The following is a 230,686-nucleotide window of genomic DNA, read 5'->3' as shown; positions in this document are numbered from 1 at the left end:
ACTGGCGATTATAGGAACTCCGCAGGCGTTCGCTTGTAAAAGTGACACCCCTAAACCTTCGGCGAATGCTGGGTGAACAACAAGGTTTAAGTTTGGTAAAATGCGCGCCAAATCCGTTCGAAAACCGCAAAACTGAACCTTGTTAGATAAGCCCAGTTGAATAATTTCTTGTTTTAATTCTTCCTCTAGTGGCCCTTTACCAAAGACCAATAGTTGAACATTAGGCTCTTTTGCAATGAGTGATTTAAACGCAGAAAATAAAACCGAATGGCCTTTTCTTGGGATAAATTGCGCTAGAACACCAATAACAACGTCACTTCTATCGAGCTTAAATTCTTTAATAAACCAATTATTGTTTGGCCGTTTGAGCGTTGATTTGTGATCTATTGGCTTATATTCATCAGTATCAACGGCACTCAATACCGTAGTGACTTGATTAGAATCTACGCCAGCATCTAAAAGTACGTTTCGTATCCCGTCTGAAATAGTGATCACTTTATTACATTGATGGTATTTCCATTTTGAAAACCAATTGGGTTCGATATTGTCGACTCGTCGCGAAATGACCACCGGTGTATTTGTTAACTTTGCAGCAATTAGTCCAAATAGATCAGCTCCTCTTCTGCTATGCAGATGTACCAATTGAATCTTATGAATGCGGATAGCTTTGACTAATTTAAATATTAACGAGACATCAAGATCCCCTGCCATTTTCATGGGAAGCGGCACAACATCACCGTGCATTACGTCATAAATTTCAGCGCCTCTTGGTGCTGCTAAAAATGATTTAATCCCATATTTTGATAACCCAGAGGTTAAATAGTGCACCTGTAATGCGCCACCATATAAATGTTTACCGGCTTCAACATGTAATATTCTCATGATGCACTTCTCACGTTATTTGTATTTGAACTTGAATTAAGAATACGACTCAACGTCATCATGACGGATGGCACACTAATATCTGCCATACAATCGAACGTGCCGTTGCAACTAGGATTTCTCTTGCAAGGCGCACAACTTTTATTAAGGTAAAGGACTTCAGTTTGTTCAACACGGGTAACGAGATAAGGACGAGTTGATCCAAACAAGGCCACTGTGGGCACCGACTTTGCAATACCCGCGTGTGTCATACCAGTATCAACACCTATTAATGCTTTTGCCTTACTTATCGCTTCGATGTTTTGAATTAAACTGAGCTCACCACATAAAGATTTTGCATTCGCTAATTCAGCTACTATTTTAGTGGCGTTCGAATGGTCGTCTGGACCACCAATAACTAGTACAGGCAGCCCAAAATGAATTGAAATTTGTTTAATTAAGTCTCGCCAATAACTATTGACCCAATGCTTCTGCGGCCGCGTAGTAAAAGGACATATCACCAGATAGGGCAAGTTCGCTCCTGAGTTTTCGGCTTTTGCTGCTTGCTTTACTCGGCTGTTATATCGGTGGGTGTCTTGGTTAATCTTATCTTGGTTAATCTTATCTTCATTGATCTGTATTTGGCCGCTGACTTTTGCAAATTGATCTATGCCACCAGGAAATGGTAGCCATTCCTGTAATTTAGTAGCAACGTAAGTTTTATCACTACTGCTGATATGGATGTCCATATAAAAAGACTCTGTGTTACAGCCCAAATATTTAGCCATCGCTTTGTATTCAGAGCTAATTTCAGGGTCATTTTTAGGTTTATTGATCCGTTCGGTCATAAAAATTTTTGTCGGTTCTTTACTTATAAATCCAACTCGCCTCTTGGCATTACTTAACCAAGCCCAAATGCCACTCTTAGCCAACCCTTGGACATCAATTGCTAAATCAATTTTTAGATCTCGTAACTTGTCACGCATAGATTTAATGGCGTAAAATAAGTCACGATAACGCCTTTCTTTAAATAGTCGCTTCCATTCAGCTTTAGGAAATGCAACAACACCATGAATATTTGGATTGGAACTCACTAGTGCCTCTAGATGAGGCTCCAATAGCCAAAAGAGTTCGGCATTTGGGTAGCGGTCGGCTAATGCAGCGACCATTGGAGACGCCATTATCACATCACCAATTGCGCTGGTGCGAATAATGAGTATTCGTTTTGGAATAGTTGAGTGTATTGCCACTGTTACTTAAATTTTAGTCAATTTGATTGCGACAATATTAATAATAAAAAGCGACAAATTTGAGTCTGAAACATTAAGGTTTTGTTAAAACGAAACAACCGTGCGATTTGTTAATTAAATTGAAACAATTTACTCGTTTAATCAGGTAACCTTCATTTTTCGTTAACATGACCTATGCCTCGAATTATCTATTCATTTATTTTTTTCCTGCTTTTACCCTTTATTATGTGCAAATATGCATTCCGGTCTTTTAAAAATCCAGATTACAAAAAACACCTAAAAGAACGTTTTTGTTTTGGCTTCCCCCAATTTGGTCAGAACGTTCGTCCAATTCATATCCACTTAGTGTCGGTTGGTGAGGCTAATGCCTCTCAAATATTAATATGTAAGTTGGCAATAACTTACCCTGAAAAACCCATTTTAATAACGGTAACAACACCAACAGGACGTTCTAGAGCTACATCGCTGTTTTCGAGTTTACCGCAGGTCACTATTCGCTATTTACCATTTGATATACCGGTATTAATGGAACGTTTTTTATCAAAAGTATCACCACAGATATCTATTATGTTAGAAACAGAATTGTGGCCTTACTTTTTACTTTTTGCTAAACGTAAAGGGATACCAGTGGTACTCGTTAATGCTCGCCTCTCTAAAAAGTCGTTGAAAGGGTATTTGAAGCTCCCCAAAACCACGAAAGAAATGATCACCACTTTAGATTTAGTTTTAGCGCAATATAAACCTGACAAGAAACGCCTTATCCGTTTGGGATGTAATGAACAAAAAATCAAAGCAATTGGCAATATTAAATTCGACCTATCTTTACCTACCGAACAAATAGCGGACGCCGAAAAGATAAAAAAAGGCCTTGCTAGGCCGATTTGGGTAGCGGCGAGTACTCATGATAAAGAAGAAAAGATCATTTTTGCCACGCATAAACAACTGTTAAAAACTCAACCAAATTTACTTTTAATTGTTGTGCCTCGCCACAAAGAACGATTTAAAGAAGTGGCATTGTTAGCTTCGGAGCAATTTGCAATACAACATCGCTCAACGTTGTCTGGTGTTAACTCCGAAGTGGTCAGATCCCAGAACTCATTAAACGTTAAAAATGAACATTTTGTGCCTATTCATTCTCAGACTCAGGTCTTAATTGGCGATACTATTGGTGAAATGTTCTGGTATCTTACATTAGCTGACATTTGTTTTATTGGTGGAAGTTTAGTCAAAACCGGTGGGCACAATCCCATTGAGCCTGCCGCTGTCGGTTTGCCTATCATTACCGGTCCCTATACATTTAACTTTAAGACTGTATTTAAACAGTGCCAAAAAAAGAAATTTTGCATTCAACTAGATTCACAAAAAGAGTTGCTTAGCACAATGCAGATGTTGTTCAATGACCCTATTAAACGCGCCGGAATGGCAAAAAAAGCGAAACGATTTGTTAGCCAAAACCAAGGGGTAACAGACCAAATGATCGCAGAATTAACGCCACTCATAGCAAAAGAGCATAATCATGAATCGAGACCTACTGTCACTAAAACCCTTATCACTAACTGACTTCAACGATGTGATCGCATTGGGAAATCGAGTCCATGGTGAAGGCTACTTAGACAATAAATCCCTAAAAAAGATGTTAGAGCGCAGTGTTTATAACGATTTAAACTGTAGCTACGTTCTTTACGACACGTCAGTTACGCCAAAAAAATTGGTTGGATTTAGACTCACTTACGCACCAAATTCGTGGCCATTGGATAAATGGTGTACACCAAGTCATTGGCCTGTTGAAGCGAATTTGGTAGCCTATTTTAAGTGCAATACTATCCATCCAGACTATCAAGGTAAAGGACTTGGCGGGTTGCTTCTCAAAGAGTCAGTTGCCACGTTAAAGCAAATGGGTGCAAAAGCTGGCCTCAGCCACATTTGGATGCAAAGTCCGGGTAACGCTTCTTATAAATATTTTACGAAAGCGGGTGGCCAGTTAATAAAAACCCATCCTCGGCGTTGGCATAATGACGCAACGATTCCAGACTATATTTGCATTATTTGTGGAAAAGACTGTCACTGTGATGCAACAGAAATGATGTTGGAGTTTACCTAAATATGGCAGTTTATGATCCTTTACTGAGTAAACAGCTTGCTTCAAATCAATCATCACCACAAAGCTATTGGCACAAAAATTATGTCGTTGGGGCTAAATCAGACACAAAGATACTTAATGCCGACATAAATGCTGACGTTGTGATCATTGGGGCTGGCTACACTGGACTAACTTGTGCCATTAACCTTGTTCAACAGGGCTTTAAAAATATTGTAATCCTTGATGCTAATGAAATTGGCTGGGGCTGCAGCGGCAGAAATGCCGGTTTTGTTTTGCCTGGTTCTGGCAGATTGTCTTATCAACAACTTGTTGGTCGTTTTGGATCTCAAGCGACAAGCCGTTTACATAACGACTTTTTACAGGGCATCAACTTAGTAGAAGAAATTGGCAAAGAATACGACATTGGCCAGTGCGAATCTGGATACTTAAAGCTTGCCCATAGCGAAAAATGGTACGACCGATTGAAAAAATCGGCGGATTATTTACATCAAAATTTTGACTACAATGTTGAAACCATTAACAAACAAGCGTTTCAAAACGATTATGTTTGTCACCAAAAGATCCATGGCGCAATTCGATATTCCAATGGGTTTGGGATCCACCCTCTCAAACTTGTACATGCGTATGCTCAAAAAGCGCAATCACTAGGGATAAAAATCTACACCAACAGCTCGGTGACTCAAATTCAATCTGATTCTAACCATAGAGTTACGACGCATAGTGGTAGTGTAACGGCTGGCAAGTTAGTGATGGCCACCAATGGCTATACTCCAAGTAAAATGGCATCAGCACTACAGCATAAAATTCTCCCCGTATTAACAAGTGTCATTGTCACCGAACCGCTAACGAACGTGCAACGCGAAGCAGCCAATTTCAAAACTAGACAAGTTATGATGGATACGCGGGAACTAAAATACTACTACCGTTTATTACCAGATAACCGAATATTATTCGGGGGCCGCGGGGCTATAACCGGCGCCCACGCTCTAGATCCAAAGTATGCGAACAGACTTTTACACGAATTGAAAAATAGTTTTCCTGGATTAGAAAAGCTGAATATCGATCACAATTGGCATGGTTGGATTTCTGTATCTTTAGACCAAATGCCACATATTCATAAAACAAAAAATAATGTTTATTATGCTACAGGGTATTGTGGCTCTGGGGTTTCATTCACCGCATTAGCGGGCAAGCAACTTGCAGATTTAATTGTAGGCAAAGATATAAACTCGCCACTTTCGACAGAATTGCCGCATTTCCCTTTTGCCCCATTTAGGCGATTGGGACAACGAGCCTACTATCAACTTGGCCGTTTGAAAGATGCTATTGGTTAAGTTAAAGCGGTTTTAATGTCAATTTTTCAAAACCGCCATAGCCCTATATTGCTTAACAAAATACGTTGTTAAATACACACAAAATCGCTTACTGACTTACCAACTTAGTACAATAAGGCGTAAATTTTTCGACGATATTTACTTGCTGTTACATCGCCATCTGGCAAAGATGCAATGATATCAAGATACGTTTTTTTCGCGTCGGCAAAACCTAAATCCTTTTGAAGTACACTAAATAACAAATCAAGCGATTCTTCATTGCGATTGACTTGATGTAAGGCAACTGCAAGTTTAAGTTTTAATTCCAAAGAATCAGGTTCAGCTTCTAACTGTTGTTGTAAGGCTTGAACCTCAGGGCTTTCTGCAGCCTGTTTAGCTAAATCTAGCTTAGCGAGTACTTGTAAATAGAGAGCATCTTGATCTGCCATTTTAGTAGACTGCAATATAGCTTCAACTTCATCAACTTTACCAAGTTCAATCGCAACATTTGCATACATTAGTTTAAATTGACTATTTTCTGGTTCCAGTTCCAATACTTGTTTTAAAATTGGAAATGCTTCGAGCCACTTACTTTCTTCTACTAACTGACAACCTTGCGTAAATAACAAGTCTTGCTGCTTCGGTAGATGTTTATCTAACATTGCTTTGATCTCGGCTTCTGTTTGCACACCTGCAAAGCCATCAAGCGGTTGACCTTCTTTAAATAAAACAACCGTTGGCAAATTTTTGATGCCAAACTGCATGGCAATTTGTTGCTGCTCGTCACAATTAATTCTGGCCAGCTTTAAGCTTTCGCCATATTCGGAGGCAATTTTTACCAACAATGGTGAGAGTTGTTTACTCGGCTCACTCCAGTCGGCCCAAAAATCAATCAATATGAATTTTTGTTGCGATGCGTCGAGTAATTCTTGTTGTACGTTTTCTATATTGATTTCTATGGGATTTGTCATGATCTGATCTATTTCTAATTCAATACTCTCTATTTGTTGCTTGTAACTGTTATTTTCAAGGGGGGACGGACAAATAGTATCGTTTTAGTTTTGTTAAATTTAGGTGGCTGTCCTGATAACTTGAGTGGGTGTCCTGATAACGTGAGTGGGTGTCCTGATAACTTGAATGGGTGTCCTGATAAATTGAATGGCTGTCCTGATAACTTGAGTGGGTGTCCTGATAACTTGAGTGGGTGTCCTGATAACGTGAGTGGGTGTCCTGATAACTTGAATGGGTGTCCTGATAACTTGAGTGGGTGTCCTGATAACTTGCTGATAACTTGAGTGGCTGTCCTGATAACTTGAGTGGCTGTCCTGATAAGTTCTGTAACTCGAGTCTACAACAATTGTCTCTATGTGTTTGATGTCTAGAATTTAGGACTCGGAACGGCTAGTCGGGTTGAATTAAATATTTATCTGCGGATGTAAAGGTGTGAATTTGTGTTGAAATGGTTTGTTTGATTAATTCTCTAGCAAGATAAACGGGCGCTCCTCAAATTTTAACTGGCGGGTAAATACAAAAAAGCCAGTTCATTGAACTGGCTTTTCATTTCGGTACCGCACTAAACGGCTAATTACGACGCAAAGTTATGCGAATTAGATCCGTTTAACAGGAACCGCTAGGTCAACATATTTAGTCGTCATCTCTTCAGTAGGTGGTGCAAATCGAGTTAAATCGATACCCACTACTGCAGATTTGTACTCTTCGATTGTCGGGAAACGACCTAGTACAGTTGAAAGTACAACTACCGGAGTCGAACCAAGTAACGACTCACCTTTTTTCTCAGCAGTATCAGCTACAACACGGCCTTGGAATAAGCGAGTTGATGTTGCAATAACAGTATCACCAGGTTCAGCTTTTTCTTGGTTACCCATACATAAGTTACAACCAGGGCGTTCTAAGTACATGATGTTTTCATATTTCGTACGTGCAGCATCTTTTGGATGTGCATCGTCAAATTCAAATCCTGAGTACTTACGTAAAATATCCCAATCGCCTTCCGCTTTAAGCTCATCAACAATGTTATAAGTTGGTGGCGCAACAACTAATGGCGCTTTGAATTCTACTTTGCCGTTTTGCTTTTCTATGTTACGCAACATTTGAGCGATAATTTGCATATCTCCCTTATGAACCATACATGAACCAACAAAACCTAAATCTACAGATTTACCGTCGTAGAAAGAAACAGGACGAATAACGTCATGGGTATAACGCTTAGATGCATCGTCATTATTTACGTCAGGGTCAGCAATCATCGGCTGATCGATAACATCTAGGTCAATAACAACTTCTGCATAGTATTTAGCGTTATCATCTGGAGACAATGCTGGGTTTGAGCCAGATTTTACTTCTTCAATACGTTTGTCTGCTAATGCAAGTAAACCGTTAAGCGTTTTAGCTTCGTTTTCCATACCCTTGTCGATCATGATTTGGATACGGCTCTTAGCAAGCTCGATAGATTTAACTAATGTTTCATCATTTGAAATACAGATGGAAGCTTTGGCTTTCATTTCTGCAGACCAGTCTGTGAAAGTAAATGCTTGGTCAGCTAATAATGTACCAATGTGCACTTCAATGATGCGACCTTGGAAGACATTTTCGCCACCAAATTGCTTAAGCATTTGCGCTTGAGTTGCATGTACCACATCACGGAAATCCATGTGGCCTTGCATTTTACCTTTAAACGTCACTTTTACTGACTCAGGAATTGGCATTGCTGACTCACCAGTAGCTAGTGCGATTGCAACCGTTCCTGAATCGGCACCAAATGCGACACCTTTAGACATACGTGTATGCGAGTCACCACCAATAATTATAGCGCGGTCATCTACAGTAATGTCATTTAATACTTTATGAATTACGTCCGTCATCGCATGATAAACGCCCTTCGGATCACGTGCCGTGATTAGACCGAATTTGTTCATGAAGCTCATTAACTTTGGAATGTTTGCTTGAGCTTTGCTATCCCAAACTGATGCTGTATGACAACCAGATTGGTATGCACCATCAACTAGTGGTGAAATAGTAGAAGCAGCCATCGCTTCTAACTCTTGGCAAGTCATCGGCCCAGTTGTATCTTGAGAACCAACAATATTCACTCGAACACGAACGTCTGAACCTGCGTGCAAAGGCGTGTCTGAAGCTACGCCAACGGCATTGTTGTTAAATATTTTTTCAACCGCAGTTAAGCCTTGGCCAGCCACTGATATTTCTTTTGATGGAGCAAAAACCTGTGGTGTTTCAATACCTAGTGTTTCAGCTGCAAAAGTTTGTAATTTTTTACCGAATGTTACCGCGTAAGAACCACCCGCTTTCATAAATTCGACTTTTTGCGGTGTAAAAGCAGATGAAATATCAACTAACTCTTTGTCGCCATTTAATAATTTTTTAGCTTTAGTATCAATAGTAAGCACTGTACCAGTCGCAACTGAGTATGCTTCTTCTAAAACTGCATCGCCATTTTCGTCTACAACAGTATTACCGTTTGCATCGACTTTCTTAACCCAGTTTTTAAGGTCAAGACCAATACCACCTGTTACATCAACAGTCGTTAGAAAGATAGGTGAAATGCCATTTGTACCAGCAACAACTGGTGCAATATTAATAAATGGAACATATGGACTTGCTTGTTTACCGGCCCATAACGCAACGTTGTTAACACCTGACATACGAGAAGAACCAACACCCATAGTGCCTTTTTCAGCGATAAGCATCACTTTAGCGTTTGGATGTTTAGCTTGTAATGCTTGGATCTCTTGTTGAGCTTCAGGCGATATCATACATTTGCCGTGTAATTCACGGTCTGCACGTGAGTGCGCTTGGTTACCTGGAGAAAGTAAGTCCGTTGAAATATCACCTTCACCGGCAATATATGTAACAACTTCAATCTTTTCTTCAACGTCTGGTAATTTTGTGAAAAACTCTGCTTTGGCATAGCTTTCTAAAAGATCTTTAGCAACTGCATTGCCCGCTTCTAATGCGGCTTTTAAGCGAGCAGTATCAGCATCATATAAGAATACTTGAGTTTTTAGCACGTCAGCAGCTGGTGCTGATAGTGACGGTTCGTCACTTAGTGCAAGATCAAGTAGCACTTCAATAGAAGGACCACCTTTCATATGCGAAAGTAATTCAAATGCAAATTCTGGTGTAATTTCGGCTAATTCAGATTCACCTAAAATGATTTCTTTTAAGAACTTAGCTTTTACGCCAGCAGCACTCGTAGTACCTGGAAGTGTATTGTAGATGAAGAATTTTAATGAATCTTCTCGATATTGGTTTCCAGTGTCTTTGATTTGGGCAATAATTTCTGACAACAATTCTGCGCTATCAATTGGCTTAGGCGCCAATCCCAAGTCATTTTTACGACTTTCAATTTCCGCTAAATAATCTAAATACAGGCTCATTTGATACTCTCTATGATCTTAAAATGCTATTGATAATGTCATTACCATAGGTAAATTGGATTTCTATTATAGTAGTCACTGCGTATAAATGAAATAACAACTTGCCCTATATATATAAATGCTATGTATAGGTGTCATTCACTCCATGAATAATACTATTAATGCACCAAATTAGGTAAATTTTCTATATGTCAGGATCAAAAACAGCCGGCAATGCCAGCTGTTTTATAAAGACGTTAAGTCATCTTATAAATTAACGGTAAAGCACTTCCAAAATCTCATATTCGACAACACCAGCAGGTGTTTGAATTTTTGCAATATCGTCTACGCTTTTACCTATCAAACCACGCGCAATTGGTGAACCAATTGAGATTTTACCAATTTTAAAATTAGCTTCATCTTCGCCCACAATGTGATAAGTCGTTTCGTCATCCGTTTCCACATTTAAGATGGTCACAGTTGTACCGAATATCACTTTACCTGTATTAGGTAATTTTGTGACATCAATAATCTGGACGTTTGACAACTTCGCTTCAATTTCTTGAATACGACCTTCACAAAAACCCTGTTGCTCACGAGCCGCATGGTATTCCGCGTTTTCTTTCAGGTCTCCGTGTTCACGAGCTGTTGCGATATCCGCGACAATTCTTGGGCGAGTTACGGTTTTTAATTCTGTCAATTCAGCACGCAAAGCTTCTGCGCCCTGCACTGTCATAGGTACTTGAGTACTCATACTACACAATTCTCTTATGTAAGTTTTGTAAAGACTCTACGCTACCACGGTCATCGGCTTCATTTGCTAAACAAGTTGCAAATGCTGCGTTTAATGTCGTTGTATAGTTGGCTTTATAACGAAGAGCGCCACGGCGCAATACTTTTGAGTCTTCAATTGCTTGACGACCTTCAACAGTATTCACTATGTAGTTGTACTCACCATTTTTAATGCGGTCAAGTATATGTGGGCGACCTTCGAAAACTTTATTCACTTTACGAACTTCAATTCCCGCTTCTTCAAGTACTTTTGCACAGCCACGTGTTGCGTCTAATTCAAAGCCTGCAATGATTAGCTTTTTAGCTAAGTCGATTACACGAACTTTATCCGCATCACGTACTGAAATTAATGCACGTCCACCGCGAGGTAATTCAATGCTCGCACCAAGTTGTGCTTTAGCGTACGCCTCTTCAAATGTATCGCCAACCCCCATTACTTCACCTGTAGAGCGCATTTCTGGACCACGAATTGGGTCAACGCCGTGGAATTTGTTAAATGGAATAACAACTTCTTTTACAGAGAAATATGGAGGAATCACTTCTTTGGTGATTCCCTGATCAGCAAGCGATTGACCAGCCATAACTCGAGCTGCAACTTTCGCAAGTGGAATTGCTGTCGCTTTAGAAACAAATGGTACGGTACGAGCAGCACGAGGATTTACTTCGATTAAGTAAACTTCGCCATCTTTAACCGCGAACTGTGTATTCATCAAGCCAATAACGCCGAGTTCTAAAGCCATATCACGAACTTGTTTACGCATAACATCTTGAATGTCTTGCGGTAACGAGTATGCCGGCAATGAACATGCTGAGTCGCCAGAGTGAACACCCGCTTGTTCGATATGTTCCATAATGCCGCCGATAACAACGTCGGTACCATCACAGATACAGTCAACGTCAACTTCAATCGCGTCATCTAAGAAACGGTCAAGTAGTACTGGTGCTTCATTTGAAACAGAAACAGCTTCGGTCATATAACGACGCAAATCAGCTTCGTCATATACGATTTCCATCGCACGACCACCAAGTACATAAGATGGACGAACAACCAATGGGAATCCAATTTCTTTACTCTTAAGAATCGCTTGTTCAACCGACGTTACTGTCGCGTTCTCAGGTTGTAACAACCCTAAACGGTCAACCATCTGTTGGAAACGTTCACGGTCTTCAGCACGGTCGATAGCATCTGGAGAAGTACCTATGATAGGTACCCCGTTTGCTTCTAATGCACGAGCCAATTTAAGTGGCGTTTGACCACCATATTGAACGATAACACCTTTTGGTTTTTCAACGCGGGCGATTTCTAAGACGTCTTCTAGGGTAATAGGTTCGAAGTACAAACGGTCAGAAGTATCGTAGTCTGTTGAAACCGTTTCAGGATTACAGTTAACCATTATAGTTTCGTAACCATCTTCGCGAAGTGCCAATGAGGCGTGAACACAACAGTAGTCAAATTCAATACCTTGGCCGATGCGATTTGGACCGCCACCGATAACCATGATTTTGTCTTTGTCTGTTGGGTTTGCTTCACACTCTTCGTCGTAAGTTGAATACATATAAGCTGTGTCTGAGCTAAATTCAGCGGCACAGGTATCAACACGCTTGTACACTGGTAAAATACCAAGTGAGTGACGTTTTTTACGAACTTCTTTTTCGCTTATACCCAAAATGTCACAGATGCGTTTGTCGGCAAAACCTTTACGTTTTAACTTGCGTAAAAACGCCTTGTCTAAACCAGCAAAACCGCGCTCTTCAATTTCAGCTTCAAGCTTGATTAAATCTTCAATTTGAACCAAAAACCAAGGGTCTACGTTCGTCAATTTAAAGATTGCTTCAAGATCTAAACCACTACGGAACGCATCACCGATATACCAAATACGCTCAGCGCCAGGCTCTTTTAACTCATGGATGATGGTTTCGTGTGCGTCATCAGCGGATAAGTCGATGATAGGATCAAAACCTGACACGCCCACTTCCAATCCGCGCAATGCTTTTTGCAATGACTCTTGTTGGTTACGGCCAATGGCCATAACTTCACCAACTGATTTCATTTGAGTGGTTAGTCGGTCGTCTGCACCGGCAAATTTCTCAAAGTTGAAACGAGGAATTTTAGTCACAACATAATCAATAGTCGGTTCAAATGATGCTGGAGTTGCACCACCTGTTATATCATTTTGCAGTTCATCAAGCGTGTAACCTACCGCTAACTTGGCGGCGATTTTAGCAATTGGGAAACCTGTTGCTTTAGACGCTAGCGCTGATGAACGGGAAACTCGTGGGTTCATCTCGATAATCACCATACGGCCATCTACAGGATTAACACCAAACTGTACGTTTGAACCACCAGTTTCTACACCAATCTCACGCAATACCGCAACTGACGCGTTACGCATGATTTGATATTCTTTATCCGTTAATGTTTGTGCAGGAGCAACCGTAATTGAGTCACCAGTATGCACACCCATCGCGTCGAAGTTTTCGATAGAACATACGATTATGCAGTTGTCGTTTTTGTCACGAACCACTTCCATTTCGTATTCTTTCCAACCGATTAAAGACTCGTCAATTAACAACTCTTTAGTTGGTGAAAGATCTAAACCACGACGACAAATTTCGTCAAATTCTTCTTTATTGTAAGCAATACCGCCACCTGAACCACCCATCGTAAATGACGGACGGATAATACAAGGGAAGCCGATGCGTGATAACACGTCAAATGCTTCTTCAATTGAATGAGCTGTTTCAGCACGTGGACATTCTAATCCAATCGACTTCATTGCTTTGTCAAAACGAGAGCGGTCTTCCGCTTTATCAATCGCATCAGCAGATGCGCCTATCATTTCAACATTGTATTTTTCAAGAACACCGTACTTTTCAAGATCAAGTGCACAGTTAAGTGCAGTCTGGCCACCCATTGTTGGCAAAACGGCATCTGGGCGTTCTTTTTCAATTATCTTTTCAACAACTTCCCAGTGAATTGGTTCGATGTAGGTAGCATCGGCCATTTCTGGATCTGTCATTATTGTTGCTGGGTTCGAGTTAACTAGAATGACTCGGTACCCTTCTTCTCTTAATGCTTTACAGGCTTGTGCCCCTGAATAGTCAAATTCACAGGCTTGACCGATAACAATTGGACCTGCACCTAATAACAGAATACTTTTTATGTCGGAACGTTTTGGCATGATTTTCTTCTCTTAGTCTCTATCGGTACAATTACTTATTTGCGCTTGTAAATTCGGTCATTAACTCTATGAAATGATCGAACAGTGGTGCCGCGTCGTGTGGACCCGGGCTCGCTTCTGGATGTCCCTGGAAGCTAAACGCTGGTTTGTCAGTACGGTGAATACCTTGCAATGTGCCATCAAACAACGACTTATGCGTTGCGCGCAACGTTGCCGGTAATGTAGCTTCATCCGCAGCAAAACCGTGGTTCTGTGCAGTAATCATCACTTTACCTGTCGCTAAGTCTTGTACAGGGTGGTTACCGCCATGATGACCAAACTTCATTTTTGCTGTTTGTGCCCCACTTGCAATTGCAAGTAATTGGTGGCCTAAACAAATACCAAAAATTGGAATATCAGTCTCTAGGAAAGATTTAATTGCAGTAACGGCATAGTCACATGGTTCTGGATCACCAGGGCCATTTGATAAAAAGATGCCATCTGGATTTAATGCTAATACATCTGCAGCTGGTGTTTGAGCTGGCACGACAGTAACGCGACAACCGCGGTCCACCAGCATTCTTAAAATGTTACGTTTAACGCCGTAATCATAAGCAACCACATGGAAACGTTCGTCTGCAAGTGCTGTAAAACCCTTACCTAACTGCCAGCTACCCATTGTCCATTCGTGAATTGATTCACATGTAACGACTTTAGCCAAATCCATTCCCTTGATACCAGGAAAAGCTTTAGCTGCTGCTAATGCCTTTTCCTCGTCTACTTCACCCGCGATAATACATCCGTTTTGCGCGCCTTTATCTCGTAGAATTCGAGTTAACTTTCGAGTATCGATATCGGCGATGCCAACAATATTTTTGGCTTTTAGATATGAACTTAAATCCTGTTCACTACGGAAGTTACTCGCAACTAAAGGAAGATCACGGATAACTAGGCCTTTAGCCCAAATCGTATCATTTTCTTCATCTTCAGAGTTTGTACCGTAGTTACCGATATGTGGGTATGTCAAAGTGACAATTTGTTCGGCGTATGAGGGATCAGTAATTATTTCCTGATAGCCTGTCATTGAAGTATTAAAAACTACTTCACCAACAGACAATCCGTCGGCACCAATAGCAGTACCGTGGAACATTGTTCCGTCTTCCAGAACCAATAGCGCGGGTTGAGTCAAGATAACCTCCTAGCAATGATATGCAGACTTTTATGGTTGGTCTGCAACCGGTTAATCTTAGTCGGAAATTCGAATTTTGATGCTGTTCAAAATTCGAGTATCACAAACATTAGGCAAATTCCGAGTATTGTAGCTAAGAGATCATATTTAGGCTAGAAAAAAATACAAAAAACATGAAAACAGTCGACTAAATCAAATTTTATATCTTAAGCTATAAAATTATAAGTTAACTTCTTTTAAACCGAGTACATCTTGCATATCAAACAGTCCATTTTGTTTTCCTGTCAACCAGTTCGCAGCCCTTACTGCACCTTTAGCAAAGGTCAATCTGCTAGATGCTTTATGAGTAATTTCAACCCTTTCACCGATATCTGCAAACAAAGCAGTGTGTTCGCCGACAATATCACCCGCTCTTACCGTCGCAAAACCAATAGTTTCACGTTTTCTTTCTCCTGTATCGCCTTCACGGCCGTAAACAGCAACCTTATCCAGATCACGGTCTAATGTGTTTGCAATAACCTTACCTAATGCTAATGCCGTCCCAGATGGAGCATCTTTTTTAAATCTGTGATGACCTTCAATTATTTCAATATCACAGTCGTTGCCGATGGTTTTAGCAGTAATTTCAAGTAGTTTGTATAGCAAGTTCACACCAGTACTAAAGTTTGCTGCGTATACGATTGCAATATGCTGAGATGCATCAACAAGTTGTTGTTCTTGCTCTGCCGTTAAGCCAGTAACACCAACAACTAAATTAAGTTTATTAGCAACACAGTATTTGATATTCAACTCAAGTGCTTCTGGTAACGTAAAGTCAATCCAAACGGTTGTATCTTTAGCTAATTGGTCTAAGTCTGCACTCGTCTTTATATTTTGTTCTTGGATGCCAGCAACTAGCCCAGCATCAATCCCCAAAAATGGTGAACTCTCGCGTACAGCTGCTGCACTTAGCAATGCGTTGTTGTCTTCGACAGTGGCTTGAATAAGGTTGCGCCCCATACGGCCATTCGCACCAAATATTCCGACTTTAGTCATTTTTAAAACACCTCTAAAAGGTTTATTAGATGAACGAAGATATTACCCGTTCTCCGCTTAATAAAAAACCCGCAGATAGCGGGTTTTAAAAGAATTAATACGATAACTTATATCGATTTCTATTCTGGCGCTTTAGATACCATAACCATGGCAGGACGCAGTAATCGGCCATTTAACGTGTAACCTTTTTGCATTACAGCAATTACTGTATTTGGTTCTACGTCAGCACTTGGTTGCATAGCCATCGCTTGATGGAACTCAGCGTTAAATTTTTCACCCTGTGGGTTCACTACTTCAACGTTAAATTTGGCAACCGCGTCGATAAAAGACTTTTGAGTAAGCTCAACGCCTTCTAATACTGGCTTTAATGATTCATTTTCTTTGTCAGAAAATTCAATCGCTCGTTCCATATTATCAATAACAGGTAACAGTTCATTTACAAATTTTTCTAGTGCAAACTTATGGGCTTTATCAACATCCAATGCTGCACGGCGACGCATGTTGTCAACTTCTGCAGCAGCGCGTACCACAGAATCTTTTTGACCTTCAATAGTTGCTTTGGCTTCAGCAAGTTCAGCCTCTAGTTTGGCAATGATATCTGCTTCACTATTTAACACTTCGACATTGTCAGCTGTGTTTTGTTCTGTTTGTTCAGCATTCTCAACAGTTTGCTCTTGGGCATTTTCTGCCGATTCTTGGTTTACTTTAGTCTCTTGCTCAGACATGAGTTTTACTACTCCAATCGATTCGTGTATTCAAAATTGTCAAATATGCAGGCTATTATGGGGATTGCTATCACCGATTCAAGGCTGAAGACAGAATATTCCCTGTCATATCGACAGACGATATCACAGTTTGATAATCCATCCGTACCGGACCTACGACCGCAATCACGCCAACCACCTTATTTTGTTTATAAAACGGCTTCATTACAATACTGCAATGTTCAAAAGCGTCGACCCCTGTTTCTGCACCTATAAATACGTGCACTTTATTCTCTTGTCGTGCTTGATTAAATAAGTGGTTTATTGGCGATACATCTTCAAAAAAACGAATCAGTCTTCTTAACGTATTAATATCATTTGATATATCTGAATTTAATAAGCGCGTTTCGCCGGAAGCAAAAACAATTTGTTCATTAAATTCGACGGTTTCGCCAAATAGTGCCGACTTCACCAATCTGGCTACTTCAGGATCTGCCTGCTTCAAAGCATAAGTTAATCGTTCTGCACCTTCATCAAAATTAAAACCTGCAAGTGATGTGTTAAGTAATAATAAGGTCTGGTGTAAGGTTTGGTCAGTCACGCTGTGTTGAATGTCCACCACTCGATTTTGCACATGGTCATGCTCATCAATCAGCACACATAAAATTCGGCTATCTGCTAGCCGGACTAATTCAAGTTGGCGGATGATCATGTCGTGTGGCTTAGGCATAACAACAAGACCCGTCATACTTGTCATGTCGGCAATTAACTGACTGGCTTTTTGACACATGTCTTCTGACGTGACCGATTTACTAAAGCTGGTTGTTAATTGTTGTAAATGGTTTTCTATTATATGCGTTCGATTTAAAATACCGTCAATAAAACAACGTAACCCTTTATGCGTCGGAATTCGACCGGCACTCGTATGAGGAGAATAGATGAATCCCTCATGTTCCAGAGTACACATTACGTTCCGCACAGTAGCAGGAGAAGCACCAACGACAGGATTGTCTGCGATCATCTTAGACGCAATAGGAATTCCTTCACGCAAATAATGTTCTATTATTAGCTTTAGAACGACCCCAGATCGTTGATTTTTACAAGTTTTTGACATTCAAACCTATTCTCATACTTCTAATTACTCGCTAAAAACGCTATAACGCATAATAATCTATTTCTACAACCTGTTATTAGGGCATTTAGGAAAAATACAATGACACAACACTTTAAAACTATTGGCTTGATAGGTAAAGCGAACCACAATGCGACAAAAGGCACGGTTGTTAGCCTTTACAAGTTCCTTTGTGAACTCGGCTACAAGCCTATTGTTGAAGAAAATGTGTCAAATTACATTAATGACAAAACCATGCAAACGGCAGACTTGGTTAGCCTAGGCCAACAATGTGATTTGGTTATTGTCGTTGGTGGCGATGGTAATATGTTGGGCACCGCCCGCGTATTAAGTCGATACGATGTCGCTGTAATTGGTGTTAATAGGGGTAATTTAGGATTTCTAACTGACCTTGACCCAGAAAACTTTGACCAGGCTTTAACAAATGTTTTAAATGGTGAATACACAACTGAAATGCGCTATTTGTTGGACGTTTCAATAAACCGACATGAGGTAACAAAAGCCAATAACTCGGCAATGAATGAGGTGGTATTACACGCCGACAAAGTTGCTCACATGATTGAATTTGAAGCCTTTATCGACGGTTCGTTTGTTTTTCATCAAAGGTCAGATGGCCTAATTGTATCAACCCCTACAGGCTCTACAGCCTATTCACTGTCTGGCGGTGGTCCAATTGTACACCCCAATTTAAATGCCATGACTCTTGTGCCTATGTTTCCACATTCTTTAACAAGCCGGCCTTTAGTTGTTGATGCCGACAGTGAACTAAAAATTGTCGTGAGTAAATCAAATGATGCCTTGCTGCAAATTAGTTGTGACAGCCATGTCAGACTCTCGGTAATGCCAGGTGATGAGATTGTCATTAAAAAGCATCATCAAGGTCTTCGTCTTATCCATCCTAGTGAATATGATTACTACGACGTGCTTAGAAAAAAATTGCATTGGGGAAGACAAAACTACTAACAAAATAGAATAAATAAAAGGTTAGACATTAACCACTGTTTAAACTACTGTATATGACAACAGTATATTAAACTTGAATGTTGCCCATGTTAGTTTCTCTTGCTATTAAAAATTTCGCCATTGTTAAAGACTTAGAAGTCCAATGGCATAGCGCAATGACAACCATTACCGGTGAAACAGGCGCAGGTAAATCCATCGCTATAGACGCACTTGCACAAACCTTAGGCGAACGCAGTGACGCAAATATGGTGCGTGCTGATGAAGACAAAGCAGAAGTCATAGCCTGTTTCGACATAGCAAATCTTCCCGCAGCTCAAACTTGGTTGGAGCAACATGATCTGCAGGCGGACAACGAATGTATATTGCGTCGAGTCATTTCAAAAGAAGGCCGCTCAAGAGGTTACATCAATGGTAGCCAAGTTCCTGCGAGCTCACTAAAGTCTATTGGCAACTTGTTAGTAAGTATTCACGGACAACACGCCCACCAACAATTAACAAAACCAGATCACCAGCGTATTTTATTAGACGAATATGCGGCAAACACATCATTACTGACTGATGTAAAAGCAGCCTATAAAAATTGGTTGAGTGTCGTCCAAGAGTTTAAACAATTAAAAGAGCAGCAGGATGAGTTTAGTGCTCAGCAACAGCTACTACAATATCAAGTAAATGAACTCGCCGATGCGGAAGTTCAAGAAGGTGAGTTTGAACAAATTGAGGCAGAGCATAAACGTTTGCATCATGCACAGTCTTTACTTGCTGACTCTCAAGGCGCCCTTTCGTGTTTATATGAAGGTGACTCTGGAAACGCGTATTCAGCAACTCAACAAGCCTTGTCGCTACTGCATAAATCAATTGTATTAGACGAAAATTTATCAGCGACAGTAGAACTCGTTGAATCGGCTCTTATTCAGCTTGACGAAGGGGCTAGCGAATTACGTCGTTATTTGGATCAACTTGAATTAAATCCTGAGCGTTTGTTTGAAATAGAGCAACGCATTGAAACTTACATGGATTTGGCAAGGAAACACAATGTCTCGCCGCATAACCTGTCAGTTAAAGAGCAAGAACTAAAAGATGAATTAACTCAGCTTAGTGTTTCAGGCGACCGACTCGAAGAGCTGGAGTTGGAAATACAAGTAGCAGAGCAAACATATTCAAAACTTGCTGCAGACTTAACAAAAGTACGCACTGATTATGCCGCTCAATTAGACCAACTTATAAGTGACAGCATGGCGTCATTAAACATGCCCGGAGCCCAGTTTTCAATTGCTATCTCTGGCCTAACAACTGGCCCTTCTGCTAGTGGCAACGACAGGATTGAATTTATGGTCACAACGAATCCTGGTCAACCGTTACAGCCTTTAGCTAAAGTTGCCTCTGGTGGTGAGTTGAGTAGGATCAGTTTAGCGATTCAAGTCATAATCGCGAAACGTGTAACAACACCAACATTGTTATTTGATGAAGTTGACGTTGGTGTTTCAGGCCCAACAGCTTCGGCTGTTGGCAAACTAATGCGCAAACTTGCAGATAATACGCAAGTCATATGCGTGACCCATTTACCCCAAGTTGCTTGCTTTGGACATCAACAACAGTTTGTCCAAAAAACATCGAGCGACAATCAGACTCATACATCAATGCAAAGCTTGACGCCAAAAGGCCGAATAGACGAACTTGCTAGATTATTGGGCGGTGAACAAATCTCTAAAAACACCAGAGCAAATGCAAAAGAGTTGTTAAATGTGGCGCAAGTTGCTTAGTCTTTTAGTCTTTTAGTCTTTTAGTCTTTTAGTCTTTTAGTCTTTTAGTCTTTTAGTCTTTTAGTCTTTTAGTCTGGATAAGGTTAACTTAGGGTTGGTTATATACGGTTAAATAGCTATGACACGTCATTATTTACATAGTTAATACTCACTACTCGGATGTACTGGTAAGTTCAATTCCAGCTAACGGAATCCATGTTACCTTTTAATTAACAGGTTTTAGCTTAAACACCTGAATTTCACGGATTAACGTCTGGCATTTATGGACTGAGTTTCAATCGTGGCCAGTTTTTGACTATGCGCGTCTATGCAATTTAAGTCATTGCCCTTCAGCATAGATGGAAATATCAACTTACTTATTTTTAAAACTTTTTATACTTTTGCCGCTACACTCCTTAATAATAGCGAAACAAATAGGGATCTGATCTACTGTGCTGAGTCGAATTAGTAAATTTTGCTTTATGATTTTAATTTTGGTCTCTAGTCCGATATTAGCTGAGCAACTAGATTTTCGAAAAACCGAAAGTAAATCTCACTATAATTACCGCTATGAATGGTTAGATGTGAATGGCGAAAAACAACAGCTGTCCTTTTCGATTGCCCGCACTGTTAGCAATAATAAGTTTCGACATTTTAAAGCACTAAGTCCTACCCGCATGACTAAATACGTAAAACGTAGCTTGTTAATGGCCATTAATACGTTAAATCCAAGACATGGAAAAGTTGATTTAATTCCTCAAGCTAATGGCGTTAGTTATAGCGTTTCTGGTCCTGAGCAGCAATGGGTTGATGACACAATTCAAATGTTAAATGAGAGGTCAAATGAATCGATTTCTGAATTTCTCGAAAAGGAATACTACATAAGGTTTTCGCCATTCGGGTATACGGACGACAAGAACTCAATAAGCTATAAGCCCGATCATAAAAGGTTTATTTCAGAAAGTGGCGACTCCTTAAAACCGATAATTGACCAACTGCACAAAAAATTTCCAAACGCGAGACCAAAAGTTGTAGCAACATTTTTATTATCTTGGGTCCAGAGCATTCCTTATGACACGATTGAATCTAGAGCAATTAACAATGGAGCTGGCTTTTTGCCCCCTTTGAGACTTATCGATTCAAACCGAGGCGACTGCGATAGTAAAGTAACGTTAATGGCGAGTATTTTAGGTCAAATGTTTAGTAACTTACGTATGGCCATAGTTTACGTGCCACAACATGCACTAATTGGCATTAATACACCACATGTTAAAGATGACTATAAAATTGATGTTGATGGACTCGATTATATTTTGTCAGAACCCGTTGGCCCCGCCATTATAAAATGGGCAGAAATATCAGACACGTCAAAACGATATATAGAATCAGACAATTATAAAATTGAAATACTCCATTAATTTTCGAGCCCGAATTGTTCTAGATAAGCAATAAACTCAAAGAGTGCTTTAATTTCGGTTTCCCAGGAATTTATCGTAACTGAGTTTAGTTTAGCGCCTTCGCTCAGTTGTTTTTCTAACTCAGCTGTTAATTCCGCTAAACCAGATGCGCCAATACTTCCAAACATCCCCCTAAAGTTATGCAAGGACGACTTTAACTCTTCAGCGCTGAGGCTGCGATAATTTTGAGAAAGGTAGAATAACGCGTTTTGCTTTGATGTTTTAAAACGTGTTAATAACTTAATAATCGTCTGGTGGTTTTCACCAAATTGCTTACCTAAAAAGCGCCAATCTAAACCATCAAACTGGGCACTAAGCGATTCTATTGTAATATTCGTTGTTATCTTTGGTTCTACATTCAGCATTATCGAGTTAGATGCAAGAAGCGCATTATAGTTAGATGACAGAGTTAAAATAGCGCCAATAAGTTTTTCTTTTTCTATTGGTTTATTTAAATGGAGATCAACACCAGCACGTTTTGTATTTAGTCTGTCTGTATCAGAATTGTGAGCTGTCATTGCAATTATAGGTAATCCGCGCCACTTATCTTCGGCACGAATGGCTTTCGTACAGGTTATACCATCCATTACCGGCATTTGGAGATCGAGAATAACAACATCAAACTGTTTTTTCTCTAAGAGTGCAATCCCCTCTTTTCCGTTGTCAGCACAAATAACACTAGCGCCTTCATTGGCTAAAATGAGCTTTAAAACTTGCTGATTAACTTCATTATCTTCAATAACCAAAATTGAATATCCAGCCAACATGGGCTGTTGCTCAATTAATTTTTGACCGACAATTTTCGGTTGTAACTGATTAAGTAACAACTTGTTGGTAGAAAACGGCATGGACAACACAGGAAAATGCGGGAGGGTACTTAAGCAGTTTGTCGCAAGTTCATTTAGTTTAAAGGTGACGGGTTGCAATTCGATATCACCTTGGCTGATCTTTTCAACAATGCTTGCGGGCAATAAAGTCAACATTTCAGGGCGGCAAACCAATACTTCATTACGGTGAATTCGCCCCTTCGAAATCTCACTAGGAGACAATACTCGATATTTTTGCTGAGTAGTTCTTAGTTTATTTTTTAAGGACGTAACGAGGTCACTCTTTTGCTCGCAAATAACCCATTGTTTATTAATTAATTTATTATCAGTTTGCTCTACAACTTTGCGCAGCGGCAATGTCACCTTAAATTCAGTACCTTGGCCCACTTTCGACCAGAGTTCCGTTTTCCCCCCCATCAACTTAACTAGTTGGTAAACAATTGTTAACCCCAAACCAGTCCCACCAAACTCACGTGTTATTGAACTATCCGCTTGGGTAAAGGCTTCGAAAACGGCTTCTTGTTTTTCTTGAGGAATACCAACGCCAGTATCAATAACTTTAAATTCAACAAACTGAATATCATTTTTTTCTCGCAATAAATTGGCTTCTAATATTACTGATCCCTTTTCTGTAAACTTGATGGCATTACCAATTAAATTTATAAAAATTTGGTCAATACGTACCTCATCACCGATAAATAACTCTGGAAAATCTGGAGACAAATTGACATCTAATAATAACCCTTTTCTCAATGCTTCTGGCAAAGCATTTGCAAATGCAATATCAATTATACTTGAGAAAGCAAAGACTTCATTGTGCAGTTCTATCTTCTTCGCGGAAACTTTAGAAAAGTCGAGTATGTCATTTATTATTTGGATTAAGTGTCGAGATGATTTTTGTGCAATATTAATATAGTTGGTCTGTTCAATTGTTGGCCTAGCACTTAAGAGTAATTCCAACATTCCCATAACAGCATTCATTGGGGTGCGAATTTCGTGACTCATATTGGCAATAAAATGGCTCTTTGTTTCATTCGCATCAACCGCCTGTTTACGAGCCTTATCTAGCTTTTTAACGCTTGCTTCCTGTTCAGAAATGTCTCGCCCTAAACCGAGTAGCCCGTGCACTTCACCATCTGAATCTACGATTGGCGCAACAAGCCATTGAATAATTGCTACTCGTCCATTTGGAAACGTATGTTTTGACTTACCATTAAAAGGTCTTTTAGAACGTAAAGCTTGGAAATCGAATTTAGTTATTTCTTCGGCAATTTTAGGTGGGAAAATTTCCTCAGCGTGTCGGGCAACAATATCAGTTTCACTTACACCAGCAAGATACTCAAAAGCACTATTGCACCCTAAAAACCCGCCATCTAGGTTTTTGTAATAAATCATGTCAGGTATTGAGTTCATGATTGATCTATTTAGAGCAATATTTCGATCTTTTGAGTGGGTTTGAGCCTGTAACTCTTGGGTACGACTTTTTACGATATGATCTAAATGTTTGTTTTTAGTCATCAACGATTGTAATAACTTACGGTTATCTTTGTAAGCTAAAGCGATTTTATCGAACCACTTTTCCCACCCACTAACGGTCAAACTATCTTCCATATCATACAAAGAACTTTGCCGCTCAATATGCGCAATCAATTTAGACGTAGGGTAGGCGATTTTCCAAATAATAAGCGCAAAAATAAAGATTATGACAAACAGACTAAACAGCAAGATTTTGACGGTTAGCCAACTGACACTTGCGTTCATTTCTTCTATGAAGCCACTTGCAGGTTTGAAAGTTGCCATTCGGTATGGGGTGGAATCAATTGCTTTTTGTAGATAGATTACAGGTTCATGTGCAGCTCGTTCTAGTAACAAAGGACTATGTAACTTACGTTTAACATTTAGATCATTATTAACGATATGCCGCAAACTCTCAGGTAAATACCTAGTCGCAAGGTACACCTGAGCATAATCTTTAACCTTGTTTACTGGCTTAACTACATTAGTTGTAATCGTCTTCCCTGTAATAGAATCCCAAATTACATAAAAAGAGTTGCTGCCTTCAAAAACCTGGTCGAGCTGAACATCAAGTTTAACAACCAAAATAGACATGGCATCATCTACTTTTTCTATTGGTAAAATGAGGTATTCACTCGCATGACCAAATTCGACATTAAAAAATGGTGGCACAAAGATCGTATGCCTTTGAGTCATTAATTGTGATAGTTGTTGTTGTTTATGGAACAACCAATTATATAGTTGCTCTAAAGAAGGGTCATTTCTGTATGGGAGATTAGCCGGAAAAATAAAATCCTTCCCTTTGAAATTAATAACAAAAGCCTGTTCTACCACACGTTCATCGAGTAGAGACTGGACCATAGGTTTAATGAATTGCCCAACTTCTAAGAGATAGCGACTCGAACTAGGCAATTTTTGGACATAGTCTGTGGATACCCCGTCTACTTCAGTTGGAGTAACCAAATTCATAATGGCCAGTTCATTTGACTTTATATCAAATTGATCTCGAACTAAGCCTGATGCCGAATAATTGTTGTATACAAGTTTCGCTTGCTCCATCAATTGTTGGACCACGTAAAGATTGGTCGCAAGCGAATCAGCAGCTTTACTTTGTGTTACAAATTGCTGCTTTAGAAACCTTGATTTGTATTGGTTATAAAAGTCCTCTTTGAAGCTAAAAACTATAATACCTAACACTAGGATGCTAAGTATAAAACTCATAGTTAACTTTTTGAGTACAAAATAGTTCAATTCAGCGACCTCGGTGGCTATAGGTTAAGCAGGCAGAAAAGCATAAAAATACGAAAGGTTAGTCTATCAGTAGACTTTCTAAAACGATACACCAAAGGCAACGCAATACTCCTTGAGGCCAGAGCGCACAAAACCAATTCCACTGACCTTGTTATATACAGGTAATTGCAGTTAGTAGGACAGTTAGTTGGACACCCACCCAGAACTTAACATGGACACCCACCTAAACTTATCTTGGACACCCACCATAACTTATCGTGGCGGCAATAGTTACCCACAGTCTAGAACGTAAGTTAATGAAACTCTCAAACCATTTACTATTAGATAGTCAGTTCGATGCTCGTTACGTTGGAGAGATGACATTAGCAGAAAGGTTATTACCCTCAGTCCCAATGATTCCTTAACATTGGGTGCTCCTGCGAGCAAAAATTTTAATGGGCTACCAGAGCAAATTACCGCGAGATTAACGTCCTACCAAGTGAACGGGAAATGGTATCGAATACTAAGTTCGCTCGCAGATTTAATGCGCTATCAATACGATTAAATAACAGAAGTTTCTGCGCAACAGTGCCCCCAAACTTAGCAATTGTTTATGAATACGATATATTGTTGCATTCTTCATGCTCACGCCAATTCATAGTGCCAGTAAGTTACCCATAAATAATGCAGAGTTTCTGCACACATTAAGAATGTTTGTTTTACGGGATAGAATGCCAGATAACCTATAACCAATAATTGCAAGAAAGTAGCCTAATGTCCCTATAAAAAACGCCAGTCAGCTATTAACCGACTGGTATTAGTGCTCTGCTCGGTTTTTTAGCATAGTCTATGCTATAAATTTTCTTCAGCAAATTGCGCTAGTCTACTTCTAACAACTCCGTTCAAATTAACAGTTGCGCTGCCTTCAAAGTTTTTAAACCGTTCAACAATATACGTTAAACCTGACGTAACTGCGGTTAAATAGTTACTATCTATTTGTGCCAAATTTCCAGAACAGACGAGTTTGGTCCCTTCACCACAACGAGTAATTATTGTCTTCAACTGTGAAGCCGTTAGATTTTGGCATTCGTCTAACAATACAACTGCATTCTGAATGCTCCGCCCTCGCATAAAGTTAACAGATTTAAATTGCACATTCGCTTTCTCCATTATGTAACTCAAACTTGAGCTTGGGTTTTCATCATTCTTGTGGAGAACTTCCAGGGAGTCTGTAATTGCGGCTAGCCATGGCGCCATTTTTTCCTCTTCTGTACCTGGTAGGAAACCGATTGACTCTGCTATTTCAGGCGTATTTCTGGTAACCAATACTTTGTCATAAATGCCAAGTTCAATAACCATTTCCAATGCTGATGCTAATGCTAAAAGTGTTTTCCCGCACCCAGCTGGGCCAGTTAAAATGACCAATTCGATGTTAGGGTCCATTAATGCGTTTAACGCCATGCCCTGATAAATATTCTTCGGAGTAATCCCCCAAGCTTTTCTAGATAATAAGCGTTGCCTTCCTAAGTCAAGCAACTCCACTTTATCTTCATAATGACCTGTTACACGCGCAGCAAACTCTTCACCTTCATCTAATATATATTCGTTAATAAATGTTGGTATTGTTTTTTTAAACGTTACTTTATGAGTCGTTTCTCTACCGTCTTTTTCACTTTCTACATTTTCAACTTGTTGCCAAAAATCCCCTTCAACAACTTCAAATCCTTTAGTTAAGAGGTTTACATCATCGATTAATTGGTCTGTTGTATAATCTTCAACAAACTTTAAGCCCGCTCCTTTGGCTTTCAGTCGCATGTTAATGTCTTTTGTGACTAGCACAACTGTTACATTTGAACGTTCTTTTTGGAGATGAAGCGCCGCATTAATTATTTTATTATCGTTTACCCCTCCAGGTAAGCCCGAAACCTCCGTAGCAATTACATGATCGTTTAAAATAATCAGATGGCCCGTGACACTACTGTCTTTGAGTTCATTACGATTTAGTGGAACCCCTTCAATCATCTGTTCAGGTGTAACATCTTGAAGGATATTTTCTAACGACCGAATGGCAACTCGAGCATCCCGCGAAACATCTTTATTTCGGTCTTTGATATGGTCTAGCTCTTCGAGAACTGTCATGGGCACTAAAACATCATGTTCTTGAAAATTAAAAAAGGCGTGTGGATCATGGAGTAGAATGTTGGTGTCTAATACAAATAATTTTTTTTGTGTGCTTTCTAATGTTCTGGGCATAGGCACTTCCTTATATTATTGCTTTAAAGGGGGATGAGAACCCTTCTGTTCTATTATAACTGTAGCCAATAATCCGGACAATTTATGAAAATTTGATGAATAGATGAAAAATATTTTAGGGCCAACATTAGCCCTTATTGATGACACCGCATTTCCAAACCGGATTAATTGTCCTATTTTTAGTAAAACGATATGAAAAACAGGCCGAGACCAGTAGAATACGCGACTTTTTTACTATCCAGACTTTTTAGGAGTACATGAATGAATTTTGCTGTTGGACAACGATGGGTTAGCCAAGCCGAAAACGAATTAGGGCTAGGGACTATCATTCAACTCGACAATCGATTTGTCCACGTTATGTTTCCGGCCGCAGAAGAATCTCGCCAGTACGCAATTGATCAAGCACCTTTAATGCGTGTTGAATTTTCAATTGGCGATACGTTAACTAGCCTTGAAGAATTTAAGTTTGTTGTGACCGAAGTTCAGCAAACAGGTCAAACTTTAGTTTATGCTGGCAGTCGAACAGATAACAATGAAGATGTATTGGTTAAAGAGATCATGCTTGACCATCATGTGAGTTTAAATACCCCCGAAGCTCGACTATTCACCGCGAATTTTGACCGTCCAAATTGGTTTAACCTTCGACTTAAAGCACACCAATACAAAGCAAATTTGGAACGTTCCTCTTTATTAGGCCTACAAGGCGCACGAGTAAGTTTAATCCCTCATCAGCTATATATTGCTGATACTGTCGGCAAGCGTTTCGCTCCTAGAGTTTTACTCGCCGATGAAGTCGGTTTAGGAAAAACAATAGAAGCTGGCTTAATCATCCACCAGCAACTTATCAGTGGCCGCTCACAAAGAGTATTATTAGTTTTACCTGAAAGTTTGCAACACCAATGGTTGGTCGAAATGTTACGTCGTTTCAATTTGAAATTTTCGATTTTTGACGACGAGCGTTGTGAAGCTGAATCTGGACAAAATGAAGGGGTTAACCCGTTCGACAATGAACAGCAGATTTTAGTATCTCAAGAGTGGTTAGCTCGTGACGAAAAATGGCAAAAGTCTTTACGCGCTGCCAATTGGGATTTAGTTGTTGTCGACGAAGCTCACCATGTGACACCGCACGCGGAAGATTCTACGCATAATGACTTGGATCAATTATTTGCTGCAGTGACCGATATCGGTAGCAATACTGAGGGGCTCGTTTTATTGACTGCGACTCCTGATCAACTCGGTCATTACGGGCATTTCCTGCGTTTGCAACTTTTAGATCCAAGTCGCTTCCATAGTTATGAAACCTTCTTAAAAGAAGAAGAGCAATATAAACAGGTTGCAGAAATTGCCACAACCCTACTAAATCAAGCGGATTTAGACAAAGCTTCAAATCTTGAGCTATCAAAATTACTTGCCGATCCATTAAGCATTGAATTAATTGCAGAGTATTGCGCGAATCCAAATCGAGTTGAAACATCTGAAAAACTTATTTCTAGTTTACTTGACCGCCACGGCACTGGCCGAATCATGTTTAGGAACTCTCGCGTTGGTGTCAAAGGTTTTCCATCAAGACAAGTAACCTCTTATGGCCTACAGCGCACTGAAAGCTATTTAGACGACGTTGAATTTATTGGATTATTACCAGAATGTCACCACTCAACATTGCATGAGAAACGTTGGTGGGAACTCGACGCTAGAGTTGACTGGTTGTGTGACTTCTTAAAAGAGAACAAAGACAAAAAAGTGCTTATAATTTGTGCCCGAGCTGAAACAGCTCTTGCATTAGATGAAGCTATGTTTGAAAAAGAAGGCTTACGTACCACTGTATTCCATGAAGGTATGACTATTGTCGAACGTGATAAAGCTGCGGCTTACTTTGCCGATGAAGAAAACAGCGCTCAAGCGTTAGTTTGTTCAGAGATTGGTTCAGAGGGGAGAAATTTTCAATTCGCTCACCAGCTAGTATTATTTGATTTACCGGCCAACCCAGACTTATTAGAGCAACGAATTGGTCGACTTGATCGCATAGGCCAAACCGAAACGATTCAAATTCATGTACCGTTTTTAATCAATAGTGCACAGCAAAATTTGTTCAATTTTTATCACGATGCATTTAATGCCTTTGAGCAAACATCATCAACGGCTCGAATTGTATTTGAAGAAAACTCAGATCTAATTGACCAACTTATCAACGGAAAATTAAATGCGGAAGACTTTGAACAATTAGTAACAACTTGTCAGAAACGCAATTCTGAATTACGTAAAGATATCGAGCAAGGTCGCGATAGATTACTAGAGATCAATTCGGGTGGCGGCGATGCTGCCAAGCACATATCAGACAATTTAGAAGAAGCAGACGATTCTACGGATCTTATGAACTTTATGAATACCGTTTGGGATCAGTTTGGTGTTCAACAAGAAGAGATATCTACTTTTAGTAGTATTTTGACTCCTGGCGAGCATATGCTTAATGACCACTTCCCGGAATTAATGGAAGATGGTATGACAGTATGTTTTGACCGTGATACCGCATTATCAAAGGAAGACCAACACTTTTTATCGTGGGAACATCCAATGGTTACTGGTGCGTTAGAGATGCTCACCTCCAGTGATTTAGGTAATGTCTCTATTTGCCTTTTACCACACAAACAATTACCACCGGGTACGGTTTTATTAGAAGTTGGCTATTTATTGACGACAACAGCCCCAAAAAAATTGCAATTACATAGATATTTACCAAATACGTTGATCCGTGTTTTGCTAGATAAAAATGGCAACGACTTGGCTGATAAAGTTAAACAAGGAGCACTTGATCAAACTTTAAAAAATGCAAAAAAACAAGTGGCCTTACAACTGGTTAAAGCATTAAAAGATGATGTATCTTCTCTCCTAACACAGGGTGAAATTATTGCTAACAACTCTGCCGTAGCCATTAAACAAAATGCTAAAGCGAAGCTAATCGAATCTAGACAATCTGAACTTGAAAGATTAGAAGCGTTACAAGCCGTAAATCCGGCAATACGCGACGAAGAAATTAGTTTTTTGCAAACGCAAATTGACAGTTCATTAACAGAAATCGAATCGGCTCGTGTCCAATTAGATTCAATTCGACTAATCGTCGCTACTCAAGGTAAGTAAAAAAATGGGTGTCTAATGATTACATTCAATTATTTAGACACCCATCTGTCTTTTTCTAACAGTCTGTCAAAAAGCTTATTGTGACACCCATTAGAAAAGCTTATTGTGACACCCATTAGAACTTAACTAGAGCGTGTTATCAGGACACCCATTCAAACTAACTAAACTGACGGAATAAAAAGCACTAATTAGCTGTAAACCCGCTTATTCCTCACGCACTCGTTTAATTAAATAAAAACATCTCACTTAAGCATTGGGCAAATTCGTTTGGTGATTTATAATCCACCTAACAAAGACACCCACCAATAAATAGAAACTTTAAATGGCAATCTTGAATTACTCTCCTCCGATGGATCCATATTTACAGATACTTTATCGGGATGAGCACATTATCGCGTTAAATAAGCCTAGTGGGTTGCTATCTGTTCCAGGGCGTAAGTTATCCCATTTCGATTCTTTGATGTCACGCGTGCAGGCAGTTTGGCCAAACTCTGGTGTTGTACATCGATTAGATATGATGACTTCCGGTATTATGATCATGGCAATGCATAAAGATGCATTGAGGAATTTAAATAGGCAGTTCCAAGAACGACAAACGCAGAAAGAATATATTGCGAACGTTAGTGGTCATGTTGAAAATGATTCTGGAGAAATTGATCTGCCACTAATTTGTGACTGGCCTAATAGACCAAAACAGAAGGTATGTTACGACACAGGTAAGGCTTCTCTGACAAAATATATCGTTTTAGAAAGAGGACAAACAAGTGATATTGAATGGACTCGAGTAAAATTGATACCAATTACAGGCAGAAGTCATCAATTAAGAGTACATTTAAAAGAGTTAGGACATCCTATATTGGGGGACCGACTTTATGCTCCTCCACATATAATAGCAGCTGCAAATCGACTTAATTTACATGCTCAAATGTTGACAGTACACCACCCTTTGACCGACGATTTAATTAAGTTTGAAGAACCAGCTCCGTTCTAGCTAAATGAAGCGGATTCTTAAAACTAGTCGAGCCATCCCCAAAATATTTTCGATTATTTGACAAGTTACTTCGGCGTTTAGGAGGGCGTTCAGAATTCTGTGTCAGCCAAATTGTTTTAGATATCTAAGACATTATCCAAGCGCCCATCGAAGTGAATCGCCAGTTGAGACAATGTCATATTCCAGTTCTGGATGGGCATTGTCCATTTCTTAGAAGCATTTAATATCCCAGCATACAGCAGCTTTAGCAAGCTGTTTTCATTCGGGAACCCACCTTTTGTTTTCGTCAATTTGCGAAACTGCCGATGGACTGCCTCGATGGCGTTGGTTGTGTAAATTGCCTTGCGCACATAGTCGGGATACTTGAAGTACACCGACAGGTTAGCCCACTTATTGCGCCAAGAGCGCAATACGATAGGGTACTGCTTACCCCATTTCGTTTCCAGGCGGTCAAGCTCTGCCTCTGCGGCCTCTTTACTCACTGCACGGTAAACTGGTTTCAAGTCGGCCATGAACTCTTTCTGATGCTTAGATGCGACGTATTTGAGTGAGTTACGAATTTGATGGATCACACATTGCTGAACTTCAGTTTCTGGATAGATAGTGGCAATCGCTTCCGGAAATCCGGTTAGGCCGTCAACGCAAGCAATTAAGATATCTTCTACACCGCGATTATGGAGATCGGTCAGCACAGAAAGCCAGTAATTGGCACCTTCAGATTCGGATAAGTAGAGACCTAGTAGCTCTTTCTTTCCATCTACACCCAGACCTAAAATGGTGTATATGGCTTTGCTGACATAACGCCCGTCTTCTTTGATTTTGTAATGGATAGCATCGAGCCAGACAAAGGGGTAAACCGCGTCTAATGGACGTTGTTGCCATTCCTTCAATTCAGGAATAAGACGGTCAGTAACCGCACTAATCGTCGCTTCTGATACTTCGATACCATACAAGTCTTCGACATGGCCACGGATGTCACGATAGCTCATACCGAGCGAAAACATCGACAGTACTTTACGGTCGATTTCATCGGTTAACTTAGTTTGGTTTTTTCTGACAAGCTGAGGTTCGAAAGAGCCTGCTCGGTCTCGCGGTGTGTCTAATTCGAATTGGCCAGTAGGCGACTTGACCGTTTTCTTGCTGGTACCATTTTTTCGATTAGGTTTTGTATCTTCTTCTAAGTGTTGCTCTAACTCTGCTTTGAGCGCAGCTTCTGTAAGTTGTTTGATGAGTGGCGTTAGAACACCGTCTTTGCCCGTCAGGCCTTTACCAGATTTAAGTTGTTCTATAGCTTTGTTGAAATCGAAGTCTTGAGTCATGTGTCATTCCTGTTTTGTATATTTTATCGAAATGACACAGATTTCTAAACACTACCCGTTTAGAGCCAAAGCATTTGCAAAAACGGGTTAACGATTCGGTATTTCCAACAGCACCATGAAATAAGTCTTCAAAATAAGTTGTTGATGAATACCACTTATCTCTAATTACGTTTGCCATAGAAGACGTTTCACTCGATTTTTCAGAGCTGAAATCGTGTATTCGGTCACTAACAAGTTGGATATAAGAACTTTCACTTATTGCTAGCCCGCTTATATTTTTTTCAGTCAAGTACTGTAGTTTAGTTATTATTGAACCACTTCGATTTGCGTTTTCTCGCAATTTAATACTTGTGTAATGTGATGTTTTAATTGAACTCGCTATGCCGGCTCGATGTGGGTTTAAATCGACATAAACCATGCAGCATAAAACGGCTTGCTCATCTAGAAGGGCTTGTGACTTAAATCGCCCTTCCCAAAAGCGACCGGTACAATTGTCTTCCTTATTCGCCTTACGCGCCACAAATTCATTTAAACTTCGCATGAACCAGCTAATATCCATTAAACGAGACCGGTACACTTCCACTGTGTCCTCAACCATCCTTAGTTCAGCCTCCGACATGCCTCGTCCTGCATTTTTTGTATACCGTTGAGTTAAAATTGTTCCCTTAAATAATCGATGCCATCTACTAAGCACTTCCTGTGCACACCAATTTTGCGCTTTTTGGTGGTTGACATATAACACGCTATGCGTGTGATTATTCATGACTGCAAAAGCGTACACATCGATAGCGAATGAGTTAGGTAATTCTAATAGTTTATTTTGAACCCAACTTCGGCGATGCTCGTAGTTTCGTCCTGAAACTGGATCAAGCCCACACAAATACGCCCGACGAACACAACGGGATACGCAGTGATAAAATCGAGTTGCCTCGATATTAATCTGTCGTTTCCTTGCTAACGCCATGCTTTTCCTCACAATCTAACTTCGATAGACAAAATTGCCATTTCCATATGGCTTTCGCTCCCTGCACAATTAAGATGGCCTAATTTTGTAAAGAAGTCACCTGTACCTAGGTACAGTTTTTATGCTTAAAATGAAATAAATTGGGAAGGGTTATGTAACACTTTGATTTTATGTTATTTATTTAACAGACCAATCTGGAGATTTCCCACCTGATTTAGATGTCACTCGGATACCGTCAATTCTCATGTTTTGGTCAACAGCTTTGCACATATCAAACAGGGTCAATGCAGCAACATTAATAGCCGTCAACGCTTCCATTTCTACACCAGTATTGCCCTTTACTTTACATAATGACACTATTTTTATGCGGCCTTTATCTTCTTCTACCTCAAAATCAACATCAATTTTAGTCAATAATAAAGTATGGCAAAGAGGGATAAGATCGGCGCATCTTTTTGCTCCCATAATGCCTGCAATTCGGGCTGTAGAAATCACATCGCCTTTTTTATTGGTATGTTCAATAACTTGCTTCATCGCTTCGTCATTTATATAGATAAAACCCTCAGCAGTAGCGATCCTATTTGTAATTTTTTTATCGCCAACATCCACCATCGATGCTTGGCCTTGATCATTAACATGGGATAACTTTGCCATTTTACCCCCTTGTAGTGCAAAACGAATTTGTCACCTGACCAACAAAATTACATGGTTTATAGGTCGAATCAAGTTGTGACGAAATAATACTCCAGGCAGTTTTACATGCACCTGTTGAACCTGGCATGCAAAAAATTACCGTTCTATTTGCAATGCCAGCCAACGCTCTTGATTGAATTGTTGAAGTGCCAATTTCTGTGTACGAAATATGTCTGAATATTTCACCAAAGCCTTCAATTTTCTTGTCAAAAAGGGGTTTCAAAGCCTCTGGAGTAGAATCTCTACTAGTAAAACCAGTGCCGCCAGTCGTTAATATAACATCAACGTTGTTGTCGGCTATCCAGTTGGAAACCGTTGCTCTCATTTGATAAACATCATCTTTAACTATTTCTTTTGCATAACATTCGTGACCATCGTCTTGCAAAGCAGTAACTAAATAGTGACCACTGGTATCATTCGATTCGTTGCGACTGTCTGATACGGTTAATACGCATACTTTGAGTGCTGTTTTTTCATTTTCACTAGTTGTCATTTATTTACCTTCATTCACAGTTTTTATATACCAATTGTACTTCGAAAGCTGATCCGCATCCAAAAATCTACCAAATTTGGATATATCCGCAACGATAATAGATGGAAATTGTAAGTCAATATATTGTGCCTAAAGATTATATCCGCCGGACGATTTAGTCCTATTCTCATTTTTACTATGATAGCGATTATTCAATGATAGCCGCAGACTCTACAATTCAATGCAAATAACTTAATAACAACATTTTAAGAATCAATAAGTTCACTCTAAAGCTTAGATGGGTGTCTTGATAACAGCGGCCCTGAAATTGATAAGTTCGCTCAAAAATTTAGATGGGTGTCTTAGTTATTGCAGGCATAAAAAATCCGGCACTCAGGCCGGATTTTTTAAATGTATCAAACTTTAATTTGAGCATTGCTCAATCAATAGAGTTCCAACATTATTCCCTTGCGCAGGATTTTCTTCGTTTAGAGTTAATAAGAAACTATACTTACCATCACTTAACGTAGTTTGGTTATTAGTCGTTCCCGCGCCTTTATAGGCTACATCATAGCTGACACCTACAATTAGATCGCCAGTCTCAATTTCGCCCGACGAATTTTGAGCCCACAACTGTGTAGTCCACGAACCATCATTTGATGCTAGCTTAAACGGGAAACTACCATTGAAGTTCGCTACCGCTTTATATTGATTACTTCCAATATAAACGAGTTCAAATTCTGGTTTTGGGTCCCACCCGCTGTGTTCGCCGCGAACAAACAACTTGCCCCCTGTAATTGCAAATGGTGCATCACCCGCTGATATAGGTGCTTCACAACTCACTAATGCATTTTGCAGTTTTATAGACAGTATCGGCGTAACGCCCGACACATCTATGGTGATTGCATAGGTCCCGGCTTGAGTAATGTCAGTGCCGAAGTCATTGTTGCCTCCATCGGTAATAACATTGGAATCACCTGCGACCACTACATCAGAAAATGACAAGTCCACATCTGTGCTATTCATGTCGGCAATATCAAAAATAATACTTGCCGCACTAAGCGTTGCCGCCGCTGTATAAACACCACGCCCGTCATATTCAAATGCCAATTTATCAGACGCAAAGCCGCTTCCAAAAATCGGCGTGTCGCCGTAAGGTGAATTAACATAATCTGGGTCAACTGCTAATCCAATAGACTGCGCATTCCCCTGTGCCTTAACAAATACAGCAATAGTATGAGCTGGGATACTAAACGTTCCCACACCGCCGGATTCAACAAAAGATGCCGTTTGAACTATCGTATCCGCGCTGCTCAGTTGAACAGGATGTAAGGTAAATCCAGACGCTGATGAAATAGCGTGACTGACAGTATTTGCTGTGCCATTGACAGCGACAACCAATGCATCATTATTTTCATCCAAATCAGTTAAACCTGTTCCGTCATCAATACTCATCATAATCAAACCTTTTGTTTGATTAGGACCGGTATTGTGGAAACCAACGCGGCGGATAACTTGGCTTTCATCTGTCAATCTAAATAGCGGGCTCGATTTACGAATTTGTAAAAACTCATTAAATACCGCACTGCTTCGCTCTATTTGCTGTGATGAAACCGCTATGTTTGCGTTTGCAGAAATCGCAGCTTTAAAGTCACCACCAAGCTCAATTGGTAAGCCTACATTCCAATTATTAGACATATTAGTGTAGTCAACACGGTTGTACCAATCACCAGCATCATAGGTATTGCGGTCCATCGATTTAGATCGCAACTTATCAATAGCCAACTGGAAGAAAGGTATTCCTTGGCTAACTAATGGAATTGCGGCAGACAAGCTGTGTATACGAACACGAGTATCACTATCTATTTCAGGCGCCAAATTACCTTCATATTGTAAATTATCCCATAATGACTCGTTATCATGCTTAGACACATAGTTAATTATATCAGCAGGGTCTAAAGCATATGATGATTGGGCAAAGTTTTTACCTAGTTTCTTAGCGCCATTTTGGTCTACTAATTCAAAGTTTTTCAATGTTCCAGCCATACCTAATCGAATATGATCAATATCTGACAGACTAGATGACGATTTACTTAGTGCTGCACTTCGTATCGTATCACGAGGACGGTCATTAAATGACCCTATCTCGGTATTGGCAATGTTTGCTTGAGTCGCCTGCTTGAATAATCGATTACCAGCAACTTCGCCCCAGTCCCAGCCTTCGCCGTAGAAATACGTATCTGGATCAATTGCTGCAACCGCTGTGCGACCATCTAAAAGAACGTCCAACGGCATATGCCCCATAATATCAAATCGGAATCCATCTAAGCCATAATATTGGGCCCAATGTACCAACGAATCGATAACAAATTTACCCATCATACGATGCTCTGTTGCCGTGTTTTCACAACATGTTGAACGCTCGATGTCACCCGTAACTTCACTGTAGCGGTGATAATAACCAGGGACTAATTTGTCAAAAACAGAATTGTCATATAGACCCGACGATGCAGTGTGGTTATAGACTACATCTAACACAACTCTTAAACCTTTTTCATGCAGAGCTTGCACCATTTCTCTAAATTCTTTTACGCGAACAACACCGTCTGGATCAGAAGAGTAGCTGCCTTCTACAACATTAAAGTGATGCGGGTCATACCCCCAGTTAAAACCATCCATACCACGAAGTGAGTTAACTAAATCTTTCGCTTCATTGGTCGCCGGATCGTAACCGTCTAAAACGTCAATAATAAGAGCTGAATTTGATGCCACCCCACAAACTGGTGCTGAGCCATTACGTGCACATAATTCACCAACTGTGCTAGTTAATTCAATGCGCTTAGTTTCGTCTTCTTCAATACTTGCAATATCATTTGCTGGCAACATATGAAAATGTGTTAAGCCCGATGACGCTAATGTTGAAAGGTATGTATTCGCATCCGTACCGGCTTCTGTAAACGCCATGTATTTACCGCGATTGCTCACAGAAGTCGTTGTGTCAAATATACTAAAATCACGAATATGCGTTTCTAATATCGTTGCATCTTCAATGTTTTTCACAGTAGGTATTGTATGGCTATCCCAATTTGTAGGCTTTAAGTCATCGTCTGATAAGTTCACAAACTGCGAATAGCGACCATTTGTAGAGGTATTCACTGAATATGGGTCTGTGGCTTCTGTTGTTACAACCGCTTTCGAAACCGGGTGATAAACTTCAACAGAAAATCGATAAAAATGTCTGTCGTAACTTTCGTTCTCAGTTGTTGCATACGACCAAACACCTGTCTTATCGTCGTAGTTCATATCATGAGTTGCAATTAAAGATTTGTTGGCTGCATAAACTTTGAGTTTTAACGCTTTTGCTGTAGGCGCCCATGCTTTAACGCTAATCACATCACCGTTATAAGTTACCCCTAAATCAGTAACTTCATCTGCATCATCTGCACCAAATGTATAAATCGCATCTAACGCTTTTGCACTTTGAACGTAAGTCGCTGAAATAGGTTCGTCTCCACTGAAAGAAGCTAAAACCAATTGCTGTTTTAGCATCGATTTTTGCTCAGCTAAAGTAGCGTCGAAACTATATGCTTTCCAACCTGCAACTAAATGTGGAACTCTTAATTTCTGCGCATCCGTTAATGTAGTTAATGTTAGAGTAAGACTATTAACGGCTGAGAACGTATTATCGAGTTTACCTTCGTCGTCAAACACGATACGTAGGTCATCGCCCTCTCCGTTCCAAAGTACAGTATTTTCGTCAATCCAATGCGCTGACGCATTCTCAATTTTAAATGGCACTTCTGTTGTCACGTCATTAGGATCATGAAAAATTCCATTACCTGAAACGATAAATGCCCAACGAGAATCTGCTAGCGTTAATTTGTGGTCAACATCATCTGGGTCCTTATCATTGCCACTGTGTAAAATGTAATTTAAACATGTCGCACCATCTTTTGTATCAACAATCCAATAAGCACCATAATTATCATCTACACCGTCATGAGAAAGCCCAGCATCCCACTCAGTTCCAGAAGTAGCATCAAAATCGAAATAGCCATCACAAGTTTCGTTATTCCATGCATGGATTTTCCAAGCGGAATAATCGCCATCGTCACGTTTATAATAAAATACAGCTTGGCTGTCTGTCGGAACAATACTTGGTGCAACAGAATTTGAATTTTTAACAACTGTAACTGTAATTTCTAACTCTGATTGCTCAGTAACTAATGCGTCGTCTTGAGCGACAAGCGTGATCTTGTAATTAGTAAGATTTTCAAATATCAGTTTGGTGCTATCCGTGATGGTAATTTCGCCCGTTGTCTGGTCAATTGCGAAAATACTTTGAGGATCGACAAGGCTCCAATTGATAGTATCCCCATCAGGATCATTACCCACTGCAGAGTAAACGGTGGTCCCATTACTTGTTGCTTCAATTACAGAAAAACCAGCACTAGAAGTTATCACTGGCGCTTGGTTTAGCACGATAGAATTCACATTAACGCTTATAGTTAAACTCGAACTAAGTGGCGAAGTCGCACTGTCTGTTGCGGTAATAGTTATTTGATACGCCGCTAAGTCTGCTGCAATAAGTTTAGCGGCATTTTGAACGGTAATTTGACCGGTACTTGCATCAATCGAGAAAATGCCTTCGTTGTCGGATAACTCCCAGGAAATTGCATCACCTTCGGCATCTGAAGCTGATGCAGTGTAAACACTAGTTCCATTTACGGTTCCTTCGTTCAACGTCAGCGTCGAAGCCGAGTTAATTGTTGGCGCAGTATTAACCGCTTCACTTATACAAGCCGTTTTATCTGAATTTAAAACTAATGGTGCGCGACAAGTCAAATCTTCAGGATCTGATGAATCGCTACCCCCACTGCATGCCGAAATAACGCTTATAATGCCTAAACATATTGCTGACCTTGTCAGTTGATGCCTGCTCTTCATTTGTTGAACCCTGCTTATTTTTATAATTTCTTTCGTACACTATATGAATATTTGAAGCTAGATTCTGCTGAATACGTATGTATGAAAATTCAATAAAAGTCATACCGATTGTCGATATTTAAAGTAAACACTTGGGTGGGTGTCCTGATAACTTGGGTGGGTGTCCTGATAACTTGAGTGGGTGTCTTGCTAACTTGGGTGGATCTCCTGATAACTTGAGTGGGTGTCTTGCTAACACCCTCACAATTTACTTAGTTTAAGTGGCGTTTAATCTGTGGAATGTTTTCTAAAGCCGTTTTATTAGTCGGATCTAATTCCAATGCAGCTTCTAAATAAGTTAAAGCTTTGTTTAATTTCCCTACTTCTGAATAAGCATGAGCTAATGCAAGCCGCGCGTTTACATCTTTTGGGTTTTCGATTAACACCCGCTTTAAAAAACGAATTGCTTCAAGCGGTTTATTCCCCTGGATAAGCTGAATCCCTGTGTTAAAACTCCTCTCAGAGTCATTTGGAATTGCATCAGCCAACAATTTTGCGGTGCGTAAATATAATTCAACATCATTGTTTTTCTTCGCTAGTTTTTGCGTTTCAGTCGCTAACGTCATCCAGTCAATTTTTTTCTTATAAGCGGCAAAGCCAATTTCATCAAGTTCGTTAATTTTGAGCGGTAACACGACTCGTTTAGGTTCATCAGTGAACGGGTAATCTGCCATAAGACCCGCGATTTTAGCAGCACCCCAATACACCTCAGCTCGCAATAAAGGGATGTCACTTTGGGCTTGGCTACGTGGGATTTCGTTCCGGAACTTACCAAATAATTCAGACTTTTTTAATGCAGTATAAAATACATCTGAAATCTCAAAGTAACCTTTAACTGTTGGATGCAAGTGTTCGATCATAACACTCTCATCTATAATTCCCTGTGGAGATGCCCGCTCTAACGCCAAATTTGCATCCACAAAGATTGCCGAAAACTCTTCCGCTAACTTTTTAATAATACCGTTAATTTCATTTGGACCTCGAAACCTGAGCAAATCATTTTGTCGCGCGGCTTCAAAATGTTGTTTCGCTAGTGGAATGTTGAATTTCGACAAATTGTATTGCCCTAGCCAGTAATGTGCGTTAGCGCTACGTAGATTTGCCATTGCGTGTAAAACTTCAAGTTCACCTTGTTGCAACATAGGCGCTTGGGTTTTCGCGTTTTGCGTTAATGCAAAACGAGCTAATGCTAATTTAATCTCTTCAGTTCCATTAATACTACGGTGGGTGTCTACGCTATTTCTGATGTTTGTTTGTTGAGTCTCTTGATTCAAATTTGAATGGGTGTCTTGATAATAATCTTGAGTCTCTTGATTTAAATTTGCTTGGGTGTCTTGATAATTATCAGAGCTCACTTTTTTTGAAGCTAAAGCGTTTACAACATCATCGACAGAGATGGGCTTTGACACAAAGGGGGCTTGGTCGACAAGATTACTGCCTATAGAACTAATAAAAACAGGGATACCAGCACGTTGGTATTTTCCAAGTAACAGTGCCATATTGCCTTCAAACTGTGCTAAACCGGCGTTAAATAGGTCTGAATCCACTTCAATATTTTTGTGTTTGGCTACTTTAGCCATTACAGTACGTGACGTTCCCGTTGATTGATCCATCTCAGGTTGAGCAAACCAATAATAAATGCGCTGCATCAATTGGAATATTCTTAAGTCCTTGAGTTTAAGGTACATCAAGGTCGCTCCTCGTGAGTTGGCCGCCGTGTAATTGCTCCCTACACCGAGAATCCCCAAATACTCATTGTGACCCGCATAAATTAGTACTGCATCCGGTTTTTGCTCAATGATCTCATCGGCAAAATCCAGCAATGTATAACTATTTACCGCGGAAAGTGCAGTATTCACCACTTCAACGGTTTGTTCGGGAAAGGTTTGTTTTAGTCGATAATCCAACATTCCAGCAATCGAAGCCCCTAACCCATATGGAAAGCCGGCGGCTGTTGAACCCCCTTGAACAAATAGTCTAATCCCGTCTTTGGGTTTTTTCTTCAAAAAGAAATTAGGTTCAATCGTGACGTTCGGTGCTAATTTATCGTTGGCAAAATAACGTCCGACAACTTGCGGCATGGGTAACAAATAATGAGGCGCGGCTGGGTTTTCAATAAATAAAGGTATCGACTTACCAAATCCAGAAAATCGAAGCGCAAACTCAATGGCAACAAAAAATAATATTGGTATTAAAAAAGCAATTACTCGAAACACCCAAGTTTTAGTTTTCATTTTTTAGCCTTATTGCTTGTTCAACTTTTCCGATAAAAAAATCCACTCTACTCGTATCTTTCAACTTTGCTTTCGCCTTAATTAACAAACTTAAACTGCTATCAAACTGCTTCAACAGAAAATAATTATGGGCTAGATTTAATATATAATTTTGATTATCTGGGTCCAACTTTAACGCTCGTCGTTGGTAAAATGTTGATATTGGTATGTCGCTAATTTGTCGGTAGATTAACGCTGCATCATTTGCCGCAATTGGTGAGTTTATTAGCGCGTCCGACAATACACCATATACTTTAGCTGCCTGTCCTAACTGTTTATTTGCTTTATAAATTGATATTAATTTCTTTTGTTGGGCTATCCAATCTATACCTTGTGCTCGTTCGATCAAAAGGTAATCTATTTCTGATCTTGGCGTGAACTCAGGTAACGGCTCAAATTTTACTTTAAATGGATAATCGCTCTTTAATTGTTTAATTTTTAGTTGCGCCCATGCTTCATCAAATTCAGTTACAGGGACATCCAACCAAGCTTTTTGGCGTGTTACGGAAGTATATTCATCCCCAATCAAACCGGTATTTTTAATTGCCGTATAGAAACTTTCAGCCAGAATAAAATAACCTCTCAAAGTCGGATGTACATGTTCTAACATAAGTTGTTGATCAATGATCCCTAACCTCGAATCTTGCCGATACAACTGTTCTACATTAACTAGACTGACACCGTCTTCAGCCGCGAGGTCGCTGATGACTTGATTAAACGCACTCGGTGCCCTAAATCGAAGCTGATCGAGGTCTTTTGCATTAATAAATTGCTCCAAAGCCTCATTGAATTTACGATTATTAACAAATGATAATGCGGAAAGATAAGCTTTACTTGCGTCATCATCGGTTTTATTTAACAAATGAATTTGCTCAGTTGATAAGTCACTCGACTTGACAGCTTGCTGCCAATCAACCTTCCCAATACTCGAAAACGGTGGCTGGTCCTGCTCATTACTGACTAAGTTCGCCAACAAAACGGGGATCTGTTGTGCTTTATACTTGCTCAGTATAACTTTCAAATTATCCCGAAATTGTTCAATACCTTTATGATATAGCGGACTGTCGTACGCGATATGTTGCCCCTTCGCTACTTTCGACATTAAAGAGCGAGATGGCTCATTGCCATCTTTGGATAATTCTCCATTCCACCATGTATACAAAGTTTGAACGAGTTGATACAGTCGCAAGTCTTTAAGCAGCAAAAATGCCAACGTTGCACTTCGCCCTCCTCTAGCCGCAAATGTAGAGCCTACGCCCATTACGCCCAAATACTCATTATGTCCGGCGTAGATCAAAATAAGATCAGGCTCAATTTCGATAATCTCATCAACAAAATCCATCAAAGTATATGAGTTAACAGCAGCCATTGCGGTATTAATTACTTCAATATTTTTGTGAGGATACGTCCGTTTAAATCGTTGCTCTAACATACCTTGCAGGGAGCCAAACCGGCCGTATGGAAATCCAGCTGCTGTACTTCCTCCTTGCACAACAATTCGAAAAGTAGTTTCAGCTTTGTTCTTTTGAAAGAATACGGTGTCAGGACTGACATTTGGAGCCGCATTTGGATTTGCAAAGTATCGTTGGATTATATTTGGGTTAGTTTGGAGATAGCCTGGCATATCAGCACTTTCAACAAACAACGGAACGGTCTTACCAAACCCAAACGTTCGTAAACCAACTTCAGCCAATCCCAACAATACAAATGGAATAATGATCGCGATGAGATAAAAAACAGGCCGAGTCGTTCGTGTCGTCAAAAGGAAATACTACCAAGTAATTCAATACATAGGTATGCAACGGTAGCGAATGAGGTCGATTGCCGCAAGGTAAAAGTGCTAGACTCATTAGTTAATACGAATGCATAAATTGCCAACTAAGACATCTATGACAAAAAAAATTCTCGGTATCTCAGCTTATTATCACGACAGTGCTGCAGCGATTATCGAAGACGGTAAAATTATTGCTGCCGCGCAAGAAGAGCGTTTTTCCCGCAATAAGCATGACCCCAACTTTCCTGCACAAGCAATTCAATTTTGCCTAGATGACACTAATTGCAATTTAGAGCAATTAGACGCGATCATTTTTTATGACAAACCCTTACTTAAATTCGAGCGGTTATTAGAAACCTACTTTGCCAATGCTCCCTTTGGTATTCGTTCATTTATTCGCGCAATGCCTATTTGGTTAAAGGAGAAACTGTATTTAAAGAGCATTTTGCGTCGAGAATTGAGGAATTTGGCCGGATTGGATAAAAAAGCCAAACTACCAACATTATTATTTAGCGAACATCATCTTTCACATGCTGGCTCAGCATTTTTTCCATCGCCATATGAAGAAGCGGCAGTTTTATGTTTGGATGGTGTTGGGGAATGGGCAACCTCAACAGCCTGGTCAGGAAAAGAAAATAAACTGTCACCTATTTGGGAAATTCAATTCCCACATTCTCTTGGACTCCTCTATTCGGCATTTACCTACTACTGTGGATTTAGGGTTAATTCCGGAGAGTATAAACTAATGGGTTTGGCACCTTACGGTGAACCTGTTTACGTTGACAAAATTCTAGATAAACTTATCAATGTTCATGACGACGGCAGTTTCGACTTAGACATGTCTTACTTCGATTATGCCGTGGGCGATCGTATGACAAACAGTAAGTTCGATAAACTATTTGGCGGGCCCGCTCGTTTAAGTGACTCCGAAGTAAGCCAAAAAGAAATGGATTTAGCCCGTTCAATACAGGTTGTCACTGAGGAAATCGTTCTTAAAATTGCCAAACATTTATATACACTTGTGCCTTCAAAAAACCTTTGTTTAGCCGGTGGCGTCGCCCTAAATTGCGTTGCTAATGGTCGATTACTTAGAGATGGTCCTTATGAAAACATATGGATCCAACCGGCTGCGGGTGATGCCGGCGGCGCATTAGGTGCCGCATTAGTTGCCTGGCATCATTATTTTGAGCAACCTCGATTAATTGACTCTTCGAACGACTCTATGTTTGGAAGCTATCTAGGGCCATCTTATTCAAATGAACAAATCAATGCAGAAGTTGAGAAGCAAAAGTTAGTTGCGAACAGTATAAGCAATGAAAATCTTTATGATCATGTTGCAAAATTAGTCGAGCAGGGAAATGTTATTGGTTGGTTCCAGGGGAGAATGGAATTTGGTCCGCGTGCCTTAGGTAACCGTTCTATTATTGGTGATCCGCGAAATGTAGCAATGCAGTCGACAATGAATTTAAAAATAAAATACAGAGAGTCTTTCCGCCCCTTTGCTCCCGCCGTATTAGCCACTGACGTCGCAAAATATTTTGACCACGATGTTGAAAGTCCCTATATGTTATTCGTCGCAAACATTAAAAGTGAGCTAAAGCTTAAAACCGACAACGCGCTATTTGGTATAGACAAACTAAATCAAAAACGTTCGACACTGCCGGCGATTACCCATGTGGACTACAGTGCCCGTATACAAACGGTTCATGAAGATACCAATCCAGAATTCCATAATTTGTTATCTTCATTTAAAGCAAAAACAGGATGTGGTGTATTGGTTAATACGTCATTTAATGTTCGTGGCGAACCACCTGTCTGCTCCCCAAAAGATGCTATTCGATGTTTTTTGGCTACAGAAATGGACTACTTGGTAATGAACAATATTGTACTAGCTAAAACTGATCAGCCGCAGTCTGCAATAGATGTCGCTAAATCTATTAAATTTGATATGGATTAAACGATGTTTTCTCTGATGACAAATAAAACTCACTCATCCACCTTTGATAAATACGATTCGCCTCGGTGTAGCAGAATTAGGTTTAATCTTAAAAATAACGCAGACACATACATGAATTTGCCAGCAAATAACATGGACCCCCATGCAACCCCACCGGTAATTAACCCCGTAAATAACGTTGACACCCATGCAAGTTCGACGGTAATTAATCCAGTAAATAACATGGACACCCATGCAAACCCGCTGGTAATTAACCCAGTAAATAACGTTGACACCCATGCAAACCCGCTGGTAATTAACCCGGTAAATAACATAGAAAATAACATAGACACCCATATAAACCCGCCGGTAATTAATCCAGTAAATAACATGGACACCCATGCAAACCCGCCGGTAATTAATCCAGTAAATAACGTTGACACCCATTCAAACCCGCTGGTAATTAACCCAGTAAATAACGTTGACACCCATGCAAACCCACTGGCAATTAACCCAGTAAATATCGTTGACACCCATATAAATTCACCTGTAATTAACCCAGTAAATAACGTTGACACCCATGCAAGTTCGCCGGTAATTAATCCAGTAAATAACGTTGACACCCATGCTAACCCGCCGGTAATTAATCCAGTAAATAACATGGACACCCATGCAAATTCGACGGTAATTAATGCCGCAAATAACTTGGACACCCATGATAATTATTTAACAGTCCTACCCATCTTTAGCAAAATAGAGGGAATGAATCTATGAATAGACCCGACTTAAATGAACTCAAGTCATTTGCATTGACAATGAGCTGGGCGTTTCCTGTCATATTTGGGGCGTTCCTGCCTTGGGTATTTTCCTATAACTGGCAACTTTGGCCTTTTGCTATCTCTGTTGTTTTAATGTCGTTGTACTTAGTCAAACCGAGTCTTATTTATTACCCATTTAAATTTTGGAGTGTGATTGGTGGGGTAATGGGATGGATTAATACTCGAATTATTTTGAGTTTAAGCTTTTATATATTGATCGCGCCTTTAGGGGTTGTACTGCGCTATTTTGGAAAACTTCAATACAAATCAAAAATGCCAACGAATGCAACTTCAAATTATGTCAAACCTGAGGCAGAATCGAGTAAGAACAATTTGGAGAATCCGTTTTAATGATTGAATTTATAACTGACCTTTGGGCATTTTTAAAAGTCCGCAAAAAGATCTGGCTCATGCCTATCATTGTCATATTAAGTCTGCTTGGCGGGTTAGTAGTTGCAACACAGCAATCAGCTTTAGCAACCTTTATCTATACGTTATTCTAATTTAAAGGGGAAACTTCCCCTTTTTATTTTTGCCACTCATTTTGAGCTTTGAGTAGGTTCTAAATAACTTTCCAACCATTTAAAATGATTGTTTTGTGAATTAATAAACTACACAAAATTCAAAACCAGTTTCTGCATTGAAAACAGCGCTATTTTAAGTTACTTGATATTATTCGTGATATTTTCGAATAACAGCGACTTTTCCATCTTCAATTTCAAGCACTTCCATCATAACCTGCGAATAGGCTATTTCCTGATTATTTTGCGGGTGGATTCCTTTTACGGAATTCTTGTACCTAATCGCGATTGCAGAGTGATTAAAGACAAATACATTTAACAATTCAGCTTTGTACTCTGTATGCGCGCCCATATAGAACGTCATGCCCTTTCTCATCGCTTGTTTGCCATCTGGTTGACGCGAATCGTCGGTGACATACGGAAGATGTGAATGACCAATATCATCTTTAAGCAAGGCTAAATAATCTTCTAGTGCTTCGGGAGTCGTACCGGGTAATTGAGTCTTTACCATAGTGTCGAAATAAGTTTGAGCAAATTTTTTCAAATCTAACTCTTTTGCATCCCCATGAGCAAAGACGGTGGTCGAGAATACAAAACATAAACTGACTAATAACCACTTTTTCATAAACTTTCCTATTTTAATGTTTTACCTATATTTGAAATTTTCGTTTAAAAACGTTTGTCTAAACAGCAATTTAGCACAAACATTATCCAACATAACAATATACCTCATTCCCTCTAAACTATTTTACTTAGAACTGAATAACTTTAGTATTTACAGCGATCTATGTAACCAAAAAATAGACTTAAAGATCACTGCATACTTGATTATCAATAAAATATAACGATTCACATCATATAGTACATAGAATTTAAGACTCACAGCTTAAATAAAATTGATGAGTTTCACCGTTTCTTTCCCATAACCGAAAAAATTCCAAAATAGCTTATTAGAGCTTAACACTTGAGAAACCTCCATAGCCACACCAGAATTTCAATACTAGCGGTCACCAAGGGGCTTTTTACGTAGTCATTTTTTTAAAACGTGTTTCTGATAACAAATGAATAGTGAGCTATTATATTGGAGCAAACGTTACTCACCTAGCCCAACCATTTCTATCCAATCTGGCGCGACAGAGCCGTCTTTTTAGTTGAGTAAACTGGTGATCGCAACTGAATATTCTGCGCAGTGATGGATATAATACAAGTTAGACGTATTTAAAATGAAAGTCTGTAATCTTGGTTTAAATGCCAAGCATAAAAAAAGGAGCACTATGTGCTCCTTTAATAATTAGCTTTTTGCTGCGCCGCAATTGTTGCCACGCAGGTGCATCGGCTAAGAAGTTCTTATCTTTTTTGCAACTTCTCTTTGATACGTGCTGATTTACCAGAACGCTCACGCATGTAGTAAAGTTTAGCGCGACGTACATCACCACGACGTTTAACTTCGATGCTTTCGATAACAGGGCTGTGCGTTTGGAATGTACGCTCAATACCTTCACCGTTAGAAATCTTACGAACTGTAAAAGCAGAATGTAGACCACGATTTTTCTTCGCTAGAACGAAACCTTCAAACGCCTGTAGACGTTCTTTAGCACCTTCTCTTACTTTAACTTTTACAACTACCGTGTCACCAGGGCCAAATGCCGGGACATCAGTTTTCATTTGCTCTTCTTCAAGAGCTTTAATGATATTTTGACTTACTTTGCTCATTATATTCTCACTTTTCTAGTTTCACTGTCCTACTTAGCTTCACATTTTGTTTCGTCGTGTTCGGTTTGGAACGCGGCTAACAACTTCTGCTGTTCGTCAGTCAGAGCTAGATGATTAATTAAATCTGGTCTTTTCAACCAAGTTCTTCCAAGCGATTGTTGTAATCGCCATTGACGGATTTTTTCATGATTACCGCTAAGTAACACGTCAGGTACCCGTTGACCATCCAGAACCTCTGGTCTGGTATAATGCGGACAATCTAGCAAACCATCTGCGAATGAATCTTGCTCTGCTGAGAGTTTATGTCCCAACACACCAGGTATCATCCTCGACACTGCATCTATCAGTGTCATTGCCGGTAGTTCACCGCCGCTCAGAACAAAATCACCAATCGACCATTCTTCGTCAATTTCCGATTGAATAACTCGTTCATCTATTCCCTCGTATCGACCCGCAACCAACACTAATTTATTATGTTGGCTAAGCTGTTTTACGCCTTCATGGTCTAACTTTCGTCCCTGAGGAGAAAGATAAATCACTTTTGCCCCTTCACCAGCAGCCTGCTTTGCAGCATGAATCGCATCGGTCAAAGGTTGCACCATCATTAACATTCCTGGACCACCACCGTAAGGTCGGTCATCCACTGTACTGTGTCTGTCATGGGCAAAATCACGAGGATTCCACGCATTAAAGTCAATCGTACCGTTTTTAATGGCTCTGCTAATTACCCCTTGTTGGGTAATGGCATCAAACATTTCTGGAAAAAGCGTTATTACGCCTAACCATAATTGACAATTCACGATCCTAAAACCATCAATGTCAAAAACCCGGATCCCAGTCCACCGTAATGGTGTTCTCTTCCTTGTTAACTGAAAGTATTACATCATCCTGGATGTATGGGATTAACCTTTCGGTTTTACCAAATGCGTCGGTCGGATTTGCATCCACTACAAGAACATCATTTGATCCCGTTTCCATAAGGCCAGATACTTTTCCTAAATCGTACCCTTTGTCGGTTTTTACTAACATGTCTTTTAAGTCACGCCAATAAAACTCGTCATCAGACAATTCAGGCAGTTGGTCGGCTGTTACATAAATTTCGCCATGAAGCCAAGCTTCAGCATCATTCATGTTGTCAACACCGTCAAACTTCGCAATCAAACCCTTGTTGTGTCGGCGCCACTCGGCGACCTTCACAAAACGATCACTGCCATTAAGCGTTACACGCCATGGTACGTAATCAAAGATCCCTTCAGGGACCTCAGTGTAGGCGTTAATCTTAAACCAGCCTTTGATGCCATATGATGCACCAATTTTTCCAACTAGAATGTATTCTTCGTTTTGAGACTGACTCATTTTATTACCTTCACTTTCTGCTAATAATCGTATTGATTAAGCCGCTTTTTTTGCGTCTTTAACGATTTTAGCAACGCGATCAGAAACCTGCGCGCCAACACCAACCCAGTATTCGATACGATCTAAGTCAATGCGTACTTTCTCTTCTTGACCTGCTGCAATCGGGTTGAAGAAGCCAATTTTCTCGATGAAACGACCGTCACGTGAACGGCGGCTATCTGCAACTACGATTGAGTAGAATGGACGTTTTTTCGCGCCACCACGAGCTAAACGAATAGATACCATAATTTCCTCAATTATTACTTTTAGTTACGGCGAATTACTCGCCCCCTAGTTTGGACACCCCAAAAAAGGTCGCGCAATTGTACGGATTTTGAGTTAAATTTCAAGTTGTAATTGACTATTAATAGCGGATTATCTTGTTAGGCAGATATCTAGCTTAGATCTTACTTAGAATGTGGCGATGTCTGGTTTTTTTCGCGTATTTGATTATCATGGCATTTACTCATTTAAATGCGTGATAAATTATCTTTTATATGAACTTTGACCGACCCATCATCATACTTGCAGCACCTCGCTCCGGTAGCACACTGTTATTTGAAACCTTAATGGCGACAAAAAACCTTTATTCTATCGGTGGAGAAAGCCACGCCGTAATTGAACATATCCCTGAATTAAGCACAGTTGCAAACGGTTATATTTCCAATACATTGACCAAAAACCACGCGACTAGCGATGTAACGTTTTTATTGAAACAACGGTTCTCAATGGGTTTACGTGACCGAGAAGGACGACCGCCGAATAAACAACAGGCGGTTCGATTTTTAGAAAAGACCCCTAAAAATGCGTTGCGAGTCGAATTCTTAAATCACGTTTTTCCTGACGCTTTATTTATTCATTTAGTCCGTGACCCTTTACCGAACATCAGCAGTATAATAGAAGCATGGCAATCGGGCAGGTTTCGAACATATCCGCAACTGCCAGGGTTTAATGGCGAATGGTCGTTATTATTGCCAGACAATTGGCAGACCATGGTCGGTTCTCCGGTGGAAAAAATTGCGAGCTTCCAATGGCACGCCTGTAATCATTCAATTACAGAAAGTCTAAAAAATATTAGCGAAAATAGAAAAATAACAATTAATTACGCTGACCTACTCGCAAACCCGCTAGAGATGGTTAATCGACTCTTACAATTCTCCGGCCTCGTTTTAGACCAACATTTAGAGGCGAAGGTGACGCAACCCCTTGCAACATCGCGCTATACGGTTTCAAAGCCTAACGAAGTAAAATGGCACAAACACGCTGACGACATTCTGCAATACGCGCCGCAACTCCAACCGTTAGTCAACAACGTAAATGAACATCTTATTGCCAGTGCTTCCAGCCAAATCAATTTGGATTCTAATCGATGAAATTGCCACACGAATTTACTCAACTCCCGATAACTTTTGATATTGAAGCTCTTCAAAAGGAAGTGACTCAGTTTTCAGAAAATGAATGGGTCGCACATCATGAAGGGTTTAAAGGGAATTCAGCTATTCCGTTGCTCAGTGTTCAAGGCGGTCAGAACAACTTGTTCTCAGGGCCTATTGCGCCCACTGTGGCATTAAAACGCTCGCCTTACTTACAACAGGTAATCGCATCATTTAATGAAATCGTTGGTCGGTCTCGCCTAATGCGTTTAGAAGCAGGTGCTGAAGTGCCTTTGCACAGTGACATTAACTACCATTGGTACGACCGAGTTAGGATCCATATCCCAATCGTTACTGACGAGCAGGTGATCTTCTATTGCGGCGACAAACAAGTCCATATGGCTGAGGGAGATGCTTGGATCTTCGATTCATGGAAAAACCACCGTGTTGTAAATGCTTCAGATAAAACGCGTGTCCATTTAGTTGTTGATATCAGCGGCTCATCACGATTTTGGAACTGGGTAAAACAAGGAATTAATATCGACAATTTGAGTCCTCTAGGTAAGGCGCTAGGCGAAGAGTTCATCCAAAAAGTAAGTCAATTTCCAACCCTACCGTTTGTTGAGGGGGCTCAAAGGCCAATTAGATGTGAACGTGTTAATACGCCAGTGGTAATGCGTCCAGAAGAAGTTAATCACATGATCACAGAATTGATAAGTGAAGTTAAATCGGTTGATGGCAATGAAATGAGCGCGATTGATACACTATCAGATCTTCTCGCATCGTTTTATCAAGATTGGCGTCAAATTTGGTCAATCTACGGTGAGGCTCAGGGGGGTTGGGACTATTATCATCAACTGCGCGACAGCACATTTCACCGTTGTCGCGAAACTGCCGAAACGCTTCAATTGACCAATGAAAGTCCATCAACAAAAATGCTTATCCATTGCCTAATTGACCCATGTTTCAATCCAGAAGTCGCACAGTTTAACCGTTAATTACTAGTCATGCTCACGATATACGTGCTTCAAGTATGTTTGGAAACGATTTAAGGTGTTTTGGCTGACTAAGGATTTATTGGACTGCATTTATTAAGGTTATCTTTGGAGGGGATTAAAAGCAAAAGGCTCATTGGCTTCAGAAATAACTTAACGCTGGTGAATAAAGCTACATTGAGGTTGTGAAGAATGTCTCTACGTCCTCACAAAGCTTATCAAATGTGGCGACCTGTTGTGGGGTTAAGCATTCCTTATATTTTAATCCAGAGCCAATCGAGCGGCTATTTATAGGTTGGCGTACTTGTGAAACACTTGGGGTCAATACTGCTCTTGTAGATTGATAGAAGGTTAAACACTGCGATTCAAACGGGAGTTCACAGTAAGCTAACATTCGTCTAATTTCAGCTTCAGGACATTCAACAAGCTTGGCATAGCTAACCAAATACACACCACGGCCATATGTCTGCTGCCAAAACTGACTTAAATGCAAATACCCCTGCCAATAAAAGCCGATATGATTTATATCATAAGAATAATGATGCCCGGCCGAGAAATACTGCTTATAAACACTAAGCGCATTATCCAGAGGATTTCTTACCACATTAATGACTTTGGCATTTGGGAATAACGTTTTAATTAACCCTATATGCATAAAATTATTAGGGTTCTTATCTATAAAAACGCCGGTATCATTAAGTGTATATTGCCTAGCCTGCTGTAAATAAGTCCGCCTAAGTGTGTCTAATTGCGCGTTTGTTAAACGGGAAATAGCAGACGGGTACCCACCGAGTTGTTGTATATCTATCGCAAGTCGTTCGATAAAGGGTAACTCATCTGTTGTATCAACCCATGAATGACTAGCCAATATCTGTTCCAATAAGGTCGAGCCCGAGCGCGGCATGCCGACAATAAAAATCGGTGCCTCAGTTGCTAATTCACCATTTGTTTTTTTACTTTGAGTTTGCAAGTTTAGGCCTGACGCGTTACCGCGATTGAAGCTTTGTATTTGCTGACGAATTAAGTCGGCATAAGCATTGCCAGGAAAAGGGCGGTGTTTAGCGATAATGTGATTTGCCACACTTAACGCATCAAATGCCTTTTCAATATCACCTGCAGCTTCAAGCCCTTTGGCCAGAGCAAAGTTTAATAATGCCTGATTGCCTTCAGTACAAGGAGCATGCAGTAAGGATTCGATTTGCGACAATTCAGAACTTTGCAATTTACGGTCTTTCAAATCTGCCAACGACCAAAAACCAACACCGACGTATTGAGGATACTCAGTGATAAGTTGATTGTAGCACTCAGCTGCGTATTCACTATTGCCTAACGCTTTGTATAAATGACCCCGGTTTAGATCTAAAAACGGCAGCTGGCTACGATAGATTTCGCAGGCATCAAACGACTTAATAGCCCCGTCGGTATTACCAACCTGAACGCAATACTGAGCATGTTTTAATAGCCAGTTAGGTAAGTCTTTGTGTTTTAAGTCGGGGTTTAACGTGGATTGTAATGCAATTAATCTGTCGAGAATGTCAATTGCAGAAAAGTAATCTTCTTTTTGCTCAGCGAAACTCAGCTCATTTTGCAATGAGCTGTTCTGCTGTTTAAGAGACGATTTTGTCACTGTGTTCAGTGTTGTTTAAGGATAATTAAATTATTTTAAACGAGGGAAACCGCCAGGCATTTTTCCGCCCATAGCGCCACCCATACCACCGCCCATACCGCGCATCATCTTCATCAGACCGCCGCCTTTCATCTTCTTCATCATTTTTTGCATTTGCATGAATTGTTTTAAAAGACGATTTACATCTTGCACTTGAGTGCCGCTGCCGGCCGCGATACGACGTTTACGAGAGCCTTTGATTAAATCTGGGTACTGACGCTCTTTGCGTGTCATTGAATTGATAATAGCTTCCATTCGGAGAAACTCTTTATCATTCACTTGGTTTTTAACGGCATCTGGGATCTTGCCCATACCCGGCATTTTGTCCATTAATGACGACATGCCGCCCATGTTTTGCATTTGTGAAAGTTGGTCACGGAAATCTTCTAAATCGAAGCCCTTGCCTTTCATCACTTTTTTAGCGACTTTTTCTGCTTTTTCGCGGTCGATCTTAGATTCAATTTCTTCGACAAGGGATAAAACATCCCCCATCCCCAAAATCCGACTCGCAATACGTTCAGGATGGAAAGGTTCTAACGCATCAATCTTTTCACCCATACCGATAAACTTAATTGGTTTACCCGTAATGTGCCTAATTGATAGCGCAGCACCACCTCGTGCATCACCGTCTGCTTTCGTTAAAATAATACCGGTAAGCGGCAGTGCTTCATTAAATGACTTTGCAGTATTTGCGGCGTCTTGACCTGTCATGGCATCAACAACGAACAATGTCTCAATTGGGTTGATCGCGGCGTGTAGGTCTTTAATTTCCGTCATCATAGCTTCGTCAACAGCCAAACGTCCGGCGGTGTCGACTAACAAAACATCAAAGAATTTTCGTTTAGCGTGGTCAATAGCGCCATTAACAATGTCGATTGGTTTCTGTTCGATTGAACTTGGGAAAAACTCAACATCAACTTCGGCTGCTAACGTTTCAAGCTGCTTTATTGCCGCTGGACGATAAACGTCGGCGCTCACAACTAAAACAGACTTTTTCTTTTTCTCTTTTAAAAACTTCGCAAGTTTACCAACTGAAGTGGTTTTACCTGCACCTTGTAAACCGGCCATTAAAACAACAGCTGGCGGTTGAGCGGCAAGATTTAAATCTTCATTTTTCTCGCCCATGGCTTTTTCAAGTTCGCCCTGCACGATCTTAACAAAGACTTGGCCAGGCGTTAGGCTCTTGCCAACATCTTCACCAACAGCTCGTTCTTTAACGGCTTTAACAAATTCACGAACCACTGGCAAAGCAACGTCGGCTTCTAACAACGCCATTCTAACTTCGCGTAGTGTGTCTTTAATGTTGTCTTCAGTCAGTCGGCCACGGCCGCTGATTTTTTTCAACGACTCTGATAAACGTTCGGATAAATTGTTAAACATAGGGAACTTGTCGCTCTTAAATTATCTAAAAGGAATACGCACAATAAATAGCGGATTATATACATGTGTAGACGTAAAATACAGAAATCAAGCTGCACTTCATGTGCATATATCCATGTTCGCGGAAAATAACGAATAAAAATGTGCAGATCGTGCCTTTAGGATGAGCCATTATGATATTTTATGGTAAAGTTCTCGCTCATAATTAATGTCATTAGATCATTGATAACAACTATAAGGAAAATAACGTGATGTCCATCGAGTTGGGATTGTTCCTATCTTGCCTGGTATTCCTGTTCGCTGCGGGTTTATGTGCTAGAACACTAGTCGGTAAATCGAACATGAATTTTAAACTGTTATTTAGCGCTGCCTTAGTCGCCATATTGCTTCAACTTGTTACTGCCAAGCAACTTTTGTATGTTTCAGGTGGGATCCATCTATCTCTTGTTTCAATGTGTTTAATCATCAGTGCATTGATAAATATTGTGATCGTCATCCGCTCCTTGTCACATCTAAATACAATGCTGATGTTAGTTAGTTTCGGGTTTTCAGGCTTCCTAACGATATTACTGATGTTTGTACCTAATACATCACTAGCCTATATAGGACCCGAGTTTACAGTATCGACCGCGACTCTTGTCCATATTTTACTGTCGGTTGCAGCCTATTGTATTCTTGTTATCGCCTCACTTTATGCCATCCAGTTTCGTTATATCGACTCAAAACTAAAAGCAAAAACACTTTCTCTACACAGTCATTTGCCCCCATTAAGTAGCGTTGAAGCCCAACACTTTAGATTAATGGCAATCGGATTAGTGCTACTGACTTTGGCACTTGTCACCGGGTTTACCTTTTTAGACAACATGTTTTCTAATCAATATGCTCACAAAACGGTATTGTCTATCGTCGCATGGGCCATCTTTTTAACACTAGCTATTGGTCACAAAGTATATGGATGGCGCGGAAACAACAGTGCTATTGCCACTATTGTTGCGGCTTTCATCTTAACTTTGGCCTATTTCGGCAGTCGATTTGTTCGAGAGATACTACTTAATTAGTCGTAGATCCCTTGACACTTAAGTGAATCGATCATACTTATATAATTCAATTAGCAACACAGGAAAATAATTTTTGGACGCCATATCTACGAGTACCCTGTTTATCGCACTTGCGGTACTCATTTTTATCTCCGCCTACTTTTCGAGTTCTGAAACAGGCTTAATGGCGATCAATAAATATCGTTTAAAACATTTAGAAAACCAAGGGCATAAAGGCGCGGTTCGTGTTTCTAAAATGATGGAACGTCCTGATCAGCTTATTGGTCTCATATTAATTGGGAACAACCTTGTTAATATCGGCGCATCATTTTTAGCTGCCGAAATTGGGCAACGACTCTACGGTGACGTTGGTTTAGCTGTAGCGGCGTTTGCACTTACATTTATCATTTTAATCTTTGCAGAAGTCACCCCTAAAACACTGGCTGCTTTGCACCCTGAAAAGGTTGCATTTCCGAGCTCAATTGTCCTGATCATTCTAATGAAGGTACTTTATCCATTTGTCCTAAGTGTTAACTATATAACCAATGGACTGCTTATTCTTTTGGGTATTAGTGCTAAAGACCGCGCTGAACATAGTTTAAGTACCGAAGAACTCCGAACCGTTGTAAATGAAAGCGGTGGGCTGTTACAAGACAATCACCAAAACATGTTGGTTAACCTACTAGATATCGAAAATATTAAAGCAGAAGACATCATGATCCCGCGTAATGAAATTTATGCGCTAGATATTAATGACGATTGGAAGGATATTTTAAAGGGGTTAACTAACTCGCAGCATACCCGCCTGTTGTTGTATCGGGATAACATAGATGATGCTGTCGGATTTATTCACGTACGTGACGCATTAAGATTATTGGCCAAAGAAGACTTTAGTAAAAATTCCTTATTACGTGCCGTTCGTGAGATTTACTTTACACCTGAAGGTACGTCGTTGTTTACTCTGTTACAAAAACTGCAACAGAATAAAGAACGAATTGGCTTAGTCGTAGATGAATATGGCGATATTCAAGGCTTATTTACCCTAGAAGATATTTTGGAAGAAATTGTAGGTGATTTTACTACTGGCATGACAGTTGATTCGAGTTTTGAACTTGAAGAACAGAAAGATGGAAGCTACGTTATCGACGGTAGTGCTTCAATTAGAGATATTAACAAAGATATGTCATGGTCATTGCCTACTGATGGTCCAAAAACGATTAACGGCCTTATTCTAGAGTATATGGAAGATATACCAGAACCTGGCGTTTCGATTCAAATTGCAGATTACCCTATTGAAATTGTTGAAATAAAAGACAACAAGGTTTATCAAGCTAAGATTTATCCTCCACTTGAGGAAGGCGAAGAAACTTGATGTATATAGCTCTTTGATACAGCTCTCTAATACCGCTCTTTAAAGCTGCAAATGATCCAAAACTGGATCATATTTAATTAATGATAGATTGCTTAACATTTCGAAACATAGTGTTAAAACGTGATTGTCGAACACCCATTTAAAGCCTCGTCTAATCCAGAATTTACCCAAAACTAAAACCATAACATTGTATTTCAATTGAAAGTTCAATATCGGCTAATAGTTAGTGTTGGCTTTTCTTCGCGCTTGTAATATTGGTGATGAGGGCAATAAAAATCGGCAGAGGTATTTACTAATCTGTTTGTAAAATCTAACCGAACATGGCCACTTCGAGCCATGTTCGAATCAAGTTAGTTTTAGCTATTTGTTTTAAAGTATTGTTCTAAAAATTCATCAAAACTAACGTTATCCGCTGCTTCAATTGCTTCTCTGTCAATTATAGACTGACGTCCTTTATCGACCATATATTGACGAGTAAAGGTATCTGCTGGTGTTTTGAGAATGGCGTCTTTGTAATATGCGGCCAATTCCATTCCGACCTTACCATTGTCTATTCCTCGCGTGAGTAACTCCGTCATTAATTTTCCAGACAAAGTTAAGTCGGGATTACTGGCCGTTTCACTAACGTTACTCACGGCCTTTGCGTATTCTTCACCACCGTAACTTTGATCTAACCATTTCGCGATTTCAGTAAAATCAACAAACATTGATTCTAACCATTTTTCTCGGCTTACGACTTGTCCATTTTGGCTAAGCGTAAGATCGTCACGACGGCCGTCAACTACAACTTTATCTTGATTTTCTTCGGCTTCAGCCTGTTGTTGGTCGGTTAAGATTTCTTGAGGCTCAAGTAAACAATATAAAAGGAAAACATCTAGAACACGCATCTGCTCCATTGTTATACCGTATGGTGAAAACGGATTAACATCTAACGCACGTAATTCAACATACATTACACCACGATTCTCTAATGCATCTGTCGGCTTTTCACCCGATTTAGCCACTTGTTTTGGTCTAACAGGCGCATACAGTTCATTTTCTATTTGAAGAATATTGTGATTTAGCTGCTTGTATTTGCCGTCAACTTTGACACCAATGTTTTTATATTGCTCAGACTCAGTATGAATGGCTTTACGAAGCTTTTCGATATATTGAGTCAATGAACCATATTCAATATTTAAAGCCGATTGAGCGCTATTCGTGTAACCGAGATCACTCATTCTTAACGACGTTGCATTTGGTAAGTAAATAGAACCTTTGCCAAACGTTTCGAATTCAAATTGGCTTTCGCGCCCACCTAAAAACGATTTACACATTGCAGGCGACGCGCCAAATAAATAGGTAACCACCCAGACAAAACGCTTAATATTGCGAACCATGTGCATATATTGCGCAGACTGGAAGTCTTTACTTTCACTTGTGTCGCCTAATAACTCTTGGTATTTTTGCCAAAACTCTTCTGGCAGCGAAAAATTGTAATGGATCCCAGCAATTGCCTGCATCATCGAACCGTAACGGTTTTTTAACCCTTGACGATATGTCGACTTCATTTGGGCCACATTAGACGTGCCATAGTGGGCGATTCGAATATCAGACTCATCACCGATAAAACACGGCATACTCATAGGCCATAACATTTCTGAGCCTATGTTTTCGAGTACAAATTTGTGCACGTCTTGGAGTTGATTAAACGTTTCTTGAATGCTGTTAGATGGCGGCGTTATAAGCTCCATCAAGGATTCAGAATAATCCGTTGTGATATAAGGATGAGTAAGTGACGCACCTAATGCTTGCGGGTGGTCTAGCTGAGATAGTTTGCCCTCAGGGGTAATTCGTAAACCTTCACGCTCTATACCACGTTTAATATTTTTAATCGCGGTGGAGAACTCAGCAGTCTTAAGCTGCTCTAACTTGTCATGTACTGTTGTCAAAATACAACCTTTCCTTAAAAGCGGACGTGCGCACTAGAAGATGTGTATGGAGTCATCTTAGCCAAATTTAAAGGTATTGCCCGATAAATATTCACTAAACCCGATCATTTGCTTGTAAATCAATCGAGTTTTATCCCCTGTGATATAACTTCGTTATAAGCAGGTTGTAAAAACGACCGATATTTTAGCCACTGCCCTAAGGAGCTTGTGCTAATTTTAGACCGCACTTGCACCGAGCTTGCCGTGGCAACAGCTGACTTGTTGTTCGTTATCTCTAACATCTTGCTGTCATATACTAGACCGCAAAACTCAACAAATTCTTTCCCAATTATTTCGGGTTGTTGTACAAAATCGTCGTAGCGAACAATTTTAAACTGATCTGGAAAAGCGGTTTGCCAAAACTCCGCTAAACGAACAAATTCACAATAATATTTAGCGGTATCAACTTGGCTAAAAGCGTAGTTATAATATGAGTCTGTGAGCGAAAACAGTTGTTTGTAATTACCCCATATCGTGTCCATTGGGTTACGAATAACACAAACAATTTTCGCGGTAGGAATTGCACCAATAATAAAACCGGCATTTAGGACATTTAGCGGCATTTTATCAACAAATCGTGAGGCACCTTTAACGATATTTTTAACGCATTGTCGATAAAGTTCGCCAATTTCTGACAAATCCGAGGTTATCGCTGCCTTAATTGTCGCGGGGTCCAAAATATATTGGCTGGATGTTTTGGCAATTCGCTTAATAGCAATTGCAAACTCCTGCAACTCACCCGCAGACTTAACTATGTTGTTATTTGTTAACACTCGTTCAATAAGCGTCGTACCAGAGCGCGGCATGCCAGTGATAAATATAGGAGCAAAATCAAGATCAGTGTTGGTCTTTTGTTCTTTACTATTATTGCGATTAATCTCCTTAATCAATTCTTCCGTAAAGCATGTTTTTAATGTCTCAAAAATCAATTGGTCTTGAGAAAACTGGTAGTTTAGCGACTTGGCTTTTTCACCTTTAGCAATCTCGAGTTGCGAAAAGGCAGCACCGAATTCATCGACACTCCCTAACTCCCGCGCTAACGCATGGGCAATATGCAGTTTGGAATTAACGCTTGTCAGTTTAGGTAATAAAGCTTGCAGACGGTCAATGTGATTGTGCTCTTTGTCCGTACCGCCTAAATGACTCAAAGATGAATGAGCTTGATAAAAAGTCGGCTCTAACTTGATAGCTAGCTCATAAGAATTTCGTGCGTCATCAAACAGGCCAGCAAAGGTTTGCGACGACCCTAAATTATAATAAAAAGACGCGTCAGGCTTAAGCTTTATCGCGCGTTTGAAATATTCTATCGCCTGGTCGTGATCGCCAATCCGTGACAACGCAACGCCAATCGTATCAATCGTTAATGCATTGTCTAAGGTGAATTGTTGAACTTGAGAAATCGCCTCATGCGTTTTGTTACTATCTCCAATCAGGGCATAACACCTAGCTAAGTGCGCAAAGTATTCTGCGCATGGATGCATCTGCGCGGCTTTTGACATCAATGCTACGGCCTTTGTATAAGTGCCAAGTTCAGCTTCAATTACCCCCAACAAAAAATAGCCATCATAAAAACTGTGATTGTTGTTCAAAATTTGAATTAAAGCACGTTGGGCTACATCAAATTGCTTTTTGTTAATCGCTTGTATCGCGGTTTGGTGTAAGTGTTTTTCTGACATTGATTATCTTTTTGTATTTCAATTTAAGGCGCTATTCAATCGGTTAGCTTATCGAATTTAAGAGCTGAGTAATACCTCAATAAGCAAACTTTAGGACAATAAAAAAGGCACCAAATGGTGCCTTTAACATATCGATTTAGATTAGTACTTGATTAGAAGCTTTCAAATTTATAATCGAATTTAACACCAACTGTTCGAGGTGTGCTGACAAAATAACCGAAGTTACGTTGTAAATCTGTACGGTTCGCAATATCCGCATCAAACTTTGCACTACCGATATCCGCTTGAGAACGACGAACAGAAGTTACCGCATATTCATCCAACAAATTATTGATGTACAAGGTAACTGACCAAGCTTCATCGGATAACGATGCAGAAAGATTTGCTAGACCATAACCATCAATTGTTTGGCCATCATTTTTTAAGCCGACGCGTGTAATCAATTCACTCTGGTAAGTATAACCAAAGTTAACATCCAACATTTTGTCATCCAAAATTTCGGTTGAATACTTCGCTCCTAACGCAAACTGATGTTCAGGTGCGCCAGGCAGTCGATCGCCTTTTTCACCGTCCTTCCATGCTTGACGGGCTGGGTCATCAACAACACCAAACAAATAAGGAGCATCTCCCGCTAATTTTGCTTTGGCTAACGAATAACTACCAAACAACGACAGCTCGTTAGACAACATTGCCCGTGCGGATAGTTCAAGACCTGAACTTTCTGCACCACCAGAGGCATTGGCAATTATTGGAATTTGACCATTTTGTGTAGCACCACCGATTTGGGCATCTTCCCACTTAATATAAAAAGCAGCACCATTCAGATGTAAACGATTGTTAAACAAGGTCGACTTCATCCCAATTTCATAGTTTACGGTTGTATCTGGTCGAAAATCTACTTCATGTGGTAATGCACACAACACTTGTCCAGGGTTTGCGATGTCTTCAGGAGTACAAGCTGCAACCCCATTTGAACCACCAATACGGAATCCTTCGCTTATAGTAGCGTATGTCAACAAGTCTGAATTGACTTGATAACTCACATTGACTTTAAACAACGTACCGTCATTTTTTGCATCTTGAAACTCACGATTGCCATCAAGGTCAATTGCGTCGCTCGCTGCGCCACCAAATACCGAGTTATATAGCGGTAAGTCATAAGATGACATGCTGTTTATTTCATATTGATAATGTCTAAAACCAAAAGTAGTGGTTAATGCGTCCGTGACTTGGTAACTTAATTCACCAAAAATGGCGGATTCCACTAATTCAACATCCCCAACAGAATAATACTCTAACGAATCAGGTCGAAGATTACCGTCAACGCCCCACTCATTTATCGCATATTCGTCAAAACCTGGTGTAAACTCTTCACTGGTGTTAAAAGAATCAAATTTGCTGTAATACCCACCAACAATCCACGAAAGGTCTGATTCACCCGTTGAAACTAAACGAACTTCCTGAACAAACGACTCATTCTCTGCATCTTCACGTGTATACGAGCTGAATGCTGGGAATTCTTCATAAGAATAAGCAAGACGTATCAACAAATCAGTTTGATCACGTTGTCCGAGGGATTCAAATGAAGATAAACTCGTTGCTGATGTTAACTCAGCAAATCCAAGATCGGCCGTTATTTCTAACGCTAATAAATCTGTGGTTTTATCCATTGGTTCTTCAACACGATATGCAGATTCATATTTACCTACAATATCTGTCAACGCATGATCTGGGGCAAGTGCATTATGATGAACAATAGAGCGCCCACCGACTTCCTGTTGCTGATAGGTATACGATAATACTGCATCGACCTTATCGGTTGGCATCCAACGTAACATAAACTTAGCCGTTGACGTATCGTCGTAGTTCGCATCAGCAGACTGTTTAATATTCGCGCTTACTTGACTGGCATCTGACCAATCTGGATCTGGTAATGAAATTCCGCTTTCTTTAACGAGATAATTGTAGTCAATGTAACCGGCATTTTTTTGTTGTTGAAATGCGGCTCTAAAACCTAATTCATCACTAATAAGTGGCATGTTAACAATAAAGCCAACTTCATGACCTGTGCCACCTTCATTAACTGAATTAACACCACCATAAACACGACCAGAGGTTTCATCTAATACGGGCTTGTTCGGAATATATCGAATTGCCCCACCAAGTGAGCCTGCACCGTATAATGTGCCTTGTGGACCAATTAATACTTCAACACGCTGTACATCGAGAATTTTTAGGTCAACCGTTAACGGGCTTTCACCGACATAAACCGCAACTGTGCCACCGTCAGCACCGGGACCTGATGAGTCGGTGTTCAAGCCACGTACAATAATTGGAGAACGACTACGGTTACCTTGGTCTTGTATCGTCAAACCCGGAACCCAACGCGCAACATCAGTTAATTCGCCAATATTTTGGTCTGCCATAATATCGCCATCTAATGCGGTAATATTTACAGGAATATCTTGAACGGAGGCTGCACGACGCGTAGCGGTTACTTGAATTACTTCGATGCCTTCATTGGCGCTTTCTTCTTCTGCTGCCACACTATGTGGCTGATATATTGCGGTGCTGAGCGCCGCAAAAACTACGCTATGTTTAAATAGTGTATTTTTAGTCTTTTTCATGCCTACTCCTGAAAGAGGGAAATATGTTTAATGTAGTAATTGTAGAACCCGGTTCTTTGCTCGAACCTTATTAGAATTATTATTTTGCTCATTCCTTGGCTGAGCTGGCTTTTACAACAACAAATTGGGCATTAATAAAACATCAAATTTATTTTTGTACAAAAACGGCAGATCCCTAACCTTCCTTTTTTCGCAAATACACTTTATCAAGCTGAACCTATTTTTAAAGTAAAAACTTTATTTTTTTATGGTAAGCACCTACAGACTGTAAAAATATCATTTAAAATAAGGGCTACACCAATAAAGTACAAAAGTAAGACAGTTAAAAGGCGGTCAATTTTACGCTTTCCTTTGTCTCAAAAATAAAACTCTTTGATTATTTATTTTCCGCTTTAACTGGTAAAACATAGCTTTTGCTTCTGGCAAGAATAAAAAAAGCCAGTTAATAAATAACTGGCTTTATGAGATTGATTCGACTTATCTGTAATCGAAATTTAACCGACCCACTTGCGTGCGTTACGGAACATACGCATCCAAGGGCTATCTTCAAGCCACTCGTCTGGATGCCAAGAATTTGTAACGGCACGGAATACACGCTCAGGATGCGGCATCATAATCGTGGTACGTCCGTCTGTCGTCGTTAGAGACGTAATCCCTTCTGGCGACCCATTTGGGTTAGCCGGGTAGGTTTCAGTGAACTCACCATTATTATCAACATAACGCATGGCAACCGTATTTGATGCAAGTGCTGCTTGAACAGCACTATCGGCTGTAAATTCTGCACGCCCTTCACCGTGTGATACCGCGATTGGCATACGTGAACCTGTCATACCTTGAAAAAATACAGAGTTAGACTCTTGGATTTCGACCAAACTAAAACGAGCTTCAAAGCGCTCAGACTTGTTTGTCACAAAACGAGGCCAGTGATCAGCACCTGGGATAAGTGAACGTAAGTTAGACATCATCTGACAACCATTACAGACACCTAAACTAAAGGTGTCTTCGCGGTGGAAGAAGGTCTTGAACATTTCACTTAGTTTGTCGTTGAACAATATTGATTTTGCCCAACCTTCACCAGCACCTAATACGTCTCCGTATGAGAACCCACCACATGCCACTAAACCTTTAAATGACTCTAGTGACAAGCGGCCTTCTTGTAAGTCGCTCATGTGAACGTCTATTGCGTCGAAACCAGCACGAGTAAAGGCAGCTGCCATTTCTACGTGTGAGTTAACCCCTTGCTCACGTAAGATAGCAACACGTGGTTTATCACCTTTAGCTATAAACGGGGCTGCAACGTCTTCATTTATGTCGAATGACAATTCAACATTTAGACCTTTGTCGTTTGCATCAAATTTAGCGTCATGTTCTTGTTTTGCACATTCTGGGTTGTCACGCATAGACTGCATGTGGAATGTAGTTTCTGCCCACACTGTACGATAATGCGTGCGGGTATTTTCAAGAACAACTTCGCCATTAAAGCTAAACGACAACTTGTCTTCACTATTTACTGAACCAATAACGTGCGCATTAGCCGCTAATCCATTGGCAGCAAACACTGACAATACGTTAGCTTCATCCGCTTTACCGACCTGGATAACTGCACCTAATTCTTCAGAATAAAGAATTGACGTCGCGTCTTCTCCGAGTCCATCTAAATTAACAACCGCACCGGCTTTACCAGCAAATGCCATTTCAGCAACAGATGTAAACAAACCACCGTCTGAACGGTCGTGATATGCCATCAATTGCTTAGATTTAACCAGGCTCTGGATTGAATTAAAGAAACCTTTTAACAGCTCAGGACTATCAACATCTGGCGCTACAGTGCCGAGTTTATTGTAAACTTGAGCCAGACAACTTGCCCCCATCCGGTTTTGCTTGCTTCCAAGATCAACCAATATGAGTGACGTTTCGCCTTTATCAGTGCGTAGTTCTGGAGTCACCGTATTACGAACATCTTCAACACGGGCGAATGCGGTGATCAACAACGACAGTGGCGAGGTAACTGATTTATCAGTCCCATCTTCTTCCTGCCATTTTGTTTTCATCGACATTGAATCTTTACCTACAGGTATAGTGATGTCTAATGCGGGACATAGCTCTTCACCAACGGCTTTAACTGCTTCGTATAAACCAGCGTCTTCACCCGGGTGTCCGGCTGCTGCCATCCAGTTCGCCGACATTTTAATCCGGTTTAAATTTCCGATATCTGTCGCCGCTATATTGGTAATAGACTCTGCGACCGCCATGCGAGCAGAGGCGCCGTAATTTAGCAATGCGATTGGGGTACGTTCGCCTAGTGACATCGCTTCACCAAAATAACTGTCTAGTGATGCTGTAGTGACGGCACAGTCAGCAACTGGAACCTGCCACGGGCCAACCATTTGGTCACGAGAAACCATACCAGTTACCGAACGGTCACCTATCGTCACAAGGAACGTTTTTTCAGCAATCGCCGGTAAACGCAGTAGACGTTCCGCCGCGTCTGCGATTTCAATTTTTGAAATGTCAAATTCGCTACCAGCAACGTGTTTAGCCGCTACATCTCGATGCATCTTAGGGGCTTTACCCAATAAGATGTCCAATGGCATATCAATCGGTTTGTTGTCAAAATGTTCGTCATTTAATGTTAGATGACGTTCTTCTGTTGCAACACCAACAACAGCATATTGCGCGCGCTCACGTTGACAAATATTTTCAAAAACGTCTAAATTTTCAGGAGCGACTGCTAAGACATAACGTTCTTGAGATTCGTTACACCAAATTTCCAGTGGCGACATTCCAGGTTCGTCATTAGGTACGTCGCGAAGTTCAAATACGCCACCACGTTCGCCATCGTTAACAAGCTCTGGGAATGCGTTTGATAAACCACCAGCACCTACATCGTGGATAAAGGCAATCGGATTTTCGTCGCCAAGCTGCCAACATTTGTCGATAACTTCCTGACAACGACGTTCCATTTCTGGATTTTCACGTTGTACTGACGCAAAGTCTAAATCTTCATTTGACTGACCAGACGCCATTGAAGATGCGGCACCACCGCCAAGACCGATATTCATTGCAGGTCCACCCAGCGCAATTAATTTAGCGCCAACCGGGATAATGCCTTTTTCGGTATGTTCACGACGAATGTTACCTAATCCGCCAGCAAGCATAATAGGCTTGTGGTAACCACGAACTTCTTCGCCATTAAAGCTATTTACTTTGTCTTCGTATGTACGGAAATACCCCAAAATATTCGGGCGACCAAATTCGTTATTAAATGCCGCACCACCTAATGGTCCTTCCACCATAATGTCGAGAGCTTCAACGATACGAGACGGCTTGCCGTAGTTAATTTCCCAAGGTTGTTCAAAACCTGGGATACGTAAGTTTGATACGGTAAATCCGTTAAGACCAGCTTTAGGTTTTGAACCACGACCAGTAGCACCTTCATCACGAATTTCACCACCCGAACCCGTCGCAGCACCAGGGAAAGGCGAAATAGCAGTTGGGTGATTATGAGTTTCGACTTTCATTAGAATGTCGATATTTTCATTATAAAACTTGTAAGAACCTGTCGTTGGCTCAGCAAAAAAACGTCCCGCAACAGAACCGTGCATTACCGCAGCATTATCTTTATAAGCAGAGGTTACAAATTCGCTATTATGCTCAAACGTATTTTTAATCATTTTGAATAATGATTTTGGCTGTGCAACGCCGTCGATTGTCCAATCGGCGTTAAAAATCTTATGACGACAATGCTCAGAGTTTGCCTGAGCAAACATATATAATTCGATGTCGTTTGGGTTGCGACCAAGTTGAATGAAGTTTTCAACTAAGTAGTCAATTTCGTCGTCGGCTAATGCCAAACCCATTGTTAAGTTAGCATTTGAAAGCGCTTCGCGTCCGCCTGCAATTACGTCAACTGACGTGAATGGTTTTGGTTGTTCGGCTACGAACAATTGTGATGCTTGGTTTAATTCGCTAAACACAACTTCTGTCATTCGGTCGTGTAATTCAGCGACTAAATCAGATTTTTGTGTTTCGTTAAGATCACCAACAACATAAAACGCAATTCCACGTTCGACACGTTTTACTTTGTCTAGCCCGCAGTTATTAGCAATGTTTGTTGCTTTAGTTGACCAAGGAGAAATTGTTCCTGGACGAGGTGTAATTAAGAACAACTCACCTTCAGGTTGATGTTGCGCAATTGACGGACCGTATTCTACAAGTGAATTAAGTTTACTTAATTCATCATCAAACAATTCTGCTGTGACATCCGCAAAATGCGTATATTCCGCATAAATGTCAGTAACGTTTAGATCTTTAGCAGCAAATGCGGCTAAATATTTTTTAACACGAAATTCGGATAAAGCTGGTGCACCACGAAGGATTAACATATGCCAATTCACCATTCATTTTGAAAGGAAAAAAATTAGGCGCGCATTATATACTCAAATAGCCCCAATATATAGATTGCGACGTCGTTTTCCTGCAACTTTTTCTATCTAGCGCATTACCAAAAAATAATTCCATCTAAGACACTGATATCAGATAACAAAATAAAGTCGATTTACATGAAGGTTTAACGTAAACGTCCGGTCAAACTTAACCTAGACACCCACAAAAAAATTAAACTTAAAATGCAACCAATTACTAGGATTTGTAGACTCTTCAACTAATTACCTCCAGCCAATGACTTTTTAATCCCTCTATGCCAGTTGTTTGATGACTAAATGAGGATCATTTGATATAAAGCCAGTGATGAAAAAAATACTGTCTCAACTCACAACACAAACAAAACAGGTCCCAAGTGGTCTGTTGCTTTTTATTGTTTGTTTTTTTATCACTGCTTGTGAGCCAAAACCGCCTGCCCCCAAGATTATTGAAATAGACAAAAAGCAGGTTATTAATGTCGGTATTTTATTTAATCCCACAAGTTACTATGTAGACGCCGACGGTACTGCTGGGTTTGAACATGATTTAGTTCATTCTTTTGCCGATTATTTAGGAGTCGAGGTTAACCTCATTCCTAGCTACCATATAGCAGAGTTACTGCCAAAGCTTGAAACTGGTCAAGTCGACCTTCTTGTCGGCGGATTTTCCCCTACAACTGAAATACTTGAACAATTTAGAACGTCACCGCCTTATTATCATGTCAGTCAAAAAGTTGTTTTTAAACAAGGTAGAGAGCGGCCCACAAATCTCTCTGAAGTCGATTTACCTATTGTTGTTTCTTCACAGTCGAGTCATTTAGATAATCTAAGAAAACAACAAACTGAAGAACTCGACTTTCAAATCCAAGTTGTCGATAACGTTGATTCAAACGAATTACTTGAAATGTTAATGGACGGCGAGATTGAGTTTACTGTCGCCGATTCACATAACCTCGCCTTAGTTAGACGATATTACCCAGATATTTCTGTGGCCTTTACATTAGCAAATGAACAACCTCTTACTTGGTTGTTACCCAAAAATCGTGACGACTCATTATTTGCAACCTTAATTGATTTTTTTGGCGACATGCACGAATCCGGTGAACTTATTGCGTTAGAAGAACGTTACTTTGGACATGTCGAGCACTTTAATTATGTCGATACTCGTTTATTCATGAATGCGGTTGGCAAAGTACTTCCAGATTACCAACACTGGTTTAAGGAATATGCCGGAGATTTAGATTGGCGTTTATTAGCAGCCCAAAGCTATCAAGAATCCCATTGGGATCCAAGAGCAAAATCCCCAACGGGAGTGCGAGGCATCATGATGCTTACACAACCAACGGCCAAGCAATTAGGTGTAAAAAGTAGACTAGATGCGGAATCAAATATTAAAGGCGGCGCCAAATATTTAAGTCAATTATTGAAGCGTATCCCAGCAAGAATATCTGAATTTGACCGACCTTGGTTTGCGCTCGCTGCGTACAACTTAGGTTGGGGACATGTTCAAGATGGACGAAAACTAACTAAAATATTGGGCGGTGATCCTGACAAGTGGGTTGATGTTAAAAAATACCTGCCACTGTTACGACAAAAAAGACATTACAAGACAACTCGTTATGGTTTTGCTCGAGGTGATGAAGCGGTGCAATATGTTGCCAATATCCGCCGATATTACGACACCTTAATTTGGATTGATGATAAAGCTGAACAACAAATTAAAATTGATACCTTGATGGACCAAGTCCACTCTGTAAGCACCGAAACAGAAACAAGCACTGATTAAAATTGAAACTGAAGCCCGCTAAACTAATCCTAGTTAGCATGATCTGTTACTGACGTTTTAAAAGGACAAAATATGTTTAGACGAAGAAGAAACATAAAATTAAAATTGAAAAGCCGTATGTTTAACAACACACGTAGACGCATAGCGAGAAAAACAATTTCAAATCGTTTGCTAAGTCGACGTCTTAAACAAACGACGATTCGAATGGGCGAATCCAACGCCGATCCAGAAGAAATAATCTAATTACGTTGTGCCTTTAACTAACACCGCTTAATCAATTTGGTCATCGTCAATGTTGACATCATCTTTCAAAGTTTTATTTTCTTTCGCGGCTTTAATCTCTACTCTCCGCTTTTTAAAAAAAGCGGATATTTGATGACTGCACTGCTGCTCAAGTAGACCAGAAGTAAAGTCGACTTTGTGGTTATTACTATCATGCTGCAACAAATTCATTACACTGCCCACGGCCCCTGTTTTATAATCCTGCGCACCATAAACAAGTCGTGCTATCCGGCTGTGAATAATAGCACCGGCACACATAGGACAAGGTTCTAATGTTACATATATCGTGCTACCAACTAAACGGTAGTTTGCAATGTTTTTTCCAGCATTTCTAATCGCTACAATTTCAGCGTGAGCAGTTGAGTCGTGCAAGGTAATCGGCTGATTCCAGCCCTCCCCTAAAACTTCATCTTCTTTTACAATTACGGCACCTACAGGTATCTCGCCTTGGGCTTCTGCTTTCTCAGCTAGCGCCATAGCGTATTGCATCCATTTGACATCAAGTTCCGAATCGGACATGTTTATTTTCTAACAACCTAATAAAAGTTAGCTAATTAGACTAATATTCAGCGATATTCACAACAGTTAATTCAACTTTAAATATATTAATTGTTTATTTTCAATGCGTTACCTTTTGGTACATATATTGATATATAACTTGTCGTAGAAATTCACAACTTTATTGAAGGAATAAAATAATGCCTATTTCAGTTTTAACTATTGTACTTGTTTCGGTTATTGGTGGTTTACTATATGCCGCATACGAGCAACACGTTAAGTTGCAAATTAGTAAGAATAACAATCAACAAGATTCAGAAACCCAGCAGCAAATGGCCGCGTTAAAAGAACGAATTGAAGTCCTTGAAAAAATTGTGACGGACGACAGCTACAACTTGAAAAAAGAAATAGATTCGCTTAGAAAAACAGGCTAGAGCAAACAAAATAAGGGGTCAAACATGACTTTTATATTCCTAATTATTGCAGGTTGGTTAATTTACTCGGTGAATAATTTAAAAGAAGCAAGTAAATTAGGTAATCAAGACAAACTTGAAATAGAAACCTTAAAAGTTCAGGTATCCGCGTTAAAAGAACGGGTCGAAGTTTTAGAGAAAATAGCGACTGATGATAACGCTGGTCTAAAGCGCGACATAGATTCACTTTAACCTATTCAATGGGAATTACTCTTCAATCTAAACTGATGTTATGTGTATTTTTTTGTGCTCTTTTATCGGCATGTACTCGCGGGCACCTTGAATACAAAGATAAAAACGGTGTGTTAAAAGAAGCCTGCCACACCGAGTACACCTGGTTACCTAGCGTCGATAAATATGCCGTGGAATACGTACTTGTCTATTGTGCCCAAAAAGCTCAAGAGAAAGGCTACACAGTGCTTAATCAAAAGTTACTTAATGTCGACATTAGGGTTCCAAGCCCAGGAAGGGATCGAAAATGGACCCATAATTATGCCAAGAGTGAACATGCCTCTGGAAATTTGTCAGACCGCCAATACGGCTATATTATTGCTTTTATCGATTTAGAACTTAATAGCTCGGACTATAGCTCGGACAAATGAGCCCTCTGTTCAAATGAGTCGTAATGCCTAAAACGTAAACCTATGTTTAGCTTTAATGTATAACGTCCACGATCAAAAAAGCGCCTAAAAGGCGCTTTCTTATTTCACTTAGCTAACGGATAGAGCGTTATTCCCACTCAATCGTTGCCGGTGGCTTACCACTGATGTCATAAACAACACGTGAAATACCATCAATTTCGTTAATGATGCGGTTAGATACCTTACCAAGGAAGTCATATGGTAAATGTGCCCAATGTGCCGTCATAAAGTCGATAGTTTCTACAGCTCGTAAGCTCACAACCCAATCGTATTTACGGCCATCTCCCATTACACCAACTGAACGAACTGGCAAGAACACGGTAAACGCCTGACTCACTTTATTGTACAAATCAGCTGAGTGTAACTCTTCAATGAAAATTGCGTCAGCACGACGTAATAAGTCGGCATATTCTTTTTTCACTTCGCCTAAAATACGAACACCTAAGCCCGGTCCAGGGAATGGATGACGATAAAGCATGTCGTAAGGTAAGCCGAGTTCAAGACCAATTTTACGTACTTCATCTTTAAATAGTTCGCGAAGTGGTTCAACTAAACCTAACTCCATATCCTCTGGTAAACCGCCCACATTGTGGTGAGACTTAATAACATGTGCTTTACCTGTTGCAGAAGCTGCTGATTCGATCACGTCAGGGTAAATAGTGCCCTGGGCTAACCATTTCGCATTTTTAAGTTTGCCTGCTTCTTCGTCAAAAATTTCGACAAATACATTACCGATGATCTTACGTTTTTTCTCAGGATCATTTTCATTTGATAAACGCTCCAAGAAACGGTCTTCAGCTTGAACATGAATTATGTTCAATCCAAAATGATCACCAAACATGTCAATAACTTGCTGACCTTCATTTAAACGAAGTAAACCATTATCAACAAATACACAGGTCAATTTGTCACCGATTGCGCGGTGCAATAACATGGCAACAACAGATGAATCGACACCACCTGATAAACCTAAAACAACTTCGTCGTCGCCAACTTGTTCTTTCATTTTTGCAATGGCGTCTTCAATAATTGTCGCCGACGTCCATAACTTGTCACATTCACAAATGGTGCAAACAAAGTTTTCCAACAAACGAAGACCCTGTTTTGTATGCGTCACTTCAGGGTGGAATTGAACACCATAAAAACGTTTTTCTTCGTTAGCCATTACAGCAAACGGGCAAGATTCTGTTTTTGCAACTGTTGTAAAGTCGGCAGGAATTGCATTAACTTTGTCGCCATGACTCATCCAAACGTCTAACAATGCATTGCCATTTGATGTAATCGCATCTTCAATATTTTTAAGAAGTGCAGATTCACTAACAACTTCAACCTGCGCATAACCAAACTCACGTTCGTCAGAAACTTCGACAGAACCACCAAGTTGTTCAGACATAGTTTGCATGCCGTAGCAAATACCTAATACAGGTACCCCTGCATTAAATACATATTCTGGTGCACGTGGCGAATTATGCTCGGTTACTGATTCAGGTCCGCCCGCTAAGATGATCCCATTGGGATTAAAACCTTTGATCTGTTCTTCAGTAACGTCCCAAGCCCATAGCTCACAATAAACGCCAATTTCACGAATGCGTCGAGCGATAAGTTGAGTGTACTGTGAACCAAAATCTAAAATGAGAATTCGATGCTGGTGAATGTCTTGATTAACTGACATGTTTTAGCCTTCTTAAATAATTGTGGATATTGTCTGTTTTTTCAAACTGACTGAAAAAAGGAAGCCGAAGATAACTTCGGCTTGCCAAAATAATTAACGCTTTAAAGCCTAGCCTAAACGATAGTTAGGCGCTTCTTTTGTAATTTGAACATCATGTACGTGAGACTCACCCATACCGGCAGACGTTACGCGCACAAATTCAGGTTTTGTATTCAAAATTTCAATTGTGCTGCAACCCGTAAGACCCATTGCACTTCGAATACCACCAAGTTGTTGGTGAATGATGTTTTCAATTGGTCCTTTATAAGCAACGCGACCTTCAATTCCCTCTGGCACCAATTTTTCTTTGTTGTCAGATTTTTGGAAATAACGGTCAGATGAACCATGACTTTGATTCATGGCGCCTAAACTTCCCATACCACGGTACGATTTGTAATAACGACCTTGATATAGTTCAACTTCACCAGGTGCTTCTTCCGTACCTGCTAACATTGAACCAACCATTACACAGCTTGCGCCAGCAACAAGGGCTTTAGCAATGTCGCCAGAAAAACGAATGCCGCCATCGGCAATAACAGGAATGTCTTTCCCAGATACAGCTTCTACTGCATCAGCAATTGCTGTGATTTGTGGAACGCCACAACCCGTCACGATACGAGTTGTACAAATTGAACCTGGGCCGATACCAACTTTAACCGCGTTAACACCTGCTTCAACTAATGCCAATGCACCAGCCGCTGTTGCAACGTTTCCGCCAACAATATCTAAATCTGGGTAAGTTTTACGAGTTAACGCAACCCGGTCTAGAACACCTTGTGAATGTCCGTGAGAAGTATCGATTAACAATACGTCAACACCCGCTTCAACTAATGCGGCTATACGTTCATCAGTTCCAGCACCAACGCCTACTGCTGCACCAACACGAAGTCGTCCTAATGAATCTTTACAAGCGTTTGGTTTGCTATCAGCTTTTTGGAAATCTTTAACGGTAATCATGCCTGTTAACTTAAATTCATCGTCAACAACAAGAATTTTCTCAATACGGTTTTCATGCATCAAAGCTAAAACGATTTCGCGACTCGCGCCTTCTTTAACTGTGATCAATTTTTCTTTAGGCGTCATTACCGTAGTAATTGGATTTTGAAGATTAGTTTCAAAACGTAAATCACGCCCAGTTACGATACCTTCAAGGTTGTTATCTTTATCTACAACCGGGAAACCAGAAAATCCATGTTCGTCAGCCAATGCCATTACATGACCAATTGTCACATTATTTGCCACAGTAACCGGATCTGATACCACGCCTGATTCGTATTTTTTTACACGACGAACTTCATTAGCTTGCGCTTCGATTGACATGTTTTTATGAATAAAACCTAAACCGCCTTCTTGGGCAAGAGCAATAGCGAGTCGGCTTTCAGTAACTGTGTCCATGGCAGATGATACCATTGGAATATTCAGCTCAATATTACGGGTTAAACGTGTTTTTAAATTCGCTTCGTGTGGAAGGACAGTCGAATGACCGGGAACCAGTAATACGTCATCAAAAGTGAGAGCTTCTTTAGCTATGCGCAACATGAAAATTTACCTTAACTTAATATATGGAAGGACTTAATACCTAAATAGCCTCGAAATGCGGCTTTGTCCAATTCGTAAGTATAGTACGAAATAGAAACCGAATTTTGAGGCTATTTAAGTCTATATGTTGCGGCCGCATTTTAATCGAAACTTTGCCTAAGGTAAACTGACTTTCGTAAAAAAACTTGTTAAAGTTTGCATTATTTTAAAACTCGACTCTTTTCTTTCTCAAACCACGCAAAGGACAATATTTTCGTGCTGCAATCTTATTCTTCACCGCAACAAAAAATATATCAGGTTTCTGAATTAAATCAGAAAGTTAGAATGATGTTAGAAGCAGAGTTTGTGAATGTGTGGATTTCAGCGGAAATTTCTAACCTAGTTCGCGCCTCTAGCGGTCATTGGTACTTTTCACTCAAAGATAACCGCGCTCAAGTAAAAGCGGCTATGTTTAAAGGCAATAATCGCTCTGTTCGAGGTGTTATCGACAATGGCTCTCAAGTTTTAGTGCGTGGGCGGATCAGTCTTTATGAACCTCGTGGCGATTATCAATTTATTGTCGAGACAATGGAACCGGCCGGTGAAGGTCTATTAAAACAACAATTTGAAGCGTTAAAATTAAAGCTTGGTCAAATGGGCCTGTTTGACCAAGACGTTAAACGCCCTATTCCACAAAACCCCAAACGTGTCGGAGTCATCACCTCCCCTACGGGTGCAGCGGTGCATGACATTTTGACGGTTCTAAAACGACGTTCGCCGCAAACGGAGGTGATTATTTACCCCACTATGGTTCAAGGTGAACACGCCGCTCAAAATTTGATTTGGGCAATAAACGCCGCAAATTATCGTGAAGAAGTTGATGTATTAGTTGTCGGTCGCGGTGGTGGTTCATTAGAAGATCTCTGGAGCTTTAATGACGAAGCCTTAGCCCACACTATATATAACTCTGCGTTGCCAATTATCTCTGCGGTAGGTCATGAGGTTGACTTCTCGATATGTGATTTTGTCGCAGACCTTCGTGCACCAACCCCATCAGCCGCCGCAGAACTTGTGTCTACCGACATGACAGACGTAATTGAAAAAGTAAACCGACTTTACTCGCGGCTGATACTGGCTTATACGCACAATTACAAATCCCAAAAGCAACAGTTATCTGAGCTCAACAAGTCATTGTCGTTGTTACATCCAAGCCATAAAATTCAACTGTCGCAACAAAAAACCGACGAATTGCAAATGCGCATGACACGAATAATCCAAACCCAGCTTTCGACTCAAGCTCGACGGGTAGAACATTCGCAACAACGACTTTTATCGCAAAACCCGACAAATTTGATTAAAAATGAACAGCAAAAACTGGTCGACATGCAACATTCACTACAATCTTTGCTCATTCGCCGATTCGAAAGAGCTCAACAGCGATTTGAAAAAGTGACAGAAAAACTCAACATTGTCAGCCCCCTCGCCACACTAGGCCGTGGTTATGCCATCGCAATGAAAGACAATGGCGAGGTGATCAAATCACCTAAGCAGGTTGTGACCGGAGAAAACATTAATATCCGTCTAACAAACGACAGCATTAATGTCGTAGTAAAGTAGATAAGATTTGCGTTGATAACTCGCCAGTCGTTATCAACGCCAACCTGATTGTTTGGAACAATCATGTAATCTGTAACGACAGCGCCTGCAATTGCAAAATCTCAATCCCCTAAATCACTAATCATGTGTTAGTTACAGCGACAAGCTAGTTCTACTCTGCCGAATCAAAATAAAAAATTAATCCTCTACAATTCAGTAAATTAGTAATGAGTTATAGCAGATTAATAACGTATTAGGTCTTCCCTCACTGCGTTCTATATCGTAAGATGATTTTGACTTGTCGGAGTGCCCTATTTTGTCATGGGCTGAGATCGCATTGTAGCGGGATCCGTAGAACCTGATCTGAGTAATTTCAGCGAAGGAAACAAGGGTAAAACAATTTGTCCTACCTGAGATCTACACTCCGTCTTTTGTAAACCATTACTTAAGGCAGAAAAAAATGACTAAATTAACTCGTCGTGAGCGCCGTGCTCAAGCCGAAGAATTTCTAAAAAATTGCTCGGATCAAAACTTCCCAAATTCAAAAAAAGTATACGTAGAAGGTGCAACGCACAATATCAAAGTTGGTATGCGTGAAATTGCCCTTGCCGATTCTTTAGTGGGCGGGGATGAAAAAAATCCAATTTTGGAACCGAATGAACCCATCCGTGTTTACGACACATCAGGACCTTACACTGACCCAGATACCAATATCGACGTGCATGTCGGCTTACCTAAACTACGCGATGAATGGATTGCGGCGCGCAACGATACTCATGTACTTGAAGGCGCAACTTCTGGTTATAGTCAGCAACGGTTAGCGGATGAAGGTTTAGACCACATTCGGTTTGAAAACCTGCCAAAAGTTCGCCGAGCCCTTGACGGTAAAAACGTCACCCAAATGCATTATGCAAAACAGGGGATTATCACACCTGAAATGGAATACATCGCCATTCGTGAAAACCTAAAACTGCAAAAATTTAAAGACGAAACACTTACTCAGCAACACCCCGGCCAAAGCTTTGGTGCGGTAGTTGGCAGTAAAGATATGCCTGATGAGATCACCGCAGAATTTGTCCGAGACGAAGTCGCCCGAGGTCGAGCTATTATTCCGGCCAATATCAATCACCCAGAAGCGGAGCCGATGATCATTGGCCGCAACTTCTTAATTAAAGTCAACGCCAACATTGGTAACTCTGCGGTCACTTCTTCTATTGAAGAAGAAGTTGAAAAACTAGTTTGGTCTACCAAATGGGGCGCCGATACGGTAATGGATTTATCCACTGGCCGTTATATCCACGAAACGCGCGAATGGATTGTTCGTAACTCACCAGTACCAATTGGAACTGTCCCTATCTACCAAGCCCTTGAAAAAGTTAACGGTGTTGCAGAAAACCTCACGTGGGAAATCTTCCGCGATACGTTAATAGAACAAGCCGAGCAGGGAGTGGACTATTTCACTATTCACGCCGGGGTTTTATTACGATTTGTTCCTATGACGGCAAAACGCGTTACCGGCATTGTTTCCCGTGGTGGTTCCATTATGGCCAAGTGGTGCCTTGCCCACCATCAAGAAAACTTCTTATACACTCACTTTGAAGACATTTGCGAAATCTGTAAACAATACGACGTTTCGTTTTCACTTGGTGACGGTCTGCGTCCAGGGTCAATTGCCGACGCCAATGACGAAGCGCAGTTTAGCGAGCTTAGAACGTTAGGTGAGTTGACCAAAATCGCATGGCAACACGATGTACAAGTCATGATCGAAGGTCCGGGTCATGTGCCATTACACATGGTTAAAGAAAACATGGAAGAGCAATTAAAACACTGTGATGAAGCGCCTTTTTATACTTTAGGCCCACTGACAACAGACATCGCACCGGGTTATGACCACATTACCTCTGGCATTGGCGCGGCAAATATAGGCTGGTACGGTTGTGCCATGTTGTGTTACGTAACACCTAAAGAGCACTTAGGCTTACCAAATAAAGAAGACGTAAAAGAAGGTTTGATCACTTACAAAATTGCAGCACACGCCGGAGACCTTGCAAAAGGCCACCCAGGTGCGCAAATTCGTGATAATGCGTTATCTAAAGCCCGCTTTGAATTCCGTTGGTTTGATCAATTTAACCTAGGTTTAGATCCAGACCGAGCACGTGAATATCATGATGAAACCTTGCCACAGGAGTCAGGCAAAGTTGCTCACTTCTGTTCAATGTGTGGTCCAAAGTTCTGTTCAATGAAGATAAGCCAGGAAGTGCGTGACTATGCAAAAGGCTTAGAAGCTGACATAGATATCAAAATGGTGGACTTTGAAGCTGATCGAGAGTTAAAAATCGCCGCTGAAAATGAAGCAATTGACGCAATAGCCGCCCAGGAAGGCATGCAAAAAATGTCGGATGAATTTAGATCAAAAGGATCTGAAATTTATCAACTAGCCAAATAAGGCGGATATTTTGGTTACTATTGCGATTGTGGGGGCTGGCCTTGTTGGCCGGTTCCTCGCTTTGTCATTGAGTCAAAGTCACCAAGTTACCCTGTTTGAAAAGGGCAACTTGGCAGATGCTTGTGCCACAGGAAGAATAGCTGCGGCTATGGTTGCCCCTACGGCTGAATCGGTTGTGGCATCGGCCAGCATTGTCGAAATGGGTCATCAGTCTTTGACATTATGGCCTCAGATGTTAAACGCATTGGATTTAGAAACGCGATTCCAACAAACCGGAACATTGATTTTAGCTCACAGACAAGACGTTAATGACCTTCGACATTTTACACAACGGGTAAGGTGTCGACACGCACAGGACATCCAGACATTACACAATGAGCAAATACAAGAAATTGAGCCGGAAATCCCCCCAAACTTTAGCTCCGCACTGTTCTTAGCAAATGAAGGTCATATTGATAATCGACTCTTGTACCAAGAACTCGAAAAAAAATTGTTATCAAGTAAGGTCACATGCTTTGAAGAAACAGAGGTTCGTATTGACGATAATCGAGTATCGGATGTGAATAATAACCTGCAACAATGGCAATTTGACTGGGTCATCGACTGCCGTGGTTTAGGTGCAAAACACACTTTATTAAAACCTGACAACCCCCTGCGTGGTGTTCGCGGTGAAGTCGTTCGAGTTAGAGCGCCTGAAGTAACATTAACACGTCCAATTCGTCTAATGCACCCTAGATATCCCCTGTACATTGTGCCTAAATCCGACGACCAATATGTCATCGGTGCCACTGAAATAGAATCAGAAGACAACAAAGCCCCGAGTGTACGTTCTACTTTAGAATTATTAAGTGCTGCGTATAGTATTCACAAAGGATTTGCTGAAGCGGAAGTGATAGAAATTCAAACCGGACTACGACCAACGTTACTCGACAATGAACCTTCGATAATCATAAAGTCTAAGCATATTCAAATTAACGGTTTGTACCGTCATGGCTATTTATTAACGCCCTGTTTGGTTGATCAAACTCTACGACTATTGGAAGAGCAAGGCGAAACTATTGAGCTGTTTTCGCGCCAGCAACAAATCAATGTCGATGATCATATACAAAGGTTAACAACATGAAACTGTTTTTTAATGGTGAACCACATTCGATAGAATTAACCGATGTGGCCGGTCATCAAAGACAACTAGATACAAAATCTGCATTAAGCTTATCGTCCATTTTGGTCCATTTTGCGGTTAAGCCACCTTTTGCCGTTGCGTTAAATGGCGAATTTGTTGCTAACAACAACTATCAAACAACCTTGATAAAAGAAAATGACAAGGTCGATGTTGTATCACCTATTTTTGGAGGATAGCTACGTATGTCTCAACTCACTATTTACGGTGATACGTTTGATAGTCGCCTATTAATTGGTACCGCACTTTATCCGTCAATTAAAGTGATGAGGCAGGCGATTGAAGCAAGTGGCAGTGAAATTGTCACTTTATCGCTGCGCCGACAATCTCCTCAAGATAATGGTGGCGAACAATTTTGGCAGCAGATTAAAGAACTGAATGTCACCCTATTGCCAAATACAGCTGGTTGCCATTCGGTAAAAGAAGTGGTGAATCTGGCAAAAATGTCGCGAGAATTGTTTCAAACCGATTGGATAAAATTAGAATTAATTGGCGACGAATACAGCTTACAACCCGACCCATTTGAGTTGGTTAAAGCAACCGACATTTTGCTCAAGGATGGTTTTAAAGTTCTCCCTTACTGTACTGACGATCTGGTTTTGTGCCGCCGATTAGCGGATTTAGGTTGTGAAGTCATTATGCCCTGGGGTGCGCCAATCGGTACAGGACAGGGCTTACTTAACCCTTATGCGCTAGAAACCATTCGTCATCGTTTACCCGATACAACACTTATCATTGACGCAGGTATTGGCTTACCATCCCATGCGGTGCAGGCGTTCGAATTAGGTTATGATGCAATTCTATTAAACAGTGCCGTTGCACAGGCAACAGATCCGGTGTTAATGGCGACGGCATTTAAATATGCTGCCGACGCTGGTCGCATAGGGTTTTTAGCTGGTAGAATGCCAGAAAAACAAATTGCCCAACCCAGCACACCCACAATGGGTATGCCGTTTTGGCATCAGGAGTAATGTCAGTGTTATCCAATTCAATTGTTTGGACCATAGCCGGAAGCGACTGTACCGGCGGTGCCGGGATCCAAGCCGATTGCAAAACCATTCATAATTTGGGGGCTGAAGCCTGTTCTATAATTACCGCAGTAACGGCTCAAAATAGCGCTGGGGTTATCGAGATTAATGCCGTCTCCATTGACGTAATGAAGTCTCAATTTGACGCTCTCGAACAAGAGAAGCCGGCTCTCGTCATTAAAATTGGTCTTTTAGCCAATGCCGAGCAAGTCGAATTAGTTGCAGAGAAAATCGCCCATTACAAAACCACATGGGACTTTGCGCCTATTGTTGTTTACGACCCGGTTGCTGTTGCCTCAAATGGCGGCAACTTAACGGAAGACGACATACTCCCCACAATAAAACAACATTTACTGCCTGTTGTAGATGTACTCACCCCCAATAACAAAGAGTTGCAGCAACTCACTGGCGTCTATGTGTTCTCGTGGGATTGCATGGAAAACGCCGCGCAACAAGCCCTTAATTTAGGCCCAAGCTCGGTTTTGATCAAAGGCGGACACATCGATATTGACGAGCGTTACTGCGTCGATTATTGCCACGATGGTTATCAACATTATTGGCTTGCGAGTCCCAAAATAGATACCGAACATACCCACGGTAGCGGTTGCACTTTTGCCTCTGCCTTAGCCAGTTTGATGGCTCAAGGTTATTTGTTACGCGACGCGTTTACTATAGCAAAAGCCTATATCAATCAGGGGTTAAGACTGGCTAAAGACTATGAAGGTCCGTATGGCCCGATTTGGCAAGGACCTTGGCCGCGTGAACGCCAAGACTACCCTAAGGTGCTAGTTTCAAATAGTGACTTGGCATTGCAGCTTGATTGGGAACCCGCACTTAGCGCCCATCCGGTTGATACTTTTACCTCAGGTTTCGCTCAAATAGACGAGCAAAAACTGGGGTTATATCCCGTCGTAGATAACTTAGCTTGGATTGAACGTTTACTCAAAGCGGGCATTAAAACCATTCAATATCGCGAAAAAATCTTAACTGGTAGGGACCTTGAACAGTCTGTTATACAAGCCATAGAACTGGGCCGACAATACCAAGCTCGTTTGTTTATTAACGACTACTGGGAATTAGCAATTAAGCACAAAGCTTATGGCGTTCACCTTGGACAGGAAGATATTCAGATGGCTGATTTACATGCCATCAAGCAATCCGGTATTAAGCTTGGCGTGAGTACCCATGGCCATTACGAAATGTTAAAAATACAAGAATACCAACCCTCTTATCTTGCTGTTGGCGCTATTTTTCCGACCCGCACAAAAGATATGACCGGTCAAATACAAGGCGTCGATACTTTAGCAAAATTGGTTGAACTTAACCTCGATACACCGATGGTTGCCATTGGTGGGATAACATTAGAAAGAGCTACCGAAGTAATTAAAACGGGCGTAGGCTCAATTGCCGTTGTCACAGCAATTACCGAAGCGGATGATCCAGAACAAGCGGTAGTTGCATTTAATAAGCTATTGGCAAAAGGATAACTCAGTGGCAAATCTAACGGACAAACAATTTTTGCGTTATCACCGACATGTAATGGTGGAAAAAATTGGTGAACAAGGTCAGTTGGCATTCCAAAATAGCCGAGTACTTATTATTGGGTTGGGCGGCTTAGGCTGCCCTGCTGCTCAATATCTAACAGCTGCAGGTGTTGGCACCTTAACTTTGGTAGACCACGATACTATTGAAAGCAGTAATCTGCAGCGTCAGATATTATATGGTGAAAATAACATTGGCGAGAAAAAAGCAATTGTTGCTCAGCAAAAGCTCTCCTTACAAAACTCTTTAATTGTGATTAACGCTATCGCAGAGTCAATATTCAATTTTGACTTGGCCGCTTTAATTGAACGTCACGATGTGGTTTTAGACTGCACTGACAATGTAAAAACCAGGCGTTTAATTAACGCGACTTGTAAACAACACCAAACACAACTTGTTTCAGCATCTGCTATTCAAGCGAGTGGCCAATTAATTAGTTTTGATTTTTCAATAGCGGACTCGCCATGTTACGAATGTTTGTTCCCAGAGTCGGTTGACGCCCCACAAAACTGTTCAACCGCTGGTGTTTTCAGCCCTATTTTGGGGGTTTTAGGAAGCTTACAAGCCACCGAAACATTGCGTTTAATATTGGGCGAGTACAACAATTTGAATCAACTTATGTTGTTTGATGCCTGGGGCATGGCGACTCAAAAATTCAAATTAAATCGCCGCTCTGACTGCCCGGTTTGCCGCCACAAATAAGCGGCATGACATTAGTTCTTTGCTAGTATCGCATCTAACCATGATGTAGGTAGCAGGCGTTTAAACCAAGCCATTAAGTAAGTTGGAGTAGTGACATAATAGCGGCGTTTCGCCTTTTTAGCCGTAATAGCATGAATAACCGATTTAGTGACTGCCGACGGCGGCAATGTAAACGCGGTAGAAACCTGTTTTTTAGCTAACCGTTCTACTTGCGGTTTGTATGCTTTGCAGTGAACTGAACCTTCAATATCGATATATTCATTAATTTTCTCAAGTGCATTGGCTCGAAACTCAGTATCGATTGGCCCCGGCTCAATTAAACTTACTTGAATGTTTGTCCCTCTAAGTTCCAAACGTAAGGTGTCAGTGTAACCTTCCACTGCAAATTTTGATGCGTTATAAGCCCCTCGATAAGGCATAGCAACTAACCCAAGTACTGAGCTATTTTGGATAATGCGACCATAACCTTGCTCGCGCATTATTTTTAAGACCATTTGGGTCAATCGATGCCAGCCAAAAAAATTAGTTTCAAATTGTGCTCGCAATGCTTCTACTGGCAAATCTTCGATGGCCCCCGGCTGACCATAAGCACCATTATTAAACAGTGCGTCGAGTTTTCCGTCGGTTTGATCAAGTACCCACTGAACCGATGTTTTAATAGTTGCCTCGTCGGCCAAATCCAATAATTTTGCCTTTAATCCTAAGTCTCGCAATTTGTCGACGTCCTGCGCTTTGCGAGCCGTTGCATAAACGTCAAAACCCATACCGTGGAGCGTTGTTGCGGTATCGAAGCCAATGCCTGTTGAACAGCCGGTGATTAAGATGCTTTTTATTTGTGTCATGCTATCGAGCTTCTTCTTAGTAATGAATGTTAAACTGTAAAGTCTGTCCAAATGATACGACAGTTCATTTGTACAGGTAAGCATTAATACCAAATCATCTAATATATTTATCAATCACTTTAGGTACTTACTCAAAAATAATCTAAACTTGAGATTAAGCCAATTAATGCAGTTTAACGTTAAATACATTTAACACATCGCCATTAAAGTGTCTTATATTCCACATATGTGTTATTTATAGTTGGCATATCTATTAAAGGAACCCAAATGTCTAACCCCTTACACAGCTCTATAACGTCGTTTTTTAAAATGGAATCCGCCGGTGGTATTTTACTTTTTATTGCAGCTACAGCAGCAATCATCATCGCTAATACGCCATTAGAACCTTATTACCAGCTCTTTTTATCAACCCCAGTCGAAGTCAGAGTGGGCGCATTAGAAATAGCTAAACCGCTGTTATTGTGGATAAATGATGGGTTGATGGCGGTCTTCTTTTTCCTCGTTGGGTTAGAATTAAAACGCGAATTAGTTGAAGGTGAATTGTCTGATAAGCGCAACATTATTCTTCCTGGCGCGGGTGCTATTGGCGGTATGTTAGTGCCTGCCGCTATTTACCTTTATTTTAACGGTGCGGATCCAGTAGCGGCAAAAGGTTGGGCAATCCCTGCGGCAACAGACATTGCATTTGCGTTGGGTGTTTTAACCTTGTTGGGCAAACGAGTACCCATTTCCATAAAGATATTTTTAACTTCTCTGGCCATTTTTGACGATATCGGTGCCATCATCATCATTGCGCTGTTTTACACGTCAAAAATTTCACTTCTGGCGCTAATTGTTGTCGCACTCTGTATTCCAATTTTGGCGATACTAAATAAACGGAATGTCGTCTCGAATAGCCCCTATATTTTGATTGGTATTATTATGTGGATTGCCACATTAAAATCTGGCGTCCATGCCACGTTAGCTGGTGTTGTTCTGGCCATGTTTATACCTATGCGATCCAAAGACGATCCTGAACACAGTCCTTTAAAATCACTAGAACACGATCTACATTCCATTGTCGCTTTTTTTGTATTACCTGTTTTTGCCTTTGCCAATGCAGGGATAAGTTTTGCCAACGTCACTACTGAACAGATGTTTCATAATGTCCCTATCGGCATTGCATTAGGCTTGTTTGCTGGTAAACAAATTGGGATATTTGGTTTATGTTGGTTATGCATCAAGATGAATTTTGCTCAATTACCTAAGGGCATGTCCTGGGGCGGACTATATGGTACGGCGGCCCTTTGTGGTATTGGATTTACCATGAGTTTATTTGTCGGATCGTTAGCGTTTGAAGAAACCGGCGTTAATCTGCTGTTCGATGAACGCCTTGGGATAATAATCGGTTCCTTGTTATCGGGAATAATCGGTTATCTCGTACTCAATGCAACACTCAAGAAGCCTGTTGAAGCGTAGTTTGACCTCAAGGTTACAATAAAAAGTAGGTTTAACGCGATACCAAAAGCGTTAGCCTACATTTTTATGACTCGACTTGTTTTAGCAGGAAATTTAATGAGTCGAGTAATATCCTAATAACCACTATTAGAGTGATCCGTTCCGCAGTGTTAACATTCTGCCGCTGCTTTAGCACTTCTCTTCTCGTATTTACTTCTCTTATTTGCTTCTCTTTACCTGCAACTTACGGCCAAACCTCTGGTTTTTTCATTGCAAATTCCTGTTATCAAAATCTTGTTTTAGGCTACGTCGTTTGGCGCAGCATACTTTGAAGAAATGACTGTCGAACCGTTTCTTTGGACTGTTTGTCCAAACAATGAATGTCGTTAAGTCTAACCCCGTTTTCTCGAATTAATCTAAGCAATGTCGATGTATTTATTTGTAAACTTACGGTTTGTTCAGTTTGAGGATGTGTATTCATTCTAGAGCCTCTTTTAGTGAAATAACTTTGTCGCAGTAGCTTGAACAGGAAAACTGTAATTTAAATTATCATAGTCAAAACCAATTTCTTTTCTTACCTGCTCTCTGCTCCGACGATTTCGCAGTGAAAAGTCCTGTAATGAAATAACTAAGGTTTGAATAGTGGGCGTCAATCTGGGAAAAGCCAATGATTCAGCAAACAGTCGGTCAATACACATATTTAAAACCGCTTGAGACTGTTCGTGATAACCTAATTCTTTTAAACAAGCTATAAATGCACAAGATGTCGCATTAAATATTCCAATTGCATCGAGGGCTGGCATTACCCTACTGCTCATTACAATCTCAGCTGTTTCGAAAGCACAGCCAAAGTGAGCAAGTGCGTCACGTTTATGACCAAAAGCCGACAAGTTTTGACCTGTCTCCAACCCCTTCCAGCAATAGGCTTTCGCTTTTTCTGGTTTATCCGTAAGTTCCTGACGATGAGGTGCACATAAAAATTTATTTAGCATCTGATTACAATATCCATTATTTAGCAAATTTCATCGAGCCACCGTCCGCAGACTTAATTCTAAAAACCAGTTAGTGGCCACCGCATTGAGCTTGAATGCTGAGATCAATGCCTCACATATCAAAACCAACCCAACACAAATGAGAATAGTTATCATTTAGATTTAAAGCAAGGGGAATTTTAATATTTTTTTAACAATCAAATATTCAGCTTAAAATGACGTGATGAGATGACGTTTATTCGGGTAAAGCCTGAGTTTCTTAGTTCAACGATTTAGACAGCGAAAACTTTTAGTCAGGGGTGGAAGTTGCTAGTTTTTATAGGACATTTCAATAGCGAATAGGCTCAATGCCGTTAAGGTTAAACAAGGCCTAGAAACAAAAAAACGACTTTGTTTTCTGGTACTATTCCAAAAAATCAAAGTCGCTTTAGGGGCAAATTACGCTGCTAATTCAACAAAATAGATCACAATCTCAATAGCGATTAATATGATAATAATCCACTCCAAAAACGACGAATGTTGATGTTTTTGCTCATCGGCCAACATTTCAAACAATTCATGAATGGTTTCGAGCTTTTTAGATAACAATTCAACTCGCGGATGAATATCCATGTATTTAGCGAGCGCATTATATATATGCTCATACTCTGGGTATTCCCAAAAGAACTCTGGGGTATCGAGCAACCCATAGTGCAAAATAATGTCGCTTTTTGTGCGGAACAACATGCCTCGAATTTTGGCGATGTGTTTACGAGACAAAGCGATTTTACCCGACTTAGCTAACGTTTCGGGTAAATGTGAATGATTCACTATGGTATTTTGCGCATTTTGCTCAAATTCTACCAACTTAATCGACTGCGCCAACGCATGTGAAACCGCCAAACGTGATAACGGATTATTGTCAGGCAAGGTAATAAAATCTTTGCTTATTTTTATTTCATTGGCGAAACCAAACAGATAGTGTTCTTCGATTTTTTCTAAGTTAGATTCCGACTGTTTTACAAATTTAGCGACTAGACGCTTAATCTCTTCTTCATCCATGCCCCAAAATACAACAACACCATAATCAAATAACCAATACTCGCCCTGATCAGCAACAACACGCACCGCGTCACGAAAACGTGTTTGTGGTTGATCGGTGCTAACCGCTTGTATTTCGGTTTCAGAACAAAATTCGTCTCCAACATTAAATACCGAAACTCGGTCGTGGCAAAACTCAGTTGTAGACATTAATTTGTCGGTAGTCATCTTTAACTTTTACTCTTAAATTAAAATTGTTTTTCGATGCAAACTTAGTCATTTGCAAGTAATAATAGGCGTATAAAATTCCATATGTGGGGTCAATAATCCAACTGTTTTTTTTTGTTATAAGCATCAATTTTTATTGTCGAACATTAAATAAAAGCGACGATTTTTTGACCAAATATAAACTTTGGGCTATACCCCAATAACCTATCGACAAACAATTTTAATCGTACGAATAAATATATATTGCTTTTGTTTTTAACAAACAGTCTTCATTATTTACAGTACGTAAATGACTTACGTTTATTTTAAGAGAACTTTAATGAGTAGAAATTTTAGACAAGCCAACGAAACCAATAGTGACATATCCTGGTCGTCGAAAAATGAAGATTTTAATGATGAGTTTGACTCGTCATTGCATCACCAGTCAAAGCGTTATCGGAGTTTACACAACAGTGCCGCTCGTAAAAAGATTGAAGCAAAAAAACGACGTGACCTGTTTGATGATGATTACGATAACTATAATTGATCGAGTAAGTCGTTAAATTAGACAATATTAGAATACAGGCGGTGTCGAGTGTTTCTCATTCAACCGCCTTATTTACAATTGCAACGTAAAGCGTAAATGAGTTTTATCTTTCGTAGTTAAATACCGTCGCATAATTTATTTGGGAAAAAAGTTTCCTATTCCGTTACCCACTAATTTTAAAAAGCTTATTTTGATAACTGAACAGATCTTCGATATATCACCGTACAGCTGGCTTGCCGTATTAACGGCTGTCCTTTGTGGCACTGTGATTGGCTTTGAACGCCAATACCGTGGTAAACCTGTGGGCATAAGAACCTCATCTCTCATCGTCGTAGGTACCTATATATTTGTTGCCGCCGCAGACAGCGTTTCGGTCGAGATGTCTGATCCTTCTCGTATTATTGGCCAAGTTATTACCGGCGTTGGCTTTTTAGGTGCCGGTGTCATGTTGGCAAAAGATGGGGCTGTAGTTGGCGTAACCTCTGCCGCGACCATTTGGGTATTAGCCGCTATTGGCGTAATAGTAGCCAAAGGTACGTTTGGTGCCGCGATTTTAATGTCGTTTGTAGTGGTTGCCATATTAGTTGGTGTGGACTTGTTAGAAAGCTACTCACAACGCTTAACCAAAGGGGTTCATAATCAATACCAAAGCTGGAAAAAAGATCCTTCCAAAATTCAGTTCGTTAGGCGTAAATGGGGCAAAAAAAGCAATCGCCCTAAAGAATAACCAATCATAGAGTTTTGAGTTAAAACCTATTTGCACATCCAGACTTATTTGGTATTTAGTTACCAATTGTACTTAGGCATAGCCGCCTTTTAACTTAATTATATTTAGCTCAAAAGAGCCGTCATCCGAGTTACAAATGCATCAGCGAATCGTTCCGCTGAAGCTGGTTCCATATTAAAATATAGGGATGGTTCAATCATCTCAGCTTCCATCAAAACAAAGTCATTTTTAAACCTGATCAAATCAAGGCGCGCATACAGTGGCATTTCGTGCGTTTGTTTTATGGCAAACATGCAGTGGTCAGCACTTGCGATTAACTTAGCCTCTGGCGTGATCAATTTTAAACGTCCGCCATGTTCTTCCTGTACTCGAAAGTCCTCATCTTTTGGCGTTTTCAAAATCGCGTGACTGTATTCACCATTAAAATAAAATAGTGAATACTCACCTTCTTCTATTACGGCAGGAACAAAAGGCTGTATCATAAAATCACGTTCACTGAATGCACTATTTAGCTGTTCGAAGTCGTAACAACTTTCACTCTTTTTAAGCCAAAAGGTATTGTCGGAATTTGCACTTATTCGTGGTTTTAATACCATTTGCTCAGAACCTGACTCACTAAACCAACTGTCTAATTGCGCTTGGTTGATAGCATTATTGCCTAACCGGGACTGCCAAATGGTTGGAACCAGAGGTACACCTTGCTGTTCCAGTTGTTGCAGATAAATCTTGTCGATATTCCACTTAACCATCTCAAAGCTGTTCTCAAGTCGTGCGGTTGATTGTTCGATGTCAGTTAATACCGCCAAAAACGCGTCTGCATCTTCTTGATAATCCCAAGGCGTACGAATTAATACAATATCATATTGTGACCAGTCGACGTTTTTTTTACGCCACGATACTGTACTTGTTTGCCACCCACGAGCTAACAAATGAGGTTCGATTAGATGATCATACGCTTCAAAATCTTCCAAACTGTCCATCGACAATATTGCACAGTACTTCATACCTTTTGTTCTCATAGTTCAAGCGGATTCTATTGGTTTAGATAATACCGGATGAGGCTGGTAATTACGAGGTTCAAACGCAGCGTATGAGGGCGTATTTCCTACCCTCTCGGTATGCTAAGCAAGCGACGATTTACTGTACCAAACTTACGCTTCCAATACTTAAAATGCGGAACAAAACAACATTGCCTTAGTTGCTAATATCAGTCGGCCCAAGTGATTTTTGGGCTCCCCTACCGATTGCTGAGTCAGCGACAAATTAACTGACTCAAACCCTGTAGGAAATTGACCATGTCAAAAGTTATTAAGGCGCATTTCGCTCTGAAGGACTCGATTTGAAATCACGAACAAACTTATGGGGATCTAATTCTGCTCGTTGAATTTGGGAGGCTTGTGACCACCAAACCAGTTGGTTGAGTGTTCGTCCAAAATAATTAAACCAAGAGTTTTGATCTTCGCCATCGTGCACTTTTCCATTATCATCAAAAACCTCCTGAGCCTTTGGTACATGGATCATTGCTGACACTGGTAAACAGCCTAGTTCAGACAAGTAAGCTCGCATTCCGATTGCAGCCCGCATGCCACCCCACTGCCCTGCAGAATAAGTCACAATTGCGCTCGGCTTATAGGAGAACAAAGAGCTGCCAAAATGATTCAAAAGGTTAGCAAGCGCAGGACTCATTGAATGATTATATTCAGGGCTAACCATAATATACCCATCAGCACCTTCTATTTTAGCCGCTAAGTCATTGAGTTCGGTAGGCGCCTTACTTTTAGGATAAGCAAAGTGAGGCTTAAAAACGGTGTCGAATGGGTAATCCAAAGCATCGACCAATTCAATTTCATGTTCTTCATATCGGCTTTTAAGACACGCTATTATCGCCTCAGTGACTCTTACCCCTAAACGAGCAGGCTTTGGAGGAGTACTATCACGAACCGTCCCCAAGAAAACTAAAAATTTCATACCAATCTCCATCTGATGTTAGCTATATCGTAATCACTTAAATGTGGATAAGTGAGCCGCTTCAAACGCGTAACCACCGCACTTTGTCTATTAGTACCAAATTAATCTACTTCACACCAATCGCACACAAGACCTGCACAATAAATTGCGATATTTAAAAACCCCCACTAGCGGTTGGCCAGATTTTAGTTTCTGGCGTTGATGCAGCCCAAAAAGGCTAGGAAAAATAACGATTATATAATAATCAAAACTGTGTCAGGTTATTATACAAAAATCTATTTTCCAATCCGAAACAAAACATAACATATTGAAATAATTACACTTTACATACTGGCATAAATCGTGATTTAAACATATTAACTTTTTAGAATTACCCATCGATTTAGATTTGGGTTATATAGGAATTACTAATGAAATTTAGATTTTTAAAAACCAGTTTAATCGGACTAATCCTCTCTGCGAATTGTTTTGTTGGTGTTAGTCATGCTGGAATTATCACTCTAGGTGATACACTTTCTGGCGGCGTTGTCGATTCTTGGCAGTCCATAATGATTATCAATGAGTATGATGCCTATACAAATACTTCAGGCGCTGACGAACTTGTCACTTTAAATAATTTTAATTTCACTGTTGGAAATAACCGTGGCCAGGTAACACCTTTTGTTGTAAAAATTAATAATGCAGCATCCAATGATTTTACGATTATGGCTATTGGTGATACACGATATTCAGGTGTTGATTATTTTAGTACAGGTAACCTAAGTTTAGATTTCTCCACTACTTTGAGCCAATTTAGCTTAGCGGCAGGTGAAACTATCACTTCTGGTTTTCTAGATGCCGACGTTAACGGCGTTAGCGCTGGTAGCGTAATCCCTTATATCGGCGGTGACCCGGTATTTTTAACAGGCGGTGGTAGTAATAATCATTCTGGTAATTTAAGTCAAGGTGTTGGAAATGCTCCAACTTTCGGTTCAAGCACTTATTATAATGGCTTAGCTCGTAATTATAGTTACAACATTACTGCTGAAATAAACGCAGTGCCAGAGCCGACGTCACTTGCTATTTTCGCAATGGGTTTGATTGGCTTAGTATCGCTTCGATCTAAAAAACAAGCTTAATAATTACTAAACGACTTTGAGAATACACCAATCAGTTTGATTGGTGTTTTTTTATGTTCTCGATTCAGAATAAATCGAAATAGCCACCGATTAGACATAAAACGGCGTTGGGTAGAATCCTCACCCCATAAATCCGAGATCGGCCAAATCAAACCGGCTCAGATGTGGGAATACCATGGCAATTTCGGCATCTGATAATCCAAACCATTTAGCTAATGTTGCAGAATACTGCTCACTTGCGGTGGTGGGAATAATTCGACCATCGCCGTAATCGTCCTCGCTGTTTAATTCCAGTGATGGCATTTGGCCATAAAGTTGGCCGCCATTGACCGCTCCGCCCATAACCATTTGATGCCCGCCCCAACCGTGGTCAGTTCCGTCGCCATTGCTGGTTAAGGTCCGTCCAAATTCAGACATGGTAAATGTCGTTACGTTATCGTTAACCCCCAATTCAACAAGCGCTTTGTTTAGTGAATTTAAACCGTTAGATAATTGTGCTAAAAGTTCAGGGTGAGCGTCGTTTTGTCGGTCGTGGGTATCCCAACCTCCTAATCCTACAAAAAAGACCTGACGTTGCATCGACAAAGTTTCACGGGCGCTGATCATCTTAGTGACCATGTGCAGTTCGTCTTCAAATCGATTGTCGTTAAATGTCGACGTTAATCTTGGTATCGACTCTAATCCTTGGTTTATCACCAATGCGTTACTACGTGCGCGATTGACAATATCACGATAGGCTCCACCTATTTTATGTTTGTCCATGGCGATGAGTTGGTCGAATACCGCTATGCGTTTATCGTTCCAATTATGTCTTGGGTCTAAACCTCCAAACATATCTGCGCCATCAGCGGTAATGCCATAAGAAGGTTTAGTTTCTCCAGTTTGCAATACGTTATTGCCCGCAAGGGAAATGTTCAATGGGATTGGACTTGCTGGATTGACATCCGATAATAAGTCAGCGATACGTCCCGCCCAACCTGATAAACCGGTTAAGTTGTTGTCGGCCCGCTCCCATAACTTTTGTTGGTCGTTATGGGAAAATAATTGCGGTGGCAAAGATGCGGTTTTAGCTTTAATTTCAGACTTATTCACGCGCGCTTCAAGTGGCCCAACATTGTTGATCCAAGCGAGCTGCTGGTTATGAAATAAATCAGAAATGGGTGTCATATAGTCCGGAACACCCAAGCTATAGGGCAGTGACGAAGTTGTATTCAATGAAATAAGTGATTCTTGAGGTACAGCAAGGTTTTGTCTTACAACCGAATACCGACCATAATCTGATGACTCGGTTGGCACCAACATATTGTAAGAGTCGTTGCCACCATATAAAAACACACAGATTAACGCTTTGTAGTCATCAAAACGTTGCTGTTGAGCAAACGTATTGAGCAACTTCATTTGCCCTGCGGTTGCGCCAAACGTTGTTGCCCCCACCCCCGCGGCCAGCAATGATTTTAGTAATGCTCGACGATCCATGGAAACTCCTATCGTATGACCGAATATTGAGGTGAAGACATGATTAGAAAGATAATATTAGAGATCCTTTCATGGGTTGGAGCCCATTCAAGTTCACCATAATAATCCACCAGTAGATCAATGGCGTCGGTCGTTAATATGTCGCCGGTTAAAATTAGGTTTAGTTGCTCAATGATTTGCCTTGGATCACTTTCAGCTAATGGGACATATTCGGTAAGATCAATCCAAAGCTGTTGCCGTTTATCTTCTTCTATTTCACTAAAATCCCCACTGAATGCGTGCCACATACCAAGCCATGCGACAAAGTTCGACGTATGAGTTACTGCCGTTTCAGTTGCTATTTGTAGCTCTGGGGCTACTAAACCTGTAGCGTTTTTTAAGGACGGTGGGCTGTAATCTGGACGGTAAAAATTAAAAACTGACGCCGATGCTAATGGCGCTTGATTAAAATAATAGTCAGGCCATCCCATATCGATAATTTCATTGTCGGTTGTTAGATTAAACGCTCGCCATAAATGGGTAGCCTTTAAAATAGGTTCACGCATTTTACCGAAAGTATCTGGTGCACTAATATGCCCGTTGATCGCTTCCTCATCTAAAATAAGGGCTTTCACAACTGCTTTTAAGTCACCTCGTTCGCCAGCGCCATTGTCGATAAAAACATTCGCAATTCGCTCAACATACGCAGGTGTTGGATTGCTGGTAATAAATTTTTGGATCAGTTGTTTAGCAATAAACGGCGCAACATTTGGGTGATTAAACAGCGCATCTAGTGCAGCTTTTAAATCTTGTTCTGCGGTTTGATTAGCGGGTAACAAAACACCGCTAAATAACGCTTTTTCAGCAGTGTCATGAAAGGCCTGAACCGGCACCATAGTGCCGTAAAGATCTTGATTATCCCACCAGCGAAACCAAGTATCTTCCGTAGTGCCATTGTAATGCCAGCCAGTAAATACATGGGCAAAACCTTTTATTGTGGCCTGATCGTAGGTCGATATCGGAGCCCCATTTTCGTCAAGTTTGATGCTACCGTCATTTTCCAGCTCAACCAAACCAATCGTAAATAATTGCATTACTTCTCTGGCATAGTTTTCATCAGGACGAATATTGCGGGAAGTATCTGGTTTTTCATTACCTAACATGCTGAGATAAATGCCCATTGCTGGAGACAAACTAACGGCTTCTAATAGGTCTCGGTAATTACCAAAAGCATGGGTGACGAGCAGGTCATAATAATTAGCGACCGCTTTGGGGTCGTTGCCTAAAACATCGTTAAACTCTGAGATAACAAAAATCTCGCTAAGAACAAATGCCATACGCTGTCGTAACTGATCAGGGGCATAGATGGCTCGTTCAAACCAAGCTGCCATCCGGTACTTTCGCCAAAAATCTTCGCGGTCAGAAAACGGCTCTATTAAAGGAACATGCAAAGATGGCGTAAGGTCAAATTGTTCTTCTAACCAAGCTTTACGATTAATCTCAACTAAGTAGTTTATATCTTCGAGCGTGGCACCAAATGTGAGCTGGTTAAGCAGGCGAGACGCATTTGCCGCATTGATAGGAGATTCAGGCTCAGGGATGATCTTTACAACAGGTTCGGTGTTAGATTTACTTGAGTTATCGCCGCAACTGATAAGTAATAATATTATGCTTAACGGCATAATAAATTTTAATTTGGTCGTCATAAACAGCGCCATTACAGCAGACTCCTTCCAATATGGTTGCTGTAATTGAGACTAACGGTTCATCTCAGAATGTCAAATTTTAACCTTGATGCAAATTTGCTCAGGTTGCTCTAACGTCTAATGCCACTCTAAATTTACTTAGTGATATCAGCATGATGCCTTGGGTAAGTGACGGCTTATCGAATTATTTACTACGATAAACCGTTTTGATCAGATGAAAGCCAAACTTTGTTTTTACCGGTCCGTGCACTTCTAACAAAGACTTTTTAAAAACAACATCGTCAAACGCTTTAACCATATCGCCTTGACCAAATTCGCCAAGGTCACCGCCTTTTTTGCGCGACGGACAAATAGAATGCTTCTTTGCCATTTCTTGAAAATGAGCGCCGTTGTTTAATTGCTGTTTAATTTTTATCGCTTCTTCTTTGGTTTTCACCAAAATATGATAAGCCGATGCACGTGCCATTTATCTCTCTCTTAATTTTAAAACAATTTATTTTGCATACTTGTTTGATTTAAATGGGAGTTTGTCAGAAGAGCAATTCACTCTCCTGACATTTACCCATTTAAGCTATTTATGCGACGCTACGTAGTCGTCAAACATCAATTTACGAATAATTGGCACCGGTGCGCTACCATAACTTAAAAATTGATTGTGGAAATCAACAAGGCTAAATTTGTCGCCCGTCGCTTCTTTCAATTCTTCGCGCAATTGGTAAATTTCCGAATACCCGGTGAAATAACTTGTTAACTGCACCTGAGACAAGGTCGCTCTGCGCCATTTTCCCTGCGCTTCAGCCGGTTCTTGGAACGCTTGATTTACCATCATGTCCATTGCTTGCTTTTCGTCTATGCCTAGCACCTGAATGCTGTAATCAAGAATTGAGTTCATGATCACGCGTAAGTTCCATTTGTAGTACATCAACCAAAGCTCTGGTTCAAAGTCGCCGTACCCTTCTTCTAACATCATGCGTTCAGTATAGACTGCCCAACCTTCAACCATAGCGCCGTTACCAAAAATAGCTTTAACTAGGCTTTTCGACTTATTGCTATGAACCAACTGAGTGTAATGACCTGGGACAGCTTCGTGAATATTTAAGACTTGCAACAACCAGTGATTGTATTCACGTAAGTAGCTTTCCGCGCCTTCATCGTCCATGTTATCCAGTGGTGTTACGTTGTAATACGTATTTGCTTCAGCGTCATATGGCCCAGGTGCATTAATAGATGCTCCGGCAAAACCACGCTGATACTTAGGTGTTTCACGTACGACAAGCGGTTTGTCTTTGTCCATCGTAATTAGGTTATGTTCCATCACAAAAGCTTCTAGCTCTGGGATTTGCTCACGAATACTTGATACAAATTCATCACGTTTAACATGTTTGACTGAGATATGATCAATTAAGGTTTTGATCTTAATTAGGGAGTCAGAAGGTGCTGTTTTATTAGGGAAATATTTGGGCCAAAGCGTATCGGCAATTTTAGCCATTTCTTTGTGAACTCGAGATTTCTCAGACACCGCTTTATCAAACAATTGTTTGGCTGTGTAACCTGAGAAGATATCTAACTCAAACTTTTTGTCATAGAGTTTTTTGCCAATACGAAAGTCACGCGTTTTTGGGTCCGCTTTTAATTTCGGCAACAACTGCTCTAGATGCTGAATATAACCATTAATCGCCGTCGTTGTTTTTTGCAATGCTAAGTCAAAATCAGCTTTGTCCTGGGCACTGAGTTCCGACCCATGAACTTGGTCTTTAATCGCGCCTTCAAATAAGCCCAACGCCCCTTTATTTTGCTGAATAGCAAGCTCCGTATGGGTAACTGTTGGTGAGGTTAAGTTATTAATCGCCGCTTCATAATAGGCAGGAATATTTTCCATGCGCTTGATAATGGTTTTGAGTCGATCATTCAACGGTTTGTAATCGGTATTTAAGATCACGCCAAAACCACCGGCCACGTTATAATTAGATGGGTCCCAAGTATCAGCCTTTAACGACTCATACCACCAAATATAAGACTCTAATTGGTTTTTAAGAATGTAATAATCACTGGCGTAACGTGGCGACAATTTGTCCACATTAAATTGCTCAAGCGCTTTTAATTCAGCTCGGTACACGTTCAGCTCTTTGGCCATTTTCAGTTTGTTTGGCACCGGCAAGCTGTCATCGTATTTGTAATAACCGACATAAACTGCGTAGGTTGGATTTAATTGCCAGAAACGCTCTATAAAAGCTTCACTGTATTGTGCAAATGCCTTATCAAGTTGTTCAGTGCTGTCAGGTAACTGCGCGACTGCAGACTTCACTTCGCTTGCTGTACCGCCTAAACCAACGGCATTGCAGCCCACAAGGCCAACAGTCGCACACATCATTGCGACCTTGGTAAGATTTTTAACGTTAACTAAATTTATCATATCCCTTTATTCCTATTAGGCGAGTTCTGTCAGCAGTTGTTCACACCACTGGCTAATTCGTAATTCAGACTTATCGTATTGCCCTTCATCATCAAGAGCTAAACCAACAAAATGACTTTGGTCTTCAGTTAATGCTTTTGACGCAATAAAGTCATACTCATCAGAGTTTGGCCAATATCCAATGGGAGATGCGCCCTGGGCTACCACAACATCGTGTAACATACCGAGTGCATCTTGGAACCACTCAGCATAACCATCTTGGTCGCCAAGGCCAAACAGTGCAACCGTTTTATTATTAAGCTCAAGTGTCTCAATATCTTGCCACTTAGCTTCCCAATCTTCCTGTAACTCACCAAAATCCCACGTCGATATGCCTAATATAAGTAAGTCATATTCTGTGATGTGATCAAACCCGTTGTCTTTGATGTTGTACAAATCAACTAACTCGAAACCAAACAATTCGTTAAGTTTTAGTTGTATTTTTTCTGCGGCCATTTCGGTATAACAAGTTGTTGAGCCATAGAACAAGCCAATCTTCATTACGTTTCTCTTTAAAAAGGCTATGAAATTGCCGGCAAGTCTAGCAAAATGCCTTTAAACAAAGAAGTCGAATCATTATTGTGGATCATAAAAACCAACAGCTACCAGACGAAATCGATCTGTTTTTGCAACATCTTTGGTTAGAAAAAGGCCTAAGTGACAATACGTTGTCGGCTTACAAAACCGATCTGCTCAAATTTCATCAATTTATCGAGGCACAAAATACCGATTTATTGCAATGCGATGAATTAACTATTGAGTCTTATTTAGCACACCGAACCGACCTTGGCTTAAAACCACGTTCTACTGCCAGATCGCTAAGCGCAATTAAGCGATTTTTTCTATTTTTAGTTGCCACCAAAACCCGCGCAACTAACCCAACGGCGATGACGCAAGCGCCAAAGTTGGGTCAAACCTTACCAAGTGTTTTGTCCGAACAAGACGTCGAGTCCCTTCTTAACTGCCAACAACACGACATCGCTATTGAACTCAGAGACAAGGTCATGCTTGAATTACTTTATGCGACGGGCCTGCGCGTTACCGAATTAGTGTCATTAAAATTAGGTAATATTAGCTTGATGCAAAATGTGGTTCGAGTAATTGGTAAAGGTCAAAAAGAACGTTTAGTGCCTATGGGAGAAATAGCCGCCGAATGGCTTGCTGTCTATTTAAAAGAAGGCCGGCCAGAGTTGCTAACAACCCCCTCTGACGTGGTTTTCCCCTCCCGGCGCGGGCAACAAATGACCCGACAAACCTTTTGGCACCGAATTAAAGAGTATGCCATCCGAGCTGGGATCCGTGGTCATCTATCCCCCCATACTTTACGTCATGCATTCGCAACTCACCTGTTAAATCATGGCGCTGACCTTAGAGTTGTGCAAATGTTGCTAGGCCATAGTGATTTATCAACCACACAAATATATACTCATGTTGCAAAAGAAAGGTTAAAATCCTTACATCGTGACCATCACCCTCGCGGATAATTGTTCGGAAACTATTTTCGGATTATCCGGTCATATAGGTATTACCGGAATAACAGGAATTAAAATGAAGTTGTTAAAGTCTCTAATCGTCACCAGTGTTATTACTATAAGCTTGTTAGTTGCCAATACAGTTCAAGCAGCACCATCTAATGTCGATGCCAAAATTCAGGCAAAAATGTTGAAATTAGGTTTAGTTGCTTCAAAAATTGAAGATGCTCCCGTAAAAGGTTTAAAACAAATTTATACCAACCGCGGTGTATTCTATATGTCTGAAGATACCCAATTTTTTATTGCCGGACGATTATTTGATACCGACGACAACATGACGAATCTGACAGAAACCGCGCTAAGTTCATTGCGTATTGATGGCATGAAAGAATTTAAAGATTCGATGATCGTATTTCCAGCGAAAAACGAAAAAGCCCAAATCACAGTATTTACCGATACAACCTGTGGTTACTGTCGTAAGTTACACGCCCAAATCGACGATTATAATGATTTAGGTATTACCGTTAATTATTTAGCGTTTCCTCGAGGTGGACTGAACAGCCGTTCGTTTGAAGATATCAGTGCGGTTTGGTGTTCTAAAGACCAAAAGCAAGCCATGACTGACGCAAAGGCAGGTTCAAAAGTGGCTAAAGCGCTATGCAGCGCTCCTATCGCTGGTCACTATAATTTAGGCCAAGCAGCCGGTGTAACAGGCACTCCAGCCATTATGTTTGAAGATGGTACTATGATCCCTGGTTACAAGCCGCCTAGCGAATTAGCACAGATTTTAGAACTCAACTAATTACTAAAGTTACACAATTTTTTACCAGTCACGCCAAATAACGGCGTGACTTAGGATCCCATGTTAAATATCAAACGTCGTGACATAGACGCTCCGTCTGTCGGTCTCGAACAATTACACCCAGTCATTCAACGCATTTACCGCGGTCGCGGTATTACTGATATTGCCGATATCAAACGTAGTGCCGGTCAACTGCTACCCGTTTCGTCAATGAAAGGCATAGATGTCGCCTGCCAACTATTATTTGATGTACTAAAAAAGCAACAACGAATTACTATTGTTGGTGACTTCGACGCAGATGGTGCGACAAGTACTGCGTTGATGATGCTTGGTCTTGCCAAGCTTGGGTTCCAAAACGTTAAGTATAATGTCCCTAATCGATTTGATTACGGCTATGGTTTAAGTCCGCAATTGGCAACAGAGGTGGTCAATGATGGTACCGATGTAATCATCACGGTGGACAATGGTATTTCGTGTTTAGAAGGTATCGAAATCGCCAAGGCCGCTGGAGTTAAAGTGGTGGTTACCGACCACCACTTACCGGGTAAACAGCTTCCTAATGCCGATGCTATTGTTAATCCCAATCAACCAGATTGTGAGTTTGCCAGTAAAAATTTGGCCGGGGTTGGCGTCGCGTTTTATTTACTATTAGGTCTTCGCCATCATTTACGCCAACAGGATTGGTTTGCATCTCAGAATATCTCTGAGCCTAATATGGCAGAGTTTATCGACCTAGTAGCGTTAGGTACGGTTGCCGACGTAGTACCTCTTGATAGCAACAATCGTATTTTGGTTCATCAAGGACTCGCTCGAATTAAAAAAGGGGTATGTCGCCCTGGTATTAAAGCCCTGTTGCAAATTGCAAATAAAGAGCTGACGCAAGTTAAGTCCACAGATTTTGGTTTTGTTATTGGGCCAAGGCTTAATGCCGCGGGGCGCCTTGACGATATGGCTTATGGCATACGCTGTTTGTTAACCGAAAACTACGGCCAGGCATTAAAAATCGCCGAGGACTTAAACGGCTTGAATACTGAACGTAAAGAAATTGAGCAAGGCATGCGTATTGAGGCAGAAGCGGCTGTGAATACCCTGCAACTTAAAGACGGTGACTTGCCTAATGGTATTTGTGTCTTTGCACCAGATTGGCATCAAGGTGTGATAGGTATTGTCGCGGGGCGCGTAAAAGACAAGTATTACCGCCCGACCGTGGCCTTTGCATTAGGTGATGGTGAAGGTGAAAACCAACAAATTAAGGGTTCTGCGCGGTCGATTCAAGGCATACATATTCGTGATGTGTTAGACCAAGTCAATACTCAAAATCCGGGGTTAATTGGTAAGTTTGGGGGTCATGCTATGGCCGCTGGTCTAAGTTTACCCCTTAAAAACCTTGAAGCGTTCAAAATTGAATTTAATCGAATTTTAACCCAACATCTATCTGAAGAAGTGTTGACTCAGGTGACATTAACTGATGGCGAATTGCCAAGTGATTGTTTTACCACAGAGTTTAGTCAACAGCTTAACCTAGCAGGACCTTGGGGTCAGGGGTTTGCCGAGCCGACATTTGACGATACATTTGACGTAATTAGTCATCGAATTGTTGGTGCAAAACATCTAAAACTCGTTTTAACCAATGAGACCGGTATCGTCATCGATGCCATTCATTTTAATTGTGACTTAGGCGTTTGGCCTAACAACTCGATTCGACAAGTCCGTGTGGTGTATCAATTGGATATCAATGAGTTTAGAGGAAATCGAACCTTACAACTGATTGCCAGTGAAGTCGCGCCGCTTTAAATTGAAAAAAAAGAGTGAAGCTCGCAGCTCCTAACATAGACGTTATTACACATAAAAGCTGGCTAATACATACTTAGCCAGCCCAAAAACATTAAGTTAAAGTCGTGTTGCTTGAATGCTTAAGCCTTCAGAAATCGATTTAAACGCATCGGCTTCAACAACAGGCAAGTTTGGAAACATCGCTTTGATTTCAGCTTGTACTACCGGCGACAAACTCATGCCCCCTGTAATAAACAGTATTTCTGGCTGTTCAGGACTTTTCTTCAAACATTCTGTGATCAATGACTTTACACGCGCCATCCAACCAATCATCGAACGTTTTAAATCTGCTTCAGTTAATTCAACCTGGTATTGAGGATCGATATATTTAAGCGGCAAGACAATGTGTGGTTTTGCCGACAACATCTCTTTTGCTAATCGCGAAGAGTTAACTAAACGAGCCGACAACTTTTCTTCTTGCACCGTTAACAACTTCTCTAATTTCTCAGGTTCTTTGGCTACCGACATCGTTTGCGCGATTTCTAATCCCATCTCGTCAGAGAAAAAGCTGTTTAAACGAGGAATGTCGTCTACTGCAACCATGTCATTGTAATACAGAGGAGGTACTGGAATACCATTTGTGGTTTCAGAGCCTAACCCCATAGATGGAGCAATGGATTTTAAAATTAAGTTTTTATCACATTCCATCCCACCTAACCGAGTGCCGGTTACTGACAATACATCCTGCTGTCGGTCATATTGATGTTGCTGTTGCGTACCTAAACGAATTAAACAAATATCCGTTGTACCGCCACCGATATCCACCACCAGCGCGACTTTTTCTTCAGTTAATTGCTGTTCAATACGGTATGCCGCGGCAATAGGCTCTTCTAGGAAATCTATCTTTTTAAATCCGGCTAAGGTAGCCGCATCTCGCATAATGCTAATGGCTTGCTGGTTTCCATCTTCGCCACGAGTTCCGTGGTATTTTACCGGACGACCAACAACAGCCCCCTCTACCGTCTTGCCCAGTTGCGCTTCCGCCTTGCTTTTAAAAAAACCAAGTTGTTTGGCAATAAGACCAACAAAGGCATCTCGTTGACCTGACAGTAAACTTGCTCCTAAGAAATTTTTAGGTGAGTAAATCAAACGGCCTTTTTCAGGTGTTTTTAAATACTGTTTAAAGCCAGCTTCACCGAATAGAAATGTACCGGTTTCAACCATTTTATAAAGTGGCAAGTCATCTACTGATTGATGTTTTAATAACTCATTAATCGCGCGACGTTGTAACTTAGGGGTATTATGGAATTCACCACGAAGTTGGTCAATTTGAGTTAAATAGCGACGTTGCTCAGCAGGCGTTGTGGCTTCTTCATATTTGTCTTTGGCTTTATCAAGCTGCGCTGAAATACCACGTTTGATGTGCTGAACTTTTTCTTCAATCACCTCAACCGGAGGCATTGGTAAATCGTCTTCATAATAAATAAAAACTGAAGAACGAATTTTAAAAGGGGTTTTTGAGTCAGAATCAAGCTCAACAAATTGGTGGTGCTTGCCGTCAGATAATACAACTTCAGAGTTAGACGTGCCGTAATCAATCCCAATGGTAACCATGCTGATAATAGTCTCTTCGTGTTAGCGCAAAAAATTAGGAAGCGATTCTACTAAAACAAGGTGAAAAGACCATTAAAATTTCAAATTGATTGCGGCATTAATCAATATTTAAAAGCGAAAACCGATTTGCATAAATTGTTCGATTTGCTTTACATCGCTTGCCACAACTCAATTTTATTGCCTTCAGGGTCTGCAAACCAGCCAAACTTGCCATAATCGAACTCTTCAGGTTCACCAATTAAGGTGCCACCATTTTGTTTTACATTAGCCAATACGCCATATAAATCATCCACTAAGAAATTAATTAAAAACCCCTGCTGTTGCGATTTACCCGGTACATCAAAATAATCGGTTGTCGATTTAAATAATGAAAACGCGGTATACGCATTTTTAGGGATTTTGTCCGGCGCAAACGTCGCACCATATTCGCCTATTTCTATACCTAAAACCTCCTGATACCAACGATTCAGATTTTCTGTGTCATTTGCCTTAAAAAACACGCCACCTATCCCAACAACTTTTGCCATTTTGGTCATTCCCGACTAATACTTAATTATACGTTTGTTACAGCGTAGCTAACTGTTTCTCATTTGGAAACTAGGGAGTGATATATGAACCACATAAAGTACGCCATACTCATTTTTTCGTGTGTTTTAATGTATGGATGCGCAACACACACACCTATATTTAAAGCAAAAGCCCCTAAAAATATCTATTTAGATCATGAATTTGGAGCGGCACCGGCACTGGAAACTGAGCAGGAAATTTTCAAAATTACTGAACAGATGGAACGTTACGTCTACCTACGTCTCAAGCCAATTCGTGACATACCAGCAAGAACCAAAAGAATGATCCAAGATCTCTTTGACCCCAATCAACTAGATATTCGATACGTACACAATGCCGACTTAACTGCCTCAGAAGCCTTTGAACAGGGAGCCGCCAACTGTTTGTCACTTACAATTCTGTCTTATGTTTTAGCCCAAGAAGCAAGAATGGAAGCCAAGTTCATGGATGTCAAAGTGCAGGAAAACTGGACTTACAACAATGGTGTCCGCATGTTAAATGGCCATGTAAATTTGCATATCAAAGAGCCGATCATTCATTCTATCCTACTTAAAAATGAGTCAACTTATGTCGTCGACTTCTTACCAATGTTAAATGGTCCAAAAAGATCGTCTAAAAGGTTATATAAAAATGACATTATCGCCCTTTTTTACAATAACAAAGGTGCTAACGCTTTGGTTAATAACGAATTAAACAAAGCATACCATTACTTTAAACAAGCAACCATTTTGGCCCCCACAATCACAGAGTCCTGGGGTAATCTAGCGAGTTTGTACACACGTAAAGGCTTTATTGCTGAAACTGAAACCATATTGCAATACGCATCTAGTATCGATAAAAGCAATTTAAATCTGCAAGAGAGCCTAGCGTACCTTTATCAAAGTACGGGTCGTCAAGAACTTGCCAACGACTTGTTTGCCAAAATTCGAAAAGTACGAACTAAAAACCCTTACTATTTCGCAATGTTAGCTAAGACCTCATTTGACAAAGGGCATTATCGTGCCTCTATCAGTCATTTCAAAAAGGCGTTAAAGCTAAATAATCAAGAGCATCAGTTTTTATTTGGGCTGGCACAAAATTATTGGCAATTAGGTGAGCATAAACGTGCTAATTATTATTTAGAACGCGCGCGTTCATTAGCGGATGATTATCTCGATAAAGAAAAATACGAGAGTAAAATTTATGCGCTACAAAATATGAAAATGCGCTAGTTTTGAACTCTAGAGTCAAGGCGAGTTAAAGCTGTATAAAATATATACAACCTAGCTAGCCTTACTTTCCCTTCTGTTCATTTTCACGATGAACAACCTACCCAACACGTTAAGAGTCCTTTAATCCTCATTCCAGTTTGTTAAAATTTTGTACAAAATAAAGCCCCTGAAACCAAACTGAACCACCTAGAGGTAACATGACTAGTAGTAGCAGTAAATTGATCCACGTCCTTTGCATATCATTTGCATTAACAACGGCAATTATTACAAGCACAGATGCATTCGCATCTGCAGTTAAACAAACCAAAGGTGATTTCGAAGACAAATTCCGTCAATTAGACGAAATCTTACCGACCCCAAATGTTTATCGAGCAGCCACTGGCGAAGCCGGTGAAAAATATTGGCAACAACAAGTCAACTACGACATAAAAGTTAAACTTGATGAAGACAAACGCAGGTTAGACGCGAAACAAACGATTGAGTACCAAAACAACTCTCCGTATACCCTTCGCTATCTGTGGTTGCAACTTGAACAGAATAAATACAAAGCGGATTCAATTTCCGAAGCGGGGACGTCATTTGCTGGAATTGGCCGCAGAGGTCCAGCGACTTCAGCCGGCGATGCAAACACGCCAGCTAAATTGAGCCTAGGTGAATTGCGTCGTCAACAGTTTTTGACCGACCATGAATTAGGTTACGACGTATTGTCAGTTTCAGATAGTGATGGCAAACCGCTTAAGATGACGGTCGTCGGCACAAACTTACGTGTTGATCTTAAGCGTCCATTAAAACCGGGCAAATCAACAACAATCAAGATGAACTTTGGTTTTAACATTGTTGAAGAAGATGCTGTATCTGCTCGAGCGGGTTACGAACACTTCCCAGACGACGCTCGTAAAGGCGGCAATGACATATTTTTGCTAGCGCAGTGGTTTCCACGTTTACATGCATTTAGTGACTATGAAGGTTGGCACAACAAAGAGTTTATTGGCCGTGGCGAATTTACTCTAGAATTTGGCGACTACAACGTTGAAATCACAGTTCCAGCTGACCACATTGTATCAGCGACAGGCGAACTTGATAATCCAAAAGACGTGTTAACTAAAACTCAACGTAAACGTTTTGAGAAAGCGAAAAATGCTGAGCGTCCTGTATTTATTGTTACGGCAGAAGAAGCACTTGAAAACGAAAAAGAAGGTACATCAAAGTCTAAAACATGGCGCTTTGAAGCAGAAAACGTACGAGACTTTGCCTGGGCATCTTCACGTAAATTTATGTGGGATGCTAAAGGTTATCACCAAGGTGGCGATGACCAGCCATTAGTCATGGCGATGTCGTTTTACCCGAAAGAAGGTGGCGAACTTTGGGAGAAATATTCTACTGAAGCCGTTGTTCATACAATGGAAGTCTACTCAAAGTATTCATTCGATTATCCATACCCTACAGCGCAATCAGTAAATGGACCGGTTGGGGGCATGGAATACCCAATGATCACATTTAATGGTCCACGGACGACTTTGCAAAAAGATGGCAGTCGTACTTATACACAGGCAGAAAAACGCTTTCTAATTGGCGTCGTAATCCATGAAATCGGTCATATTTATTTCCCAATGACAGTTAACTCAGACGAACGCCAATGGACTTGGATGGATGAAGGTCTTAATAGCTTTTTAGATGCGATCGCTTGTCGTGAGTGGGATCCTACAATTCCATGGGGTGTTGAACCTCGTTATATCACTGATTACATGAAAGGCAATGTGCAAGTGCCAATCATGACGCAATCAGACAGTGTATTAAAACTAGGTCCAAATGCTTACTCAAAACCGGCGGCTGCACTTAATATTCTTCGTGAAGTTATCTTAGGCCGTGATCTTTTTGACTTTGCATTTAAAGAATACGCGCAACGTTGGAAGTTTAAACGCCCGACTCCATCTGACTTTTTTAGAACCATGGAAGAGGCTTCTGGTGTCGATTTAGATTGGTTTTGGCATGGTTGGTTCTATACAACTGACCACGTTGATATCGCAATTGAGAGCGTATACCAATTACGTTTAGACACTCAAAATCCAGATATTGATTACGCTCGTTTACGCGACATAGAAAATGACAAGCCAACACCATTGTTTGAAGTACGTAATCAACAAGAAGGTAAAACGACTTGGGTTGACGCCAACAAAGACGTGACCGATTTTTACGACGAAAACGACCGATTTACCGTGACAAATAAAGAACGCAACAAATATCAAAAATGGTTGAAGGAACTTAAACCTTGGGAAAAAGCGACTTTTGAACGCGCTGTAGCAGAAGATAAAAACTATTATGTTATCGACTTCTCTAACCTTGGTGGCTTAGTTATGCCTATCTTGCTTGAGTTGACGTTTGAAGATGGTTCAATTGAACAACAATATATTCCAGCCGAAATTTGGCGACGCACACCAAAAGCCGTTAAGAAGCTTATCGTGACGGATAAATCGAAGAAGCTGGCAAGTGTGCAAATTGATCCACATTGGGAAACGGCTGACGTTGATATAGCAAACAACCGTTACCCACAACAGTTTATCAAATCACGTGTTGAAGCTTACAAAAGCAAAAAGCGCGATGGCAAAGTGTATCGTGATATCATGCAAGACATAAAAACTGAACTTAAAACTGAGAAAAAATCTGACGACAATGCGTCTGACGAATAACCCCTTTGGTTTTAACTATCGTTAGTAATCTGTGTTTAAAGATGTGTTATTAACGATTGTTTTTAATTACAAATGCCCGATAATTATCGGGCATTTTTAGTTACATTGATTTTGATCATCTAACCCGTATTTTTTCTCTGACTTTTGGAACGTTCATGACATATCGCTGGTTTACATTAATCCCTTTTTTAATTGTATTACTCATGTCTAATTCTGCAGCGGCCCATAAACTGAAATCTGCTTTTAGTATTGTATTATTTAATGAACGGACTGGCTTTTTGGAAGTGATGCACCGCTATTCACTTCATGATGCAGAAGAAGCGGCTCAGGAATTATTTAAAGGTAAATCTGATATTATTGACGATCCAAAAACCCAACAGAAGTTTGCCGATTACATCATGTCTAACTTTCAGATTAGAGATGAAAACAAACAGCCAATTCCCCTGAACTTTGTCGGCTCTCAAAACGACGCAGGTTACTTTTGGATCTATCAAGATTATAAACTCACCAGACAATACAAATGGATTGAAATAAAACAATTGGCACTCACTGAGTTGTGGCGAGAACAGATGAATGCGGTAAATGTCGAAAATTCTGGACAAACTAGCACGGTTACTTTCTCTGCCGGCGACAACTGGCAACGAGTCATAACTCAGGTTAACAGTAAGTTAAATTAACACTATTATTTACGCGCCAATCTAATGGCGTATTTCCATTTCCTTTTCTATATTTAAAACATAGTGGCTTGGGGAAATGTTATGAAACTCATCCTTTTTTTTGCGACGCTTACGCTTTGGGCATCAAGCTCTGTTGCCGTGCAACGAGTCCGTATCATTACCGTTGAAGAAGCCCCTGCGAACTATTTAAATTCGTCTGGTCAAGCCGATGGCTATGTCACAGATATCATCAACGCTATGCAATTGAACATACAATCGCAATCTAATCTACTGACTGAAAACCAACACGCTGTTGCCATTGAATTTGTACCTGAAGCCCGCAGTTTAAGTATTCTGCAAAGTGACAAAAACGTCGTAATGTTCAGTATTTCAAAAACAAAATCTCGCCAGAACCAATATTTATGGATCGGGAAAGTCATGAAAAAGGCTTGGCAGGTATATAGCTTGCCCGACACTCAAATAGAAATTTCAGACATCAATTCACTTCGACAACTAGATGCTATTGGTGTTGTCAGAGGGGATATAAGAGAAGAGTGGTTGATTGAAAAAGGCTTTAGTAACTTACAGTCTGTCACGCACCATGCGCAAAATTTGCAAATGTTATTGCGCGGCCGAGTTCCCGTTATTATTCACGAACCTCTAGGCATATTGTCCAACCTGCAGGCGATTGACCAGGGCATTGAAATAGTTAAGCCAACCTACCTGCTTAATACCTCATCTGTTTATATCGTCATGTCTGCGTCATCGGATCCGGAAATTTTCAACCAATGGCGTAACGCTTATTTATCGATAAAACAAGATGGCACATTAAAAGAGATAAGTTTGAAATGGCAAAGTAAAATTTATGCCGAACTAAGTGTATTACCGGAAATAAAGGACGACGTATTAGTTTTTTAATTAAAGCTTAAAAAACGTGATATCTAGGTCAATGTTGTACGAAATAAAACTTTTACTTAGTGCGTTTTCACTTCATGCACTAAACATTTTTTATTGGGCTAATTGTGCCATTGATATTGAAGTACGTTTCAAACTTTGACGGTTAAGTAAATGAGAAGATATTACTAAAATACTACCTACAACCGTAAACCAAGTTTCAACATGCTCACCAATAGTGACACCAAAAATCAAGGTTAAGATCCCAACCACACCAACCATAGCCGGTTGCGGGTTTTTATGAGTACGGTAAGCTCTAGGAATACTCACAGCTAAGATAACAATTACAGGTAATAGCAGAACAGTATGTAGCCAGGTTTCATGCATTTCTTCAGCAACAAAATTTAGACCTAAACTAACGCCACCAGATAACAAGATCACAGGCAAAATGCAGTGTAATACACACAAAAAAGATAACCATGCACCAGCGATGTCTCTCATTTCACTAAACCTTATTATTTAACAGGATTGATATAATATAACATTACATTTTTTTGAGCCAGATTTATTTTATTTTTATTTAGGTTTGCATCAAATTAAATTCTTTCGTTAGTCGGAACTAAATGGATGTTACAGCTAAACTGTGCCTGCCGTTTTACATTTGCCGTTATTACAATTTCTCATGACATCAAAACTCCACTTTTTAAACTTAATTAACAATCCCCCTCCGCAAAAGCAGAAGAAAATAACAATTTAGTTTCAACATATAAAAAAATAAATGCCCCAATCTAGATAATGAGATTGATTCTCATTAAGTTTTTGATTAACCTGTTCGGATTGATAACGATTCTCATTACGATAAAATTGGAAGCAACTCAGATGTTGAAAAAATCTTTAGTAACACTCGCTATTTTGGCTAATACCTTGGCGATTACTGCATGTTCATCAGACGATGATAAAAACTCAGCACCTACCGGTATAAATTTAGCAACAAGTTCAGTTGACGAAAACGAAGTTGGCGCACGCATAGGCCAGTTAACGGCGGTTGATTCTGATTCTAACGACACGCATACCTTCACCCTTGATGACGCCCGTTTTGAAATTTCTGGCGATCAGTTGTCACTTGCCTCTGACATCGCATTAAATTACGAAGTTGAAAGTACAGTAACGGTTAATGTCACAACAACAGACAGCGAAGGAAACTCGTTTTCAAGTGACCTCACTATTGATGTGAACGATGTTTTAGACAGATATGACTTTGGTGAACGAGTTTCTTATACCGGCCAAGTAGCTCGTCAGCTATTGATCCTTGAACTTAATAATTACATCGACAGCCAGCTAACAACTGACCTAAATAACAATGTATTAACCACACGTGACGAAGTTATTGCTAAATTGATGTCGTTTTACAAAATGACTTCGGACGAATATGTATTGGAAACAAGCCAAAACCCACTCACCGTTGCGACGACGCCAGGTGCCGTTCAAACTATTTTAGCCGACGTTTCTTCTTCTTTAAAAGATTTAAGCGGTAAAATTGCGGGTAATGACGCAACTGGTCAGCATAAAGATTGGAGTACAGAATTTGTTGCATTTGGCGACAAAGGAACCCGTACGCCAGAACAAGAAATTATTCGCCTGTTTAATCTAATTGCAGACAATGCAGAAGAAGAATTTTTCAATGGCAATGCTCGTACAGACGCCTTTGGCGATACCATTACAAAAGTTTATTTAAGTGACGATGGCTTAGACTACAAACAGCTTATCCAAAAAATATTGCTTGGTGCAGTTAACTTTTCACAAGGTACTGATGATTACTTAGACAATAACATTGATGGTAAAGGTTTGTTGTCAACTCACGTTGTTGAAGCTGGTAGCAGTTACAGTGCTTTAGAGCATCAGTTTGACGAAGGGTTTGGCTACTTTGGTGCGGCACGTGACTATTTGGAATATTCAGATGACGAAATTTCCATAAAAGGTGGTCGTGACGATTATCAAGGCATGCACGATACAAATGGTGATGACGAGATTGATTTCAATTCTGAGTATATTTTTGGCCATGCGGCTAATGCTGCAAAACGTGACCGTGGTACTGTGACTAATGCAGCGCCAACCGACTTTACCTCAGATGCTATGAACGCCTTCCTAATAGGCAGAAAACTTCTTGCTGATACCGCCGGTACTGAACTAACTGATCAACAAATGGCTGATTTAATTGCCCAACGTGACATTGCCGTTGCAGCATGGGAAAAAGCCATCGCAGCAACAGTAGTGCATTACATAAACGATACACTTGGCGATTATGCGGCATTTGCAACAGACTCATTTTCTTATAGTGATTTGGCTAAGCACTGGTCAGAACTAAAAGGTTTTGCAATCAGTTTGCAGTTCAGTCCGTTCTCGCCATTAACACCAACGCAGCATGAACAAGTTAATCAACTTATTGGCGATGCTCCTGAATTAGTCAGTGACAATGTAGACAGCTACAAAGCCGATTTGTTGCAAGCTCAAGGCATACTCGCAACAGCTTATGCTTTTGATGCGGAAAACGTTACAAACTGGTAGTTTTTTAAGTTTTATCAGTAAAAGCGATAGGCTGGCCAATGTGTCAGCCTTTTGTATTTTAAATTTGACAACAAAAGGTACAAGGTTAGATGAATTTTTCACGACATTTTTTGTCAGTTCCTCACATTAAATCAATCACGCTCAGTCTTACTTTATTGGTTTCAGCAGCATGCAGTGATTCGTTAACGAGCGAACAGGGAGCGGACTTTAAAGATGGACAAAGCGCCCCAGAAGTGGAAACAGAGTTTGACCAACTGGCATTAATAAATGGACTTACGACAAAAGTATTTTTACCTTCCATAGAACAATTTAAACAAGATACAACAACCTTAACTTCAGATATTAACGACTACTGTAGCTCGGTTGATGCATCAAATTCTGCCTCAGCACAGGCAGTTGAAGAATTAGCTATCGCCCAGAATAGTTGGCGCAACACTATGGATACTTGGCAAAAAATTGAAGTTATGCAAGTAGGCCCTCTCATTGAAAATGATTACAATTTAAGAAATGTTATATATTCATGGCCGCTAGTCAATTATTGCGCGGTAGATCAAGATGTTGGTCACAATGAAGTTGGCCAATTTAACGGCGAAGATTATGATATAAGTCGTCGTACAAGCAATCGTAAAGGCTTAACAACTATTGAGTATTTGTTATTTAACGACTCTTTAGCTCATGCATGTTCAAAGGACAGTTTGGCACCCACAGGTTGGAATGAACGTCCAGCAGAAGAACGAATTAAAGCACGTTGTGAGTTTGCAACGGCAGTCGCTAATGACCTTAACCAAAATGCAACATTACTGCATACAAACTGGACTGACGAAACGAACGGTTTTCAATCACAATTGTTAAGCGCCGGTCAATCTGATAGCAGTTTTGCCTCACCACATAAAGCAATAAACGCACTTACTGACGCTATGTTTTATATCGACAGCATAACCAAAGACAGCAAACTCGGTGCTCCCATTGGATTGGCTGATAATAGTTGTGGAAATATGGCATGTGTTGCTGATGTCGAGTCAAATATTGCGGATTATGGTTTAGCCAACATTCGTAATAATTTAGTGGCGTTTAGGATGTTATTTGTCGGTGGCAGTGATGCACCTGAAGATATCGGTTTTGATGACTTTCTACGCGAAGTAGATGGTGACGAGTTAGCTACAACTATGACAAACGACATAGACGCAGCAATAACGTTAATCGAACAGTTTAATGAAGCGGCTGACACTCAGGTCTCTGACCAACCCCCTACAGCGATAAATGGCAATATGAATGATGCTGTGACAACTAACCCAGAAAAAATTCAAGCCATTTATGTTGCGGTCAAAAAAGTCACAGATAATCTTAAATCCTTGTTTATTACTTATCTCGCATTAGAACTGCCAATTACATCTGCCGGAGACGCTGACTAATGACGACCCGTATTTTAAATACCCTGATTATTAGCGCGGCAATAGTCGGGCACACTCCAGCCATAGCAAACCAAGACATCACAACTGATGACGTTAACAATACAAAGGTTAAGCAGCAAATAATTGCCGATGAAGTTAAGAAGCAGCAGTCAAAAATGGCGACTGAACATATGCAAATATTGGGGCGCACCGACAAGCTAAGAACTGAAGCAGGTTCAGCGACCTTGATTGATGAACTGGCACTCGACAAAATGGAATACGACGATATACATCGTATTTTAGCGCAAGTGCCTGGGGTTAATATTCGTCAAGAAGACGGTTACGGTTTACGCCCTAACATAGGTTTTCGTGGCGTGACGCCTGAGCGCAGTAAAAAGATCAATATTCTTGAAGACGGTATATTGATTGGCCCTGCGCCCTACTCCGCACCAGCAGCCTATTATTTTCCAAGCGTAAATCTAATGACATCGGTCGAAGTATTTAAAGGGCCTGCGGCAATTAAGTATGGCCCTAACACGGTTGCTGGCACATTAAATATGACGACACGGGTTATCCCAGAGTCATCTGAAGGTGCCATTGATTTAAGCTACGGCTCAAATGCGTATTCGAAAATCCATGCCCATTGGGGCAACTCAATCAACTTAGGTCCAGGTCAATTAGGGTTTATGTTAGAGGGTCTTTCGCTGTCTGCAGACGGTTTTAAAGATATCGATTTTGCTGAAAAAAGCTTATATGACGAAGATAGTGGTTTTAACAAAAACGACGTTTTAGCAAAATTAAATTACCTAGTCTCCGGCACGTTGTTTGGTGAAGACGTTGATCATTATATCGAACTCAAACTAAGTCAGTCGGATGAAGACAGTAACGAAACTTACATGGGCTTAACGGATGGTGACTTTGCCTCTACGCCTTATCGTCGTTACGCAGTAAGTCAGGTTGGCAATATGGTTTGGGAACATAATCAGTCAATGTTGACCTATTCAATCTCAAACCAATCTATAATGTGGGTTAATCGCCTTTATAACAATACGTTTACCCGAGCTTGGCAAAAAGTAAATGGGTTTAATCACACCACAACGCTGCAAAACATTATTGCTAATCCAGCGGAATACGAAGACTTTTATCAAATACTGACCGGTGAACGCGATTCGATTGCCGTCAGCGAACAGCTCATTGTCGGCACCAACGACCGCAGTTATTATTCCCGGGGCTGGCAGTCTGATCTTTCGTATTCAACGGCAATTTTTGACATAGAACACGTTATTAAAACGGGCGTACGTGTTCATCAAGACCGCATTGACCGCGATCACTTTGAACAAAATTTTAAGATGACTCAAGGTATTATGACGCCTATAGATGATACGACCGAATTTACAACTGTCGATTATGAAAAAAGCAATGCGGTTTCTGTCTACTTTGAAGATACGTTAAAGTTAAATGACCTAGAACTAACAGCCGGTGTTCGCGGTGAAATGGTTGACAGTCGATATCAAAACCGGCAAGTCGACGCCACCGAAGACTGGTTAGAAAAGTCTTCAACCACTTGGTTATATAGTTTATCTGGGTTTTACACCTTAAATAACAACACAGGCATTTTTGCCGGAGTACATCAAGGTTATGTACCAACAAGTCCAAAGCAAGCGGCTAGCATCGAGCCAGAAAAGAGTGTCAATTATGAATTAGGTGGTCGCTATCAAAAAGGGGAAACAAAATTTGAAGCTGTATTGTTTTATAATGACTTCGAAAACTTGAAAGAAAGCTGCTCCTTTTCGATAAGTGCGTCTTGCACAAACACAGCCCTTCTTGACCAAGAATATAATGGCGGTGAAGTTGAAGTGTCTGGTTTAGAGCTCAGTTCGGGTAGTCGAGTAATAATTACCGACACTATAGATTTACCTTGGTCTGTGACATACACCTATACCGATTCTGCGTTTAAATCCGATTTTAATTCGACATTTGAAATGTGGGGCGACATCGAAAAAGGTGATCCGGTCCCTTACTTACCAAACAATCAATTTGCCCTTAATGTCGGTTTAGAGACAACAACATGGCAGCTTAGTGCAATTATAAAATACACGAGTGACATGCCAGAGGCGGCTGGTGACAATGTTTCATTGTCAGGACTATCAACCGATGCAAGTACAGTAGTGGACATAAATGCCAATTACTCATTGCCTGGTGGGCACACACTTTATCTTAAAATAGACAATATATTAGACAACGTCGCTTTAGTATCACGTCGACCATTTGGCGCACGACCAAGCAAACCCCAACAATTTTTTGTTGGTTATAAATACCAGTTTTAATTGATAAGATGACAAACTTAAGTTACTTCAACTTTGATTTTAAACTATGACCTTTTATGACGGGCTCGCTTTATTAAACGACAACCTGCTAGCGCACGTAACTAGCCCCAATAAACGTTTGTTTTGGGGCTATATTATTGCCACTTTGGCGATTGTTTTTGTCGTCAGTAGCCGTCATAAAAAAAACACGAGCTTTTTAAAATATGTCTTAGACAAACGTATTTGGCTTCACCGCTCTGCAGTACATGATTATGTCATTTTTATAATTAACATTGTCATTAAAACTCTTATTATCACACCATTTTTGTTTGCTGTTGCACCAATTGCAATATGGGTCTCGTTTGGCCTGGAGAATATTTTTGGTGAACTCTCTGCTGTAGTCACTAATAAAACAGGTGTGGCGGTGCTATTTACCGTTATGCTCTTTTTAATGGACGACCTTACTCGATTTTTACTTCACTTAGCTTTACATAAGATCCCCGTTTTATGGGCATTTCATAAGGTACACCATAGTGCGCAGGTTTTAACACCGGTAACGGTTTATCGAATTCATCCGGTGGAAAGTGCACTTTATGCCATACGACTGCTGTTAGTTAATGGTCTTGTTTTAGGCTTGGGATTTTATTTGTTTAGCTACCAATTGCGGGTTATCGACATTTTGGGAGCCAATATGTTTATTTTTGCATTTAATGTTTTGGGGGCTAATTTGCGTCATTCACATGTTTGGTTTAGTTGGCCAAAAACAATAGAAAAATGGTTTATCTCCCCTGCTCAACATCAAGTTCACCATAGTCGCGCTTTCATCCACCGAGACAAAAACTTTGGTACCACATTGGCAATTTGGGACCGTATGACACACTCATTAGTCTGCAGTCATGAATGTTCAAAACCAATAATATTTGGGGTAAGAGATAAAAAAATAAACCAATCGGTCGTAACTTTATACTTCAAGCCTATTGGTGATTTTGCCACGGTTTTGGTTAATATATTTAAACGCCCTACCAAATAATTTGTCTCGCTTAAATAAGTAAATAGCTTCTAAGCTTTGTGCCACCTTCATTTCGAGTCACCAAAGCAACTTTTATCACGTAATTGGTAACTGTTTTGCAATGTCATATTGATCAAATTTGATCTATTTTTTGCCCAGTGCGTAATACTGTAAGAAGACAGCACTTTTGAACTAGGTAACGAACATAACAACATGACCCACTTTAATGAAAATCAATTAAGCGAAATGCCAACACGGCAACGAGCGCAATTTATAAATAGTTTGTCTGGTTATAAAAGCGCGAATTTAGTCGGTACGATAGATAACGCCGGGCAAACCAACCTAGCTATGATTAGTTCGGTGGTACATTTAGGCGCGTCTCCAGCATTAATGGGTTTTATCGTTAGGCCAAACACGGTCACTCGACATACGTTAGAAAATATTGAACAAACCAACCAATACACTATAAACCAAGTCAATAGCTCGATTTGGCAACAAGCACATCAAACGTCTGCACGATATGACAAAAGCCAAAGTGAATTTAGTGAAACCGGGCTAAGCCCTTTCTATATTGCAGGCGTTTCGGCGCCGTTTGTTGCTGAAAGTGAGTTAAAATACAGCCTAGAACTTCAACAAATTATTCCAATTGAATTAAACGGCACCTTGTTTGTTATCGGAAAAATAACTAACGTTATTTGTAACACCTCCGTTATCAAACAAGACGGATACATTGATATTGAAGCCATCGATACTGTTGCTATTTCTGGTCTAGACAGCTATCACCAAACCCGGAGACTCAGCCGGTTAAGCTACGCCAAGCCAGAAAGTATGACTCAACAAATTCCACTTGATGGCATGTGATTGTTGAAAATGAAGTAACTCCAGAATCTAAAAACACAGTTAAGCTAATTTAGTTCGCGTAAAACAGAACACCGACAAGTGAGGCAATACCTTATGATGACAATATTTTACGATGGTCAGTGCCCGCTTTGCTCATCGGAAATGCGGCATTTAAAACAACATGACACACATGATGTGATCAACCTAGTTGACTTGCACCAACAGGATTTTGCTAAACATTACCCCGATATCGAGTTCTCCAAGGCGATGGCGATATTGCATGGCCGCTATCAAGATAAGATATTACTTGGTCTTGAAGTGACCCATCGAGCATGGACACTTGTAGGAAAGGGCTTTTGGGTTGCACCGTTAAACTGGCCAATAATTAAACCAATAAGCCACTGGGTTTATCTTGTTGTCGCAAAATATCGACAGCCCATTTCCGCAGTACTCGCAAATTTATTTAACATCAAAACAGAGACTTGCCAAAACGGAGCTTGTAATGCAAAAGCAACAAAGCCTAATCATTGGCGCAAATAGCGGCATCGCTAAAGCACTTGCCGCTGAAGTACTTTCTAGGTCTGACAAAGGGCTCATATTAGTGAGTCGAGATTTAGCTATTTACGAAAATACAACTGGCCCACATATCCACAAAATCGAGATTGATAACTACCATGTTGACGAAATAAAGCGAGCGGTGAGAAAAATTCAAAAAGTCTCAAATCTCCCCATTACTCAAGTCTTTATTTGCCAAGGATTACTCCATAGCGACACGATAAAGCCAGAAAAGCGGTTAGAGGATATAGACACAGCTTCGTTCCAACAAATCGTCACAGTCAACGCGCTAACCCCTTTGCTTTGGCTTCAACAATTAGTCTCTACATTGACTGGTGCCCATAATTGCAAAGTGGTTGTATTTAGTGCTCGGGTCGGCAGTATTAACGATAATCAACTTGGTGGTTGGTATAGCTACCGGGCATCCAAAGCAGCGTTAAACATGATGCTAAAAAATGCGGCGATTGAACTGGCTAGGCGGGCCAAAAATATCAAAATCATTTCGTTTCATCCTGGAACAACTGACACTGAGTTATCCAAACCATTTCACGCTAATGTGCCTGCGGGAAAACTGTTTACCCCTAAATTCGTCGCCCAGCAACTTTTCACTATTTTAGCGAATACAGAAATAGATGGAACATTGAGTTTTTTAGATTGGCAGGGAAAATCAATTGAGTGGTGAGTGACTGCATTTATCACTATAACAAGTTGGTGTATTTAAGGCTTATGCTTCGAGAACAGAGTGAACTTAACTGAGCCTAATCTAAACAGACTAATTCCAACCCAGTCGCCACTTATCTGCTTGCTTTAGTTCTCGCCAATCCAATAAGTACTCATTGTTTGAAATCACGGCCTCAATTTTACACTCGACGACATTTTGCCATTCGTCAAACGTGACTGACGTTACCAAAAAATGCTTTTCTTTATTAGTCACGTGCACTTTAGTCCATTTACTGTTGAGTAATGCTTTTGGGCTCACTTGGTTTTTTGGCGCGTTATATTGGCAATGCCCTACGCCATTTACATTTGAAAGTGTTTCTATTGAGGCTGTTTTATTAGGTATTGTTGTATTAGATGTCATTGACTTAGGCCTTTTATTACAACTGTACAACGTGAAGGCATGGTGCACGTTCTGCATTACCACACATTTCGTCATATGCGGTTTGATATTCAATATCCGCAACCAAAATCCCTTTATTTCGTAATAGCATTTTGGCTTCTACTAATGAACTGCATGATATAACTTTACCTTGGGGATCTAGCGGTAAAAGGTTATGCGCTGAGTCAATTACACCTACAAGATAGTGCGACGACTCTGCAATACAAAGAATCGTTGGCTTTAATACGTTGTCATATTTAGGTTGATTTGATGCGTACATAATTAAATTCCTGTCTGTTGGGTTAATTAATGTACGTTGGGACAATCCATTAAGATCACATTGAACATCAGCACTTTATTACAGGCATAAAAAAACCTCGATAAACGAGGTTTTTTTGAATTTATAAAAGCCTGATTAACTTGTTAAGTCATCAAAAAACTTCTTCACACCATCAAAAAAGCTTTGCTCTTTTGGACGGTATTTTGACGATTTACCAGACATGCTTTCATTAAACTGTTGCAACAATTCTTTTTGGCTTTCGTTTAAGTTGACCGGCGTTTCGATCATAACCTTACACATCAAGTCACCAATAGCACCACTGCGAACAGACTTAACGCCTTTGCCTCGTAAGCGGAACATTTTACCTGTTTGCGTTTCTGAAGGCACTTTAAGCTTAGCGCGACCGTCTAATGTCGGAACTTCAATTTCGCCACCAAGTGCCGCTGTACTGAAGCCAATTGGCACTTCGCAATACAAGTTATTACCGTCACGAACAAAAATTGGATGATCTTTAACATGTACTTGAACAAACAAGTCACCCGTTGGTGCGCCGTTTAATCCAGCTTCACCTTCACCACTTAGACGAATACGGTCGCCCGTATCAACGCCTGCTGGGATCTTAACCGATAAGGTTTTGGTCTTTTCAACTCGCCCTTGACCATGACAAGAGTTACACGGATCTGAGATAACTTGACCTTGGCCTTTACACGTTGGACATGTTTGCTGAACAGCAAAAAAGCCCTGACGCATTTGCACTTGGCCATTACCATGACAAGTACTACAGGTTTTAGGAGACGAACCTTTTTTAGCACCACTTCCGCTACATGGATTACATGTTACCCAAGTTGGCACTTTGATTTCGAGTTCTTTACCACGAACGGCATCTTCTAAACTCATTTCTAAGTTGTAACGTAAATCAGCGCCACGTTGTTGTCTGTGACCACCGCCACCACGACGACCACCGCCACCAAATATATCACCAAACACATCGCCAAATACGTCACTGAAATCACCGCCGCCATGACCATGACCACCGCCACGTCCGTTTTCAAACGCCGCATGACCATAACTATCATACTGGTGACGCTTGTCTTCGTCTGACAATATTTCGTATGCTTCTTTTACTTCTTTGAATTTTATTTCAAGATCTTTGTCACCGGCAGTACGGTCTGGGTGATACTTCATCGCCAAGCGTTTATACGCTTTTTTGATCTCACGTTCCGTTGAGTCTTTTGCTACTCCCAGAACTTCGTAATAATCGCGTTTAGACATGACTACGTTTAACCTATATTTTAAAAACAAAACAGGGCGTTTTAAAAACGCCCATGTTAATGACCTAAAAAGCCTGTGTTAGCATCGGCTAACACAGGACTGATTACATCTTATTTTTTATCGTCGTTTACTTCTTCAAACTCAGCATCAACGATATCGTCGTCCTGGGCATTTGACTGCTCAGCACCGGCTTCTGGGCCAGCTTGACCAGGTTGGCCGCCTTGTGCTTTAGCTTGAGCAAGCTCAACTAATTTTTGAGATGCTTCCATTAACGCTTGAGATTTTGCTTCAATATCTTCAACCGTACCAGACTTAGATGCAACCTTCAGCTCTTCAATCGCAGCTTCAATTGTCTCTTTGTCTTCAGCTGGTAAGTCATCACCAGCTTCACTGATTTGTTTCTCAGTTGCATGTGCTAGACCGTCAGCTTGGTTACGCGCTTGTGCTAGTTCCGCAAACTTCTTATCTTCTTCCGCGTTTGCTTCTGCGTCACGAACCATTGCTTCAATCTCATCATCCGACAAACCTGAGTTTGCTTGGATAGTGATCTTCTGTTCTTTACCAGTATCTTTATCTTTCGCAGATACATGTAAGATACCGTCAGCATCAACGTCAAATGTAACTTCGATTTGAGGCGTACCACGTTGCGCCGGACGTATACCTTCTAGGTTAAATTGACCTAAAGATTTATTACCTGATGCTTGTTTACGCTCACCTTGTAACACGTGAATCGTAACCGCAGCTTGGTTATCATCGGCAGTTGAGAATGTTTGTGATTGCTTAGTAGGAATCGTTGTATTTTTCTCAATTACCGGAGTCATTACACCACCCATAGTCTCTATACCTAGAGATAATGGCGTTACGTCTAATAACAATACGTCTTTAACATCACCAGAAAGTACACCACCTTGAATCGCTGCACCAATTGCCACGGCTTCATCAGGGTTAACATCTTTACGAGGTTCTTTACCAAAGAACTCAGTAACAGCCTCTTGTACTTTAGGCATACGAGTTTGACCACCAACTAAGATAATGTCATTAACATCACTTACTGATAAGTCTGCATCTTTAAGTGCAACTCGTAATGGTTCCAACGTCGCTTGGATCATGTCTTCAACTAGAGACTCTAGCTTCGCACGAGTGATCTTAATGTTCATGTGCTTAGGACCAGATGCATCCGCTGTTACATAAGGTAAGTTAACTTCGGTATTTTGTGCTGAAGATAATTCAATTTTTGCTTTTTCAGCAGCTTCTTTAACACGTTGCATAGCAAGCGGGTCATTTTTAAGATTAACGCCTTGCTCTTTTTTGAATTCTTCAACTAAGTAGTTGATAACACGGTTATCGAAGTCTTCACCACCTAAGTGTGTGTCACCGTTTGTTGCTAATACTTCAAACGTTTGCTCGCCGTCTACTTCATCAATTTCGATGATTGAGATATCGAACGTACCACCACCTAAGTCGTATACTGCAACAACATTGTCGCTGCCTTTTTTACCAACACCGTAAGCAAGTGCAGCAGCTGTTGGCTCGTTGATAATACGTTTTACGTCTAGACCAGCGATACGACCAGCGTCTTTAGTTGCTTGACGTTGTGAGTCATTGAAGTAAGCAGGTACAGTGATAACAGCTTCTGATACCGTTTCGCCTAAATAGTCTTCTGCCGTCTTTTTCATTTTTTTCAAAACTTCAGCAGAGATTTGTGGCGCAGCCATTTTCTCGTTTTTAACTTCAACCCATGCGTCGCCATTGTCAGCTTTAACAATTTTGAACGGCATAATGTCGATGTCACGCTGAACTTCTTTATCTTCGAAACGACGACCAATTAAACGCTTAATCGCGAATAATGTATTATTTGGATTAGTTACCGCTTGGCGTTTAGCCGGTTGGCCAACTAAAATTTCGCCTTCATCTGTGTAGGCGATAATAGAAGGGGTTGTACGATCACCTTCCGCGTTTTCAATTACGCGAGGCTTGTCACCGTCTAATACAGCTACACATGAGTTAGTTGTACCTAAATCAATACCAATAATTCTACCCATGGGATTACACTCCAAAACATCAATTAAAATAGGGTTATAAATTTGCTTGGAACTTAAGTGGGGTTGGCGGAAACATTTTCAACTATTTAATGCATATTTTTTTACATTTTTTCTATTTACAGTGGAAAAAACCCAAGAAGTGGCCTTTTTTCGGCATATTAATCCGAATATTCGGGATTTAAGAACTATGGAAGAGTGCAGGCTTTCTAACCCGTTTGTTTCTATCGAGGGAAAAAACAACAAACAATTGGTAATAATTGAACGAATTCCTTGTTATCATCAAGGCAACGAAACTATTAGCCAGTTTATTATGAAATTATTAATATCATTTTATTACCTCATTATCCTGATAATCGTTACGATGCCAGTAGCCATTGCCGCTAAAAAAACACCTCCAAAAGTGAGTATCAGGACGGTTTGTCAGTCAGAATTTGTCGAATGTTTAAATCGATTACCTGCAGAACTAATTAAGACCAAGGAACACCAAGACTTTTGGTATGTTTTAAAAATTTATGAATTTGAATCTCTATTTCAATTAAATTACACCCAAAGGTTGCATGAGGCGACGGCTAAGTATGTTGATTCCAAAAATATTAAGAGCAAAGAGTTTCAATTTTTAACTCGTATTTACCATGCGAAAACTCAGTTTGCGCAAAATAATGAAAAAAAAGGTATCTATTATTTAGATAAAGCCAAGGGGCTTTTTAGTCAACTTACCTCGACTATTTCTAACCCTATTTATTTAATCCATTATGCCAATATCATTTTAGTTGAAGCACATCGTCTAAAAAAATCGGGATTAGTGGCTGAGTCGAAAACAAAGTTTTTAGAAACCAAACAACTGCTTCTCACCATCAAAAAGAACTATTACCAATATAATAACCCCAGCTTTCAAGTGGAGCTTTATACCAACCTGAGTCACTGCACTGGTCAATTAAATCAACGAACGGCTGCCATAGAAGCTTCAAAAAAAGCAATTTTTTGGGCGAAAGAAAATGCCAACCGACAGCAAATTGGGATCACTGAATTTAACTTGGCAAGGGCCTACCAAAATGCCAAGCAATATACTAAATCCAGACGGACTTATTTAACGTCTATCCGAAGCTTTGTTGAATCGAAGGATAAAGTAAGTGAAGCAATAGCCTATTTGCGACTGATAGAAGTAAGTAAAGCAATAGGGGATAAAAAGACGATTGCTCGCAGTTTTACGCAACTTGATACTCTGGCAGAAAGCGAAGATTTACCAGCACGGATCATTACTTGGAAAAATGAACTTCAGTTAACCAAGTAAGCGTGTCCAGGTTTTTCTCACCTGCCCGATGTGAGTTGGTAGTGCCTTCACCGACAACAGCTTTTTGGCGTTGTTTAAAGAAGCTTTGTGATAATGCTCCCTAAATTCGATATAAGCTTGAGTCAACGAATCGAAGTCTGTCTGTTCAATCAATTTCAGTTCTAACGCACAATTCAAAATTCGGATATTATCGGAATATTTGGTCAATTCTGGATGTTTCTCAGCAAACTGTAAAACCAAGTATTGAGAAATAAACTCAATATCTGCGATCCCACCTCTAGATTGTTTTAAGTCAAATAGCTCTTCTGTTTCCTTCGACAAATTGTCATGCATTTTTGTTCGCATCTCTGCAATTTGTTTTGTCAAAACGTCATTCTCTCGTGACGTTGACAAAATACTGAGTCGAATCTGATCAAACCGTTTTGCCAAAATATCATCTCCGGCCACAATTCGGCTGCGCACTAGTGCTTGGTGTTCCCACGTCCACGCTTCGGTTGTTTGATATTCATAAAACGTCTCTATATTAATCGCCAATAATCCTGATGCACCTGACGGACGCAATCTCGTATCAACTTCATACAACTCACCAGACATCGTGCGAGTGGTAAATAAATGGAGGAGTCGTTGCGCTAGCTTAAGGTAGAACTGACGAGAATCGATTGCCTTTTTGCCGTCGGTTTCTTTTGACGACTGGCAACCATGAATGAAGACTATGTCTAAGTCTGAACCGTAACCTAATTCAAAACCCCCTAATTTTCCGTAACCAATAATAGCAAAGTTTTTATGGTCATCGGTTGCGCCATCAGGATAGCCGAAGCGTTTTATCATTTGTTGCCATGCAATGCCCGTCGCTTGTTCTAAGCAGGCTTCAGCAATCTCGGTCAAGTGGTCGCTGACTTGCATCAAACTTGCAACTCCCGTCACGTCACAGGCTGCTATGACCAATTGATTGGTTAGCTTAAACTGTCTCAGCACTTCCATTTGCATTTCTAAATCATCGGGTTCTACCCGTAATAATTGTCGACGTAGATCATCGTTATAATTAGTTAGATCAGGGATCTTGTATAACTGCTTCGGATCAATGAGTTGATCCAACAACAGTGGAAATCGACTTATTTGCTGGCCAATAAACTGACATGACGACGTCAACTTGATAAGTTGCGACAACGCCCCTGCGTTTTCAACCAATAACTCAAGGTAGGCTGTTCGAGACGCTATCTTTTTCAGTAGAACTAAAATCTCTGTAAACTCAACCTTACCTACTTTTTGCTCAGCGCATTCCATCAGTAATTGAGGCATTAATTGATCTAATCGTTCACGACCCCTTGCGCCACTGACTTGTTTGATTAAGTCCGATTTTTGTTTCCAAACGACCTCGGCATGATCAAAGTCATCCATCACAGCAGGCTTTTCGTCTTGCTCCCAAACATCATTCCACTTGGCCAACTTAGCGTCATTTGACTTATCTTCTGCTTGTTCCGGTTCACCGACTACACTGATAAACATTTGACTGACACGTTTGTTAATTTCAGCAAGGTGATTAAGAAACGACTGCCAATCTGTAAATCCAAATAACTCGATAAGCCGAGTTTGCAGTTCAGGTTCGGTCGGTAAGGTTTGCGTTTGTTGGTCGCCAAACGCTTGGAGGTACTGCTCGCATTGCCTTAACCACAAATAATCTTCGGCAAGGGCTTTACCTTCTGCGCCACTAAATACATTTAAGGTAACTAATTCAGGTAACGTTTTTAGCAAACTTGCTTGCTGTAATTGCGGTTCTTTACCGCCCCTAAGCATTTGCATCGCTTGAACGATAAATTCGATTTCTCTAATGCCGCCACTGCCCAATTTAATATTGAGCACAATTCGTCTTCGTTTAACTTCGTTTTGGATCTGTTTTTTCATCGTTCGTAACGATTCGATCACACTAAAATCAATGTAGCGTCGAAAAACAAAAGGTTTAAGTACTTTGACTAAAACTTGGTGCTGAGAAGATTCTATGTTTGAAATGCTGCCGACCTGCCCGAGCGGTCTTGCCTTGAGTAATGCGTATCGCTCCCACTCTCGACCTTGATTTTGATAATAATCCTCAATGGCATCAAAACTCGACACCAATGGGCCACTTTCTCCAAATGGTCTCAATCGCATATCGACTCGGAATACCTGCCCATCCCCGGTAACTTCATCCAACAATTGAATGATTTTCTGCGCCAGTTTGGTGAAGTAAATTTGGAAATCTTCGGACTTTCTTCCGCCTTGAGTTTGGCCTTTTTCGCTGTAACAAAAGATCAAATCGATATCACTGGAAAAATTAAGTTCATAACCACCGAGCTTTCCCATTCCCAATGCAATTAACGCTATCTCGTCATGTTCTTTATTCAAGGCTTGGCCAAATCGAGGTTTAAGCGACTCAATGGACCAAGTTCGGCTTACGACATACAGTTCATCTGCTAATTTAGACAGCAATAACATCGATTCTTTAATCGACGTCAATGCAAGAAAATCGTCGGCGGCAATAAGCACCATAGTTTTGTGTCGGAAGACTCGCAGGTGCTTTTGAAATGTCTTTTCATCTGGTTCTGCTAATAATTCAGTTGGGAAATGAATATCAACAGATTTACCATGTGCTAAATGTTCAGATAATTCCGAACAAACTTGGGGGTATTTTAAACAAGTTTGAAAAATAAACTCACTGCGAGCAAACAGATATCCGATGGTTCTTATTATTTCTGATGCTGCTGTTATTTGCTCATGCTGCGATTCAAATTCACTCAGTCTCTGAGCGGCTAACTGAGTATCGTACAATGTGTTTATTTTCATTAAATTACCAATAAGGCTTAAGTTTGCAACAATTTTTAGTCGATGCGCTAACGGCAATTAACAGACTTTGTTGTTTGCTTGCGATCCAACTTTTATGCACTTCGAGTTTCGGATGTGTCGCCAAATTTTCATCAACGAGTTTTTCCAATGTATTTAACAGCATAAGTTCTTCACAGCCGATCAAAAGATCAACTAAAGGATTTCTAAAACTATGCCAATCTTCGGTGTCATACAAGCGGCCAACACACAATCCAGTTAACAGCTCTGTTGCAAGCGGCCAATACAGTTTTTCGATATAGGAGCTTTGAGTAACATCTTTTAATTCAAGTAACTGCGGCTTTAATTTGCTCCATGCTTTATCCAACCATTGTTCGGATATCCTTCTGATCGGTTGGTTTAGCTCTGATATTTGATTTAACGACAATTCCGTTCGCCACTGTTTATGGGTTAACCAATTGATCAGATTAAGGATCAACAAGTTATATTCTGGACTTTGGAAAAAAGCTGACGCGTCGGCCATTTGCTCTTCATGAGTCATTTGGCGTCGTAATAATTCGCTTAGCGATTCACTGTCTTTAATCTTGTTTCGGTACGGTGTAGGGCGGTTAGTGAGCTGTTTGAATTGATAAAAGATATCAACCCAGCTCAGAGTTTTTCGACAGTGTTTAAACCCTTTAATTAACTGTTCTGCACTTGCTACCGGCAATACTTTTGAGAACAATTGTAGAATATGAATTAACTGCGAAAAACCGTCAATGGTGCGACGAAGTGCCTTTAATGAATGTTGTTCAACAAAGACCATTTCATGATGCTGAACAAACTTTAATCCTTCGCTCAACATTTGGATCATTCCGTGCTCAACAGTCACGTCGTGTTCGACATTAATCGCTTCCAAATTGTAGCTTTCTAACGTTTTGTCATTAACTAACATGTAACCGCGCGCGGCTTTACTTAGGGTGCCAAACCGCAGTGGTAAGTGAACAACCAAAAATTGCGCTAGATTGAAAATGTCAGCGACATTGCCTTTAACAAGCTCAAGTTCGATCTCACAAATAGGCGTTTTGTTTTCACCTGATTCAACATAACCTTCATCTAAAACGCATTCTATAAGCGTGCCGCTGGGCATAGTGATGTGCCAAATGTTTCGGCTAAATACGGTTTCAAATTGCTTGATGAGTTTTCGTTGGAGCTTTTCTGTTTCGAAATTGGCTGGCCAAATGGTTGGATCAAACTGAGTAAGATCAGCAAAACATTTTGTCTGGGGAACATCACTTAGCCGAACATTATGTTCAGGTCGCTGGTGTAAACCGCCAATATCTTTACCCGCCAGTTTGACCGTTTGTTCACTCCAACCTTGGCCGTTTTTATCTTCACTACAACGAGTTCTAAGTCCCATATCAAAGGCTCTTAGGTCATTGTCCGGTGTGTCAAAATAGGCGTTACTTAATACTAAGGTTGGTTTACGAACTGCACGAAACATGTCGTTCTCAATCAACTTTTTAAACTGATCAATCTTGTTTTCGTGCAATAAAAATTTTAATTCTATTTCCATTCGACTCTAAATATTTTTCTTTCTTTCGAAGTTATAAAACTAGCAGTAATCCTTGATTCATTAAAGCAAAGAACTGCGAAATATTAAATTAACGATATAGCTGCCGTACAACTCGGTCGGCCGTATAAAACAGAACGTTGATTACCTGAAAGCCCATTATTGGTAAACGGCTTATTTATCGGTCTATTATCCGAACTTATTTTTTGCCCTGGTGAACCACGGGGTTTGTCAGTATCAATCGGTCTTGTTTCAATAATACTCAGTTTCAACGGTTCGATCTTGTGTTCCGCTGTATCCAAAATAATGCCTTCACCCCGTTTAACTTGAAAATGTGCGCTTTGGTATTTTAAGTCAACGTCGCAGGAGACGTTATGTATATTCACGGCTTTGCCAACCGGGACATTAAATGTTGAAGTACGCCCTGGGTTTAAATGAAGCATAGTTTGAACACTATTAGTTGTGCCCCTACTCTCGGCTGTAAAATGCGTATTTGTTTTATTCGGAGGCTTTTCTGGTTTAGTTATTTTGGAATGTTCGACAACCTTTTTACTTGGCGTAAGGCTAGTTGCTAAGTAATTGATATTCGCCAATTGATGGGTCGTACGCGCTATCTCACTTTTTGTCATTATGATATCAAAATACAAAATAGATGAACCACTAACAAAACTGATGATAATTAAGGTGTAAATTAGTTTGCCATTTACCAAGTTATTTACATGTTTTATGTTCAAAAACATAGAAATAAAAAATGCAAATCCGATAAAAATGATAGCGACTTCTAACAATTTAATTTTCCTATAGAAACACAACTTTCATTATGTTGTCGATTAAATACGGAGCAAAGTTACTTATAACAATTCTTTGCTTTAATTGGAATTAATCTAAATAGAAACAGGCCTTATAGCACTTTGCAAATACGTTAGATTTTTGCGATAGCGACAAAAAAACCAGTAGCCTAAGCTACTGGTTTTTCTATAAATCAAAATACATTAATTGGTTAAAACAGTATAGAAATACCGCCACCTAAACGAAGAAACTCTTCGGTTACATCATCATTAAATTCGGCTGTGCTCTCATCTTGTGGCTCATAACCTGTGTAGTCATATTTCGCGTATTCTGCTTTAGCATATAACCAACCATAGGATAATTTTGCATTGGCGGACAAACCTTGTCCTGTACCATTTAGATTATATTGAGAACTTTCGTTGTGCCAATCGTCTATTAAATCAGCATCAATAATCTTAGAGTAAGCGGCACTTAATGCTAATGCTCCGCTTTCGCCAAACGTAAATTGCACTGAAATACCGCCAAAGATACCGGTTGAGTCAAACGTTGTATTTGTTACTAATGGTTTATTGCCACTTTCGGTGCTAATCAAAAATGCTGGGTAATCTTGCGTTGAATCTTCTGGATTTTGGTAATCATAATAAATGTCATGTTGGAATTCTGTAGAAGTGATTTTTACCCCACCAAAAAGTGAAAAGTGCTCAAAACCAAAACCCGTTGTTAAGCTCACTTCACTTCGGTCAACGCCGCCATTGTCTTTTAGATCAATATCATTCACTTGATATTGGTCATTATAAAATCCGTGTAATTCAGAATCCTGGGTTGTCTTTACATCGATATCAACATAAAACGCATCGATGCCAAAGGTTGCTCCACCACCAATCGTAATTAAGTTTAAGTCAACGACAGTGTCGGCACCGCTAGAAGATGAGTTTCCATTTTCTATATCGTCGCTAGACTGAGTGGCCAGAGACTGTTGATACTGAGTAAAACTATACTCTACACGCGGTGCAAACCAAACATCTGCAAACACTTGTGTCGACGCCAGGGACGTAATACCAAACAAAGCAACTCTCAGTGAATTTTTCATTATATTTCCCTTTTTAACAATATTTTCAATAATCTTAAGCTTGATTTACGTTTTAACAACAACGGTTTCAAATCGCTATTACTTTGAATTTCCGTTGAATTCAAACACTCATTTTAGAGCACTTATAAAATAGCAACGTCGTTTATCACCCCGTTTATCGCCCCATGGATGCGTATTATTATAAAACCTAAACGACAATTAGACTCATACAAAAATCACGCTTACTTCATTAACCTACTCTTAAAAATAGTAAGTAATCATAGAAAGTCACTATTAAACTTGAATTCGTTACGCCTTTAATTACAAATAGAAGCGTAAAGCGCTATTCAGCGTGTTTAATACCAATCAACAAATAGAGAGTACCGGTTTTAGGATCGACCCATCGTTTGAGTTCCTCAACGGTTTTTTCGCTAAGTACTGATGTGATTGACGTTTGAATCGTATCAACCCTAATCTTAGGATCTACATTTTTACCGCGAGATGCGTAGGTTTTACTGTCTATATGGATTTCAAATTGTTTAGCCAAATTGGCCTTAGCCATCATTTCCGCTGCTTTATCTCTAAATCGTTCTGCGTGTTTTTTATTTGGTTTTAATTTACCTATGCCTAGTCCAGTTACATAACCTTCCACATAGCTGTCGACAGCCCAACCAGGCACTGAAGGGGTAACCGCATAAGTTGAACCACAAAACAGGATAACGATTGCAATTAAGCATTGGCGAAAAAACATAATTAGAATCCACCAACCGCGCGTCTAATGGTTTTTTTCGGTTGGCTTTCTAGTTCTAATATTTTGTCCAATGCCGCTTTTAATCGAGACTCGCCAGCAACTTTAGCTAATCCAGAGTTTACTAATTCACGAGCTTCATCAAAATCACCGTCTTCTGCAAGATCCACGGCATCTTCTGCAGCATCTTCAAATATCTTCTGGTAATACTCTTTTGCTTTGCTATTACTTGGTTCGTAATCTAAAACCAACTTAACTTTATCAAAGGCATTTGATGATGATGGGCTAAAGTATTTATCTTTACGGATTAAGTAACGTGCAGATGTCAGCAGAGACTTAATTTCTTTACTCGACAATTTTCGAGCTTTCTCTTCTGCGAATTGTTGGATCTTCTTACTTTCAGATTTAACTACTGGTTTTTGCGACACATTGTACGCATTCAAGTATTCTGGGATCCAGTGACTTGCAGTAACACCAATATCAGCTTGTAACTTTTGGTAATTTAATACCAAACTGTTGCCGTTAGTCATTTTGTTCGACACGGCGTACTCTTTAGCCTTGATGCTAACGCCACCGTCTAACATAGTTAACAACATTTGAGTTCGTTCATGTCCAATATTAATGCCTGCCATCTCACGTGCAATGGCAAAGGCACTTTGACTTGGGCCTTCAAAGTTTTCTAAATTGATATGTTTTAAACCTTGGGTGAACAACGTGTCTAAAACGACGTTCATATTTGGTTGAACAGGTGTGCTATTTAACGGTTGCGGGGAATTCTGATTTAGCGAATTATTGACATCCACATCCAATACGGCCGCACCTTCTACAAATCGATATACCGAATACTCTAGTGACACTTTTTCTCTAAACTTTTCTATTAGCGCCTGGTCTGCAGCAGCAGAAACTGAAGCAGTAACTTCAACCACTAGAATAATTGAACGAGATTGTGGATTATAGTCTTCACTTACAACGACTTTTTTAACATCACTAAGTCGATTTTTACTGAATTTTTCTACGTAGTCCGATTCCAATTCGAAATCTTGCACAACACTTTTACTGGTGATCAGTTGTTTACTGTCTTGAATTTTATTCGTTGCTTTATCGTAGCCGCGGTTTTCGCAATCATCTACAGACTCGTTACGCGAACAAGAAACTTGTTCACGTTCACTTGCGCGAACTGGGCTTTCAAATTTAGTAATTTCATCCGCGACTTTTAAATCGATAGTTTGATCGATCAATTGGTTTAAACTGCGATTAGATTTTTTGTAGCGACTTTCTGCTGAATCAACTTGAACTAATATATTTTTAGCACGATTTTCAACGGCAATTAGCTCGTTCTCTTTAGCTTTATATTCTGCGTCTTTTTGTTCAATTTGTTGAGTGACTTCGAGTAGTGCTTTGATTATGGTTGAGTTCATCGGCGCATTTTTAAAGCCATTTTGATCGGTCTTTAACTTGTCGACTTCTTTTTCGATTGCACCAAGATTATTCTGAATAAACATCTGTTTAGATTGAACATCTTCATAGTCTGCAGCGTATTTTTGATAATTCGCAAATAAATTTGCCACTTCCCTTTTTTTGCTCTTCAGTTCAGCAACTGATGCCGCATTCGCCTGCATGGCAAATAGACCAATTGCTAAAAGCACAATGGTCATCGTCAAATTACGCAATTTCATGATTTTCCCTAAACTACACACTACAATTTATCTCTATCGCCAAATTATAGTTCAACAGTTAATCTATTTCATTATCTAATTGGCACACATACCAACAAATTAGCCGAATTTGGTGGATTAGAAAAGTTATTTCTGGTTAAAAAGTGAGTTATTACAATCGAAATACCTAATTAGTCTAAAAGTTGTATTTAGGGTTATTTAAATTGCCGTTTTATCGAAACTAAGCGTGGTTTTTACTCATGAGGAAGTTACTAAATTATTGAGATGTGTGAATTAGGTAAACTCAATGTTGAAAGGCTAAACAGGATATTGTAAACAATACCCTGTCATTGAGATAATTAAGCAATATCCAAAGCGTGTTAAGATGCTTTGGCAAATGGTACGCTTGTTAGTTGAGCTTTAACTTGGCTTGCTGATAGCGCTCCAACAGGACGACGCGGAATATTGCCTTTGATGATCGGCTCGGGAGGATGAGCACGTTCTTTTTTGCCTATTTTGTATAAGATACCATTTCGAATTTCTTCAACCTGATAGCCTTTCTTAACTTTAATTCTGATGTGAGGAATGCCAGCGGCTTCTAAAGCACCTGTTACAAACCAATCCGCCTTAGACTTATGCCCACCTTGTGTTTGGTTAACTAAGTCAACAGCCGCAATGATCCTAAAATCTTTTGGGTCGCATAAAACGTAGTCAATAACGCGACTTCCAGCTTTTAATGCGGCGGAACGTTTTGCTCGCCCCCCCACTGAATCTTTAGGCTGAATGATGTCATTGAGTCGAACGCGATTAACAATTTTAAAGTCTTGTCCAACAGCGCGGTCTAATAAAGCATAAAATCCACGCTCAATATTAGTAAATAATTGTGCCTTCTTCTTAAACGGATAAGGGTTGCTCGTGTCAATAAAATGACTGGCAACGACTCCAATTGTAATAACTAAACCGATAAGTAAGACTAGTGCCCACTCCATAACTGTCTCCAAACAAAACGTTATATTTCTGATGTATTGTTTAAAGCAATTACCACGCCATCTCTTTGCAATATGTTAAAAATAAAAAGCCACAACACGTTGTGGCTTTAATATTAAAATGGCGACTTAGTCATATTTTTCGACTGGATACCAAGTAAGGTCCACTTCTTCAAATATACCGTCACCGTCGTTATCAACTTGCAGCTCGACAACACCGTTTAGATAGTCACCTATCGAGTCATCAAAAGCGACTTGCCAAACCAATCGGTCAGTAAATGTCTCACTGTTATAATCAATTACTACCGCCCCTTCAGTATCGAGGTGCCACGTAAAGTTATGAATACCATCCCACTCCATAACACCTGTACCGTCCTGATTAAGGATAATAGAGCGCTCAACCAATATTTCATCGACATATTCATATAAAAGATGACTCCCCACAACGTCGTCCAATCCCATTGCAATAACCTGATCAAGTGGGATCAAAACAGCATCAACAGTTTCGCTATCATAATTGCCATCTAGGTCATCATCTATCGTTAGAACAACTTCAAGTCCGGCTAGCGCGCCGTTTTCATCACGTTTATGATTTTTGAATCGGTATATATCAGGAAGTCCACCGCTCCCGTAATCAACATTAATTTCCATTAAATTAGGATCAAACTGCCAATTAAACGTCTCTATGCCGTCCATTTCATCCCAGATCGCATAGCCGGTTCCATTAGTTTGGAAGTTCTGTTGGTAGCGGGCGTGTTCGTCGATGACATATAAATTAAATGCGCCGTCAATGTCTTCGATGGCCACATAATCTGGGCGATACGCATTTGCGTCAATCATTGTGGCTTCAGCGTCTAATTGTGATGTGTTTACGTCAATAATAGATAATATTCCGTTGGCAACGGTCACTTCTTTATCTAGGCCATTCAACCCGTGATTACTGTCACTTTCGTCAACAACAACTGACGTCATAATGAAAGTATCTTTATCCCAAGTGTAGGTTCCATATTCACCGGTCACTTGCTGAGTATTTGAATCCTCAGTGGTATGAATATAGAAATATCTATTTGCGTCGATAATCGTTAGTACGCTATGGCCCGCAAAGCCTCCTGAACTTGGTGTAATCCAAGAACCCGCAATTTCATTTTCGCCAACAATACGATGTAACTCAAACGTTTCGCCACCATTTTCATATAATGTCAGCATGTCTCCATTATATGATAGCTGCGAAGGTTCAGTCGTAAGGCCCGCATCTCCGTCGCTCTCACCAATCAAATAAGCTTGGAATTCACCAGTCGATTCGTTCCAACTATAGTTTCCAAACTCACCAGAAACTAAGTTGCTATTTTCCATATTTTTGGTGTGACCTAGGATATATTGATGGTCGTTAATAAAGATTAAGACATTATAATCTGAGTTATCGAGTTCATTGCCTAAATACCAAGCGCCAATTAAAGATTGTGAATAAACTTCCTTAGTCAGTAAGGCGTAAGAAAACTCCGTAAGGTTGTAGTTACCATCGCCATATTCTGAAACTTCTAATGTGACACTGCCTGAGAAATAGACTTGGTCATTTCTATCAGTGTAATGCCATGTCCAACGATCTGTCTCAATCGTATTAATATCGTCATAAACTACAACAACTCGACCTTCTGCATCAAACGACCAGGTAAACGTTTCTGGGTTTACATCCCAAGTTACAACGCCAGTACCATCTTCATTAAATACGATTTCTTGCTCCGTATTATTACTCGGATTGGTAAATGTATGTCTACCAGCCACATCTGTTAAACCTACATAGGCAAGAGTAGATTTAGAAGCACTAAAACGTTGTTCTAAATGTTTCTCGTAAATACCGTCATTATTGAAGTCAACTTCAATACCAACTATGCCTTCACTGTAGCCATACTCTTGCTCAAAAAACGTGCGCCAATACCAACGCTCAACTTCATTACTTGCGTCATAATCTACAATAACGCGACCTTCATCCGTTATAGACCAATAGAACAATTCTTCGCCAAATCCCCAGTCAATTACACCGGAATGATCTGTTTCAAATGTAACACCAACATCAATCAATTGGCCTTGGTCATTTAGTACATCGGTCAGAGTATGTTTGCCGATAAGCAAATTACTGAACATACTATGATGATTAATATACTGTTCAACATAAACCCCACGAGCTTCGAGGTCACTCATTTGGCTAATAATGACCGGTGATGAATTAGCTAACTCTACCCTTTCAAGATCATCAAAACTAAGTAAGAAACTCATGTCTTCGACAATCATGTCATTAATAAATAGCTCTCTTAGTTTTGTAAACTGACCAACCGAGTCATTTATCGCTTGTTGAGACCATTGAGGCCCCCAACCAAAGCTAAAGTTTTCAAGATTTACGAGTTTGCCAATTTCAACTGCTTCCGCATCAGAAACCTCACCATGAATGTATAAAGTTCTTAAGCTAGTTAATTGTCCAAGTACTGCAAAATCGCTCACTGTATGTGCGTCAAGTGCCAGCTCCAGAACTTCACTCCACGTTAGAATCACGTCCATTTCAATTTGCGTAGTGTCTTGTAATCCCCAAATATGTATTGCATTCATTGATGGATGATTACGCAACGATTCTATCGAAGTAACATTACCCGCGTTAATCCAAAGGGATTCTAGCGAGTCGATTGACGCTAAATCAGCTAAATCACTATTGTTAAAAATAGGGCTCGAAATAGCAAACCTACGTAAATAAGAAAGTGCCGTTAACGGGGAAAAGTCAGTAACGAATTCATTGTCGTAAATAGCAAAATCAGCAATATTTGGCAGCTGATGGATACCTGATAAATCAGTTACTTGGTAGCCGTTACAGACAACATTGGTGACAGAGTAGATTAATTCATCGGCATAACTATCGTTTAAACATGCCGATAATTCGGCATCGTTGAAATTCAACATAGAAACCGTTCGGGTATCTTCATAAGGCGTTGGGTCGTCAACGTCATTAATACCGTCATTGTCGTCATCTAAATCTTCATTATCGCCAATTCCATCCATGTCATTGTCAAATTGTTCAGCCGGATTATTTGGGAATACATCACCATTATCACCGACACCATCTCCGTCGCTATCGACTTGTTCGTTCGTATCAAATTGGAAGGCATCATTAATATTTAATACACCATCGGAATCCGCATCATCGTCAATCGCGTCGTTTACTCCGTCACCATCGGTGTCAATATTGAGCGGGTAAACTTCGTAAAAATTCAATCGTGGCAGGATCCGCATATACCAGTTTTCAACCTTGTTATTGAAGTCCCAGTAGTTGCTATTTTCCATTTCCCACTCAAGGACATAGAGTCGTTGGCCTTCTTGCGCTACCGGCACCCAATGACGTTTGTATTGTGGATTACAGTTCAGATCTGAATCAGCACAATTTACATTGTTGTATTGCTCATCAATGCCCGTTTCAATCGTAATGGTGCCATCTTTTAACTGCCAGTTATTGGCTATCCAACCCCCATTTGGATAACTAAGATCTAAATCGTTACCAAAGATGGTTCGACTTGCACCACCATTTTCCAAGCGGTAGCCATAAACCCAATCTGGCTTAACGCCATGTTCATCAAATGAATCAGGGTTTGTCATTGACCAGGCACTTAACACCGCTTGATCGACAATAAACGAGCTATCGACGCTGAGTTCATGTTCAACAACCAAGTCGTAATCACTATAATGTTCGCCGTTAAATTCAGACGACACAAGCGCAGAGAAAGACTGGGCGAATGTTTTATGCTTTTTAACTTTAACTAATCCTACTCCAGGATAAGTAAGTACCAACTCGCTATTTACAACCTGCCAGGTAAAGTCAGGAGTCAAACCGGTTATCGATACATTGTTGTTCATATCAACTATATCAGTGATGGTAGAATCGATTTCACCATCGTCGTCTGAGTCATATGGTAAACCTGGGAACGTGTAGACACCGTTAAAATTGGCCGTTGATAAAGTGTCAAATTGCATTTCAGATTCAACACGATAAGTCGCATTATATTGGTTTCTTATCGCTAATTTTGCCGCCGCACCAACAGAACCATATAACGCTTCTCGGTAGTTTTCATCAACAGGTAAATACGAAGCTGTGGTTACTATCCTAAAGTGGCGTTCCAACTGGCTTTCTTCAATTAACGACAGCTCTTCTTTCGTACTTCTAACTTCAACTTCAAAGCTGTTTTCACCAAATTCATCAACAAAATGTAACGCAGTATCGAAGTCGACAACACCAACATCAAGAAGATCCCAAGCCGTAAACCATACAACTTCAGTGTCACCGTTCAAGTCGGCAATCGCAGTATTATTAACTACGCTCCAAGTTCCTGAAATATCACCATTAAAATTAGAAGCACGGTATTCACCATTTGCCGCATAAGACAAGCGAATGCCATTTGCGGTAAACAAGTTAAAGTCTGGATTTGATCCACGACCAGAAGAGATCAGAATGTATTCGTTAGTAAATGAATTGGCATTAATCTCAACCTTTACACCATATTCTGGATCGAGAGGATCGACATCGTTTTCATCGTCAACACCGTCATTATCATCGTCTAAGTCGGCGTTATTACCTATCCCGTCTTGGTCTGTATCGTGCGACTCATTAGGATCAAATGGGAAACTATCGTCATTGTCGTTTACTCCATCATTGTCGTCATCGTTATCCCAAGTATCTGAAATACCGTCTAAGTCAAAATCAAAATCGCTAAATTCCGAAGTCTCTAAGAAACCAACATTAAACGTATCTGCTTTTATGTCCATTGGATCATATTGCCCAGCCCAAGCGGTAGGGTTATAGAAATATGAACCAACAAAGTAAGTGCGATTACCTACTGTTGAAAGTGGAGTGAATCGATATTCATAGTGAATAACACAGTCGATATCATTAACTGTACAGTCAGAATTTTCCGCCATGTCGCTGCGGTTAACAATATAACGTTCGACAAACGAGCCATCGATTGGGTCAATCTCCCAACGCTGATTTTCCACGACTGAGTTGTAATCAAAACCGCCGGTTTCCCAAATAAAGTGACCTGAATTCAAAGTAACTAAGAAGTCAAAATCATGAGGATATGGATTACCGCTTTCATCGTAGTTATCAGGGTCTAGTAGGTCCCAACTAAAGTTTACAAGATGATTAGCGATACCTGCGAAGCTCGCAGCTGAATCTTGAGCACCGATGTACCTATAATCGCTTAATACAGCGTCAACCATATTGTAGATATCCAACGAAGCATATGTACGTGGGTTCGTTAAAACATCAGTGGTGTCCCAACCATCCCTGTCATCTAAAGACAATACAAAGAACTGATTGGTATCACTCTCAGCGAGGTAAGCTTTAAAGTCCTGAGTCTGAATGCCTTCATTGACGTTGTGTGGAATAAAGTTAATACAACTATTGTCATCAACTGTGTCAACTGTCCAATAGGCACCAAATTCTGGATCTATGCCATCGGGTTCTAAGCCATCATTCCATTCAGTATCAGTTACCAATGAGCCTGTACATTCTCCACCAGACCATACATGTAATGTCCAACCGGTGAAGTTTTTATCTTCACGATTATAATAAATTACGGCTTGATTTTGTGTTGCAGTCGCGACTGGTGTTGGCATATCGTAGCCACCGGTACCATCAATCCACGCGCCCTCTATTTGCTCTTTAAGCTGAGTCGCAACTAATGAATGAACAGATGACATCCCATCAAATTCGTCATAACGAGTGAGAACAATTAAATCACCATCCTCTGTTGTTAGGTGCAATTTACCATCTATATCTATTGCCCACGAACCTTGAATATCCAAAATTTTAGACTCAAATGTTGTCGACGAGAACTCAACGGCAACATCTTTAATCATCGAGTCGTCTGAACGAGTATCGATAAGGACTGGCATCGCCCATGTTTTGTCTACAATTTCAGAATCAACAAAAGGAATAGATGTTGAGTCACTTAGTCTTGTTAACTCCACAATTTCTGCGTTTTCGACCAATAGTGGGGTTAACGATGTTGACCCTGTTAACAACTCTCTTTGCCAGTCATTAACAAATAAGATCTGTTCTTTCTCAATTGTATAAAATGTATCGACTAAGCCATCTTGTTTAATGAGATAAAGATCATTGCCAATGCTTTGCTCTCTAACAACAACGTCAGATGAGCCTATTATGTTGTAATAGGATTCCGCCGTTTGATAATCAATTATCCCCATTTCAGCGAGATAGAAAACATCTTCAATATAGGTATCCACGTCAGATTCTGAATCAATGATTAAAACATCATCAACAATTGCGAACGTACCAACTTCATAAGTTTGGTCGTCCGCATAAACAAACACACCAGTAGAATGATCAAACGATACTAACGCCCCACTTTCTTCAATGGAGAAACTCGGTTTAGCCAAAGGAGAATTTGTGATTTCTAAGTAAGTGTTATCAATAACTGACGAGTCGATGGTCAGTTTAGCGCCAACACGAGGATCAGTTGGTGCTATGTCATCGGCATCTAGTACCCCGTCGTTGTCGTCGTCATCATCGTTTGCGTCGATAATACCGTCGCCGTCAAAATCGTCACCATTGCTCGTCGGATCCAAAGGATCGGTACCAAGTTGCAATTCAACTAAATCTGAGTAACCGTCATTATCGTCATCGTAATCGGAATTATTAGGAATATTATCGCCGTCGGTGTCGTCATCAGAAAAACTTCCTATTGCTACCGTATTGTCCCAAGCAGGCTGATAACGGCTTAAATCGTCAGGTGCAATGAAGTTAATACGAGGTAAAATATACCAGCGATCTTCCTCATCAGCGGTAATCGTTCCGTCGTAGTTCCAATCTTGAGTTCGTCTTTCACGTTCAAATACCGCGGTGAAACCCGAGCTATTCGTAGCGATGACATCCCATGTTCTTAGATAGTGATTTTCGTAAGCTGTGTTTTCGTCATACAATATTTCAAGAAATACCTGACTGTCATTAGCATCCCAAGTCCATTCAGTGCCTAAAGTAAAGAAGTCGACACCTTCGTTATACATGGTCCCTTTTTTGCCTGTAATCCCTCTATTTAACACGCCATTTGGTCCAAAACGATAACCCCAAACATTTTCAATTTTAAGTTTATCGCCGTCCCACTGATCTGCATAGCCACTGTTTATGTGTGCTATATGAACATTTGGGAACTCTTTACCTAAACCACCAATGAAGGTTGACGCGGAGTCGTCGAATGACGCTATTAGCACTGCAAGAACAAATTCACTTACACCATTTACTTGCTTATCAACCGTAGCTAAATACAGATTACCTTCTTGCTGTACCGCTGTATAAGTATAACTAACCTCACCGCTTGTTAAGACTAGTGCGCCATTATTCATTGACACATTGAAGTTGTCCTGAGCAATTTCGGTAAACGCAATATTGTCATTTGTGATTGTGAATAAATCACTTAATAAAGCGTAATTTTGAGAAAACGCTAGTTCGCTGGTTAAGGTGTAATCATAATTTAAAATCCAACGCCCAACGACGTCTGGCACACTCGAACCTAACGATATATTAGCGCTAACATCAAACAATTTAGCGCTGTAACTACCCAACATTTCTTCTTTACGAGGATCATTAACAAAGACATAGTCAGTAATTGGTTCTATTTCAAAGGCGTAGGTGTCTTCAACATTTACTTCCAGTTCGCCAGGTACGCTGTCATCAACCAAAACAATTGATTTATTTACGACACCCGATGACACCATAATCCAATTCTGGCCTAACTGGCCATTTTCATAGGCGCTATTTAATTCATCAACAACTTCTTGAGTGAATGCAAAGCGCTCTAATATTTGATCAAATGGGTAATAAATTGTTTCACTGTTTACAGTTGGGCCATTTTCCAACACCACAGCATCATCACTTATACGCCAGTCAAACTCAGCTTGAGTTATCCCATTTTGTAAACCGTGATCTGCGATCAATGTTTTACTGCTGCCAAACGTAAAGGTTTCAGCACTTTGCGGTAAAATGCCATTTTGCCAAACACCAGTGCTTACGAAGACTTTGCCGTCTACCATAGCCGTTGTAAACTCTTTACGTTCACCGACTAATGGATCAAATGGATCGGCGTCAATTTCATCGGCTACACCGTCATTATCATCATCTAAGTCGGCATTGTCGCCAATACCATCTTTATCAAAGTCGGAGGTTTCTGCTGAATTTAATGGGAAAGCATCAACTGAGTCTTCTGCACCATCGTTGTCGTCATCTTTATCAAAACAGTTGCTAATTCCATCGCCATCAAAATCTTGATTACAGCCTTTAATATAACTAATGGCAAATGACGTCACCTCGTCAAATTCGTTATTATTGGTTGTATCTCGAGAAAGTTGCACGGTTCCAGAAGTAAACGTATTTTGTTTTAATAGTAATTCAATAGAAGAAGAGCCACTGACGCTAAGATTTAACCGCCCTTCGGAATTAATAGCCCACGTTAAAGGAGCGAGGTAATTACTCATCGAATCGGCTAATTCCGCATTGTAATATTCCGCGCCGTTAATTAAGTAACCAGTTTTATCTTCATTGAAACGAATGACGACCTGATTGCCCGTTTCAGTATCATCTAAACGATAGTTTCCTAAAGTGATATTCTCATCTATAAGCGGTATAAATGTTTCTGCAACATCGGCACAGGCATTAACTTTTGAAGTTGTTGAGAAGAGTTTTGAAGTCGCGCCAGTTGTTGCCCAGAAAACCCCCTGTTTAACTGACCCTGCCAATAATCTAAATGTTGTATCGGTACTATTTTCAGTGACGACCAATCGTCCCTCATCTGAAACATCCCATGATACAGCACTACAAACTCCAGTCTCACTGCCGGCATTTACTTGCCCAGAACCATCTTGATTTAAGAAATAACTATAAACTGAATCTGACTCTGCAAAATACAAACTAAGCGTTGCAGGAATAGAAGATTTAGTTAGAACGGCGTCACGAATAGATTTTGCAATCGCCACGCTACCTTCGTTCATGCCTGATTTACTTTCCACAGAATGGAAGGTTAATCGACTATTAACAAAACTATCAAACTCAATCTCAACACTCTTTGAGAGGGCACACGGCGTACCAACAACACATTTACGGCCTTGCGTACCATAGCTTGAAATATTCACGGTATTTGATGAAACCGAATATGAAAAATGTTCAAACTTAGTTGCGTTAGCTGGGTAATAATAGAACCCTGTATTGTCAGGCAATAACGTAAAGGTGTCGTCCGAGCCCACAGTTTTATAGGTTTTGTTAAAACTAAAGTCGCTTGGTAACGCGCTGTTACTTAAGTTGTAAGCTAAGTCAGAAAACGCATAGGTATTGTTATCTATATTCACAACAGTCGAAACATTGTAAGCAATAGAGTCTGTTACTTTACGAACCCGTCGGTAAGTAATATTTTGGGAAGGGGTTCCAGCACTACCTACGATAGCAACATTTAAGCTACCTAAAGCATCGATGGTCCAATTAAAATTGACCAAATTACCATTAGAATTAGTGAAACTGCCTTGAGAATCTTCACCAAACATCAACATTTGTGATGAGGCATTTAGCAGTGCGTTGTCCGTTGGTGCTGACGAATTATCAACAACAGTAAGGAACAATTCTTTGTTCAGCAACGATGATGTATTGTACGCGATTAAGTCAGACTGATTAATTGACGTAATAGAGACACTTTCTGATTGAAATGACGTTGTTTCGCCACTTGAATTATTACGGTACTCTCCTCTCACTCTCACCAACCAACTGCGGCCATTGGCGTTATTAGCTAACTGGTTAATTGAAAAACCGTTAATGAATAATGTATTGTCGTCCTTTGCAGGATAAAGAGGCTCAGACAAAGTAAACGATGAATCAAATGTCGCAATTACTTGAGTACCTGACACCGCCCAACTGAAAGAACGATCGCCAGCGGTTAGAAATTGACTGACAGTACCGACATTATTTGCGTTTAACGATACACCGCCAAATAACAATTTAGAATTTTTAAATAAACTACTAAATGAACGAACGGTGTTTGCGACCACATAGTTGCCAATAAACTCTTGCTCATCGGCACTTGGAACCAAGTTTTCGTCTTCAATTATATCTTCTACAAGGTCTTCGAGGGTCAGAGTGTCAATGTCATTGTTTTCGGCAACAACTTGTTCGATACTTTCTTGAACAAACAGATCTTTGGCCTGCTCATCTTTTATTAGGTCCTCAACCAGTTCTAAAACTGTGTTGGTATTTTCAGGTAAATCCGCGCCGTAATCGACAACTAACTGAATGACCGCAGCAACTTGAATAACCTCTTCATTGTCAACCTGTTCAACTAATGCGTCGTACTCGCCTTGATTTAATACGGCACCTTCTACAGGGGCTGTTTCGCCACTTTGCTCTTCAATGATATCTTGAACAAGAACGTAAATCGCCGTGGTGACGTTAGATACATTAATATTGATATTTTCAGAGGCTGTTAATTCTCCGTCACTGCCGGCATCTTCAAGAAGCGATTTACCATCGCCTAAATAAGATTTAAATTCTACAGATTCAAAACCGCTACCAGGCTGACCTACAGCAGTAACTTCAAATACGGCGTCTTCATCAACAAATTCAATTGGGATACGATAAAGGCCATTTTCATCTGCAACAACTTCAAAGGTTTCTTCACCGACACGAATTGTCACTATTGCGTTTGGGATTGGATCATCAACAACAGCACCTGAAATGACAATTTCGCCATTAGCATAAAGCTCTAGCGTAATATCATGAAATATCTGGGATGCGGCTATCGTGTCGGACTCAACGACTTCGGCGTAAACTCTTAACGTAACTTGTTGGTCTTCGCTGATGTCAGGGGTTGTGAAATCAACTATAGATGAACCATCAACTACGTCGGTCCAAACCAATGGCATTGTAAAACCAGACGGCGCGTCCACAACTTCCCAACGCACTTGGCTCGGTAACTCTTCAATGCCGTTTGTTGCGGTTACATCAGCTCGAATCGACCAAGCTGTTTGCTCTTGAATCTCAACCATTTGAGCAGCCACAATTGAAAGTGAAGCTTCGGTCTGACGGTCGATTATTGCTCCTTGAGTAACTTGAACTTCGTCATCTTTATCCAGACAACCAAAAAGCAAAACGGAGCAAAAAACTGCCCCCGTTGTTTTAAGCCAATTTGTCATTTTTATTTCCTTGTCTTACATGCCGTATAATTTTAATTGATCCAAAGTATTCCAAAACTAAACTGCGTCCCAGACATATCAATGTCTGGAATAGAGGCCGTTCGTTCAATTCCACCGCTATTTTCATCTTTAAATGTGGTGCTCATTTCACTAAATTGAGCCATCATAAAATCCGCATTAAATGTGAGTGCAATGCCCTTTTTAATTTCATAACTTACGCCAGCATTTAACCTTGCCTCAAACCCATTAAAAGATTCATCTATCGATTCAATTCCATATTGCTGCTCTAGTTGTGAATTTTTCGCCGTCGCTAATACTGGCAACGCCAAGTTTGCCCCGACATGCCAAGTCAATCGCTTTCTAGCATTGGAAAAAGCCGTATTGTAGTGAATGCCTGCAATTGCATTAAAATATGTTAGATCTTCTTCTATGGCGAGTGGTGATGTCAAAATTTGAGGTGGGTTAGGATCAGTGAAATATTTATCACTTTCTCTAATTTCATTATTTAGTTCAGCTGCACGGCCTATTGTTTCAAAATTTGAACGCACAAAGCCTATGGTTTTTAATTGGCCACCAAATGCGACATAAAATTCATCATCAACATGATAAACCCCCTGGGCGACCATATCGGCTAAACTTAATTTACTGGTATTTTGTTGAACAATGCCGTACTCGCCAACCGACCAAGTGTCTTTGGTATATTCTTTGGTAACATCGGATTTAGTATTGAGTAAAAAGCCCCATTTGCCGGTGAGACTGGTATAGGAGCTTGCATAAAGAACAGTATTTGTGACACTGATATCCGTCGCTAAGTCGCCAATGCCAGCAAAATCTTTCAGTGATTCTTGATAACGAATTGTTTGCATACCGACTTGTGTAGAATTCAAACCGGGGTAATTTTTATCTTCAGCGCTACAATTCATGCTGACTAAAACCAAGCTTATACACGTTGCAATACTACGAATCGACATCTTCTTTCCATGTTTGGTGTTTTTATAATTCTTGGCAAGTATAGAATAAAAAATAGCAAATAGAAAACCCCACCAAGTTAACTTATAATGTATTTTTTATTATGTATATTACGGTTTTAATTAACCTTTATATCCAAATTGCAATTAGGGATTTACCTACTCATGACAATCGCAATCATTGGCGCTATGGCACCAGAAGTCGCTATTTTAAAAGACCAACTACAAAATATAAAGTCCACAAACGTGGCTGATTTTTGTTTTTACCAAGGAACGATTGATAATAAGTCAGTTGTATTGGTTCAATCGGGTATAGGTAAGGTTGCTTCTGCCGTTGCAACAACACTCGTGATTCAATTATTCAAACCTGACTATGTTATAAATACAGGCTCTGCAGGTGGTTTTGACTCAAGTCTTAAAGTAGGTGATATTGCGGTAGGGAACGAACTTGTCCATCATGATGTTGACGTAACAGCATTTGATTATGTTTATGGCCAAGTACCAAACATGCCGGCTCGTTTTGTTGCAGATCCAACATTAATAGCGTTAACCCAAGATTCAATTGCCGAACTAACCGACATAAATTGTAAAGTTGGGCTTGTAGCCACTGGCGACAGTTTTATGTGTGACCCAGCTCGGATCGAAGAAACCCGCGTTCGTTTTCCAGATATGTTAGCAGTTGAGATGGAAGGTGCGGCTATTGCTCAAGTATGTCATCAATTAAATACCCCATTTGTCGTTATCCGTTCATTATCTGATATTGCCGGTCAAGAATCTCCGGTATCGTTTGAAGCTTATTTGGAAATTGCCTCTAAAAATTCTTCCCAATTGGTTTTGAACCTCATCTCAAAAATTAGCGCATAACTGGCCTGCCAAATTTGAACCTTTTGGAAGGTTGGCCTGTGCTACAACAATCACCAGAATTGGCAATGGTCATTCTGGTGATTGTTATCGAATGGTTGCTGCCACTTGGCAATCGCTTTCATATTGAAAATCTGTTCATCGGTTTGGCCAATGCAATACGTGTCAAATTGCGACTTCAAAGAACCAACATTAATCACACATTAAATGGTGTGTTAGCTCTTGTGTTCTATCTTGTATTTATCGCTATAGTGCTGTTTGCCGTTTTGTTCGCCTTTGAAAACGATGTCTGGACTCAAGGTTTTTTACTTTACCTTAGCTTGAGCCTGTCGACTCATACCCGCGTATTTCAGCAACTTCGACCACTTTTAGAAAACAACCAAAAAAGTGCGGCACGAACCTTATTAGCAACCATCACTATTTGGGATACCACCAAACTGAGTTTACTTGGTATCAATAAACTGATTCTCGAACTTTTGATCTTTCGTTTTGTGCATGGATGGCTGTTCCCTCTGATTGCGTTCGGTTTGTTCGGCGCAGCAGGTAGCCTGCTTTATATTGCCATCGTCGCCACACAATTTGCATGGTTGTCCTACGACAAAAAGATAAGCGACTTTGGTCAATTTTCAACTCGAATGCTAGACACTTTAAGCTTTATTCCTTCTCTATTTTTAGCCCCTATGTTTTCAGTATTTTGTTCTAGTCCTGGATGGTTAAACACTTTTTCAAATACAAAAAAACAATGGACAGAAAATAGAGGCTCGCTAACGCACTTATTATGGCTCGCAATTGTTTCTGCTGGTTGCAAATGTGAATTAGCGGGACCGCTGATGTTAAACGACCATAAAGTCCCTAGACCAAGAATAAACTTCGCTAAAGCTATTGGCCCCGAACATATAACCCAATTATTAAATTGGATCGTGCGCTTTAAGATATTTACGCTAACGTTATTGGTAACGGTTCTTCTTATTATTGGATTAAAATAAATGAAATTAACTTCACTTTTTTTGTCACTGCTAACCTTATTTAGTTTTTCATCAGGTGCAGCCTACTTTGGTTCTTTGGAGCTAATTGATGCTGAGCAACTTAATAAAGAACGGGAAAAATACATTGTATTAGATGTTAGAACTGCTGAGGAATTTAAAGCTGGTCACATTGCTGGTGCAGTAAACATTCCGCACAAAAACATTAGCGAACATATAGAAACGATTAAAACTTGGCAGGATAAAACTATCGTGGTGCACTGCAAAAGTGGTTATCGAGCAGGCAAGGCTGAATCAGTACTTACCTCTAACAAGATAACAAATATGGTGCATCTAGATGGCGACTTTGACGGCTGGCAAGACAACAATCAACCGATTGTTAAAGACTAGCTCATTCATTGTTTTTCATTACGTGTTTTTCATTACGAAGCATACTTTTGATGTAACCGTTATTCGGTATAAATAAGTTTCAAAGTAATCAAACCGACTCTGCTCATGCTCCGCTTAATGACTATGGTTTAGGAAGTAGTGGAGCTATTACCTCAAACACCTGTTTTGCTAAATACTTATAACCAGCGGAAGTAAAATGAACATCCCCTTGTTTCTTTTGAATCGCTGGTATTTTTAACAAGGCATGTGAATGTAAATCATTGATCACTACGTTGTTCTTCATCGCGAGTTGCTTCACGATATCGTTATAAATAATTTCATCGCCAACTTTTCTGCCAACCTCACCCTCTGGCACAGGCGTGGTAGCAGACCAAATAAGCTTAGCTTTAGTAGCCTTTAGCCTATGTATCAACTGAGTCATATTTTGTTTGTACTGAGTCGGCGTTGTCGTCAACGACCCGTTTATTTTGTCTCTATGGCCAGTATTTTTTGATTCAGGATGACGATAACAAATATCCCACAAGCCCCAGTTAAAACTGATCACATCCCAATTACGCGTCCTAAGCCAGTCATCGATATGCTCTAATCCATAAGAAGAATATCGACCATTTGTCGGGATCCGAAAAACATCCGCCTTACCTTTCAGCAACTTTCTAACATGCACTGTATAACCAATGGAAATAGAGTCTCCAATAAGCAAAACATTTGGCAAATTAGGGTTATCCTTCGGATTTGAGAACGCTTTTTTAAACTCTTTGCCAGTATACAATTCATTGCTACTGGCTAGGTTTTCTTCGCTATATGCATTTTGCGCAAACAGAGTAACTAGGCTCAACAGTAACAAACGAACAAATGTGATTCTCATAAATGGCCTTTCAGTAAACAAGGCGCCTCGCTAGATGCCTAAAATTGTTGGTTAAAAATCTAATAAAAATAGGACCTGGACTTCGTACTCGTTTTACATAACGAGGCCCAAATAAAGTCAGCTCCCATCAAGCTGAAAATTCGTTTTAGCGTGTAAACACGTGCCACAAAACATAAATCCATGACAAAAAACCATGAAATATTGCCCATAATACTGACTGATTAACGCTCCAATAAATTACAATTGAAAGTGCCGTGCCAAATGTAATCCCATACTTTACGATTTCATTTCCTGATTTTTCCATTACCTAACTTCCTGTTTTTTAAAAATGAGTGATAACAAAGCGAAATTTCGCTCATGTTGATTGGTCAATCAAAGATTCTAAACATCGACATACTGAGCAACTTTTTGTTTAAATAAGTCAACTAGTGCAGGTTCCATGTACTCATAATTGTCAGGAAAGCCCAAATCACATCTTCAACCCCTAATGGAATTTCTGCATGGTTATTTAACGCTGCTGAGCGGACGCTAATATTCGCGATATCTGAAAATACCGATTCAGCGGTAGGACTTCGTAATTTATTTTGACTGCACACAAATAGTAAATTCATTTAGGCCTTAAGTCATAGCAAGAAAACAATAGAAATCCGAAACATACAGCAAGCAGTCTTGCTGACAACTTAATCTAGATTATTTCTTAGATGCTCTATAAGCGGCCAATTCGGCTAACAGCCATTGTTTACTTTTAATCTCAGGCTTACCTTCACAGTGGATTTTATAATGCTTACCTGACATTTTACTTTTAGTGGCTGAGTACTTTATAAAATCCTCTGTCGAATGAATATCATCAGCATAATACTCATATTTTTTCTTAATATGCGCCACGGCCTCTTGCCCATTATGGCGAGTACCATTGCGCTCATACGTACAAGATGTTGTGCTAACAAAAGTTAATAAATGATTAATTTCGTCCTGCGTAAATGCATAGCTTTTAATAGAAAAAACTGAAGCAATCATTAAGAATATGTAACCGAACTTCAAATGTAACTCTCCTTGTTAAACAATTTAATCTGAGGAAACACCCTCGTTTGATCGAGCCCCATTCGTTACAAACTTAACGCTTTATTAACAATCAAGTTTGCAGAAACTCGTAAAAATATTTTTTATAAAGCAGGATCAGCTTCTATTTCAGCAATGCCTATTTGACGCTTTTCATCTTCGGAGCTTTCGACAGAAGGTTGTTTTACCTCTTGTATATCAATATCAAATGGATTTATTTCTGGCTGCTCTGTCACTTTGCTGCCGGTGATTGATGTGTTGTCGCTAGATGTCGTTTCATCACCATAAGTATCGTCTTCTTGCCCTGTTAGTTCACCATTGCTCACTGTATTGCGCTCTTGCTCAGTTAGGTTTTCAATGCCACTCTCGCTTACCTTATTATCGGCAAGGGGCTTGTTTTCTAAATCGGACTGAGTATTGGTTAACGCAACCAAATCAAGTTCCTCAGGTGTCGCACTAACAATCACTTTGTCGCCGTTTTGTAACAGTCTAAAAAACACTTCAATGTCTGAATTTCGCAACCTAACACAACCGTGAGTCGTACGGCTTCCTATCGAACGAGGGTTAGATGTCCCGTGTAAAAACAATGAGTTGCCAAAGTGCATGGCATGGTTACCCATGATGCCGCGCCAACAACGTTCGCCTTTTGCCAGTTTTTGCCTAAACTCGCCTTCCATTTTTTTCGGCACACACCAATTGATGCCGTCGGGATCAAATAACTTAAATTCAATTTCAAACTGCCCTTCAGGGGTGTAATAACACTTACCGCCTTTAGCGGCAGATAAACATCGGTCATAACCAAGTGCAACCGGCGCTGTTACTAACTTGGTACTTTGCCCGTCGATGATTTCAAATACAGATACATTAAATGAGGTTTTATCAATTACCGCGACACGTTTTGCGTTTGCATCCCTTTCATACATTTTAGGACGCGTTCGATTTTGGACTTTGACTGGTTTAGCTAACCACATCGGCTCTGAAACTGGTTGCCAAGCCCCATCAGGGAAATGCCCGGTGATCCGAATTGTGTGATGGTCTTCTTCATTTGTAGTGAAAACCGAATCCGCCAATAAAATCTCACCACCTGTTTGTGTTGAACTTTCGTAATTATTCACGCTATCCTCGAAATCAGCATCGGTTGCACTGTCTGGTTCAAGTTCGGTTTTATTTTTTTGTTTAAGCGCAGCCGACAATGCACTTTGTTGATCTGGGTACCATAACGTCGACTCTAATAATTTATATGCCTTAGCCTTCGTATTTCGAGACTTTAGTGCTTTATGAATTATCATGGGAGGCGCAGAATGGGAAACCACTGTGCGCTCCTCTAACGCAGCCTTTATTGAAACGTATAAATGAGGTTCAAGGGGTTGCCATTCGCCTTCGGGGAAATGCCCAGTGACTTCTATCCATTCTTCATCTTGCTCACTTGACGTAAACAAAGTGCGGTCTGGCCAGCTTTCTATAATTACCCCATTGGGCAAATCAAAAACATCGATTTCAGCCTTAGTGATAAATGTTTTAGCGGCCAACAAGGGCAAACTTAAGCACAGTAAAAGACAAAGTAGTATTAGTCGCATTAATCAGTGTCGCCATGGTCAATAGGTAATAAACGCTCACACCAGGCTCTAAAACCGCCATCGAGAGACTTCACTTGAGTATAGCCAAGTTTTTGGAGCATATCCGCGGCGAGCGCTGATCTAAATCCGCCACCGCAGTACAGTACAATATGGGTTTGATAGTTAGGGATCTGACGTTCTATATCGCGTTCTAGAACGCCCCTTCCAATATGAATAGCATTAGGCAAATGCCCTTTAACCCATTCGTTATCTTCTCTTACATCAATAAGGATGAAAGGGGTTTGTTCAGAATTTATCAACAAATATTGATCGATATTAATTTCCGTAATTAACGGTTTTATATCGCTAACAACGCGCAGAAAGCCTGGAGAATGTTCCATGTTTCGGCCTCCAAAATGTTTACACTTATTGCAGAGTGCCAGATAAACTTTTTTCGGTCAAAACATTCATTATTTCATTGCATTAACGCATACTGAACAATCTTATCAATTGGAAAAACAGAACCTGAATATGCGTATAAAATTAGCGAGTTTGTGTCTTCTGTTGTTGAGTTTTAGCTCGACAGCTCACAACGATTATCACGTAGGCGTTATCAGTAGCGAAGATATCCTGCTGAATTTTGAAACATTTGCACCACATCAAAATGACGTCACTTTCACCGATGAACAACTATCCGCATTGAGTCAGTATACAACTCCTACTGAGATCAGGGTCTTTTTTGGACAATGGTGTCACGATAGCCAACGTGAAGTGCCAAGACTGATAAAGTTATTTGAGCAACTCGGTAATCAAAATCTATCGGTTGTTTATTATGGTTTAGATACAGACAAGTCAGACCCAGCAGGAAAAGCCAAATTAAACGATATTAAACGCACCCCGACCGTAATCGTTTTACAAGATGGCGCGGAAGTTGGCCGCATATTAGAATTCCCTACAAACGACTGGGCGACGGATATAGCAACGCTGCTAAAACTCTAAACCTGTGCGGCTTGGTATTAACATTAAATATAGGGCAAATTTCAGACATAAAAAAACCGACTAATGTCGGTTTTTTCTCATTGCTCACTTATACATTAAACTTATTCTGCATCTTCGCCTGTTGCGATTGGCTTCATGTGTGGGAACAAAATTACATCTTTGATCGTTGGCGAATCGGTCAACAACATCACTAAGCGGTCAATACCGATACCTTCACCAGCCGTCGGCGGTAAACCGTACTCTAAGGCTTGGATATAGTCTTCATCAAAGTGCATTGCTTCAATGTCACCAGCGTCTTTTTCTTCAACTTGTTTTTGGAAACGCGCGGCTTGGTCAGCTGCATCATTCAACTCAGAGAAACCATTAGCTAATTCTCTACCGCCAACAAAAAACTCAAAGCGGTCAGTAATAAACGAATCGTTATCGTTACGGCGTGCTAATGGTGACACTTCCCACGGGTAACCTGTGATAAACGTAGGTTGGTCTAGTTGCTCTTCCGCTGTCGCTTCAAATATTTCACAAAGGTATTTACCTGCACCCCAGATACCTTCAACTTCAGGTTCTTTGATGTGCAATGCCTTAGCGATTACTTTTAATGTTTCTAAGTTATTAACCGGATCAGCAATCGCAGCCGCCCATTGAGGGTTATTTGCTGCGTCGTCATAATATTTTAAAACTGCATCTGCCATAGTCAAACGCGTAAAGGGTTTACCAAAGTCATATTCTTTAGTTTCGAGCACTTCACCTTCGGCATTTTTCACTGTGTTTTTAACAACCGCAGTACCTAAGACGCTTTGAGAAACACTGCGAAGCATTTCTTCAGTTAAGTCCATCAAGTCGTTGTAATCTGCATACGCTTGGTAAAACTCAATCATAGTAAATTCTGGATTATGACGGGTCGACAAACCTTCGTTACGGAAGTTACGGTTAATTTCGAATACACGTTCAAAACCACCAACAACCAAACGTTTTAGGTATAACTCCGGAGCAATACGTAAATACATGTCACGAGACATGGCATTGTGATGTGTGATGAATGGACGTGCTGAAGCGCCACCAGGAATAACCTGCAACATAGGTGTTTCAACTTCCATAAAGTCACGGTCAGCTAAGAAACGACGAATGCCTTCAACGACTTTAGAGCGCACTACAAACGTTTTACGTGTCTCTTCGTTTGTGATCAAATCAACATAACGTTGACGATACTTAGCTTCTTGGTCAGTCAAACCATGGAACTTTTCTGGTAATGGACGCAGTGACTTCGTTAATAATTCATAACTTTGCATATCAACGTATAAGTCGCCTTTACCCGACTTATTTAACGGCCCTGACACACCAATGATGTCGCCAATGTCCAATACGCCATATTTGGCTTTTAAATCTTTTTGAACATCTTTTGATGCATAAGACTGTATGCGACCTTTCATGTCTTGTAATAACAAAAACGGGCCGCGTTTAGCCATAATACGTCCAGCAATACTGACCTTATGATTTAGCGCAACTAATTCTTCTTTCGACTTTTCGCCAAATTCTTGTTGTAAGTCGTCACTGTAATGTTCACGACGGAACGTATTTGGGTGACCATTTGCATCACAGTTCTCGCGAATTGTTTCTAATTTCGCGCGACGTTCGGCAATCAATTTGTTTTCGTCTTGAATTTGCTCAGTCATGTTTGTTCTCATCTAATTAATCTGTGTTGCGATAATTATCGCCAACGAATACTTAAAGGCCCGCTTTTAAGCTTGCCTCAATAAATTTGTCTAAATCACCGTCTAATACCACTTGAGTATTTCGGCTTTCGATCCCCGTTCTTAAATCTTTTATACGAGAATCGTCTAACACGTAGGAACGAATTTGACTGCCCCAACCAATGTCTGATTTGGCATCTTCGGCGGCTTGTTTTTCTTCATTCTGTTTCAACATTTCTAGCTCAAACAATTTGGCTTTTAATTGCTTCATTGCTTGGTCTTTATTTTTGTGTTGCGAACGTTCGTTCTGACACTGTACAACCGTATTAGTTGGTAAGTGAGTGATACGTACCGCAGAATCTGTGGTATTAACGTGCTGACCACCGGCCCCCGAGGCGCGGTAAGTATCAATTTTTAGGTCAGTGGTATTAATATCAATTGCGATGTTGTCGTCCACTTCTGGATAGACAAATGCCGAAGCAAATGACGTGTGACGACGACTGTTAGAATCAAATGGTGATTTACGAACCAAACGATGCACACCGGTTTCGGTACGACACCAACCAAATGCATATTCACCTGACACGCGAATTGTCGCGCCTTTGATGCCAGCAACATCACCAGGAGTTACTTCGATAAGTTCAGTTTTAAACCCCTTAGCTTCACCCCAACGTAAATACATACGCAACAAAATATTGCACCAGTCCTGCGCTTCTGTCCCGCCAGAGCCTGACTGCAAATCGATGTAAGCATCGTTTGCGTCCTGAGGACCGGCGAACATACGACGGAATTCAAGGACATCTAATTTTGCTTCAAGGTCGTTTAATTCTGTTTGTGCTTCTTCGAACGTTTCTTCGTCTTCAGCTTCAACCGCTAATTCGATTAACCCTTCAACGTCATCACAACCTTGATCAAGTTCGTCGATAGTATTTACAACGGCTTCCAAATTTGAACGTTCTTTACCTAAATTTTGAGCTTTTTCTGGATCATTCCAAACTGCGGAATCTTCTAATTGACCAACGACTTCTTCTAATTGCTCTTTCTTAGCATCGTAGTCAAAGATACCCCCGTAATACATCCGTGCGTGTGCGGATGTCGGTAAGTTGATTCTGTACTGGATTGACTTCAAACATATGTATTAAAAAACCTAAATTGATCCAAAATAAACGAGGGCGGAGTGTACCAAATTTGCAATAATAAAGTCAGCAGGCAACGGCGTTAAAAATTCAAATAAATGACGATTATTTTAGTTCATCACGAATTTTGGCTAATACCGGTACATTTGCATCAGGAAAAGTCAGTGCAAGTAATTCTGATTTATCAAACCAACTGACCTCTTGCCCTTCTAACCCGGCTTCTTCTCCGTCAAATTCACTCACCAGCAAAAAATCCAATTTAACGGTTTTTTCAGGATAGTCGAACTTCAAAGAATGGAACGGTGACGTTGTTGTCACTTCGATATTAATTTCTTCTTTAAGCTCTCTTATAAGGGCTTGCTGAACAGTTTCCCCCGACTCAACTTTACCACCGGGAAATTCCCACTTACCACCTTGGTGCTGATGAGACTGGCGTTTGCTCAGTAAAAACTGACCGTTGCGATAAATTATCGCGGCTGCGACATGAATTTGTTTATTCATTTAATTTCCTTTAGCCAACGTTTAAACCGCTATGCTCTAAACTAAAAAAAGCGGGCAAGCCCGCTTTCTTTTCATATCAAAGGCTGTCTATTAAGACAATTTACCGTGACATTGTTTGTACTTTTTACCAGACCCACAAGGGCAAGGTTCATTACGGCCAACTTTTGCTTGGTCTCTAATTTGAGGCGCTTGTCTTTCTTCATTAGAAAGCTGGCTCGATGTTTCATGTTGGTATTCTTTTGGCGTGTTTTCAGCTTGTTTACGACGCTGCTCTTCAACAGCCTCAACGTCTTCTTCCGCCTTAACTTGAACACGGCATAACATTTTAGTTACTTCCGCTTTTAACATTTCTAACATATCGCCAAACAATTCAAACGACTCACGTTTGTATTCTTGTTTTGGATTTTTCTGGGCGTAACCACGTAAATGAATACCTTGACGCAAATGGTCCATCGCCGCTAAATGCTCTTTCCAATATTGGTCAAGCGTTTGCAACATAACCGCTTTTTCGAAATGACGTAAAACCTCTTTACCAACCATTTCTTCTTTCGCGTGATACATTTCGTCAATTGTTTCAGAAACACGTTGTTTTAATGTTTCTTCATGCAGTTTTTGATCTTCGTCCAACCAGCTACGAATAGGCAAGTCGACAGCTAGATCTGATTTTAAACGTTCTTCTAGACCTTCCAAATCCCACATTTCGTCAAGTGACTGCTGTGGTATATAAGTATCTAGAATATTAGCGACAACTTCCTGACGGATACCGTCAATTACTTCGCCAATATCGCCGCCTTCCAATAATTCATTTCGTTGTGAGTAGATTACTTTACGTTGATCATTTGCTACATCGTCGTATTCAAGTAATTGCTTACGGATATCAAAGTTACGAGCCTCAACTTTACGTTGTGCATTTTCAATCGCTTTATTCACCCAAGGATGTTCGATTGCTTCGCCTTCTTCCATACCTAAACGACGCATCATGTTTGTGACTTTTTCAGACGCAAACAAACGCATTAATGTGTCTTCCATCGACAGATAAAAACGAGAAGAACCCGCATCACCTTGGCGACCAGAACGACCACGTAATTGATTATCGATACGGCGTGACTCATGACGTTCAGTACCGATAATATGCAGACCACCAGAGGCCAATACCGCATCGTGACGTTTTTGCCATTCCGCTTTGATGTGGGCGACTTGCTGTTCAGTCGGATTTTTCAAACGCGACGCTTCAGCTTGCCAGTTACCACCTAGTACGATATCGGTACCACGACCGGCCATATTAGTTGCAATTGTTACTGCGCCCGGTAAACCTGCATCTTCAACAATTTGTGCTTCTTTTTCGTGTTGTTTTGCATTCAGTACGTTGTGTTTAATACCTTCTTTTTTAAGGAATTTAGACAACAACTCTGACGATTCGATTGAAACTGTACCCACCAATGCTGGCTGACCACGTTTTTCACAATCTTTAATATCTTCAACAATAGCTTTGTATTTTTCAAGTTGCGTAAGATAAACCAAATCAGTTTTGTCTTTACGAACCATAGGTTTATTGGTTGGAACGACAACCGTATCCAAACCATAAATTTGTTGGAATTCAAATGCTTCTGTATCTGCCGTACCTGTCATGCCCGACAATTTGTCGTACATACGGAAATAGTTCTGGAAGGTAATTGATGCAAGCGTTTGGTTTTCGTTTTGAATCGCCACGCCTTCTTTCGCTTCAACAGCTTGGTGTAAGCCTTCAGACCAACGGCGACCTTCCATAGTACGACCTGTATGCTCATCAATGATGACAATTTGGTCATCTTGGACAATATAATCAATGTCTTTTTGATACATGATATGAGCGCGAAGGGCAGCATATACGTTGTGTAACAACGGAATGTTTGTTGCACTATAAAGCGAATCTTCTTTACCAATCACGCCACGTTCACGCAGAATTTCTTCCACTCTGATTTGGCCGCGTTCAGTTAGGTAAACTTGTTTTGATTTTTCATCAGCAGTGTAATCGCCTGTGCTTTCCACCCCTTCTTCGTCGTCTTTTTCTTGACGCTCTAACAGTGGTACAACACCATTAATTTGAAGATAAATTTCCGAATTGTCTTCGGCAGGACCAGAAATAATAAGCGGTGTACGGGCTTCATCAATTAGTATCGAGTCAACTTCATCGACAATCGCAAATGGTAATGAGCGTTGAACACGTTCTTTGGCATTAAATGCCATATTGTCGCGCAAGTAGTCAAAGCCAAATTCGTTATTAGTTCCATATGTAATGTCCGCCACATATGCTTTTTGTTTTGCATCGTGGGACATACCAGGAATATTACAACCAACCGTCATTCCTAAAAATTCAAATAACTCACGGTTAGTCTCAGCATCACGTTGAGCCAAGTAGTCATTTACGGTAATAACGTGCACACCGTTGTCGGTAAGCGCATTAAGGTATGCTGGTAACGTTGCCGTTAGCGTTTTACCTTCACCCGTTCTCATTTCGGCGATTGAGCCAGAATTAAGAACCATGCCACCCACAAGCTGCATGTCAAAGTGACGCATGCCGTATAAACGCTTACTGGCTTCACGTACCGTTGCAAAGGCTTCTGGGAGTAAATCGTCTAAGGTTTCGTTGGCTTCAAGACGTGCTTTGAACTCTGCTGTTTTTGCACGCAGTTCTTCATCAGAAAGGCTTTCAAATTGAGGTTCTAAGGCGTTAATTGCGGCAACAGATTTGTTTAATTGCTTAATTGTACGTTGGTTACGACTACCAAAAATTTTCGTTAATATCGATGAAATCATATTTATTCAGCTTGTACTTCTGACTGTTCTTTAAAATAAAAACAATCGGCAATTGCCGATTGTATAGTTTTTGTTCTTATTATCGTGCAGTTTATTCGGCTTTTCGATAAACGTATGGGAGCGGGTCTATCTGCTTCCCTCGTTTTAAAACCTCATAATGGACATGGGGACCGGTTGAGCGACCAGTACTGCCCATACGTCCGATATTCTGTCCTTTGGCAACTAAGTCACCAACATTGACTAACAATTCTTTGTTATGGCCATAACGAGTAATAACACCGTCGCCATGGTCTATCTCAACCAAGTTGCCATAACCGTAACGACTGTCAGCCCATGTAACAACACCAGCTCCCGTCGCTATCACGTCAGCGCCTTCTTCACCGGCAAAATCCAAACCTTTATGCTTTGCAGGCATTTTAGTAAATGGGTCTTTACGCACACCGTAGTAAGAAGACAACCAACCAGAACGAATTGGACGTCCAGAAATAAATATCTCTTGTTCTATATGGGTATTTAGAAGAATGGATTCAAGTACTGCCATTTTTCTTTCTTGACCATCAAGCTTTACTAGCATCTCGTCCATTTCGGAAAATAGCTCGTCAGTCCTTTGATATACGTCGCCAACATCTTCTGTTGACGGACCACCGGTGCCGGTAACTAAGTCGAAATTAAATTCGTCATTTGGGATTGAGGCCTGCTCAGCAACCCTTGACGCAAATGCGTCTAAACGGTTTACTTGGCCTTTTATCTCACCTAACTTTAACGTTAACGCAGAAAGTTGATGTTCTGTGGTTTGTTTAATTCTCATTAAGCGCTCTTTTTCAGCGCTGTATTCATCTTTTGATGCAAGCAATTGTTGCCTTACATGGTCGGTTTCGCCACTATCTGAGACAGCAGAAGAAATTAACCAAACGGCGCCAAGTAACACTACAGAAGCAATAGGCAACCATTGTGCTTTTTGCATCCGCATGCGGAAACTTACATTCTTTCCTTTATAAATAAGTGTTAAACTCATTAATCGCTACCTAAACTAATTGCGCGTTTTAAATTATGGCAAAGTCACCAAAGTCTCTCAATGATCTTTTTGTTTCGAACACAAAGAATAACAATTTGTCGGTCTATCAGCAAAAAACACGCGAATTTAGACAAATTCATCAATTGCTCAGTGAACTTTTAGGGGACAATATCGCGCAAAACATCATTGTAAGCAACTTTAATGACTGTATTTTACAAATTGAAACGACCTCTGCTGCCGTAGCAACCCATATTAAAATGCGTCAATCTGAAACTTTGTCTATGATCCGTCAGCGTTTTAATCCCGCAACAGTGACAATTAACGTTAAAGTTAGTCCAAAATCAATGTCAGTAAAATATGCAAAATCACTCACTTCACAATCGAATATAAATGAACCGGCTCCGGCCAAAGTAACCCACATTCCGGACAATGCGGCAAATATGTTTGACGACTTAGCCAAAAATGCCACGGGGTCGCTAAAAGAAACATTTGCCCGTCTCGCAAGTCATCGCAAAACACCTTAATTAATCGCACTCAAAATCGAACGGGTTAATTTAAACGGCTATTGACCAACCTTCCGCTTGGGCCAACAGTTTCTCTAACTCATCTATTAGTTCATACAATTCAGGCTCAACTGTCGCTATATCGGCGCTTCGCTTTAATCCCGACTCAATAGTTTCCGCTAGCAATTTTATATTTGGCACACCGGTGTAACAACAAGCACCGTGGAATTTATGGATTACTGGCAATAATTGTTCTACGTCATTTGTTTCAATATGCGTTTTAACGTCAGTGAGCGTTTCAGGTACCGTTCTCATTAACATAGTAAACATCTCAATTGCTAAGTCGTACTTACCGGCTGAACGTTGCATGGCAAGACTCCAGTCAACTTGAGGGTATTTCGCAAACTCAGGTGCCTCGCCAACTTCAAATGGTAACAAGCCCTGACTCGTGTCATTAGCACTTTGAATTTGGTCGCCGTTTTTAGTTCCGCCACTTTCATTAAATGGACAATGTTCAAACAAGATCTGTTTTAACATTTCCTCATCTATGGGTTTCGATAAAAATGCGTCAAAGCCTGACGCTAAAATCTTCGCCTGCTCTTCTGGTGCGGCATGTGCCGTAACTGAAATTATTGGGGTCGTCTCATTAAGAGAACTTTCTCTGATTTTTTGACACGCCGTAATACCATCCATTATCGGCATTTGAATATCGAGGAAGATGGCATCGTATTTATGCTTTTGCGCTAAATTCCAAGCTGCTTGACCATCACGTTCCGTATCAACTTGCACGGACATTTCTGATAATAGGGCTTTTAGTAACTTAAGGTTGGGGTCGTGATCGTCCACCGCTAATACTTTCATGCCTCTAAACGACATGCCTTGGTTTTCATCAGGCTCTGTCGTTTCCAAATAAGGCGCAGCCATTGACCCGATTAGTTTGCGATGGTTGATTGGCAAACTCAAACATGCCGTCGCACCGGAGCCAATAAAGGCTTCTTTAAGATTAGGTGAAATACTGTTGATAACTGTGAATACGTGTTCACAATATTGACGCGCAATTGAGATCAGGTGCTTCATTTCGCCTACCGTGCTTGGCGAAACATGATGACTAATTAACACCAGATCAAATTTCTTGTCACTTATTAAGCCAACAAACTCTTTCTCAGTGGAACAATGGGTGATCTTTAATTCGGTAAAGTGTTTCAGTAACGACAACCCGTCATTCAATGATTGTTCGTCCGAGTCCATATATAACAAGTGTTTATCGGTGAGGACTTTAATTGGCAATGGTTCTGCAACATTTAAATGATTATCTTTAATATAGACATCAAAAAAGAACTGGCTGCCTTTATCGGTTTCGCTTTTAAAATGAATGTCACCATCCATCGCTTCAATTAATTTTTTACAAATAATCAAGCCTAGCCCCGTTCCACCAAACTTACGTGTCACTGAACTGTCAGCTTGGCCAAATGCCGCAAATAACTTTTCTTTGCCTACTTTATCAATCCCAACTCCAGTGTCTGTCACTGTAAACCGCAATTGATGGCCGGTTTCGTTAACACTCAAATATCGGATATCCAATCTCACATAACCAGATAAGGTAAATTTGATGGCATTGCCAAGCAGATTAATGATTATTTGTTTTAATCTATCTGGGTCCCCGCGCAGTTCGTCAGGCACTTTTTCATCGATATTAAGATAGATATTCAACCCTTTATCAAACACATTTGGCGCTAACAAGGTCATCACATCATTAACGGTATCCCGCAGGGCAAACGGTATATCTTCGAGTTCCATTTTACTTGCATCAAGTTTTGAGAAATCGAGGATATCGTTAATAATTCGAAGCAGATTCACCGCTGACGTTTCGATTGTTTCTAAAAAGTCTCGTTGGTTTACATTTAAAGATGTCTTTTTTAACTGTCGAGTAAAGCCTAATACGCCATTTAAGGGCGTCCGTAACTCATGACTCATGTTAGCTAAAAACTGAGATTTAACATCGTTGGCATTTTGCGCATCGCGCCTTGCCATACTCAACTGAATATTTTGCACTTCAAGCTGTTCAACAGTTTGTTGTAATTCTTGGGTGTATTCACTGATGTTGTGTTCGGCCCGTTCATTGGCGTAATAAATTTCTTTACCTATGTTATTGACCGACATTCGCAGGGTATCGATCTCCCCCAACATTGGCTCTTTAACTTTAGTCTTTGTTTTACCGGCAATAATATCCGCTAATGCGTCGATTAATGTGCGGATTGGGTCAACAATACGTTCGATAAAACGAAATGCGAATAACAGCGTAAACAGGACCGAAATAACAAGTAAACTAATGAGGAAAAACAATGACGACTGTTGCTCTAACAATGCCTTATCACGTGATAACTCAACAACCAAGTACCCGTATAACGTACGGCCATTTTTTGTCACAAATAAAAACGATTCTTCTGACGCCGGTTGACCATAAATTGGAGTACGAACATAAATATGATTTTCGCCATATTCAACTTGGGTATTATTTGGAATGAGTCGACCAGGTTGTAATTTTATTTTATCAAAGTCGTTATGGTAGTTAGATGAAATATAGAGTTGGTGGTCTGGTAAAAACACCGAAATCGAGCGCACAATAGGACTGGCACGGCGATGAGCCATGTCGAGTGCCGTTGCCAAGCTTTCTTGCTGATTTAATCTTATGGAGTGAGCACACAACAAAGAAAGCGGCTCAGATAAATAAATCCCGCGCTCTGTTAAGTTCTGATCTAACTCGTTAAACCGTTGGTAGGTAAGGTATCCACCTAAACAAAGCCCGACGAGTAACGAGGGTAAAACGATGACCATTACGGCCCAATGTCGTAAAGACAGAAGTTCTTTCATCTAAATTGGAATATACTTGGCAAATAATATTGTTCTGACTAACTTATCGCAATCAGTCAGGCCACACAATAAAAAGCCGCGACAAGACGAAAAAACACTTATGGCAAAGATATTTAGACCGACAACAAAAGCTAAAAACAAAAAACATTTATCGCATGCAAAACAGTTGCCCGACTTCACAGCGCATATTGAAAAATATGACCACGAACTCAAAGCAATAACAAAAGCAAATGATGGCCGGATCACATTTATAACCGGCGCGATGAAAGGCGAAGAAGTTAAAGTACGTCCTATTCAATACACTAAAAACTTGATCCACGCCGACACGCTCGAAGTCATAACAGCGAGTGCCGACCGTGTCGAACCGCCGTGCGAACACTTTGCAAAGTGTGGCGGTTGCCAATTGCAATATATTGCTCCTGCAACGCAGTTGGTAGAAAAGCAACATGCGTTAGACGGATTGATCAAGAAAAAATTAAAACTCGACACCTTACCATGGCAACCTGCAATTACCGGCAGCAGCGAAGGTTACCGAAGAACAGCAAGGTTAGCTGTTTGGCATGAAACCAATGGCGCAATATCTATCGGGTTTCGGGAGCAACATGCAAAGCGCATAATTGATGTCGATCATTGTTTAATATTAGCACCTAGCCTGACCAAAACAGTGCAAGCGTTTCGCCCAGTATTGGACAAACTAAATGCAAGAAGACACGTTACACACTTGCAACTGTTTAGTTTAGCGCCACAGGATGTGCTGGTCATCCGCACTCTAAAAGCAATGACAGACGCTGATATGACTCGTTTGTCAGACTATGCAGCGGCCAATAACGTTAGAGTGATATTGCAAACCGATAAAACAGAATTTATTGATTTAGTCTGTGCAGATAAGTCGGCCGACTTTTTGCTTAGTTATGCCATCGACGATATGCAGCTGCAATTTCAACCAAAAGACTTTATCCAAATTAACGATGAAGTGAACCAACAAATGGTTGCGCAGGCAATTGCTTGGTTGCAAGTCGAGCAACACGATACAATATTGGATTTATTTAGTGGTGTTGGTAACTTTACGCTACCTTTGGCAAAACGTGCCAAAGAAGTGTTTGCAGTAGAAGGTGTGAGCGACATGGTTCGCCGGATAAAAACCAATGCGGAACTAAACAAACTCACTAATATCCACGCTTACCAAGCTGACTTGTCGGAAATCAATGACCGTAAAAAGCCAAAATGGTTAAAGCCGATTGATAAATTATTGTTGGACCCAGCTCGAGACGGTGCAATGGATGTGGTGAAAAAGATACCTCTTTTGAAACCAAATCAAATTTTATATGTCTCATGTAATCCAGCAACTATGTTAAGGGATCTGGAAATTTTGCAGTCAGCAGATTATCATCTGACGAAAATAGGATTAATTAACATGTTTCCACATACTCATCATGTAGAGGCAATGGCTCTACTTGAGCATAAAAAAGCTTAAAGGGATAAGGTTTGGTTTCAGTAACTCGAGTTCACAGTCTAGAAGAAGTATTAGCAAATCGAGAAGCTAAGGGGTGGTTGCAAGAGTTAGGGCTTGCCGATCATACTGTTACTGCGCTTGATAATGCGTTCCAGTGGTTGTCAGAGCAACCAAAACAATCCGAACTATTATCACCTATCGACAGTGACTTTGTTCGCCAAGGGTTACTCATAGTTGAAATATTACTCGAGTTAAACATGGACGATGACAGCCTTGTTGCCGCCCTGCTTTACCCATTTTTTGAACACCAGTCGACCGACAATAAGCTTAAAGAAAAAATAAAGAAAAACTTTAAAGTTAGCGTCCTCAATTTGTTAATGGGCGTGAAAAAAATGGCGAGCATGGGGTTGCTCTCATCAAGAATGAAACATTCGCCAGAACAAGCTGAAAACATCCGTAGAATGTTAACAGCGATGATTGAAGATGTTCGAGCCGTAGTCCTCAAACTTAGCCAACAAATTGTTCTGTTAAGAGAAATTAAAAATAGCGACGAAGAAACCCGTGTTTTAGCCGCCAAAGAAACTCAAAACATCTATGCGCCACTCGCCAATAGATTGGGAATTGGCCAATTAAAATGGGAACTTGAAGACTACGCATTTCGCTACCTTCAACCTCAAATGTATAAAGACATCGCGTCAAGTTTGGAAGAAAAACGTACCGAACGACAGCAATATCTTGAAGACTTTGTTGAGTCTTTAACATCAAAAATGACCAGTAACCAAATCGACGCCATGGTTTATGGCCGGCCAAAGCACATTTACAGTATCTGGAAAAAGATGCTGAAAAAAGGTTACGAGTTCAGCCAGCTTTATGACATCCGCGCGGTTAGAGTTGTGACTGAACGGTTACAAGACTGTTATAGTGCGTTAGGTGTTATTCACACCAATTGGCGTCACATTCCTAGTGAGTTCGACGATTATGTCGCCACACCAAAACCTAATGGCTACCAATCAATTCATACCGTTGTATTGGGCCCTGAAGGTAAACCAATCGAAATTCAGATCCGTACTCAACAAATGCACGAAGACGCCGAGCTAGGTGTTGCTGCGCACTGGCAATACAAAGAAGGCGCCGTACCGACTAAAACCGGTAAAGGGTCGAGCTACGAAGACAAAATAGCCTGGTTACGCAAACTATTGCAGTGGCAGGAAGAAATGGCCGACAGTAATGATTTTGCAGAGGAATTGCGTAACCAAGTGGTTGAAGACCGAGTTTACGTTTTCACCCCACAAGGTGACGTTGTAGACTTGCCAAATGGTTCAACGCCACTCGATTTCGCCTATTACGTACATACAAATGTGGGTCACCGGTGTATAGGCGCTAAAGTATTTAATCGTATTGTACCGTTTACCTACCAACTGAAAACTGGTGATCAAATTGAAATCATTACGGGTAAAGAGCTAAACCCGAAACGGGATTGGTTAAATCCAAATCTGGACTATGTTCACTCTTCGCGCGCGCGGGCTAAAGTACAAACTTGGTTTAAACAACAAGACAAAGACAAAAACGTAATTGAAGGTAAACATCTACTCGAACAGGAATTGTCTCGATTAAACATCCACTGGGATGAAGCCGAGTTAGCGAAAGAACGCTTCAACATGGTGACATTAGACGACTTATTGGCTGCAATTGGCGGCGGCGACGTTAAGCTCAATCAAGTTGTAAATTACATCCAATCGAAAAATCTAAAAGAATCGCCACCGGAAGTTGATCCTCGGTTAATTCAAAAGCCGCGAAAAACGAAAACATTTCAAAATGGCGTAATTCTACAAGGCGTTGGTAACTTGATGAACCAACTTGCCGGGTGCTGCAATCCAATACCAGGCGATGAAATATCTGGTTATATCACACAAGGTCGCGGCGTAGTTATCCATCGGAGTGACTGTGAACAGTTTAAGGTTGTAATGGATGACCACCCAGAACGCTTTATCGACGCAACTTGGGCTGAGCAATATTCTGGCGGGTATTTAACACAGATAAAAATATTGGCGAATGACCGCAGTGGTTTATTGCGTGATGTCACCAGTATTTTAGCCAACGAAAAAGTCAATGTTTTAGGCATGAACACCCAATCTGAAGTGGCCAAACAACTGGTTTGGATGGACATTAAACTTGAGGTTTATAATGTTGGTGCATTTAACCGAGTTGTTTCTAAAATTGGCCAACTAGACGAAATAATAGAAGTTAAACGAGTATAAATATGCAGTGGCAAGACCGAATAAATGCGCTCGATAATCTTGACGGCATAGACAAACTTGTTGAAATAATGGCGATGTTACGGGACCCTGAAAACGGTTGTCCGTGGGACCTTAAACAAACCTTTAAATCAATTGTGCCTTATACCATTGAAGAAGCCTACGAAGTCGCTGATGCCATTGAAAAGCAAGACTTTAACGAAGTTAAAAAAGAGCTCGGCGACCTGCTATTTCAAGTTGTCTTTTATGGCCAACTTGGCACTGAACAACAAATGTTTGGGATCAGCCAAATTGCCGACTCGATGAGTGACAAATTAATCAGTCGTCATCCCCATGTATTTGCTAATACTTCTTTTGCCAGCGACGATGAAATTAATGCCAACTGGGAAAAAACCAAGTCAGAAGAACGCACAGCAACAGACCCCAAAAACGTCAGTGCATTAGATGACATTCCAATCGCACTTCCTGCGTTATCCCGCGCCTATAAAATTCAAAAACGCGCATCAAGCGTCGGTTTTGACTGGCCAGATGTTAATGGGGCTATTGATAAAGTATTTGAAGAAATAGACGAAGTTCAGCATGAAATCAAACAAGGTAAGGTAGATAAAGACAAACTTGCAGATGAATTGGGTGATCTCTATTTTGCCCTTACAAACGTTACAAGGCATTTAGGATTTAAGCCAGAAGATGTCGTGCGTTTAGCAAACAATAAGTTTGACCGTCGTTTTCGCGACGTAGAACGACAAGTGACCGCTGCGAACAAAAACATGACCAATATGACCCTTGAAGAGTTAGATGCACTGTGGGAACTGGCCAAGGCCAACACCGCTAAATAGGAATACCGTATTAGCTAAATATATTGTGCTCGGTTTGCTCAAAGCGCTTTAAAATCGTCAACCAAACCAATGGCATAAGTAGAATTGCAGCAAAAATCCCCTGTGATACCGCGTCCCCATTTAAAACGGACTCATTAAAAAATCGAATTAGTCCTTCTAATTCCCAAGGCGGGTAATTGACGTTACCATGCAACACCATAGAAAACGCAATAATGATACTTATACTCAGCCATTTTTTACTTTTTTCGTAACTATTTACCAAAAATGCTGGAACAAATGCTGCGACTGCGACGCCAATAACATTTTGGGCAATATGATAAAACGCCCCGTCATCTTGCCACTGTTGCCACCATGCTTGATTGCCCGTTGCGATCCCGATTGTCGATATTGCCAATGCGTAATAGCAAATTGCTAAACACAAACTTAACAATATAAATCTAAGATAAGTCATATAAATCATCCTTGGGGATAAATGCTTTGCTCATTTACCATCAGTCGTTGTTTAATTTGGTCAGTTTGAATGCGATTCAGTCACCAAACAATAGTTATAATAATGCTGAATTAGGTCTATACAATTCATTACAACACACAAACGGGCCAGATAAAATGGTGTTATTGTCATTACTGGAAATTAGCTTAAAGCATTGGTAGTTATCAGAAAATTAAAAACACTGTGTTTTTTGTTTAATTAAAAATTGCGCAATTAGCGATCTTCAACTTAGATTATTTTAAAGTTGACAATAAATTACCGCCCGTCGGTGACAATCGTGTTCGTTTCGCTCATCTTGGTTTGTTTTTTTAGGAGAAAAAATGAAGCATCTATTTTTGGTTGCAGCGCTACTTTTATCTCTGCCCTCAATGGCAGAAATATCAGTGATTGTTCATCCCTCAAATCAAGCTAAAATAGAGTCGACTGACATCGCGCGAATGTTCCTAGGGAAAATGAAATCATTCCCCAACGGAGGGATTGTATTGCCGATTAACTTAGCAGAAGGCACTGCACCAAGAAAAGCTTTTGACAAAACCGTATTGAAAAAATCTTCTAGCCAAATAAAAGCCTATTGGTCAAAATTGGTTTTTACAGGGAAAGGTTCGCCGCCAAGAGAAGTCAGCAATGATGCGGAGATGTTAGAATTAATCAAAGCCAACCCAAGTTTAATTGGCTATGTCTCGTCGGGATCAATTACTTCTGATGTAAAAGTTATCGCGACGTTTTAAGACGTTTGCTGTTGCGACCATACTCTAATTTAAACAATGTTTAGATAAAAAGACCACATAATACCAATATCAATAGATCAATCGACAGGTTGAATTTCAGGGGCGGTAATCTAGACTCAAGCATGTTATCTAATGTCGCAAACACGACCTAGAACTTTGAGCGCATTCAACGTTCAAGATCGGTTCGAAACCAATTATTTAGTTAGCCTTTTGCCTTTGCGCCCAATCCCACGCTTGGGTTTTATACAATGGAACCGTCGACAATGCATGGTGATGACTGCCATTCGTTTCCTTTGTTGAATAGGATAAGTACATCAACGTATTGCTTTTTTTGTCGTATATTCTGCGTACTTTCAGGCTTTTCAGAAGAATACTTTTAGACTCGCGAAAAATCACTTCACCATTTTTTGACAGATCAATTTGAGTCAAATGTTGTTCCAAAATTGGTCCTGTTTGGCGGCAAGCAATCGACATATCAGAAGGATCTGAAAAGTCCAAATCCGCTTCAACATGACTGATATGACAGGTAACACCAGGGATCTTAGGGTCTTGCTCCGCTTTAATCACAACATCTTTAGTGGTAAATAGCCCTAAACTGACTTTTCCCGCATCTTCGGTACACGCCGTCACCCCTAATAATAATGCCAATACAACTAGTTGTTTCATTTTTAATTCCGTTATTTCATAACATTTGAATGTTTAAGAGTGTAATCCATTTATACAAATTTGTTGTAACTCAAATTTGGAAAATACAAATCGGATGTTCTATAACGTCGCAAGGTTAACAAAAGCCAAAATTAATAAAAAATCTAGCGCGTTCATTAAGTTTATTCCTTTGTCCCTATTTGCTTTATAAACGTATGCTATCTACTTAATAAAAAGATCCCATTTATTTATTAAGGAATTACTCCTATAGTTTTAATGCTATATATGAAATAGTTGTCACAATAATTTGGAATTTTTTAAGTTTATATGAAATTTTTAATCTTTATTTTTTCATTAATTGTCTATAGCAATGCTTCTGCAACTGAGAACTTAATTACGTTATATTCATCATCTGCAGAAGAAGCTATCACAACCGAAGAAATGACCTTAGACTTATTAATAAATGAGTTGCCTGAGTATAAGTTTAAAAAGTTAAATGCAAGCCTACATCGTAGCCTTAAGTTCATTGAGCAAAAAAATGAAAATTCCTGCATTCGAAATTTAAGAAAAAACCATCGACGAGAGTCCTTGTTACTTTTTTCCCATCCTCAAACCATCTTCCTTGGATTAAAAGCTTATCTAAGCCCGAGGGCTTCATCATTATTCACAGGAAGCATTAATGAACCCACCGATATTTATGAGTTTATTACCCAAAATAATTTCATTCTCGGAGTTGATAAAGAACGTTCATATAATTCAAAAATCAATGCTCAAATATTTAGAATCCCTAAACAAAATAGATATGTAAAGGGGGGACGTGAAAGTGAAGAACGCATGGCTCAAATGTTGTTTTCCAATAGAATTGACGTCTGGCTCGAATATCAAACTGTCATGGAAGTCTACAAAGAACAGTATTTAGGGGATAATCAGATCCTAAGTTTCTCTGTTATTGGTGCTGATGACTTTGTTACAGGCCATATCGCATGTAAAAAGACCGAAGAAAATAAGATTTTTATTAACGCAGTAAATGCCTCTTTAGTGCAACTATACAAAAATAAAAAGTACTACGACGCCCACATTATGTTCGTTAATAAAAATTTAAAACAGGTATTCAAACAACATTTTGATGATTTTGTCGCAAAGTATTAAAACGACATAAGCAAATGAACATGCTGTAACCCTCCCATATTTAGATCAAATATTAAGAGAGTTTTCCCGACCTAGCCGTTCACATTCTTTTGGCGGCAGGAAAACCTAAAAAAGTAGCGATAATTGCGCATATCAGAAAGATGATAGTTATCTTAAATTCGATGCTCAGAGACGGTGTATTATGGGAAGCGCCAAAAGTTAATAATTAACTATTGGCGCCATAGTCTCTTGTTATGCTGAACTTGCCACTAATCTTTGATATTCACTTTCACAAATATTCCAAATTTTTAAATAGTTTTCAAGTGACGGAAAGCGACCACTATGAGTAAGTGTTTTGAATGTATTACCATTTTGTTCACGAACTATATGCTTTTCTAAAATGGAATCATGGTAGTTATTCCACTGCCCTTCATTTTTAGGTGTTGGGTAACGACCACTCCAAATAATTATTTCTGAAAATAGCTCAAGAGTAATAGTTTGATCTTTAGTTAATTTAATACCAGCATTCTCGCATAAACCATTAAGTTTATGGTTTGTTTCAAATGTTTTAGATTGAGCTAGAATTATTGTTTTTAATAAAAGTTCAATAGATAAGCCTGCATTATAGAAATATGCTTCTGATAGAGACTCAGAAAGTAGCTTTGCTGCTGTATTAAAAGAGCACGCCCGATTAAACCAGTTTTCAATATCAGAGCTAGTTTTTAAAAAAGTAAAACCAGTAATTTCTCTAACTATTTTCTTACTCAAAGCCAAAAGGATACTCCATATCGTGGTTCAGTATAACGCCCGCATAAGCTGCGGAGCATGTTGGACGCTTTTTTGCGTCATTTTCTTTTAAGCAAAAAATCGGACAACATGTGACGTCAGGTTTAATGCGCTTGTTATATTTACAACTCGATCATGTCTGCGATTTGATAACCAAGATTCGTAATTCTAAATACTTCACCTTTATGACCACGATCTTCAATTAAATCTTCATTCTCTAACTCTTGGATAGCTGATTTCCAGCGAGCAACCTCTCTAGGTTCTTGTGAGGATATTAAATTTTTACCATTTGTTTGAACGTCATCACCCCCTAAGTAACTTAGAGACATAATTGTTCCGCCACTATCGAGACTAGCTTCTTTAAGTAATATACGAGCTTCGTTTGATAACTTTGGAATTGAAGTATTTGATTCTACTATTTCGTTTTGAGTTAAAAATGATTCACTTACGTCAAATTGAAATAAAGCGTGTTCATTAACTTTTAGCTGAAGGTGTCGGTAGAATTTTTCTTTGAAATCAGAGTGGCTATCATAACCTTCATATAAACCACGAGATTGACAAGATTTTTTGAACTTACTTAGTTCAGAATATTGGTCAGGATCAACGGTATCCATTACGACGGGCTGACTAGAAAAATAAAGCATTGCGGGCTTATCAGCCGCTATATGTTTTTCTATTTCTTCAACAGTTCCACTAGCGTACTCAGTAGTGGCTGTTCCAATACGAGTCCAGAAAACACCGACGAGAAAATCACATTTGTCTAAAATTTGATTGTTTATAATTTCTTGAGGAGACGCGCCCATTTCTGGAGATGAGTGAGACTCCCATCCAACAGGTAACAAAACAATATTTCGTGATTTCGAATGAACAGCGTTCCATTCATAAATCACATCGCGAATAATCGTTCTTTCAGATGCTACATCTCCTGGTGAAGCAATCATCACATTGAATACTTTAGCTTCGTAACTCATAACCTGAACTCTCCTTGTAAATATAACGCCTCATTCAGAGGCTTAAGATTGTTGGCTATAATGTTTGAGGTACGAAAAACAGCCAACTGTTTTAAGTGATCTTCACCCGATAAAGTGGACACCGTCCACGTTTTAATTTACTGCCAATTCAAACTCGGCAGGTGATTTATATCCTAAACTCGAATGCAATCTCTGTCTATTGTAAAAGTAATTTAGGTAACCCTTTAATTTTGAATGTAATTTATTGCTGCTATCAAACGTATTCCCTCGAATTAAGTCTGCTTTTAATGAATGAAAGAAGGACTCGACTTCAGCATTGTCGGTACAGCATCCAGGCCTATTCATACTGGCTTTGATGTTATGATTTACTAAATACTTTTGTACGACGTGGGCGCGGTATTCTGCGCCTCGGTCAGTGTGAAATAACACACTGTCTGTTGGCTGTCGTTTCTTTATTGCTAGTCTGAGCGCCTTTAGCGTAAGCTCAGTTGTCTTGTTTTTACCAAACGCCCAACCTATTATTCGACGTGAATACAAGTCGATGACCACAGCAAGATAGTGCCAACGAGCACCGACTTTTAAGTAAGTCACATCACCTGACCACTGTTGATTAATTGCCGTTGGCTTTTCAATATCTTTACGTTTATTTTCTATTTCTTTGTAGAAGAATTTAACTTTCGCAGGTTTGCTGTAAGTCTTTAACGCTCTTGCTCTTAACCCGTTTTCACGCATTAAGCGCGCAACACGTTTTTCACTGGTTTTAACACCTTGTTTTTTAAGCGCCTGAAATACTCTGGGACTACCATAGGTTTCATGGCTCGCATTAAAAGTATGTTCAATCTTCAACAATAAATCCGCATCCGAAATATCTCGAGCTGATACAGGTCGATTTATCCAAGCATAATAACCACTGCGTGAGACGTTAAGCCATGAGCATAGGTATTTGACGCCTAAGGTTTGTCCGAACTTTTGGATGAATCCAAATCGTTCTGATGTACTTCCGCCAGATACCGTTGCCACTTTTTTAGCAGGTCGTTCTCCTGCCTAAGACGCTCGTTTTCTTTCTTGAGCTTTTGGATATTATCCAATTCTTTTTTTGTTGGGAGTTTACTCATTATTTCGTCGTTGCCTTGATAGCGCGGCGTCTTTTTAAACTTACCTTCTCGATATTCTTTTCGCCAACGACTAAGCATTAACGGATGAATATCTAGCGCCTCTGCAACGTCCTTTGACATCACATCGTCTCGTAAGCTTAGTTCGACTGCTTTGATTTTGAAATTAACGGGGTAAAACCATGTCTTTCTAGGTTGGGTATATTTAGGCATTTTAGCCTCCTCAAAGTGATGAGGAGGTGTCCACTAAAACGGGTGAAGAGCAAAGTCCTTTGTAATGACTTGTTAGCTGTACTTCTTAAGTAGTCCAAAGTCATCATGAAACTGCACAATTAAAAAGTTTAACTCTGCATTTTTATTATCAGGAACATTAAACTCTATACTATTAATTTTTTCACAATCTTCATTTGAAAATTTAAGACTTAAATTATAATTGCCATTAGCCCAATACGAACTATCTGAAGTGAAATTATGGTATTCCCATAAACCACTTTGATCTTTTAAGTTAAGTGAACTCCAAATAAGTCTAACTAAACTAGTTGTCTCATGAAAGTTTATCCAACCATCTTTTGGAAACATTGAGAGTTTCAAATATTCACCTGTACTGCTAACAGCTTAATAAGAGGAAACTTTCCTCTTTTTAACAATACTTATATTTGTACCAAATTACTCAAACCTTTGCTACAAACTAATTTTACAAGCTAGGGGATGACGTTTTTCTTCTGAAATTATGAGCTAATTAAAGGCGAATTATGTGATTCCTCTGCACTGGGTTGGAGATCCCAAATATCGCTGTGGCTGACTCATTTTACAAGCTTAGGGATGACGTTTTTCTTCTGAAATTATGAGTCAATTTAGGGCGAATTATGTGATTCCTCTGCACTCGGTTGGAGGTTCTTAATATCGCTTAGACTCTTTTAGAATGACGTTTTTTGTTCTGGTTATTATGAGCCAAATGTAAGTGAATTATGTACTTCCTCTGCACTCGGTTGGAGATCCCAAATATCGCTAAGGCTCTTTTAGGATGACGTTTTTCCTGTTTAATTGGGATGACGGTTTTTCTTTAAAACAACGTGTTATTACACATAAAGTTCAGGCGACTTTTTCCTTCGTCTAAATCCCCCTTAGTTGAGATTTATATCTCGAAGTGAACGGCATGGACGCCGTTGCAAGGGATGGTTGTATATGGACATACTTTCATCCCGTCTTCGACGATAATATAAATCTTAAATAAGGATTAGGGATTTAGCCGAAAGCGGCCTTTTTGCCTACTTTTTTGGCTGTTGAAAAAAGTATGGTCGACGCAGTCGAAATAGCCGCCTGCAAGGCAAAGAAAGGCGAAGCCTGCAAGGCGAATTATGACATTCCTCTGCACTTGGTTGGAGGTTCTGAATATCGCTTAGGCTCGACTCATATTACAAGCTAGGGAATGACGTTTTTTGTTCTGAAATTATGAGTTAATTTAGGGCGAATTATGTGATACCTCTGCACTCGGTTGGAGGTCCCAAATATCGCTAATGCTCTTTTGGAATGACGTTTTTTGTTCTGGAATCAAGAGCCAATTTAGGGCGGAATATGTGATTCCTCTGCACTCGGTTGGAGGTTCTTAATATCGCTTAGACTCTTTTAGAATGACGTTTTTTTCTGTTTGGTTTGGCATGACGTTTTTTCATTAAAACAAAGCGTTATTGCACATAAAGTTCAGGCTGCATTTCACTTCGTCTAAATCCCCCTTAGTTGAGATTTATATCTCGAAGTGAACGGCAGGGACGCCGTTGCAAGGGATGGTTGTATATGGACATACTTTCATCCCGTCTTCGACGATAATATAAATCTTAAATAAGGATTAGGGATTTAGCCGAAAGCGGCCTTTTTGCCTACTTTTTTGGCTGTTGAAAAAAGTATGGTCGACGCAGTCGAAATAGCTGCCCGCAGGGCAAAGAAACTTCAAGCCGGCGCCATTATGGTCGACGCAGTCGAAATAGCCGCCTGCAAGGCAAAGAAAGGCGCAGCCTGCAAGGCGAATTATGTGATACCTCTGCACTCGGTTGGAGATCCCAAATATCGCTAAGGCTCTTTTAGGATGACGTTTTTCCTGTTTAATTGGGATGACGGTTTTTCTTTAAAACAACGTGTTATTACACATAAAGTTCAGGCGACTTTTTCTTCGTCTAAATCCCCCTTAGTTGAGATTTATATCTCGAAGTGAACGGCATGGACGCCGTTGCAAGGAATGTGTATAGGGATGTACGTAGATTCCGTCTTCGACGATAATATAAATCTTAAATAAGGATTAGGGATTTGGTCGAAAGCGGCTCTTTTGGTTACTTTTCTAGCTGTTGAGAAAAGTGACTCGCCTTTAGGCGAAAAGCCGCCTGCAAGGCAAAGAAAAACACTATTTCTAGTGTTCTTCAGGGTCATTGTCCTTTACTTCAATTTGCACTTTTTCCACTAACTTCACTCGTCCCGAGTCCACTAATGCTTGGCGCAGTACGTACTCAATTTGAGCATTCACACTGCGTATTTCGTCGTCGGCCCAACGTTGCATCGCTGCAAGAACGTCGGGGTTTATTCTAAGTGGGTAGCTCTTTTTTTTAGTCATCTGCAATCCTTAATATAAGGAACCCGCATTCACTATTGGCTGTGCATTTTGGTCGCCACACAATACCACTAACAAATTGCTCACCATGGCGGCTTTACGTTCTTCGTCTAGCTCAACAATATTTTTTGCCGAAAGTTGTTCAAGTGCTAAATCAACCATACCGACCGCACCTTGTACAATTTTTTCACGGGCAGCAATTATTGCTGTCGCTTGTTGACGTTGTAACATCGCATGGGCGATTTCAGGGGCATAAGCCAAATGACTGATTCGAGCTTCATGCACTACCATACCGGCATTTTCAAGGCGGTTTTGCACTTCTATTGTTAATGCATCTGAAATCACTTGTGGGTCACCACGGAGTGAAATTGAACCTTCTTCGTAGATGTCATATGGGTAGCTAGTCGCTAAATTCCTAAGGGCGGCTTCAGATTGAATGCTAACGTAACTTTCGTAGTCATCGACTTCAAACACCGCTTGAGCAGTATCATTCACAGACCATACGATTACCGTTGCAATTTCAATTGGGTTACCTTGGTTGTCATTAACTTTTAACTGGCCGCTCTCAAAGTTTCTGATCCTAAGAGAAATATTGCGACGCATAAATAAAGGTATTGTCCAACGTAATCCCGTTTCTTTAACTGTGCCTACGTAGGAGCCAAATAAGGTTAGTACGCGGGCTTGTTTTGGCTGAACCATAAAAAAGCCTGGGTACATCAAACCGACTAAAATTGTCAGTAATAATGAAATACCGCTAAATTGGTTGGAGTGAATGCCGCCTGACACAACATTTGACCCAAGTACGAAACTCAGTACTGGCAACACAACAATCATGACGTAACCAGATATTGAAAAACCGTTTTTCTCATTCATAACTTTTCCCTCTTTCTCAGCTGTGCATTTACAGCAATTTTTTCTGTTGATACTCATTCCAATTTTGATAAATCATTTTGCTCGGCAAGGTTACAACCTAAAAACAGAACTTATGACATCAAAGTGATATCACTTTAGATCCATTTTTGAATATTGGCAAGGATCATTTCCGGTAAAATGCTAAATAAAAAGCAAAAAAAAGCCCGGAGCGTTATTCTCCGGGCTTTCCCAACTCAAACTATTACTAGATTAGATAGCTTCAATCTCTGCATACTGAGCTTTTAAACGAGCCACAAGTTGCTCTGCTTCCGCTTGTTTTGCTTTTTCTTTAGCAATAACGGCTTCAGGGGCGTTGCTCACAAATTTTTCATTTGATAACTTACCAACCACTCGCGACAACTCTTGATTAGCTTTATCGAGTGCTTTACTCAAACGTGCCAACTCAGCGTCTTTGTCGATTAATCCAGCCATTGGAATTAACACTTCCATATCACCAACTAAACCCGTCGCCGAAGCAGGTCCTTTTTCGTCTTTTGCTAAAACGTCGATAACATCCAGTTTCGCAAGAGATTTTAAGAATGACTTATTCGCGTCAAGTTTCGTTTGGTCATCGGCCGACATGTTACGAAGTAATACGTTAAGTGGTTTGTTAGGAGATAAATCCATTTCGCCACGAATGTTACGAATAACTAAGATGAACTGCTTCAACCATTCCACGTCGGTTTGCGCTTGTTGATCAATTTCACTATCAATAACCAACGGATATGGTTGTAACATGATGGTTGAGTTTTCAGGGGCCGCATTTGCCGCAAGTGGGTTCACTCGCTGCCAAATAGTTTCAGTGATATATGGCATAATTGGGTGCATTAGACGTAATAACGTCTCTAAAACATCAACTAGTGTTTTTCTGGTAGCACGCTGCTGAGCTTCATTACCTTTAAAGATAATTGGCTTTGTCAGCTCCAAGTACCAGTCACAGAATTGGTTCCATGTGAATTCGTACAACGTATTTGCCGCAAGGTCAAAACGGTAATTATCAAGCTGCTCACGAGTTGTTTTAACTGTGACTTGCAGTTGGCTGCGGATCCAGCGGTCAGCTAATGAATAATCAAGCTCGCCACCTTTAGCACCACAATCGTGTTCTTCGGTATTCATCAATACGTAGCGACTGGCATTCCACAATTTGTTGCAGAAGTTACGGTAACCTTCAAGACGTTTCATGTCCCAATTAATGTCACGTCCCGTTGACGCTAATGCCGCGAGAGTGAAGCGCAGTGCATCTGTGCCAGATACTTCCATCCCCTCTGGGAATTGCTTCTTAGTACTTTTAGCAATTTTTTCAGCCATCTTAGGCTGCATCATGTTACCGGTACGTTTTTCTAGCAGCTCGTCCAACTCAATGCCGTCGATGATATCAAGTGGGTCAATTACGTTACCCTTTGATTTCGACATCTTGTCGCCGTTTTCGTCGCGGATAAGACCGGTAACGTAAACGGTTTTAAATGGTACTTGAGGTTTGCCGTTTTCATCTTTGATGAAGTGAGTCGTCATCATGATCATTCTGGCAACCCAGAAGAAAATAATGTCAAAACCGGTAACCAATACGTCCGTTGGGTGGAAAGTTTTTAAGTCTTCTGTTTCTTCAGGCCAACCTAGTGTCGAGAACGTCCAAAGTGCTGAGGAGAACCATGTATCTAAAACGTCGTTGTCTTGTGTTAGTTTTACATCGTCGGCAATGTTGTTTGTTGCGCGAACTTCTGCTTCGTTGTTGCCAACATACACTTTCCCAGACTCGTCATACCAAGCTGGAATACGGTGTCCCCACCACAATTGACGTGAAATACACCAATCTTGAATGTCGCGCATCCAGGCAAAATACATATTTTCGTATTGCTTTGGCACAAACTCTATGTCGCCGTTTTCAACGGCTTCAGTGGCAGACTTCGCCATAGATTCAACACGGACATACCATTGGTCAGTCAACATAGGTTCGATAACAACACCACCACGGTCGCCATAAGGTACTGTTAGATCGTGATCTTTAATTTCTTGTAATAGACCTAACTCGTCCATTGCTGCAACAACGGCTTTACGCGCTGCAAAGCGTTCCAGCCCCTGAAATGCGTCTGGTAATTCAGTGCTGTATTCGGTAGATAGCTCGCCTTTGGTGTCAAAAACTTCTGCTTCTTGACGAATGTGGCCAACAAAATCTAATACGTTAATCATAGGCAATGCGTGACGTTTACCAACTTCATAGTCGTTAAAGTCATGGGCTGGAGTGATTTTCACACAACCCGTGCCTTTTTCCATATCAGCATGATCGTCGCCAACAATGCGTATACGACGATTAACAATCGGTAAGATAACGTCTTTACCAATTAAATCTTTATAACGTTCGTCCGCAGGGTTAACCGCAACTGCAGTGTCACCTAACAACGTTTCTGGACGAGTTGTCGCAACAACAAGATAATCTTTACCTTCCGCCGTTTTTACGCCATCCGCCAGTGGATAGCGGAAGTGCCACATAAAGCCCTTTTTATCTTTGTTTTCAACTTCAAGATCTGAAATGGCGGTTTGTAATTTTGGGTCCCAGTTTACAAGACGTTTACCGCGATAAATGAGGTCGTCGTTGTAAAGATCGATAAAGACTTTTTCTACGGCTTTAGATAAACCAGGGTCCATCGTGAAACGTTCACGTTCCCAGTCAACAGAGTTGCCTAAGCGACGCATTTGTTGGGTGATAGTACCGCCTGACTCTGCTTTCCAGTCCCAGACTTTTTCGATGAATTTTTCACGGCCTAATTCAGCACGTGACGTTTCGCCTTCTGCTGCAAGCTTACGCTCAACAACCATTTGCGTGGCGATACCGGCGTGGTCGGTACCCACTTGCCATAATGTATTAAACCCATCCATGCGCTTATAACGGGTAAGTGTATCCATGATAGTGTGTTGGAACGCGTGTCCCATGTGCAAGCTACCCGTTACATTTGGTGGTGGGATCACTATGCTATAACTTTCGCCTTCGTTTGAAGGTTTAAAGTGTCCCTGCTCTTCCCATTTTTGATAAAGAGTTTGTTCGATACTACTTGGATTGTAGGTTTTATCCATGATGATAATAGCCTTGAAAAAATGTCATTTCTTAAACGATGGATTCTGGAATTGGATTCGTGCTTAATTGGAATCCAGCCTGTTTGAGCTGCTTATAGCGCTCGCGAGCTGCCGCTTTACCTGCTTCATCAGCCGGTACAAAGTCGTGCCACTCTGATAATCCTTTAATTTTTTTATAGAAGTCTGGTATTTGCTCACAGGTATTGATGAAACAATTGCGCCGTAAATTACTGGCCTCCCAATTGATCTCAAGAGGTGTACCGTAATGCGGGCCTTCACCTGGCAAATTGTGTGGAATAAAGCGGCTTGCATCAAACTGCCACAGCCACTCATCCATCACATGGGCTTTGTCTTGATCATCAACGCCCATTTGGATCTTTTTATTCTGACGAAATAAATCCGCCGCTAACACACAGGCAAAATGCAACATCGGCGTAACCGATTCTGCATTTGGCGATTGTGGCACTTTGTGCTGGTCGTTTAACAACCAAAAAACGGCGTTCATTTAAATCCTTTATTGCTCGACGCTAATGCCAGCACGATTCATTAAAAATTGGGTTAACATAGGTACAGGTCGTCCGGTTGCGCCTTTGTTTGCGCCGCCACTTACCCAAGATGTCCCTGCAATGTCTAAGTGAGCCCAATTGTATTTTTTGGTAAATCGAGACAAGAAACACGCCGCAGTAATTGTGCCGGCATCACGTCCACCTAGATTTGAAAAGTCTGCAAACGGACTTTCAAGTTGATCTTGGTATTCGTCCCACAACGGTAAACGCCATGCTCTGTCGCCACTTTGCTCTGATGCATTCAACAGCTCGTGCGCCAATGGATTGTGATTACTCAATAACCCTGATGCATGTTTACCTAAGGCAACAACACAAGCGCCGGTAAGCGTTGCAACGTCAATAACCAATTCAGGGTCGAAGCGTTCAACGTAAGTTAACGCGTCACATAATACCAAACGGCCTTCGGCGTCGGTATTTAACACTTCAACGGTTTTACCCGACATAGTCGTTAACACGTCACCTGGACGATAGGCCTTTCCGCCCGGCATGTTTTCACAACCGGCCAAAATACCAATAACGTTAAGTGGTAACTTAAGTTCGACCAGTGAACGCATGGCGCCAAGAACACCTGCAGCGCCGCCCATATCGTATTTCATTTCATCCATGCCTGCGCCTGGTTTCAACGATATACCGCCTGAGTCAAAGGTTAACCCTTTACCAACAAGTACGATAGGTGCTTCATCTGACTTGCCACCTTGATAGTTTATTACGGTCATTATTGACTCGTTTTCACTACCACGGCCAACGGCAAGGTATGAATTCATACCCAGTTCCGCCATTTGTGCTTCGCCAATCGCTTCAACCGATACGTTATCGAATTGATCAAGAGCTTGCCCTTGCTCAGCTAAATACAGTGGGTTACAAATATTTGGCGGCATGTTTGCTACGTCACGACATAATTTAACACCGTTTGAAATCGCTAAACTGTGCTCAATCGCGCTTTCACCCAATGGTAATTCACGACGAGTTGGTACGTTAAATACAAGTTTACGTAAAGGACGACGCGCTTCATCTTTTTTGCTTTTTAATGCATCAAAGCTATACAAAGAAGCCAGTGTTGCTTCAACCGCCTGACGGACTTTCCAATAAGTGTCGCGCCCTTTTACATGCATTTCAGTTAAGAAACACACCGATTCCATCGAACCCGTTTCGTTTAGGGTATCTATGGTCTTTTTAATAATTTGACGATATTGGCGTTCGTTTAATTCTCGCTCTTTGCCGCAACCTACCAACAAAACTCGTTCGCTCAATACGTTAGGCACATGGTGCAATAATAAAACCTGACCAGGCTTACCCTCTAGATCACCACGACGTAAAAGATTACTGATGTACCCTTCACTGATCTGATCTAATTGTTCAGCTATTGGCGATAGACGACGCGGTTCATACACACCAACAACAATACAAGCACTACGTTGTTTTTCTGGGCTGCCGCTTTTTACGCTAAATTCCATGATTTCTCCAAATATAGAGCGAAGGTACTAATGATTTCGGGATCTGATTAGTGTGTCAAAATAACCATTATTTTATGGTATCGTTTCACGTTTAAATCAAAACCGAATTTTAAATTCAAATTAATTATCGGTGTTTCATGGATTTAACATTATAATCCATTGCACAGGTGCTTTATTTAACGTTAACTAAGCTGTTCCCGATAACTTCTGCACTGATTTTTAGTCGATGCGTTTTGAACAATTCTTATAAAAATAAGAAGTTTACTTAAAAATCGGCATATTTCCAGTAAAAGTACAAGTTTTAAAAGGTTTATTTGTGATTATTCTGCGTTATTTAACCGCTGAAGTTTTTAAGTCGCAGTTTGCGGTTTTTCTAGTGTTCATGAGTATTTTCATGAGCCAAACATTTGTTCGAGTTTTGGCTGATGCGTCAGAGGGTAAAATACCCGGTTATCTCGTGCTTTCGATTATCGGCCTAAGATTCCCGCAACTTGCCGCAATTATACTGCCACTGAGCATGTTTTTAGGCGTTATGCTCGCCTATGGACGACTTTATGCCGATCAGGAAATGAGTGTTTTAAAGGCCACTGGTGTATCAGAGTGGTACGTGACCCGTGTCACGCTTGTACTTGCAACTATGGTTGCTATTTTTGGTGGCGTGATCACTATGTACTTAGCGCCACTCGCCACCGAATATGAATACCAAGTGCGCGAAAACGCTGCCGCCGAAGGGGTATTATCGACCCTTACCGCTGGACGATTTCAGCAAGCAGGTAACGTAAATTCAGTTGTCTTTGTGCATGAAATCGAGCGCGACACATCCATGATGAAAAAGGTATTTGTTGCTCAAGGCAATGATAACGGCGTTCAGAGTGTGGTTTATGCCCTTAATGGCCAGTTAAAAGAGCAGGAAAACGGTGAACAAGACTTGGTGCTATCCGGCGGCCAACGTTATTTCTTAAGCGAAGATGAAGCTCCACAGCGATTAACCTTTTCAGAATATCAAATATTGATGGAAGACCAAGCCATCGAACGAAGACGACGGAATTACACAGCTTTGCCTACGTTAGAGTTAATGAAATCAAATGAATTGGAAGCGGTTGCCGAATTCCAATGGCGGTTAGCGATCCCCCTTACCATTCCTATTCTCGCTATGATTGCCGTACCTCTTAGTTCAGTGAACCCTCGCCAGGGCCGGTTTGGTAAGATCATGCCTGGATTAGGTTTGTTTTTTGCCTATTACATCTTACTTGTTTTGGCTAAATCTGCGCTTGAAGATGGCAAAATACCTCCGCAAATAGGACTTTGGTGGATCCATTTATTTGGATTATTCACCGCTATTTTATTGCTACTCAGAGATCGAAGTTTTGGCGGTAAAGTTCGCAAGTCTTGGTTGTCCTTATCAAGTAAAGGTGGAGCGTAACATGTTACAAATGTCGTTAATTGAGCGTTACGTAGGCCGAACGGTAGTTACTTCGATATTAGTTACCTTAGGTGTTCTCGTTGGCATTAGTTCTCTTTTTCGCTTTATCGAACAGTTAAAATATATTGGACGCGCTGACTTTACGGCAATAACTGCGGGATTATATTCGCTTTATTTAGTGCCTCAAGATATTGAAATATTTTTCCCTATGGCGGCTATGATTGGCGGTTTAGTGGGGTTAGGTGCCCTAGCACAAAACTCTGAACTGGTAGTAATGCAAGCCGTTGGTATGTCTAAAACCAATGTCATCAGTGCGGTTCTAAAAGCAAGTACGGTTCTCATCATTATTATGATGTTCTTCTCAGAATGGGGAGTACCAACCTCAGTAAGAGCCGCTACAGAGTTAAAATCTCAGGCAATAAGCAGTGGTAAAGTCTACAGTGCCGAACAAGGTATCTGGGCCAAAGATACCGATGCCTTTGTTAATATCAAAGAAGTGACAGAAGAAGGTACTCTAATTAAAGTCGAAGTCTTTGACTTTGATCACAACCTTAAACTTAAACGTCAACTCAGCGCTGAATCGGGTGCTTTTGATAACGGTCACTGGGTACTAAATAACGTCGTTATCCGCTCTTGGTTTAACCGACAAATAACAACAGAAACACATGACGTAATGCCCTGGCCGACGGATCTAGCCCCTGATAAATTGGGTATAGTTTCAATTAGACCTGAACGCATGGCCTTTAGTGAATTGCTAGACTACTTAGATTATTTAGAGCGAAATGAGCAAAATGCCAATCGTTATGAGTTGGCCTTTTGGCGTAAAGTTTTTCAACCAATAAACGTAGCGGTAATGCTGTTGTTAGCTCTTTCGTTTATCTTTGGGCCGCTGAGAAGCGTGACTATGGGGGCTCGTATAATTATGGGTATATTAACGGGATTTGCGTTTTTCTTGTTTGACCGAGTATTTGGTTCAATGTCGTTGGTTTATCAAATACCGCCGGTAATAGGCGCGTTTTCGCCAACCTTAGTATTTAGTTTAGTTGCCCTTCGGCTGCTAACCAAAAAGCAAAAGTAACAAATATATAAAGAGATAAACGCGCAGATGAAGTAGAGGCTCGACACCGAGCCTTTTATTTAGTGCGTTTGGTTTGGGTCTTCAACTCCGCGTAAATAAACACGTTTATTGGCTTCTTTAGTCAACAAGACCACTTCCGTATTTGAAATTTTGTCTTGTAGTGACAATTTATTTTTGGGCGTAAACAGTACCAATATATTACCCAATCCACCTAATGCGAAAAGTGCTCTAATAGCTGTTCTTTTTAACGTTAATGGTTTGCCATTAGTGCTTTGAATTTTTAATCTCCAAGCCCGCATCCCCAAAGTTTGGCCCCCGTCGTACCAAAACCAGGTATAAAAGAACCAAGTAACCAAAACCAGTTCTGCTTGGAACCACCACTGATTATTCAAAAATGCCGAATGGTCAACATAGCCATCTAGTTTAATTAATCCATTACCTTCAAGTAAACTGATGACGATAAAGTTCGCAACCGTTGTAAGCATTAACAATGCAATAACGGCAAGCAGATCATAGACAATAACTAACAGGCGTTTAACGAACCCTGCTCGTGGGAAACTATCAGACATGGGACAACCAAATTCAATTTTTAGAATCGCTAGTCTATCAAGTTAATTGCAAATGCCAACTTTCACCGCTCAATCGAACAATATATGGTCAAATAGACAGCAAAACTAAATAAACCACTTGCAAGCCGCTTTGTCATAGTTATAATTCGTCTCGCTTTATTGCTGTGCCGGTGTGATGGAATTGGTAGACATAGGGGATTCAAAATCCCCCGCAGAAATGCGTGGCGGTTCGAGTCCGCCCACCGGTACCATTTGCTTTTCTAGAATGGAAAAGTAAAAAATTAACAGCAGAAATGCGTGGCGCTAATGTAAGAGCAGTCCGCCTACCGGTACCATTTGCTTTTCTAGAATGGAAAAGTAAAAAATTAACAGCAGAAATGCGTGGCGCTAATATAAGAGCAGTCCGCCCACCGGTACCATTTGCTTTTCTAGTTTAGGGAAGTAAAAATTAACCGATAATCTCCCTGAGATATCGGTTTTTTTATGCCTGAAATTTAGGTGTAATAACACGTTGTTTTAAAGAAAAACCGTCATCCCAAATCAACAGAAATAACGTCATTCCCTAGCTTGTAATATGAGTCGAGCCACAGCGATATTCAAAACCTCCAACCAAGTGCAGAGGAAGTACATAATTCGCTTATAATTAGCTCATAATAATCAGAACAAAAAACGTCATCCCAAAAGAGCCTAAGCGATATTAGGGATCTCCAACCAAGTGCAGAGGAGGTTCATAATCCACCTTAAATTGGCTCTCAGTAATCAGAACAAAAACGTCATTCCCTAGCTTGTAATAAGAGTCGAGCCACAGCGATATTAGGGATCTCCAACCAAGTGCAGAGGAGGTTCATAATCCAACTTAAATTGGCTCTCAGTAATCAGAACAAAAAACGTCATCCCAAATCAACAGAAATAACGTCATTCCCTAGCTTGTAATATGAGTCGAGCCACAGCGATATTCAAAACCTCCAACCAAGTGCAGAGGAAGTTATAAATATCAGCAACTCTGACCCCACTGGTCGCTAGCCGTAGAAGCACTATCAAGGTCAAATATTGCATCCTGAACAGCCTGCCAAAGTTGGTATTCATCATCATTCATTATTTATTTCCTTTTACTGGTTAAATTCACAAATTTTTTTCCAATTGTTAAATCAGTAATTTCAAAGTTTCTTAAGCATATGAGTTAAATACCTTTCTTTTTAATAGGTACAAACTTCATGCTATAAAGAGTGTTTTCCGAATTAAAGTCTTTGCCTATGCCATATAAGAAATTCAGGGTAACCTTTAAATTACGCAATGAATTTACTGCTGTTAGCCTTGCTTTAAAGCTTTCTTTTCCTTTAAAGATTTCATTCTGCGGCTCTATGTTGACATTAACTTCGAAACCTAAACACTCAAACAAGTTGTATATTTGGGTATATGACAAATACCAGCTAAATCCAATATCACGCCACACTTTTGGTACCTCTCTAGGGGTAGTTAAGTACATACTTTCAAACAGCCCATTTTTTACCCAAAATGCTTGACCATGGATTAAATAAAACTTTTCGTTATCACCCAAAATTCCATTTACCATTAACTCCTCTTCTGTCGTTTCGCCAATATTAAAACCGAAGACTGGAAAAAAAGCTCCTCCCTCTTTACAAGAACTTTCTATAGAATTTGCAGGGCGTTCTTTTAATTCGGTTGCTGATACATTTGTTATGCAACTTAAAACGAAAACCGAAAGTACTAATAATGTTTTATTCATTTTTCTATCCTATTGTTGGTTATTTATATTGGCCGCCCACCGGTACCATTTGCTTTTCTAGAATGGAAAAGTAAAAATTAATAGCAGAAATGCGTGGCGCTAATATAAGAGCAGTCCGCCCACCGGTACCATTTGCTTTTCTAGTTTAGGGAAGTAAAAATTAACCGATAATCCCCTGAGATATCGGTTTTTTTATGCCTGAAATTTAGGTGTAATAACACGTTGTTTTAAAGAAAAACCGTCATCCCAAATCAACAGAAATAACGTCATTCCCTAGCTTGTAATAAGAGTCGAGCCACAGCGATATACAGAACCTCCAACCAAGTGCAGAGGAGGTTCATAATCCACCTTGCAGACTGCGCCTGTCTTTGCCTTGCAGGCGGCTATTCCGACTGCGTCGACCATACTGACGTGGTACTTGTGCCTTGCAGGCAGCTTTTCGCCTAAAGGCGAGTCACTTTTCTCAACAGCTAGAAAAGTAACCAAAAGAGCCGCTTTCGGCCAAATCCCTAATCCTTATTTGATATTTATATTATCGTCGAAGACGGAATGTAAATTCGTCCATGAACACATTCCTTGCAACGGCGTCCCTGCCGTTCACTTCGAGATATAAATCTCAACCAAGGGGGATTTCGACGAAGAAAAAGTCGCCTGAAATTTAGGTGTAATAACACGTTGTTTTAAAGAAAAACCGTCATCACAAATCAACAGAAATAACGTCATTCCCTAGCTTGTAATATGAGTCGAGCCACTGCGATATTCAGAACCTCCAACCAAGTGCAGAGGAAGTTATAAATATCAGCAACTCTGACCCCACTGGTCGCTCCCACTTCGTAACATGCTTTTAAAAATGTACAATTTTAGGGGTATTAGCTTTCAGGCTAATAAGTTTATTCTTGTTCTTATAAATGAGCTTGAAATCGCCACCATCAAGCGCATTTAACGTCGCTGACACGAGTTTATTTTTCTGCCATTTTAGGTCAACTACGATATTACCTCGAGCACGTAGCCCAGTGATTTCCCCTTCGGACCAAACGTCTGGTAAGGCGGGTAAAAACTCTATGCTACCGGTGTGAGATTGTAATAACATTTCGGCAACAGCATTAGTTGCGCCAAAGTTCCCATCGATCTGGAAAGGTGGATGCGTATCAAAGAGGTTTGGTAGAACCCTTTTTGAAAGCAGATTGCCAAACAAAGTGTGGGCACGATTACCATCAAGCAGACGAGCCCAGAAGTTTATCTTCCAAGCAAGAGACCAACCCGTACCACTGTCGCCGCGAAACTTTAATGAAACTTTGGCTGCTTCTGTTAATTCTGGGGTTCCTCGCGGTGTTATTTGTCGCCCAGGGTGCAAGCCATAAAGATGATTCACGTGGCGATGAGTGTCTTGCGGATCATCTAAGTCTTCTTTCCACTCTTGTAGTTGTCCGTGTTTACCAATTTTTAATGGCGAAAGTCTTGAACGCATATTGCGCCAAAGAGTGACTTTATCAGCATCAACTTCAAGGATTTCTGCAGCTTCAATACAGATACTTAAAATATCGTATGCAACTTGTTGGTCCATGGTACTACCCACTGTGATAGGACCATGCTCAGGTGAAAATGAAGGTGATGATACAAGCGTACCATCGTCATCTACTGTTAGGTATTGCTCCCAGAATAATACAGCCTCTTTGAGTATTGGGTAGGCAGTGTTTTGTAAATAAGTTGTATCTCGACCGAAGTTATAATGCTCCCATGTATGGCGCGAAAGCCACGCTGCCGCGTTAGGCGCATAACCCCAATTAAACTTCCAACCCGGAGCGGTAAATCCGAAAGTATTAATCATCGTATGCGCAACCCAACCCTCGGCATCATAATATTCTTTCGCAGTCACACGACCTGGTTCACGGAGACTATCGATAAACTCAATTAATGGGGTTACCGTCTCCGCCAAATTAGTCGTTTCTGCCATCCAGTAATTCATCTGCAGATTGATATTAGCGTGGTAGTCACTAGTCCATTGAGGGTTATTACTATTGTTCCACACTCCTTGTAGGTTAGCTGGAAGACTACCGGGCCGTGAAGAGGCTATCATCATGTAGCGGCCAAAATTAAACAGCAAAATTTCAAGGCCACGGTCATCACGTGATTCCTTATAGTTTTGAATGCGCTCATTAGTCGGCGTAGTGAAATTATCCTTACCAGTAATGTTTAGTTTAACGCGGTTATATAACGTTTGATGATCTGTTCGATGTGTCTCACGAATATTGTCGTAGCCCTTTTCAACTGCTTTAGTTATCGCTTTCTCGGTAATAGCAAGGTAATCAGTACCTTTGTATTCAGGGTAACTTTGTTTGTATTCAGTTGCGGCAACTTGATAAAGTACAACACTGTCCGCGCCTATTATGATGATGCGCCCATTGACCAGTTCGCGAGAGCCACCGTTGTTGACGGCAATTAAGCGCATTTGCCACTTCATTTTGTTGCCATGAACATTTCCTTCATAAGAAAATCCACCAGCAATCGTTTTCGTTTTTGTCAATTGTTGAGCGGATTTAAAATCGATATCCAAATTGATAGACGCATTTTGTGAAGCTTCAAAGCGATGTACCAATAAACGATCCGGGTACGAGGCAAAATGGGTGCGTGTAAAGATCACATTGTCATCTTTATAAGAGACTAATGCCTCTGCCTTTTTAAAATCAAGGGAACGACGATAGTCGGTAACCTGATCATGCCCTGTCTTAATGATGAGAGAACCAAAGTTTTGGTATGCGCCATACGCACGTTGGTTGCCTACTAATTTCTTAGACGCTAGCTTAGAGGCTTGTTGGTCTTTGCCAGCTTTGAATAAACTCTGGACTTCCTTAAGATATTTAGCTCGGCCTTGGTAATTACCTCCTTGATAGTCGGCCCACATGCCTTTACCACCATCCCATAAGGTTTTTTCGTTAAATTGAATCACTTCGGTGCCCACTTTTCCGAAAATCATCGCTCCCATATAGCCATTGCCAATAGGCAATGCTTCTCGTTCCCAGCCTTTAGCCGGTTTGTCATACCAAGAACCATCGAAATTTTTGGCGGGTTCAGCAAAAGCCGCAGCAGCGTAAAAAATGGACAATATTAATAATAGTTGTTTCATTTTAGTTTGATTTCTCATTCAATTAAGTTAATAAGTTAAGGCCAAGCCGAGTCAAATTCTTTATCAAAAATTTCTTTTAAGCGTTTGGCAACATCAGGGTATTGTTTAATCACATTGTTTTCTTCAAGATGGTTTTCACGCAAAGAATAGAGTTGCTGAGTACCATCCTTGAATTGAGAAAATTTCCAGCCCTTGTTATCAATCACCACACCTTTCATTTTTTTACCGCCACGAACAAATATCCAGTTGTGCTCCTGGCTCTCTTTGCCAAGTAATGTCGGCAGATAAGATAGTCCATCTTTTTTGGCAATACGCTCATCAGTAGATTTAACAATGCTTGCCAGGGTCGGTAAAAAATCGTAATGCGTGGTAAGGCGATTTGTTTTAGTGCCGGGGGCTATATGTCCGGGCATACGTACAATCATTGGTGTAAGAATACCACCTTGGAAAGCAGACCATTTCATATTAGCCATTCCCGCCCCCCCATTAAAGATGTCTCCGCCATTACTTGTACGCCACTTGTTTTTCTCGAAGTCAGCTTGGCTGCCATCCATCAGTTTATTTTTACGGGACTTTGGCAAAAAGCCTTGTTTATTTTGGTAATAAGTTTCGTGACCATTATCAGAGGTGAAAAAAACGATGGTATTTTCATCCATACCGAGAACTTTTAGCTCCTGCATAATCAGACCAACGTGGTCGTCTAACATTTTAACCATACTGGCATACTTTTTTTCTGACAGGGTTAACTCTTCCCGATTGATATAATCAGGGTGTAGTTTATTAATCGCAACAGGACCGTGTGGCAACTGCGTGCTGTGATAAAGAAAAAACGGTTTGTCTTTATGGTTTTTTTTATGATCACGCATGAAGCTCAGCATCTCATTTAACAACACATTTTGAGAATAAGTTTCACCACCTGTTCCTACTGGTTCTTTACCTGACTCACTGCGCTTGCCTGCATTAGCATAAGGATTTCCTTTGAGTGGAAGCTTATTGCCGTTCTTCCATAAATAAGATGGATAAAATCCATGTGCACGTGCGTGGTCGTAATAACCCACATAATGATCCCAACCATGGCGCGTAACTCGCTCGTGCCACGTTAAAAAGCCAGTATCTAGTTTGCCAAATTGAGCAGTGCGATAACCAACATCTTTGGCTACTTGAGCTAAAAACAGCGTGTCATCATCTATTCGCGCTTTAGCGTTGAGTTTTTGTATATGTTTATCGTATTGACGTTGCCACTGCTCATCTGAGAGCTTAGGGGTATTTCGATCAAGCTTAACTATAAAACCACCTTTGCTATGTGGCCCCGCCCCGATTCGACCATCATGCAGACCATTCAGTAGGTCTCCACCGTGCAGGGGCACAGTAGGTGTTAGCATGATAATTGGTAAACTCTATTCCTTCTTGCGCTAAAAGATCGATGTTAGGTGTCGTAACTATTTTTTGACCATACCGACTCAGCATTCCCATCCCTAAATCGTCGGCAAAAATAAGGACTACATTAGGTCGCTGCGTAGCAGAAGAACCATAAGACATAACAGTGAACCAAAGAATTAAAATAGCCGATAATATTTTCATTATGTTATATCTCTTTATATGAGAATTAATTTCTAACATTAAAACGAACAATGTAAATTCGATTAAATTTATTCTTAACTCGGACCCTGTGGTTACCATGGTAACGGGACAAAATTTGTTTGGTTAAGGATAACAATATCTACACATGTATTATTTGTATAATGCGTTCCAAACTGCTCTAAGTGCTTACTTGTTTATGATAAATGGTATTGCTTTTATCCTTTAGAGATAGCACAAAGGGAGAATGATGAATTGATACTCTCCGTTTAAATTTTTAGCTAAAGTCTAAATACCAAATTTTATTTTTAGTAATGTACGACGACGCATTTTTAAATGTTCCCAATTTTAAATCGTCTACTTATGTAAACAGTTTCTCCCCATAAAACCGTAATTTTTAGCAGCCACAATATTATAATTTTGGAACAACAGGAGGGAGCCCGGCATTTCCGCGCCTAGCTGAGTTGGTTTTTTTAGCAATAGCCAGCTTTTAGGTATGAGTTTGCGCATTGCTATACGCAAAAATTTCGTATTCTAGTAACTACTAACGTCAAATCAATCGCATTAACCACATTAAAAAATTGAACTAAAAGTAAATAAATATCGAGATGACATTTATTTATCCAGAACAAGATTAATAAAAATTTACAAAACGCTCCCCCAACTTTTGGAGTTGATAAATAGTATTCAAAGATGGTGAGTTAGTTTAGACAAGATGGCCATATCAAAACTAGTGGACCATAAACTGTCAGTCAATTTCACTGTTTTTTCACAAACCCGCTTTTTTAGTCTCCTTTTACTTAGAATATAAATCAGCCCAACGATATTTGGCATTTGCAGCCAAGTGCACTAGAAGTTTGAAATATCAGCAACTCTGACCCCACTGGTCGGGAAATCAAGGTGAAAGAATTAAATGCTATGTGAGTTCTATCGCAATCTTGGTTCCCCGCTCACTTGAAACGGTTAGTCGCCAGTCTTGGTGTTCACATAGTCGTTTTACTATAGATAATCCAAATCCATAACCTGTGCTTTGGTCGCCTTTAACGGCGGGGTCGGTTATTTTTTCAGAAAGGTTGGGCTCAATGCCAGGTCCGGTGTCGGCAATAACCAAAGTGTTATTTTGCATTTCGATTGTGACGTTTCCTTGTTGTGTATATTGAAATGCATTTCCAATTAAATTGTCTAACAACACTTTTAACATGCCAGATTGGGCATAAACTTCGACATTGCAGCTATCGTCCACATCAACTTGAATTGGCTTGTTGTTGATAAGGTGGCTTTGGTCAATTACCGATTGTTCGATTAAAGGCAGGATCTTAATGTGGTTTTTAGTTGCTTCAGTATGTTCTTCTCTAGCAAGCGTTAACAGTGTAATAACCGTTTGTTCCATTTGCGTACTTGCCTGAGAAATACGGTCAATGATAGGTTTAATCACAGGAATTGAATCTAGATTATTGTAAACCTCCACCGCATTTTTGATCACAGCAACGGGTGTTCTTAGCTCGTGACTTACATCTCGAGTAAAACATTTCTCCCTTAGTAAACTTTGATTCATTCTGGTCAATGTACTTTCTAGGGTATGTGCCAATTTGCCAATCTCATTATTGGGAAACTGCTTTGCAAATGAATCGGGAATGTTTTCTGGCGCTACGCCGTGAACTAAGTCTGCAAGTTGTTTTAACGGTCTTGCGGTTTTTCTGCCTAATTGCCATGCAATAACGAAAGCAAATAGCACCAATATAAATCCCGCAATGAACATTGTCTTTAATAAATTTTTACTGATAGGACGAACTAACAACATTTCGCTGACTTCTGCCACAAGGTAAATATTTTCAAATTTTGGCAGTGCCAGCAAGTGATAATGACGGCCATTTTCTCCAGAAAATTCTTTTCTGTTGGGCTCATCAATAAATCGTGATTTTATATCCTTTGGCAGGGAGTCCTTTGAGAAGTATAACGTCATGTAGCTGACACGAGGCGCCGGCCAGCTTTGAGTTTTATTGAAACCTTGTTGAAGATAATGCGCTTCTTGATTGACTTCTCGTTCGATAAATTCATCTTCTATATTGTACAATAAGACAAAACAGAACATTCCCCACACAGCAGAAACAAACAGAGTAAATAAGCAAAATTGACTGACAATTTTGCCACTTAAACTATGGAACTTTTGCCCTGTTGTATGGCCGAGTATCTGCGATTGTGGGGTTGGATTAATTTTATTATGCGTCATTATTTTTTCACGTCCAATACAAAGCCAATACCATGCAACGTTTTAATCATGGGGTAATCAAATGGTTTATCTAACGTATTCCTAAGTTGGTATATGTGTGATCTAAGCGCATCCGATTCTGTTGGCTCGTCGCCCCATAATTTTTGAGATAAGGTTGAACGACTCACTACTTGTGGAAACGCTTCGGCTAATATTGTCAAAATCCGATAACCCATTGTGTGTAGCTCTAGTGGTTTTTCTTCACGAGTGACCAGTTGTTTTTTTCGATCGATGACCAACTTATCAAACGTTAAAATGTGGTTAGTTTGCAACAAATGTCGCCGAGATAAAGCTAAACAGCGTACTTCAAGTTCTTCCAAAGAAAACGGTTTTGTCAGGTAGTCGTCTGCGCCCGTTGTAAAACCCGAAATTTTATCCTCAATGCTATCTCTTGCGGTAAGCATGATTATTGGCACATGGTGACTCGCCTGAAGACGTAACTGGGTGCAAACCTCAAGGCCACTCATAACGGGTAAATTTAAGTCTAAAATGACAACGTCATAATGATTGGCTAACGCCAGCTTAAATCCCTGTTCTCCTTGGGTTGCGAAGTCTAATACATGACCTTTATTTTCCATGTATTCAGCAATGTTTTGAGCTATGTTTTGTTGGTCTTCAACGACCAAAATGTATAGAGATTGCGTATTCATGTCTTTCTCAGATTAAACGTTCCTTAACGCAAATTAGTATAGTTTGCTTTAAGGACTCATTAGCTAAAGGTCCGTTTTGTTACAGTGCTTTTAACATGTCCTGCGCCGGTTTAAAATCAGGATTTCCAGCAAGCAATTGTTGTAATGTCGCTTTTGCCTTTGTCGTTTGTCCCAATTTAGCCAGTATTTTTGCAATTTCCATATCCAAGCGTGGATTATTAATGGCCTTTTGCGCAGCACTCATAAGCGCTAATGATTGCTCAAACTCTCGGGTTGTTTTCGCATTTTTATGAAAATAGAAGCCATACATACCAACTAATGGTAAATGATATTGCCCCGGCGTTTGTTCCGCTTGGTCATCAGAACCACTTAAGGCGGAAGTAAGTACATTGAGTGCAGCGGTGTCACCTGACAAAAACTTTGCAACAACTGCCAAGGTTTTATCTTCGATATCCATATCGGCTTTAACCGGCGTCATGCCCAAATGTTTAACTAAAGCGTTGGCAACTGCCACTGTCGAAGTCGGATTTTGCCCAGTAATTAAGCGGTCATCTATTGCGACGTGACTTAACATGATTTGACTCGATTGGAACTTAGCACCATGTTCGACAAGTTTATCTTCTAATAAAAACTCAAATTTGCTTAACCACTTTTTACCAAACAACATTTCCTCTTCGTTGGTAAAGCTGTTTATAGCCTTATTGGCAACCAAATAGCTGCCATCATCGAGCTTTACGTTTACGAAGGCGGCAGGGCCGTGACATACAGCAGATACAATGCCTTGATTTTGATATATCTGGGCGATCAGCTTTTGCAATGCCGTGTCATTTGGTAGGTCAAACATAGCCCCTTTGCCACCTACAACAAATACAGCGTCGTAATCATTGGCATCCAACACACTTGTTCCAATTGTGTTATTCAATTGTGCCATAATGGTTTTGTCAGCGAGCACCTTTGCATTATAGGGTTTGTTGGGATCAAATTTATCCGCTTCTACTTTGCCACCGTTAGGACTTGCGATATCAATTGCTATGCCATTTTCCTTAAATACGGAATACGCTTTTGCAAACTCGTCAAATTCATACCCTGGGCGTTCTTCTCGTTTGATGAGCGTTTTTCCATTCGCTTTTTCTTTAGATTGCTCGCCTGCGGGTTCTGCACCTTGCCCATATCCGCTGACAACCATTAAAATTTTAATGTCAGTTAATTCTGCTTGCGATGCTTTTACTTGCTTTGCATTTACTTGCGTTATTATCGTGGTCACAGCCAACAAGGTAAATAAAGTAATAAGTTTACCAATACGTTGTTTTACATTTTTCATTTGTTTCTCCTAAGTATTGCGCTAGTGTTGCAAAGCTGACGTGAAACAAATGTGAAACGATTTAAAGCACTATATGACTTACGCCTAAACATCTGCCATCAGTTGTTTCACAGAACTTTTTAAACTGTGTCGACTGGCGTATACCCCTAACAAGGTGACTGTGCTCAAGATGACAACCAAAGTAAGACATAACACGGTTACGTTGGGTTGATATACAAGTGAAAACTGCGACTGATAAATTAACATTCCGGTGATATATGTCCCCGCAATAGCGCCTATGGCGATGATGAATGCTGTAATGAGCCACTCAATAACATTAAGTTGCCAACATGTTTTTTTCAAAAAACCGAAGCTCATTATCACGCAGTTCTTTTTCTTTTCTTTATTTTCAAACGCATTAATTGAAGACAAAATAACAGTAACAGCAAGAAAAATAATCATGACAGCAAAACCGCTAATCACTTTAGTGATCATGGCCAAAATATTATCAAACTGTTTAGTTAATTCACCTAAAGAGACCATTCTAATCGTTGGATATTGTCGCCACATTTGACCGAGCAGCGGCCATTGGTCATCATCCATTTCTAAGCTTGCCATGTTGTAATGGGGCGCGTTTATATGTTTTACGGCCGTTGCTGGCATTTGCACCCAAAAGGTTATGGAACCGGCTCCAGGTTGATAAACATGACTCGCCGCTATCGTAAAGGTAAAACTTTGTTGATTAATAATAAACGTCAGCGTGTCGCCAAGTGTTAAGCCTAAGTCGGTCATGACCTCCTCTTCTAGCGAGATTTGTTGCCATTTATCGGAATCTTTTGACCACCACTTGCCTTGGACCACTCGATTATTGTCCGGCACAGTTTGGCTCCAATGCAAACGAATCGAACGGGATAATGTCGCTAAACTATCGCTGGGCTTTTGGCTGAAGTCATCCAGTGCTTGGTCATTAATTTTGACCGCCTTAGCATACAGATAGGGTTTAGTTTGACGCAGGTCAATTCCATGTTTCATTGACCATTCCTTAATTGCATTCATTTGTTGCTGATCCGCCTGTGAAATCATCACATTTCCGTCGTGCGTCCGCTGATATGACACCATAGTGTCTCCCAAATCCCTTAATAGCATTAAGGTAAAAAGCAAAAGGAACGTGCTTAGTCCTATTCCTAGAATTTGTGTACTTTTGCTTAACAAACGCTGCTTCATCATAAATAGAGAAAACGGGATGAGTCCAGAAAAACGCTGAGTGGCTTTTTCACCAAATGTTAACGCCGCCCAACTAATCGCGACAAGCAACAAAATGGTGATAAAAATACTGCCCACTAACATCAAGGTTAACAAACCATTGTCGGAATATTTAAAGGCGACTAATACCAAAACAACTAAAGCACAAAGCTTGACTAACCCTAAAGAAATGCTTTTTTGATTTTGTTGAAATAGCTTAGGAACCGATGTTTGCCACAGAGTTAGCCAAACAGGAGTATGAAAAACCGCAAAGAGTAAAACACTCGTTGTTATGGTTTTGGCCATTAAACCGGCCTCTAGTTGCCAGCTAATTGCTGGGAAAGTTGTAGACAACCAATTGACGACCAACCAATGACAAATCCCAGAGATTACGACAACAACCGGAATTAAGAGCAATATATTAAAAAACCATTTTAAAATTGATAACTGTAAACCTGTTACCTTTGATGCGCCTAGGCTCATGCAAATAGCAGAAAAAACCTGTTCTTTTTTCAAATGCACCTGAGCTAATTGCTCTATAGCAATTGCCGCCATAAAAAACAAAATAATCGAAGCCAAACCCAAGAAATTTTCGGTTCGCTGCCAAAATAGAGCAAGTGGATGTGCACCTTGTTTGTGGTGTATTTTGGCCGCCGGAAGCGACTGTTTTTGCCATTGTATAAGTTGGTTGATTTGCGATTTTGTGCCAGAGACTAAGTAACGGTGTTGAATGAGATCAGCTGCAAAAGCCAGCTTTTCCATGTCTTCGATATTAATTATCGCTCTCATCGCAACGTTATGGCCTTCCATTAACCTGTCGGGTTCGTGAACTAATAATCGAGAAACAACAAATCTATGTTCACCGACGTTAATCACATCTCCCATTACTGCGGATAAACTTGCAAAAAGTCGGCTGTCCAGCCAGATGTTACCTAATTTAGGCCCACCAAGTGTTACCTCAGCTAGGTTGTCATTTGAGGCTAATACAGATGTTGATGTGAGTAATTGGCCCTGTAATGGATAATCACGACCCACTGCTTTTAATTTTGTGCGTTGCCACTTGGTATTAAAAGTCAGTGTGGCGTCAATTTGTGAGGTTTTGACCACATTTTCACTGTGTCCTGACAAAACGGTTATTTGCTCCTTTGTTAGATTAGCTTTTTGCGTCAAAACAGCATCAGCCCCGAGCAGATTTTGTAAATTTCCCTCTAGGTAGGTTTGAATGGTATTGCTAGCTAACGATAACGTCACAATAAAAACCATTAAAACGGCTTGAACCCAACGCAGCAACAATTGATGAGGTTGACGAAACTCTTGCCACACATAGTGCCATGCCAACGGTATTGTAAGATTTAACATGGCAATACCTGCTTTTTCTGGGCAGTTGATGCAAGCGTTTGATTTGTATCTCTCGATATATTCTCGAACGAATTCTCAGGCACGTGTGCCTCGGCAGTTACCGATGTATTGGTTAACTTACCGTTGGCTAACCCATATATGTGTTTCGCTTTGCTTGCAAGTTCATGGCTGTGGGTGACAATAATCAATCCAGCGTTATTTTGTTGGCAGCATTCAAATAAAATATCGGCTATTTCCGTGGCATTATGCTGGTCTAAATTCCCCGTGGGTTCGTCCGCAAAAATAAACTTGGGAGAAAATACTAACGCCCGGGCAATGGCGACACGTTGCTGTTCACCTCCACTTAACTGGGCGGGTTTATGCATCGCTCTGTCACCCAACCCGACTTTATCTAGCCAAAGTTGTGCCTTATTAATTGCGTTTTTATCTCCGCGCAGCTTCAAAGGTAAAGCAACATTATGCAATGCGGTCAGCTCCGGCAGTAAATGAAACTGCTGAAAGATAAACCCAATCTCAGAACGTATGGAATCAAGTGATGCAATATGGTCACCGGTTACTACATTGCCCTTGCCAATCGTTGGTTGTTCTAATCCAGATAAGAGCATCAGCAAACTCGACTTGCCAGCCCCAGACGGGCCAGTAATCGCATACGACTGTCCTTGTTGAACCGACAAGTCAAGGTTTTCAAATAGGGTAATAATCGAATCGGCATTGCTAAATGATTGCGAAACGCGTGTTAGTTCGATTGAACAAGGCATAAATGTGCACCACAGTAAAAAGTATGTGGCGCCATCCTATTTTGATGTTTGTGAAAGTAATGTGAAATTTTGGGAAAGCCAGAAACTAAATATTAATCATCAATAACCTTAAAAATAATGTCTGTCAGTTTCACTTTTATTTCACAAACCCGCATTTACAGTTGCGTTTTATTTTTAAAAAAAGACCGACAACATGAAGACTTACTTGATATTTCTACTCGGCGTCAGCTCTATATTTAACGTTTGGGCGACAGATGTCGCTCCTGAAAAGTTACTTATGTTCAGGGACAAAATAAATCTCGCCATAATAAAAGCAAAACAAACCGAGAGAAAACATTGGGCATATATAGTAACTCGCCATGAAAACGAAGAAGGCGACATATCAAGTAGTATTGAGCAGCATTCACCACAGTTAAGTGAACCTTGGCTGTTAAAGCAAATTAATGGGAAACAACCAACAGGCAAACAAATTCAAAATTTTTCCGACAAAAAAAGGCAACAAACCAAAACAAAAAAACAAAAGAACAGCCTGAAACTGTCCCTGCGGGAGTTGATAAATGAAGAAAGCCTAACCTTTGTTTCCGAAGATGATGAGCAGTTTGTTATGGCATTTAACGTTAGGCTCAAAAAATTGGGTGAAGACTCTATTGGTAAGCTTAAAGGACAGCTAACCTATCAAAAAGAAGCCCAATTTATCGATACAATTTCAATTTGGAACAGCGCCGATTTTTCTCCGATGTTTACCGCACATATTACTGACTTTGTTATGACCATGTCATTCATACAATTGGACGGTAAGGTTCTACCTAAGCAACATGAAATGGCGATGAAAGGCAGCTTTGCCTATTTTACAGAAATCAACGAAACTTCAATCGATATATATTCTGATTACAAATACATAGGAAAGTGACAGCTTCCCCCTCCCATCAACGGACACAAAAAAGCCGTAAACAATAAATTGGTTACGGCTAGTTTAAATTCAGTTTCGAGTTAACGGCTTATTGCAAACTATGTTGTTTTTATAAAGCCGTTTAACTTTAGATTTTGTTGCGTTTACGCCATGTCATAAAACACAATCCAAGCAATACAAACATAAAGCCTGCAGGCTCTGGTACGGAAGCGACTTGAGTATTGCTTATCGAAAGACTGTTGAAATAGGCATTAGCGTCTTCAGCATTACGATTGTAAAGCGCAACACTGTCGATACTGCCAGTTCCGCTTAATAAGCCATTTCGGCTTTGAATTAGCGAGCTGTCAAAGGCATTAAATATATCGAGTTGGTAAAGATCCGTACTTAACAAAGTAAACGTTAGGCTTAACCCTGCATCTGTGTAGCCGATGCCAGTGTCGATAACCCCATATCCGTCAAAAATACTGTAATGTTGACCGCCACCAATAAATCCAAATTCAAAACGGCTTTGTTGATTATAGTCACCAATATTATTGTGAATATTTTGATTTCTTAGTACAAAACCAACAGAACCACCTTGCGTAATGGCACCGTGCTCAAAAGAGACGTTAAAAATATCTCCTACCTCAGAAAGGGAATTACTGGCAAAACCTCGATACGCTTCAACTTGATTAAAGCCGTCGCCATTGGCGTAGCTTCCCCAGGCGTTGTCTGATGGATTTGACGCAATATGGTTTAGGTCATTCTCACCGCTTTTATTTGCTAAAAATGTGCCTGCACTGCCATTGGCGCTGTCGGTGATAAAGTGCCATTCATCAAAACCTGTTCCGCCATTTCCTAGCCATTGGTTACCATAATTATTAGCGTTGTCCGCCGCGACTGTGATAATTGTCGCTTGGCTGTTACACGCCAACGTTAGCAAAGAGATTGCCACTAGAGATTTAATTTTTAACATCATTTTTATTTGTCCTTAACCCTGTTTGCTATTTAGCAATTAAAACTAATATTGCACGGCCATTTAAACCGTAAGAGGTGTATTCACCACCAATAAAATCTTCTGAACCAACTGGTTTTACTGTGTTCTCGCCTTCATTCCAATTGGATGTATCTGTTACTCGATACCAGTTTTTACCTGCACCAGGCCAAGGTAAAGTGAAATTAACATTGCCCGACCAACCGTTATAAGCCACGTAGATTGCTGACGTTTGCTCGTTAAATTCTGAGCTATCTATGCGATAGGCGATTGCATGATTATTGGCATCGTTAAAATATTGACCCGACGCAACATTGCCATCTGGCTGAAACCAAACTAATTGCTCCATATAGTTACTATTAGTGTCTATTCCTTGGTAGAAACTAGCCGGACGTAACGATGGGTGATTTTTACGGAACTCAATCATTCGCTTAGCAAATGTATTGAAGTTTTGTTGGTCGGCTGACCAGTCAAAGTTAAGCCAATTAGCGATTGAATCTAGATTGTATGGATTGTTATTACATTGAATTGAACGTAAATATTCGTCGCCACCGGTGATCATTGGTGTGCCGGCACTTAACATCAGTAATGCAAATCCATTGCGCGCTGCTTTACGCTGTTCCTGTGCTTGGTTGTACCAACCTTGATCCCAGCTGTGATTGTTACTTTCACCGCCATCAGAAGGTCCATATGGCCATAATTGACTATTGTTCGAACTGTTGCAGGAGTATAGATCTTTTAATGTTAAGCCATCGTGAGCAACAACAAAATTAACTGAATTCCAGGGGGCTCGGCCATCATCTTGATATAACGAAGCAGAGCCGGTAAAGATATTGGCAAGTTCACCAAGCGTTGTATCTTCTGCGCCTAAAAGGTTTTGATCTTTACGTAGCGTGTCGCGGTATTTACCGTTCCATTCTGACCATCCCGCAGGGAAACCACCTACTTGATAAGAATTACCGCCAATCGCCCAAGGTTCTGCAATAAAATCGGAACCCTGACCGCCCCACGTTGGGCGTTCTGTAAATTCATTTATAATACGATTTAACGCGTTGTTCGACGCCATTTTATCAAAGTTGAAACAACCGTGTTCGCAGGTATTGCCGAGCACAGAAGCAAGGTCGAAGCGAAATCCATCAACCCCTAACGTTGTCTGCCAGTACTCCAAAGAGTCAATAATAAGGTCCTGTGCAATCGGGTTTACCGTATTGTAATTTCCGCCGACCCCAGTGTTATCCCACGAATGTTGTTTATCATTTGTTAAAGAATAATAGGTTGAGTTGTCCAGTCCACGCCAAGAATAAAGATTATAAGTAGACGAGTCGCCATTAATCCAAGCTCCGCCTTCGCCAGTATGGTTATAAACCACGTCAATAAAGACCTTTATCCCTTTATCGTGGAATGCCTTAACCATAGCTTTAAACTCTTTAGTTGGCCCCCCTGCCGATTTATCGCTGGCGTATCGGCGGTCAGGAGCAAAATAATTTAGGGTCATATACCCCCAATAATTATCGCCGTCTGTCGAGGTCACCATATCGTTTGTTTCGTTTTGAGTTTCTTGTACAGGTAAAAACTCAACGGCTGAAATGCCTAAGTCTGCTAAGTATTGCGCTTTGAGTGCAGCGCCTTGATAAGTACCGCGAAATTGTTCTGGAATACTAGTGTCGTTTTTTGTTAACCCCCTGACATTAACTTCATAAATAATGTCATCTTTTAACGCCCTTGTTGGTTTGATACCAATCGACTGCGAGTCGGCAGCAAGTAAAATACCTTTAGGGGCTTGTAAGCCACTGTCAATATTGCGATAGCTTGGACCTGATGCGTAAATTGTTCCATCGTTCCATTGCGGAGTTAAGTGGTCATGGCTGAGTTCTTTTGCATAAGGGTCGCTGAGTAGTTTATTTGGATTGAAGCGATTTCCCTGAGCGTCAACATCGCTAATAAAACCGACATTAGTGCCCTTTTCCCAGGCCGCATTATATGGCCAGTTTGGCCCCCAAACACGGTATCCGTAATAAATTGTATTGCTAAGACGAGGATCTAAAGCATTTACATCAAGTGTTGTAGACCAGATGTCGTTATTATCTTTGGTCAACGAATATTGAGCGACTTCTTCTACACCCGTGGCCTGATCATAAAGGTAGAGTTCAACTTTGGTTGCATTAGCTGAAAAAATACGAAAGTTAATTTGTTGCTGGTTAACACTATAATTGGCGCCAAGTTGATTTTGGTTTATCGCCGCTTGACTAAAAAAAGAGAATGAAAGCACACTCAAAATTATTAGATTTTTAACACACTGCTGAACGTTTTTTATTATTGTCATTGTGTGACCCTGTTTTAATTCATGTCGTTGATTGATTATTTTTATTCTAATTTTTATAACGTTTAACCATCTCGATTACGTGGTGGTTATTATTTGAACTGCGCTTGATTGTAGCCAATAGTTAAAATAGATAGCAATTGCAGGCATACGTATTCATAACATGTGTTTTAAAGGTAAATAGAGAACGGCATTTTAAATTTAGGCAACGGGTCTTTATTAAAAAACGCTTTCCTTTGACCCGCAATAATCAATACTTTTCATATCAAAAATAGGCAGTTAAGCGTTAAACATCTAAATGCTAATTTGAATCAAATCAGCTAAAATCAACGACATGATCCCATTGATTTGGGCCCCTTCGATTTGATCCTAATTATTTTAGAGGCAAAATGAAATTCAAAGTGGCAAGTTCCATATTGGCAATATTCACCTTAATTGGTTTGGGGATAGTGATATTTTCCGACTTTGAAAGCACTGCCAGTCGACTCATATGCCTGGCGCTCTATGTTTTAATTCCAGCATATGGCGCATACGGTATTTTTATAAGAAGTAGACGAGCGATCTTTGTTTCTGTAGCGTTTTTCATTTCACAAAGCATTCGTATGGTTGATAGCGAAAGTATTATTCCACATATCGCTCCCATTACAGTTTCGGTCCCCTTTGGTGATTTTTCAAATGGGCAAGGCTACTTAATTGATTATTTTGCAATTGTAATGGTGGTATTTTTAATTTGGCTATTAAAAGGATTAATGACACCAAATAAGTCGTCAAATTAGTCCTCACAAAATGGTATACCTTGAGTTGGGAGCTTCCACTGTCGAACGGTCAATGCTTGAATATTGCATTAGCTTCAAATTCATTAATTTCAATGACAAACAAAGCAGAACGCTAACACTTTGATTCAATTACGCGCACAAATCTATTTAACTTCGCTTTTCTCACTTATCCTAAATAGCGTCAAAAACAAAGCGCAACATAAAGTAACTGATGGGCCGAGGCTGCCCACCAGCATAAATTAATTCCCGGAGTCGATAAACTCATTTTGTAACTTTGTGGCGAGTTCTGTGTTTTGCTCAACGCCAAAGCCATTTTGATAACAAAACGACAAAAGCACTTTGCTATAAAGATGAGTAGCACTATTAGGGATCAGCAATTTAACAGCTTCGTCGTAACGTTGAGTGTTGTAAAAGTAAGTCGCTAATATATGTGTGGCATTGGCTTTAGTTGAATGGCTGCCATTCGCACTTTGCGTTAGATACTCTTCGTGGCCGTCGAGATCGTTAGCAAATTTACGTAACATGGCGAGTCTAAATAAAGCCAACCCATGTTGGTCGTCAGTAACCTTCACTGCACTAAGTAACAACAGGAAATACTGCTCTGACAATAAAAAGTTAGGCATAACCAACACACTTGGGAATGGGCCTTTGGTGATTTTCCCAGAAAAATAAGTGTCGGCGATTTCAAAAATTGAACCTGCATGCCCAGTGTCGGCATAATGCGTTAATGTTTCGAGCGCCATTTCAATATTAATTTTCTGGGCTTGTTTCTTTACCGTGATCCCGTCAACAGGAATGAAATTGCCTTTTAGAATACTTTGGCAGATTGATAATGCATCATCCGCATTGTCAGCAAGTAGGTTATGTTCCATAAAAATCTCGAGATTAATTTGTTTATTTATGCTTGATGCCAGTCAACAAGCAAGTAAAAACAGAGTGTAACAGTTCTACAAATTTGACGCAGATTTCCGAGGGGCTTAATTGTAAATAAATGGCTAATTGTTTATTTCAGAATAAAACTGTTGCTATTAAGTGACAAATCAACAGAAATACCGTCTTTTCAACCAAACAGAAAATAGTCATTCCCTAGCTTGTAATATGAGTCGAGCCACAGCGATTTTGGAATGACGATCCTTTCTAAAAACCTGTGGGGTCAGAGTCGCTGATCGCAAATTGCCCGCTATTCCCAAGCTTTTTAAGTCAGCCATGGCGATATTTAAGATCTCCAACCGAGTGCAGAGGAAGTTATAAATATCAACGACTCTGACCCCACAGGTCTAGTTCGCTTTTAATTGCCACTTAGCAAAATCAAAAACTCACTAGTAAATAAAAGTGGGTAAGTGGCAAAGGTTAAAGTAATTTGATACAAATATATTTAATAGAGTAAAGCTAACCTGTTTAAGTTGTTTTGTGGATTAATCGAAATAAGGAAGCACACCAATGGATATAGTTAGTTTCATGAATATTGAAGAGACTGATAAGGATTTAATCATTTCCTTTGCTCTAGATATTGGAGATGGTTATATAAAGACGCTTCTCCTTCACCGGACATTATTTTTTGAATTTATCATGCCGGAAGAAGAACGTGGTACAAAAGTTAGTCTCGCAGATCTTGAGCTAGATATAGAAAAAGAGCAAATGAATACTCTCGAATATGTTTCATTTGATGATAAAGTCATGAAAATTACTGCTCGGTTTAGCTCTCACGAAATAAACCTGAGAAAGCTTCAGGTTGAAGAAATAGATCAAATTAAAGAGTCTTTGATTAAGCATAACTTCGATGACAGGTTTGAGATAAAACTCAAATGAGCCATTAAACAGGGGCAAAATACGGCTGGCTGCTTTCGTACCTCAACACTTAGCCAACATTTTTTTACCACTATACTTTCGTACGTCGCTAATTTTGGCCAATAATTAAAAGCCTCCAAATGAGGTTTTACAAATATTTATCTAGGAGAAAAACATGGAAGCTATGGGTGTATTAGGATTTATTTTTGGTTTGGCAGGGTTTTCTTATGCGAATGCGGTAAAAAGTGATATCGCCAAATTAAGGCAAGAGTTTGAAGATTTTAAGGCATCTTTAAATACATCAGAGAAATCGGATATAAAAGGCGCTGAGGAATAGGCTCATTTAGCTGCACATTTAAACTAAATACAGTTATCAGCAGTCGTATAAAGTCTGACAAGCAATGTTTGACTAGTGTTTGTTCGCCTACATTTTAGCTTATATTTCTTAACTATTTTATTGGATTCTTATGTCTCAGCGGTATCTGTCATGATCAAGTGGCCTTGCATGTTAAAGCTTTACGGTGATGACGAGCTTATTTATTTAAATTCACTTCGTGACGTTAATTTTGAATGCGGTGAACTGCTCTTTAGTGATGATGACTATGTTATTGACTCAGTTGGCCATTGCTATTTAATTAAACCTATTGAAGGGCAACTTGGTTTAATTAAAAACAACAAAGTTCTGTCAACCGATGACGTACTTCATTTAATACGTGCACACGAATTTAATAAATCGTCAGTCTGCCTGACTAAAATTCATTTTTTTACCATTTCTGACGCTATCAATTCACTCTCTATTTAAACTAGCTATGCCGACCAGTGGAGTCAGAGTCGCTGATATTTATTAAATTCTCTGCATCCGGTTGGAGATTCTGAATATCGCTTTGGCTGACTCATATTACAAGCTGAGGGAATGACCTTTTTTGTTCTGAAATTATGAGTTATTGCACCTATATTTCAGGCGACATTTCCCTTCGTCTAAATTCCCTTAGTTGAGATTTATATCTCGAAGTGAACCGCAAGTACGCCGTTGCAAGGGATGGGTGTTCACTGCAAGGACGAAGGGAATTCGTCAGTAAATGGATGTACATCAGACGAACTGTGGACATACTTTCATCCCGTCCTCGACGATAATATAAATCTTAAATAAGGATTAGGGATTTGCCGCAAAGCGGCCTTTTTGGTTACATGATCTTAGAAACCAAGAGCGGCTGTTGCAAAAAGTAAGAGCGACGCAGTGGAAATATGTGCACCTTTTCTTCCCTCTGATACTTTTTTTTAAAAGAAGAAAACAATAAGCCATGTAGAATCATTAATTACTTTTGTAATATGGCTCAATAAAACATCCGGATTAGCAGCAACAAGTCTGAAGGTATGAGAGTTGGCAAAACAATATGAGTAATAACATCAGTGAATATGGCGTAAATGACAACTCTTACAAAAGTGCGGGAGAACTCGCCGGAATTACGCAACTTGTAGACGAGTTTTATGACAATATGGCTAATTTAAAAGAAGCTAAGAAAATTCGTGATATGCACCCAAAAGATTTAACACTGTCAAAACAAAAGCTAACGTACTTTTTATCCGGTTGGCTTGGTGGCCCCAAATTATACTCCGAACATTTTGGCAGCATTAACATTCCAAACGCACACAAACACTTGCATGTTAGCAAAGCAGAAAGTGAAGCCTGGTTATTGTGTATGGCAAAAGCCGTTGAAAACCAGCCATATCATTCGTCATTTAAGGCCTATCTGATAACTCAACTTAGAATTCCAGCAGAGAGGATCCGAATGGCGTCCGCTCGAAATCAACTGCAGAATAATCAATAACTAAAATAAAAAGCCCAAACCTAAAACCCAAACTTAAAACAGCGCTAAGCTATAGAAAATGAAGCGAGGCATCAAAACTGTATTAACAGTAAGAGTTGCAACGCCTCGAACAACAACTATGGTTACACTAGTTTTTGATTAACACAGTACTATTTACTTTGCCCTAGCATTTATTAAACACAGACAAAACTGAAAATGCGGCAAAAAACAACCTTCAATATGGAAATAATAACGATGCAAAAATACCAATACAAAGTTATCGATACACGCGATGTTGAAACCGGCGGTATCTTTAAAGGACGTAAACGCGAAGATGTTGAAACTTATTTAAATAAACTTGGTGCCGATGGCTGGGAACTGGTAAACGTCGACTTTAGAGAGCTTGAAGGCGGATTGGAATTTGCCGGCATTATGAAAAAATTGCGATAAATAAATGCGATGAAAAAAGGGTTATGAAAAATACATAAACTGGCAGTCCCCAATACCTTGTTTAACGCCTTTATTCACAACCTTTAGACTTGAAGGCGTTTTACTAATTGTGTTTTACAAACCCTTTAACAATGTTTAAATAGCGCCTATGACGATAGAATTTAAAAATATAACAAACGACGAGGTTACTTGCGCAAGTTGTGAGGCCTGCTGTTGTAAATTAGAGGTGATTTTAATTACCGATACTGGCGTGCCAAGTCAACATATTGCCCGTGATCAATGGGGGGGTGAAACCATGAGGCAATTATCCGATGGTTGGTGTTCTGCTCTAGACCGAGAAACCTATATGTGTACGATTTATGAAAAACGTCCCTGGGTGTGCCGAGAATTTGAAATGGCGTCTTATGAATGTGAAGTCGAACGACATGAACAGTTAGGTACGCCACTCCCAAAACCTTAGTGAAGCCTTAACCAGAGTGGTTGCAGCAGCTAAACCTTATAATTTACTATTCATTTCATGTCATTGAGAACAAGCTAAAAGTCAACTAAGTTAGGTCAAAAAATGGAACAAATCAGCGTAATTAATACGATTTTGGTGCCTAAGGGAATGGAAGAAACAGCGGAAAAAGTCAGAAATGAATACATCGACTATTTTCGCCAACAAGCTGGCTTTGTAAGCTCAACGTTTTATAAATCTATCAACCGTCAAAATGATGATTCAGTTAATTATGTTAATACCGTTGTATGGTCATCAAAGGCACATTTTGACGCTGTGGTAAACCTTGGTTTTAAAAATGCGGAAGGCAAAAACAAAGATGGCAAACGAGTCTTAGGTAAAGGCTTCCCGGAGCCCATCAAGGTAAACCCCGACCAATATATTGTTGTTGATCAAACCTTTATATAATAATAACTTAAATTCCAAAAAACGCTTAAATTTGGCCTCGCACTACAATTGTCAGAAAATGATGTTACTTTAGCTATTGGACAATCAACCTAAGCAAAGGCAAACCATGTTAAAACGACTGGCATCAATTTTCTTTTTTGTTTATTCAATTAATATTTTTGCAGTAGAAATCAATACGCTTAATCCCATTGAAAAACTCGTAATTGACGCGCCTATTTTACAACAAACCATGTATTTTAATGTCACCCTGCCCGCAAGTTATTACTCCGCATTAGACAAAAAGTACGTGGTCATATTTGATCTCCATCCACGGAGTCAACCTTATTTAAGCGGGATGCACGACTGGTTAAGTCACAACTCTGAATGGCCATGGTTAGAAAGCATAGTGGTCACACCGGCAAAATATCACGTAGGCTACGCCAAATTGTTTGAAGACACTGCCGCTGAACCAACAAATATGGCGCTTTTAGACCTTTATGAACAGCACATCTTACCGAAACTCGATGACACCTTTCGGACTAACGGATTTAAGGTTTATAGCGGCTTTATGAGTAATGGGGCTTTTGGTTTGTATACGATGTTAAATAAGCCAAACCTCTTTAATGCCTACTTAATTTCGAGCCCAACATTAAGCAATGATTTTCTAAATATTGTCGCTGATGCAAAATCAAAATTACCTTTATTAAAAAATAAAAATCTATTTTTGTATCTCACAATAGGCAAGCACCAATATGAACAGGCACACGTTCAATATGTTGAAGAATTAGCAGAGATCTTAGAGAAATACGCACCGGAGAGTTTAGATTGGGAGGTAAAAAGTGACGACCCCCATTATTATATGTCTCGCCCAGTGCTTACAGTATTAAACGGAATTGAAAAGCTGTTTGACGATTATCACAATGATTTAAGCGCTGATTCAAGCATTTCACAACAAGGCATTGACGCAATCGTTAATTATTATGCCGAGTTGTCTAACAAAAAATATGGCTTTACGGTTTCAGCCGAGGGGTCGTTGAACAAACTTGCCGCTGCGCAATTAACTCGCGACAAATCCAAGGCGTTGCAAACCTATCTGAAGATAATAACGCTGTACCCAAACTCGGCCTATGCGTATTCAAATTATGCCGCAGCTCTTGCTCAAACTGGTCAACTAAAAGCAGCTATAGAGCAACAAAAAATTGCAGTTGAAAAATCAAAATCCTTAGGGAAATGGCATCAAAACAAGCACGCCAAATTATTAGATAAATACCTAAAACGCTATCGTGCCGTCGCAGACTAAGTCATCACTTTTATACTTGTTTTGAATTAATTTACTTAACAAGTGTAACGGATTAACTGCAAAAAACTGACGAATGGGGATAATGCTTAATTAGCATAACCCCCATAACATTTATCTAATGGTATCAGTACACGGGTCAATTATTTTTGCCAAACACGCACATATTCGATTTCAAAGTCGACGATGCCGTCGTCCTTTTTACCTTCTGGGCTGTTAAGTTCTAAATCTTCTTTACTGTCTGGTATACCGTGCCAAGGAAAGGTTTCTTGGTCTAGCCATAAACTAATAGGTTTCGTCGCTACCCAGCCATCGTATCCTGGATTGGTATCTCGGTTTTCCAGTGCCCACTTGCGAACGTCATCCGCCGTTACCGTTGAAAGAAGCTTGCCATCGACATAATACTTAATGCCGTTTTCATCCCACTCAAAGCCATAAACGTGGAACTCATCTGCGACTCGAAACCCTAAATCTTTGTGTTCGGTATAAGTTGGCTTCCCACGCTGCTTTGAATTTTTACTCCAGTCTCTTACCGACCACCACAACTCTTTATCCAACTCTAATTTAGCTTGATCACGATGGTCACCAAACTGCTCAAAAAAGTCGATTTCTAAACCTTCACCCATCGCCCAAAATGCACTAGTGATTTCTGCATCTGCCGCTTTGCTTTTAATTTCGATGTAACCGTATTTAAACTCTTTCCTTGAAATAATGCAGGCCGTTGTTAGATTTTCGTAGGGCAATGCATCACCAAATACAGGAACGTGAATTTTATCGCTAAATGGAAAGTCCGGCTCCCAACGAGTTTCTAATATTAATTTACCGTCTTCTAGACGATAATTTTTACCAGAAAATTGTGAAGGCGCTCGACCTTTCCATACCTTTTTGTTTGGCTTATCTGGATGTTTGTAAACGGGCACACCGTCTTCAAATTTACCTACAATGTACCAACGGTCTTCATCAAGTTGAGGGGATTCAAATTCGTCGCTGACCTCAGTGTTTAAGACCCATTTACCTGTATTTTCAGGGTCGGAAAAAGGTAATACAGGCTTAGGCGATTTCATCGCACAACCGGCAATACTCAAACTACTTACCAATGCAATTAAGACTACTTTAGATTTTGACAAGACGGTGAACCAACGCATGTTGTTCGTAAACACACCTGCAAAAATGCGCGTTGAGCAAATTAAGATAAATGCTGTGAAGTTATTCATTCTATGTTGACCTATTGACTGAGCATACAAATTATTACGTTGCCACATCATAAGCTGAATTAACTATGCATTGCAATATAGTTGATATGTTATTAAACATATTATGTTTTAAGTTTAAAAAATAGCGTAACAAAGTATCATCTAGGTATCTAAGAGTGATCTACAAAAAGGTAAGGATTGAAGGTTTAAGGACTATCTATCTTTAAAATCGACAATATGACCAGGCTTCCATGGATGATAAGGCTGGCCATAACAGTGATTTATATTATTTTATTACGGGGCTTTGATAAGTTGAACTTGAGGAGCAAGGTTGATCATGAAATCTTTTTTACCTATATCGACACCGTTTAAACGTAAAATATTATACGCAGTAGTTAGGTGGAAATATAAATTGGGGACCAAAAAGTCATTTAGATAGGAAGTACCCACTAACTCCATATCCATATTTTTACCAAGTGCAATGCGCTTAACCTGCTCTAAGTGGGCATCGTCCACTGTGATATTTTCAACCAACGTTTTTGCTGTTTGAATAACCTCCTTAGCTGTTGCCATTGAAGTCACTTCCGGATTAAAACTGTCTACGTCCTCCCCAGCACACCACATGGAAAACTGGCGTGGTTGATTGCAAACAAACGCTATTTGAGTCCCAAACGGCAACATATCAGGTGTAATTCGAAGTTAAAAAATCGAATCGACATCGCTTTTATTACAGACATATTTTGGATCGACATAGTATTTTCCATCAAGATTAATTTAATAAGGGCCTTTAAGACAGCTTATCGACAGTTACCACAACTTGAGTAATATATAGGGCCAGTTTAAGGTAATTTAAAGAACTTTAGCCAATATAGATAAAATTAAATAATCGTATGTGAATTACCCTTTTTGTGGTAAAAGTTCGAAATTATATAAGATCACTCAATATTAAACTCTGCAACTAGGTAAATACTAAATTGGAAGCGATAAAATTATCCTCACTATCTTCTGACACGCCGTCGAATACGGATCTGTTTGCACAAATTGCCGAAGATATTTATCAAAAAGGGTTTAGTATTAATCCAAATATTTTGTCGCCTGAGCTATGTGATCTGTTAGTCGCACATGCGCAATCTATTCAAGATGAAAAATTTTCTGCAGCCAGTATCGGCCGTCAGCAAGATACCTTATTAAATAACTTTGTTCGCAAAGATAAAATCTGTTGGATTACCGGAGAAACCCAAGCGGGAAATGCATGGCTTGAATGGTCAAAACAACTTCAATTGTTTCTAAATCGACGCCTTTTTTTGGGATTATTTTCATTTGAAAGCCACTTTGCGCATTATCAAGTTGGGGATTTTTACAAAAAGCATTACGACGCGTTTCGCGGAGAAGCAAATAGAGTATTGTCGATTGTTGTTTATTTGAATTCTCAATGGCAAAGCGAAGATGGCGGCGAACTCGTACTTTATCAATCAGACGATGACATCGAAGGCATTAAGGTTATTCCCGGTTTAGGTACTGTAGTGGTATTTTTAAGTGAAGAGTTTCCACACGAAGTTCTAAAAGCCAAACGTGACCGATTTTCTATCGCCGGTTGGTTTCGAGTTAATACTTCGATTGCCAATAAAATAGACCCACCAGCATAACGCTTTAGTTTAAAAAACGTCCTGTATCGCTGCAAATGAGTATGCCCTCTAAGGATTTAACTCATCAGTGTTTAATACCACTTTGAAACACGTTAGTTGTTCAGTCGACGTAACGTTGATATTACCGCCATTAGTTTCAGCAATTGCTTTGGCAATCGCTAAACCTAACCCGACGCCCTCACTGTGCCTTTGTCGTGACTTATCAGGTCGATAAAATCGGTCAAACAAAAAGGGCAAATATTCCGCCGCAATTTTCTCGCCTGGATTAATAACCGAAATCGCCACCTGGCCATAATTTAATTTTTCTACTTCCACTGTAATTTGCTGGCCTTTAGGTGTGTGGCGAATCGCATTAGAAATCAAATTGGACAGTAGTTGTCTAAACTGTAATTTGTCGCACAAAATAGTGACCTCAGGCCCTCGTTTAATAAAAGTTATTTGGGCTTCTTCTGCAAATGCATCAAAGTAATCAAATAAAGCATCTATCTCTGCGTAACTCTTTAATGACTCAGGTTCTGGTTTTATTAGGCCATTTTGTGTTTTCGCTAGCCACAACATGTCGCTTACCATTTTGGTTAATCTTTCGACTTCTTCTAGGTTTGAGAAAAGCAGTTCTCGATATTGTTCTAAGTCACGGGATTGTGACAGACCAACTTGGGTTTGAGTCACCATATTGGTTAACGGCGTTCTTAGTTCGTGGGCAATATCTGATGAAAAGTTGGATAAACGAATAAACTCTTCCTGTAAGCGGTCTAACATTAAGTTGAATGATTCAACCATATTCACCAATTCAATGGGGACCTGGGTTACGTCTAACCTCACGTTTTTATTGTTAGTTTGAATTTTTTGCATTTTTTGACTTAAACCACGTAGTGGATTTAAGCCCTGATATATCGCAAACCAAGCTGCCAATATTACAAGTAGGCTTGACCCCAGCATTATCACCCATAAACTCTGCTTAAATTGAGTTAAAAAATGCATATGAAAACTCATATCGATAGCAGCAGTAATACGATAGCGCACTCCGTCATTTTCAAATTCACTTAACATAGCTCGATATGTTGCGTCGCCATGTTGTAGTTGCACAATAGTTGGAGCTGTAAATTCAAAAACAGATGCGGTTTCAACTGATTCATCGCTAATGTCAAACTCAGCATTGCTATATAGTAATTGATTTTGCGGTGTTTTAACTTGATAAAAAACCCCATGGTGACCAGCTACTGCTTTTGATAACGACTTAACTAATTGTTTGTTGGTTTGGTGTTTTTGCGATAACGATGACTCGACCGAATGAATTATGACCTTAAGCTCGACACTGTCCTGTTGCAAAAAATGATGCGAAATCGAGCTGTTAATTAACGTTCCAACGACTGAAAGACAAGCAATTATCGTAAGCGCGACAAAGACTACAACCCTTGTCGTTAGTGACATTGGCTGATGTAACTTTAATCCATCCGGAGCGGTCATATTATTTGGTGTAGACTGTTTAACTGGACTCATTAACCTTCCACTTCCAATTTATAACCCATTCCTCGGATTGTATGTATTAGCTTTATCGAAAAATTGTCGTCGACTTTTCTACGCAGCCGACGAATTGCGACGTCGATAACATTAGTATCGCTATCAAAATTCATGTCCCAAACTTGAGATGCAATAAGGGAGCGCGGTAATACTTCACCCTCTCGGCGCACGAGTAATTCTAACAAACTAAATTCTTTATTACTGAGGGTTAATCGCTGCCCAGCTCTCATCACTTTACGTTTAATAATGTCTATTTCTAGGTCTGCCACTTTCAGAGTATCTTCAACAGGTTGAACACTCCCACGTCTTATCAATGTGCGTACGCGAGCTAATACTTCCGAAAACGCAAACGGCTTAATTAAATAGTCGTCCGCACCGAGCTCAAGGCCTTTTACTCTGTCATCTACACTGTCTCTTGCGGACAAAAATAAAACTGGGGTTTGGTTATTTGCTTGTCGTAACGATTCTAATATTCGCCAACCGGAAACGTCAGGCAACATCACATCTAAAATGATGACATCAAAGATTTCGGTCATAACGTGGTGATGTCCGTCTAAACCATTGCGCGCTAATAAAACTTGGAATCCTGCTTCAGACAAGCCCTGTTTTAGATAATCACCGGTTTTAACTTCGTCTTCGACAACTAATAAACGCATATAACCCTCAACATTTTGTTCGAATTGACACTATGACGCATCACTACTGTCTTAAACATGACACAAAGATGACAACTTTGTCATGTTTGGGTCATCTTTGCGACAGGTGCCCACCCTATACTCAATTCATATTCTGACATAACGGGGTAAAATAATGGGATTTAAAAGCCAGTTTCCACCAGCTTCTTTAACACGTCGACGATTTGTTCAAGGTTTAGTCGCAGGTGGCGTATTAGCGGCATTACCAAATTCTCTTTACGCAGCGTCTGCATTAAATGCAAACACCTTAACAGGCACAGCTCCTATCCTGAGCGGAAAAGTAATTGAATTGGTTATAGACGAGTCACCTGTCAACTTTACGGGTGTGGTACGTATGGCTACAACCATTAATGGCTCTATTCCAGCCCCAACTCTACGCCTAATTGAGGGTGACGACGTCACAATAAAAGTGACCAACAAAATGTCGATTCCGAGCTCAATCCATTGGCATGGCATAATTTTACCTTATCAAATGGATGGAGTGCCGGGCATTAGTTTCAAAGGTATCATGCCAGGTGAAACATTTGTTTATAAATTTAAACTGCAACAAAGCGGTACGTATTGGTATCACTCCCACAGCGGTTTTCAAGAAATGACCGGCATGTACGGGGCACTTATTATTGAGCCTCGTGAAAAGGACATAATTACATCTGACCAAGATTTTATTGTTCAACTTTCAGATTGGACAGACGATGATCCAATGGCGGTGTTTCGGAAATTGAAAGTTCAGAGTGACACCTACAACTATAACCAGCCAACCTTGCCTGAATTTATTAACGACGCGTCTAATTCAAGTGTAAGTCAAGCCGTTCAGCGCCGCGCTATGTGGAATAAAATGCGAATGAATCCGACGGATTTGGCTGATCTTTCGGCAGCCACTATGACATACCTTATGAATGGCAGTACACCTATGGCAAATTGGCGCGGTTTGTTTAACAAAGGCGAAAAAGTCCGTCTTCGTTTTATCAATGGTTCAAGTAACAGCTTTTTTGATGTTCGAATTCCAGAATTAAAACTGACAGTGGTACAAGCCGATGGCCAAAACGTAGAACCTGTGACTGTCGACGAATTTAGGTTTGGACCGGGTGAAACTTACGATGTATTGGTTGAACCTAAAAACGATGCATATACGATTTTTGCCCAGAGTATGGACCGGTCTGGGTATGCCAAAGGTACACTTTCTCTCGCCCCAAATATCGATGCCCCAGTTCCTACTCTCGACCCTGTTGAATGGCTAACGATAGCAGACATGATGGGCAAAATGGAACATGGCAATGATCACGCTGGCATGTCTGGCATGAAACAAGATGTTATGGATCACGGCACACATAACATGGCACCTAACCCTTATGCCGTGGCAAGTTCTGATGTGCGTCATGCTTCTAGTGAATATGGTCCTTCAGTCGATATGCGCGTTGATATGCCGAGGACTAATTTAGACGATCCCGGCATTGGTCTACGCAATCATGGACGACGTGTTTTAACACTCGCTGATTTACGTTCACTTAAAGGCATTGCAGATCATCAATCACCAGATGCTGAAATCGAACTTCATCTCACGGGAAATATGGAACGTTATAGCTGGTCATTTGACGGTTTAGAGTTTGGTAAAAGTACCCCTGTGCATATGAAGCACAACCAACGGGTACGGGTGATTTTACAAAACGATACTATGATGACACACCCAATGCATTTGCATGGTATGTGGAGTGATCTAGAAAACGAAGAAGGCGAAGTGCAAGTCCGTCGTCATACCATTCCTGTCCAACCTGCACAGCGAATCAGCTTTTTAACAACCCCACACGACGTTGGCCGTTGGGCATGGCACTGCCATCTATTATTTCATATGGACGCAGGTATGTTTAGAGAGGTTATCGTCGCATGATACAGACAATAATTACGCAATCTAACATAGCTAAAAAAACTGCTATCAAATTGGACGTGGTTGTCGTCCTTTTAGGCTTAATGTTGACCAGCGTATCGACGTTTGCCGAGCAAGCTAACGCCTCAAAATCAGAACGCGAGATGGTACAGTCAACAACATCAGTAATACCCAAAAGCAAAACACGTGACCCACACGCTTATTCGTCAGGTTACACATTGACCAAGGGACCATATGCTCAAGCCGGAAAACGCCAACTTGTACTGGCCGATGAACATAAATTTTATGCGGTTTTAGGCGACCGACTGGAATATAACACACAGTCAAATTCAGGGGTGTTCGATATTCAAACTTGGTATGGCACTACATTTGACCGGTTCGTAGTCAAATCCGAGGGCGAATTTGCCGATGGCCTTATAGAAGAAAGTCAAACAGATTTTTTGTGGGGCCATGCATTTACTCCGTTTTGGGATACACAAATAGGGATTCGACTTGACTACAACAGTGAAGGCGATAATCGACAATGGCTTGCATTCGGGCTTCAAGGGTTAGCGCCCTACTGGTTTGAAATGGACATGACAGGTTATTTAGGCGAAGACGGCAATACCGCGTTTTCAATTGAGGCTGAATTCGAGCTTTTATTGACTCAAAAACTGGTTTTACAACCACGCTTTGAAATTGCCTTTTACGGTAACAATGATGAACAAAATCGCATCGGCAGCGGCTTATCGACTTCCGCAATAGGTGCCCGATTACGATACGAATTCAGCCGTCAGTTTGCACCGTACATTGGTGTGGAGTGGACCAATAGATACGGACAAACCGCTGAATATGCAGAGCTAGATGGTAACAAAAGTAATCAAACTGAATACGTAGCCGGAATAAAATTTTGGTTTTAAATACTATTAAAATAAGAGGTTAGTATGAAATATATAAAAATTTTGGGGGCTACATTTGCTCTATTACTTTCACAAAGTGTATCAGCACACATTTCGCTGCTTTCAACAACACCGGCCATAGAGTCGATGTTGATGAAAAGTCCCGAACAGTTATCAATGACCTTTAGCGCAGAAGTACGCGTGACCAAACTCGTTTTAAGTAGTGACAATGAACAAATCGACTTTAACTTTAAGCCTATTGCTAAATCCGCCCGCACATTTGAGTGGCCTCTACCTAACTTAAAACAAGGAAAATACAGTGTTAATTGGATTGTCCTCGGCCCAGATGGCCACAAAATGAGAGGGACGTATTATTTTATGATCCATGCAAGCCCGGCAGCGTCGAACAAAATGATACCAATGCCAAGTTCACATAAACAACATAGTCATTAGAGAAAATTCGATGTTAATAAGTTACTGGACCGTTATGGCATTATTGTTAAAATTAGCAAATTATGTCGCAATATTAGCGTTAGCAGGAAACTTGATCCTGCGCATATTAATGCCAGATCGGATACTCGACCCCAATAATAAAACCACTCGACCAATGTGGCTCATTTTTATGCCAATTTTAGACAAAAGGTTGATGGCGTTTCTGCTAATCGGTTTAACTGCAACCTTGTTGCATATTCCGATAGAAGCAGGTGCATTGGCAGAAAATGGTGTGAGCGGCATGATAGAACCTATCATGCTCGACATTACATGGAATTCGGCAATCGGTGACCAAGTTGCGTTGCGGGCTCCTGCAATTGTATTGGCAATATTCGCTATTCTATTTTTATACAAAGAAACACCAATGACTAAGGTGATTCAAAATACACTTTTAGGCTTAGCTTTATGTTTAATGGCATACAGTTTTACAAAAACCGGCCACACTGCTGAAAAAGGCATTTTACTTAAACTAATATTAACAATTCACCTAGTCACAATCTCTAGCTGGGTTGGTTCATTGTTACCACTTTATAACAGCTGCATTTTATTGTCAGTTGCCGAAGTTAAAACCCTTATGCGGCAATTTGGACAGCTGGCCATTGTTATTATCGTGTTGTTATTGCTCTCTGGCATCATCTTAATTACGCAATATATTGGCTCAATTACACTGTTATTTACTTCCAGCTACGGTCAATTGCTATTACTTAAATTGTTTTTGGTTTCCAGTATGTTGATGCTAGGCGCTTGGCACAAACTGAGATTGGTTCCGCAGTTAAGTGAACAAAGTCATATCGTTACTCTTAAACGCTCTATCGGGGTTGAGTTATCGTTGGCAATATTAGTACTGGTGACAACAAGCATATTTACGACATTTACTGGCCCCAATTTGGAATAACCGCGTCGATTAATTATTAAGGTTATTTGCTTAACTTTTTCCGCCGACTTATTTACCAATAATAAAAAGAAACCAAAATAGAAGACAGCAACAACACACTATTTAATAACAATAAGAGACAACATAATGATTAAGAAAAACGTTCTACTTACCCTACTTTCACCACTTGTATTAGCTGGTGCGATGTTATCTGGCATCGCGTCTTTTAACACAACAGCTCACGGAAATGAGCCACTTCCAAAAAGCAATCCGATGTTTGTCGGTATGGAAAGTGATGCTGCTGATGCAATAAACTCGTTTCATAAAGCCCTGCGCAGTGGTGATAAAAAAACGGCACGCGCATTTTTAGCCGACGATATTGTCATATTTGAAGGCAAGGGCGTTGAACGTTCTGCTGATGAATATGCAAATCATCACATGTTGTCAGACATGAAGTACCTCGCGGTTATTAATAGCAAAAAGCTAGAGCACCAAGTTTTTGTCAAAAACGACATGGCCTATTCGTTTTCACGCAGCAAAACAACGGGGACTTACAAAGACAAAACCGTTGATTATATTTCGTTAGAAACAATGACTTTAGTTAAAACAGATCAAGGTTGGAAAGCAACTCATATTCATTGGTCTAGATAAGATTACCCAAAACCATAAGGGCCCTCGTTGTTGAAGGCCCTTTGCATCACATCATTTTATCAAACGGCTTACAAGTGTTTAAAGATAAAGTCCTATTTGAGCAAGACCCGTAACCTACTTATCCGTATACTAGGTTTCGAATTTTAAATTAGAAACAATTACACCACCCCCTATGCGCCTTGACCGTTTTATATGTAAAAGTACCCAACTTACCCGCGAAGAAGCGCGAACAGCCGTTACAGAAGGACGAGTAGTCGTAAACAACGTCGTTGATATACATGAAGCCTATCAAGTTCATGAAAACAACATGATTACGTTAGACGGTGAGTTATTAACACCACGAGCTTCACGGTATTTGATGTTGCATAAGCCTGCAGGTTTTATCAGTTCAAACGTCGACGCACGTTATCCATCGCTATTTCACCATGTCGATATTAGCGACAAAGACAACTTACACATTGCTGGCCGCTTAGATAGAGATACCACAGGCTTGGTATTAATTACCGATGACGGCCGTTGGTCGTTTAATATTATTTCCCCGGATACACACTGCCCTAAACGATATCGAGTGTCGTTGCGCAATCCAATTACGGTAGAGGCAATCGAGCAACTGCAAAATGGCGTTTTGTTGGATGGCTTAGACACGCCAACGCGTCCAGCAATTTTGGAAGTGATCACGGACCAAGAAGTATTACTCACGATTACTGAAGGTAAATACCATCAAGTTAAGCGTATGTTCGCTGCTGTTAGAAATAAAGTGGTGACATTACATAGGGAAAAAGTGGGTAACTTAGAACTCGATATTCCAGAGGGGCAATGGCGATATTTGACGCCAACAGAAGTCAATTATTTTCAGCAAGAAGCGGATACCAGTGAAATTTCAAAACCCTAAATAATTATCACGGTGTAGAACATTTCAAAATTGTTGCATTGGCTTCTTTACCTACTATAACCATTCGCCATAAGGTCAAATTGAACCTTATTTTGGCGCACTGTATATTTCTGTTCTAATCGGCGTAATCAACACACTCTTAACACTAGGACATTCCTTTGACAATAGAACGCATCGAAACCAAACAACGTATGAGCCGCATCGTTAAACATAACGGGACTATTTATCTATGTGGTCAAGTCTGTGCGGACGCGAGCAAAGACATCACCGAACAAACACAAACAATGTTGGATAAAGTCGATACCTTGTTAGCAGACGCTGGCAGCGATAGAGAGCACATATTATCCGCAACAATCTACATCAAAGACATGGCTGACTTTGCGGCGATGAACGACGTTTGGGATAACTGGGTGCCAACTGGGTTTGCACCAGCACGCGCTTGTGTAACCGCAAATATGGCTCGCGAAGCACTGTTAGTGGAAATATCGGTAATAGCTGCTGAAAAATAATTACAGGTTCAAAACGCGTTAAGTTAAGCAATAACTAAAGTGCCGTATCTATTTAAATACGGCATTTTCTATTGGCTCACTTAATTATCGTTTTGCTAAATCTATTACGATTGTTTAAATTTCTTTAGTAAACTTTTACCGTAATCAATCGCCTTGCGTTCAATTTTAGTTAATGGGTCAGCTTGTTCTTTTTTCGGCGTTTGAAAAATTGATTTAGCAAACCTAATGGCTTCTTTTTCAAATGTGTTTAGTTTTACCGACCCCAATGTTTCTGAATTTTTTGTCGTGTCCATCTTTTGCTCCTGAATTAAGCCTGTAATTGACGTTTCAAAAACAGCAGCAAGACACTTTAAAGATTCCGCACCGACACTTTTTCCACTCTCGACTCGTTGAATAGTCCGAGCGCTTAAACCTGAATGAAGGGCTAGTTCTTCTTGAGTCCACCCTTTTCCCAATCGACGCTGTTGAATACTCATCCGTTTCCCTTGTGCTGTTTGATGTCTATTTATGACAGTCTTTGAGGTGATTAAACACGACAAAACGGCGACAAAAGCTGTTTTGTCGACGACAACCAGACATTAAATTCGATAAACGCCGCTAACAATTGCGCTGTTGATTATTCAACCTTAAAACTAACAGATACTTTGGCTTTGTATTTCAGCTCTTCAAATGAGGCTTTAGACATGGGATTTATGTCTGACGAATAATTGCTTTTTTCTTTTGAACGTCGATACGCCATTACTTCGATAACTTCTATATCGTGTTCAGGGTTTGCATTGTTGTCACTAAAGCTAATGGGGACCAACTTAATACCAAGTTTTTCTGAATAAAATTGTTTTTCTTTCAATACATTGTCTAAAGCCTGAGCTTTTACTTTTTCAATGTACTCTGCTTTTTTTGAATGTTCGTATTCTGTTTTTAACAGCGTCACTTCACGATTTTGATCAACCACTTTTGCTATGCTTTCCATAGCGCTTTCTGAGTTGATCCGAATGGCAATAACGTTGCTCACTTTATAACTGTCAGGTTTATCCCCAAACCAGCCATAATCTGGTGACGTTGAAAATTTAGAATTATTAATATTTTTCAATTCAATGCCGGCATTGGTAAGCATCGATGAAATTTTTGCTCTTAATTTAGAATTTTTGTTTAAGGCTACAGATAATTTATCATCTTCCGTTGTCGCCACTAAGCTGATAATTGCAATGTCCTTAAACACAACTTCTTCGGCGGTTCTTGTTATCGTAATGATATTTTCACTTGGATGAAGAAATCGCTTTAATTCATCGGGACTGCCTTTCAGTTCAGGTGCCGACAATGCATTAAAAGAAAAAATAGCTGCGAGTATTAATATTGATTTGTTCAAATTCAACTCCATTGTTTATGAATAAATTAAAGCAATTGCTTATCAAAGCGCATTGCTTAGATAACCATCTCCATTAAAAAAATAGCCTACAAAATCTGTTGAATTGTTGATTTCAATTTCTCTGTATCTATTGGTTTAGCGATAAAACCGTTCATGCCCGCTACCAAACATTTCTCTTCATCACCTTTCATTGCATTGGCGGTTAACGCAATAATTGGAATGTTTTTGTTTTCTGGGCAGACTTCACCAATTCTAATAATTTGTGTTGCTTCTAGCCCATCCATTTCAGGCATTTGACAATCCATTAGCACCAAATCAACACGTCGTAAATCTTTTAGGGCGTCTAATGCCTCAAGTCCATTGTTAGCAACGGTTACAATACAACCAAGGTTGGTCAACAGATTTTGCGCAACGAGCTGATTAATCTTGTTATCTTCAACTAAGAGGATGTTTAACCCTGAGAGTTCAATATCCGAACTTTGAACTTTAATCGGAGCGGCTTTGATTTTCTCTTTACCAACTGGGAATACAAAAGAGGCGACAAAGTTGCTGCCCTCTCCAACAGTGCTTGTCACTTTGAGATCACCTCCCATTAGCCCACACAACTGTTTAGATATGGATAATCCCAATCCAGTTCCACCGTACTTTCGTGTTGTCGATTCATCTGCTTGAGTAAAGGCATTGAATAATGAGGCAATTTTTCTGTCGTCGATACCTATTCCAGTATCTAATACTGATAATTCAACTTTTCGAACTTGGCCTGTCACCTCAGTTTTTAAACTAATTCGGATTTCACCTTGGCTTGTAAATTTAATCGCGTTTGAAAGCAAATTAGTAAGTACCTGCCTAACTCGCATTGGGTCACCGACACTCCATAACGGATCAGCTTGATCAAAATCAAGAACCAATTCAACGCCATTACCTTCCAACAAATATCCTTGTGTAGAAGCAACTTCTGCAACAAGCGCGCTTAGCGCAAAATCCATTTTTTCAAACGAGACTTTCCCAGCATCAAGTTTCGATAAATCTAAAATATCGTTGATTAAACTTAAAAGCGCTTTAGCACTGGTTTGGGCTATATCGACTTTATGTTTTTGCCCTTCATCAAGATCGGTAAACGTCAGCAATTCCAACATCCCCAATACGCCGTTCATTGGCGTTCGGATTTCATGACTCATATTGGCCAAGAACTTTGATTTTGCCTTATTTGCGTGATTCGCCTCATAGAGCGCAATTTCTAATTCATGGGTTTTATCTGCGACTATTTTTGTTAAGTTTTTATTCAAAACAGCCAACTGCTGATTCGCCGACTGAGTTTCGAGTGTCGCCAATCGGACTTTATTTAAGGTGTCCCCTAACGTTTCTGAAAAACGCTGAATAATTGGGATCATCTGATTAAATTCGGTAATAAAAGACGATTTAATATCAAGTTTCATCTGTTCAAAATTTTTGTTTTCTGAGGCATTAGCCACTGTCCTGGTCAATTCCATTATTGGTCTACTGACTTTTCTAGCCACTGTTAACATGATGAAATATAAAGCAATGATAAATATTCCTAAGATCGAAAGTGACCCAACAGCCATCTTAGAAATATGTTGTTCGTAGAGGTTTCGAGGTAATAGCACCATAATCTGCCAACCCGTATCTTCAATGGTTGAACTCTCAACTATAAGGTAATCGCCGAGTTCATCTTTGAAGTAATAATTTTTTGGATCGGCAATGTGCTTAAACATTAACGAATTAGACATGTCCTGTAACAACTCAAGTTGCAAAGGACTGGAACTGAAAACCACTTTATTTTTGTCATCTAGTACAATCATTGTTTGACTTTCGTCGATGCGTCGACGGTCAAAGTCAGCAAAAATTGACAGATCTAACGATGCCTCATAGATCCCAGCAAAGCTGTCGTTTTTGATAATTGGCACCGACAGAGCGACAATCGTATCGTTCCCAAAACCCGTGCCGATAAATACGTCTGAAATAACTGGCCTAGATTGTAATTTTGCATCGATAAAATAATCTCTGTGGCTAACATTTGTATTCTGCCCGACACCATCCATTAAATAGGAGGGATAAGCCGCGATAATGTTGCCTAACTTATCCGTCGCTAACATCGTTAAAAAATCAGGATGTTGCTCTGCGACTATTTGCAGTCGACTGTTTTGTACGTCGGTAGAATTGTCGTCATGGGTTTTTGCTAAAATTTGCAAACTACGCTTGCCGCTGGAAAAGTATCTTCTCACCTGCGCTGCAACATGCTCAGATTCTAACGAGAGTTGTGTTTGCAATTCGCTTAATTTTTCATTTTGAGTTTGATTTAGCCAAAAATAAGCATTTGCAAATACAGCAAAAGTAACCGAATAAATAACGCTTAAAGAAATGAACGAGCTTAAACGTAAAGGTCGTAATACTCGACCTTTTATCCAAATACTTAAACCATGGGCTAACGCAAAACCAATAAGTAAGTTTATGACGCCGTTTACAACGAACTTGATGACAATTGCGACCTTAGTAATGTAAAGATAATCTGTGAAACTAAAAAACAAAAATGCGACGGTCGCTGCCCCAAATGTAATCCAGTAAATCCCGCCCCAAGTGAGTGGAGACTTAGACTTACGAACGCAGTAATAGACAACTAATACTTCAAATAAAAATGGCGGGACAACCAAAAAATGTCCCCAATTGAGGTAAGTCACACAGGAAGCAACGACGGATGTGATAATTCCAATTACGCCGCCAAATACTATAGTCAACGCCACCGCAATGACGTTTCCAAAGATCAGTGACGCACCAGAAAACAATGGTAAAGGGAAGTAATTAGCGAGTGCGGCGAAAATTATTAGGCTCACTATAAGTAGCTTTTTTAACGCCGAGAGATTTCCAAATTTTATAGTTTCTAACACAAATAAAATACAGCCTTTGCAAAGTTACTCTACACCATAACCATTATTACTTTACTCGACAAATTTAATTGCCACTTTTTGCCTAATAAATTTCACGACAAAAGGTAAATTAAATGAATTTATTATGACTGTAAGCAACTTAACAAATTGGTTTGTGCAATTGGGAGTAATTGACTCTTTATGTTTACGTTTAGTTCGATATTGTAGTTAAGTAATATCTAAGAAAAACACGATTTAAGTATTAGTAAAGAGTTATTAGAAACGGCTGGTAAACTGTCACAATAATGTAAAAGGCTCTAGGTAAACTCTGTTGTTATGAAAAAAATATTATTTTACCTAGCCTCTTTTCTAATTTTTATTGCCACAATATATATCACTGAAAAAAATATTGGCTGGCGAACAATTATTGTCAGTTTAGCGGATATCCCGTTACAAACTCTTAGCGGGTTAGTTGCCTTGAGCATTCTCAACTACGTATTAAGAATGTGGCGAATTCGTTGGAGTTTACAACTGCCTAGCAACGCGTCGGTCACTGTTTTTTACATCACCACTAGCCATAATTTATGGAACATATTGATGCCGATGCGTCTAGGAGAAGCAAGCTTTCCACTGTTAATAAAACAACATTTTGCAATCGATTACGTCACATCAAGTAGTCATTTACTGTTGTTTAGGCTACTCGATCTCGCTGTTTTATTGAGTATATTTGTCCTGACGCTTTGTTTAGTCACAGTGCCTATGATGTTTATTCCTTGCTTAGTGGTCATTACACTCATGTTCTGGGCAGCACCGTATTTACTCTCTTTAATTTCCGTTACATTAAAAAAAACGCAATTTTCAGTTGGCCAAAGAGTTGCTTTAGCCCTAGAACAACTGAGTGGTAACCAACATCAGCTCGCGTTAATTTCCATTACAACATGGGGCATTTGGGCCCTTAAACTGCTGGCCTTTGTGTTGTTTTGTATATTCGCCAGTGGTTTACCTGCTTTTGATGCACTGATGAGTATCATTATTGCCGACCTATCTTCCATTTTGCCGATACATGGGTTTGCTGGCACAGGCACCTTTGAGGGGGCTTTTGTATTGGGTGGGTTGCAAACTGGAGCGACGACTGACGCATTATTGCAGGCCGCTGTTCAGTTACACCTTTATCTAATCTTTGTGGCAACCTTAGCAACATTCATTGGTTATTGCTTACATCTAATGGTGCCTACGACATTAAAAACGGCCAAATAAAAACCGAAGGTTTAAGATTCCAACGCAGCTCTTAATGTCACCAAATTGTCATTTGAGGTTCAACTGTTGTTAACTTCCCGTTCAACTTAATGTCACGTTAATTTCATAGATTTGTTGCAAATAACAGCAGTCAACGGAATTAACATGACCTCTCATGCCACCAATGCTCAACCAACGACACGCTCGAACTCGAGTTCATATGTGTCTCCAACACCTAAAATAAACCTGTCGCTTGTTGTGCCATTGTATAAAGAGCAGGACAACATCCATCCCCTATTTACTCGGATCCAAAATGCACTGGGCCCAACACAGTTTAACTGGGAAGTTATTTGCGTCGACGATGGCAGCCCAGATGCAACACTCAGTGAATTACACAGCGCAAATAAGCAGTTTGGTGAACATTTTAGAATAGTGGAATTGCAACGAAATTTTGGCCAAACCGCTGCTATGCAAGCGGGTATCGACGTGGCTCGTGGCGACATCATCGTAACCATGGATGGCGACCTTCAAAACGATCCTGCTGATATTCCGCGCATGGTAAGTGAGTTACAAGAACGTAATTTAGATATGTTGCAAGGCTGGCGTAAAGCCAGAAAAGACAATTGGTTACTGCGAAAACTACCTTCAAAAATAGCCAATAAACTTATCGCTAAGATCACCGGCGTTAAACTCAAAGATTATGGCTGTAGCCTTAAAGTCTATCGTGCGGGTGTGATTAAACAGATTAGATTATTTGGCGAAATGCATCGTTTTATTCCGGCCTGGGTTGCGTCGGTGACAAAACCTTCGCGCATTGGGGAAACTCAAGTGACTCATCATAGTCGTCAATTTGGTGAATCAAAATATGGGTTATCTCGAACATTTAGAGTACTACTCGACCTATTATCCGTGTCATTTTTTATTAAATTTGCAGCACGTCCCGGTCACTTTTTTGGCTATGTAGGCCTGACATTGCTTACCATTGGTGGGCTAATCATGAGTTATCTCGCCGGTCTAAAATTTATATTAGGCGAAGACATCGGCGGTCGCCCAATGTTTTTCATCGGGATCCTCTTCTTAATAGCAGCGCTACAGATGTTAACAACAGGCGTATTAGCCGAAATCATGTCTCGCGTTTTATTCCAATCGACCAATACTAAAGGGTACAGCATTAGAAACTCAGTAGTCGTGCCGGCCGATGCATGCTGGTCAGCACCGAGCCACAGCCAACTCGATACATCGACGAACAGCTCAAATGAAGTAAAAACAGGCACATGTTAATTATGTTCAAAGTTAAATGTGACCTCGTTCAAAACCCGATATTTTTGCTACTCGTGGTATTTATTGCGTTTTTTCTCAACCTTGGTGGGGTGCCGTTATTTGACCTTGATGAAGGCGCGTTTGCCGAAGCAACACGGGAAATGCTGGTAACAAGCAATTTTTCTGCGACGTATTTAGACGGACAACCACGGTACGATAAACCAATATTCAGTTACTGGATGCAGGCGATATCAATATCCATCTTTGGCTTAAATGAATGGGCCGTTAGATTGCCTTCAGCTTTGGCAGGTTCTTTATGGCTGCTGGCTGGATATCGCTTTGCAAAAGAGCAATGGGATGAATCGAGTGCACGCTATTTTGTCGCCGCGATGAGTTTAATATTGTGGGTAATGATCATTGCAAGAGCAGGCACAGCTGACGCTTGGCTAAATCTTTTTGTGTCACTTACCCTATTTAATATGTGGCGATTTAGCCAAAACCCTAGTCGTATTTTATTACTTTCTGTTTATTTTTGGATGGCGTTAGGATTATTAACAAAAGGCCCTGTCGCGGCACTCATTCCCTTGTTAACTGGTGTAATAGCTTTTGCCTTACAGGGAAAATTGACTTTATTTTTTCGTGCTTTGGTTAATCCATTGGGTTGGATCGTATTGCTAGTTGTGGTGAGTCCTTGGTTAATTATGGTTTATCAAGAGCAAGGACTGGGCTTTTTCCATGGTTTTATTTTTGAGC

Annotated in this window: 182 protein-coding genes, 1 tRNA gene, 1 pseudogene and 1 riboswitch (2 of these 185 only partly in view); of the genes and pseudogenes, 81 read left to right on the top strand and 103 right to left on the bottom strand. The window is 40.3% G+C overall.

Annotated features, from left to right (window positions below; translation table 11 throughout):
• Positions 1 to 882 carry the 5' portion of a glycosyltransferase family 4 protein gene (locus tag Q4575_RS08045; protein ID WP_303522194.1) on the bottom strand. 228 nt of this gene lie to the left of the window's left edge, so the window shows 882 of its 1,110 coding nt (coding positions 1-882); it begins with the start codon at positions 880 to 882; its stop codon lies beyond the left edge, outside the window.
• On the bottom strand, positions 879 to 2,111 hold the full coding sequence (locus tag Q4575_RS08040) for a glycosyltransferase family 9 protein (protein WP_303522193.1): 1,233 nt from the start codon (positions 2,109 to 2,111) through the stop codon (positions 879 to 881). The genes Q4575_RS08045 and Q4575_RS08040 overlap by 4 nt, the downstream gene beginning before the upstream one ends.
• A gap of 225 nt (positions 2,112 to 2,336) precedes the next feature.
• On the opposite strand from Q4575_RS08040, the gene Q4575_RS08035 reads away from it, so the two are divergent.
• From Q4575_RS08035 to Q4575_RS08025, 3 genes are read left to right on the top strand one after another with little or no spacing between them, the layout of a single operon-like run.
• On the top strand, positions 2,337 to 3,671 hold the full coding sequence (locus Q4575_RS08035; protein ID WP_303522191.1) for a 3-deoxy-D-manno-octulosonic acid transferase: 1,335 nt from the start codon (positions 2,337 to 2,339) through the stop codon (positions 3,669 to 3,671).
• Positions 3,628 to 4,212: a GNAT family N-acetyltransferase gene (locus Q4575_RS08030; protein ID WP_215963587.1), complete on the top strand. Its 585-nt coding sequence runs from the start codon at positions 3,628 to 3,630 to the stop codon at positions 4,210 to 4,212. Before Q4575_RS08035 ends, Q4575_RS08030 begins: the two co-directional genes overlap by 44 nt.
• Positions 4,213 to 4,214: 2 nt before the next feature.
• The gene (locus tag Q4575_RS08025) at positions 4,215 to 5,546 is read left to right on the top strand and encodes an FAD-binding oxidoreductase (RefSeq protein ID WP_303522188.1); all 1,332 of its coding nucleotides are present in this window, start codon (positions 4,215 to 4,217) and stop codon (positions 5,544 to 5,546) included.
• Positions 5,547 to 5,650: 104 nt separating this feature from the next.
• Here Q4575_RS08025 and Q4575_RS08020 read toward each other — a convergent pair whose 3' ends face one another.
• The 8 genes from Q4575_RS08020 to hrcA all read right to left on the bottom strand — a co-directional run bounded on the left by Q4575_RS08020 (position 5,651) and on the right by hrcA (position 17,914).
• On the bottom strand, positions 5,651 to 6,496 hold the full coding sequence (locus tag Q4575_RS08020) for a co-chaperone YbbN (RefSeq protein ID WP_215963585.1): 846 nt from the start codon (positions 6,494 to 6,496) through the stop codon (positions 5,651 to 5,653).
• 636 nt (positions 6,497 to 7,132) lie between these two features.
• A complete protein-coding gene (locus Q4575_RS08015; RefSeq protein ID WP_215963584.1) occupies positions 7,133 to 9,940 on the bottom strand; it encodes a bifunctional aconitate hydratase 2/2-methylisocitrate dehydratase in 2,808 nt (935 codons plus the stop codon).
• A gap of 253 nt (positions 9,941 to 10,193) precedes the next feature.
• Positions 10,194 to 10,673: a transcription elongation factor GreA gene (greA, locus tag Q4575_RS08010; RefSeq protein WP_215963583.1), complete on the bottom strand. Its 480-nt coding sequence runs from the start codon at positions 10,671 to 10,673 to the stop codon at positions 10,194 to 10,196.
• A gap of 1 nt (position 10,674) precedes the next feature.
• The gene (gene carB, locus Q4575_RS08005; protein WP_215963582.1) at positions 10,675 to 13,893 is read right to left on the bottom strand and encodes a carbamoyl-phosphate synthase large subunit; all 3,219 of its coding nucleotides are present in this window, start codon (positions 13,891 to 13,893) and stop codon (positions 10,675 to 10,677) included.
• Between the two features lie 31 nt (positions 13,894 to 13,924).
• Positions 13,925 to 15,061, bottom strand: a complete 1,137-nt coding sequence (carA, locus tag Q4575_RS08000; protein WP_303522183.1) for a glutamine-hydrolyzing carbamoyl-phosphate synthase small subunit — start codon at positions 15,059 to 15,061, stop codon at positions 13,925 to 13,927.
• 219 nt (positions 15,062 to 15,280) lie between these two features.
• The gene (dapB, locus tag Q4575_RS07995) at positions 15,281 to 16,096 is read right to left on the bottom strand and encodes a 4-hydroxy-tetrahydrodipicolinate reductase (protein WP_303522181.1); all 816 of its coding nucleotides are present in this window, start codon (positions 16,094 to 16,096) and stop codon (positions 15,281 to 15,283) included.
• A gap of 119 nt (positions 16,097 to 16,215) precedes the next feature.
• Positions 16,216 to 16,821, bottom strand: a complete 606-nt coding sequence (grpE, locus tag Q4575_RS07990; RefSeq protein ID WP_215963579.1) for a nucleotide exchange factor GrpE — start codon at positions 16,819 to 16,821, stop codon at positions 16,216 to 16,218.
• 70 nt (positions 16,822 to 16,891) lie between these two features.
• A complete protein-coding gene (hrcA, locus tag Q4575_RS07985; RefSeq protein ID WP_303522178.1) occupies positions 16,892 to 17,914 on the bottom strand; it encodes a heat-inducible transcriptional repressor HrcA in 1,023 nt (340 codons plus the stop codon).
• Positions 17,915 to 18,013: 99 nt separating this feature from the next.
• Between hrcA and nadK the strand changes: the two genes are divergently transcribed.
• From nadK to Q4575_RS07970, 3 genes are all read left to right on the top strand, one after another.
• Complete coding sequence (gene nadK, locus Q4575_RS07980; RefSeq protein ID WP_215963577.1) at positions 18,014 to 18,895, top strand: NAD(+) kinase; 882 nt, start codon at positions 18,014 to 18,016, stop codon at positions 18,893 to 18,895.
• A gap of 86 nt (positions 18,896 to 18,981) precedes the next feature.
• Positions 18,982 to 20,655: a DNA repair protein RecN gene (gene recN / locus Q4575_RS07975; RefSeq protein ID WP_215963576.1), complete on the top strand. Its 1,674-nt coding sequence runs from the start codon at positions 18,982 to 18,984 to the stop codon at positions 20,653 to 20,655.
• 461 nt (positions 20,656 to 21,116) lie between these two features.
• The gene (locus Q4575_RS07970) at positions 21,117 to 22,052 is read left to right on the top strand and encodes a hypothetical protein (RefSeq protein ID WP_303522174.1); all 936 of its coding nucleotides are present in this window, start codon (positions 21,117 to 21,119) and stop codon (positions 22,050 to 22,052) included.
• Here the strand turns inward: Q4575_RS07970 and Q4575_RS07965 are convergent.
• Both Q4575_RS07965 and Q4575_RS07960 read right to left on the bottom strand, forming a co-directional pair.
• On the bottom strand, positions 22,049 to 25,630 hold the full coding sequence (locus Q4575_RS07965; protein ID WP_303522172.1) for a response regulator: 3,582 nt from the start codon (positions 25,628 to 25,630) through the stop codon (positions 22,049 to 22,051). The genes Q4575_RS07970 and Q4575_RS07965 overlap by 4 nt on opposite strands.
• 885 nt (positions 25,631 to 26,515) lie before the next feature.
• Positions 26,516 to 27,916: a PhoH family protein gene (locus tag Q4575_RS07960; RefSeq protein WP_303522169.1), complete on the bottom strand. Its 1,401-nt coding sequence runs from the start codon at positions 27,914 to 27,916 to the stop codon at positions 26,516 to 26,518.
• Positions 27,917 to 28,177: 261 nt separating this feature from the next.
• Here Q4575_RS07960 and rapA point away from each other — a divergent pair, with 261 nt between their 5' ends.
• On the top strand, positions 28,178 to 31,051 hold the full coding sequence (gene rapA, locus Q4575_RS07955) for an RNA polymerase-associated protein RapA (protein WP_303522167.1): 2,874 nt from the start codon (positions 28,178 to 28,180) through the stop codon (positions 31,049 to 31,051).
• A 322-nt stretch (positions 31,052 to 31,373) separates the two neighbouring features.
• Positions 31,374 to 32,042 carry a bifunctional tRNA pseudouridine(32) synthase/23S rRNA pseudouridine(746) synthase RluA gene (gene rluA / locus Q4575_RS07950; protein ID WP_303522165.1) on the top strand — a complete coding sequence of 223 codons (669 nt, stop codon included), beginning with the start codon at positions 31,374 to 31,376 and terminating at the stop codon, positions 32,040 to 32,042.
• Between the two features lie 116 nt (positions 32,043 to 32,158).
• Here rluA and Q4575_RS07945 read toward each other — a convergent pair whose 3' ends face one another.
• The 7 genes from Q4575_RS07945 to Q4575_RS07915 all read right to left on the bottom strand — a co-directional run bounded on the left by Q4575_RS07945 (position 32,159) and on the right by Q4575_RS07915 (position 44,511).
• Entirely contained in the window at positions 32,159 to 33,361 is a 1,203-nt protein-coding gene (locus Q4575_RS07945; protein ID WP_303522163.1) for an IS256 family transposase, read from the bottom strand.
• The gene (locus Q4575_RS07940) at positions 33,318 to 34,325 is read right to left on the bottom strand and encodes a transposase (protein ID WP_303522161.1); all 1,008 of its coding nucleotides are present in this window, start codon (positions 34,323 to 34,325) and stop codon (positions 33,318 to 33,320) included. The genes Q4575_RS07945 and Q4575_RS07940 overlap by 44 nt, the downstream gene beginning before the upstream one ends.
• Positions 34,326 to 34,502: 177 nt before the next feature.
• Positions 34,503 to 34,979, bottom strand: a complete 477-nt coding sequence (moaC, locus tag Q4575_RS07935) for a cyclic pyranopterin monophosphate synthase MoaC (RefSeq protein WP_303522159.1) — start codon at positions 34,977 to 34,979, stop codon at positions 34,503 to 34,505.
• Position 34,980: 1 nt separating this feature from the next.
• The gene (gene moaB / locus Q4575_RS07930; protein ID WP_303522157.1) at positions 34,981 to 35,511 is read right to left on the bottom strand and encodes a molybdenum cofactor biosynthesis protein B; all 531 of its coding nucleotides are present in this window, start codon (positions 35,509 to 35,511) and stop codon (positions 34,981 to 34,983) included.
• Between the two features lie 402 nt (positions 35,512 to 35,913).
• Positions 35,914 to 40,437, bottom strand: a complete 4,524-nt coding sequence (locus Q4575_RS07925) for an alpha-1,6-glucosidase domain-containing protein (protein WP_303522155.1) — start codon at positions 40,435 to 40,437, stop codon at positions 35,914 to 35,916.
• 251 nt (positions 40,438 to 40,688) lie between these two features.
• A complete protein-coding gene (locus Q4575_RS07920) occupies positions 40,689 to 42,710 on the bottom strand; it encodes a tetratricopeptide repeat protein (protein ID WP_303522154.1) in 2,022 nt (673 codons plus the stop codon).
• Positions 42,700 to 44,511: a hypothetical protein gene (locus tag Q4575_RS07915; protein WP_303522152.1), complete on the bottom strand. Its 1,812-nt coding sequence runs from the start codon at positions 44,509 to 44,511 to the stop codon at positions 42,700 to 42,702. Before Q4575_RS07915 ends, Q4575_RS07920 begins: the two co-directional genes overlap by 11 nt.
• A gap of 127 nt (positions 44,512 to 44,638) precedes the next feature.
• Here Q4575_RS07915 and Q4575_RS07910 point away from each other — a divergent pair, with 127 nt between their 5' ends.
• Complete coding sequence (locus tag Q4575_RS07910; RefSeq protein ID WP_303522149.1) at positions 44,639 to 46,480, top strand: carbamoyltransferase; 1,842 nt, start codon at positions 44,639 to 44,641, stop codon at positions 46,478 to 46,480.
• A 29-nt stretch (positions 46,481 to 46,509) separates the two neighbouring features.
• On the opposite strand, the gene Q4575_RS07905 is transcribed toward Q4575_RS07910, so the two are convergent.
• Positions 46,510 to 47,172: a hypothetical protein gene (locus tag Q4575_RS07905; RefSeq protein ID WP_303522147.1), complete on the bottom strand. Its 663-nt coding sequence runs from the start codon at positions 47,170 to 47,172 to the stop codon at positions 46,510 to 46,512.
• Positions 47,173 to 47,229: 57 nt separating this feature from the next.
• On the opposite strand from Q4575_RS07905, the gene Q4575_RS07900 reads away from it, so the two are divergent.
• Complete coding sequence (locus tag Q4575_RS07900; RefSeq protein WP_303522145.1) at positions 47,230 to 47,628, top strand: SxtJ family membrane protein; 399 nt, start codon at positions 47,230 to 47,232, stop codon at positions 47,626 to 47,628.
• Positions 47,628 to 47,780, top strand: coding sequence for a DUF5989 family protein (locus Q4575_RS07895; protein WP_215963552.1), 153 nt, complete (start codon positions 47,628 to 47,630; stop codon positions 47,778 to 47,780). Before Q4575_RS07900 ends, Q4575_RS07895 begins: the two co-directional genes overlap by 1 nt.
• A gap of 169 nt (positions 47,781 to 47,949) precedes the next feature.
• On the opposite strand, the gene Q4575_RS07890 is transcribed toward Q4575_RS07895, so the two are convergent.
• From Q4575_RS07890 to rpsP, 5 genes are all read right to left on the bottom strand, one after another.
• The gene (locus tag Q4575_RS07890; protein ID WP_215963551.1) at positions 47,950 to 48,423 is read right to left on the bottom strand and encodes a nuclear transport factor 2 family protein; all 474 of its coding nucleotides are present in this window, start codon (positions 48,421 to 48,423) and stop codon (positions 47,950 to 47,952) included.
• Between the two features lie 722 nt (positions 48,424 to 49,145).
• On the bottom strand, positions 49,146 to 49,511 hold the full coding sequence (gene rplS, locus Q4575_RS07885; RefSeq protein WP_215963550.1) for a 50S ribosomal protein L19: 366 nt from the start codon (positions 49,509 to 49,511) through the stop codon (positions 49,146 to 49,148).
• A gap of 29 nt (positions 49,512 to 49,540) precedes the next feature.
• Complete coding sequence (trmD, locus tag Q4575_RS07880) at positions 49,541 to 50,311, bottom strand: tRNA (guanosine(37)-N1)-methyltransferase TrmD (protein WP_215963549.1); 771 nt, start codon at positions 50,309 to 50,311, stop codon at positions 49,541 to 49,543.
• Positions 50,312 to 50,330: 19 nt separating this feature from the next.
• Positions 50,331 to 50,867, bottom strand: a complete 537-nt coding sequence (gene rimM / locus Q4575_RS07875) for a ribosome maturation factor RimM (RefSeq protein ID WP_303522140.1) — start codon at positions 50,865 to 50,867, stop codon at positions 50,331 to 50,333.
• A gap of 36 nt (positions 50,868 to 50,903) precedes the next feature.
• Complete coding sequence (rpsP, locus tag Q4575_RS07870; protein ID WP_215963547.1) at positions 50,904 to 51,152, bottom strand: 30S ribosomal protein S16; 249 nt, start codon at positions 51,150 to 51,152, stop codon at positions 50,904 to 50,906.
• Between the two features lie 251 nt (positions 51,153 to 51,403).
• Here rpsP and Q4575_RS07865 point away from each other — a divergent pair, with 251 nt between their 5' ends.
• Together Q4575_RS07865 and Q4575_RS07860 are read left to right on the top strand one after the other, a co-directional pair.
• Positions 51,404 to 52,279: a sulfotransferase gene (locus Q4575_RS07865; protein ID WP_303522138.1), complete on the top strand. Its 876-nt coding sequence runs from the start codon at positions 51,404 to 51,406 to the stop codon at positions 52,277 to 52,279.
• Positions 52,276 to 53,277 carry an aspartyl/asparaginyl beta-hydroxylase domain-containing protein gene (locus tag Q4575_RS07860; protein WP_215963545.1) on the top strand — a complete coding sequence of 334 codons (1,002 nt, stop codon included), beginning with the start codon at positions 52,276 to 52,278 and terminating at the stop codon, positions 53,275 to 53,277. The genes Q4575_RS07865 and Q4575_RS07860 overlap by 4 nt, the downstream gene beginning before the upstream one ends.
• A gap of 169 nt (positions 53,278 to 53,446) precedes the next feature.
• Here Q4575_RS07860 and Q4575_RS07855 read toward each other — a convergent pair whose 3' ends face one another.
• Together Q4575_RS07855 and ffh are read right to left on the bottom strand one after the other, a co-directional pair.
• Entirely contained in the window at positions 53,447 to 54,901 is a 1,455-nt protein-coding gene (locus Q4575_RS07855; protein WP_303522135.1) for a sulfotransferase, read from the bottom strand.
• A gap of 30 nt (positions 54,902 to 54,931) precedes the next feature.
• Positions 54,932 to 56,320 carry a signal recognition particle protein gene (gene ffh / locus Q4575_RS07850; RefSeq protein ID WP_215963543.1) on the bottom strand — a complete coding sequence of 463 codons (1,389 nt, stop codon included), beginning with the start codon at positions 56,318 to 56,320 and terminating at the stop codon, positions 54,932 to 54,934.
• 341 nt (positions 56,321 to 56,661) lie between these two features.
• Here ffh and ccsA point away from each other — a divergent pair, with 341 nt between their 5' ends.
• Together ccsA and Q4575_RS07840 are read left to right on the top strand one after the other, a co-directional pair.
• Positions 56,662 to 57,378, top strand: a complete 717-nt coding sequence (ccsA, locus tag Q4575_RS07845) for an inner membrane protein YpjD (RefSeq protein WP_215963542.1) — start codon at positions 56,662 to 56,664, stop codon at positions 57,376 to 57,378.
• 73 nt (positions 57,379 to 57,451) lie between these two features.
• Positions 57,452 to 58,729, top strand: coding sequence for an HlyC/CorC family transporter (locus Q4575_RS07840; protein ID WP_215963541.1), 1,278 nt, complete (start codon positions 57,452 to 57,454; stop codon positions 58,727 to 58,729).
• 356 nt (positions 58,730 to 59,085) lie between these two features.
• Here Q4575_RS07840 and gshA read toward each other — a convergent pair whose 3' ends face one another.
• The 4 genes from gshA to purL all read right to left on the bottom strand — a co-directional run bounded on the left by gshA (position 59,086) and on the right by purL (position 69,387).
• Positions 59,086 to 60,660 carry a glutamate--cysteine ligase gene (gshA, locus tag Q4575_RS07835; protein ID WP_252736618.1) on the bottom strand — a complete coding sequence of 525 codons (1,575 nt, stop codon included), beginning with the start codon at positions 60,658 to 60,660 and terminating at the stop codon, positions 59,086 to 59,088.
• A gap of 119 nt (positions 60,661 to 60,779) precedes the next feature.
• Entirely contained in the window at positions 60,780 to 62,375 is a 1,596-nt protein-coding gene (locus tag Q4575_RS07830) for a tetratricopeptide repeat-containing sulfotransferase family protein (RefSeq protein ID WP_303522129.1), read from the bottom strand.
• 152 nt (positions 62,376 to 62,527) lie between these two features.
• A complete protein-coding gene (locus Q4575_RS07825) occupies positions 62,528 to 65,002 on the bottom strand; it encodes a TonB-dependent receptor (protein ID WP_303522127.1) in 2,475 nt (824 codons plus the stop codon).
• A gap of 494 nt (positions 65,003 to 65,496) precedes the next feature.
• Entirely contained in the window at positions 65,497 to 69,387 is a 3,891-nt protein-coding gene (purL, locus tag Q4575_RS07820) for a phosphoribosylformylglycinamidine synthase (protein WP_303522125.1), read from the bottom strand.
• Between the two features lie 364 nt (positions 69,388 to 69,751).
• On the opposite strand from purL, the gene mltF reads away from it, so the two are divergent.
• Positions 69,752 to 71,209, top strand: coding sequence for a membrane-bound lytic murein transglycosylase MltF (mltF, locus tag Q4575_RS07815; protein WP_215963537.1), 1,458 nt, complete (start codon positions 69,752 to 69,754; stop codon positions 71,207 to 71,209).
• A gap of 117 nt (positions 71,210 to 71,326) precedes the next feature.
• Positions 71,327 to 71,452: a hypothetical protein gene (locus Q4575_RS07810; protein ID WP_256448310.1), complete on the top strand. Its 126-nt coding sequence runs from the start codon at positions 71,327 to 71,329 to the stop codon at positions 71,450 to 71,452.
• A 27-nt stretch (positions 71,453 to 71,479) separates the two neighbouring features.
• Here the strand turns inward: Q4575_RS07810 and tadA are convergent, their stop codons facing one another.
• On the bottom strand, positions 71,480 to 72,010 hold the full coding sequence (gene tadA, locus Q4575_RS07805) for a tRNA adenosine(34) deaminase TadA (RefSeq protein ID WP_215963536.1): 531 nt from the start codon (positions 72,008 to 72,010) through the stop codon (positions 71,480 to 71,482).
• A 179-nt stretch (positions 72,011 to 72,189) separates the two neighbouring features.
• Between tadA and Q4575_RS07800 the strand changes: the two genes are divergently transcribed.
• The 3 genes from Q4575_RS07800 to Q4575_RS07790 are packed head-to-tail and all read left to right on the top strand — an operon-like array spanning position 72,190 to position 73,064.
• The gene (locus Q4575_RS07800) at positions 72,190 to 72,423 is read left to right on the top strand and encodes a hypothetical protein (protein ID WP_215963535.1); all 234 of its coding nucleotides are present in this window, start codon (positions 72,190 to 72,192) and stop codon (positions 72,421 to 72,423) included.
• Between the two features lie 24 nt (positions 72,424 to 72,447).
• Positions 72,448 to 72,654 (top strand): hypothetical protein, encoded by a 207-nt coding sequence (locus tag Q4575_RS07795; protein WP_272180440.1) that lies wholly within the window; start codon positions 72,448 to 72,450, stop codon positions 72,652 to 72,654.
• 8 nt (positions 72,655 to 72,662) lie between these two features.
• A complete protein-coding gene (locus Q4575_RS07790) occupies positions 72,663 to 73,064 on the top strand; it encodes a hypothetical protein (RefSeq protein ID WP_303522122.1) in 402 nt (133 codons plus the stop codon).
• 127 nt (positions 73,065 to 73,191) lie between these two features.
• Here the strand turns inward: Q4575_RS07790 and guaA are convergent, their stop codons facing one another.
• Together guaA and guaB are read right to left on the bottom strand one after the other, a co-directional pair.
• Complete coding sequence (gene guaA / locus Q4575_RS07785) at positions 73,192 to 74,775, bottom strand: glutamine-hydrolyzing GMP synthase (protein WP_215963532.1); 1,584 nt, start codon at positions 74,773 to 74,775, stop codon at positions 73,192 to 73,194.
• A gap of 108 nt (positions 74,776 to 74,883) precedes the next feature.
• Positions 74,884 to 76,353: an IMP dehydrogenase gene (guaB, locus tag Q4575_RS07780; protein ID WP_215963531.1), complete on the bottom strand. Its 1,470-nt coding sequence runs from the start codon at positions 76,351 to 76,353 to the stop codon at positions 74,884 to 74,886.
• A 255-nt stretch (positions 76,354 to 76,608) separates the two neighbouring features.
• On the opposite strand from guaB, the gene xseA reads away from it, so the two are divergent.
• The 7 genes from xseA (at position 76,609) to Q4575_RS07745 (ending at position 84,826) form a co-directional block, all read left to right on the top strand.
• The gene (gene xseA / locus Q4575_RS07775; RefSeq protein ID WP_303522119.1) at positions 76,609 to 77,949 is read left to right on the top strand and encodes an exodeoxyribonuclease VII large subunit; all 1,341 of its coding nucleotides are present in this window, start codon (positions 76,609 to 76,611) and stop codon (positions 77,947 to 77,949) included.
• 271 nt (positions 77,950 to 78,220) lie between these two features.
• Positions 78,221 to 78,330, top strand: a riboswitch (TPP riboswitch).
• Positions 78,331 to 78,388: 58 nt separating this feature from the next.
• Positions 78,389 to 80,374, top strand: coding sequence for a phosphomethylpyrimidine synthase ThiC (gene thiC, locus Q4575_RS07770; protein ID WP_303522117.1), 1,986 nt, complete (start codon positions 78,389 to 78,391; stop codon positions 80,372 to 80,374).
• A 7-nt stretch (positions 80,375 to 80,381) separates the two neighbouring features.
• On the top strand, positions 80,382 to 81,497 hold the full coding sequence (thiO, locus tag Q4575_RS07765) for a glycine oxidase ThiO (RefSeq protein WP_303522208.1): 1,116 nt from the start codon (positions 80,382 to 80,384) through the stop codon (positions 81,495 to 81,497).
• The gene (gene thiS, locus Q4575_RS07760) at positions 81,494 to 81,733 is read left to right on the top strand and encodes a sulfur carrier protein ThiS (protein WP_272180444.1); all 240 of its coding nucleotides are present in this window, start codon (positions 81,494 to 81,496) and stop codon (positions 81,731 to 81,733) included. The genes thiO and thiS overlap by 4 nt, the downstream gene beginning before the upstream one ends.
• Positions 81,734 to 81,739: 6 nt before the next feature.
• Positions 81,740 to 82,525 carry a thiazole synthase gene (locus Q4575_RS07755; RefSeq protein ID WP_215963528.1) on the top strand — a complete coding sequence of 262 codons (786 nt, stop codon included), beginning with the start codon at positions 81,740 to 81,742 and terminating at the stop codon, positions 82,523 to 82,525.
• Entirely contained in the window at positions 82,525 to 84,069 is a 1,545-nt protein-coding gene (gene thiE, locus Q4575_RS07750) for a thiamine phosphate synthase (RefSeq protein WP_303522115.1), read from the top strand. Before Q4575_RS07755 ends, thiE begins: the two co-directional genes overlap by 1 nt.
• Before the next feature lie 4 nt (positions 84,070 to 84,073).
• Positions 84,074 to 84,826, top strand: coding sequence for a HesA/MoeB/ThiF family protein (locus tag Q4575_RS07745; protein WP_303522113.1), 753 nt, complete (start codon positions 84,074 to 84,076; stop codon positions 84,824 to 84,826).
• Positions 84,827 to 84,837: 11 nt separating this feature from the next.
• On the opposite strand, the gene Q4575_RS07740 is transcribed toward Q4575_RS07745, so the two are convergent.
• On the bottom strand, positions 84,838 to 85,668 hold the full coding sequence (locus Q4575_RS07740) for an SDR family oxidoreductase (RefSeq protein WP_303522111.1): 831 nt from the start codon (positions 85,666 to 85,668) through the stop codon (positions 84,838 to 84,840).
• A gap of 267 nt (positions 85,669 to 85,935) precedes the next feature.
• On the opposite strand from Q4575_RS07740, the gene nhaA reads away from it, so the two are divergent.
• Positions 85,936 to 87,126 carry a Na+/H+ antiporter NhaA gene (gene nhaA / locus Q4575_RS07735; RefSeq protein WP_215963524.1) on the top strand — a complete coding sequence of 397 codons (1,191 nt, stop codon included), beginning with the start codon at positions 85,936 to 85,938 and terminating at the stop codon, positions 87,124 to 87,126.
• 283 nt (positions 87,127 to 87,409) lie between these two features.
• Here the strand turns inward: nhaA and Q4575_RS07730 are convergent, their stop codons facing one another.
• The 3 genes from Q4575_RS07730 to Q4575_RS07720 form a co-directional block, all read right to left on the bottom strand.
• On the bottom strand, positions 87,410 to 87,586 hold the full coding sequence (locus Q4575_RS07730; RefSeq protein ID WP_215963523.1) for a hypothetical protein: 177 nt from the start codon (positions 87,584 to 87,586) through the stop codon (positions 87,410 to 87,412).
• A gap of 13 nt (positions 87,587 to 87,599) precedes the next feature.
• Positions 87,600 to 88,097, bottom strand: coding sequence for a hypothetical protein (locus Q4575_RS07725; RefSeq protein ID WP_272180447.1), 498 nt, complete (start codon positions 88,095 to 88,097; stop codon positions 87,600 to 87,602).
• A 438-nt stretch (positions 88,098 to 88,535) separates the two neighbouring features.
• Positions 88,536 to 89,345: an RMD1 family protein gene (locus tag Q4575_RS07720; RefSeq protein ID WP_303522104.1), complete on the bottom strand. Its 810-nt coding sequence runs from the start codon at positions 89,343 to 89,345 to the stop codon at positions 88,536 to 88,538.
• Positions 89,346 to 89,664: 319 nt separating this feature from the next.
• On the opposite strand from Q4575_RS07720, the gene Q4575_RS07715 reads away from it, so the two are divergent.
• Together Q4575_RS07715 and Q4575_RS07710 are read left to right on the top strand one after the other, a co-directional pair.
• Entirely contained in the window at positions 89,665 to 89,871 is a 207-nt protein-coding gene (locus tag Q4575_RS07715; RefSeq protein ID WP_215963521.1) for a hypothetical protein, read from the top strand.
• 187 nt (positions 89,872 to 90,058) lie between these two features.
• On the top strand, positions 90,059 to 90,598 hold the full coding sequence (locus tag Q4575_RS07710; protein ID WP_303522206.1) for an MgtC/SapB family protein: 540 nt from the start codon (positions 90,059 to 90,061) through the stop codon (positions 90,596 to 90,598).
• Positions 90,599 to 90,702: 104 nt separating this feature from the next.
• On the opposite strand, the gene Q4575_RS07705 is transcribed toward Q4575_RS07710, so the two are convergent.
• Positions 90,703 to 91,602 carry a RimK family alpha-L-glutamate ligase gene (locus tag Q4575_RS07705; protein WP_303522102.1) on the bottom strand — a complete coding sequence of 300 codons (900 nt, stop codon included), beginning with the start codon at positions 91,600 to 91,602 and terminating at the stop codon, positions 90,703 to 90,705.
• Between the two features lie 304 nt (positions 91,603 to 91,906).
• A complete protein-coding gene (locus tag Q4575_RS07700) occupies positions 91,907 to 92,566 on the bottom strand; it encodes an NADPH-dependent FMN reductase (protein ID WP_303522100.1) in 660 nt (219 codons plus the stop codon).
• Positions 92,567 to 92,976: 410 nt separating this feature from the next.
• Between Q4575_RS07700 and Q4575_RS07695 the strand changes: the two genes are divergently transcribed.
• A complete protein-coding gene (locus Q4575_RS07695) occupies positions 92,977 to 93,684 on the top strand; it encodes a PEP-CTERM sorting domain-containing protein (RefSeq protein WP_303522098.1) in 708 nt (235 codons plus the stop codon).
• A gap of 120 nt (positions 93,685 to 93,804) precedes the next feature.
• On the opposite strand, the gene Q4575_RS07690 is transcribed toward Q4575_RS07695, so the two are convergent.
• The 5 genes from Q4575_RS07690 to fldB form a co-directional block, all read right to left on the bottom strand.
• Positions 93,805 to 95,160: a DUF1501 domain-containing protein gene (locus tag Q4575_RS07690; RefSeq protein WP_303522096.1), complete on the bottom strand. Its 1,356-nt coding sequence runs from the start codon at positions 95,158 to 95,160 to the stop codon at positions 93,805 to 93,807.
• A gap of 8 nt (positions 95,161 to 95,168) precedes the next feature.
• The gene (locus Q4575_RS07685) at positions 95,169 to 96,845 is read right to left on the bottom strand and encodes a DUF1800 family protein (protein ID WP_303522094.1); all 1,677 of its coding nucleotides are present in this window, start codon (positions 96,843 to 96,845) and stop codon (positions 95,169 to 95,171) included.
• A 184-nt stretch (positions 96,846 to 97,029) separates the two neighbouring features.
• Positions 97,030 to 97,311 (bottom strand): peptidylprolyl isomerase, encoded by a 282-nt coding sequence (locus tag Q4575_RS07680; protein WP_215963515.1) that lies wholly within the window; start codon positions 97,309 to 97,311, stop codon positions 97,030 to 97,032.
• A 105-nt stretch (positions 97,312 to 97,416) separates the two neighbouring features.
• Complete coding sequence (locus Q4575_RS07675; protein ID WP_303522092.1) at positions 97,417 to 99,258, bottom strand: DUF885 domain-containing protein; 1,842 nt, start codon at positions 99,256 to 99,258, stop codon at positions 97,417 to 97,419.
• 15 nt (positions 99,259 to 99,273) lie between these two features.
• On the bottom strand, positions 99,274 to 99,798 hold the full coding sequence (gene fldB, locus Q4575_RS07670; RefSeq protein WP_215963514.1) for a flavodoxin FldB: 525 nt from the start codon (positions 99,796 to 99,798) through the stop codon (positions 99,274 to 99,276).
• A gap of 80 nt (positions 99,799 to 99,878) precedes the next feature.
• Here fldB and xerD point away from each other — a divergent pair, with 80 nt between their 5' ends.
• The 3 genes from xerD (at position 99,879) to recJ (ending at position 103,365) form a co-directional block, all read left to right on the top strand.
• Positions 99,879 to 100,781 carry a site-specific tyrosine recombinase XerD gene (gene xerD, locus Q4575_RS07665; RefSeq protein ID WP_303522089.1) on the top strand — a complete coding sequence of 301 codons (903 nt, stop codon included), beginning with the start codon at positions 99,879 to 99,881 and terminating at the stop codon, positions 100,779 to 100,781.
• A 64-nt stretch (positions 100,782 to 100,845) separates the two neighbouring features.
• Positions 100,846 to 101,571, top strand: a complete 726-nt coding sequence (gene dsbC, locus Q4575_RS07660; protein WP_303522086.1) for a bifunctional protein-disulfide isomerase/oxidoreductase DsbC — start codon at positions 100,846 to 100,848, stop codon at positions 101,569 to 101,571.
• 60 nt (positions 101,572 to 101,631) lie between these two features.
• The gene (gene recJ, locus Q4575_RS07655) at positions 101,632 to 103,365 is read left to right on the top strand and encodes a single-stranded-DNA-specific exonuclease RecJ (protein WP_303522084.1); all 1,734 of its coding nucleotides are present in this window, start codon (positions 101,632 to 101,634) and stop codon (positions 103,363 to 103,365) included.
• A 96-nt stretch (positions 103,366 to 103,461) separates the two neighbouring features.
• On the opposite strand, the gene Q4575_RS07650 is transcribed toward recJ, so the two are convergent.
• Together Q4575_RS07650 and Q4575_RS07645 are read right to left on the bottom strand one after the other, a co-directional pair.
• Positions 103,462 to 104,958 (bottom strand): Hsp70 family protein, encoded by a 1,497-nt coding sequence (locus Q4575_RS07650; RefSeq protein WP_215963511.1) that lies wholly within the window; start codon positions 104,956 to 104,958, stop codon positions 103,462 to 103,464.
• A 149-nt stretch (positions 104,959 to 105,107) separates the two neighbouring features.
• Positions 105,108 to 105,485: a VOC family protein gene (locus Q4575_RS07645; RefSeq protein WP_215963510.1), complete on the bottom strand. Its 378-nt coding sequence runs from the start codon at positions 105,483 to 105,485 to the stop codon at positions 105,108 to 105,110.
• Positions 105,486 to 105,569: 84 nt separating this feature from the next.
• Here Q4575_RS07645 and Q4575_RS07640 point away from each other — a divergent pair, with 84 nt between their 5' ends.
• The 4 genes from Q4575_RS07640 (at position 105,570) to Q4575_RS07625 (ending at position 110,997) form a co-directional block, all read left to right on the top strand.
• On the top strand, positions 105,570 to 106,736 hold the full coding sequence (locus Q4575_RS07640) for a lipopolysaccharide assembly protein LapB (protein ID WP_303522080.1): 1,167 nt from the start codon (positions 105,570 to 105,572) through the stop codon (positions 106,734 to 106,736).
• A 197-nt stretch (positions 106,737 to 106,933) separates the two neighbouring features.
• The gene (locus Q4575_RS07635; RefSeq protein WP_303522078.1) at positions 106,934 to 109,423 is read left to right on the top strand and encodes a M1 family metallopeptidase; all 2,490 of its coding nucleotides are present in this window, start codon (positions 106,934 to 106,936) and stop codon (positions 109,421 to 109,423) included.
• 155 nt (positions 109,424 to 109,578) lie between these two features.
• The gene (locus Q4575_RS07630; RefSeq protein ID WP_303522076.1) at positions 109,579 to 110,100 is read left to right on the top strand and encodes a DUF6702 family protein; all 522 of its coding nucleotides are present in this window, start codon (positions 109,579 to 109,581) and stop codon (positions 110,098 to 110,100) included.
• An 81-nt stretch (positions 110,101 to 110,181) separates the two neighbouring features.
• Positions 110,182 to 110,997 carry an ABC transporter substrate-binding protein gene (locus Q4575_RS07625; RefSeq protein WP_303522074.1) on the top strand — a complete coding sequence of 272 codons (816 nt, stop codon included), beginning with the start codon at positions 110,182 to 110,184 and terminating at the stop codon, positions 110,995 to 110,997.
• A 90-nt stretch (positions 110,998 to 111,087) separates the two neighbouring features.
• Here Q4575_RS07625 and Q4575_RS07620 read toward each other — a convergent pair whose 3' ends face one another.
• Complete coding sequence (locus Q4575_RS07620) at positions 111,088 to 111,474, bottom strand: MerC domain-containing protein (protein WP_215963505.1); 387 nt, start codon at positions 111,472 to 111,474, stop codon at positions 111,088 to 111,090.
• A gap of 378 nt (positions 111,475 to 111,852) precedes the next feature.
• Here Q4575_RS07620 and Q4575_RS07615 point away from each other — a divergent pair, with 378 nt between their 5' ends.
• From Q4575_RS07615 to Q4575_RS07585, 7 genes are all read left to right on the top strand, one after another.
• Entirely contained in the window at positions 111,853 to 113,538 is a 1,686-nt protein-coding gene (locus Q4575_RS07615; RefSeq protein ID WP_303522072.1) for a DUF4856 domain-containing protein, read from the top strand.
• 89 nt (positions 113,539 to 113,627) lie between these two features.
• Positions 113,628 to 114,950, top strand: coding sequence for an imelysin family protein (locus Q4575_RS07610; RefSeq protein WP_303522069.1), 1,323 nt, complete (start codon positions 113,628 to 113,630; stop codon positions 114,948 to 114,950).
• On the top strand, positions 114,950 to 117,256 hold the full coding sequence (locus Q4575_RS07605; RefSeq protein WP_303522066.1) for a TonB-dependent receptor: 2,307 nt from the start codon (positions 114,950 to 114,952) through the stop codon (positions 117,254 to 117,256). The genes Q4575_RS07610 and Q4575_RS07605 overlap by 1 nt, the downstream gene beginning before the upstream one ends.
• A 46-nt stretch (positions 117,257 to 117,302) precedes the next feature.
• Positions 117,303 to 118,265: a sterol desaturase family protein gene (locus Q4575_RS07600; protein WP_303522064.1), complete on the top strand. Its 963-nt coding sequence runs from the start codon at positions 117,303 to 117,305 to the stop codon at positions 118,263 to 118,265.
• Positions 118,266 to 118,457: 192 nt separating this feature from the next.
• Entirely contained in the window at positions 118,458 to 119,105 is a 648-nt protein-coding gene (locus Q4575_RS07595; protein WP_303522063.1) for a flavin reductase family protein, read from the top strand.
• Between the two features lie 93 nt (positions 119,106 to 119,198).
• Positions 119,199 to 119,624 carry a thiol-disulfide oxidoreductase DCC family protein gene (locus Q4575_RS07590; protein WP_303522062.1) on the top strand — a complete coding sequence of 142 codons (426 nt, stop codon included), beginning with the start codon at positions 119,199 to 119,201 and terminating at the stop codon, positions 119,622 to 119,624.
• The gene (locus Q4575_RS07585; RefSeq protein ID WP_303522060.1) at positions 119,587 to 120,321 is read left to right on the top strand and encodes an SDR family NAD(P)-dependent oxidoreductase; all 735 of its coding nucleotides are present in this window, start codon (positions 119,587 to 119,589) and stop codon (positions 120,319 to 120,321) included. The genes Q4575_RS07590 and Q4575_RS07585 overlap by 38 nt, the downstream gene beginning before the upstream one ends.
• A 90-nt stretch (positions 120,322 to 120,411) precedes the next feature.
• Here the strand turns inward: Q4575_RS07585 and Q4575_RS07580 are convergent, their stop codons facing one another.
• From Q4575_RS07580 to dnaK, 4 genes are all read right to left on the bottom strand, one after another.
• The gene (locus Q4575_RS07580; protein WP_303522204.1) at positions 120,412 to 120,681 is read right to left on the bottom strand and encodes a TIGR02450 family Trp-rich protein; all 270 of its coding nucleotides are present in this window, start codon (positions 120,679 to 120,681) and stop codon (positions 120,412 to 120,414) included.
• 55 nt (positions 120,682 to 120,736) lie between these two features.
• On the bottom strand, positions 120,737 to 121,018 hold the full coding sequence (locus tag Q4575_RS07575) for a DUF6482 family protein (protein WP_303522058.1): 282 nt from the start codon (positions 121,016 to 121,018) through the stop codon (positions 120,737 to 120,739).
• A gap of 135 nt (positions 121,019 to 121,153) precedes the next feature.
• Positions 121,154 to 122,290, bottom strand: coding sequence for a molecular chaperone DnaJ (gene dnaJ, locus Q4575_RS07570; RefSeq protein ID WP_303522056.1), 1,137 nt, complete (start codon positions 122,288 to 122,290; stop codon positions 121,154 to 121,156).
• 110 nt (positions 122,291 to 122,400) lie between these two features.
• Positions 122,401 to 124,332 carry a molecular chaperone DnaK gene (gene dnaK, locus Q4575_RS07565; protein ID WP_215963494.1) on the bottom strand — a complete coding sequence of 644 codons (1,932 nt, stop codon included), beginning with the start codon at positions 124,330 to 124,332 and terminating at the stop codon, positions 122,401 to 122,403.
• Between the two features lie 310 nt (positions 124,333 to 124,642).
• Here dnaK and Q4575_RS07560 point away from each other — a divergent pair, with 310 nt between their 5' ends.
• Positions 124,643 to 125,623, top strand: a complete 981-nt coding sequence (locus tag Q4575_RS07560) for a hypothetical protein (protein ID WP_303522054.1) — start codon at positions 124,643 to 124,645, stop codon at positions 125,621 to 125,623.
• Here Q4575_RS07560 and glnE read toward each other — a convergent pair.
• From glnE to Q4575_RS07515, 9 genes are all read right to left on the bottom strand, one after another.
• A complete protein-coding gene (glnE, locus tag Q4575_RS07555; RefSeq protein ID WP_303522052.1) occupies positions 125,612 to 128,440 on the bottom strand; it encodes a bifunctional [glutamate--ammonia ligase]-adenylyl-L-tyrosine phosphorylase/[glutamate--ammonia-ligase] adenylyltransferase in 2,829 nt (942 codons plus the stop codon). The genes Q4575_RS07560 and glnE overlap by 12 nt on opposite strands.
• A 4-nt stretch (positions 128,441 to 128,444) precedes the next feature.
• Positions 128,445 to 129,992, bottom strand: a complete 1,548-nt coding sequence (locus Q4575_RS07550) for an inorganic triphosphatase (protein WP_303522050.1) — start codon at positions 129,990 to 129,992, stop codon at positions 128,445 to 128,447.
• Between the two features lie 83 nt (positions 129,993 to 130,075).
• Positions 130,076 to 130,777, bottom strand: a complete 702-nt coding sequence (locus Q4575_RS07545; RefSeq protein WP_303522048.1) for a hypothetical protein — start codon at positions 130,775 to 130,777, stop codon at positions 130,076 to 130,078.
• A 212-nt stretch (positions 130,778 to 130,989) separates the two neighbouring features.
• Positions 130,990 to 131,868 carry a hypothetical protein gene (locus Q4575_RS07540; RefSeq protein ID WP_303522046.1) on the bottom strand — a complete coding sequence of 293 codons (879 nt, stop codon included), beginning with the start codon at positions 131,866 to 131,868 and terminating at the stop codon, positions 130,990 to 130,992.
• Positions 131,869 to 132,190: 322 nt separating this feature from the next.
• Positions 132,191 to 132,598, bottom strand: coding sequence for a hypothetical protein (locus Q4575_RS07535; RefSeq protein WP_303522044.1), 408 nt, complete (start codon positions 132,596 to 132,598; stop codon positions 132,191 to 132,193).
• A gap of 2 nt (positions 132,599 to 132,600) precedes the next feature.
• Positions 132,601 to 134,271 (bottom strand): hypothetical protein, encoded by a 1,671-nt coding sequence (locus Q4575_RS07530; protein WP_215963487.1) that lies wholly within the window; start codon positions 134,269 to 134,271, stop codon positions 132,601 to 132,603.
• A gap of 359 nt (positions 134,272 to 134,630) precedes the next feature.
• Positions 134,631 to 135,239, bottom strand: a complete 609-nt coding sequence (locus Q4575_RS07525) for a DUF2726 domain-containing protein (protein ID WP_215963486.1) — start codon at positions 135,237 to 135,239, stop codon at positions 134,631 to 134,633.
• A gap of 126 nt (positions 135,240 to 135,365) precedes the next feature.
• Positions 135,366 to 146,459: a pullulanase-associated domain-containing protein gene (locus tag Q4575_RS07520; RefSeq protein ID WP_303522037.1), complete on the bottom strand. Its 11,094-nt coding sequence runs from the start codon at positions 146,457 to 146,459 to the stop codon at positions 135,366 to 135,368.
• Between the two features lie 32 nt (positions 146,460 to 146,491).
• Entirely contained in the window at positions 146,492 to 147,430 is a 939-nt protein-coding gene (locus Q4575_RS07515; RefSeq protein WP_303522036.1) for a hypothetical protein, read from the bottom strand.
• A gap of 162 nt (positions 147,431 to 147,592) precedes the next feature.
• Here Q4575_RS07515 and mtnN point away from each other — a divergent pair, with 162 nt between their 5' ends.
• From mtnN to Q4575_RS07500, 3 genes are read left to right on the top strand one after another with little or no spacing between them, the layout of a single operon-like run.
• Positions 147,593 to 148,291 carry a 5'-methylthioadenosine/S-adenosylhomocysteine nucleosidase gene (mtnN, locus tag Q4575_RS07510; RefSeq protein WP_303522034.1) on the top strand — a complete coding sequence of 233 codons (699 nt, stop codon included), beginning with the start codon at positions 147,593 to 147,595 and terminating at the stop codon, positions 148,289 to 148,291.
• 38 nt (positions 148,292 to 148,329) lie between these two features.
• Entirely contained in the window at positions 148,330 to 149,274 is a 945-nt protein-coding gene (locus Q4575_RS07505; protein ID WP_303522032.1) for a cobalamin biosynthesis protein, read from the top strand.
• Complete coding sequence (locus tag Q4575_RS07500; protein WP_303522029.1) at positions 149,275 to 149,661, top strand: rhodanese-like domain-containing protein; 387 nt, start codon at positions 149,275 to 149,277, stop codon at positions 149,659 to 149,661. It begins immediately after the preceding gene.
• Positions 149,662 to 149,782: 121 nt separating this feature from the next.
• Here Q4575_RS07500 and Q4575_RS07495 read toward each other — a convergent pair whose 3' ends face one another.
• The 5 genes from Q4575_RS07495 to Q4575_RS07475 all read right to left on the bottom strand — a co-directional run bounded on the left by Q4575_RS07495 (position 149,783) and on the right by Q4575_RS07475 (position 153,542).
• Positions 149,783 to 150,526, bottom strand: a complete 744-nt coding sequence (locus Q4575_RS07495) for an SGNH/GDSL hydrolase family protein (protein ID WP_303522028.1) — start codon at positions 150,524 to 150,526, stop codon at positions 149,783 to 149,785.
• Positions 150,527 to 150,951: 425 nt separating this feature from the next.
• Positions 150,952 to 151,137, bottom strand: coding sequence for a hypothetical protein (locus Q4575_RS07490; protein ID WP_303522026.1), 186 nt, complete (start codon positions 151,135 to 151,137; stop codon positions 150,952 to 150,954).
• A gap of 79 nt (positions 151,138 to 151,216) precedes the next feature.
• A complete protein-coding gene (locus tag Q4575_RS07485; protein ID WP_303522024.1) occupies positions 151,217 to 151,567 on the bottom strand; it encodes a DUF5329 family protein in 351 nt (116 codons plus the stop codon).
• A gap of 122 nt (positions 151,568 to 151,689) precedes the next feature.
• Positions 151,690 to 153,162 carry a L,D-transpeptidase gene (locus tag Q4575_RS07480; protein WP_303522022.1) on the bottom strand — a complete coding sequence of 491 codons (1,473 nt, stop codon included), beginning with the start codon at positions 153,160 to 153,162 and terminating at the stop codon, positions 151,690 to 151,692.
• On the bottom strand, positions 153,162 to 153,542 hold the full coding sequence (locus Q4575_RS07475; RefSeq protein ID WP_303522020.1) for a rhodanese-like domain-containing protein: 381 nt from the start codon (positions 153,540 to 153,542) through the stop codon (positions 153,162 to 153,164). Before Q4575_RS07475 ends, Q4575_RS07480 begins: the two co-directional genes overlap by 1 nt.
• A 130-nt stretch (positions 153,543 to 153,672) precedes the next feature.
• On the opposite strand from Q4575_RS07475, the gene Q4575_RS07470 reads away from it, so the two are divergent.
• Complete coding sequence (locus Q4575_RS07470) at positions 153,673 to 154,140, top strand: thioredoxin family protein (RefSeq protein WP_303522018.1); 468 nt, start codon at positions 153,673 to 153,675, stop codon at positions 154,138 to 154,140.
• A gap of 101 nt (positions 154,141 to 154,241) precedes the next feature.
• Here the strand turns inward: Q4575_RS07470 and lysS are convergent, their stop codons facing one another.
• The 5 genes from lysS to Q4575_RS07445 form a co-directional block, all read right to left on the bottom strand.
• Positions 154,242 to 155,810, bottom strand: coding sequence for a lysine--tRNA ligase (gene lysS / locus Q4575_RS07465; RefSeq protein WP_215963475.1), 1,569 nt, complete (start codon positions 155,808 to 155,810; stop codon positions 154,242 to 154,244).
• Positions 155,811 to 155,862: 52 nt separating this feature from the next.
• Positions 155,863 to 156,961, bottom strand: a protein-coding gene (gene prfB, locus Q4575_RS07460; RefSeq protein WP_215963474.1) for a peptide chain release factor 2 whose coding sequence is annotated in 2 segments (ribosomal slippage) — positions 155,863 to 156,885 and positions 156,887 to 156,961 — 1,098 coding nt in all. Because the reading frame shifts where the segments join, the coding sequence is not laid out codon by codon here.
• Between the two features lie 108 nt (positions 156,962 to 157,069).
• Positions 157,070 to 157,465, bottom strand: coding sequence for an 8-oxo-dGTP diphosphatase MutT (gene mutT, locus Q4575_RS07455; protein WP_303522015.1), 396 nt, complete (start codon positions 157,463 to 157,465; stop codon positions 157,070 to 157,072).
• A 90-nt stretch (positions 157,466 to 157,555) separates the two neighbouring features.
• Positions 157,556 to 160,261: a preprotein translocase subunit SecA gene (gene secA, locus Q4575_RS07450; RefSeq protein WP_215963472.1), complete on the bottom strand. Its 2,706-nt coding sequence runs from the start codon at positions 160,259 to 160,261 to the stop codon at positions 157,556 to 157,558.
• A gap of 91 nt (positions 160,262 to 160,352) precedes the next feature.
• Positions 160,353 to 161,276, bottom strand: coding sequence for a M23 family metallopeptidase (locus Q4575_RS07445; RefSeq protein WP_272180504.1), 924 nt, complete (start codon positions 161,274 to 161,276; stop codon positions 160,353 to 160,355).
• Between the two features lie 35 nt (positions 161,277 to 161,311).
• On the opposite strand from Q4575_RS07445, the gene Q4575_RS07440 reads away from it, so the two are divergent.
• The gene (locus tag Q4575_RS07440; RefSeq protein ID WP_215963470.1) at positions 161,312 to 161,800 is read left to right on the top strand and encodes a DUF721 domain-containing protein; all 489 of its coding nucleotides are present in this window, start codon (positions 161,312 to 161,314) and stop codon (positions 161,798 to 161,800) included.
• A 30-nt stretch (positions 161,801 to 161,830) separates the two neighbouring features.
• Here the strand turns inward: Q4575_RS07440 and barA are convergent, their stop codons facing one another.
• Entirely contained in the window at positions 161,831 to 164,650 is a 2,820-nt protein-coding gene (barA, locus tag Q4575_RS07435; protein WP_303522011.1) for a two-component sensor histidine kinase BarA, read from the bottom strand.
• A gap of 16 nt (positions 164,651 to 164,666) precedes the next feature.
• Between barA and rlmD the strand changes: the two genes are divergently transcribed.
• From rlmD to mazG, 3 genes are read left to right on the top strand one after another with little or no spacing between them, the layout of a single operon-like run.
• Entirely contained in the window at positions 164,667 to 166,124 is a 1,458-nt protein-coding gene (rlmD, locus tag Q4575_RS07430; protein ID WP_303522009.1) for a 23S rRNA (uracil(1939)-C(5))-methyltransferase RlmD, read from the top strand.
• Positions 166,125 to 166,135: 11 nt separating this feature from the next.
• Entirely contained in the window at positions 166,136 to 168,361 is a 2,226-nt protein-coding gene (gene relA / locus Q4575_RS07425) for a GTP diphosphokinase (protein WP_215963467.1), read from the top strand.
• Positions 168,362 to 168,363: 2 nt separating this feature from the next.
• Positions 168,364 to 169,194, top strand: a complete 831-nt coding sequence (gene mazG / locus Q4575_RS07420) for a nucleoside triphosphate pyrophosphohydrolase (RefSeq protein WP_303522006.1) — start codon at positions 168,364 to 168,366, stop codon at positions 169,192 to 169,194.
• Between the two features lie 10 nt (positions 169,195 to 169,204).
• Here mazG and Q4575_RS07415 read toward each other — a convergent pair whose 3' ends face one another.
• Positions 169,205 to 169,645 carry a hypothetical protein gene (locus tag Q4575_RS07415; RefSeq protein ID WP_303522005.1) on the bottom strand — a complete coding sequence of 147 codons (441 nt, stop codon included), beginning with the start codon at positions 169,643 to 169,645 and terminating at the stop codon, positions 169,205 to 169,207.
• A gap of 359 nt (positions 169,646 to 170,004) precedes the next feature.
• Between Q4575_RS07415 and Q4575_RS07410 the strand changes: the two genes are divergently transcribed.
• Complete coding sequence (locus Q4575_RS07410) at positions 170,005 to 170,412, top strand: phosphate ABC transporter substrate-binding protein (RefSeq protein WP_303522004.1); 408 nt, start codon at positions 170,005 to 170,007, stop codon at positions 170,410 to 170,412.
• Between the two features lie 198 nt (positions 170,413 to 170,610).
• Here the strand turns inward: Q4575_RS07410 and Q4575_RS07405 are convergent, their stop codons facing one another.
• Positions 170,611 to 171,078, bottom strand: a complete 468-nt coding sequence (locus Q4575_RS07405) for a CreA family protein (protein WP_215963463.1) — start codon at positions 171,076 to 171,078, stop codon at positions 170,611 to 170,613.
• A 306-nt stretch (positions 171,079 to 171,384) separates the two neighbouring features.
• Here Q4575_RS07405 and Q4575_RS07400 point away from each other — a divergent pair, with 306 nt between their 5' ends.
• Both Q4575_RS07400 and Q4575_RS07395 read left to right on the top strand, forming a co-directional pair.
• Entirely contained in the window at positions 171,385 to 172,206 is an 822-nt protein-coding gene (locus Q4575_RS07400; RefSeq protein ID WP_215963454.1) for a hypothetical protein, read from the top strand.
• 86 nt (positions 172,207 to 172,292) lie between these two features.
• Positions 172,293 to 172,415 (top strand): annotated as a pseudogene (locus Q4575_RS07395) (IS110 family transposase); the annotation flags it as partial.
• Positions 172,416 to 172,437: 22 nt separating this feature from the next.
• Here the strand turns inward: Q4575_RS07395 and Q4575_RS07390 are convergent.
• The 9 genes from Q4575_RS07390 to pepA form a co-directional block, all read right to left on the bottom strand.
• Positions 172,438 to 172,959 (bottom strand): hypothetical protein, encoded by a 522-nt coding sequence (locus Q4575_RS07390; RefSeq protein WP_303522001.1) that lies wholly within the window; start codon positions 172,957 to 172,959, stop codon positions 172,438 to 172,440.
• 134 nt (positions 172,960 to 173,093) lie between these two features.
• The gene (locus tag Q4575_RS07385; protein WP_303521999.1) at positions 173,094 to 173,942 is read right to left on the bottom strand and encodes a DUF4062 domain-containing protein; all 849 of its coding nucleotides are present in this window, start codon (positions 173,940 to 173,942) and stop codon (positions 173,094 to 173,096) included.
• 132 nt (positions 173,943 to 174,074) lie between these two features.
• Positions 174,075 to 175,267, bottom strand: a protein-coding gene (locus Q4575_RS07380) for an IS3 family transposase (protein WP_303521997.1) whose coding sequence is annotated in 2 segments (ribosomal slippage) — positions 174,075 to 174,959 and positions 174,962 to 175,267 — 1,191 coding nt in all. Because the reading frame shifts where the segments join, the coding sequence is not laid out codon by codon here.
• Positions 175,268 to 175,339: 72 nt separating this feature from the next.
• Positions 175,340 to 175,645, bottom strand: a complete 306-nt coding sequence (locus tag Q4575_RS07375; RefSeq protein WP_303521994.1) for a hypothetical protein — start codon at positions 175,643 to 175,645, stop codon at positions 175,340 to 175,342.
• Between the two features lie 1,810 nt (positions 175,646 to 177,455).
• Positions 177,456 to 177,656 (bottom strand): hypothetical protein, encoded by a 201-nt coding sequence (locus Q4575_RS07370; RefSeq protein ID WP_215965522.1) that lies wholly within the window; start codon positions 177,654 to 177,656, stop codon positions 177,456 to 177,458.
• Between the two features lie 9 nt (positions 177,657 to 177,665).
• A complete protein-coding gene (locus Q4575_RS07365) occupies positions 177,666 to 178,526 on the bottom strand; it encodes an SPFH domain-containing protein (RefSeq protein WP_303521990.1) in 861 nt (286 codons plus the stop codon).
• Positions 178,527 to 178,775: 249 nt separating this feature from the next.
• Complete coding sequence (locus Q4575_RS07360) at positions 178,776 to 181,634, bottom strand: valine--tRNA ligase (protein WP_303521988.1); 2,859 nt, start codon at positions 181,632 to 181,634, stop codon at positions 178,776 to 178,778.
• A gap of 31 nt (positions 181,635 to 181,665) precedes the next feature.
• Positions 181,666 to 182,139: a DNA polymerase III subunit chi gene (locus Q4575_RS07355; protein ID WP_215965525.1), complete on the bottom strand. Its 474-nt coding sequence runs from the start codon at positions 182,137 to 182,139 to the stop codon at positions 181,666 to 181,668.
• Positions 182,140 to 182,148: 9 nt separating this feature from the next.
• On the bottom strand, positions 182,149 to 183,654 hold the full coding sequence (gene pepA / locus Q4575_RS07350) for a leucyl aminopeptidase (protein WP_215965526.1): 1,506 nt from the start codon (positions 183,652 to 183,654) through the stop codon (positions 182,149 to 182,151).
• 316 nt (positions 183,655 to 183,970) lie between these two features.
• On the opposite strand from pepA, the gene lptF reads away from it, so the two are divergent.
• Complete coding sequence (gene lptF, locus Q4575_RS07345; RefSeq protein WP_215965527.1) at positions 183,971 to 185,077, top strand: LPS export ABC transporter permease LptF; 1,107 nt, start codon at positions 183,971 to 183,973, stop codon at positions 185,075 to 185,077.
• 1 nt (position 185,078) lies between these two features.
• A complete protein-coding gene (lptG, locus tag Q4575_RS07340; protein ID WP_215965528.1) occupies positions 185,079 to 186,155 on the top strand; it encodes an LPS export ABC transporter permease LptG in 1,077 nt (358 codons plus the stop codon).
• Between the two features lie 59 nt (positions 186,156 to 186,214).
• Here lptG and Q4575_RS07335 read toward each other — a convergent pair whose 3' ends face one another.
• The gene (locus Q4575_RS07335; RefSeq protein ID WP_303521984.1) at positions 186,215 to 186,724 is read right to left on the bottom strand and encodes an RDD family protein; all 510 of its coding nucleotides are present in this window, start codon (positions 186,722 to 186,724) and stop codon (positions 186,215 to 186,217) included.
• 166 nt (positions 186,725 to 186,890) lie between these two features.
• Between Q4575_RS07335 and Q4575_RS07330 the strand changes: the two genes are divergently transcribed.
• Positions 186,891 to 186,975, top strand: a tRNA-Leu gene (locus Q4575_RS07330).
• A gap of 929 nt (positions 186,976 to 187,904) precedes the next feature.
• On the opposite strand, the gene Q4575_RS07325 is transcribed toward Q4575_RS07330, so the two are convergent.
• The 9 genes from Q4575_RS07325 to Q4575_RS07290 all read right to left on the bottom strand — a co-directional run bounded on the left by Q4575_RS07325 (position 187,905) and on the right by Q4575_RS07290 (position 200,751).
• Complete coding sequence (locus tag Q4575_RS07325; protein WP_303521982.1) at positions 187,905 to 188,471, bottom strand: hypothetical protein; 567 nt, start codon at positions 188,469 to 188,471, stop codon at positions 187,905 to 187,907.
• 844 nt (positions 188,472 to 189,315) lie between these two features.
• Positions 189,316 to 191,595 (bottom strand): glycoside hydrolase family 95 protein, encoded by a 2,280-nt coding sequence (locus Q4575_RS07320; RefSeq protein WP_303521981.1) that lies wholly within the window; start codon positions 191,593 to 191,595, stop codon positions 189,316 to 189,318.
• A 35-nt stretch (positions 191,596 to 191,630) separates the two neighbouring features.
• Positions 191,631 to 192,977, bottom strand: a complete 1,347-nt coding sequence (locus Q4575_RS07315) for a sulfatase-like hydrolase/transferase (RefSeq protein WP_303521978.1) — start codon at positions 192,975 to 192,977, stop codon at positions 191,631 to 191,633.
• Positions 192,922 to 193,062 carry a sulfatase-like hydrolase/transferase gene (locus Q4575_RS19815; RefSeq protein ID WP_368392945.1) on the bottom strand — a complete coding sequence of 47 codons (141 nt, stop codon included), beginning with the start codon at positions 193,060 to 193,062 and terminating at the stop codon, positions 192,922 to 192,924. Before Q4575_RS19815 ends, Q4575_RS07315 begins: the two co-directional genes overlap by 56 nt.
• Positions 193,063 to 194,089: 1,027 nt before the next feature.
• The gene (locus Q4575_RS07310; protein WP_303521976.1) at positions 194,090 to 195,403 is read right to left on the bottom strand and encodes a HAMP domain-containing sensor histidine kinase; all 1,314 of its coding nucleotides are present in this window, start codon (positions 195,401 to 195,403) and stop codon (positions 194,090 to 194,092) included.
• A complete protein-coding gene (locus tag Q4575_RS07305; protein ID WP_215962678.1) occupies positions 195,403 to 196,092 on the bottom strand; it encodes a response regulator transcription factor in 690 nt (229 codons plus the stop codon). Before Q4575_RS07305 ends, Q4575_RS07310 begins: the two co-directional genes overlap by 1 nt.
• Before the next feature lie 79 nt (positions 196,093 to 196,171).
• On the bottom strand, positions 196,172 to 197,413 hold the full coding sequence (locus Q4575_RS07300) for a type 1 glutamine amidotransferase domain-containing protein (protein WP_303521973.1): 1,242 nt from the start codon (positions 197,411 to 197,413) through the stop codon (positions 196,172 to 196,174).
• Positions 197,414 to 197,497: 84 nt separating this feature from the next.
• Positions 197,498 to 199,993 carry an ABC transporter permease gene (locus Q4575_RS07295; protein ID WP_303521972.1) on the bottom strand — a complete coding sequence of 832 codons (2,496 nt, stop codon included), beginning with the start codon at positions 199,991 to 199,993 and terminating at the stop codon, positions 197,498 to 197,500.
• A complete protein-coding gene (locus Q4575_RS07290) occupies positions 199,987 to 200,751 on the bottom strand; it encodes an ABC transporter ATP-binding protein (RefSeq protein ID WP_303521970.1) in 765 nt (254 codons plus the stop codon). Before Q4575_RS07290 ends, Q4575_RS07295 begins: the two co-directional genes overlap by 7 nt.
• A gap of 193 nt (positions 200,752 to 200,944) precedes the next feature.
• On the opposite strand from Q4575_RS07290, the gene Q4575_RS07285 reads away from it, so the two are divergent.
• Positions 200,945 to 201,661: a hypothetical protein gene (locus tag Q4575_RS07285; protein WP_303521968.1), complete on the top strand. Its 717-nt coding sequence runs from the start codon at positions 200,945 to 200,947 to the stop codon at positions 201,659 to 201,661.
• Positions 201,662 to 201,788: 127 nt separating this feature from the next.
• On the opposite strand, the gene Q4575_RS07280 is transcribed toward Q4575_RS07285, so the two are convergent.
• The gene (locus Q4575_RS07280; protein WP_303521966.1) at positions 201,789 to 202,619 is read right to left on the bottom strand and encodes a PEP-CTERM sorting domain-containing protein; all 831 of its coding nucleotides are present in this window, start codon (positions 202,617 to 202,619) and stop codon (positions 201,789 to 201,791) included.
• 25 nt (positions 202,620 to 202,644) lie between these two features.
• Positions 202,645 to 204,957 carry an isoamylase gene (locus tag Q4575_RS07275; protein ID WP_303521965.1) on the bottom strand — a complete coding sequence of 771 codons (2,313 nt, stop codon included), beginning with the start codon at positions 204,955 to 204,957 and terminating at the stop codon, positions 202,645 to 202,647.
• Between the two features lie 386 nt (positions 204,958 to 205,343).
• On the opposite strand from Q4575_RS07275, the gene Q4575_RS07270 reads away from it, so the two are divergent.
• Positions 205,344 to 205,730: a hypothetical protein gene (locus Q4575_RS07270; protein WP_303521963.1), complete on the top strand. Its 387-nt coding sequence runs from the start codon at positions 205,344 to 205,346 to the stop codon at positions 205,728 to 205,730.
• Positions 205,731 to 205,969: 239 nt separating this feature from the next.
• Here Q4575_RS07270 and Q4575_RS07265 read toward each other — a convergent pair whose 3' ends face one another.
• Positions 205,970 to 206,602 (bottom strand): hypothetical protein, encoded by a 633-nt coding sequence (locus Q4575_RS07265; protein ID WP_303521961.1) that lies wholly within the window; start codon positions 206,600 to 206,602, stop codon positions 205,970 to 205,972.
• Positions 206,603 to 207,170: 568 nt separating this feature from the next.
• On the opposite strand from Q4575_RS07265, the gene Q4575_RS07260 reads away from it, so the two are divergent.
• The 8 genes from Q4575_RS07260 to Q4575_RS07225 all read left to right on the top strand — a co-directional run bounded on the left by Q4575_RS07260 (position 207,171) and on the right by Q4575_RS07225 (position 211,959).
• Entirely contained in the window at positions 207,171 to 207,539 is a 369-nt protein-coding gene (locus Q4575_RS07260; RefSeq protein WP_272180544.1) for a hypothetical protein, read from the top strand.
• A gap of 154 nt (positions 207,540 to 207,693) precedes the next feature.
• Positions 207,694 to 207,855 carry a hypothetical protein gene (locus tag Q4575_RS07255; RefSeq protein WP_272180545.1) on the top strand — a complete coding sequence of 54 codons (162 nt, stop codon included), beginning with the start codon at positions 207,694 to 207,696 and terminating at the stop codon, positions 207,853 to 207,855.
• Between the two features lie 150 nt (positions 207,856 to 208,005).
• Positions 208,006 to 208,320: a DUF4144 domain-containing protein gene (locus tag Q4575_RS07250; RefSeq protein WP_303521958.1), complete on the top strand. Its 315-nt coding sequence runs from the start codon at positions 208,006 to 208,008 to the stop codon at positions 208,318 to 208,320.
• Between the two features lie 592 nt (positions 208,321 to 208,912).
• On the top strand, positions 208,913 to 209,347 hold the full coding sequence (locus Q4575_RS07245; protein ID WP_303521956.1) for a group II truncated hemoglobin: 435 nt from the start codon (positions 208,913 to 208,915) through the stop codon (positions 209,345 to 209,347).
• 234 nt (positions 209,348 to 209,581) lie between these two features.
• The gene (locus Q4575_RS07240; protein ID WP_215963891.1) at positions 209,582 to 209,776 is read left to right on the top strand and encodes a DUF4177 domain-containing protein; all 195 of its coding nucleotides are present in this window, start codon (positions 209,582 to 209,584) and stop codon (positions 209,774 to 209,776) included.
• 148 nt (positions 209,777 to 209,924) lie between these two features.
• Positions 209,925 to 210,236 (top strand): YkgJ family cysteine cluster protein, encoded by a 312-nt coding sequence (locus tag Q4575_RS07235; protein WP_215963892.1) that lies wholly within the window; start codon positions 209,925 to 209,927, stop codon positions 210,234 to 210,236.
• 102 nt (positions 210,237 to 210,338) lie between these two features.
• Entirely contained in the window at positions 210,339 to 210,680 is a 342-nt protein-coding gene (locus Q4575_RS07230; protein WP_303521951.1) for an antibiotic biosynthesis monooxygenase, read from the top strand.
• A gap of 106 nt (positions 210,681 to 210,786) precedes the next feature.
• Positions 210,787 to 211,959 carry a tetratricopeptide repeat protein gene (locus Q4575_RS07225; protein WP_303521950.1) on the top strand — a complete coding sequence of 391 codons (1,173 nt, stop codon included), beginning with the start codon at positions 210,787 to 210,789 and terminating at the stop codon, positions 211,957 to 211,959.
• 140 nt (positions 211,960 to 212,099) lie between these two features.
• Here Q4575_RS07225 and Q4575_RS07220 read toward each other — a convergent pair whose 3' ends face one another.
• Positions 212,100 to 213,170 carry a family 16 glycosylhydrolase gene (locus tag Q4575_RS07220; protein ID WP_252736582.1) on the bottom strand — a complete coding sequence of 357 codons (1,071 nt, stop codon included), beginning with the start codon at positions 213,168 to 213,170 and terminating at the stop codon, positions 212,100 to 212,102.
• Positions 213,171 to 213,443: 273 nt separating this feature from the next.
• Positions 213,444 to 213,842, bottom strand: a complete 399-nt coding sequence (locus tag Q4575_RS07215) for a DUF1993 family protein (protein ID WP_303522202.1) — start codon at positions 213,840 to 213,842, stop codon at positions 213,444 to 213,446.
• A 281-nt stretch (positions 213,843 to 214,123) separates the two neighbouring features.
• Between Q4575_RS07215 and Q4575_RS07210 the strand changes: the two genes are divergently transcribed.
• The gene (locus Q4575_RS07210; protein WP_303521948.1) at positions 214,124 to 214,795 is read left to right on the top strand and encodes a 2OG-Fe(II) oxygenase; all 672 of its coding nucleotides are present in this window, start codon (positions 214,124 to 214,126) and stop codon (positions 214,793 to 214,795) included.
• Positions 214,796 to 214,843: 48 nt separating this feature from the next.
• Here the strand turns inward: Q4575_RS07210 and Q4575_RS07205 are convergent, their stop codons facing one another.
• On the bottom strand, positions 214,844 to 216,295 hold the full coding sequence (locus tag Q4575_RS07205) for a heavy metal sensor histidine kinase (RefSeq protein ID WP_303521946.1): 1,452 nt from the start codon (positions 216,293 to 216,295) through the stop codon (positions 214,844 to 214,846).
• On the bottom strand, positions 216,295 to 216,972 hold the full coding sequence (locus tag Q4575_RS07200) for a heavy metal response regulator transcription factor (protein WP_303521944.1): 678 nt from the start codon (positions 216,970 to 216,972) through the stop codon (positions 216,295 to 216,297). The genes Q4575_RS07205 and Q4575_RS07200 overlap by 1 nt, the downstream gene beginning before the upstream one ends.
• A gap of 154 nt (positions 216,973 to 217,126) precedes the next feature.
• Here Q4575_RS07200 and Q4575_RS07195 point away from each other — a divergent pair, with 154 nt between their 5' ends.
• The 7 genes from Q4575_RS07195 (at position 217,127) to Q4575_RS07165 (ending at position 223,189) form a co-directional block, all read left to right on the top strand.
• A complete protein-coding gene (locus Q4575_RS07195) occupies positions 217,127 to 218,896 on the top strand; it encodes a copper resistance system multicopper oxidase (RefSeq protein ID WP_303521942.1) in 1,770 nt (589 codons plus the stop codon).
• Positions 218,893 to 219,792 carry a copper resistance protein B gene (locus Q4575_RS07190; protein ID WP_303521940.1) on the top strand — a complete coding sequence of 300 codons (900 nt, stop codon included), beginning with the start codon at positions 218,893 to 218,895 and terminating at the stop codon, positions 219,790 to 219,792. Before Q4575_RS07195 ends, Q4575_RS07190 begins: the two co-directional genes overlap by 4 nt.
• A 24-nt stretch (positions 219,793 to 219,816) precedes the next feature.
• A complete protein-coding gene (locus Q4575_RS07185; RefSeq protein ID WP_303521938.1) occupies positions 219,817 to 220,224 on the top strand; it encodes a copper resistance CopC family protein in 408 nt (135 codons plus the stop codon).
• A gap of 10 nt (positions 220,225 to 220,234) precedes the next feature.
• Positions 220,235 to 221,158 (top strand): copper resistance D family protein, encoded by a 924-nt coding sequence (locus tag Q4575_RS07180; protein WP_303521936.1) that lies wholly within the window; start codon positions 220,235 to 220,237, stop codon positions 221,156 to 221,158.
• A gap of 126 nt (positions 221,159 to 221,284) precedes the next feature.
• Entirely contained in the window at positions 221,285 to 221,788 is a 504-nt protein-coding gene (locus Q4575_RS07175; RefSeq protein ID WP_303521934.1) for a nuclear transport factor 2 family protein, read from the top strand.
• Between the two features lie 172 nt (positions 221,789 to 221,960).
• Entirely contained in the window at positions 221,961 to 222,680 is a 720-nt protein-coding gene (locus tag Q4575_RS07170; protein WP_303521932.1) for a pseudouridine synthase, read from the top strand.
• A gap of 158 nt (positions 222,681 to 222,838) precedes the next feature.
• A complete protein-coding gene (locus Q4575_RS07165; RefSeq protein WP_272180560.1) occupies positions 222,839 to 223,189 on the top strand; it encodes a RidA family protein in 351 nt (116 codons plus the stop codon).
• 104 nt (positions 223,190 to 223,293) lie between these two features.
• Here the strand turns inward: Q4575_RS07165 and Q4575_RS07160 are convergent, their stop codons facing one another.
• The 3 genes from Q4575_RS07160 to Q4575_RS07150 form a co-directional block, all read right to left on the bottom strand.
• A complete protein-coding gene (locus Q4575_RS07160; RefSeq protein WP_303521928.1) occupies positions 223,294 to 223,665 on the bottom strand; it encodes a helix-turn-helix domain-containing protein in 372 nt (123 codons plus the stop codon).
• Between the two features lie 140 nt (positions 223,666 to 223,805).
• Positions 223,806 to 224,555, bottom strand: a complete 750-nt coding sequence (locus Q4575_RS07155) for an SIMPL domain-containing protein (protein WP_303521926.1) — start codon at positions 224,553 to 224,555, stop codon at positions 223,806 to 223,808.
• An 86-nt stretch (positions 224,556 to 224,641) separates the two neighbouring features.
• Complete coding sequence (locus Q4575_RS07150; RefSeq protein ID WP_303521925.1) at positions 224,642 to 227,404, bottom strand: ATP-binding protein; 2,763 nt, start codon at positions 227,402 to 227,404, stop codon at positions 224,642 to 224,644.
• A gap of 369 nt (positions 227,405 to 227,773) precedes the next feature.
• Between Q4575_RS07150 and Q4575_RS07145 the strand changes: the two genes are divergently transcribed.
• The 3 genes from Q4575_RS07145 to Q4575_RS07135 form a co-directional block, all read left to right on the top strand.
• Positions 227,774 to 228,694 carry a lysylphosphatidylglycerol synthase domain-containing protein gene (locus Q4575_RS07145; RefSeq protein ID WP_303521922.1) on the top strand — a complete coding sequence of 307 codons (921 nt, stop codon included), beginning with the start codon at positions 227,774 to 227,776 and terminating at the stop codon, positions 228,692 to 228,694.
• A 144-nt stretch (positions 228,695 to 228,838) separates the two neighbouring features.
• Positions 228,839 to 229,954, top strand: a complete 1,116-nt coding sequence (locus Q4575_RS07140) for a glycosyltransferase family 2 protein (RefSeq protein ID WP_303521920.1) — start codon at positions 228,839 to 228,841, stop codon at positions 229,952 to 229,954.
• Between the two features lie 2 nt (positions 229,955 to 229,956).
• A protein-coding gene (locus Q4575_RS07135; RefSeq protein ID WP_303521918.1) for a glycosyltransferase family 39 protein crosses the window boundary here: on the top strand, positions 229,957 to 230,686 show its start. The gene runs 935 nt beyond the window's last position; only the first 730 of its 1,665 coding nucleotides appear in the window; it begins with the start codon at positions 229,957 to 229,959; its stop codon lies off the right edge, out of view.

The sequence above is a fragment of the Psychrosphaera sp. 1_MG-2023 genome (assembly GCF_030548245.1).
In the GTDB taxonomy this organism is placed as follows: domain Bacteria; phylum Pseudomonadota; class Gammaproteobacteria; order Enterobacterales; family Alteromonadaceae; genus Psychrosphaera; species Psychrosphaera algicola.
The sequence above is the reverse complement of the archived record's forward strand: the minus strand, read 5'-3'. Positions and strand labels throughout refer to the sequence as shown.

Coding starts and splice junctions, on each gene's coding strand:
- Q4575_RS08035 (WP_303522191.1), top strand. CDS start 2,337: ATGTGCAAATATGCATTCCGGTCTTTTAAAAATCCAGATTACAAAAAA.
- Q4575_RS08030 (WP_215963587.1), top strand. CDS start 3,628: ATGAATCGAGACCTACTGTCACTAAAACCCTTATCACTAACTGACTTC.
- Q4575_RS08025 (WP_303522188.1), top strand. CDS start 4,215: ATGGCAGTTTATGATCCTTTACTGAGTAAACAGCTTGCTTCAAATCAA.
- Q4575_RS08020 (WP_215963585.1), bottom strand. CDS start 6,496: ATGACAAATCCCATAGAAATCAATATAGAAAACGTACAACAAGAATTA.
- Q4575_RS08015 (WP_215963584.1), bottom strand. CDS start 9,940: ATGAGCCTGTATTTAGATTATTTAGCGGAAATTGAAAGTCGTAAAAAT.
- greA (WP_215963583.1), bottom strand. CDS start 10,673: ATGAGTACTCAAGTACCTATGACAGTGCAGGGCGCAGAAGCTTTGCGT.
- carB (WP_215963582.1), bottom strand. CDS start 13,893: ATGCCAAAACGTTCCGACATAAAAAGTATTCTGTTATTAGGTGCAGGT.
- dapB (WP_303522181.1), bottom strand. CDS start 16,096: ATGACTAAAGTCGGAATATTTGGTGCGAATGGCCGTATGGGGCGCAAC.
- grpE (WP_215963579.1), bottom strand. CDS start 16,821: ATGTCTGAGCAAGAGACTAAAGTAAACCAAGAATCGGCAGAAAATGCC.
- hrcA (WP_303522178.1), bottom strand. CDS start 17,914: ATGTCAAAAACTTGTAAAAATCAACGATCTGGGGTCGTTCTAAAGCTA.
- nadK (WP_215963577.1), top strand. CDS start 18,014: ATGACACAACACTTTAAAACTATTGGCTTGATAGGTAAAGCGAACCAC.
- recN (WP_215963576.1), top strand. CDS start 18,982: ATGTTAGTTTCTCTTGCTATTAAAAATTTCGCCATTGTTAAAGACTTA.
- Q4575_RS07970 (WP_303522174.1), top strand. CDS start 21,117: ATGATTTTAATTTTGGTCTCTAGTCCGATATTAGCTGAGCAACTAGAT.
- Q4575_RS07960 (WP_303522169.1), bottom strand. CDS start 27,916: ATGCCCAGAACATTAGAAAGCACACAAAAAAAATTATTTGTATTAGAC.
- rapA (WP_303522167.1), top strand. CDS start 28,178: ATGAATTTTGCTGTTGGACAACGATGGGTTAGCCAAGCCGAAAACGAA.
- rluA (WP_303522165.1), top strand. CDS start 31,374: ATGGCAATCTTGAATTACTCTCCTCCGATGGATCCATATTTACAGATA.
- Q4575_RS07945 (WP_303522163.1), bottom strand. CDS start 33,361: ATGACTCAAGACTTCGATTTCAACAAAGCTATAGAACAACTTAAATCT.
- Q4575_RS07940 (WP_303522161.1), bottom strand. CDS start 34,325: ATGGCGTTAGCAAGGAAACGACAGATTAATATCGAGGCAACTCGATTT.
- moaC (WP_303522159.1), bottom strand. CDS start 34,979: ATGGCAAAGTTATCCCATGTTAATGATCAAGGCCAAGCATCGATGGTG.
- moaB (WP_303522157.1), bottom strand. CDS start 35,511: ATGACAACTAGTGAAAATGAAAAAACAGCACTCAAAGTATGCGTATTA.
- Q4575_RS07925 (WP_303522155.1), bottom strand. CDS start 40,437: ATGAAGAGCAGGCATCAACTGACAAGGTCAGCAATATGTTTAGGCATT.
- Q4575_RS07920 (WP_303522154.1), bottom strand. CDS start 42,710: ATGAAAACTAAAACTTGGGTGTTTCGAGTAATTGCTTTTTTAATACCA.
- Q4575_RS07910 (WP_303522149.1), top strand. CDS start 44,639: ATGACAAAAAAAATTCTCGGTATCTCAGCTTATTATCACGACAGTGCT.
- Q4575_RS07900 (WP_303522145.1), top strand. CDS start 47,230: ATGAATAGACCCGACTTAAATGAACTCAAGTCATTTGCATTGACAATG.
- Q4575_RS07895 (WP_215963552.1), top strand. CDS start 47,628: ATGATTGAATTTATAACTGACCTTTGGGCATTTTTAAAAGTCCGCAAA.
- Q4575_RS07890 (WP_215963551.1), bottom strand. CDS start 48,423: ATGAAAAAGTGGTTATTAGTCAGTTTATGTTTTGTATTCTCGACCACC.
- rplS (WP_215963550.1), bottom strand. CDS start 49,511: ATGAGCAAAGTAAGTCAAAATATCATTAAAGCTCTTGAAGAAGAGCAA.
- rimM (WP_303522140.1), bottom strand. CDS start 50,867: ATGAGTCAGTCTCAAAACGAAGAATACATTCTAGTTGGAAAAATTGGT.
- rpsP (WP_215963547.1), bottom strand. CDS start 51,152: ATGGTATCTATTCGTTTAGCTCGTGGTGGCGCGAAAAAACGTCCATTC.
- Q4575_RS07865 (WP_303522138.1), top strand. CDS start 51,404: ATGAACTTTGACCGACCCATCATCATACTTGCAGCACCTCGCTCCGGT.
- Q4575_RS07860 (WP_215963545.1), top strand. CDS start 52,276: ATGAAATTGCCACACGAATTTACTCAACTCCCGATAACTTTTGATATT.
- ffh (WP_215963543.1), bottom strand. CDS start 56,320: ATGTTTAACAATTTATCCGAACGTTTATCAGAGTCGTTGAAAAAAATC.
- ccsA (WP_215963542.1), top strand. CDS start 56,662: ATGAATTTTAAACTGTTATTTAGCGCTGCCTTAGTCGCCATATTGCTT.
- Q4575_RS07830 (WP_303522129.1), bottom strand. CDS start 62,375: ATGTCAGAAAAACACTTACACCAAACCGCGATACAAGCGATTAACAAA.
- Q4575_RS07825 (WP_303522127.1), bottom strand. CDS start 65,002: ATGAAAAAGACTAAAAATACACTATTTAAACATAGCGTAGTTTTTGCG.
- purL (WP_303522125.1), bottom strand. CDS start 69,387: ATGTTAATCCTTCGTGGTGCACCAGCTTTATCCGAATTTCGTGTTAAA.
- mltF (WP_215963537.1), top strand. CDS start 69,752: ATGAAAAAAATACTGTCTCAACTCACAACACAAACAAAACAGGTCCCA.
- Q4575_RS07810 (WP_256448310.1), top strand. CDS start 71,327: ATGTTTAACAACACACGTAGACGCATAGCGAGAAAAACAATTTCAAAT.
- tadA (WP_215963536.1), bottom strand. CDS start 72,010: ATGTCCGATTCGGAACTTGATGTCAAATGGATGCAATACGCTATGGCG.
- Q4575_RS07800 (WP_215963535.1), top strand. CDS start 72,190: ATGCCTATTTCAGTTTTAACTATTGTACTTGTTTCGGTTATTGGTGGT.
- Q4575_RS07795 (WP_272180440.1), top strand. CDS start 72,448: ATGACTTTTATATTCCTAATTATTGCAGGTTGGTTAATTTACTCGGTG.
- Q4575_RS07790 (WP_303522122.1), top strand. CDS start 72,663: ATGGGAATTACTCTTCAATCTAAACTGATGTTATGTGTATTTTTTTGT.
- guaA (WP_215963532.1), bottom strand. CDS start 74,775: ATGTCAGTTAATCAAGACATTCACCAGCATCGAATTCTCATTTTAGAT.
- guaB (WP_215963531.1), bottom strand. CDS start 76,353: ATGTTGCGCATAGCTAAAGAAGCTCTCACTTTTGATGACGTATTACTG.
- thiC (WP_303522117.1), top strand. CDS start 78,389: ATGACTAAATTAACTCGTCGTGAGCGCCGTGCTCAAGCCGAAGAATTT.
- thiS (WP_272180444.1), top strand. CDS start 81,494: ATGAAACTGTTTTTTAATGGTGAACCACATTCGATAGAATTAACCGAT.
- Q4575_RS07755 (WP_215963528.1), top strand. CDS start 81,740: ATGTCTCAACTCACTATTTACGGTGATACGTTTGATAGTCGCCTATTA.
- thiE (WP_303522115.1), top strand. CDS start 82,525: ATGTCAGTGTTATCCAATTCAATTGTTTGGACCATAGCCGGAAGCGAC.
- Q4575_RS07740 (WP_303522111.1), bottom strand. CDS start 85,668: ATGACACAAATAAAAAGCATCTTAATCACCGGCTGTTCAACAGGCATT.
- nhaA (WP_215963524.1), top strand. CDS start 85,936: ATGTCTAACCCCTTACACAGCTCTATAACGTCGTTTTTTAAAATGGAA.
- Q4575_RS07730 (WP_215963523.1), bottom strand. CDS start 87,586: ATGAATACACATCCTCAAACTGAACAAACCGTAAGTTTACAAATAAAT.
- Q4575_RS07725 (WP_272180447.1), bottom strand. CDS start 88,097: ATGCTAAATAAATTTTTATGTGCACCTCATCGTCAGGAACTTACGGAT.
- Q4575_RS07720 (WP_303522104.1), bottom strand. CDS start 89,345: ATGACTACCGACAAATTAATGTCTACAACTGAGTTTTGCCACGACCGA.
- Q4575_RS07715 (WP_215963521.1), top strand. CDS start 89,665: ATGAGTAGAAATTTTAGACAAGCCAACGAAACCAATAGTGACATATCC.
- Q4575_RS07705 (WP_303522102.1), bottom strand. CDS start 91,602: ATGAAGTACTGTGCAATATTGTCGATGGACAGTTTGGAAGATTTTGAA.
- Q4575_RS07700 (WP_303522100.1), bottom strand. CDS start 92,566: ATGAAATTTTTAGTTTTCTTGGGGACGGTTCGTGATAGTACTCCTCCA.
- Q4575_RS07695 (WP_303522098.1), top strand. CDS start 92,977: ATGAAATTTAGATTTTTAAAAACCAGTTTAATCGGACTAATCCTCTCT.
- Q4575_RS07690 (WP_303522096.1), bottom strand. CDS start 95,160: ATGGATCGTCGAGCATTACTAAAATCATTGCTGGCCGCGGGGGTGGGG.
- Q4575_RS07685 (WP_303522094.1), bottom strand. CDS start 96,845: ATGACGACCAAATTAAAATTTATTATGCCGTTAAGCATAATATTATTA.
- Q4575_RS07680 (WP_215963515.1), bottom strand. CDS start 97,311: ATGGCACGTGCATCGGCTTATCATATTTTGGTGAAAACCAAAGAAGAA.
- Q4575_RS07675 (WP_303522092.1), bottom strand. CDS start 99,258: ATGATAAATTTAGTTAACGTTAAAAATCTTACCAAGGTCGCAATGATG.
- fldB (WP_215963514.1), bottom strand. CDS start 99,798: ATGAAGATTGGCTTGTTCTATGGCTCAACAACTTGTTATACCGAAATG.
- dsbC (WP_303522086.1), top strand. CDS start 100,846: ATGAAGTTGTTAAAGTCTCTAATCGTCACCAGTGTTATTACTATAAGC.
- recJ (WP_303522084.1), top strand. CDS start 101,632: ATGTTAAATATCAAACGTCGTGACATAGACGCTCCGTCTGTCGGTCTC.
- Q4575_RS07650 (WP_215963511.1), bottom strand. CDS start 104,958: ATGGTTACCATTGGGATTGATTACGGCACGTCTAACTCTGAAGTTGTA.
- Q4575_RS07645 (WP_215963510.1), bottom strand. CDS start 105,485: ATGGCAAAAGTTGTTGGGATAGGTGGCGTGTTTTTTAAGGCAAATGAC.
- Q4575_RS07640 (WP_303522080.1), top strand. CDS start 105,570: ATGAACCACATAAAGTACGCCATACTCATTTTTTCGTGTGTTTTAATG.
- Q4575_RS07635 (WP_303522078.1), top strand. CDS start 106,934: ATGACTAGTAGTAGCAGTAAATTGATCCACGTCCTTTGCATATCATTT.
- Q4575_RS07630 (WP_303522076.1), top strand. CDS start 109,579: ATGACATATCGCTGGTTTACATTAATCCCTTTTTTAATTGTATTACTC.
- Q4575_RS07625 (WP_303522074.1), top strand. CDS start 110,182: ATGAAACTCATCCTTTTTTTTGCGACGCTTACGCTTTGGGCATCAAGC.
- Q4575_RS07620 (WP_215963505.1), bottom strand. CDS start 111,474: ATGAGAGACATCGCTGGTGCATGGTTATCTTTTTTGTGTGTATTACAC.
- Q4575_RS07615 (WP_303522072.1), top strand. CDS start 111,853: ATGTTGAAAAAATCTTTAGTAACACTCGCTATTTTGGCTAATACCTTG.
- Q4575_RS07610 (WP_303522069.1), top strand. CDS start 113,628: ATGAATTTTTCACGACATTTTTTGTCAGTTCCTCACATTAAATCAATC.
- Q4575_RS07605 (WP_303522066.1), top strand. CDS start 114,950: ATGACGACCCGTATTTTAAATACCCTGATTATTAGCGCGGCAATAGTC.
- Q4575_RS07600 (WP_303522064.1), top strand. CDS start 117,303: ATGACCTTTTATGACGGGCTCGCTTTATTAAACGACAACCTGCTAGCG.
- Q4575_RS07595 (WP_303522063.1), top strand. CDS start 118,458: ATGACCCACTTTAATGAAAATCAATTAAGCGAAATGCCAACACGGCAA.
- Q4575_RS07590 (WP_303522062.1), top strand. CDS start 119,199: ATGATGACAATATTTTACGATGGTCAGTGCCCGCTTTGCTCATCGGAA.
- Q4575_RS07585 (WP_303522060.1), top strand. CDS start 119,587: ATGCAAAAGCAACAAAGCCTAATCATTGGCGCAAATAGCGGCATCGCT.
- Q4575_RS07575 (WP_303522058.1), bottom strand. CDS start 121,018: ATGTACGCATCAAATCAACCTAAATATGACAACGTATTAAAGCCAACG.
- dnaJ (WP_303522056.1), bottom strand. CDS start 122,290: ATGTCTAAACGCGATTATTACGAAGTTCTGGGAGTAGCAAAAGACTCA.
- dnaK (WP_215963494.1), bottom strand. CDS start 124,332: ATGGGTAGAATTATTGGTATTGATTTAGGTACAACTAACTCATGTGTA.
- Q4575_RS07560 (WP_303522054.1), top strand. CDS start 124,643: ATGAAATTATTAATATCATTTTATTACCTCATTATCCTGATAATCGTT.
- glnE (WP_303522052.1), bottom strand. CDS start 128,440: ATGAAAATAAACACATTGTACGATACTCAGTTAGCCGCTCAGAGACTG.
- Q4575_RS07550 (WP_303522050.1), bottom strand. CDS start 129,992: ATGGAAATAGAATTAAAATTTTTATTGCACGAAAACAAGATTGATCAG.
- Q4575_RS07540 (WP_303522046.1), bottom strand. CDS start 131,868: ATGAAAAATTCACTGAGAGTTGCTTTGTTTGGTATTACGTCCCTGGCG.
- Q4575_RS07535 (WP_303522044.1), bottom strand. CDS start 132,598: ATGTTTTTTCGCCAATGCTTAATTGCAATCGTTATCCTGTTTTGTGGT.
- Q4575_RS07530 (WP_215963487.1), bottom strand. CDS start 134,271: ATGAAATTGCGTAATTTGACGATGACCATTGTGCTTTTAGCAATTGGT.
- Q4575_RS07525 (WP_215963486.1), bottom strand. CDS start 135,239: ATGGAGTGGGCACTAGTCTTACTTATCGGTTTAGTTATTACAATTGGA.
- Q4575_RS07520 (WP_303522037.1), bottom strand. CDS start 146,459: ATGACAAATTGGCTTAAAACAACGGGGGCAGTTTTTTGCTCCGTTTTG.
- Q4575_RS07515 (WP_303522036.1), bottom strand. CDS start 147,430: ATGTCGATTCGTAGTATTGCAACGTGTATAAGCTTGGTTTTAGTCAGC.
- mtnN (WP_303522034.1), top strand. CDS start 147,593: ATGACAATCGCAATCATTGGCGCTATGGCACCAGAAGTCGCTATTTTA.
- Q4575_RS07500 (WP_303522029.1), top strand. CDS start 149,275: ATGAAATTAACTTCACTTTTTTTGTCACTGCTAACCTTATTTAGTTTT.
- Q4575_RS07495 (WP_303522028.1), bottom strand. CDS start 150,526: ATGAGAATCACATTTGTTCGTTTGTTACTGTTGAGCCTAGTTACTCTG.
- Q4575_RS07490 (WP_303522026.1), bottom strand. CDS start 151,137: ATGAATTTACTATTTGTGTGCAGTCAAAATAAATTACGAAGTCCTACC.
- Q4575_RS07480 (WP_303522022.1), bottom strand. CDS start 153,162: ATGCGACTAATACTACTTTGTCTTTTACTGTGCTTAAGTTTGCCCTTG.
- Q4575_RS07475 (WP_303522020.1), bottom strand. CDS start 153,542: ATGGAACATTCTCCAGGCTTTCTGCGCGTTGTTAGCGATATAAAACCG.
- Q4575_RS07470 (WP_303522018.1), top strand. CDS start 153,673: ATGCGTATAAAATTAGCGAGTTTGTGTCTTCTGTTGTTGAGTTTTAGC.
- lysS (WP_215963475.1), bottom strand. CDS start 155,810: ATGACTGAGCAAATTCAAGACGAAAACAAATTGATTGCCGAACGTCGC.
- mutT (WP_303522015.1), bottom strand. CDS start 157,465: ATGAATAAACAAATTCATGTCGCAGCCGCGATAATTTATCGCAACGGT.
- secA (WP_215963472.1), bottom strand. CDS start 160,261: ATGATTTCATCGATATTAACGAAAATTTTTGGTAGTCGTAACCAACGT.
- Q4575_RS07445 (WP_272180504.1), bottom strand. CDS start 161,276: ATGAGTTTAACACTTATTTATAAAGGAAAGAATGTAAGTTTCCGCATG.
- Q4575_RS07440 (WP_215963470.1), top strand. CDS start 161,312: ATGGCAAAGTCACCAAAGTCTCTCAATGATCTTTTTGTTTCGAACACA.
- barA (WP_303522011.1), bottom strand. CDS start 164,650: ATGAAAGAACTTCTGTCTTTACGACATTGGGCCGTAATGGTCATCGTT.
- mazG (WP_303522006.1), top strand. CDS start 168,364: ATGCAGTGGCAAGACCGAATAAATGCGCTCGATAATCTTGACGGCATA.
- Q4575_RS07415 (WP_303522005.1), bottom strand. CDS start 169,645: ATGACTTATCTTAGATTTATATTGTTAAGTTTGTGTTTAGCAATTTGC.
- Q4575_RS07410 (WP_303522004.1), top strand. CDS start 170,005: ATGAAGCATCTATTTTTGGTTGCAGCGCTACTTTTATCTCTGCCCTCA.
- Q4575_RS07405 (WP_215963463.1), bottom strand. CDS start 171,078: ATGAAACAACTAGTTGTATTGGCATTATTATTAGGGGTGACGGCGTGT.
- Q4575_RS07400 (WP_215963454.1), top strand. CDS start 171,385: ATGAAATTTTTAATCTTTATTTTTTCATTAATTGTCTATAGCAATGCT.
- Q4575_RS07385 (WP_303521999.1), bottom strand. CDS start 173,942: ATGAGTTACGAAGCTAAAGTATTCAATGTGATGATTGCTTCACCAGGA.
- Q4575_RS07370 (WP_215965522.1), bottom strand. CDS start 177,656: ATGACTAAAAAAAAGAGCTACCCACTTAGAATAAACCCCGACGTTCTT.
- Q4575_RS07365 (WP_303521990.1), bottom strand. CDS start 178,526: ATGAATGAGAAAAACGGTTTTTCAATATCTGGTTACGTCATGATTGTT.
- Q4575_RS07360 (WP_303521988.1), bottom strand. CDS start 181,634: ATGGATAAAACCTACAATCCAAGTAGTATCGAACAAACTCTTTATCAA.
- Q4575_RS07355 (WP_215965525.1), bottom strand. CDS start 182,139: ATGAACGCCGTTTTTTGGTTGTTAAACGACCAGCACAAAGTGCCACAA.
- pepA (WP_215965526.1), bottom strand. CDS start 183,654: ATGGAATTTAGCGTAAAAAGCGGCAGCCCAGAAAAACAACGTAGTGCT.
- lptG (WP_215965528.1), top strand. CDS start 185,079: ATGTTACAAATGTCGTTAATTGAGCGTTACGTAGGCCGAACGGTAGTT.
- Q4575_RS07335 (WP_303521984.1), bottom strand. CDS start 186,724: ATGTCTGATAGTTTCCCACGAGCAGGGTTCGTTAAACGCCTGTTAGTT.
- Q4575_RS07325 (WP_303521982.1), bottom strand. CDS start 188,471: ATGAATAAAACATTATTAGTACTTTCGGTTTTCGTTTTAAGTTGCATA.
- Q4575_RS07320 (WP_303521981.1), bottom strand. CDS start 191,595: ATGAAACAACTATTATTAATATTGTCCATTTTTTACGCTGCTGCGGCT.
- Q4575_RS07315 (WP_303521978.1), bottom strand. CDS start 192,977: ATGCTAACACCTACTGTGCCCCTGCACGGTGGAGACCTACTGAATGGT.
- Q4575_RS19815 (WP_368392945.1), bottom strand. CDS start 193,062: ATGCTGAGTCGGTATGGTCAAAAAATAGTTACGACACCTAACATCGAT.
- Q4575_RS07310 (WP_303521976.1), bottom strand. CDS start 195,403: ATGACGCATAATAAAATTAATCCAACCCCACAATCGCAGATACTCGGC.
- Q4575_RS07305 (WP_215962678.1), bottom strand. CDS start 196,092: ATGAATACGCAATCTCTATACATTTTGGTCGTTGAAGACCAACAAAAC.
- Q4575_RS07300 (WP_303521973.1), bottom strand. CDS start 197,413: ATGAAAAATGTAAAACAACGTATTGGTAAACTTATTACTTTATTTACC.
- Q4575_RS07295 (WP_303521972.1), bottom strand. CDS start 199,993: ATGTTAAATCTTACAATACCGTTGGCATGGCACTATGTGTGGCAAGAG.
- Q4575_RS07290 (WP_303521970.1), bottom strand. CDS start 200,751: ATGCCTTGTTCAATCGAACTAACACGCGTTTCGCAATCATTTAGCAAT.
- Q4575_RS07285 (WP_303521968.1), top strand. CDS start 200,945: ATGAAGACTTACTTGATATTTCTACTCGGCGTCAGCTCTATATTTAAC.
- Q4575_RS07280 (WP_303521966.1), bottom strand. CDS start 202,619: ATGATGTTAAAAATTAAATCTCTAGTGGCAATCTCTTTGCTAACGTTG.
- Q4575_RS07275 (WP_303521965.1), bottom strand. CDS start 204,957: ATGACAATAATAAAAAACGTTCAGCAGTGTGTTAAAAATCTAATAATT.
- Q4575_RS07270 (WP_303521963.1), top strand. CDS start 205,344: ATGAAATTCAAAGTGGCAAGTTCCATATTGGCAATATTCACCTTAATT.
- Q4575_RS07265 (WP_303521961.1), bottom strand. CDS start 206,602: ATGGAACATAACCTACTTGCTGACAATGCGGATGATGCATTATCAATC.
- Q4575_RS07260 (WP_272180544.1), top strand. CDS start 207,171: ATGGATATAGTTAGTTTCATGAATATTGAAGAGACTGATAAGGATTTA.
- Q4575_RS07255 (WP_272180545.1), top strand. CDS start 207,694: ATGGAAGCTATGGGTGTATTAGGATTTATTTTTGGTTTGGCAGGGTTT.
- Q4575_RS07250 (WP_303521958.1), top strand. CDS start 208,006: ATGATCAAGTGGCCTTGCATGTTAAAGCTTTACGGTGATGACGAGCTT.
- Q4575_RS07245 (WP_303521956.1), top strand. CDS start 208,913: ATGAGTAATAACATCAGTGAATATGGCGTAAATGACAACTCTTACAAA.
- Q4575_RS07240 (WP_215963891.1), top strand. CDS start 209,582: ATGCAAAAATACCAATACAAAGTTATCGATACACGCGATGTTGAAACC.
- Q4575_RS07235 (WP_215963892.1), top strand. CDS start 209,925: ATGACGATAGAATTTAAAAATATAACAAACGACGAGGTTACTTGCGCA.
- Q4575_RS07230 (WP_303521951.1), top strand. CDS start 210,339: ATGGAACAAATCAGCGTAATTAATACGATTTTGGTGCCTAAGGGAATG.
- Q4575_RS07225 (WP_303521950.1), top strand. CDS start 210,787: ATGTTAAAACGACTGGCATCAATTTTCTTTTTTGTTTATTCAATTAAT.
- Q4575_RS07220 (WP_252736582.1), bottom strand. CDS start 213,170: ATGAATAACTTCACAGCATTTATCTTAATTTGCTCAACGCGCATTTTT.
- Q4575_RS07205 (WP_303521946.1), bottom strand. CDS start 216,295: ATGAGTCCAGTTAAACAGTCTACACCAAATAATATGACCGCTCCGGAT.
- Q4575_RS07200 (WP_303521944.1), bottom strand. CDS start 216,972: ATGCGTTTATTAGTTGTCGAAGACGAAGTTAAAACCGGTGATTATCTA.
- Q4575_RS07195 (WP_303521942.1), top strand. CDS start 217,127: ATGGGATTTAAAAGCCAGTTTCCACCAGCTTCTTTAACACGTCGACGA.
- Q4575_RS07190 (WP_303521940.1), top strand. CDS start 218,893: ATGATACAGACAATAATTACGCAATCTAACATAGCTAAAAAAACTGCT.
- Q4575_RS07185 (WP_303521938.1), top strand. CDS start 219,817: ATGAAATATATAAAAATTTTGGGGGCTACATTTGCTCTATTACTTTCA.
- Q4575_RS07180 (WP_303521936.1), top strand. CDS start 220,235: ATGTTAATAAGTTACTGGACCGTTATGGCATTATTGTTAAAATTAGCA.
- Q4575_RS07175 (WP_303521934.1), top strand. CDS start 221,285: ATGATTAAGAAAAACGTTCTACTTACCCTACTTTCACCACTTGTATTA.
- Q4575_RS07170 (WP_303521932.1), top strand. CDS start 221,961: ATGCGCCTTGACCGTTTTATATGTAAAAGTACCCAACTTACCCGCGAA.
- Q4575_RS07160 (WP_303521928.1), bottom strand. CDS start 223,665: ATGAGTATTCAACAGCGTCGATTGGGAAAAGGGTGGACTCAAGAAGAA.
- Q4575_RS07145 (WP_303521922.1), top strand. CDS start 227,774: ATGAAAAAAATATTATTTTACCTAGCCTCTTTTCTAATTTTTATTGCC.
- Q4575_RS07140 (WP_303521920.1), top strand. CDS start 228,839: ATGACCTCTCATGCCACCAATGCTCAACCAACGACACGCTCGAACTCG.